The sequence below is a fragment of the Burkholderia sp. AU33545 genome, assembly GCF_020419685.1.
Taxonomy (GTDB): Bacteria; Pseudomonadota; Gammaproteobacteria; order Burkholderiales; family Burkholderiaceae; genus Burkholderia; species Burkholderia diffusa.
In genome coordinates this window covers 343404-518573 of the sequence record NZ_JAIZRQ010000007.1, presented here as the reverse complement: position 1 = coordinate 518573, position 175170 = coordinate 343404, and the positions used below count along the sequence as shown (strand labels likewise).

Genomic DNA, 175170 nt, shown 5'->3' with positions numbered 1-175170 from the left:
AGATTATGAACCGTCTTTTTCAGTCAGTCAACAACTTTTTGAACTGCTTCGTTGCGACGACTGGGTTCAACTTCATGTGCGCCGGGGCTCGACAACCGACCCTCCATCGCACCGCTTCCCTTCTTCCTCCGCGCCGCGTTTCCGTTAGCGCGAAAGAGGCGTGATTCTATGCACCCGCCCCGGTCTGCGCAACCCCCTTTGTGAAAATATTTTGAAAAAGCCCCCGTGCGCTGCCGCGCACGGGGGCTTTGGGGGTGGGGCGCTCCACATTACCTCAGCGCGGAGAGTCCGCGACAGATTCAGGGCGAGTCCTTCTTAACTCCTATACCGGTGGGGCGACAACATCCGCTGTTCGAGCACGACCGCATTTGCCTCACGCCGGTCACTCGGCTGCGGATCAAACAAAGGAGGCGCACGCCGTCGAGTATCATGCCGCGATCGACCAACCCTCTCATACCGACGATGGACAGCACCACTCAATCCGGCGACGCCAATCTCCGTGATGAATACGCCGCGCTGCGCGAGCGCGCCGTCATGCTCGAAGAACAGGTCCCACCGCTACTGCAACGCATCTCGGATGTCCTGCCGCGCATCAGCGGCGTGTCCGAATTGGCGGATGAGCATCGTGAACGACTCGTCGGCGCGCGCAACGCAGCGATGGTCTCGATCGAAAACTATCAACAGGCGATCCCGTTCCTGCAAACGGCCGACTCGATCATCGAGCAGCTCGACAAGACGCCCGAGCGCGATGAGGACATCGAGTGGCGCGAATCGCTGCTGCAGCGACTCGACGAGCTGATCGACGTCGCGGTCGTGATGATCGACGATGCGCAAGGCTATTTCGAGCACGCGGCTGCCTGCGATCTCTCCAGCGTGCCGAAGTCCATTCTCGAAGACTGAGCAGCACGGCCGGGAGGCGCACGGCGCATCGACTAAACAGGTTGCGCATGCCACCGGCTTCGCACATGCCGACCGGCTGTCACTGCTCGGCACCTTGACGTCGACGATCAGATACGTCCCCCGCAAAAGCTCTCCTTGCCGTCACGGATTCACGGGTAACAGCCAACCGCGGCCCGTGAGTGACTAGAGCGTTTCGAGCACGATCGTCTCGCCGACGATCGGCACACGGATGTACCCGCCCGCCGCATCGCCATACGCGTGCGCATTTCCGTCGATCACGTATTGCGCGGTCAATGCGCACAACGTCGCGTCCCGCGCGTCGACCGATCGCAGTGTCGACACGTCGATCCCGAGTTTGGTCAGCAATTGCCTGCGCTGGTTGCGTTTCTGCTTCGCCGACGCGATCGCCTTGCCAAGCATCGCGCAGGTAATCGCGTACGGATAAGTCTCGAAGCTCACGCGCCCGCCGGCATAGCGTGCGTCGGTCAGCAGCGAATAGGCGTCGGCCAGCGCACGGTAGACGCGCTCTCCCATGAACATCCAGTCGAAGAAGCCCGACGTGCTGGCCACGGCCTGCTCGCGCGATGGCGTCGGGAAACACGAGATCCGTTCAAGCGCGAGCGCCTGCTCGGCCGCGCGGCGTCCGCTTCCCGTCCACCACAGGCTCGGCGCATCGACGCCGACGGCCACCACGTCATGCTCGATACACAGCGCAGGCAGCGCTTCGGGCGCGATCCGCGCCTCGCGGCAGACGATCGTCGAGCCGCGCAGGATCACGAGATCGCATTGCTTCTTGTCGCCGCCGACGTCGACGCCCGCCACCGCAGGCGATGACCACGCGACGGATCGGGATCGGGCCGCCTGCATGGCTGCGCGTCAGTCCGCCGGCCGCGCGTCGTACGCGGCATCGAAGATTCCTTCCAGGCCGGGATGCACGCCGCGCATCCGGTCGACGACCGACTTCGCCCAGTCGAAGTACGCCTGCTTGCGCTCGAGCGGCCAGTCCGCGGGCGGATGCCGCGTGATGTCGCGCAGGTTGCAGATCTTGTCGGCCAGCTTCACGAGCTTCGCGCGCCGGCTGATGTTCGCCGCATGCTCGACCTGAAGGCGCTTGCGCTCGTCCTTCGGCAACGACTTGTCGTCGGTGACTTCCATCACGATGTCCGCGACGTCCTTGCCGAACAGCCGCAGCAGTTCCTGCTCGGTTGTCTCCGTATCCTCGATCGTGTCGTGCAACACGGCCGCGACGATCACGCGCTCGTCCTCGATGCCGGCTTCGTTGGCCAGCACATCGGCCAGCGCGATCGGATGGTTGATGTACGGCGATGCCTCATCATCCTTGCGCCGCTGATTGCGATGCTTGTCCGCCGCGAATGCGATGGCAGCTACCAGCTTGTTCATATTGATCCCTCGTATGGCCGGACTGCGGCCGGCAGAACCGGTCACGTCCGTTTCGGAACCGCACATACTACCTGCACGCGATGACCATTCCCAAGTATCGGGACCATCGGGCCGCCCCGTGTCATGCGCCGACTACCTCGCGCTGCAGCGCGACCACGTTGACCTGCGCGCCGAACACGTCCCGCACGAGCGGCAGCAGGTGATCGTGGTGCGTCAGGAACAGCACCTGGGTTCGCGTCGACAGATCGCGCAGCGCCTCGAGCCCCGCCTTCGCACGCGCATCGTCGAAGTTGATGAACAGATCGTCGGCAACGAACGGCAGAGCGGTCCGGCTGGCGAGCTGCAGTTCGAGCGCCGCGATCCGCAGCGCGAAGAACAACTGGTCGCGCGTGCCTTCGCTCAGGCCGGCCACCTCGACCGACGTGCCCTTCGTGCGCCGCGCGTACAGCGCGGGCGGCGTCCGTTCGGTGTCGACGGTCAACCGCGAAAATTCGCCGAGCGTGAGCCCCGCGAAAATCTCGCCCGCCCGGCGCAGCATCGGCCCCTGCTTCTGGTCGCGATAGCGATCGGTCGCCCACTTCAGCAGACGGCTCGCCGTCGCTGCTTCCAGATACTGTTCAGCCGCATCGCCCATTGCGGCGAGCGCTTCCTGCCGCTTCGCCTCTGCCACGGCTGCGTTCGCCTGGCCGTCGATCGCACCGAATGCCTGCTGGGCGACGACCTGTTGCTGCGCGAGCGTATTCAGGCGGCTGCCGACGTCGCCGAGCGACTGCTTCACTGCTTCGAGATGCGCGGGCACGTCTGCGATGTCCTGTTCCGCGACCTCGGCCTCGACGGCCGCCTGGGACAACCCGTCGCCATCGCGCACCAGCGCCTCCTTCGCGGCATCGACAGCCTGCCGAAGCTGGCGCTGCCGATCCGATCGCTCGGCCAGCGGCAGCGCCGCATCGATCGACGCAACGCCGGCCAGTTGCAGCAACGGCTGAATGCGTGCATCCGCACCCGCCACCGCGGCGGCCGCATCGGCGACCTTGCCGTCGGCCTGCCGCACCGCCTCGTCGGCACGATCGATCGCGCGCGCGGTTTCCCGTGCGGCCGCCACGCGCATCGTCAACCGGCGCGCAACGTCCAGCCAGTCGCCGCTCGCCTGCCATGCTGGCTCCAGCGCATCAGCGAGCCGCCGTGCGCCGGCCTCGAGCGCGGCCAGCTCAGCACGGATCGCGGCCATCCGGTTGCGCGGCGCATCGGCGCCGGCCAGTTCGGCCGTCACCGCATTCGCGAGCCCGAGCGCCCCTTCCGCTGCGGCCAGCGTCACCGCATTCGCTGACAGCTTCGCGTCGGCGAGCGCATCGCGCCATTGCGCTTGCCACGCATCGTAGGCCGCCTGGGCCTGGCCGGCGCGTGAACGGGCCGTCGCGCAGCCGCGTTCGGCTTCGCGCGCGCGGTCCTCCAGGCTGTCCTTCTGCGCGAGCGTCTTTTCAGCCGATTGCACGAACGTCTCGGCGATCGCGATGAGCGCCGCCAGCCCGTCGGCGTCGCTGCCGCGCGAAACCAGGCGCAGCGCCGTACGCAACGTAGCCTCCGCGCCGGCCCGTACTTCGCGGATCGCCTCGAATTCGCGGCGCTGGCGGTCAAGCTCGAGTTGCGCGGCAAACACCACGTCGCGCTTCGCGAGCCAGTCGCTCATCGCTGCCAGCGGCATGCCCGGCACGCCGGCCGTCGTCGCGAGGTCGGACCATGCGTCGCGGTGCGCGGCCAGCTCGCGCTCGCGCTCGTCGACTGCCGCCTGCCGGCGCGTCAATACCGCGCGGGCGGACTCGACCTGCTGACGCAGCGATTGCAACGTCGCCGCCGCTTGCGTGGCACCGAGCTGCGCATCGACCAGTTCGTCGGCGAGGCGTATCGCATCGTCGACGGCCGGCGCACCCGTTGCGAGATCGACCGCGCCGCTGCGGATATCGCCCCACGCATCGTCGCGGCGTGCGCGCGCCGCCAGCACCTCGGCGGTCGTGACGACCTTGTGAGTCTCGGCGAAATGCTTCTCCTGCAATTCGAGCCGCTCGAGTTCCTCCTGCGCGCCGTCCCGCGCATCGCGTGCGGCAGCCGCCGCGCTCGCGCGCTCGCTTGCTTCGTTGAGCAGCGCGCCGAGCCGCGCCGCCGACGGCACATCGAGCACCCGCAGCGCGTCGACCGGCTTGCGCCACTGGCCGAGCGCATCGAGCGCATCGGCGAGCGCGCGCTCTGCGGCGGCAATGTCGCGTTCGAGCGCCTGTTCGCGCTGGCCGCTGCTGCGAAAGCCCTGCGCGTCGGCAAGCGCCGCTCGAAGCACTTCCGGCACATCGACCGTCGACAGACGCGCCAGTTGTTCCTGCGCCTGCGCGAGTTCCTGCGTGCGTTCGTCGAGCGATTCGCGCGCGCCGGCCAGCGCCTGATGCAGCGCGCCGTGATCGCGCAACAGGTTCGCGACCGTCTTCAGCGACAGCGCGCTCGGCAGTGCCGCGCGCAGTGACGCCTCGTCGGTCGGCCAGCCGAGCTGAGCCGCGGCGGAACCGGCAGCGGACAGATGCCGCTCGACGTCCGCGCCGAGCAACAGCAGATCCTGTGCGTGATTCATGCAGGCGCCGCGCAACCGGTCGAGTGCTTCGATGTCGCCTTCGAGAGCCAGCGCGTCGGCATCCGGATCGATCGCGTCGCGCGCCTGCCGTTTCGCGAGCAGGTCCGCGCGGCGCTCCTCGAGCACCTTCTGTTCGGCCGCGAGATCGCCTTGCGCTTTCAGCAGGTCTGCGTACGCGGTCGGCGGCAATTCGACGACGGCGCCCAGTTCGGCAAGCGCCGCTTCCGTGATCGTCAATTCCTTCAGGTACGGCGCCAGCCGCCGCACGCGCTCGAGCTTCGAGCGCAGCGCTTCAAGCTGGCGCTGCTCCGCGCGCGCCTGTTCGATCTCCTGCTCGACCGCATCGCGCGCTTCCTTGCGATCGACCCAGTCGCGCGTGCGCACCTGGACTGCCTTCAGTTCGCCGACTGCTTCGTTGAACAATGCCTCGGCCTGCGCGAATGCGCTGCCGCTGCGTCGCGGCGCCCACAGCTCGCCCGCTCGCGCGTCGAGCTCCTCGCGCACAGGCCCGAGCGTGCCGACGCCCGCCGCCGATTCGAACAGCACCTGGCCGAGTTTGTCGGAGGCATCGAGTATGCTCCGGCCGCCGTCGACGAGCCGACCGTGGTCGAGCCCGAACATCTGCTCGAAGAATTCGCGCGTCGCGCCGTCGACGATGGCGTTCAGATAGTCGTCCGGCAGCTTGTCGTCGGCGGGTGTGCGCAGCGGGCTGCGCCCGCGGGCGCGATGAAATGCGAGCGCGCCCGTGCCGCTCTCCAGCACGCCGCCGAGCCGGAGTTCGGGCGTCGCATGCAGGAAGTCGAGCGGCGTCTGCAGCTTCATCCCGAACAGCAGTTCCGACACGGCCGTTCGGATCGTCGACTTGCCGGCCTCGTTCGGCCCCACGATCACGTGGAAATCCTGGCCGGCCGACGGAAAGCGCAGCGTCTCGTCGGTGAACTTGCCGTATTTGATCAGATCGAGCTGGCTGATGCGCATCGCTTATTCCCCCCTCGCCAGCCGCGCGAGCAACGCGGGCCCGACCTGCTCGACCAGCGCCGTGAGTTCGCCGGCGCGCGCTATCGTCAGCAGCGGCACCTCCTCCTTCACGTCGCTGCGCACCTTGCCGATGAACGGCTTCAGGTCGCGCTCAAGCAGCGCGAGGAAATCCGGATCGTGCGCGGCATCGGCCAGGATCTGCTTGAGATCCTCCAGCGCCTCGAGTTGCTCGCTCTCGCCCTGCGGTTGCTCGGGCGCGGATGTCGCGAGCCGAACCTTCTCCAGCCACAGCCGTTCGTTGCCGATGATGCCGATCTGGTTCAGCACCTCCGCGCGCAGTTGCGGGGCGCGCCCGAAAAAGAGGCCGTGCGCGGGCGTACGCCCCGTGACCGTCACGCGCACCGCGCGCGGCACATGGCCATCGACGTTCAGCAGCGCCTCCAGCGACTGGCCGATCTTTCTCGACAAGTCGGCGACCGTGAGGCAGTCGGACGCGTCGACCGACACGGCTTCCCAGCGCAATACGTCGAGATACAGACGTTCGATGTGCGTGCGCCCCTGCTCGATCGTCACGAGCACCGCGCCGCGGCGGCCCGTCTCGCGGATATGGCGACCCTGCAGGTTGCCGGGAAACACGACGGTCGACGGCCCCGACCATTGCTGGAACTCGTGCACGTGGCCGAGCGCCCAGTAGTCGTAGCCCTTCGCGTGCAGTTCCGCCAGCGAGCACGGCGCATAGTTCGCATGCGCCGCATAGCCTTCGAGCGCGGTGTGCAGCACGCCGATGTTGTAGTAACCCGGCACCGGGTCCGGATAGCCGATCGCGAGATTGTCGACGACAGCCTTGTCCTTGAAGCTCTGCCCGTGCAACGCAACGTCGAATTCCGGTAGCCGGTGGGTTTCCGGCTTGCGGTGGCCGAACACGGTGACGTTGTCGGGCAACGTGAGCTTCTTCGTCATCTCGCTTTCGGCATCGTGATTGCCGCCGAGCACGAATGCGCGAATCCCGGCCTTGCGCAGGCGGCCCATTTGCTGGCCGAAGAAAATGCCGGTGTTGTGGTCCTTCCAGTCGCCGTCGTACAAGTCGCCGGCGATCACGAGGAACGCAATTTCCTCTTCGATCGCACGATCCACGAGCTGCCGCAGCGCCTCGCGCGACGCGTTGCGCAACTGCGCGGCCGGCGCGTCGGGATACGCGCTCAGGCCGTGCAACGGACTGTCAAGGTGAATGTCTGCCGCGTGGATGAACTTCACGAAGATTCCTCTGTTTCATGACGAAGGGGCGATGTCGACCGGCATCGTGCGCGATCGAACGCCGGGCACGGCCGCCCGCCGCCAGCGGGTCGGGATGGTACCTGAAAGCGGGCACCGCGCAGACCACGGCCCAGCATCCCGACGACGGCGAAGTTCGTCGGCGTCACTCGCCGCGCGTCACGGGCGGCAGTGCAAAGCCGTTGTCGTTGTTCGGGGCGGAGTCGCGTTGCGACGCAGCGCTTCCTCGGCGCTTTCCTTCCGCGCAAACAATGCGACGCCGATCACACCGGCGTTCGCCGTCTCGCCGTGCTTCGAATTCGTGATGCCTCGGCATGTTACCGGACCATGCCGGGAGCCCCGGTGACCGGGAGCCCCACTATTTAAGCATGGCGTGCAGGCAATGGGCAGAGAGTATACGGACCGCGTGTTTCGGTCCGCGGCACACGCTTCCTGTCACGATGCACGGCGCATCAATAAAAAAAGCCCGGCCCGCATCGAAGCGGGCCGGGCCTGTGCGGGACGCAGGTTGCTTACAGCGCGCCGCCTTGCGCCGACGCCGAACCCTTCAAGCCGACCGATGCGCCGCCCTGCACCGAGTTCGCCGCGCCTTCGAGCGCTTCGCCAGCCTTCGCCTTCGCGCCGCCGGCGACATCGCCCGCCGTCGACACCGCGCCTTGCGCATGGTTCTTCGCCGAGCTCGCGACGTGCTTCACGTGCGACTTCGCCGCGTGCGTGGCCGATACCGCCGCGTCCTTCGCCGAACCGGCGGCCGAGCCGACTGCCTGCGTCGCGCCACCGACAGCGTTACCGGCCGCCGAGCCGACGCCGCCAACCGTCTTGCCCACGCCGTTCAGCGCACCGCCGACGACGTTGCCTGCGCCCGAACCCGAGCCCGCGGCATTCGCGCCGGCACCTGCCTGCACGCCCACGCCGCCGCCGAGCAGCGGCGTCTGGACTTGGGCGCCAACGCCGGCGGAACCCTCAGCGCCCGTCTGGGCCGTTTGTGCGAAAGCCGCCGATGCGATTGCCGTCAGCGCGGCGCCAAGCAGAATCGTGCGAATCTTGTTCATGGTCATTCTCCCCAAAGACGTTGTTGCTGCGGGCCGCGTTCCGCGGCTGGTCGCATGCCTCACCGCGACGTGCGGCAGGTGGAGCTAATGTAGCGGCGCCGCCGCCCAAAACCGTCGAATTGCGGGGACTGTTACTTCCGTTGCAAATGCTGACGATTGACTCACACTGTTTGACAATCATCGGAACCGGCTCGTGATTGGCGCCGTCCGATCGCATGCTTCGGTGCGCCGGGCACAACGCACCGGCTAGCAGGGAAAGCGACCATTCCTGCAGGCATCCCAAAGGCTTGCTTGACGACGCCGGCGGTTACCCCGCCGGTCTCCCGTGCCAATCCGCACGACACCTTTTTGACACCATCGTCCGGGCCGGCATGCGGGCTCCGCATGCGTGGCCGTGCGTACGGATTCGGTATCGGGACTTCAGACACGGTGGGCGAAACTGGCGATGCGAACCAGCCGATCGCCTGAGTGATGGCCGACGCGCGACAGGGTTACACCGTCGCCGCTCACTGTCGCGCCGACTTCGACGTACGTGCGTGAAAAGGATCTCGAGGCGGCACCCCGGATCACCCCTGTGGGCTCGACGAGGCTCGGACCCGCCAGGTCGCGGCAGTCCCGTGTGCATTGCCGCCGCCATGCGAGGAGGCGAATGCCGTGCGCGATCGCGCATCATCCGACGCCTGCGTCGGATCGAGCTCGCGCAGCACACTCGCACGGCCGCCGTCGTCGCTCGGCAATTCCGGCTGCCCGCGCGCAAAGGCCGGCATGGCCGTCGCCGCGAGCAGCGCGGCGACCACCATCCGGGAACGGAGCTTCGTCGCGTTCCCCTGCTTCATTGCGCGCTCGCGGTCGATACGGTCGTTGCCGCGGCGGCCATGCCGGTGCGCTGGTCACCGTGCGCGATCGCGTAGAGCTCGCGGTTGCGTGCGACCGTCGCCGCGCTCGGCGGATAGTCGGAGTTCGACGTGGGCACGGTGCCGTCGCGTTGTGCCTGAACGAGATCGGCGATTACCTCGGCACGGGTCACGCCGGACGACGAAGTTTGTGCGAAGGCGGCGACCGGCGTTCCGACGACGACGGCGAGCAGCGCGGCTGCGATCAGTTTGCGATTCATGATGAAACTCCCGAGAACGGTTCAATGAAGACGCATCGTCGATGCGCCGCCGGCGTGACCGCAATCGCGATTCGCCGCCTGACACGTCCATTCTGGCGATCGACCCGCACCCCACGCTGACCGGCAGATGACAACTTTGAAATCCGTCGCCCACGCACGGATAACGGTTTCGTAATGTTCAGGTCAGCAACGGGTCAACGCCGCGCCAGCAGACTGCATGCTCACCGCATCGAATGCGGCACCCATGCCCTGCTTCGAGGAAAAAAATCATGTGGATCGTCCGGCTGGCGTTGCGCAGGCCCTATACATTCGTCGTACTCGCACTGCTGATCTTCATCGCGGGGCCGCTCGCGATCCTGCGCATGCCGACCGACATCTTCCCGAACATCGACATTCCGGTCGTCAGCATCGTCTGGTCATACAACGGCTTTTCCGCCGAGGACATGGCCAAGCGAATCACGTCCAACTACGAGCGCGCACTGACGTCGGACGTCGACGACATCGAGCACATCGAATCGCAGTCGCTGAACGGGGTGTCGGTCGTGAAGATCTTCTTCCACCCTGGCGCGGACATCAATCGCGCGATCGCGGAAGCCGCGAGCAATTCCGCGTCGATCCTGCGGATCCTGCCGCCCGGCACGCTGCCGCCGAACATCATCACGTACAACGCGTCGACGGTGCCGATCCTGCAGCTCGGACTGTCGAGCAACACGCTTGCCGAACAGCAACTGTACGACCTCGGCAACAGCTTCATCCGCACGCAGCTCGCGACGGTGCAAGGCGCGGCGGTACCGCTGCCGTTCGGCGGCAAGATTCGCCAGATCGTCGTCGATCTCGACACGCGCGCGCTGCAGGCGAAGGGGCTCGCGCCGATCGACGTGGTGAACGCGATCAACGCGCAGAACCTGATCCTGCCGGGCGGCACCGCGAAGATCGGCACGCGCGAGTACAACGTGCAGATGAACGGCAGCACACAGACGGTCGCCGCGCTGAACAACCTGCCCGTCAAGACGATCGACGGCAACGTGGTCTATGTGCACGACGTCGCGCACGTTCGCGACGGCTACGCACCGCAGACCAACATCGTGCGCGTCGACGGCAAGCGCGCGGCGCTGCTGACCGTCGAGAAGACCGGCAGCGCGTCGACACTGACGATCATCGACCAGGTCAAGGCGATGCTGCCGAAGATCGCGGCCGGCATGCCGAAAGCGCTGCACATCTCCGCGCTCGGCGATCAGTCGGTGTTCGTGAAGTCGGCGGTGCAGGGCGTCGTGCGCGAAGCGCTGATCGCCGCCTGCCTGACCGCGCTGATGATCCTGTTGTTCCTCGGCAGCTGGCGCGCGACGTTGATCATCGCCGTATCGATTCCGCTCGCCGTGCTCACATCGCTGCTCGCGCTGGGCGCGCTCGGTCAGACCATCAACATCATGACGCTCGGTGGGCTCGCGCTCGCGGTCGGGATACTCGTCGACGACGCGACCGTCGCGATCGAGAACATCGCGCACCATCTCGAACGCGGCGCGCCGCTGGAAGACGCCATTCTGACCGGCTCGGGCGAAATTGCCGTGCCGACCTTCGTATCGACGCTGTCGATCTGCATCGTGTTCGTGCCGATGTTCATGCTCACGGGCGTCGCGCGCTACCTGTTCGTGCCGTTGGCCGAAGCGGTAATCTTCGCGATGGTCGCGTCGTATTTCTTCTCGCGTACGCTGGTGCCGACGCTCGCCATGGTCCTGATGCGCGCAAAGGGACAAGGCCGCCCGCCGCGTGGCATATTCGCGCGCATCGCACGATTCCAGGCCGCGTTCGAACGTCGCTTCGAGGCGGTCCGGCTGCGCTATCGCGCGCTGCTGTCGGCAGCAATCTCGAATCGCCGCCGTTTCGCGGCCGCGTTTCTTCTTGCGTGCGCCGCATCGACCGGCCTGTTCGCATTCGCCGGCCAGGACTTCTTCCCGTCGGTCGACACGGGCGAGATCCGTCTGCATCTGCGCGCACCGACCGGCACGCGGATCGAGGAAACCGCGCGCCTCACCGACGAAGTCGAAGCGCGCATCCGTACCGTGATTCCGGCGAACCAGCTGGCCGGCATGCTCGACAACATCGGCGTGCCGGTGAGCGGGATCAACCTCACGTACGACTCGTCCGACCCGATCGGCACCGAAGATGCGGACGTGAACATCACGCTGAAGCCGAACCATGCGCCGACGGCGGCGTATGTCGCGAAGCTGCGCAACCTGCTGGCCCAATCGTTCCCGGGCGTAACGTTCGCATTCCTGCCGGCCGACATCGTCAGCCAGATTCTCAATTTCGGACTGCCCGCGCCGGTCGACATCCAGATCGTCGGCAACAAGCTGGACCAGAACCGCGCGGTGGCGAACGCGCTGCTTGCGAAGCTGCGCGGCGTGCGCGGCCTCGTCGATACGCGCATCCAGCAGCCGGGCGACGAGCCGGCGATCAACGTCGACGTGGACCGCACGAAGGCGATTCAGGCCGGCCTCGAACAACGCGACGTCGCGCAGAACTTGCTGATCGCGCTGTCGGGCAGTTCGCAGACGACGCCGAACTTCTGGCTCGATCCGCGCAACGGCGTCAGCTACCCGTTGATCGTGCAGGCGCCGCAGTATTCGGTCGATTCGCTGCAGGCGCTGGCGAACATACCGCTGCCTGCGGGTACCGCGCGCCCGCCGCAGACGCCCGCCGGCGGTCCGGCCGCAGGCGCGCCCGCACAGAACCTGCTCGGCGCAATGGGTGCGTTCTCCCGCGCGACGCAGCAGGCCGTGGTGTCGCACTACAACGTGCAGCCCGTGCTCGACATCTTCGCGTCGGTGCAGGGACGCGATCTGGGCGGCGTCACGGCCGACGTGACGAAGCTCGTCGACGATGCGCGCGCCCAACTGCCGCCCGGTTCGTCGATCGTGCTGCGCGGCCAGGTGCAGGCGATGCACGAATCGTTTACCGGACTGCTCGGCGGCCTCGCGATCGCGATCGCGCTCGTCTACTTGCTGATGGTCGTCAACTTCCAGTCGTGGCTCGACCCGCTCGTGATCGTTGGCGGCCTGCCCGCGTCGCTGGCGGGCATCGCGTGGATGCTGTTCGTCACGCGCACCACGCTGTCGGTGCCCGCGCTGACCGGCACGATCCTGTGCATCGGCATCGCGACCGCGAACAGCATCCTCGTCGTCAACGCGGCGCGCGAGCTGATCGCAAGCGGCGCACCACCGTGGCAGGCCGCGCTCGAGGCCGGATTCAGCCGCTTCCGTCCGGTCGTGATGACCGCGCTCGCGATGCTGATCGGCATGCTGCCGATGGCGCTCGGCCTCGGCGACGGCGGCGAACAAAATGCCCCGCTTGGCCGCGCGGTGATCGGCGGGCTGGCGTTCGGCACGCTGTCGACACTGCTGTTCGTACCCGTGCTGTTCGGCTTCATCCACGCGTGGCTCGACCGACGCCGCGAAGCCGCCGCCGCCCGCCGCGTGCAGGACATGCCGGTGGTGCGCTGATCAAGAACGCATCCCGATTCCCTACGACTCGCCCGACATCGAACTCATCATGAACGACACGACCGAACCGCTGACCCCGCCGCCGGTTGCCGAACTGGCAACGATGCCGCCTGCCACGCGCGGCGCAACGCCAGAAACGCCGCCGTCCCGGCGCGGCCGCAAGCTGGCCGTCCCGCTTGCCGCGATTGCCGTCGCCGCCACGCTGCTCGCGATCGGCATCGTGCCGCGCATCGCCGCGCGCGCCGCGCAGCGCCACCAGGTGGCGGCGCAGCAGGCGCTGCCGGTGACCGTGATCCAGCCCGGCGCCGCGCCGGCCGACCAGACGCTCACGCTGCCGGGTGCCGTGACGCCGTATGCGGAAGCGTCGATCTACGCGCGTACCAGCGGCTACATCGCCCACTGGAGCGCGGACATCGGCACGCATGTGAAGGCCGGGCAAACGCTCGCGCAGATCACCGCGCCCGACCTCGACGCGCAGCTGCGCCAGGCACGCGCGGACGCGGCGACCGCGCAAGCGAACTACGACTATGCGAAATCGACCGCGCAGCGCTGGCAGGACATGCTGAAGACGCAATCGGTGTCGCAGCAGGACACCGACACGAAGGTGGCCGACATGAACGCGAAGCGCGCGATGCTCTCATCCGCGCAGGCCAATACCGCCCATCTGAACGAACTCGTATCGTTCGAATCGGTGAGCGCGCCATTCGACGGCGTGATTACCGCGCGCAACGTCGACGTCGGCACGCTCGTGACGGCGGGCGGCACGCCGGGCAGCCCCGGACTGTCGGGCGAACTGTTCCATCTGGAGCAGACCGACACGCTGCGCGTGTTCGTCGACGTGCCGCAGGACAGCGCGGCCGGCATCTCCACCGGCACGGCCGTCTACCTGACCACGCAGCAGTATCCGGGGCGGCGCTTCGCCGCGCACGTCGCCCGCAGCGCGGGCGCGATCGACCCGGTCACGCGCACGCTGCGCGTCGAGATCGACGTCGACAATCGCGATGGCGCGTTGCTGCCCGGCGCGTATGCGCAGGCGCACCTGCTCGTGCCGAGCGCGGCGCCGGCGTTCGAGCTGCCGGTCAGTGCACTGCTGTACCGGCCGAACGGCGTGACGGTTGCAACGGTCGACGCGAATGGACGCACGGCGCTGAAGACCGTGCAGATCGGACGCGATTTCGGCACGCATGTCGAGATCGTCGCCGGGCTCGGCGCGACCGATCGCGTGATCGACAACCCGGGCGATTCGATCGCAAGCGGCGAAACCGTGAAGATCGTGTCGGTCGAGCACAGCGCGGTGCCGGCCGCTTCGCCGGCAGCGCAACCGGCCACGGCAAGCGGTGTGCCGTCAGCGCCACGCGCGGCGACGTCCATGCCCGCCTCCGCGCCGGTTGCGCGTACCTCGAACGCCCGCACCTGACCCGCCATGCCTACCTGTGAGATTCCCGCCATGCGCCTTCCTCACCCACTCCCGTTCGCCCGCCGCGTCGTCGCGCTCGGCGTTGTCACCGCGTTGGCCGCTTGCTCGACGCTGCCGCCCTATTCGCCGCCGACCGTCGCGGTGCCCACGCACTATGCCGGCGCGCCGGCCGCGCAACCGGGCTGGCAAATCGCGGCGCCGGCCGATGCCGCGTCGCGCGGCGCGTGGTGGACGGTGTTCAACGACGCGGATCTGGACGCGCTCGAAGCGCGCGTCGACGTGTCGAACCAGACCGTCAAGAAAGCCGTTGCCGACCTCGAGCAAGCGCGCGCGACGGTCGACTACCAGCATGCGGGGTTTCTGCCGACAGTCACGGCGGGCGTGGCGCAAAGCCGTTCACGCATATCGCGGAACAAGCTGGGTTCGTCGCTCGCCGGCAAGACGACACCCGACCATCAGGTCGGCGTGGCGGCAAGCTGGGAACCCGACGTGTTCGGCCGCGTGCGCGATGCGGTGGCAGGTGCGCAGGCGAATGCGGACGCAAGTGCGGCCGATCTGCAAGCCGTCAAACTGTCGGTCACGGCCGAACTCGCGACCGACTATTTCGCGCTGCGTTCGCTCGACACGCAAAAGCAGCTGCTCGACGACACGGTGCGGGCCTATGCGGATGCGCTGAAGCTGCTGCAACAGCAGTTCGCAGCCGGCGCGATCGATGCGTCCGCCGTCGCACAAGCCGAAACGCAACTCGAAGCGACGCGCACGCAGGATACCGACATCGACGCGTCGCGTGCGCAGCTCCAGCATGCGATCGCAACGCTCGTCGGCGAAAACGCATCGACGTTCGCATTGCCGGCGCGCGTTCAAGCGTTCGACGTGCCTGCCGTTCCGGCCGGCGTGCCGTCGCAACTGCTCGAACGACGGCCGGACATCGCAGCTGCCGAGCGCCGCGTCGCGGCCGCGAACGCGCAGATCGGCGAAGCGCGCGCCGCGTTCTTCCCCGATCTCGTGCTGTCGGCGAGCGCGGGGCTCGAAAGCGGGTTCTTCGCGCCGTGGCTGACCGCGCCAAGCCTGTTCTGGTCGCTCGGCCCGCAACTCGTCGGCACGCTGTTCGACGGCGGCCGGCGCAGCGCGACGCTGCGCGGCGCGCACGCGCAGTACGATGGCGAGGTCGCCGACTATCGGCAGACCGTGCTGGGCGCATTCCAGCAGGTGGAGGATCAATTGTCCGCGCTCGATGCGCTCGCGGCCGAGGCCGCCAGTCAGCAGCGCGCGACCGACGCGGCCGACCTGTCGCTGCGGCTGACGACGAATCGCTTCAATGCCGGCGCCGTCAGCTATCTGGACGTGGTGACCGCGCAGACGATCGCGCTGACAAATCGGCGCCAGGCCGACGAGATCGCCGCGCGCCGGATGGAAGCGTCGGTCGGATTGCTGAAGGCGCTGGGCGGCGGCTGGCACGCGGGCGCGGATATCGCCGCTCGCGCCGCCGGATCGGGCACGACGATCAAGACGCAGGGTTCCTGACGAAGATGAGGATGAACCGCGTGCCCGCCGCGTCGCTTTCGACGCGCGCGGTGCCGCCGTGCAGCTCCATCACCGAGCGCACGATCGCGAGCCCGAGACCGGCCGTGCCGCCCGGCACGCCGCCGCTGCGCGCGGGGTCGCCGCGCACGAATCGGTCGAAGATGCGCGGCAGCAGCGCGGGATCGATCGGCTCGCCCGGATTCTCGACGACGACGCGTACCGTGTCCGCCGTTTCGTCGACGCTCAGCGCAATGACGCCGCCCGCAGGCGTATAGCGCAGCGCATTCGCGAGCAGGTTGCCGACCGCGCGGCGAAACAGTTCGACATCGGCTGTCAGCTGGCCGTGCCCTTCGACGCGCAGCGTCGAACCCGCTTCATCGGCGAGCCCTTCGAAGTATTCGGCGATGCGCGTCAACTCGTCATGCACGTCAAACGCGCGCTGCCGCGTCACGAAGGTAGGGTGTTCGGCGCGCGCGAGAAACAGCACGTTCTCGATCATGCGTGCGAGACGGTCGTATTCCTCGAGATTCGATTCGAGCAGCGCCTGGTATTCGCCGGGCGAACGCGGCCGCGCAAGTGCCACTTCGGTCGCGCCGCGCATGTTGTTCAGCGGCGTGCGCAGGTCGTGCGCGAGATCGGCGCTGAATTGTGACAAATGTCCGAAAGCTTGCTGCAGGCGGCCGAGCATCGCGTTCTGCGCATCGACGAGCGCACGCAGTTCGCGCGGCGCACGCGCGGCGTCGAGCCGCGCGTCGAGCTTGTCGACGGTGATCCGGCCGGTGTTCGCGACGATCTCGCGCAGCGGTGCGAGCGCCGTGCGGATCAGCCAGTAGCTGAGCAGCATTGCGCACAGCGCGCCCAGCCCGCCGGCGAGCTTCAGCTTGTCGCGATAGCCGTCGAGCAGTTCGGCGCGATCGCTCATGTCGCGCGCGATCGCGATGCGGATCTGCGTACCGTCGCGCAGCATTGCGCCGGTCAGGACACCGCGCACGGGCGTGCCGCCGCCGGCGCGCCATGTCGCGATGCGGTCGACGGTGATCCGTTCGGCCGCCGGCACCGGCGTCGCGTGGGGCGGAAACAGTTCGGCATCGGGCAACGCAGGCGGTACGGGCGACGCCATGCCCGACGCAGGCGGGGGCAGATCCTCGCGCTCGGTCCGCCTGACGTTGTGCCGCGCGAGCACATTGCCCCGATCGTCGACCACGGCCATCGAGAGTGCCGCGTTCCCGAGCACCTGGCTCGTCAGCCGGTCCGCGTGCGCGCGCACGGCGTCGAGCGAATCGAGTTCACCCGCGAGCCGGCGCGTGTGCCGTGCGGCAAGCACGATGTCCAGATCGTCCTGCGTCTTCACTTGCCGGTCGAGGCCGGTATACACGTACGTGCCGACGAGCGCGAAGACCGCGAGCATCGTCGCGCCGAACGCGAGCGCGAGCGTCGCGCCAAGCGATCGACCGAGCGTCATGCACCGTCCTTCGGTTCGAGCACGTAGCCTACGCCGCGCACCGTGTGGATCAGCTTGACCGGAAACGCATCGTCGATCTTCGCGCGCAGTCGCCGGATGGCGACTTCGACGACGTTGGTGTCGCTATCGAAGTTCATGTCCCAGACATACGACGCGATCTGCGTGCGGCTCAGCACTTCGCCTTGTCGACGCGCGAGCAACTGCAGCAGCGAGAACTCGCGTGGCGTCAGGTCGATCCGCACCGTGCCGCGCTTCACGCGGCGGCGTACGACGTCGATTTCCAGGTCGCCGACCACAATGCGCTCGGTCTCGCGTGGTGGGCCGCGGCGAGCAAGCGTGCGGATGCGCGCGAGCAGTTCGACGAATGCGAACGGCTTCACGAGGTAATCGTCGGCGCCCAGTTCGAGACCGTGCACGCGGTCCTGCACATCGTCGCGCGCGGTCAGGAACAGCACCGGCGTGGTATGGGTATCGCGCAGGCGCTTGAGCACGCCCCACCCGTCGAGCACGGGCAGCATCACGTCGAGCACGATCACGTCGTAGTTCTCTTCCTGCGCGAGCATCAGCCCTTCCGCGCCGTCCTTTGCGAGATCGATGCTGAAGCCGGATTCCTCGAGCCCTTTCTTCAAGTACGCGGCCGTCTTCGGTTCGTCTTCGACTATCAGGATGCGCATGCTCGGCTCCATCGCATTCGGTTGGAATATGCGGCGATGTTACCGGTAAACCGGCGGGCGAAAGGCTTCGCCGACCAGCGGGACAGCTCGATTACGAAAATGTAATCCGAGGGTCAGCGCGTTGACTGTCGCAGCATTGTGCACGTCATGACGACGCGTCGGCGATTTGCCATACCGCGGCCTGCGCCGCACGTTCGCTTCCTGCGTAAAGGGCTGCTGGTGGGATGGCGGTCGATCTCGGCGGGTGCGCCTGCGGCGGCGCTACCGTTTCCCGCGGCACGCTGCGGCGACGCAATGAACGACATGTTCCTGCGGCTCGTCGTGCGCGACGCGCCCTATTCGCTCTTGTTCGACTGGACCAGCCGCAGAATCCGGCTGTCGTACGGCGACTGCATGACTTCCGCGACGCGGACGTCGGATGCGGCCGGGTGCAGCGGATTCAACAGGAAGTTGTGCGCGTGCGGCACGACGACGCTCGGTACGCGCAGCAGTGCGCTCGGCTGCGTGTGCAGCCACTCGGTGCCGGCGCTGCGGGTCCAGTCGACGTTCTCCCGCCAGTCGGCCGGCGCATCGCCTTCCGCGATCTCGGCAACGTCCACCGATTCGGACACCTCGACACGCAGCAACTGGTATGCGCTCGGCAATTGCGCAACGGTGGCCATTTCGAAGTGGACGAGCGTCTCGAGCAGCGCGAGCGCCGGATGCTCGGCGAGATAGACGACGGGCTGCCCGGCAAAATGCCAGCGCCCGCCGGCCCGCAAGCCGCCGATGCCTTTCAGATCGGCGTAATTGCTGATGCGCCACAGCGTCGTCAAGCGAAATACCCCTCGTCGATCTGCGTGAGCGCCTCTTCGACGAGTCGGGCGCCGTGCTCGGTGCTCGACATGTCGAGCGAGGTGCGGCCGCCGAAGCGCTGGAGCCCGGTGCGCAGCCACGCCATTGCCTTGTCCTGGTCGCCGAACGTGGCCGTCGCTTGCGCGACGATGCGTGCAAGCCGGATCGCCTTGTCGGATTCCTCCGGCGACAGGCGCTCGTGCGCCTGGCGACGATGGCTCAACGTGCGCCGCGGGATGATGAAGGCGAGTTCATCCGACTTCAGGCCGCGCTCCGACAGGCGATCGATTACCGCGACGTCGACGCGCGCGCTCGCCAGCTCGGCGAGATCGGCGCCCGAGCGCACGCGAATCGCGAGCAGTTGCTCGAGTATCGTGAATTCGGCCTGGCGCGGGTGCGCGACGCCCGAAGGGTGAAACGCGATCGTGCTCATGATTCTTCTCCGGCAATTTGCCCAATCATTATAGGCGTTTTGCCGAAGGCGGGCGGATTCTTGTCGTCAGGGGTTCACCGGGCGTCGGATCGGGCTTTCGGCACCCGATTCCAGCCCCATTACCCGTTGCCCGAATGGCGCGAATCGACGATTCCCTGCGGAAGCCAAGGCGGTGAAATTCAGGATATGAAGGCCTGCATCGACGTCATGTGGTTGTCACGTAACAACTTTTCTAAGGAATAGTGATCGGCAGGCGCGACGTGCGCGGCCCATGGCGCCCTCCCCCCCACGCCCTGCCCGGCGCCGATGCCGATCAGCCGCCCCATGCCGACGATCGGATCACGCTGCAGAAATTTCCTGCATGGAAATGCGGATCCTTGTCGGCCAGCACATCGGCCTTCACGTTGCCGAACGTCGTGTCCGGCTTGTGCCGGATGCCGTCGTAGAACGCCTGGATGATGTCTTCCTTGAAATGCGGCGTGCGCGGATGTGCGCGGACGACGGCATCTCGTTCGACGTCGCTGTACTCCGGATATGCGAGGCCCAGCACGTCCATCTCGACCCCTGCGGTGACGAGCGCGACGACCGGATGCATATGCTTCGGAATGCCTGGCGTAGTGTGCAGCGCGATCGCAGCCCATACGACCTCGATGTCCTGCTGCGAAATGCCCTTGCTCTTCAGAAAATCGCGGGCGGCATTGGCGCCGTCCACTTCGAATCGTTCGCACGCGCTGCTGTGCCGATGCGTGAGCCCCATGTCATGAAACATGCAGCCGCAATAGAGCAGTTCGGGATCGTAGCGGAGCCCACGGTGCTGCCCCGCAAGCGCGGCGAAGTAGTAGACGCGGCTGGAATGGTGAAACAGCAACTCGGACTCGGTATCCCGTACGAGTTCGGTGATCTCGCGAGCGAGTTGGCTATCGGGAACGGTGATGCCGGCGACGTTCACAGTCATGATCGACCTCCATTGAAGACAGCACCCATTCTCCGGAGGCCCGGGTTTGGCATCAATCGGCGTGTTACGACGAATTCTGCCATTTCGCACGATCGACGGCCATCGCGGCCGCAACCCGCGAAGTGCGCCGATGCTCCCTCGTCGCCTCGCGTTGCGCGTCTATACTGCTACGCGTCACGTTCGACACATCGATACAACACTCAACCGAACATGCCGAAGGTCGTGGGAATTTTCGCGGTACCGGGCGTACAACTGCTCGACGTTTCCGCGCCGCTCGACGTATTCGCCCAGGCTAACGCCGAATGCGGCAAGCCGTTCTATACGCTGCGGATCATCGCGAGCGAGTCCGGGCCGATCCGCGCGTCATCGGGCGCGCAATTGCTGGCCGACTGGATCGCTCCCGACATTCCCGATCGCCTCGACACGCTGCTCGTCGCCGGTGCGCCGGGTGCCGCCGCGGTCGCGCTGAGAACCGACGTCCTCGCGTGGCTGCGCTCGGCCGCCGTGCAAAGCAAGCGGTATGGCTCGATCTGCACCGGCGCGTTCATCCTCGCGGCGACCGGCCTGCTGAAAGGACGACGCCTGACGACGCACTGGGCCGCCGCCGACGCGCTCGCCGATGCGTATCCGTCGCTCACGGTCGAAGCGGACGCGCTGTATGTACGCGACGGCAAGCTGCGCACCGGAGCGGGCGTCACGGCCGGGCTCGATCTCGCGCTCGCGCTGGTCGAGGAAGATCTCGGCCGGAAAATCGCACGGCGCGTCGCCGCGCAACTGGTCATGTTCTTCAAGCGCCCGGGCGGACAGCTCCAGTTCAGCCGCAGCGGCGAGGCACGGCCGGCCGGGCGCTCCGTGCTGCAGGAAGTCCAGCGCTGGATCGCCAGCCATCCTGAACTCGAACACTCGGTGGCGGCACTCGCGAAGCATGCGGGCATGAGCCCGCGCCACTTCGCGCGGCTCTTTCGCGCGGAGGTCGGCATGACGCCGGCTGCGTGGGTCGAAGCGACCCGAATCTCCGCTGCCCGGCAACTGCTCGAAAACGGACATGACACGCCGAAGCAGGTCGCCGCAAAATGCGGCTTCGCGAATGTCGATACGCTCAGACGGTCGTTCGCGAGGCACGTCGGGGTCACGCCCGCGGAATACCGGAAACGACAGTCGGTCGTCGAGGAGTGAGTGACGCGGTACGCACGACGATGCGGCCGCTAATACTCACGTCGATGTGCGAGAAGGCGGAGTCGGCCCGGATTGCACAGCGAGGGGCGAACACACCCCCTTGTTCGCGACCAATGCTTCGTTATCCGACTTAATTGATCTTTCCATCGGCCGAAGTCGGCGTGCGGTTGCAATACACCTTTATCCCGGATCGCGCCAGCTCCTGGTTCGGCGCCCCCAATCACACTCATCGAATGCGCGCCGGCACACCCATAATCATCAGACAAAATCCCGCTTTCCCCGCGAATCGTTTACCCAGTTGCAATAATTATTCGCTGGAACGCCTATTTCCGACCGGTATCGCGATCGCTACGATGCAATCAACCGCTGAACGCAACAAGCGAAGCGCGAAATCTACGAAAACCGGAGGTCACCATGAAGTCGTTCATCTACGCAGTTGCCGCTGCCGCCGCCCTTACCGCATCCGTTGGCGCATTCGCCCAGTCGAACTCGTCGGGCGAACTGACGCGCGCCCAGGTCCGCGCAGAACTCGTGCAGCTCGAGCAAGCCGGTTACAAGCCGGAAGTGTCCGACGCCCACTATCCGAATGCGCTGCAAACCGCGCAGGCCCGCGTGACGAACAGCGACGCAACGGGTTACGGCGCGCAAGCCGCTGCCGGCGTGCGTGCCGGCCGCGTGATCGCGGTCAAGCAAACCGCTCGAGACTCGGTCTATTTCGGTCAGTAAGACCGACGTACGCAGCGCGTACCTCGATACGCGCGCTGTCGACGCAACACCCCGCTCCCGTTCATCGGGGCGGGGTGTTGTGTATTCCGTGGCTCCGACTTGCGCGCTCCACGACGCACGATCGATGCGCAGCGTGGATCGGTTGCAGCCCCGAACCGTTCACGCAGACGGCTGGCGTTTGCGCATAGAATGGCCGCGTGGTCGGCGCCGGCCTAAGCGAACGCGAGCGAAGCCTCGAGTCACCCGGGCATACCTCACTCGCTGGCCGACCCGATGCCGCACTCATCGCATTTTTCGAAAAGGAGCGGTTTCATGTCTCAAACATCCGGTTCCATGATCACGTTTCGCCGCCCCGACGGCCAGGAACTGCAGGGCTACCTCGCGACGCCGGAAAAGACCGAAGGCGCACCCGCGGTCGTCGTCATCCAGGAGTGGTGGGGCCTGAACGACCAGATCTGCGGCGTTGCCGATCGCCTCGCGCGCTGCGGCTACTTCGCGCTCGTGCCCGACCTGTATCGCGGCAAGTCGACGGTCGAGGAGGAAGAAGCGCACCACCTGATGACCGGCCTCGATTTCGGCGACGCCGCGTCGCAGGACATTCCCGGCGCAGTGCAATACCTGAAGACGCGCGCGTCGCGCGTGGCGGTCACCGGCTTCTGCATGGGCGGCGCTCTCACTCTGCTGTCGCTGCAGTTCGCCGATGTCGATGCCGGCGTCACGTGGTACGGCTTCCCTCCGCTTGACTACCTCGATCCGTCGAAGATCAAGGTGCCGCTGATGGGTCACTGGGGTACCCAGGATGCGTTCTTCGCGATCGACCAGGTCGATGCGCTGGAGAAGAAGCTGACCGACGCGAAGGTCGGTATCGAATTCCACCGCTATCTCGCCCATCACGCGTTCGCGAACGAAACGGCCGTCGGCCCCGGCCGCATCGGCGGCACGCAGTTCGATCCGGTGTGGTCGCAGATCGCGTGGGACCGCACGCTGACGTTCTTCGGGCGCACGCTCTGGGGCCAGCAGCAGTAATACCGCAGCAGGCACCTGCCGCTGACGGGTAACGATCCTCATGAAGCGAAACGCCACGGACTTGCAGCCGTGGCGTTGTCGTTTATGGGATGAATTTCTTATGCGACCGTCTCGCGCATCACGGGTTCGACACCGAAGCACGCACGACGAAATGCGAGTGGCACGGCCGGCTCCGGACTGGGGTTCTCATAAACGCGCGAGTCGATCGACGCATCCAATCGAAGACGTCATGCCGCAGTGCCGTCATCATCAAGTTCGGTATGCAAAATATCCCGCACGGCTGAACGTCGATTCACGGACGACGTTGCAAGTGCCGAGTCATTCGACCCGAAACTCGTTGTTCGCCTCCGCTCACGACTCGCAGGAACCGCGCAGCGCGGCCTCGTCGGCGGCCAGCATTTCGGGCACGCATTCCCGCAGGAAATCGACGAACGTCCGGATCTTCGCGTCGAGGTACTGGCGCGACGCATACAGCGTGTAGACCGTCAGCTTCTGCAGCCGGTACTCGGGCAACACGCGAACCAGCGCGCCGTTCGCCAGGGCGGGCACCGCACTCGACATCGGCAATGAGCCGATCCCGAGGCCGGCGCGCAGCGCGGCGCCGAGCGCATCGGCGATGTTCACCTGGAAGTCCGGCAGCGGCAGCTCGAATGTCTCGCGACCGTCGGGGCCGTCGAGGTGCCAGCGGTCGCGTGGAAAGATCGGCGTGACGATCTGCAGGCACGAATGCGCTTCGAGATCGCGCACGGTGCGCGGCGTGCCGCGCTCCTTCAGGTACGCGGGCGACGCGCACAGCACGCTGTGAACATCGCCGAGACGCTGCGACACCAGGCCCGAGTCGGGCAGCTCCGTCGCGCTCAACTGCAGCGACACGTCGTAACCTTCGTCGATGATGTCGGGCACGTGCTGCGACAGCGTAAGTTCGACCGCCACCGACGGATAGCGCTGCCGGTATCGCACCACCGCGGGCACCACGTAGGCCTGGCCGAAACTTGTGGTCGCGTGCACATGCAGGCGCCCCGACGGCTTCGCCTGCGCGTCGGCCGCCTCGGCTTCCGCTTCGTCGATATAGCCGAGGATGCGCTGGCAGCGGTCGAGATAGCGCTGTCCGGCGTCGGTCAATGCGATGCGGCGCGTGCTCCGGTTGAGCAGACGCGTGCGCAGATGCGTTTCGAGTTGCGCGACCGAACGAGAAGCATAGGCGGTGGTGATGTCCAGGCGCTGGGCCGCGCTCGTGAAGCTGCCCTCCTCCGCCACCCGGACGAAAATGCGCATCATCTGTAACGTGTCCATCGACATGTCCCCGGGATTGAAATCGCTTCGCGGCGGCGCCCGCCCCGGCACAGCCCGGTCTGGCGCGAATTGTGCGGAACAGTACCGCAGCGGTGCAGGCGTGTCCAGTTTGCCGTGCGCCGCTCCGGCGGGCCCTCGCTCACGCGACAACCGCTGCCGGCATCGGATCGATGCAGGCCGCACGGCGGCGGCCTGCCGCGCACGCATTGCACGTGCGCGTCGCGCTCAGCCCTGCTCGAAGGGGTTGCTCAGCACGATCGTGTCGTCGCGCTCGGCGCCGGTCGTGATCATCGATACGGGCGCACCTGCGACCGCCTCGACGCGCGCGATGAAATTCTGCGCGGCACGCGGCAACGCCGCACACTCGCGCACGCCCTTCACGGTGCCGTCCCACCCGGCGAACGTTTCGTAGACGGGCGTTGCGCGCGCCTGCGCATCGAGGCTCGCGGGCAGATGGTCGACGCGTGCGCCATCGAGCTCGTAGCCGACGCACAGCTCGATCGACGCGAAGCCGTCGAGTACGTCGAGCTTGGTGAGCGCGAGCGAATCGATACCCGAAATCCGGACGGCCTGCCGCAACTGCGCGGCATCGAGCCATCCGCAGCGGCGCGGCCGGCCGGTGTTGACGCCGAACTCCTGCCCGCGCGCGCGCAGCGTTTCGCCGGTGGCGTCGGTCAGTTCGGTGAGGAACGGGCCGCCGCCGACGCGCGTCGCGTACGCCTTGGTTACGCCCAGCACGTGGCCGAGTTTCGACGCGCCGAGCCCTGTGCCGGCCGCCGCGGCCGATGCAACGGTGCCGGACGACGTCACGAACGGATAGGTGCCCCAGTCGATGTCGAGCATCACGGCCTGCGAGCCCTCGAACAAGATGCGTTCGCCGCGGTCGTTCGCGTCGTTGAGGTCGGCCCACACGGGACGCGCGAACGGGAGGATCTTCGGCGCGATGTCGACCAGCGTTGCCAGCATCGCGTCGCGCGAGCACGGCTCGAGCCCCAGGCCGCGGAACCATGCATTGTGGTGATCGACCAGCACGTCGAGCTTGTCGGCAAGCCGGCCCGGCTCGGCCAGATCCGCGACCCGCAGCCCGCGGCGCCCAACCTTGTCCTCGTAAGCTGGCCCGATCCCGCGCAGCGTGGTGCCGATGGGTTCGCGACGCAGACGCTCCTGCGCCTGGTCGATCGCACGGTGAATCGGCAGGACCAGCGTGGCGTTCTCCGCGATCGACAGATTGTCCGGCGTCACCGACAGCCCGAGTTGGGCCATCCGCCCGATCTCGTCCAGCAGCGCCTCCGGATCGAGCGCCACGCCGTTGCCGATCACGCCGCGCTTGCCACGCACAATCCCGCTCGGCAGCAGCGCGAGCTTGTAGGTCTTGTTGCCGACGACCAGCGTATGGCCCGCGTTGTGGCCGCCGTTGTAGCGTGCGACGAGATCGGCCTGCGCCGCCAGCCAGTCCACGACGCGCCCCTTGCCTTCGTCGCCCCATTGGGCGCCCACCACCACCACGTTCGGCATGCTCCATACTCCATGTGAGAAATCCAGACATCCGTTTCGGCCGCATCGGCCGTTCGTGTGCCATATTGGCGGACTAGGATCACCCGATCAAACGATTAAATCTGAGCAGTCGTGTGAGTAAATTTCACACGAAACGATGCATGGCCCGACGACTCCCTCCATTGAATTCGCTGCGCGCCTTCGAAGCCGCGGCCCGCCTCGGCAGTTTCACGCTCGCCGCCGACGAGCTGTGCGTGACGCATGGCGCGATCAGCCGGCATGTTCAGCAACTCGAGGCATGGCTTGGCCGACCGCTGTTCGAGCGGCACAACCGGCGCGTCGAACTGACCGACGCCGGTCGCGTATACCTTGCCGAGGTCGGTGCATCGTTCGACCGGATCGCGCTCGCCACCGCGCAGCATTTCGGCCAGGGGCAGCAGCGCGTGCTGCGCGTCAGCGCGCCCGCGACGTTTTCGCTGCGCTGGCTCGTGCCCAAGCTGTCGTCGTTCCAGGTAGCGCATCCGGCCATCGAGGTGCGGCTGTCAACGTCGAACGAGCCGATCGAGAAGTTGCGTGACAAGGTCGACCTGATCGTCCGCGGCGGCCCGCAAGCGATCGACGGATATGTTGCCGAGGAGTTTCTGTCCGAAATCCGGCTGCCCGTATGCGCGCCGAAGCTGCTCGAGGGCCGGCCGTTGCGTACGCCGGCTGATCTCGCCGGCTTCACGCTGCTGCACGCGGCGACGTACCCCGGTATGTGGCCCGAGTGGCTCGCGGCGGCCGGGCACGCGAATCTGGTGCCGCGGCATTCGCTCACGCTGGAGCATTTCTATCTGACGCTGCAGGGCGCGCTCGACGGCCTCGGTGTCGCAATGGGGCCGATCGCGCTCGTCGCGGACGACATCGCCGAAGGCCGGCTGGTGCGGCCGTTCAGCGAACCGGCACTGCCGCCGTGGCGCTATTTCACTTACGTGGCGACTGCGCGCGCGGAAGACGAAGCCGTGCGGGCCTTCAAGGACTGGTTAAAAGCGACTGGGAACGCGACGGCGGAAGCGCGGCGCTGACCAAGTCGATATGTCGGCGACCAGTCGTTGCGCCACGCGCACCGTCTCAATTGGTGCGGGTTTCGTGTGCCTTTGTGCGGAGCCGTATTGCTCGTGCATGATCGTTTTTCGTCTCGTGATTCATCCAGCGATCTGTTGTATTCCGTAGGATTCCTCTGAGACTGAACAAGCAGAATGGCGCGTGTCGTTCACGGAGAGCAGGAAGATTCAACGCATCGAGATGGCAGACATCTCACCGAGAAACGAAGGATACCGAATCAATTGACTCGGATGTCACACCTGCACGATGACCGGTCGCGCATCGCGTTTCAGCAGCATAAACGACAAACCCCGGTTCGCACCGGGGTTTGTCTCGTGAGGGGAACGCTTATTGGCTTGCGCCAGCGGCTTCGCCCGCCTTCTTCTCAGCGTTCTGCAGATTCTGCGGATAGTTCGGATCGTTGGCCGCCGGCTTGTAACCAGCGTCTTCGAGTTTCTTCAGCTCGGCGTTGTTCTTCGCGCGCGCTGCCTTGTGTTCGGCTTTGCGTTTTGCCCGAGCTGCCTTGCGTGCTTCACGCTTCGCGGCTTTCGCATCCGATGCGGCGGATGCGGCCGGTGCGCTGGCGTCGGTCTGCGCGAACACCGGAGCGGCCGAGCCGAAGAGGAACGCTGCTGCTGTAGCAGCCAGCGTCAGTTTTTTGATCTGGATTCGCATCGCTGAACTCTCTTTTCTGATTGATCACGGAGTGAAAGCACATCGAGATACCGCCCCTGCCCCTGGTCGGTCTTCATGTCGCGGTCAGGGCCTTTGCATCATAACCGCGTTGCAAAAAATGTGGCGCCATCATGCGTGCATTCTTGGGGATACACGTATGGGAGACGTCGTATCGTCACGTGTCCCGCGCCCGCCCGATCCGCGTTTTGCAGGGGCCACGACGACGCATCGCGCTCGGGAATCACTCAGCATGCACGACCGCGGCAACCGCGTGGCGAAGCGGATCGTTCCACCGATACGGTGCAGATTGCCGATGAGGATGAGATCGATTTCGGTGATGCATGCACTCGCACGACGCCGACTGTTTCACCTGTGGAATCTGCTGCTCGTGCAATGCGATCGTCGCCCCATGAGCGGGATAGACGACGAAATCGCGAACCTGTGCGCCATGTTGTGACTCGCTCCCGCGCGAACGACGGTTCCTCCCATAAACGACCACGATTCATTCTGCACCGAGCCTGTCGCATTCCCCCGCATGTCGCACGCATGGCTACCTGTTCGATTCTATTCGTCGCCAGATGTGGGAGATGACGTTTGCAGGTAGAGGCGACCTTCGCCGCGCAAGGTGAACTCTTCGATCGGCATTCGTTCACGATTGCGCACGAGCATCACGCGAGCGGTCGCCTGTGCGAATGCGTGGCGCTTGGCATCGTACCGACGTCACGAAGCGTCTCGAGCTTGTGCGGCAAGGACGGCGACACGTCCAGCGCGTGGCGCATTCATCACAGCTTTTCCATTGTGCGGCCGCATCTGGTGCGGAGGCGTCGCGCGCACGGTTTGTTAATCCGACGGACACCTTGTAGGTGAGCTTTTACAGGACGGGGCAACTTCCAGCGGTGAGAATTTTCGGGAGTCGAGTGCGGATCCGATGAGGATGAGCCATGTTGATGACGCCAGCCTCACGTTCGAGGCAGTTGCCAGGATCGTCGTGATCAAGCGGCCGCGGTCAGCGTCTCGATCGGCACAGCGATGCGATTCTGGTCGCGTCGATCGGAACGCTGTACCAAATCCGATACTGACCAAAAGGTAGAAAACCGCGATGAAGAATGAGCGGGTCGAGAGCCAGCCAATTTCGTCTGTGCACGCGCCATCGACTGGAAAGTGACAGGCAGATCAACACGTGACAGCCGAAGACTTTTCCGCGGAAGCCCCGGCGCTGACGCAAAAAAAACGGCCTGAGAATGAATTCCGGCGATTTTTCACCGCCGTGACGGAAACTCGCGGTGCTTCTGTGTCGAGCGGGGCTGCCGTCGTCTGCGGGTAATCCCTGACGGAAAACGGACCGCTGCCTGCATTTTTCAATCCCATAGGTGGGAACCTATGTCCCGAAAACACCAATTCCCTCCCATAAGTTTCTACGTTTGAGCATTTGTTAGTAGGTACTCACCTTCATTGGAAGCCTTGTCAGGCCTGGAACGCTTGCAAAATGAGGCAGATATCGAGGGATCCACAGGCCTTGCGTCAGGATTGCTGTGCTTGTCGAGCCTCACTGGTTCGCTTGGGTAGCGGTTTATGGGGGTTGTTTTTCTGCACAGGCGCACGTGTGTTTACATCTTTGATAAACAACGTTTACATCTTTAACTACTTTTAGACGGCTCACAGCCTTGTCTGGTAAGGGTTTGACAGGGGTTCGGTACCCATTTATGGGGGCACAGGCGGAAGAATATGGGGTTTCAGGTCTGTGGATTTGGGGAATCGGGTACCGCGCTGTGGGAAATGGGGGTTGTGGATATGGGGCACGCGTAGCCAGCTATGGGAATCGGGCCCAAAAACGCCTCAGGTAGCTATCTATGGGGGAATCTATAGGTACCCGTTTATGGTGCCCTCTTGCTTGTTCGTCTACGGTGCCGTGCACAGCATTTCATATTGGGTTGCCGGTTATGGGATGGATTCCAGGTAGTCGTTTATGGGTGGCGGCGCGGACAGAATGATCTCATTCTGCTTGTTCCTGAGGAACTGGGGTCCCATAAACAGGATCAGGCCTGCGGATAGGTCACCATCTGTGGGGAAATCTTAAGGTAGTCATTTATGGGAGGTATTTCCGCCTGCCTGCCACAGATGAAGATAAAACGCCAAGCTGGCGGATCTTGATAGGTACCTATCCATGGGACGTGCTAAAGGTAGCGCTTTATGGGAGATCGCAGACCGTGTTGCAGGGCACCACGAATCGGGTCCGCACATCCAGTTCCACCGGATTATTTCCCATGAATGGGTACCTTCAGTAGGGCAAGTCCCGTGCCGGATTCTGGCGACAGCCAACACAGGTAGCAGGTTTTGGGAGCTGTTTTTGGTGGAAAGGTATATGGATATGGGCTTTCGCACAAATCGTGAAAATGGAATTTTTCATTTTGAGACAATGCTTTATCGACGATAGTGAAAGTGATACTGGAGATTAAGGCGTTGCTCGATGGCTCGAAAAGGTATAAAGTCCGCCATCAACACGGTCACCTTCTCCGGACATCACGATGCCGCGCAAGCCCGCAATCAAAGGCTCCGACAAGCAGGTTTCGCTATTTCAGACGCCCGAGCCCCCCGATCTGCTGCGCAAGGCGGTCCAGGCAATTCATATCGCTCCGAAGTCCGGAAAGATCGGTCTGCAGCAGCGCAAGATGTTCAGCTCGCTGATCAAGAACGCCCTTCGTCAGGAAGCGTTCGAGCCCGGCCGGACGAGCTTTTCGATCTCGATCGCCGCGCTGTCGCACGAGAGCGGGTTGAACAGCAACAACACGAAGTATGTGAAGGACACGGTCAACTCGCTGATCAGTACCGTCGTCAACTGGGACTACCTTGCCGCCGACCGCTCGACGGTGTGGAAGGCGTCAGGCCTGCTCGCCGGCGCCGAGCTCGAGCAATCTGTGCTGAAGTACAGCTTCTCCGACCAGATTCGCAGCGAGCTGCTCAATCCGGAAATCTACGCGCTCATCGATATGCGGATCGCGCGCGAGTTTCGGCGCTCGCACTCGCTTGCCCTTTGGGAAAACACGGTGCGCTACGAGGGGATCGGCATCACGGCAAAAATTCCACTGCCGAAATTCCGTGATCTCATTCTCGGTCAGGACAAGGCGTCGCAGTCTTATAAGGAGTACAAGCTCTTCAAGAGCAAGGTCCTGGTGCCGTGCATTCAGGAGGTGAACGAAGTTTCCGACCACACGCTCGAGCTGATCGAACACAAGTCAGGTCGCAGCGTGGAGGCCGTCCAGTTCAAGGTGACGCGCAAGCAGAGCGCGGATACGGTCGAGGAAGGCGACGTCAAGAACGAAGCACTCGTCGACGAGGTCGCCAAGTTCGGCATCCCGCGTTCGGAAGCGCGTCGGTTGATTACGCAGTACGGTGTGCAGCGCATCAAGGCGGCGATCGCCTATACGCTCAATCGGACTACGAAAAAGAATGCAGCGCCGGTCGACAACGTGGCCGCGTATTTCCGCAAGGCGCTGACGCACGGCTATACGCTGGCCGACGGACAGGGGACCGAGACGGCCGCGCCGGCAAAGGAATCCGGGCAGAGCAAGCAGGAACAGATTCGCGACAAGTACCTGGCCGCGAAGGTCGACGAAGCCGGCGCGTATTTCCGCGAGCTGGAGATCGACGACCAGACCAAGCTGATCGAGCGCTACAACGAAACGGTGGCCGGGTCGAAGGATCTCACGCTGTCGCCGAAGAAGAAGGCGAGCAAGCTGGCGCAAACCAGCTTCTTCCGGTGGCTGGCGCTCGACACCTGGGGCGAACCCACCTCAGACGATTTGCTGGAATTCCTGCTGAAAAGCAGCCTCGCGACCAACTGATCAAGGCCTCGCAGCCTGGCATGCACCGTGCACCGGACTTCATCCGACGCGCGGTGCCATGCAGGTGCGAGGCCTTTGCTTTTGGGCGCCTTCTTTTACTTTTGCGCGGCTACCGCCAGTTCGGCGACGTATGCATCGATCACGGTCTTTAGCCGGTCGGCGAGCGCTTCCTGATGGGACGCATCGACTCCCTTCAGTTGCAGATCCAGACGCCCGTCCGGATAGGTTTTCAGCTGACCGATCGCGCGTGATTCGAGCGCGAAATCGTGTCGAACGCTGTAACGCGTGCGCCCCGTCTTCTTGTTGCCGTCGCTCTGTGCACGCAGGAAATTCTCGAGGTCGCGCACCGACTTTTTACGGTCGATCACCGCCGTGAGCAGGCGGTCGGCAGCGGGTTCGCCTAGGCGCTCGAAAATCAGTTTCAGGAAGTACGCGGCCTGCAACCCGACCACATCGTTCGCGCTGGCCATCCGTTCGAGCAGCGTGTTCGGCAGTGCGTTCAGCGATAGTGTCTTGCTGATCGATGCCTTGTCCTTGCCGATCTTCTCCGCGAGCGTGTTCTGGTCGGGGAAGACCTTTTCGTCGAGGAGACGCTTCCATGCGACTGCATCGTCGAAGATGGTCTGGCGTTCGTGGTCGTGGTTGGCGCGATACGCGATCGTGTACAGCTGCTCGGGTGTGTGGTCCGTGCGAAACGTCGCGTTGATCGTTTCGTCGCCGTTGATGCTCGTCGCGCGCAAGCGGCGTTGCCCGTCGATCACGACGAGCTTGCCGGGAAACTCCGGGAGACGCGTGACCTTGATCGGCTCGATCTGTCCTTCCCGCTTCAACGTCAAAGCGAGCTCGTGCAGGCTCGACTCGGAATAGAACACGCGCGGGTTGAACGGGTTCGGGATGCAGTCCTTGACCGCTACCTTCTGCGGCGCGCCCAGGTCGAGCGCGTCGGAGGCGGCGGTCGGGGCGACGGAGGGGGCGGCTTCGGCGGCGGGATTCGACGCGGGCGTCGGCTCCGGCAGGCGCGTTTCCAGCGCCGCGTTTTCCTGTGCGAGCCCACGCAGCAAGCCGGCTGCGAGATGCAGGTTGCCGGTCGGCTTCTTCTCTTTCGATGTGTCCTTAGCCATGAGCGGCTCCGGTAGCGCGCGTCGACGCGATGTATTGGGCCATTTCGGTGACCAGTCTCTCGATTTCCGCGCGGGCTTCCTTCAGCCCCTTCAGGTATCGATTGTGATGATGGATTGTGGTGCCGAGGGCGAACGTCTGCCGGTAGACCTCGCGCTGCGCGATCTGGCTGTCGAGCAGATGCTCCCCTATTTCTTCAGCCCTTAGAATTTTTAGAATTTCTTCTCGCATTTTAGTTTTTCCATTGACGCTATTCAGCATCAATGCGGAAGACAAATTCGGGTTACGAACGGCACGCATCGATTCGATCATGCGAATCATCGCGACGGTGCTATACAGGTCGGCCGGCGACGGAGACAGCGGCACGAGGCAGAAATCGGCGACCTCGAGCACGGACGCGATGCGTGGGTCTTCGAGGTTGCCCGGGCAGTCGACGACGATCACATCGAAATTCGCATCCTGCTTCTTGATCTCGCCGCCGATGCCCCGGCCGGCGGGGGCCAACGACAGAACCGTCATCGGGAGCGTATTTTCACCGCTCGTCACCCATCTCACTGATGTGCCTTGAGGGTCGGCATCGATCAAGGCGACCTTGTTGCCACCTGCCTCGAAGGCAGCAGCGATATTGACGGAGATGGTGGTCTTTCCAGTACCACCTTTTTGATTACTGACGGCGATCTTGAAAGCCATTAAATTCCCTCCTAGGAGTTTTTCGTAATATATGCATTTATTGTTGGAAAGTCCAGAAAGTGCTATATGAAAAGGGAAATTTTCTTATAGATGTTGTTGTCACGTGACAAGTACGTCAAATGGCAAGCAAGTATTTGTGATTTGAAAGTGGGTGAAAAATAAAAATAGATGGCATTGCATTCGAGACGGAAGGTGCTGATGAAGTACTGAGGACTTCAGTGCTGGTAGCGAAAAGAGGTCACAGTGCCGATTCCCGAATGTGTCTCGCGACCGGTGAGAATTCTGCCGTAGTTTGGCATTCAGCTTGTGGCCCTCGGCGGCGTCGGGATGCAAAGTTGTCACGTGACAAGTCGAATTTGGCTGGCCCGGATCTCAAATGGTGCTCGACGGCAGGCATGCCGATGCGACGCGCGCCGATAATTCCGGTGCTTTTTTCCTCGCTCCTCATTACGGCGGTCTGTGTTCAGATATGACGGCTGGTGCTGGTGCTGGTGCTGGTGCTGGTGCTGGTGCTGGTGCTGGTGCTGGTGCTGGCGACTGCTGCGTGTTGTTACGTGACAACCCGGCAAGGCGTTGCTTCTGGACACATATCGTCAGCCTCGGCGCACCCACTGTAGAAGTCGCGGGCGTGAAGAAGTTCATGGGATATATGGGTTGGTCGTGTTCGATTGGACCAGGTCACTGACGCGAAAGCGATCGGGTTGTTGTCACGTGACAACCGTTGCGGATGGGCGCCGAAAGGATCGCCCGACATCGACGCGGCATCGTCAGTGACAAAGTGCGAGGAGGTGATTGGCTAGCCGGGGATAAGTGAGTGATCTATGTTGGCCGAGCAAATTGATGTCATCTCTAGACACGCCCGAGCGGGCATGCTCTCAGCGTCCGATGGAACACTAATTCCAGCGAGTGATATGGCCCTAATAAATGGGCTGACCTGCATCTACAGGTGACGACGATGAGACAGGGGAGGGGTACGGCAGAGTCTTATTGTGTGGGCCGTCGATCGGACGATCGAGAGCATCGGCGGCGTCTCACATTCTTGATGCGCTTTTGGGGCGCGAATTCCTGCGCGTCGCCGAGGGGAAATGGCGGAAATCAGCAGGGCGTGAAACAATTCTTCTAAATGGGTGTCTGTGCGGAAACCCTTGCCTAGCAATGGGTTGCGCTACTTTCTTCATGTTGTTTCACGCAAAATGAGCATCGACGGCGGTTGAAATGGGGGCGCATGAATCCGGGGCGCGCTATTGGGTCTAGATAATGACGGCTGAAGCAATGACGTATCAATTGAAACGTGTTTTGTGATAAATGATACGTTTCGCGTATGGACGCGCAGTTCGATCGATCTGCGGGGAATTAAGACATCGCGCGGAACAGGCCAGCAGGGGATTCAATAGGTGTAATGAGTTCGTCATCGCTAGTTGTCACGTGACAACGCGCGGCGCCGTCGGCGCCGGATTGCAAACCTGTACGTGACGGGAGAAACCGAAGCGGGCGCCTCGTCCCAACGGCGGCGCTGAGCTAAGACGGATTCTACAGACGGCCTCGGAAGGCAGATTCCGATGGGCTTGGCCTGTATCTATCACTGTGGAGATGGAGCGGGAATTTGCAGACTTTGCGTCAAGAAGGTGAAGCGCATCGCCACAATTGGTTCCACCGTGTATATCTCGGCCTTCGCCGGGTATCTGCTGTCGGGGCGATTGATCATCGTCGCCGACGATCGACCAAAGAGTCCGTTGCCAAGCCGTATATCACCAGGAAAATTCACCGCCGCGGCGTTCTCGTCCAGAAACCGCCGCGGCCAGCGAACCTACTTCGTCGCCTGCCATACGCACAGCTGCTGCCACCAGCGCGTCTTCGTTGCTAGAGTCTTTGCTGGCTCATCGACCGTTCGCCACCAACGTTCGCCGCGATGCGGCGCATTCAGATCGAGTCGCTCGCCCATCCTGGGTGTCGACAACTCGACCCCGCGTACCATGGCCAACGCGGTGACGCGCTCAAACGGCTCTTGCCAACGGTGCATCGCGAGATCGAACGTGCCGTTGTGAATCGGCATCAGCGTGCGACCGCGCAGGTCGATGTGCGCTTGCACGGTTTCTTCCGGTTGCATGTGCACGTAGGGCCATTGTGGGTCGTATGCCCCGGTCTCGAGCAGCGTCACGTCGAAGGGCCCAAGCCGTTCGCCGATAGTCCGGAAACCGTCGAAGTAGCCGGTGTCGCCGCTGAAGAACACCCGCAAATCGTCGTCGACGATGACCCAAGACGCCCACAGCGTGCTGTTGCCGTCAAACAGGCTGCGTCCGGAGAAGTGCTGTGCCGGTGTCGCGGTCAGCGTCAGACCATCGACGTCGACACTTTGCCACCAGTCGATCTGGCGTACCTTTTTCGCGTCGATACCCCATTCGATCAGCCGGTCGCCGACGCCCAACGTCGTAACGAACACGCCAGTGGTGGCTGCAAGTGCGAGCACCGTTTCACGGTCGAGGTGATCGTAGTGATCATGCGACAGGAGCACGCCACGCAACGGCGGGAGGTCCACGAGCGCGATCGGCGGCGCATGAAAGCGCTTGGGGCCGATGCGCCGGAACGGCGATGCGCGTTCGGCAAATACAGGATCGGTCAACCAGAATTCGCCGCGCAGTTTCAACAGCAGTGTTGAATGCCCTAGCCGATACAGGCTGCGGTCGGGGGCCGCGCCGAGTTGTTCTCGAGTCAGTGAATCGATGGGCAATGCGCCTGTCGGAACCGTGTTGCGTGGCTTGTTGATCAGCATGTTCCATGCGATGCCAAGTGTTTTGCCGAAGCCTTCGGCCGGTGCCGGTGCAACGTTGCTGAAGCGTTCGCCGTTGTGCTGCGGCGACTCGCCGGACAGTGTGCGGCCACGCCTGGCGGCGGCGAAACCCAGTACGCGATGAAGAAATACGAGAGGCGAAGCCATGTCGATTCGTCCGGAAAATAAAGTACACCGAGCAGTGTAGTTTATCCCTGGGAAAAGTAAACTCAGGGGTGTAAAATTTTTTGAATGAATACGAGCATTTCTCCTCAACGGCTGACCGACCGAAAGCGTGCGGCAATACTCGCCGCGGCGATCGAGGAATTCCTTGCGGCTGGCTATGACGGGACCAGCATGGATCGCATCGCAGCGCGCGCGGACGTGTCGAAGCGCACCGTCTACAACCATTTCCCGGGCAAGGAAGCATTGTTCGCGGCGATCCTGCATCAGCTGTGGGACGCGACGCTGAGCGCCGGCGCGCCGGCCTACTGCGCCGACGTCCCACTGCGCGATCAACTGCTCGCGCTGCTGGGCCGCAAGTTGCGGTTGCTGAATGACGAAGCATTTCTTGCACTTGCCCGCGTCGCGATCGGTGCGGCTATCCATTCGCCGGAACGCGCGCGCGACATGGTCGAACGCATGGGCGAGCGCGAAGAAGACGTGACGGTCTGGATTCGTGCAGCCGCGGCGGCTGGCCGGTTGTCGGTGACCGATGCCGTTTTCGCCGCGCATCAACTGCACGGGATCGTGAAAGCGTTCGCGTTCTGGCCGCAAGTGACGATGGGCCAGCCGCCGCTCGGCGCGCAGGAACAACAGAAGGTCGCGGAAACGGCTGCCGACATGTTTCTTGCGTACTACTCGCGCGCAGACCACGCCGGTGTGTAAGGTACCGGGCGGGATTGACCGCGCGTCGTGCGAAGCGCGAAGCGGAACAATTGCGTCGATATACGCAAGGCGAGCCTCATCCTCTGCGTCGAGGAAAGCGCCATTCGACAACCAGCGGACGCAGGCACTGATACGGACGTCGACGTAGCCGGATTGAGCCGTACCGGCGCGTGCGGCAGGCGCAAATGAAACCGAATGTGAGCGAAAACCGATGAAGACGCTGTTGATCGTCTATCACACGATGACCGGAGGCACGCAGCAGATGGCCGAAGCGGCTGCGGATGCCGCGCGCGAGCAATCCGGCGTCGACGTCAGATTGCAGCGTGCGGATGCGACCAGCGCGGACGACGTACTCGCCGCCGACGCTTATCTGTTCGCTACGCCGGAAAATCTCGCCGCGATGTCCGGGCTGATGAAGGACTTCTTCGATCGCTGTTACTACCCTGCGCTCGATCGCGTGAACGGCCGCCCCTATGCGGCGATGATCTGTGCTGGCAGCGACGGTCAGAACGCGCTGCGTCAGATCGACCGGATCGCGACCGGATGGCGGCTCAGGAATGTGATGCCGGGCCTGATCGTTTGCACCCATGCGCAAACGCCGGAGCGGATCCTCGCGCCGAAGACGATTGGCAGCGAGGATCTCGCGCGCTGCGCGGAGGTCGGCGCGGGGCTCGCTGCGGGCCTTGCACTCGGCGTGTTCTGATTGCCGGCGATCAAGCCAGCCGAAGCGGAGCCGCGGCCGCGCGCAACGACTGGAGCGCGACGCCTGTCGTGCATTGCCCGATTGCAGCGAATGCCGGCGACGCGCAATTTTCGCGAGACACCGCTCGTGCGAATTGCATCCTCGTTTGCGGCAGCGGCACCATGGAATGTCGATGCCCTAGTTGGCCTTTGTCGACACTGGCGGCTGATGGTATTCGGGCCACAGGCTTTTCACGAGATCGCGTGAAGCGCCATACGCATGGCAACTGTCGAGCCAACCCATACTGCTCACTTTCCGATGCCGTCGTACGCTCGACGATCGATGCGGGCGCAACTAATAGCGTGGCGGCAGAGATCGATGCACACTCGCCACGCCGCACGGATCGTATGCGAAAGCCCGGTCTTCCGGACGATGCGAGTCGGCAGAATTTGGCGTCTTCGCTATCCGTACCATCGCTCGCAATTTCGGACTGTGGAGTAACCGATGCGTCGCGTGACCGGCGCACTGAAGCCGAGAGTACCGGAAACGACACTACGTAACGCGAGTGTCGATCTACCGAGAAAACGCCGCCATAATGCGCAACACGACCGCGCGGACGCATTCTCGTTCCCCCGGATCCGTCAAATGCGAACCGGTGAGTCAACCGGCGGCCGCGGGTACCGGTATACTTCCACTCCTGCCTTTGTCCGGCATCGTGGCCGGGTGCCTGAAACAGTGGTGGTGGCGATGCGGCCCCGCAATGATCCGCGTCGGTGGCAGACGCGCCGCAGGCGATGCGGCGAACGCCGATGTGCGGAATGGCTGCACGAACCACACCTTATATTCCTGGTGGATTGAATTTATGGGTTTTGAACAACTTGCCGAATTGCGGGCGCAGCTCGCAGCAAAGGCCAAGCAGGAGCGCAACGCGAAGCGACCGGCTACGCAACCGGACGCAGGCGCGAAGCCGAAATCCGGCGACCGGCCAGCTCGGGGGGCCAAATCGGGTGCCGGGGCGAAAGCGTCGTCCGGCGCGAAGCCCGCTTCGGCGAAGCCGGCGACGCCGGTCGATCCGGTCATCGTTGCGATCGGCAAACTGCAGCGCCGGTTCCCGCGCGCGTTCCCGAAGAATCCGGCTCCGAAGGTGCCGCTGAAGGTCGGTATCTGGGACGACCTCGCTCGCGAGGCGCAAGCCGTCGGCCTGAGCGAGGCCGAGCTGCGCGAGGCGATGTCCACGTGGTGCCGCGGCAATCGTTACTGGTCGTGTCTCGTCGAAGACGCGGTGCGGGTCGATCTGCAAGGTAACGAAGCGGGGCGCGTGACGCACGACGACGCGGCGCGTGCGCGCCGGCTGAAGTCGCGCCGTCCGGGCAACAAGGGTGGCGCGCAAGCGGCGAAGGGCGCACCGCAGCAGCCGAAGGTGGAAGCGCAGGCCGCCGCCGCGCCGCAGCAGGCGACCGCGGAAGCACCGGAAGACGCAGCACCGCAGCCCGAGCAGCAAACGGCCGCGAGCGAGTAACGCGCGATGTGTCGCCGCGCGACCGCGCGGTGACGGCCTGCCTGCGCCGCGCATGCAGCGCATCACATGACAGACCGACCTGTCCTCTGGGGCAGGTCGGGACTGCCGCCGCTGGCGGCACAGCCAGTCAGCCTCAACCAATCCTCATCGAACTGCCAAGTGACCCGACGACGAAAGCGTGTCAGCGGACGCCGTGTGCGCAAGCTATCTGTCACACATGGCAAGCATGGCGAGGCGACGGGATATCGATCAGGGGTGGTGTGCATGATGAATACGCGGTGGCGCCGCAACCCGGCGAACGTTGCGTAGACGGCCGACGCGTGTGTCATCGTGTTGGTGACCCACGCCCATCCACTCGTGTTTCATCACAATAATTCGTTTTCCTAATGTAAATGGATTCCAGGTGAAAACCGGATTCGCCCCTACGCGAATTTCCCACACGTGAGCCGCTGTCAAACGTGAAGTGCGGCCGTATTCGACAGACCACGGGGTGATGTCCGGACGCACCGCACGGTCGCCCGTCCGTCAGTTGGCGACCCGTGACACACGCGCGATAATCTCCCCAGCGCGAATCGTCGGGCCGACACGTTACCGGCAACGCATGACGCGACAGATACATCAAAGCCAGCGCAACTCGCCCGACATTCCCCGAAATTGAATGGCACCTGGCGAACCGTACGCGCCACTGCATCACACGAAGCTTGCCGATTCCATACGCACAACGCTCCACGCAAAGACCGCATCATGAACCCGAGACATTCCGCGATCCTCGTCGCACTCACCGCCGCCGCGCTGTTCGGCGCCGCGACGCCGCTAGCCAAGGCACTGATCGGCGCGATGTCGCCGTTCATGGTCGCCGGCCTGTTCTATCTCGGCAGCGGGATCGGTCTCGGCGTCGGGATCCTGCTGCGCGGGTTGCACCGCCGCCGCGCGCCGGCCGAGAACGCCGCGCCGCTGCAACGCTCGGATCTGCCGTGGCTCGCCGGCGCGATCGCGGCCGGCGGCGTCGCGGGCCCGGCGCTGCTGATGCTCGGGCTGTCGAGCACACCGGCTGCGACGAGTGCGTTGTTGCTCAATCTCGAAGGCGTGCTGACGGCGGTCATCGCGTGGGTCGTGTTTCGCGAGAACGTGGATCTTCAGGTGTTTCTCGGCATGGTAGCGATCGTCGCCGGCGGCACGCTGCTGTCGTGGGGCCCGGGGCGCGCGGGCGTGCCGATTGGCGCGTTGCTGATTGCCGGCGCATGCCTGTGCTGGGCGATCGACAACAACCTGACCCGCAAGGTCGCCGCGAACGATGCGATGGTCATCGCGTGCGCGAAAGGCCTGGTCGCCGGCCCCGTGAACATCGGTATCGCGCTCGCGACCGGCGCGGCGCTGCCCGCCATTCCGGCCGCGGCCGCCGCGATGCTGACCGGCCTCGGCGGCTACGGGATCAGTCTCGTGTTGTTCGTCGTGGCGCTGCGCCATCTCGGCAGCGCGCGCACGGGTGCGTATTTTTCGGTGGCGCCGCTGTTCGGCGTCGTGCTGTCGTTGGTGATCTGGCCGGCTCTGCCGTCCGTCACGTTCTGGATCGCGGCCGCGCTGATGGCGCTCGGCATCTGGCTGCACGTGCGTGAACGGCACGAACACGAGCACGCGCATGAACGACTCGAGCATACGCACAGGCATCGGCACGACGAACATCATCAGCACACGCACGATTTTCCGTACGATGGCGATGCACCGCACACGCATCCGCACGTGCACCTGCCGATCACGCACAGTCACGCGCATTTCCCGGACATTCACCACCGCCATCGGCACTGATTTGCGCGGCAAAGGAGAATGACGCGCGCTGCGTGCAATGCGCATCGCAAAGGTACCAGTTTATGGGGACGTTATTGGGTGCCCGCGGCGCCGCGTCGGCGTTGCTCGATGCGGCCGGCCGGTCGCGACTCAGTCTTCCGTCTGAATCAATCGGATCAACGAGCCGTCCGGGTCGATCAACGCGCCGACGGTACCGCCCCATGCTTCGCGCTTCGGTCGATGCGCGCGTGGCCAGCCGGTCGTCTGCTCCGGAATGCCGGCGGCGAGTACCTCGTCGAAAAACGCACCGACCTCAGCGAGCCGGAAACAGCAACTGAACCAGCTCATGGCCGGATCGAGACCGGGATGCGGGAAGAACTCCAGCAGCAGATCGCCGCGTCTGAGGATCATCCAGCCATCGTCGCGCCAGGTTTCGACGAACCCGAGCTTCGCGTAGAACAGCGACGTGGCTTCGAAATCGCGCGACGGCAGATTGGGACTCGCAAAGTCGGTCAAGGCTGTTTCTCCAATGAGCGTTGCGGTCGAACGAACCCGTGGGAAAACGCGCGGACGGATGGCGCGCATCATCGGTCAAACGATGCGCACCGGCAAGCCGCGCAGGCCGCGGTCGCGATTATCGTCCCGGGGGAAAGCAGAATTCGAAATCCTCGCAGCCCGGGCATCCGGGCGCGGCCCCGGGCTGGAGGCCAAGCAATGCGGCCACTTCCTGGGCGAGGAATTTCTTCCAGCGCAGCTGCGCGACATTGCGTGCGGCAAGCGCGGGGAAATAGCGATCGAGCATCGCGGTGACCGCGTCGCGTCCGTCGAGACCAAGATCGCGCCACAGGTGATCGGGGCGCAGGCACGCATGCGCGACGATTGCAGCGACGCAGTCGGCATCGTCGTGCGCGGCGGCGGGATGCGCATCCCGCATCAGCAGCGCGTGCAGCGTCGCGACGAACCGCGCGTGCACGGCCGGCAGCGGTGCGATGGTGAGCACCGGCACGAACGCGGCCGCATCGGTGGAATTCAGGTGCGGAAACTGGCGCTCAAGCAGGCCGCTCAACCGGGCGGGAGACAGGCCGAGCAGCGCGAGCTCATTGCGGCATGCACGTGCCGCAATGAGCTCACCGAACAGACTTGCATCCGGGGAATCGGCGTCGGCCGCGCCGGACAGCAGCGCTTGCAATATGCGCCGATGCGCATGCTCGAGCGCAGACGTCATCGTATGCGCCTGCACGCCGGCCGCGCGTTGCGCGCCCCCCGGGCGCGGCGAATGGCGGGACGTCGTTGCACGATCGACCGGGCGATCACTCGACCCCGACGATCACGCTCGACGCCTTGAAGAGCGCGGACGCGGCCTTGCCGCTTGCGAGGCCGAGACGATCGATGCTGTCGTTGGTGACGATCGCGACGATCTCCGCACCACCTGCGGCCTTGATCACGACTTCCGAATTGACCGCGCCCTTCGCGATCGACGACACGGTGCCCGCGACACAGTTTCGCGCCGACACCTTGCTGCTGTCGACGTCGACCATCACGATCACCGACGATGCCTTGACGAGCGCGAAGGCCTTCGCGCCGGCCGCGAGACCGAGCGATGCTACGCTTCCGTGCGTGATCACGGCGACGATGTCGAGGCCGTCCTCGGTACGCAGCGTGATTTCGTCGTTGACGGCACCGGGCTTGACGGCGCTGATCTGGCCGGCGAATTGATTGCGGGCGCTGGTGCGCATGATGACTCTCCGGGAAAGGGCCGCCCGGCGGGCGGCGAGCGAATGGCGGAAACCGCGGACGAGTTTACCGGCAATGCAGGTGAAGCGCGACGCCGGCATCGGCATACTGGACATGCGAAACCGCGCACGATGCTGCGCGACAACAGGCATTTCGTGTACGCCGTGCCGCCCCGCGCGCGCTCACTTTACAGCGGCCGACGCGGCAGCCGGCGCGCCCGCCGCCGAGGTCTGCTGCGCCGCAGCGGCCGTTCCATTGCCTTCCCATCCGCCGCCGAGCGCGAGGAACAACTTCACCTGGTCGGCGGCGACCTGGCCTTCGGCTGCGGCGACCTGCGCACGCACGCTCGTCAGCGTGCGCGTCGCATCGAGATCCGAAATGAACGACTCGCGGCCGGCGGTATACAGCCGGTGCGTTTCGTCAGCGGAACTGCGCGCCGATTCGTAGGCCGTGCGCAGCGCATCGGTGCGTTGCACGTCGGCCGCATAGGCCGCGAGGCTCGACTGCGTTTCGCGCAGCGCGTTCAGCACGACACCGTCGAAGTGCGCGAGCGCGCCGCCGGTCGCCGCTTCCGCTTCGCGCACGCGCGCGCGCTGGCCGTTGACCGGGAACGACCAGCTGATCAGCGGTCCGAACGACCAGCGATTCGTGGTGGAAGAGAACAGGTCGGCGGCGACGCCGACCGAACCGGCGGACGCGCCGATGCTGATCGACGGATACAGCGCGGCGGTCGCGACGCCGATCCGCGCGGTCGAGGCGGCGAGCTGACGCTCGGCTTCGCGAACGTCGGGACGGCGGCGCAGCAACGCGGCACCGTCACCGATCGGAATCGGCTGGCGCAGCTTCGGCAGGCGCTCGCATTCGGCGACCGCCTTCGGCAGGTCGGCGGGCGAACGCGCGAGCAGCGCGGCGAGCTGGTATTGCGCGATCTTGCGGCGCCCTTCGAAGCGCGGGATGTCGGCCGCGAGCGTGCGCAGCTGCGTGACGCCGCGCGTGACGTCGGTCTGGTTGCCGCGTCCCGCATCGCGCAGGCGCTGCGACAGCTTCACGCGCTGCTGCTGCAACGCGAGCGACTGCTTCGCGATCGCGAGTTCGTCGCCGGCGGAGCACGATTCGACGTACGCACGCACGACGTCCGCGACGACGGTGATGCGCGCGAGGTCGGCGGCCGCTTGCACGGCTTCGCTGTCCGCGCGCGCGGCCTCGACGCCGCGCCGCAGCTTGCCGAACAGATCGAGCTCGTATGACACGCTGATGCCGACCGCGCCTTCGTTCACGACCGGCAGCTTGTTTTCGAGCAGATATTGCTCGGCCGATTCCTGCGCACGCTGCACGGCTGCTTCCGCGCTGCCGGAGAAGCCGCCTTGCTCGTTCGCGACTTCCAGCGCTGCGCGCGAACGCGCGAGGTTGGCCGCGGCGACGCGCAGGTCGGTGTTCGATTTCAGCGCACTGCGCACGAGTTCATCGAGCACGGGATCGTCGTACAGCTGCCACCAGTTGCCGGGCACCGCATCGCGCGACACGAGCGTGCCGTTCGCGTCGTCGAGCGCGTGGTTCGCGAGCGGCGCATTCACGTATGCCTGCTGCGGCAGTTTATAGTCGGGGCCGACGGATTTGCACGCGCCGAGTGCGAGCGCGAGCGGCGCGAGTGCCGCCGCGAGGCGCAAGCCGTGCCGCTTCATTGCGATGCTCCCGTCGCGCTGACGGCCGCGTGTGCGGATGCCGCAGGCGGCACGGCTGCCGCGGAGGCGCCGGCAGCCGGCTTCGCATTGTCGTCGCGGCGCGTGTGGGTGCGCACCGCGACGGTCGCGGTGCGACCGGCGATCATCCGGAAGTCGTCTGGCACCTCGTCGAGCACGACGCGCACCGGCACGCGCTGCGCGAGCCGCACCCAGCTGAATGCGGGGTTCACGTTCGGCAGCAGGTTCGCGCCTTGCGTGCGGTCGCGATCCTCGATCGCGGCGACGATGCTCTGTACATGGCCACGCAGCGGATGCGGCTCGCCCATCACGACAATGTCGACCGGCTGGCCGATTCGGATGCCGCGCAGCTTGGTTTCCTCGAAGTAGCCGTCAACGCGGAACGAGTTGCGGTCGACAACAGACAGCACCGCGCGGCCGGCCGGCACGTATTCGCCGACGCGCGGCGCGCGGTCGTTCAGGTAGCCGTCGACGGGGCTCACGATCGTCGTGCGCTGCAGATTGAGCTTCGCGGTGTCGAGCGACACCTGTGCATCGGCGGCGGCGGCTTCGCCCTGCTCGACGCGCGTGCGGCTTTCCTCGACCTGCTCGCTGGCGACCAGGTTGCCGAGCTGCAGGTTGCGCGCATATTCGCGCTTTGCCTGAGCGAGCGTCGCACGGCGTTGCGCGAGCGTCGCTTCGGCCAGCCGCTCCGCGAGCGTGTAGCGGGCCTGGTCGATCACGAACAGCACCTGGCCGCGCTTCACCTCCTGGTTGTCGGCGACCTGCACCGCGGTGATGAGCCCCGACACGTCGGGCGCGACCTGGATCACGTCGGCACGCACGTGGCCATCGCGTGTCCACGGCGAGAACATGTAGTAGTTGATGATCCGCCACAGTACGAGGGCGGCCACGACGACGACGATCAGGGTGAGCAGGATCTGCCCTGCCGAGAGCCAGGTTTTTTTCATGGTTAGCTAGCCACGAGATGGTGAGACACGATGACGACCGCGGCAAGCACGAACACGTAGATGCCGAGGTCGAAGATCGAACGGTGCCAGACGAGGCGGTAAAAGCCGACGCGTTCGAGCAGCGCGCGCACGACGATGTTGATCAGATAGGCAATCAGCATCAGCACGAGCGGAGCCGGCACGAATACGCCGAAGATGTCGATTTCGCCGATCATGGTCGCGGTCGGAAAGACAGGTTGGAAAGCGGGATCATGCGCGCGCTCCGTCCGGTGCGGCATGCGGCGGCTGCGCGGACGCGGCCGGGTACAGCGACAGGCGCAGGCCGACGAGCGCGTGCAGCGTATCGCGCAGCCGGCGGTGTGTCGCGGGCGTGGGCGCCGTTGCGGGAGCGTCGTGCGTCGTGCCGTCGCCCGCCGATGCGGCCGACGAGCCGGGCAGGTTGCGGCCGGCCACGCGCTGCAGCGCGTCGTCGATCAAGGCGAGCAGCGCCGGCGGTGCAGGCTGTCGCGCATTCGCCGCCGCGCAGCGCGCGTAGTGATCGGTGACGCCGGCCAGCACGCGGTCGATCGCCTCGGGCACGTCGCCTGTCAGCTTTCGGCGCGAGCGGCGCAGGTCGAGCGCGTTCAGCGCGATGCGCAGGTCGCGGAAGCTCTCGATCGACGGATGGCGGTGGTCGTCCGACGCACCGAGGCGCGGCAGCAGCTGTGTGACGCGATCGAGCATGCGCGATGCGTGGTTGCGCTGGTCGTCGAGCGGCTGCGTCGACGCGGAGCGCGCGACGTCTTCCCAGCCCGAACGCAGCAGGCGCCGCACCGCGAGCTCCGCGCCGAACGGACGCGTCGCGCGCGTCCACACGTACGCGAACAGCAGCCCGGCGACGCCCGCGAGGTTGCTGTTCAGGAACACGAAGAAATCGGCATCGTACGCGCTCTGGATGCTGATGAAGGTGGCGGTGTTCACCGCGACGAGCATCGTCACCATGTTGAACTGCGGGCGCGGCAGCAGCGTGCCGATCAGGATGAACGGCCCCGCGAACATCAGCACGAGCATCGGGAAGTCGTGCACGTGCGGCAGCACGACGAACAGGTACAACCCGGCGAACACGACGCTCGCGGCCGTCGACAGAAAGAACTTGAACACCAGCGGCGCAGGTTCGTCTAGCGCGGCGAAGAAGCTGCACGACACGGCCACGAGCGTGACGGCCGCGGCACCGTCGTGCCAGCCTGACGAGATCCAAAGCGAGCATGCGAACACGATCGCGAGCACGACGGTGAGCGTCGAGAACAGCATCATCCCGCGATCGAAGAAGCGCTCGGTGCCGCCGAGCCGCCAGTGTCGGTAACGCGGCTGCCAGACACCCGACTCATTCGCGATCAGCGCGCGCAGCGAGCGGCAGTCCTGCCAGATGTCGATGACCTGATGCAGCCGCCACAGCGCGTTCGACAGCAGCGCACCGTCCCAGCTCGCGAGCGCGCTGTCGGACGGCTGCAGCGACGCGATGCGCTCGCGCAGATTGTCCGCGACCGGATCGTGGGCCACATCGCCGTCGGTGCCGACCTTCACGGCCGGCAACGGCGCGTCGAACCACTTTGCCGCGTCGGCGAGCAGCGCGTCGAGTGCCGGTGGTCGCACGTGCAGGTCGCGCATCAGCGCGATCAGCGGATCGGCGAGCGAGGACATCAGCGGCAGGAACAGCTGCATGCGGCCCGCGAGCGCTTGCGCACGAGCGAGCACGCGCGGGTGCGCATGGTCGTAGCTCAGCTGGCTCAAGAGGAATTCGAGGCCGGTGATGGTCGCGGCGAGGCGTTGCCTGCATGCCGACAGCGCCTTGCCCGCGATGTGCCCCGACAGCGTCTCGCGGCCGTAGAACGCGGCGTCCTTGAACCATGCGTCGGTGCGCTCGATCAGCGTGGGCGCGAGCCGGTTCGGGAACACGGCGCTGCCGACCACGCTCGCGCACACGATGCCGAGCACGATTTCCTCGGTCCGCGCGATCGCGACGTCGAAGATCGTCGACGGATCGGTCACTGTCGGCAGCGCGACCAGCGGCATCGTATAGCCGGCGAGCATGAACACGTAGCTGCGCGCAGTGCGGTCGGAGATCGCGAGGTAGAGCAGCGTGCCGCACCACGTCGCGACGATGATGCTGAACAGGAACGGCGTCTCGACGAACGGCGGCACGAACAGGATCGCGGCGGCCGCGCCGAGCGCGGTGCCGAGCGCGCGATACAGCGCCTTCGAGCGCGTGGCGCCGACGAACGGGTTCGACACGATGTAGACGCTCGCCATTGCCCAGTAAGGGCGCGGCAGCTGGAAATACAGGCCGAGGTACAACGCCAGCATCGACGCGGCGAACGTCTTGCCCGAGAACAGCCAGTCGCGAAGGCTCGGATAGGTCATGACGCGGAATCGGCGGGGTGAGACGGACGCGATGCCGGATGCTGCGCATCGGCCGCGTTGAACGCATTCAGCACGCGCAGCGTCGCTTCGAGATCGGCACGCGTGACACCCTTGAGCACCTGGGCGCGCAGCATGCGCAGGTCTTCCTCCATCTTCGCGGTGACCGCGCGGCCGGCAGCCGTCAGCGAGATCGTCTTCGCGCGGCGGTCGTGCGGATCCTCGTCGCGGCGAGCGAGGCCGGCCGCGCACAGCTGGTCGAGCAGGCGCACGAGCGACGGCCCCTCGATACCGACATGTTCGGCGAGCGTGCCCTGGCGCACGCCTTCGCCGAGGCGGCCGGCAATCAGCAACGGCGTCGCGCACGCTTCGGACACGTTGTACGCCGTCAACACGGTGTCGCTCGTGCGGCGCCATTTGCGCGCGGTGAGCACCAGCAGGCTGCTGACGGCGAGGCGGAGGTCGTGCAGGTTGGTCATGGGCGAGATGATAGGGGCAAAAACATTCGATAGCAAACTATCGTTTGTGTCATCCGCATGTCATGCCGCACGCCGGGGCGCCGATCTGCAACGAGCAATTTAGGCGGTCGATCCGGGCATGGTCAAGTTGTCAGATTGCAAGCGTGCGGCGGATTCTTATGCATCGCCTGCAATCCGGCTCGAACGTTGCGATCGTACGTGGCGGGTTGGCTGTCGGCTCAGGGTTGTAGGGACGTTGTAAGCCCGATGCGAACCTGGATGACCGCGCAACGGCCACGCCGACCGACCGGATCGCGCCACGCGCGCCGCACCTCCTGGTTCCGCACACGATTGCACTCTTTCTGAGCGACCATCTGGAAGCAACGACGGAGACATCGAGATGGGACGGACCGAGGTATCGGCGCGCTGGCACGACACGATCGGCACGGTGCACGGCATCGAGTCGAAATACAAGCGGCTCGTGTGTATATCTCGCATGAGGGCGTGCGCGCGTTGGCTCGCGCAGCCCTCGACCGCTGTTTAGCGCACGTGCGGCAACAACGCGCGCAGCCAGCATGCGACCGCCACCGCGCCGCCATCCGGCGTGCCGATCGCGCGTTCGCCGAGATAGCTCGCACGCCCCGCGCGCGGCGTCATGCCGGCCGTTCGTTGCGCGCCGTGTTCCGCCGCCTCGATGGCTTGCGCCAATGCGCCAGCTGGGTCGCGATCATGATCGAGCGCGCGATCGAACGCGTCGGCGGCCGGCACCAGCGCATCGAGCATCGTCCGATCGCCGGCACGTGCGCCGCCCAGTTCGGAGATCGCATCCACCGCGCTGCGCAATGCCGCAGCCCAGTCGCGTGCCGACGGTGCGGCGGTATCCGCGGCATCGGCGAGCCGCCGCGACGCGCGCAGCAGCGCGGTCGCATAGAACGGCCCCGAGCTGCCCGCAATCGCGCGGCGCAACGCGGTGCCCAGCGCCGCGAGCGTGCCGGCCGGCGTGCCGTATGCGGCTTCCGGCAACGCGAGGATCGCCTGCGCGGCGCGATGCATGCTCGCGCCGAGATCGCCGTCGCCGGCGGCCGTGTCGAGTTCCGTCAGCGTGGCTTCGTTGTCGATCAACGCTTGCGCGATCGCGTGCAGCGCCGGCTGCAGCCGCGCCGCCCACGCGTGGCCGGCCGCATCGAGCTGCGGCAGCGGCTGGTCGGGCGCGGCAGCCGCGGCCACCCGGATCTGCGCGTTGACGGCGCCGCCGCCGGGCCATGCGCGCGCGTGCGTCGGCGCGTCGAGCAGGGCCACGCGTTCGTCGTTCAGCCGCAGCAGCGAGATCGAGCAACCGGGCATGTTCAGCGCCGACAGGAACGTGCCGCCCCATGCCCGCGCGACGGTGATGCCGCGCCGGCTCAGGTTGTCGTACGCGGCGCGCAGCACGATCGCCAGTTCCATGTCCGGCGTCGCGCCGAGACCGTTGACGAGCAGCGCGACGCGTTCGCCGCGATCGAGCACGAGGTCGGCGACGATGCTCGACAGCAGCGTCTCGACCAACGCGTCGGCCGCCTGTGGCGCGGTGCGTTCGACGCCTTTCTCGCCGTGGATGCCGAGGCCGAGTTCGATCTCGTGATCGGCGAGGCTGAATCCCGACTTGTCGGCGCCGGGGATCGTGCAGCCGTCGAGCGCGACGCCCATCGTGCCGAGTTCGGCCGCCGCGTCGCGCGCGATTGCCGCGACGCGGGCAAGCGGCAACCCGCGCGCGGCGGCCGCGCCGGCCAGCTTGTGGATCAGCACGGTGCCCGCGATTCCGCGTCGCTGCCCGCGCTCGACGCGGCCGCGCAGCGACACGTCGTCGGCGACGATCACGGTCTCCACCGGAATGCCCTCGGCGCGCGCGAGTTCGGCGGCCAGCCCGAAATTGAGGCGATCGCCAGTGTAGTTCTTCACGACGAGCAGCGCGCCGCTCGGGCCGGCGCACGTGCGGATCGCGGCGAGCACGGCGTCGGTCGGGGGCGACGTAAACACTTCGCCGCAGACCGCCGCGCTCAGCATCCCTTCGCCGACATAGCCGCCGTGCGCGGGCTCGTGACCGCTACCGCCGCCGGACACGATCGCGACGCGGCGCTGCGACGGCTCGGGCAGCGGCTGGCGCACGAGCACTTGCTCGTCGCCGAGGATCGCGACATGCGGCGATTGCCGCGCGATGCCTTCGAGCATTTCGCGCACGACAGCGGACGGGTGGTTCACGAGCTTTTTCATGGCAACGGGTTCCTGACGGTGGGCCGAGGCCCGGCGGCACGCATGCGGTGCCGTCGGTTTTCGTACTGTGAATGGTAGGCGCCGCGCCGAATGCGGCGTGCCGCGGCCGGCGTTACGTAACATCGAAGCATTCGTAGCACGAATGTAACGAAAACAGAGCCGCTCATGGGCCAGAAATGTATCGATCGTGATCGCGGGCAGGCGCTTGCACGGGCGCGCGGATGCTGGCGTGGCGGCGGGACGACCCGTTCGATTGGCGCCAATGGCATGGAAAATGCTGTTTCTCCTCCGGTCCTCAATCGAACATTCCATCGCCCGGACCGCGAGGAGACCACCATGTATCGAACCCGCATTGTCACGTCCACGGCGTTGCTCGCCGCCGCCGGCATGCTGGCCGCCTGTGGCGGCACCGACGTCGCCGCGCCGTCGAGCGCGGCCGCGAGCACCGGCGGCGCAACCATCGGCGGCAATACGCCCGGCAGCAACACCCCCGACGGGGGTTGGGGCACCAGCGGCGCCCCCGGCACGCGCGGCGTCGTGAGTACCGCGGGCGCGCTCGCGGCCGGCGTCGGCTCGACCGTCAGCGCGATGTCGTTACCGGTACTCGGGAATACCGTGACGCGCAGCGCAGGCGACACGATCTCGAGCGTCAGCACGATTTCGCGCGCCGCGGCCGATGCGCTCAGCGACGGGCTCGGCAAGATCGGTTCGACGCCCAACCCGGTCGGTACGACGGTCGCCGGCCTCGGCGACGTCGTCGGCGCAACGGCGAATCCGGTTGCGGGCCTCGCGCAGACCGTCCGCGCGCTCGGCTCGGGGCCGCTGGCGCCGCTCGCGCCGGTGACGACACCCGTCGGCGCGGTGCTCGACACCGTGGCCGGAGGACTCGGCGCGGCGGGCAACACGGTCGGCGCGACGCTGGCATCGGGTGCCGTGCAGCAGGTCACGCAGCCGCTCAGTTCGGCCGTCACACCGCTGGTCATCACGGCCGGTCAGGCGACGCAACAGATCGGCGCGACCACGGGCCTCGGGCAGCCGGTGGCCGGCTTGCTCGGGCAGGTCGGCAGCGCGCTGGCGACGACGGGCTCGCGGATGGGATCCGTTTCGTCACAGCCAGCCGTCGGCTCGGTGGGGGCGCTCGTCGGCGCGATCGGCAATACCGTCACGAACGCGGGGGGACTCGTGAACTACAACGGTCCGAACGGCGTCGCGCCGATTCCCGGGCTGATCGTGAGTCTTGCGGGCGCTTCCGTCGCCACCGTGCAGAACGGCCCGTCGAACGGTTCGAGCCCGTCCGGCCCGCTCGGCGGCTTGCTGTCGGGGCTCGGCTCGACGCCGCTCGGGTCGCTGACCGGTGCGCTCGGCGGCACGAACGGTGCCGGCGCGGCGAGCCCGCTGGCGCCGGTGACGAATCTCGTGTCGACGGTCACCGGCACGCTCGGTGGCGCGGCGGGCGGAGCGGGTTCCTCGGCGAATCCGCTCGCCCCCGTTACATCGTTGCTCGGCGGCGTGACGGGCGGCGTCGGGAAATAGTGGCGTACCGCACGGCGAGCGGCTGGACCACGCGCTGCTCGCCGTTGCGGAGGCGAGTCGCGCATCGGCTTCGCCAGCTCATGCCGGCGATGAATTGCGACGTGCCGAAGCGTCCGCCGCCCGCATTGCTGACTCGCGGCACCGCATGCAGCCGCGCGATCGCGCTTACTTGACCGCCGCGATCACCTTCGCGCGAATCAGCCGCGCACGCAACACGTTCCGGCTGATGCCGAGCAGTCGCGCGGCCTGGATCTGGTTGCGGTGACTGAAATCGAACGCGACCCGCATCACGGTATCCTCGATGCGTTCGAACAGGTTCTCGTGCGCCTCGTCGAACAGCGCGCACAGTGCCAGTTCGAGCGCATCCTGAGCGGGCACGCGACCTACCGCTTCCCGCACGCCGGCAGCCACGGCCGGCACGCATGACGACGACAGGTTCAGGTCGGTGTCCTGCAGCGCATCGTGGCGGCTCACCAGCAGCGCGTGATGGATCACGTTCTCCAGTTCGCGGATATTGCCGGGCCACGAATGTGCTTCGAGCCGGCGCGCCGCGCGCGGGTCGATGCTGCGCGGCCCATGGCCGAGGCGGCTGCGGTATTCATCGAAGAAGTGGCGCGCGAGCGGCAGGATGTCGCCCGGCCGTTCGCGCAACCTCGGCACGTCGAGCCGCACGACGTTGAGCCGGTAGAACAGGTCGCCGCGAAACCGTCCGTCCATCACCGCCTGCTGCAGGTCGACGTTGGTCGCGGCCACCACGCGCACGTCGATCGAAATGCCCGTGCGCGAGCCGAGCCGCACGATCTCGCGCTCCTGCAGCACGCGCAGCAGCTTGACCTGCATCGACAGCGGCAGGTCGCCGATTTCGTCGAGAAACAGCGTGCCGCCGTTCGCGGCTTCGAACCAGCCGGGCTTCGCGCCGACCGCGCCCGTGAATGCGCCTTTCTCATGACCGAACAGTTCGCTGTCGACGAGCGTGTCGGACAGCGAGCCGCAGTTCACGGCGACGAACGGGCCGCCGCAACGATGACTGCCGTCGTGCACCTGGCGCGCGATCAACTCCTTGCCGGTGCCGGTCTCGCCGACGATCAGCACGTTTGCGTCGCTCGGCGCGACGAGCCGCACGCGTTCGAGCAGCGCGAGCGAACGCGGGTCGACGAACACGGGCGCGCGGGCGCGGGCCCGCACATGGTGCGTGGAGCGCTCGAGAACGGGCGCGCCGCGCGATTCGTCCGGCTGCGCTGTGACGACACGAAGATTGACAGGACGCGGCGTTGCAAACAGGGAGGTCATGGCGATGAAGGCGTGAGTCGATCGAACGGTTCGAACCAGCGTCGACTGGCGCCGCGGTCCGGTTGCTGCCTGATCATCAGAGTGTTCAGTGTTCTGGGCCGGACGGGAAACATCGATTTCTGATAACGAAAGCCGGATTGCTGTGCAGGATGAAACGGTGTCCGATCGCAGCGATCTGACGAACGGAGGGCGCGAAACTGCTGATTGAGCAGCAGCGCATCAGCAACGCTGTTTCCGTCGGTTCATCGCGCTGTGGAATATCGATGCGATGCGATTGGTGAAACGCTTTCCATGGCTGGCTATTTGTCCGCGTAAGCCTTACCCGATGGGCGATTGAATAAAACTTCGCGATGCAGATGATCTCCACGATCGCGCGTCCGTCGAGAATGGCACGCTCCTTGCGAACCCCACACCGTATCGGCGCGGCAACGCGCGGCTCGACAACGGGAACGCATGGCATGAGCAACACCCTCGACGTGGTCGCCCTGTCGGGCGGCCTGCAACGTCCGTCACGCACGCTGCCGATCGGCCTGTATGTAGCCGAAAGCGATTTCGACCACTACGAATTCGCGAACCCCGCATTGCGCGCACGCATCGCGCTCGCGATGGAGCGTGCGGTGCCGCAACTGTGTCCGAGAACGCTTGCCGCCGCGGCCGCGTAGCCCGTCTTTCGTTTCCCCCTTCGATCAGGACCTCTCATGAGCATTCACAAATCTCCGGCCGACGGCGTCAAATTCGCGTACTGGGTGCCGAACGTCAGCGGCGGACTCGTCGTCAGCACGATCGAGCAGCGTACCGACTGGAGCCTCGAATACAACCAGAAGCTCGCGCGCACGGCCGAGGCGGCCGGCTTCGACTACGCGTTGAGCCAGATCCGCTTCACGGCCGGCTATGGCGCCGAACACCAGCACGAGTCGGTCTCGTTCAGCCAGGCGCTGCTGCACGCGACCACCAAACTGAAGGTGCTCGCGGCGATCCTGCCGGGGCCCTGGCATCCGGCCGTGGTCGCAAAGCAGCTCGCGACGATCGACCACATTTCGAACGGACGCATCGCGATCAACGTCGTCAGCGGCTGGTTCAAGGGTGAATTCACCGCGATCGGCGAGCCGTGGCTCGAGCACGACGAACGCTATCGGCGCTCGAAGGAGTTCATTCAGGCGCTGAAGGGCATCTGGACGCAGGACAATTTCACGTTCAAGGGCGACTTCTACCGCTTCAACGATTACACGCTGAGCCCGAAGCCCGTGCAGAAACCGCACCCGGAGATTTTCCAGGGCGGCAGTTCGCGTGCGGCGCGCGACAACGCGGCCAGCGTGTCGGACTGGTATTTCACGAACGGCAATACGCCGGAGAACCTGAAGGCGCAGATCGACGACATCCGCGCGAAGGCGGCCGCGAACAACCACCGCGTGCGGATCGGCGTCAACGCGTTCGTGATCGCGCGCGACACCGAGGAAGAGGCGCGCGCCGTGCTCGACGACATCGTCCGCCATGCACACGTCGAGGCCGTGCATGCGTTTGGCGATGCGGCGAAGGAGGCCGGCAAGGCGTCACCGGAAGGCGAGGGCAACTGGGCGAAATCCACGTTCGAGGATCTCGTGCAGTACAACGACGGTTTCCGCACGAACCTGATCGGCACGCCGCAACAGATCGCCGAGCGGATCGTCGCGCTGAAGGCGATCGGCGTCGATCTCGTGCTCGCCGGGTTCCTGCATTTCATCGAGGAAGTCGAGTACTTCGGCCAGCGCGTGCTGCCGCTCGTGCGCGAACTCGAGGCGCAGCGGCAGGCAGTCGCCGCGTGATGAAGGCGGTCAAGCGGGCCGCACCGGACGATCGAAGGGTGCGCCGGCGGCGGCCATCGTGAGCGTACCCGGTTTGACGTTTCGGATATCGAAACAGGAGGTCGGCGGCTGCCTGCACGGCGTCGTCAACCGATTCAAGGGCTTTGCCGGAAATTTCATGTCGACGGAAATCATCGAAGAAAACACGCAATCGCAAGCGGGCGCTACGTCCGTTCCCGTCATCGGCTCCGACGCCGAAGCGATCGACGTCGCACACCAGGTCGCGGCGCGACTGGCGGAGCACGCCGCGCTGCGCGACCGCGAGCGGAAACTGCCGTTCGACGAGATCGACCTGTTCTCGTCGAGCGGCCTGTGGGGCATCACCGTCCCGCGTGAATACGGCGGCGCGGAGGTGTCGAGCGTGACGCTCGCCGAAGTGATCGCGATCGTGTCGCAGGCGGACCCGTCGGTCGGCCAGATCCCGCAGAACCACTACTGCCTGATCGAGGACATCCGCCTCGAAGGCAGCGACGCGCAGAAGCGCTTCTTCTTCGATCTCGTTCTGAAGGGTACGCGCTACGGCAATGCGTTTTCCGAGGCCGGCGGCAAGAATGTGCTCGATATCCAGACGCGCGTGCGCCGCGACGGCGACGCGTTCGTGCTGAACGGCCGCAAGTTCTATTCGACCGGCACGCTGTTCGCGCACTGGATTCCGGTGCTTGCGCTCGACGAGTCGGACCAGGCGGTGCTCGCGTTCGTGCGGCAGGGCGCGCCGGGGCTGACCGTGGTGGACGACTGGAGCGGCTTCGGGCAACGCACGACCGCGAGCGGCACGGTGATCGTCGAGAATGTGCGTGTGAGCGCGTTCGAGATCTTCCACACGCAGCGTTCGTACGACCGCCCGACCTTCGCGGGCCCGTTTGCGCAGATCACGACCGCCGCGATCGACCTCGGCATCGCGCGCGCCGCGCTACAGGACACGATCGCGTTCGTGCGGCAGCATGCGCGCCCGTGGATCGACAGCGGCGTCGAACGCGCGAGCGAGGACCCGCTGACGGTCGCGCAGATCGGCGATATCGCGTACCGCGTGCATGCGGCCGAAGCGCTGCTCGCGCGCTCGGGGCGCTTCGTCGACGCGGCGAAGCGCGAGCCGGGTGAGGAGGCGGTCGCGCAGGCCGCTATCGCGGTCGGCGAGGCGAAGATCGCGACGACCGAAGTGTCGCTGCTTGCCGCGAGCAAGCTGTTCGAACTCGGCGGCAGCAAATCGACGCTGGCGAAATACAACTTCGACCGCCACTGGCGCAACGCGCGCGTGCACACACTGCACGACCCGGTGCGCTGGAAGTACCACGCGATCGGCAACTACTACCTCAACGGCGTGAAGCCTGCGCGCCATTCCTGGAATTGACGGGCGGCCGCCGACGCCGACGCGGCGCACGCCGCACCGGTTCATCCCTGACGAGGCAAATCGATGAGTTATCCAGCGACATCCGCGCAGGCGCTGCCTGCGCAAGACGCCGCGCCGCAGGCGGGCGGCCTGCGGCGCAACTACCTGAGCCTGCCCGAACTGATCGCGCAGTCGATCGGTCTCGTCGGCGTGTCGGGCGGGATCGGCGTGCTGATCCCTGCCGTATTCGCGACGGCCGGTAACGGCACGTGGCTTGCATACGTGTTCGCCATCGTCGCGCTGCTGTTCTCGTCGTGGAGCATCGCGGTGTTCGCGCGGGATTCGGCGTCGCCGGGCGCGCTGTACGCATACGTGTCGGCCGGCATTGGACCGATCTGGGGCGCCATCTGCGGCTGGTCGCTGCTGATCGCCTATGCGGTGGCAGCAGCAGGCATCCTGCAGGGAACGATCAACACGTTTCTCGTGTTCGGCCGCGAAACGGGGCTGCTCGGCAGCGCGACGCCGGTCGGCACGGTGCTGGGCCTCACGATCGTGACCGCGTTCGCCGCGTGGTATATCGCGTTTCGCGACATCCGGCTTTCAACGCGCTTCACGCTGCTCGTCGAACTCGCGACGTTGCTACTGATCGCCGGCGTCGTGATCGCGACGATCGCGTTCGGCACGCATCCGGTCGATCGCGCACAGCTCACGCTCGAAGGCGTGAAGCCAACGCAGCTTCAGCTCGGGATGGTGCTCGCGTTCTTCAGCTTCACGGGTTTCGAGAGCGCGACCGTGCTCGGCGCCGAGGCGCGCGATCCGTTTCGCGCGATTCCGCGCGCGGTGCTGATCAGCGTGGTCGGACCCGCGATCCTGTTCGTGATCGGCGCATACGGAATGGTGAGCGCGTTCCACGGCCAGACGCCGCCGCTCGACCGCGTTGACGGCCCGCTCGCGTTGCTGGCGCATCGACTGGGCGCCGGGTGGATCGGCGTGCTGATCGACGCGGGGGTGGCGTTGAGCTTCTTCGCGGCGTTCTTCTCGTCGATCAATGCGGCGGCGCGGATCGTCTACACGTTCGGGCGGCAGGGTGTGCTGCATGCGTCGACCGGGCGTGCGCACGCGACGAATGCGACGCCGCACGTCGCAGTCGCGTTGATTGCGGCGCTGGCGCTGGCGACCGCGCTGGTGTTGACGGCGCGAGGCACGGCGCTGCTCGATTCGTACGGCTATCTCAGCTCGATCGCGACGTATGGCTGGCTGCTCGCCTACGTGCTGGTCGCGATCGGCGCGCCGCTTTATCTGCATCGGCAGCGCAAGCTTCGCGCGCGGCACGTGGCGATCAGCGTCGTTGCGGTCGTGCTGCTCGCGATTCCGCTCGCCGGCAGCGTGTATCCGGTGCCGGAAGGCGTCTACGCATGGCTGCCTTATGTGTTCGTCGCGCTGCTGGCGATCGGGCTCGGGTGGTTTCTGGTGCTGCGCGTCCGGTTTCCGGAACGGTTGCGCGAGCTGGAAGCCGAACTGCTGACGAAGTGAATGCGCTGCATCGACGGCGCGTTCAAAGCTTGATGTGCGTGACGGCCGGCAGTGTGGCGCCTGCTGGCCGATTTCATTTCAGACATACTCGCGGCCATTACGCCACACCCGCCATCTTCGATGCGTCGACAACCATCTGCACACCGAGGCCGCCGAGGATAAGACCCATCGCCCAGCGCTGCGCGAGCAGCAGCATCGGGCGCCCGTGCAGGAACTTCGCGATGCTGCTCGAGCAGATCGCCACCAGCCCGTTTGCCGACGCGAACGCGGCGATCAGCAGTGAACCGAGAAATAGCGACTGGCCGAACACACTACCTTGCCGGTAGTCGATGAATTGCGGCAGCAGCGACACGAACAGCATCGCGAGCTTCGGATTCAGCACGCTGGTCGTCGCGCCCATCGCCAGCAGCCGCAGCGGCTGCTCGTTCGGCAGTGTCCGCACCTCGAACGGCGAACGGCCGCCGGGCCTGACCGCCTGCCAAGCGAGGTACAGCAGGTAGGCCGCACCGATCGCGCCCAGCACGCTGCCCGCATAAGGCACGCTCATGAACAGCGTCGTGATGCCGAACGCCGCGCCGAACATGTAGATCAGGTAACCGATCATCACGCCGGCCAGCGAAATGAGCCCGGCCGCGCGCCCTTGCGCGATCGAGCGCGACATCACGTAGACCATGTTCGGCCCCGGCGTGACCGCGAGCATGCCGCCGATGGCGAGAAATCCGTAGAGCGATCCGGACGTATGCATGTTTTCCGCTTCCTGCAACGAGTGCTGACGGGATTCATTGTCCGACCGTGGAGGTGAACAGTAAAACGGGATAAACTGAATCGATTGATCAGATTTTCTGAATAAAATGAAGAAGCTCGACCTCGATGTGCTGGCGATGGTGGTGGCAGTTGCGGAATCCGGATCGTTCGCGCAGGGCGCGCAGGCCGTGCATCGGTCGCCGTCGGCGGTGAGCATGCAGATCAAGGCGCTGGAAGATGCGCTCGGCAAGCCGCTCTTCATCCGCGATACGCGCAACGTGACGGCCACCGACGACGGCAGGACGCTCGCCGAATACGGGCGCCGGATGCTGGCGATGCGCGACGAGGCGTGGGCGTCGGTGGTGCGCCCGGAGATCCGCGGCCGCGTGACGATCGGCGTGCCCGACGACTACATTTCGTCGCTGCTGCCGCAGGTGCTCGGCAAATTCGCCGCGATGCACCCGCGCGTGGAAGTGCGCGTGATCGGCCAGCCGAGCAGCGCACTCGTGCCGATGCTGAAGGACAACACGGTCGACCTCGCGTGTCTCACGCGGATCAAGGGCGTGACCGGCGAGCTGATCCGGATGGAGCCGATCGTCTGGACCGGGTCGCCGAAACGGAACGTCTGGGAAGAGCGGCCGCTGCCGGTGGCCTTTTTCACGCACGGCGGCAGCATGGCGCGCGATCACGCGATCAAGGCGCTGAACCGGCAGCACATCCCGTTCCGGATGTCGTATGAAAGCCCGAGCTACCTCGGGCTGCTCAGCATGGTCGAGGCCGGGCTCGCCGTCGCGCCGCTGGCGCGTTGCTGCATTCCCGATCATCTCGTTCAGCTTTCGGAGGCCCACGGGCTGCCGCCGCTGGGGGAGCTCGAGGTCGTGCTGGCGCGCAGTGCGCAGTCCGCGCGTGCGCCGTGCGACTACCTCGCCGAGCAGATTCTCGACGAATGGCGCGCGTGACCGGCGATCATCGGATCGCGGCCTGACCCGCGGTGTTTCAGCACGACTTCAGCAACCATTCGCGGAACGCGACGAGCGACGGCAGCGTTTCGTTCCCCGGCGGATAGACGAGGTAATAGCTGCGCTGGCTGGTAATCGCGTCGCCTATCGACACGAGCTCGTTGCGGCTCAGTTCGTCTTCCACCAGCACCTTCGGCACCAGCCCGATCCCCATCCCGGCCCGCACGGCCTGGATCAGGTGCGACGTCAGCTCGAAGCTCGGGCCGATACGCATCTGGCGATGGTCGAGCCGATAGTGCGAGAACCATTCGGCCCACGCCTGCTGGTTGCTCGTTACACCCAGCAGCGTCTGCTGCGCAGCCCAGGCAGGCGTGCGTGCTTCGGCCTTGCGGCGCCTGCCCGCGTCAGGGCTCGCGATCGCGATCAGGAACTCGTTGTACAGCCGATGCGCGTGCAGGCCGGGCCAGTCGTCCGCGCCGACGGTGATGGCTGCGTCGAGGTCGTCGTTGAGGAAATCGATCGCACCGATCCGCGAATGAAGGTGCACGGTCACGCCCGGATGCGCGGCGTAGAAGTCGTGCAGGTGCGGCAGCAGCCATTTCGATCCGAACGTCGGCAACGTCGCGAGCCGCAGCGTCCCGGCGCCGGCCTGGTGGGACATCGCCTGCAGCGTCGCGCCGCGGATGCGCCCCAGTGCGCCGCTCAGCTCGACGAAGTAGCGGCGCCCGACTTCGGTCAGCTTCACGGAACGGCCCTCGCGCCGGAACAGCGGCACGCCGAGTTGATCCTCGAGCGTCTGGACCTGCCGGCTGATCGCGCTCTGGCTCAGCGACAGTTCCTCGGCTGCACGCGTGTAGTTTTCGTGCCGCGCGGCTGCCTCGAACACGAGCAGCAGCGACATCGATGGGGTGAGGCGACGGTAATTCATGAGTTTTATGCAATATTCGCCGGATGAGAATTCGTTTGTTTCTCGCGGAATTTACAAAGATACTGGAATTCCCGGCCGCGTGGAAACTTGCTCAAAACTCATGTTTCAGAGCACGCGAGCACACCGGTTCGTCCACCTTGCGCTTTTATCCCATGTCGATCGCCCCGTTGCCCCGTCCCGCCAGCCCGCCCGCGAACGCGTACCGTGACTTTCTCGCCGCCCTCCAGGCGGCCGGATTCGCCGGGGAAATCCGCGCGGACCATGCGAACCGGACGGTTCAGGCCACCGACAACTCGATCTACCAGCGCCTGCCGCAAGCGGTGATCTGTCCCGCGCATGCGGACGACGTCCGGCTGGTGGCCCGGCTGCTCGCCGAGCCCGCGCACCGCGACGTCGCGGTGGCGGCGCGCGGCGGCGGCACGGGCACCAACGGGCAGTCGCTGACCGACGGTGTGGTCGTGGATCTGTCGCGCAACATGAACCGGATTCTGGAAATCAACGCGGACGAGCGCTGGGTGCGCGTGCAGGCGGGCGTCGTCAAGGACCAGCTCAACGCCGCGCTGAAGCCGCATGGCCTCTTTTTCGCGCCCGAGCTGTCGACGTCGAACCGTGCGACGGTCGGCGGGATGATCAACACCGACGCGAGCGGGCAGGGCAGCTGCACGTACGGCAAGACACGCGACCACGTGCTCGCGCTCGACTTCGTGCTGATGGGCGGCGAGCACTTGCACAGCGACGCGCTCGCGGACGACGAACTGGAGCGCCGCTGCGCGCGGCAGGACCGCATCGGCAAGGTCTATCGCACCGCGCGCCGCATCAGCGACGACAAGGCCGCGCTGATCGAAGCGAAGTTTCCGAAGCTCAATCGCTGCCTGACCGGCTATGACCTCGCGCACCTGCGCGAACCGGACGGCCGCTTCAACCTGAACAGCGTGCTGTGCGGCGCCGAAGGCTCGCTCGGCTTCGTCGTCGAGGCGAAGCTGAACGTGCTGCCGATCCCGAAGTATTCGGTGCTGGTCAACGTGCGCTACGCCGGCTTCATGGACGCGCTGCGCGATGCGCGTGCGCTGCTCGAACTCAAGCCGCTGTCGATCGAGACGGTCGACTCGAAGGTGCTGATGCTCGCGATGAAGGATTTCGTGTGGAGCAGCGTGGCCGAGTATTTTCCGCAGGACGACGCGCGTCCGACGCTCGGCATCAACCTGATCGAATTCAGCGGCGACGATGCCGACGACGTCGATGCGCGCGTGCGTGCATTCGTCGAGCATTTGCGCACCGACACGAGCGTCGAGCGGCTGGGGCACACGCTCGCGACTGGCGACGACGCGGTGAAGCGCGTGTACGCGATGCGCAAACGCGCGGTCGGCCTGCTCGGCAATGTGCAGGGCGAGGCGCGTCCGCAACCGTTCGTCGAGGACACGGCGGTGCCGCCCGAGAATCTCGCCGCGTATATCGCCGAATTCCGCGCGCTGCTCGACGGCCACGGGCTGCAGTACGGGATGTTCGGTCACGTCGACGCGGGCGTGCTGCACGTGCGCCCGGCGCTGGACATGAAGGACCCGCGGCAGGCCGCGCTGGTGCGGCCGGTGTCGGACGCGGTGGCCGAACTCACGCGGCGGCACGGTGGCCTGTTATGGGGCGAACACGGCAAGGGCGTGCGCTCCGAATATGCGCCGGCGTTCTTCGGCGAGCTGTATCCGTCGCTGCAGCAGCTGAAGGCCGCGTTCGATCCGCACAACCAGTTCAACCCGGGCAAGATCGCGACGCCGCCGGACAACACGCTGCGGCTGCTGAAGATCGACGAAGTGCCGACGCGCGGCGACCATGACCGGCAGATCGACGAGCGCGTGTGGCAGAGCTACGGCACGGCGATGCACTGCAACGGCAACGGCGCGTGCTACAACTTCGATCCGGACGACGCGATGTGCCCGTCGTGGAAGGTGACGCGCGAACGCGTGCAGTCGCCGAAGGGGCGCGCGTCGTTGATGCGCGAATGGTTGCGTCTGCAAGGACAGGCCGGCATCGACGTCGTCGCGGCGGCGCGTGCGCGGCAGCCGTTCATGCGTGGCCGCGTTGCCCGCTGGCGCAACAGCCGCGCCGCGCGCAGCGGGGAAGCCGACTTCTCGCACGAGGTGTACGACGCGATGGCCGGCTGTCTCGCGTGCAAGTCGTGTGCGGGGCAGTGCCCGGTCAAGGTCAACGTACCCGAGTTTCGCTCGCGTTTTCTCGAGCTGTATCACCAGCGCTACCTGCGGCCGCTGCGCGACTACCTGATCGGCTCGCTCGAATTCACGATGCCGTGGATGGCGCGCGTGCCCGCGCTGTACAACGGCCTGATGCGCGCCGGCTGGGTGCGCATGCTGCTCGAGCGGCACCTCGGTATGGTCGACAGCCCGCTCCTGAGCCGCTTCGACCTCGCGGCCGTGATCCGGCAGTGGAACGTGCGGCCGGCCGATCCGCGGGCGCTCGCCGCGCTGAGCGATGCGCAGCGCGCGCGCAGCGTCGTGATCGTGCAGGACACGTTCACGCGCTATTTCGATACCGAGCAACTGGCGACGCTGATCGAGCTGGCGGCGCGCGTCGGCTTCCAGGTGTGGCTCGCGCCGCTCGCGCCGAACGGCAAGGCGCTGCACGTGCAGGGCTTCCTTCGCGCGTTCGAGCAGGCGGCGATTCGCAACGCGACCCAACTGGCCGCGCTCGCGCGCTCAGGCGTCGCGCTGGTCGGCCTCGATCCGGCGATGACGCTCACGTATCGGCAGGAATACCTGAAGGTGACGGGGCTTGCCGACGTGCCGAAGGTTGCGCTGCCGCAGGAGTGGCTGCTGCACGCGCTGCCGGAGTCAGCGGCGGGCGCGGGTTCGGACAGCGTATCGGCACCGTATCGGCTGCTGCCGCATTGCACCGAGAAGACCAACGCGCCGGACAGCGGCAAGCAGTGGGCACAGGTGTTCGCGCGTCGCGGGCTGCGCCTGGCGGTTCAGGCGGCCGGCTGCTGCGGGATGTCGGGGACCTACGGGCACGAGGCGCGCAACCTGCAGACGTCGCAGGCGATCTATGCGCAATCGTGGGCCGCGCATGTCGATGCGCCGGAAGAGGAGGGCGAAGCGCTGGCGACCGGGTATTCGTGCCGCAGCCAGGTGAAGCGCATGTCCGCGCGGCAGGTGCGTCATCCGCTGCAGGCGCTGCTCGATCACGTGCGTGCGGCGGGGTAACGGGCGGGCCGCGCGTGTGGCGCGGCAGCAGGCGTGAAGGTATCGGGCGCGCGCCGGATCGAACGACACGTGCGATGCCGCGACTGACGCACGTCCCGGCTCACGAGCCGGCTTTCGCGGTCTTCCGCACGCGCGGCTTGCGCGCTGCCGGAAACGCACCGACGCCGCGCGGCCGTTTAGGCTCGATACCCGTTTTACCGATGACGTGCCGGAAATCGATCTCGTGCGCGGCGAGCGCACCGATCAGGGTCGCGATGACCGCGAGGTGGGAAGGGACGGTGCCCTTGCTCGAATAGTTCGTGATGGAACTTTCGTTCATCCGGATCAGGCGGGCGAATTCCCGAGCCGTCAACTGCGCTTTCTTCAACTCCTGTTGAAATTCCGCATACGCCATTGCACACATGTCGCTTCATCTCCGCAAAACTTGAATCGGCACCGCACGGCGCCGGCGCCGACGGATGGCGTTCCCGTCGTGCCGGCGTCGCGGGGCGTTACATCTTCACCTGGTCGAGGAAGGTCTTCTTGCCGCTCTTGTAGCCGTAGATCGAGATGATTCCGTGCGTCAGGTCGCCCTTCGCGTCGAACGTCGTCGTGCCGATCACGCCTTCATACTTCGTCGACGGCATCGCCGCGAGGATCTTCGCCGGGTCCGTCGAGTTCGCGCGCTTCATCGCGTCAACCGCGATGTAGACCGCGTCGTACGCGAACGGCGCATCGAACTTGATACCCTGGTTGAAGCGCTTCTGATACTTGGCGAGGAACGTCGCGCCGCCCGGCATCTTCTCGAGCGCGGCGCCGGCCTGCGAGCACAGCACGTTGTCTGCCGCAGGGCCGGCCAGTTCGGCGAGCGAGTCGGTGCACACGCCGTCGCCGGACAGGATCTTCGCTCGCAGGCCGAGCTGCTTCGCCTGCTTCGCGAGCGGGCCGCCGGTGGCGTCCATGCCGCCGTACATGATCGCGTCCGGGTTCTCGCCCTTGACCTTCGTCAGAATCGCGCGGAAGTCGACCGCCTTGTCGTTGGTCGCGTCGTGCGACAGCACCTTCAGGCCGAGCGCTTTCGCCTTCTTCTCGAACTCGTTTGCGAGACCCTGGCCATAGGCGGTCGAATCGTCGATCACCGCCACGCTCTTCACGCCCTTCGACTGCGCGTAGCTCGCGAGCGCCGGGCCCTGCTGCGCGTCGGTCGCGACGACGCGGTAGGTCGTCTTGAAGCCTTGCTGCGTGTAGGTGGGGTTCGTGGCCGACGGCGAGATCTGCACGATGCCCGCGTCGCTGTAGATCTTCGACGCCGGGATCGACGTGCCCGAGTTCAGGTGGCCGATGACGGCGACGACCTTGTCGTCGACGAGCTTCTGCGCGACCTGGGTGGCCTGGCGCGGGTCGGCCGCGTCATCCTGTGCGTCGAGCTGCAGCGTGACCTTCTTGCCACCGATCGTCAGCCCCTTCGCGTTGATTTCCTCGACCGCGAGGCGCGCGCCGTTCTCGTTGTCCTTGCCGAGGTGCGAGATGCCGCCCGTCGTCGGTTCCACGCTGCCGATCTTCACGACCTGGTCGGCCATCGCGCCCGACGCGGCCGCGAACGCGGCGGCGGCCAGTGCGACGGTGATCAGGGGTTTGCAGCGCATGCCGACAGTGCTTCGTTCCATCTGCCATCTCCGAATTGAATGTCTTTCTATTGACGTCTCGACCGGCCGGCTGCGGGCCGGGGCGATCGGACGAGTCTCCGTACCCATCATGGGCTTCGCTCGCATGCCGCCCGGGCGAGCGACTGCCCCGCGCCTGACGCCATGCAATTCGTATGAATATATCCGAAGCCGATTTTGCGCGCTGCGGCGAATCGCGTAGTGGGGCGGCGCGACACGGTTCGGCGCGCGGACTGCCAGGGTGCCGGATGCCGGAAATCGTGCGCCGCAGCGAGCCAAGGGCTGCGATTCGCTGTCGATGGCCTTACGACGGTATCCATTATTCGGCCGGTCGCAGGGGCGAAGCCATGGACACTGATGTGCGGTCAGTCGGGAACTGTTCGGTCGATTTGTCTGCACAGTTTGGACGCTCGCCATCGCGCAGCCGGGTTCATGGAAAAGCTTTCTCGAGTGCAACTAACGGTCAAGCCTACCGGCGTCGACGAATTGGCGCAGGCCGACGGCCCGGACGTAGCACTCGGTTTCGCAGATGCCGGAGTTCGCCTGGGCCTGCCCGCTTCCGGCTCGACGGACAGGTGAGGTTACGCGTTGCGATCGCGACCCTGCGACCGCCCGCGCAAGGCGACCACGATCACGCCTGCAATCGCCAGCAGGCCGCCGCATACCGTCTCGATGCCGGGCCGCTCGCCCGTCAGCATCATCGACAGAGCTGTCGCCACCGCTGGCGTAAGATAGAGAAAGTTGGCGGCGCGCGCCGCACCGAAGTAGCCGAGTGCGAAGGTCCAGGTCGCGTAACCGAGTGCCGCGGGAAATACGCCGAGGATCAATACCGCCAGCGTCGTGTCGTGCGACGCGCCACCGAGCGAGTCGAGCGCGCCGGGCAACCAGGGCGTGAGCAGCAGCGCACCGGCCAGCAGCGTGTACGCGGCGCAGGGCAGCGCACCGTATACGGGAATCAGCCGCCGCTGCAACACGAAATAGCTCGCCGAACACAGGGCCGCACCGAGAATCAGCGTGCTCCCCGAGCCGAGCACAAGCCCGCCCGGCTGCCCGTGCGCAATTACGCCGATGCCGGCGAGGCTGACCAGCGAACCGAGCCATCCCCACCGATTGAATCGTTCGCCGAGAAACATCGCGGCAAGCAGCGCGGTGAAGATCGGCAGCGTGTTCACGATGAAACTCGCCGCGCCGGCCGATACGGTCTGCTCGCCGGTATTGAGCAGTGCGTTATAGAGTGCGATGCCGAGGAAACCGCAGGCCAGGAAGCGCAACGCATCGCGTTTCGTGGGCCTTGGAGGCCGTCGCCACGCAAGCCACGCGATCACGAGCAACGCGGCGGTAGCAAAGCGCGCCGCCGCGAGTTGCAGGGGCGCCAGGCCGTGCAGGCCGATCCGGATGAACGGGAATGCGGAGGCCCACGACATGATCGTGAACGCGACCGCGCCTGCCGCGACGAGCGGTTGTCGCGCGCCGCGCGACGACGGTGAGGAAAGGGTATTCATGCGGCAATGGTGCGATGTCGCGAGATGTTAAGCTAGCGCACAGATCAACATTCAGATATGACCATGACTCACAGCTCGGTTCGGCGGCGAGCCGCGAGTCCGGCGCGCGCACGTCAGGTGACGGATGCGCTGCCGCTTGCAGCGCCGGCACCTGGCCCGCGGCCGCCGCTCGCCAGCCTGGAGACCGTGTGTACGGTTGCGCGTCAGGGTTCGTTCCTGGCGGCCGCAGACGTCTCCGGCGTGACGCACGGTGCGATCAGCCGGCGGGTGGCCGCCGTGGAAAACTGGCTGGGCATGGCACTGTTCGAACGTCATGCACGCGGCGTGCGCCTGACGCCGGACGGGCAGCGCTTCGTCGGGCGGATCGAACAGGCGTTTGCGATCATCGACAGCGCGGCCGATCAGTGGCGCTCGCCGCGCACACCGCGACTGGTCAGGATGAGTGTGGTGCCGGCATTCGCGCAGCTCTGGCTGCTCGAGCGGCAGCAGGCGCTCGAGAGCGAGGCACCCGCGTTGCGCATCGAACTCGGCATCGAGCTTCGCAACGTCGATATCGCCGGCGGCGAAGCGGATCTGTCGATCCGGTATGGGCGCGGCAACTGGCGTCAGCTCGAAACCCGCGCGTTCATGCCGGAACGGCTTTATCCGGTCGCGCATCCGCGGCTCGCCGCGCAACTGGCAAAGACGCGCCGCCGGCGCGGCGATGCCGCGCTGCTCGAGATGCCGCTGCTGCACGATTCCGACGTGACCGGATGGCGCACCTGGTTCGAGTCGCTGGGCATTCCGTTCAAGCCGCGGGTGCTGGATCGCCGTTTCGAGGATTACAACCTGGTGCTGGCGGCAGCCGAAGCCGGGCTCGGCGTGGCGCTGGCGCGAACGCCGCTCGCGGACGCATATCTGAAGCGCAGCGCGCTCGTTCGGGTGAGCCGTCGTGAGGTCGATTCGCCGCTCCGTTATCACTTCGTGCATGCGAAGGGGGAGAATCGGCCGGAGGTGCTCGCGTTGATGGAGCGGATGCGGGCGGCGCTGGGGGAACAGAGTTAGGTTGTGTGGGCGTGGGGGCCTGCTTCGGCGGCGCGCCCGAGGCCTGTGCGTGGATACATACAGATGGGCCGCGGGATCGTCGACAATGCGACCGCGGAAAATGATGAGGTTGGAGAGATGAACGTAAATCGAGTAATTTTGCAGTCGTTCGGATGCACCGGAGGTACACGATGAACAGACCAGACAAGTCGTCGAAAGCGCGTGCTGCGCTCGATCAGTTGTTCTCGGGCATTGCGCCGGCGGATGCGAAGAGCGCGTCACGCCCGGGCAATCCGTTCGATGCGGCGGGGGACGATGTGTCTACCGACGCCGACGGCCGGGTGGAAGTGACGCTATCGACCAGAATCCAGTTGCGCGGCTATCCGGGTGCGGACGCGTTCATGAAGCGCATGGCCGAAGCGTGGGGCCTCGAGTGGGGGACGTACGATAGCGTTCAGGCCATCGCGAAGCTGCCTGCCGGATGGCGATCGCGCCGGCTTCCGGAAGTTACGCAGATCGTCGACGGACACGACGTGCTGCGCGCGGAGAGCAGCCTGCAGGGCGGCGAGATGTCGTATCTGAAAGTGAACCCGCGGTACTACATCGACGCCCGCAAGGGGTTCGGCTGGGGCAAGTCATCGAAGGCGTCCGACGATCCCGATCTCGATGGCCCCGACTGGAACTGCTTCGTGATCGATCGGGAAAAGTCCATCGAAGTGCACGAATTGACGACCTCGTCGTTGAAGGCCGAGATGGACAATGCCCGCGCGACGTTGCTGAAATGGCTTGACGAGAACTATCCCAAGCATCGCGATCCGTTTGCGTACTGGACGGACTGCGAAGGGGCGTCGTAACGTTGCGTGGCGGCCCGGGTCGGTATCGCACGCACGCGTTGCCCGATCGTAGTCGCAGCGGATGGGCCGCACGCCGCGGCGATACATCAGCCGGTCGCCATGGGGGCGCCAATTGAAACGAATCAGTCCGGTCCCGATTCTCTGGGCGGCGTTTGGCGCGGCGGTCGGGTCGACCGTCATCGAGCTGCTGCTCTGGTCGATCGCCGGCGATGATGCCATCCGGAACCTGTTTCGCGACGCGCGCCTGACTGCAGCCATCGTGTTGGGGCGCAGCGTGCTCGGAACGTCCACCGGCTTCGACCCGATCGTCATGGGTGTCGCGACACTCGTGCATGCCGCGCTCTCGCTTGCCTATGCGGCCGTGCTGGCGATGGTGGTGCGGAACATGTCGCTCGGGGCGGCGCTTCTCGCAGGCGGCGTGTTCGGACTCATCCTGTACGGCGTCAACCTTCACGCCTTCACGGCGATCTTTCCGTGGTTCATCGCGGTTCGCGGCGCGATCACGCTGGTGGCCCATCTGGTATTCGGGGTCACGGCAGCGGCTGTCTACCACGTCGTCAAACGCCCGGTTTGATGCTCACCGCGGCAACGATTGCCGACGGTTCCCGCTTCCTTCATTCGCATCCCGACCCCTGGAATAACCGGGCGTGCTGCTTCGTTTTGCTGTCAGGAGACCCGATACGAAGCGGCGGCCCGTTACCGCCGCGCGATGAATCTTGCGCAAGCAAACCGGCGTGCCGGGCGCCGCCAGTGACACCGGTGGTGGTGTGGTCGGGGGCAACAATGCGGGAGCCGATCATGTGCACCATGTTTCGATTCGGAATAGGCATCGTCTGTCTTTTCCTTTCCGCGCCTGTCCTTGCGCAAATGGACGACGAATTGCCGGACTACGGCACAAACTGCCGCGCGGTCGTCGCGCACGCGAACATCGACGGCACGGAACAGCAAATCGTGGGACGGGCGTGCCTGCAACGCGATGGCACATGGCAGATCGTGCAAAGCGACGACGGCAGCGTGCTGTGGTACCCGGCGGCGGCCTATCCGTATCCCGACCCGTGGTACTGGGGGCCGCCGCTTTTCATCGGCGCGGGCGTGAGCTTCATCTTCGTCGATCGGTTCCGTCATTTCCACCACTTCGATCACTTCAACCGGATGGATCATCGCCACTTCGGCATGCCGATGGGGTCGGGCTTTCACCGCGGCCCGTTCATCGGCGGCGGGGGCCACGGGTTCGGCGGCATGCATTCATTCGGTGGCATGAGCGGGAGTGGCGGATTGCGGCGGCATTAGGCCGGCGTTTCGACTTACGGCAACCGCGTCGCCCGGTTTGAACGCCAGGTCGATCTGAACGTCTCGAGTGGGAACGCGACAGCGTAAACGGCGCAGGCGCGCACCATGGTGCGCGCCTGCGTGGTTCGCGCGATGCGACGTCGCGATCAGAACTTGTGGCGAATCCCGACGACCGCCAGTTCTTGCGTATCGGCGCCGGAGTTCACGCCGTACGAGCCGACCGACGCGGCGGCCTTCACGGTCGCACCGCTCGCGTTGAGCGTATTGCCGCTCGCCTTCTGATAGCCGAACAGCGCATACAGGTCGGTGCGCTTCGACAGCGCGTAGTCCGCGCCGAGGTTCACCTGGTTGTAGTGCGCGGAAGCCGGGCCCGTCAGCGACGTGTAGTTGTAGCCGACGCCCGCGCGCAGCGCCGGCGAGAACTGCCAGTTGAAGAACGCCGAGCCGTTGTTGAACTTCGCGTTCTGCGTGAAGGCCGACAGCGTGTCCGCGCCGTACTGCGTGTTCGAATACGCGAGGCCGAAGGTCGCCGGCCCGGCCACGTACTGGCCGGCCACGCGCACGATCTGGATCGACTTCGCGCTCGAGAAACCCTGGTTGATCACGGTGTTGAACAGCGTGTCCGAGCTGCTCGACCACGTGCGCACGCCATTCGCGACCGTCGAGCCGCCGTTCGCGTAGAAGAAGCCGGCGCCGAGCGACAGCGGGCCGTTCGCGTAGCTCGCGCCGAAGCTGTACGTGCGGCCGTTGCCGGTGGCGCCCGCGACGCCGCCGAAGCCGTACAGCGCCTCAAACTGGAAGCCCGAGATCAGCGGGCTCGTGTACTTCACCGAGTTGCTGACGCGCAAGCTGTTGTCGTAGTTGTCGAGGTCGCCCGGCGTCGAGAATACGCCGCCGAAGTAGTTGTCCTGCGTGAGGCCCTGCACGAGATCGACGACCGGATCGTACTGGCGGCCGAGCGTCACGGTGCCGTACGTGCTGCTCGCGAGGCCGACGACGGCCTTGCGGCCGAATTCGCGCTGGCCCTGGCCGAGCGCGCCGGTGCCGATGTTGAAGCCGTTCTCGAGCTGGAACAGTGCGGACAGGCCGCTGCCGAGATCCTCGATGCCGCGCAGCCCCCAGCGGCTACCCGACAGGTTGCCGCTGCTGAACTTGATGAGGCTCGACGCGTTGCCGCCGCTCGCGTTCTGCGCGTTGTGCACGTATGCGATGCCCGCGTCGGCGATGCCGTAAAGCGTGACGCTGCTTTGCGCGTGCGCGCCTCCGGCGCAGAGCGCAGCCGGCAGCGCGAACAGTGCGAATGAGCGGATTCGTTTCATGGTCGGATTCCCCCGTTGGTCGATTTGTCTGACGAGTCGGTGAACGATACGGACAGCGCACCGTCAAGGGAACCAACAAATTTTCGAATCGTTATGAGGCGGCGCGAAGATGGATGCGCGCGCAACGAGCCGGCGCCCGGCGCGCGGGGAACCTACGCGTCGTGCCGTCGCGACGCGTTTCTCAGCACGAGCGTCATCAGTTGCCTGCGCGAGTCGACGCCGAGCTTTGCGAATGCGCGTTTCGCATACGTATCGATGGTGGACGTCTTGAGACCCATCGTCTGCGCGATCGCGGCCGACGTCATGCCCTGGATGAACGACGCGCACACATGCATCTCGCGTGCGGTCAACCGTTCCTGCCATTCCGGTAGCCATTGCGCGACGAGGTCGAGATCGAGCGCGTCGCGTTGCCCTTCGTCGGCGGAGATTGCGCCGAGCAGGCGTTTGTGGGTGGACGCCATCGGCAGTACGACCTGCGACAGATGTTTCAGCAGGCTCAGCTCCTTCAGCGAAAACGGCGGCAGCCGCCGCGAACGCGCGATCGAGATCGAGTAGCGCGTGCCGCCCGTCACGCCCGCGATCACGCATTCGTCGTGAATATCGCCGGCATCGAAGAACAGATGCCGGAGTTCGCTCGCGACGCGCTGCGACGATACCTGCAGCAACTGCACGTCGCTTTCCGTTTCGATCGCCGCGTACGTGGCGTCGTCGCTCGCATAGCTGCGGTAGTAGTGGCGCATCACCTGCGCGACCAGCTCGGGCTCGCGGCCGAAGCTGCCGATCCAGCCGACGCTGCGCCGGCCCGACGATGCACTGCGTTCGTAGTCGAGATGCACGGCGTCGAAGTCGACGTAGCGCACGAGGGTGTCGTAGACGGCGCGCATGAATTGCGTCGTCCCGACGGCTTGCGCGATGTCGCCGAGCGTTTCCGTCACGAATGCGACGTGGCTCAGCGGGAGATCGGGGGCGGGAAGCGCAGCGCTCATGGCGTCGTGTTTCGAAGATTTCAGGTGGCGCTACAGGTATCACGAACAATTTCGACTGGCTACGCGGGAATCTACCCAAACGGCCCTGATCGACGTCGCCGTTTGTCCCGGTTTTCGGGACTGACGGTGCGGGCCGCGATCTCTACATTGACCCTTGTGCTGAACACCGCTTGACGGCGTTGACGCGAGTCCGGACCGGACCGGGCGCAACGGCCGATCGCCATCACAAGGAGAATCCCCATGCGTATCCGTATTCGCCGTCGTCCGGCCGTCCGCGCCGCGCTCGCCACCTCGGCGGGGCTCGCCCTCGCGGCCAGCCTGTCTGCTCACGCGGGCGAGTCCAACCTGAACGTGTACAACTGGTCGGAGTACGTCGCGAAGGATACGGTACCGAACTTCGAGAAGCAGACGGGCATCAAGGTCCGCTACGACAGCTACGACAGCGACGATACGCTGCAGACCAAGCTGCTCGCGGGCAGCTCGGGCTACGACATCGTCGTGCCGACATCGAACTATCTCGCGCAGCAGATTCAGGCCGGCGTGTATCAGAAACTCGACAAGTCGAAGCTGCCGAATCTCGCGAACCTCGACCCGGCGCTGATGAAGATGATGGCGAAGGCCGACCCGGGCAACCAGTACGGCGTGCCCTGGGCGTGGGGCACGACGGGCATCGGCTACAACGTCGAGGCGGTCCGCAAGCGGCTCGGCGACACCGCGCCGACCGACAGTTGGGCGTTGCTGTTCGACCCGGTGAACGCCGCGAAGCTGAAAGGCTGCGGCATCTCGCTGCTCGATGCGCCGGACGCCGCATTCGCGGCGGCGCTGCAGTACATCGGCAAGGATCCGGAGAGCAAGAACCCGGCCGACTACCAGGCGGCCTACGACGTGCTGAAGAAGATCCGCCCGTACGTGACGCAGTTCAGCTCGGCCGGCTACGCGGACGATCTCGCGAACAACGACGTATGCGTCGTGCTCGGCTGGTCGGGCGACGTCAGCATCGCGCGGCGGCGCACGCAGGACGCGAAGCGGTCGTACGAAATCCGCTACGTGAATCCGAAAGAAGGCGGCCTGCTGTGGTTCGACGTGATGGCGATTCCGAAGGATGCGCCGCACCCGGAAGCCGCGCTGAAGTGGATCAACTATATCGAGGATCCGAAGACCAACGCGGCAATCACGAACGAGATCTTCTATCCGAGCGCGAACAAGGCCGCGCGCGCGTTCGTGACGCCCGCGATCGCACAGGATTCGAACGTCTACCTGCCTGACGGCACGCTCGCGAAGACGTCGCTTGCGATGCCGCGAAGCGGCGACATCGCGCGGATGCAGAACCGTTTGTGGCTGCAGCTGAAGTCGGGCGGTTGAGGGCGACGACGATGATCCAGCTACTCGCGGATGCGCCGGCCGCGGCCGGCGCGCGCCACGATGCCTTCGTGCGCATCGAAAACGTCGTGAAGAAATTCGGCGACAGCACGGCCGTCGACAACGTGAACCTGACGATCGCAAAAAACGAATTGTTCGCACTGCTCGGCAGCTCGGGATGCGGCAAGTCGACGCTGCTGCGCATGCTCGCCGGGCTGGAAACGGCCACCTCCGGCAAGATCTTCGTCGACGGCGAGGACCTCGCGTCGCTGCCGCCGTACCGCCGGCCGGTGAACATGATGTTCCAGTCGTACGCGCTCTTTCCGCACATGTCGGTCGAGTCGAACGTCGCGTTCGGCCTGAAGCAGGAAGGTACGCCGAAGAACGAAATCAAGGAACGCGTGGCCGACGCGCTTGCGCTCGTGCAGATGAGCAAGTACGCGAAGCGCAAGCCGCATCAACTGTCGGGCGGCCAGCAGCAGCGCGTCGCGCTCGCCCGCTCGCTGGTGAAGCGCCCGAAGCTGCTGCTGCTCGACGAGCCGATGTCCGCGCTCGACAAGAAGATCCGCCAGAAGACCCAGCTCGAACTGGTGAACATCATCGAGAAGGTCGACGTGACCTGCGTGATGGTCACGCACGATCAGGAAGAAGCGATGACGATGGCGAGCCGCCTCGCGGTGATGAGCGAAGGCAAGATCGTGCAGATCGGCTCGCCCGGCGAAGTGTACGAATTCCCGAACAGCCGCTTCTCGGCCGAATTCATCGGCTCGACGAACCTGTTCGAGGGGCGCGTGGTCGAGGACGAACCCGATCACATCTTCGTCGAGAGCGACGACCTCGAGGCACGCATGTACGTGAGCCACGGCGTGACCGGCCCGCTCGGCATGCCGGTCGGCATCTCGGTGCGCCCGGAACGCGTGCACGTGTCCCGCGAAAAGCCCGGCTCGCATCACAACTGGGCGCGCGGCGTCGTGACCGACATCGCGTACATGGGCGCGTACTCGCTGTACCACGTGCGCCTGCCGAGCGGCAAGACGGTGGTGTCGAACCTGTCGAGCTCGCACCTGATGCACGACAGCGCGCCGGCGTGGAACGACGACGTGTTCGTGTCGTGGTCGCCGGCCAGCGGCGTCGTGCTGACGCAATGAGGGCGACATGATGAGAACTTCCGCTTCCACTCCTTCCGCGCCGGTGCCGACCGGTGCGACCGCTACGACTCAGGCCGCCAAACGCCGCAGCCGCTTCGCCGCCCTGTCGCGCTTCCTGCCGTCGGGCCGCAACGTGGCGATCGGCGTGCCGTTCGTGTGGCTCACGATCTTCTTCGCGCTGCCGTTCGTGCTGGTGTTCAAGATCAGCTTCGCCGACCAGATGCTCGGCATTCCGCCGTACACCGCGCTCGCGCGGCTGGAGGCCGGCACGGTGCAGGTCGCGCTGTCGCTGAAGCATTACGCGCTGCTGCTGCAGGACGACCTGTACCTGAAAACCTACGTCAGCTCGCTGAAGATGGCCGCCGCGTCGACGCTGATGTGCCTGCTGGCCGGCTATCCGATCGCGTATTGCATCGCACGCTCGGCGCCGGCCCGCCGCAACCTGCTGATGATGGCCGTGATGCTGCCGTTCTGGACGTCGTTCCTGATCCGCGTGTATGCGTGGGTCGGGATCATGAAGGACGACGGGCTGCTGAATCGCACGCTGGCGGGACTCGGCGTGATCGCGACGCCGCTGCGCCTATATCACACCGACGCGGGCGTCTACATCGGCATGGTCTATTCGTATCTCCCGTTCATGGTGATGCCGCTGTACGCGCACCTCGTGAAGATGGACCTCACGCTGCTGGAGGCCGCCAACGATCTCGGCGCGACGCCGTGGTCCGCGTTCTGGCGCATCACGTTGCCGCTGTCGAAGAACGGCATCGTCGCGGGCAGCCTGCTCGTGTTCATCCCGGCAGTGGGTGAGTACGTGATTCCCGAACTGCTCGGCGGCGCGAACACGCTGATGCTCGGCCGCGTGATGTGGGACGAGTTCTTCAACAACATGGACTGGCCGATGGCGTCCGCCGTGACGGTGACGATGGTGCTGCTGCTGCTCGTGCCGATGGCGCTGCTCCATTACAGCCAGACCGAAGCGGAGGCGCAGAAATGACGCGCGCGAATCGCATCCTGTCCGCGTGCGTGCTGGGCGTGGGCTTCCTGTTCCTGTACGTGCCGATCGTCAGTCTCGTCGTCTATTCGTTCAACGAGTCGAAGTTGGTGACGGTGTGGTCGGGCTTCTCGCTGAAGTGGTACGGCGCGCTGCTACACGACGGCGAACTGCTCGCGGCCGCGTGGCTGTCGCTGAAGATCGCGTTGCTGACGGCCACTGCGTCGGTCGCGATCGGCACGTGGGCCGGCTTCGTGCTGGCCCGCATGGGGCGCTTTCGCGGCTTCACGCTCTACGCGGCGATGATCAACGCGCCGCTGGTGATTCCCGAAGTGATCCAGGGCATCTCGTTGCTGCTGCTGTTCGTCGCGATGCAGCAGACCTTCGGCTGGCCGGCCGGGCGCGGCTGGCTGACGATCTGGATCGGCCACGTGATGCTGTGCCTGTCGTTCGTCGCGGTGATCGTGCAGTCGCGTGTGAAGGAGCTCGACCGCTCGATCGAGGAAGCCGCGCTCGACCTCGGCGCGAGGCCGTGGAAAGTGTTCTTCGTGATTACGCTGCCGCTGATCGCGCAGGCGCTGGTGTCAGGCTGGCTGCTCGCGTTCACGGTGTCGATCGACGACGTGATCCTGTCCGCGTTCCTGTCGGGCCCCGGTTCGACGACGCTGCCGCTCGTCGTGTTCTCGCGCGTGCGGCTCGGTCTGAATCCGGAAATGAATGCGCTCGCAACGGTGTTCATCTCGGTCGTGACGATCGGCGTCGTCGTCGTGAACCGCGCGATGCTGGCCCGCGAGCGGCGGCAGGCGCGCGATGCGCGTGCGTGGCATGCGGCGTCCACGCCGGATGCACCTGCGTCACCGGCTGCTTCGGCGCCTTCGCGCCCGTCGGCCGCGCACCCCCGGCACGCCCCCGCACCGCATCCCGTGAAGTGAAGAACGACCAGGAGACTTTCCATGAAGAAGAAGTATCTGTGCGCGCTGATCGCAGGTGCGCTGCCGGGGCTCGCCCTTGCGAACTCGAGCGCCGATCAGATCAGGGCACTGCAGCAGCAGCTCGCCGTGCTGCAGCGGCAGATGAGCGCGATGCAATCGCAACTCGCCGCGAAACCGGGGGCCGTGCCGGCTGCATCCAACGCAGCGCCAGTGGCGACCGGCGCGGCCGCCGCCGACGCGTCGGCGCCCGGGTACGGGCAGGCGCCGGCCGTGCTGACCAACGACGACGTGACGGAAATCCGCCAGCAGGTCGCGAACCAGCAACTGAAGGTCGACTCGCTGACCGACGCGGCGCGCACGGGCCCGATTGCAGGGCTCTCGGTGACCGGCTACATCGACCCGACCTACGTGTACAACCGCGGCGCCGGCACGTCGTCGTTCCAGTTCGCGAACCATGAGAACGCATATACGTACTACAACAGCACGTTCGGCGACGTATTCCTCGACATCAAGAAGACATTTGGCGTTGGCCCGACCGCGCCGTCCGCGGAAATCACATTGATGCCGAACCGCGGCGCGGGCCTGGCGATGATGACTGGCAGCGGCGCGGGCGGGCTCGACATCGTGAACACGGCGGTCGTCACGGTGCCGCTGTCGGGCACGACGGCGTTCGTCGGCGGCCTCGTGCTCGGCTTCGGCGGCTACGAGTACCAGCAGTCGAACCAGATGCTCACGCTCACGCACAATCTGCTGTACGATTTCTCCGACCCCGGTTCGTCGATCGGCGCGGGCATCAACTACCAGAGCGCGGACGGCCACTGGGCGTGGAAGTTCTTCGTCGGCAACGAGCAGTTCCGCAGCGCGGGCGCGGTTACGCAGACGGGCGTCAACGCGCTCGGCGACCCGATTACGACGAGCAACAAGGTGCCGACCTTCACCGCGCGCGTCGACTACATGCACGGCAGCGCGCTCGATATCGGCGGCTCGATCAACATCGGCCGCCAGACGCTGCCGAGCGCGATCGATCCGGCGACCGGCAACGTGCGTTACGGCGTCGGCGGCAACGCGCCGAGCGCGTACGGCGCGTTCTTCTTCGGCGAAGCCGACGCAACCTACACGCTCGCCGACGCGCAGTACAACGCTGAGATCGACTATGGCCAGCAGCAGCACGGTGCGTTCAACGGCGGGCTTGCGCAGTGGTTCGGGCTGTCGCTGCTCGCGCACCGCAAGTTCAACGCGCCGGTGATCGGCCGGATGGGCGCGACGCTGCGCTATGACCTGCTCGTGAACCGGAAGAACGGCGGCGGCGGTTCGTCGATCGGCCTGAACGGCAACGGGATGGATCCGAACAACGGCTTCGGCATCGACGCGGACTGCCTTGCGCTGTCGAAGACGAACGGCGGCGTCGGCTTCGAGTGCAAGGGCGCGACGCGGCAGGCCGCCGCGTTCGACCTGCTGTTCTACCCGACCCAGCAGGTGACGGTGAAGGTCGAATACCGGCACGACTGGGCGAGCAACAAGGTCTTCCTGCGTCACGACGGGTCGTATGCGAAGTCGAACGACCTGCTCGCGACCCAACTCATCTACGCATTCTGACGCGACGCCATTCGCGAGTCTCACTCATGCTCAAGTTCAAAAACCAGCAACATGTTCAGTCGTACTATGCAGCGACGGTCAACAGCCGTGTGCACCATCCGCAGCTCGACGGGGGCGTGACCGCCGACGTCTGCGTGATCGGTGGCGGGCTCACCGGCCTGTCCGCGGCGCTCGATCTCGCCGAACGCGGCCATTCGGTCGTGCTCGTCGAGGCGTCGAAGATCGGCTGGGGCGCGAGCGGGCGCAACGGCGGCCAGTTGATTGCCGGGTACGCGTGCGACATCGATACGTTCTCGGCGTACCTGCCGGACGACGACGTGCGGCGCGTGTGGGCGATGGGGCTGGAGTCGGTCGATATCGTCAGGCAGCGGGTCGAGCGGCACGGCATCGATTGCGACCTGACGTTCGGCTACCTGATTGCCGCGAACAAGCCGCGCCATCTCGATGCGCTGCGCAAATGGCGCGATACCGCGGCAAGCCGCTTCGACTATCGCGGCTACGAAATCGTCGAGCGTGCCGACATGCAGCACTTCGTCGCCTCGGACCGTTACGTCGGCGGCCTGCGTCACGACGGCAGCGGCCACCTGCACCCGCTGAACTACACCCTCGGCCTCGCGCGGGCGGCACGCGAGGCCGGCGTGACGATCCACGAGGACACGCCCGTGCTCGCGCTCGAGCGTGCCGCGCCGTACCACCGCGTCAGGTGCGCGCACGGGCACGTGGACGCCCGCTACGTCGTGCTGGCGGGCAATGCATACCTCGGGCAGCTAGCGCCGGCGCTCGCGCGCAAGATCATTCCGGTGGCGACTTACGTGATCGCGACGGAGCCGCTCGGCGACACGCGCGCGGCCGAGACGATGCCGGCCGACGCGGCGGTCTGCGACTGCAATTCGGCGCTCGACTATTTCCGGCTAACGCGCGACCGCCGGCTGCTGTGGGGCGGCAAGGCCAGCAGCTCGACGAACACGCCGCGCGACCTCGCGGCCGCGATGCGGCGCGACATGCTGAAGACGTTTCCGCAGCTTGCCGACGTGCGGGTCGACTATGCGTGGGGTGGCCTGATCGACGCGACGATGAGTCGCGCGCCGCATTTCGGCCGGCTCGAGCCGACCGTGTATTTCGCGCAGGGCTTCTCCGGGCATGGCGTCAACGTGACCGGCCTCGCTGGGCGGCTGATCGCGGAAGCGATCGACGCCCAGTCTGCGCGCTTCGACCTGTTCGGGCGGATTCGCCATCGCGACTTCCCGGGCGGACAACTGCTGCGTACACCGATGCTGGCGCTCGCGATGGCGTGGCACCGCGCGATGGACCTGCTCTGACCCGCGTGGGCCGCCTCGTCCGGCCGCGCGGCACCGCAACATTTCGAACTACTCATGCCCTGGAGGCAAACATGACCAACATCACGAATCTCGTCGACCTGATGCGGGCGCCGGCGAAGCTCACGCAGAGCCGCGTGCCGAGCGGGCTGCTGCTCGACGGCAACCCGATGCAGACGCTGTCGCATCACTACATCAGCCCGTGCGGACAGTTCAGTTGCGGAATCTGGGAATGCACGCCCGGCCGCTGGACGATCGACTACGACGAATCGGAGTATTGCGAAATGCTGAGCGGCGTCGCGATCGTGCGCGATGCGGACGGCCGCGAGCGCGTGCTGCGCGCCGGCGACCGGTTCGTGATCCCGCCGGGTTTTCGCGGCACGTGGGAAGTCGTCGAAACGTGCCGCAAGGTCTATGCGTCGCATTCACCGCAGGCCGACCAGCCGCGCGCGTAATGCGCGGCCGGCTTGCGACAACTATCGAGATCAACGAGGAGCAACCCATGACTCAGGAATTGTGGCGTCTCAGTGCGGCCGAGATGGCCGCGCATGTCGCACGGCGCGACGTGTCGGCGACGGAACTCACGCGCAGCTGCCTGCAGCGGCTTGAACAGGTGAACCCCGTCATCAACGCGATCGTCGACGTCATGGCCGACAGCGCGTTGCAGGCGGCATCCGATGCCGATGCAGCGATTGCGCGCGGCGCGCCGCTCGGCCCGCTGCACGGTGTGCCGGTGACCGTGAAGATCAACGTCGACACGGCCGGATGCGCGACGACCAACGGCGTGCGCGCGTTTTCGGACCTGGTCGCGCAGGAGGACAGCCCGGTGACCGCGAACCTGCGCAAGGCCGGCGCGATCGTGATCGGGCGTAGCAACGCACCGGCGTTTTCGTATCGCTGGTTTACCGACAACGAATTGCACGGCCGCACGTCGAACCCGTGGAATCCGGCGCTGACGCCGGGCGGTTCGAGCGGCGGCGCGGCCGCGGCGGTGGCCGCCGGCATCGGCGCGATCGCGCACGGCAACGACCTGGGCGGTTCGATCCGGTACCCGGCGTATGCGTGCGGTGTCGCCGGGCTGCGGCCGAGCACCGGGCGCGTTCCCGCGTACAACCCGACGCAGTCGAAGGACCGCACGCTCGCGGTGCAGCTCGCATCCGTGCAGGGGCCGCTCGCGCGCACGGTCGGCGACCTGCGTCTTGCGCTCGACGCGATGGCGGCCGGCGACGCACGCGACGCATGGTGGATGCCGGTCGCGCCGGTCGCGCGCGAGGCCGCGTTCCCTGCACGCGTGGCCGTGTGCACGGCGCTGCCGGGCGTGCCGTCCGATCCGGTGGTCGTCGACGCGATGCGGCAGGCCGCGCGTTGGCTCGAGGACGCCGGCTGCATCGTCGAGGAAGCGGAACCGCCGCGGATCGCCGAAGCGTGCGAACTGTGGCTCGACCTCGTGACCAACGAAGCGCGCAGCGGGCTTGGCGACGTGATCATGCAGCACGGCGACGCGGCGATCCGCACCGCGTTCGCGAGCCAGCGCAATCTCGCGGCGCCGCTGGATCTCGCCGGCTACATGAACGGCCTCGCGCGTCGCACCGCGCTGCTGCGCGACTGGCAGCAGTTCTTTACGCGCTATCCGCTGCTGCTGATGCCCGTGTCGTGCGCGCAGCCGTTCGAGATCGACGCCGACCAGCGTGGTGACGACGCGATGCGCGAGATCATCGGCCGGCAGGGGCCACTGCTTGCGACCGCGCTGCTCGGGCTGCCGGGGCTGTCGGTGCCGACCGGCATTCGCGACGGCGTGCCGACCGGCGTGCAGCTCGTCGCCGGACGCTTCCAGGAGGCGCTGTGTCTTGCCGCGGGCGAGGCGATCGAGGCGCGCGCGGGGATCTTCACGCCGATCGATCCGGTCACCGGTTCGTGATGCACGACTTTTCATGGGAGTACGAATGAATCAACGGACATACGAAGACTGGCAGGCCCGCGCGGCCGTGTTGCGGATCGAAGGGCGCGCGTTCATCGACGGCAAAGCGCGTGACGCGCACGCCGGCGCGACCTTCGCCTGCGTGAGCCCGATCGATGGCCGCGTGCTCGGGCACGTGGCCGATTGCGGCGGCGACGATGTCGACGCAGCGGTCGCGGCTGCGCGCCGCGCGTTCGACGCGCGGGTCTGGGCCGGCATGAACCCGCGCGTCCGGAAAGCCGTTTTGCAGCGCTGGACCGCGCTGATGCGCGAGCATCTCGACGAACTCGCGCTGCTCGAGACGCTCGACACCGGCAAGCCGATCGCCGACACCACAGCGATCGACGTGCCGGCCGCCGCGCATTGCGTCGAGTGGTATGCGGAAGCGATCGACAAGGTCGGCGGCGAGGTCGTGCCGGCGGACCATCATCTCGTCGGGCTCGTCACGCGCGAGCCGATCGGCGTCGTCGCGGCGGTCGTGCCGTGGAATTTCCCGCTGCTGATGGCCGCGTGGAAGTTCGCGCCGGCGCTCGCGGCGGGCAACAGCGTGGTGCTGAAGCCGTCGGAGAAATCGCCGTTGACCGCGATCCGCGTCGCGCAGCTCGCATGCGACGCGGGCGTGCCGCCCGGCGTGTTCAGCGTCGTGCCGGGCGGCGCGGAGCCGGGCAGGGCGCTCGCGCTGCATCGCGATGTCGATTGCATCGCATTTACCGGGTCGACGCGCACGGGCCAGCAGATCATGGCGTGCGCCGCGCAGTCGAACCTGAAGCGCGTATGGCTCGAACTGGGCGGCAAGTCGCCGAACATCGTGCTTCCCGATTGCCCCGATCTCGACCGCGCCGCGCAGGCCGCTGCCGACGCGATCTTCTTCAACATGGGCGAAGTGTGTACGGCCGGCTCGCGTTTGCTCGTGCATCGCGACATCAAGGATGTATTCGTCGCGAAACTGGTCGAAGCATCGCGGCGTTTCGCGCCCGGGCATCCGCTCGATCCCTCGGTGACGATGGGCGCGATCGTCGACGGCATCCAGCTCGAACGCGTGCTCGGCTATATCGAGGCGGGGCGCAGCGAAGGCAGGCTCGTCACGGGCGGTACACGTGTGAAGGAGGAGACGGGCGGCTTCTACGTCGAGCCGACGGTCTTCGAGGTGAAGCCCGATGCGAAGATTGCGCGCGAGGAAATCTTCGGGCCCGTGCTGTCGGTGATCGTGTTCGACGACGTCGACGAGGCCATTCGCATTGCCAACGACACCGAGTACGGGCTGGCCGCGGCCGTGTGGTCGGCCGACCTCGCGACTGCGCACCGGCTTGCGCGGCGCCTGCGGGCGGGCACCGTGTGGGTCAACTGCTACGGCGACGGCAGCGACGACATGAACTTCCCGTTCGGCGGCTACAAGCAGTCGGGCAACGGTCGCGACAAGTCGCTGCATGCGCTCGACAAGTACACCGAGCTGAAATCGACGATCGTGCGGTTGTAGTGTCGGGTGCGGCGCGTGGCCCCGGCAACGAGGCCGCGCGTTGCACGTATCGTGGAGCGGCTTACTGCTCCGCGCCTTCCGCCTCCGCCGTTTCGCCGAGAAACCCGCCGCTCTGGTGCGCCCACAGCGCCGCATAGATACCGCCAGCCTGAAGCAGTTGCTGGTGCGTGCCTTCCTCGACGATGCGCCCTTCGTCGAGCACGATCAGCCGGTCCATCGCCGCGATCGTCGACAGCCGGTGTGCAATCGCGATCACCGTCTTGCCGCTCATCAGGCCGTCGAGGCTGCGCTGGATCGCGATCTCGACTTCGGAGTCGAGCGCGCTGGTCGCTTCGTCGAGCACGAGGATCGGCGCGTCCTTGAGCATCACGCGCGCGATCGCGACGCGCTGCCGCTGGCCGCCCGACAGCTTCACGCCGCGCTCGCCGACCTCGACGTCATAGCCGCTGCGCCCGTGCCGGTCGCGCAGCCGTTCGATGAAGTCGGACGCTTCCGCGCGCACGGCCGCGTCGTGCATCTCGCGCTCGGTCGCGTCGGGGCGACCATACAGGATGTTTTCGCGCATCGTCCGGTGCAGCAGTGACGTATCCTGAGTGACCATCCCGATCGCCGCGCGCAGGCTGTCCTGCGTCACGTGCGCGATGTCCTGCCCGTCGATCCGGATCGCGCCGCCGTCCACGTCGTAGAAGCGCAGCAGCAGGTTCACGAGCGTCGACTTGCCGGCGCCCGAGCGGCCGATCAGGCCGATCCGCTCGCCCGGCCGGATCGTCAGGTTCAGCCCGTCGAACACCGCGCGCTCGTTGTCCTCGTGCGCGAAGCGCACGTTGTCGAACACGATGCCGCCGCGTTGGACGACGAGCGCCTTCGCGTCGGGTGCGTCGACCACGTTGCGCGCCTTCGTCAGCGTGTTGATGCCGTCCTGGATCATGCCGACGTTCTCGAACAGCTCGGTCATCTCCCACATGATCCAGTGCGAATAGCTCGACAGGCGCAGCGCCATCGCGATCACCGCTGCGACCACGCCCGCGCTCGCCTCGCCGTGCAGCCACAGATACAGCGCGAGACCGGTCGAGCCGACCAGCAGCAGCGTCGACAGCAGGTGATTGACGATCTCGAACGCGCTGACGAGCCGCATCTGCGCGTCGCCGGTCGCCTTGAACGCCTCCATCGCTCGGCGCGCGTGGTCAGCTTCCCGCCGCGTGTGCGAGAACAGCTTCACGGTCGTGATGTTCGAATACGCATCGGTGATGCGGCCCGTCATCAACGCGCGTGCGTCGGCCTGCCGGCTGCCGACGGCACCCAGGCGCGGCACGAAATACGCGCAGGCCGCGCCGTAGCCGAGCGCCCACAGCGCGAGCGGAATCATCAGCCGCCAGTCGAAGCTCGCCGCGAGCGCGAGGATGCCGATCAGGTACGCTGCGACGCCGATCACGACGTCGACCGACATGAACAGCGCATCGCGCACGGCAAGCGCGGTCTGCATGATCTTGGTCGTCACGCGGCCGGCGAACTCGTTCGCATAGAACGACAGGCTCTGGTCGAGCATCAGCCGGTGAAACAGCCAGCGCAGCCGCATCGGGAAGTTGATCGCGAGCACCTGGTGCTTGACCATCGTATGCAGCGCGATCAGCAATGCGCTGCTGGCAAGGATCGCCGCGAAGCCAGCGAGCGTGCCGAAGTGTCGGCCGCCGAATTCCGCCGGTGTCGCGGACGACAGCCAGTCGACCACGCGCCCCATCATCGCGAACAGCGCGGCTTCGTACGCGGCCAGCGCGGCCGAAGTCAGCGCGATCAGCAGGATCCAGCCCCGCGCGCCTTTCGTGCACGCCCAGACGAACGAGAAGAATCCCCTCGGCGGCGTGACGGGATCTTCGAGCGGGAAAGTCGGCAGGCGCCGTTCGAACCACGAATACATCAACTGTTCTCCTTATTCGGTCCGGCGAAGTGGACGGACCCGTGATGCAGGTGCCGGATGCGACGAGATATCGGGGGGGCGCTGGCGCGCACATTCGACCAACCGACGATTGCGTCGTGGTCGCGTCGCCTGGCTGCGAGTGTCGCATTGATTCGATTGGGCCGCAGGCCGGTTGTAAGCAGCCGCGGCTGGGCGGGGCGGGTGTGACCGCGCCCGGGGTTTCGAGGCCTTACCCTTCCACCTCATAAAAAGTCCTTGACTATCTATCTATGAGTAGATAAAGTTCGATCCATGGAAACGAAACCGACCGTCCGCGAACAGATTCTCGACCACGCGATCACGCTGATGATGCTGCGCGGTTACAACGGCTTCAGCTATCGAGACCTGTCCGACCTGGTGGGCGTGAAGACGTCGAGCATCCACTACTACTTCCCGTCGAAGGACGACCTCGTGCTGGAAGCGGTGGCGGCGTACAGCGACGAAGTCCTCGCGGCCATGCGGGCGATCGATCCGGCGTTGCCGGCCGACGTGAAGCTGAGCCTGTACACGAAACTGTTCGGCCGGACGCTCGGCGACGGCAACCAGATTTGCCTGTGCGGGATGCTCGCGGCCGACATCGAATCGTTGCCGGAGAACGTGCGGCAGGCCGTGCAGGCGTTTTTCAAGGCCAACGAGAACTGGCTTGCGGAATTGCTGGCGCAGGGCGCGAAGGAACGCACGCTGCAGTTCAGCGGCAAGCCCGAAACGGCGGCGCGCACGTTGTACGCGGCGTTCCAGGGCAGCGTGCTGGCCAGTCGGCTGTTTCACACCAGGGCGCGTCTCGAGGATGTCGAGGCCGTCTGGAAAGTCCGGTCCTGACGGGCGGGGCGAGCAGTGAGGCGGTTCGCCGCCTTTTGTCGGGTTTTGCTGTCTATCTTTTGGTAGATAGATTATCGGAGCAGGTGGATCGACCGCCTGCATTTTTTGGGGATGTTTATCTATCTATGAGTAGATAAACAAACGTGATGCCGGTGGCAAGGCTTTCGGTACGCGGTCCCCGGGTTGGAAGGCTGTTTCACTCACTGGTTGAAAAGGAGTCTGTCATGTCGATCGAAAAAGTGCTGTACCGCGCCCATGCAAAAGCCACCGGCGGCCGCGACGGCCGTGCCACGGTGCCCGAAAGCGGCCTGGACCTGAAGCTGACCACACCGCGCGAACTCGGCGGCGCGGGCGGCGCAGGCGCGAATCCCGAGCAACTGTTCGCGGCCGGCTATAGCGCGTGCTTCATCGGCGCGATGAAGTTCGTTGCGGCCCGCGACAAGATCGCGATCCCCGCGGACGCCGCCATCGAAGGCAGCGTTGGTATCGGCGCGATCCCGAACGGCTTCGGCATCGAAGTCGAACTGAAGATTTCGTTGCCGGGCCTCGATCGCGAGACCGCGCAAACGCTGATCGACCGCGCGCACATCGTCTGCCCGTACTCGAACGCGACGCGCGGCAACATCGATGTCACGCTCACGCTCGCCTGATCAATCGCACTACGAACCGTTTATCGTCATTCATCGGGTTGAACCCAGGAGTTTCATCATGAAGATCGTCAAGCCGCTGCTGGTCGCCGCCGCTGTTGCAGCCACGTTGTCCATCGCGTCCACCGCATTTGCCGCCGGCGCCGAAGCCGCTCGGCCCGATGTGGCGACGAGCGGGTTCCTCGCCGCGCTGAACGGCCAGAAGGGCCCCGGACTCGAAACATTGAGCCCCGCGAAGGCACGCCAGGTGCTCGTCGACGCGCAGAACGGCGCGAAGGTCGACCTGTCAGGCGTCGACGTGTCGAACCGCACGATCGAGCAGGACGGATTGTCGGTGCCGATCACGATCGTTCGCCCGCAGGGCGCGACGGGCACGCTGCCGGTGTTCATGTTCTTCCACGGCGGCGGCTGGATTCTCGGCGACTTCCCGACGCATGAACGCCTCGTGCGCGATCTCGTCGTGCAATCGGGCGCCGTCGCGGTGTTCGTGAACTACACGCCGTCGCCGGAAGCGCATTACCCGGTCGCAATCAACCAGGCGTATGCGGCGACGAAGTGGGTGGCCGCGCACGGCGCGGAGATCGGTGTCGACGGTAGCCGCCTCGCGGTGGTCGGCAACAGCGTCGGCGGGAACATGGCGGCCGTGGTGTCGCTGATGGCGAAGGACAAGGGCGGCCCCGCGATCCGCTTCCAGGGCCTGATGTGGCCCGTCACGGACCACAACTTCAATACGGGCTCGTACAACGCGTATCAGCAGGGTCACTTCCTGACGCGGCCGATGATGAAGTGGTTCTGGGACGCCTACACGAGGAACGAAGCGCAACGCAACGACATCTACGCGTCGCCGCTGCGCGCGAGCACCGCGCAGTTGAAGGGCCTGCCGCCCGCGCTGATCCAGGTCGCGCAGTTCGACGTGCTGCGCGACGAAGGCGAAGCGTACGGTCGCAAGCTCGATGCGGCCGGTGTCGATGCGACGACCACGCGTTACGACGGCACGATCCATGATTTCGGTCTGTTGAACGCGCTGGCCGCGGATGCCCCGACGAAGGCCGCGACGAAGGCGCTCGCGAATGAAATCGCGACGCGGCTGAAGTAACGCGGCGAGTGGCATTCGAATGCGTTCGAATGCGAACGACGAAACGGCGGGCTCATGCCCGCCGTTTCTGCATGCGGCCGACGGGCGCGGTGAAAGGCGGCACCACGGGCGTCCGGACCGGCGCTATCGCTCCTTCGTCTTGCCCGGTTCCTCCCGATCTCTTGCCTGATCCAACCAGATTGAAACGGTCGAAGCGGGATCGTGCGATCGCACCGTCGCGGCTGGTTGCGAGCATTGTTGATACGATCGCGCGTATCGTCCACGTCGGCGCGGCACGCCGCCGGCAAATCGGTCGCGCGGCCGCCCGGTATCGCGACCACCTTCGGGAGAGCGGTTCATGCTGCAGGCGTTCGCGGTCTTGCTGACCTTCCAGTGTCTCGGGGAAGGGGTGTCCTATCTGTTCGGCCTGCCGGTGCCGGGCCCGGTGATCGGCATGTTGCTGCTGTTCGGCTTCGTGATGCTGCGCCCGCAGGTCGCCGACGCGATCGAGCCGACCGCGCTCGAGCTGCTGCGCCATCTGTCGCTGCTGTTCGTGCCGGCCGGCGTCGGCATCATGGTGTCGGCCGATCGCGTGCGCGGCGACGCGGTTGCGGTCGTCGTCGCGCTGGCGGTGAGCACGACGCTCGCGATCGCGGTGACGGCGCTCGTCACGCGTGCGCTGCTGCGGCGCCAGCGCCGCACGGGCGGTACCGCGGAGGGCACGCAATGACGGCCTTCCCGAAACTCGGCGCGATCTGGGTGTATCTCGCCGCGAGCCCGCTGCTGGGCCTGACCATCACGCTGGTCGCGTATCTGTTCGCACAGGCCGTCTATGCACGCGCGCGCTTCAACCCGCTCGCGAACCCGGTGCTGATCGCGGTCGCGCTGATCGTCGTGCTGCTGACGATCACGCACACGCCGTATCCGACGTATTTCGAGGGCGCGCAGTTCGTCCACTTCCTGCTCGGCCCGGCGACCGTTGCGCTGGCGCTGCCGCTGTATCGCCAGTGGGCGAAGTTGCGGCGCAGCGCGGTGCCGCTGCTCGTCGGGCTGCTGGCGGGCTCGCTGACCGCGATCGTGTCGGCGGTCGGCATCGCCGCGCTGTTTGGCGCGTCGCACCAGACGATCGCGTCGCTTGCGCCGAAATCCGCGACCACGCCGATCGCGATGGCCGTCGCGCAGGAAATCGGCGGGATTCCGTCGCTGACCGCCGTGCTGGTGATCTCGACCGGAATTTTCGGCGCCGTGTGCGCCCGTGCGATCCTGAACGCGCTGCGCATCGAGGAGCCGGCGGTGCGTGGTTTCGCGCTCGGCGTCGCGTCGCACGGGATCGGCACCGCGCGCGCGTTCCAGGTCAGCGAGGAGGCCGGCGCGTTCGCGGGCCTCGGGATGGGGCTGAACGGCGTGCTGACCGCATTCGTCGTGCCGATCCTGCTGCCGGTGCTGTCGCGCTGGATCTGAGCGGCGGCGGGTGCTGGCCGCGCGCGATGCTATCGGTTTCCCTGATGGCACGTGCGCCGCGCCGTCTGGCCGGGCGCCTGCCGCGCATGTATCGTTGCCGTTATCAGGAGAATTCAGGAACCGGCACGGACATTTGCGCAGCGATCGGCTAACGTTGCATCGGCGCCGTGGTCGCACGCCGACGTCCGTCGTGTGCGTGCCGGCGTTCGACCCACAACCAACAATCGACAAGGAGATCCGGCCATGACGAAGTCTCGCGTGGTTTCGGTGGCAGTGGCAGTAACGGCGTCGTTCGGTCTGCTGTTGACCGCCGCGCCGGCGGCATACGCGCAGGATCCGGCGTCCGCACCGACGCAGAAGCAGCTCGACAAGGCGCAGAAGAAGGCAGCCCGCAAGGCGGCCCGCGCGCGCCACGCGAAGGACCTGAAGGCGATCGGCACGGGCACCGGCTACCGGCTGACCAACGATCAGAGCAACTATCCGCAGAACGCGGTCGAGAAGGCGCCCGCGACGAAGGCGGCGCCCGCTGCTCCCGCCGCGCCGGCATCGGGCCAGTAACGGCCGGCGTTCGCGCGACGGAAAACGGCGCCGGGTCGACCGGCGCCGTTCGTTTTCGTGCGCGCCGTGGTCCCGGGGTTTTCCGGGACGGACGGCACCCGCGTTACGACGCGAGCTTCGCGGCGAGTTCCGCGACGTGCTTGCCCTGGTAGCGCGCGATGTCGAGTTCGTTCGCGCTCGGCTGACGGCTGCCGTCCGCGCCCGCGAGCGTGGTCGCGCCGTACGGCGTGCCGCCCGTGATTTCGTTCATGTTGACGAGCCCGCTGCACGCATAGGGCACGCCCACGATCACCATCCCGTGGTGCAGGAGCGTCGTGTGGAACGACGTGATGGTCGTTTCCTGGCCGCCGTGCTGCGTGCCGGTCGATGCGAACACGCTGCCGATCTTGCCGACGAGCGCACCCTTCATCCACAGGCCGCCGGTCTGGTCGAGGAACGTGCGCATCTGGCCGGCCATGTTGCCGAAGCGGGTCGGCGTGCCGAAGATGATCGCGTCGTAGCCCGCGAGTTCGTCCACGGTGGCGACGGGCGCGGCCTGGTCGACCTTGACGCCGATCGCCTTCGCCTGGTCGACGGGAATGGTTTCAGGCACGCGCTTGAGCGTGACCTCGACGCCGGGCACCGATTTCGCGCCTTCCGCGACGTGCTGCGCCATCGTTTCGATGTGCCCGTAGGACGAGTAGTAGAGAACGAGTACCTTGGCCATGTTGCGAATCTCCGATTAAGAAGGCCCCGCGTTCAGCGGGGCCCGATGTTCCGAACGGGCGTCATGCCCACTCGGCCGTCACTTCGACCGGACGCAGGTCGAATACCAGCACTTCGGCATCCTTGCCGTCCGCGAACGTCAGCACCTGCTCGTCGCGGATACGCGCGCCGTCGCCTTCGCCGAGCGTCACGCCGTTGACCGTCACGCTGCCGCGTGCGACATGCACGTAGGCGAAGCGGTCCGGTGCGAGTTCGAGCGTCGCGCGTTCGTCACCATCGAACAGGCCCGCGTAGATCCGCGTGTCCTGGCGGATCTTCAGCGAACCGCCGTTACCGTCGGGCGACACGATCGGCGTGAGCTTGCCGCGCTTGTCCTCTGCCGCGACGTTCGTCTGCTGATAGCGCGGCTCGGCACCTTTCTCGGCCGGCCCGACCCAGATCTGCAGGAAGTGGACGGGCGTCTCGTGCGAGTGGTTGAACTCGCTGTGACGCACGCCGGTACCCGCGCTCATCAGCTGGACGTCGCCCGGCACGATCACCGACCCGGTGCCCATCGAATCCTTGTGCTCCAGCGCGCCTTCGAGCACGTACGACAGGATTTCCATGTCGCGGTGCGGGTGCGTGCCGAAGCCGCGGCCCGGCGCGACGCGGTCGTCGTTGATCACCAGCAGGTCGGAGAAGCCGACTTGCTTCGGGTCGTAGTAATTCGCGAAAGAAAACGTGTGACGGGAGCTGAGCCAGCCATGTTCGGCACGGCCACGTTGGTTTGCTGCACGAGTCTCGATCATGATTTTTTCCTGGATGTCGCCGGACCTCGGAAGTGGGGCCGGCCGTTCGTTGAGATGAATCTTAGGTCAATCGATTTGACAAATAAATGGCTGTAGAGATAATGACTGTCACTTTGGAGTGGACAATATGGAACTCAACGACCTGAGGATCTTCGTTGCGACTGTCGATGCGGGCAGCTTCACGGCGGCGGCCGATCAACTCATGCTGTCCAAGCAGTTCGTGAGCCGGCGCACGATGGCGCTCGAGGCAGCGCTCGGCGTGCGCTTGCTGCATCGCAATACGCGCAATCTCGCGGTCACGGAATCGGGGCAGGAGTTCTATGCGCGCGCGCAGCGGATCCTCGCCGAGGTCGCCGACGCCGAGCAGGCGATGTCGGTGCGCAGCACCGAGTTGCACGGCTCGCTGAAGATCAGCGCGCCGCTGTCGTTCGGGATCACGCACGTGTCGCCGCTGATCGCCGAATTCCTGTCCGCGCATCCGGCCGTGCGGCTCAACGTCGACCTGACCGACCGGCGGGTCGACCTGATCGGTGAGGGTTTCGATCTCGTGCTGCGGATCGGCACGCTCGAGGATTCGACGCTGATCGCGCGCCCGCTCGGCGCGTGGGAGATGATCGCGTGCGCGAGCCCCGCTTACCTGAAGCGGCAGGGCACGCCCGCGACGCCGGCCGACCTCGCCGGCCACACGTGCCTGATGTATGGGCGCGAGCGGCGCGTCGGCTGGGAATTCCGGGTCGACGGCGCGGCGCGCACGTTCGACGTGCAGGGGCCGCTCGTCGCGAACAACGGCGAAGTCGTGCGCGACGCGGCGATCGCGGGGCTCGGCATCGCGCTGCTGCCGCATTTCATCGTCGGCGCGGCGCTCGACAGCGGCGCGCTCGTGCCGGTGCTCGACGCGTATGCGCCGTCGCCGATCACGCTGAACGCGGTGTTTCCACAACACCGGGAAGGGTTCGTCACGCTGCGCACGTTCATCGGGTTTCTGGCGGAGCGGTTGGGCGCGCGGAGGTAGCGGGCGCGGTGTGCGTCGGATGGCGTTTTTTTTGACCCGACGAAGGAGACGTTGCGCGCGCGGTGGAAGTCGCGACGGCTTTCGTCGAGCGGCATGGCGTGAGCTCGTCGGCGGCAGGCATGCGGGCCCGTGCGTCGAGCGCGCCGATGGTCTCGTTTCGGCGCTCGCGTGCCGGTGTCGGACGGTTTTCCATTCGCTCGCGCGCGGCGCCGCGCGACGATTGATCGGCGGCGCGCATTCGCGTTAGGCTTCGCCGGGGGCGACGGCCGGCAGTGCATGCCGGGCCGGGTGTTTTTACCGCGAATCGCATCGAGCACGTAGCTTCTACTCACCGCCATTCACGACGAGTCCAGTCCAATGACAATGAAGAATCGATCGAATGCTCGCGCGGGCGAGCGAGGGCAAGCCACGCTTCACCCGCGGCATGCGCGGCGCGCGAATCTGCGATCCGTCATGATGTTTGCAGTGCTCACGATCTCGCCGATGGCCGCGCATGCGGCCGGCTTCGATTGCGCGAAAGCCGCTTCGCCGACCGAGAAGGCCATCTGTGCGGACGCCGGGCTGTCGTCGCTCGACGGCGAACTGGCGGCGGCGTGGAAGAAGGCGCTCGCGAAAGGCGGCGATACGGCCACGCTGAAGGCCGCGCAGCTCAAATGGCTCAAGCAGCGCGATCGCTGCGGCACCGATACACCGTGCCTCGGCGACCGCTATCGCGAGCGGCTCGCGAGCCTGAACGGCACACCGCTTGCCCCCGATCGGTGGCAGCAGACGTGGTATCGCGACAGCGCGAACCCGTCGTTCGGCGGCGTGCTGACGTTCACCGGCACGGCACCGCGTCTTCACTTCGAATTGAGCGGCAACAACGGCGCGAATACCGGCAGTCTCAGCGGCGATATCGAACTGCACGGCGACAGCGGCACGTTTCGCCAGGATCGATGCCGGCTCGATTTCAGCCGCAAGGGCGGGCGCGTGCAGGTCGCGCAGCAGGGCGGCGATGCCGATTGCGGCGCCGGTGCGGGCGTCGTGTATTCGGGCGACTACGTGACGGCGTCGAAGGCGCAGGCGAGTCAGGCGCCGGATCTCGTGACCCTGAAGGTGCTGGCCGATGCGCGGGAGAACGCGATCGCACACAAGCTGCTCGGCGCCGATTATCAGACGCTCGTCGACACGGTCAATTCCAGCGCGGACGAACAGGATCTCGACGGCCTGAATGCCGGCGTGAAGTCGTACTGGGTACGCGGCATCGCGACGACGAACGCCGCGATCGTGATGCGCCGGGGCACCGATCTGTGGATCGGTCTGCTCGTGTTCGATGCGCAAGACAAGGTGCGGATGCGCTATTACACCAGCGTGCCGGCGTGGAAAAAGACCGTGCCGAAGACCATTCGCGCATGGCACGACAATCTCGACAAGACGCTGCCGGTCGATTTGATGTGATCCGGCAGCCTGGCGCGCCGGCCGATGTGCCCGGCCGCAATAATGTGTTTGTTGCGTGACAATTGTCCACTACATAGCGACAGCCAATCTTGTTTCGGCGGATTGATGATTTCCGGTGAGACAGTAGACTGCACCCGTGCTTCGCCAGAACCGCACCGCAGCGCGCCATGACGGCGCGACCGGACGGATTCTTCGGCAGCGGGCCGGCCGGCCCGCAGTTCGATCGTGCGAGGCGGGTTCGTTGCCGATCCGTGGGTTCGCCGTTGCGGCGGCCATCGGCACCGAATGCGTCAAACCGTCAATTCAAGGTGATTGCTATGCGTTACGTTTCGCTGGAGTCGAAGAAGGACGAGCTGCTGCTGGCGGCTCGCGTGCTGATGATGATCCTGTTCGTGCTGTTCGGCTGGCAGAAGCTGAACGGCTTCTCGGGCACGGTCGCGTACATGGCATCGACGGGCGCACCGTCGCCCGAGCTGTCGGCGGTGATCGCGGTGGCGGTCGAGCTGGTCGGCGGCGCGCTGATCGCGGTCGGGTTCTATACGCGTCCGCTCGCGCTGGTGTTCGCGGTCTATACGCTCGCGACCGCGTTGATCGGGCATCGCTACTGGGCGCTGCAGGGCATGGACCAATACCTCGCGATGATCAACTTCTACAAGAACATCAGCATCATCGGCGGGCTGCTGTTGCTCGCGGTGAGCGGGCCGGGGCGCTATTCGTTCGACCGGAAGTAAGCGGGCGCGAGACTTCGTGCCGCACGACGGGCCCGGTGCGCGCAATCGCGCACCGGGCCTTGTTTTCATCGATCGCACGTCGTCGACGTGCGATCGAAATCGACATCGGCTGCATGTTCTCGTATAGATTGGGGGCCCTCATCCCCTTTCATCGTTGGCTACCGTGTCGCATCCGACCATCCTCCTCATCGGCGCGTCCGGCCTGCTCGGCCGCGCGGTTGCCGCATCGCTGTCCCGCGAATCGTCGCTGACGCTGATCGGAACGATCCGCAATCCGGACACCGCGGGCGCACGGCGGCTCGCTTTGCCGCCGGAAAACGTCGTCCGGCTCGACGCGCTCGATCAGCCGGCGCTCGAACACCTCTTTGCAACCCGTCGCCCGGCCGCGGTGATCATCTGTGCTGCCGAACGTCGCCCGGACGTCTGTGAACGCGACCCCGCGGCCGCGCGTGCGATCAACGTCGACGCACCGGCCCGCATCGGCGCGCTCGCCGCGCGCTACGGTGCGTGGACGCTCGGCATCTCCACCGACTACGTATTTGACGGCAAGGCTGCGCCGTACCGCGAAGACGCCGCGCCGAACCCGTTGAACATCTACGGCCGTACCAAGCTGGAAGGCGAGGCCGCATTGCTCGCCGCATCGCCGCTTGCCTGCGTGCTGCGGCTGCCGTTGCTCTACGGCCCGATTGTCGACTGGCGCGAGTCGGCCGTCACGAGCCTCGTGCCGGCGATCGTCGCGTCCGCGCGACCGGGCGCGGACGCAGTCGGGATGGACGCATGGGCGATCCGCTATCCGACCTACACGCCCGACGTCGCGGCGGTCATCCGCGACCTGACGCTGCGCCACCTCGCGGGCTCGCCCGTCACGGGCATCCGTCATTGGTCGGGCGAGGAGCCGATGACGAAGTACGACATCGCGCAGCGGATCGCGGCCGAGCTCGGCGTCGACGCGGCGCTCGCGCCGATCGACACGCCGGCCGATGCGACGCCGCGTCCGTACGATTGCCACCTGGATGCATCGCGCGTGCGCGCACTCGGGATCGATCATGCGACGCCGTTCGCGACAGGGCTGCAAGCCGTGCTGCGCGACGCGCCGCGGCTGCCGTAAGCGCGTCGGGTTGCATGGTGTGGCGTCGCACCGCGATGCCGCGACGCTTAGCAGCGGCCGCTCATCGCCGGTGCAAGGCAAGACACGCCACCGCTCGACATTCCCGTTTGGCGGGAAGCGTCGGGGCCGCGTGGCGGTGCGTCCGCTTCGCCGATGCCCTGACGCATTCGAAAAATCACGAGAGCAAGAGAGGGCCCATCGTGACGTGTCTTCGTCTCGGATGCGATCGCGCGCGCGACCTCGCGCGTGCCCGTTCCGGGCGAGGCCGACAGCTTTCTTGCCGCGTCACCCGGAGAAGTGGAACGTTACGTCATCCATATCGATGTCGACACGTTCCATGCGTTGCGACTCGACGAGCACGGATTTTCCGCAGCCGGATTCACAAGACTGCGAACCGCGTGCGACCGTCTTCGGTCCGCGCCGACAATGCAACCCGGGCGACGATGCTGAATGACATGGCCGACGTCGGTGTGTCGCCGATCGCGTTCAGCGAACCGATCGCGCGGCGGGTACCCGTGTCTCGCGCTCGACTGGCTGTCCGACCGCTAGCGAGTCGATGCGCGCGGCAGCGACTCGCCGCTGCATCCACTACACGCGCGCGTGCAGCTTCGGCACGCAAACCGTCGCACCGGCGTCGACGCTCGCCGGCTGGCGCCGGCAAGTGTGCGCCGGACCGCAAAAGTCCTCGAACATGACGGATGCGCACTGCTATCATTCGCGCCATGCCGCGCCTGTGCCCGGGTGCGGCGCCAGGTGGCGAGGAGGTCGCCACCGATGGCTCGCCGCGCGCTTGGACGCGGCGCGTCATGTGTTGCGTGCCGATCCCGTGCGGATTTCGACGACGGCGTGGCGTTCGGCACACTTCGAAAGTCTTACAGGTCCAGGCCAACGAGTCACATATCGCAACACCGATTGACGGAACTTCGTGATAGGTTCGGCCATCGGAGGTTTTTTGAATAAAAACATGCCCAAAGAGGATGAATACATGACCCAGGCTCTGCGGGATCTCGAAGCACAACTTCGGGACCTGAACATCAAGCTGTCGGAAGCCAAGCAGAAGGAGAAGCAAGCCGCGCTCGCGGCATTCAAGGAGCAGGTCGAGTTGTTGGGCATCTCGCAGCAGGAAGTGCTGAGCGCCCTCGGCTACATCGTCCAGCGAAAACGCAAGGCGCCAGCCAAGTATTACGATCCGACGACCGGCCGTTCGTGGTCGGGCCGTGGCCCGCGACCCAAATGGCTCGAAGGCAAGGATATCGATACGCTGCTCGTCGATCGCGAAGCCAAGACCTGGTGGCCCGGCGACGATCAGGGCTGAGGCTGTACCGCACCGGCACCGCTCCGGTGTCGTTCGACCCGCGCCGGAGGCGACGTCGGCCTCGCAACACCCGCTTCATCGCGTTCTTTTGGTGTCCCGCCTGACTGCGGGATCGCTGGCTTCAATATCTTTCAGATTCATTTCATGCGCTGCCTGCTTCCATTCCCGGAAGCGGGCGGCGCGGCGCTTTCCGCGTGCGCGTCCGGCGCCCGTCATGCGCGGGAACAGGCTTTAGAATGTCGCCCGGACATTTCCGGCAGGACACCATGGCAGCAAACATGAAATCTTCGGCGCTTGGCGATCCGGCGGCGCCGCGCGACGAGCAGGTCGGGGCGTACGCGTGGAAGGCGCTGGCCGGTTCGGCGATCGGCTATGCGATGGACGGCTTCGACCTGCTGATCCTCGGCTTCATGCTGCCGGCGATCACGGCGGCATTGCAGCTGACGCCCGGGCAGGGCGGCGCGCTCGTCACGTGGACGCTGATCGGCGCCGTCGCGGGCGGCATTCTGTTCGGTACCCTGAGCGATCGTTACGGCCGCGTGCGCGTACTGACCTGGACGATCATGCTGTTCGCGGTCTTCACCGGCCTGTGCGCGTTCGCTCAGGGTTTCCGGGATCTGCTCGTGTATCGGACCATCGCGGGCATCGGTCTCGGCGGCGAGTTCGGAATCGGCATGGCGCTCGCGGCCGAAGCGTGGCCGGCCAGCAAGCGGGCACGCGTCTCGTGCTACGTCGCGCTCGGCTGGCAGGCCGGCGTGCTGCTCGCCGCGCTGCTGACGCCGATGCTGCTGCTCCATGTCGGCTGGCGCGGGATGTTCGTGGTCGGCGTGCTGCCCGCGCTACTCGCGTGGATGCTGCGCAACCGGCTGCACGAGCCGGAAGTCTTCGTGCAGCGCGCGACGCGGCCGCGCGCCAACGCGTTCCGGATGCTCGTTGCCGACGCCCGCACCGCGCGCACGAGTCTCGGCATCGTGATCCTGTGCTCGGTCCAGAACTTCGGCTACTACGGGATCATGATCTGGCTGCCGACCTTTCTGTCGAAGCAGATGGGCTTCTCGCTGACGAAGTCGGGGTTATGGACGGCGGCGACCGTCGTCGGGATGATGATCGGCGTCTGGGTGTTCGGGCAGCTCGCCGATCGCATCGGCCGCAAGCCGACGTTCCTGCTGTACCAGCTCGGTTCGGTCGTGACGGTCATCGTATACGCGCGGCTGTCGGACCCGACGGCGATGCTGTGGGCCGGCGCGCTGATGGGGATGTTCGTCAACGGGATGGTCGGCGGCTACGGCACGCTGATGTCCGAAGGCTATCCGACCGCCGCGCGCGCGACCGCGCAGAACGTGCTGTGGAACCTCGGCCGCGCGGTCGGCGGCTTCGGGCCGGTGGCGGTTGGCGCGCTGGCCGCGCACTACTCGTACCAGACGGCGATCGCGCTGCTCGCCGGCCTCTACGTGCTCGACATGGTCGCGACGCTGTTCCTGATCCCGGAACTCAAGGGCGTCGAACTCGAATGATGCTGCGCGGCGCGCGCCGGGTTTCGCGACCCGGCGCCACGGCACGGTTCAATTCAATTTCATCACCGGAATTCACGATGCAACGCAACAACCGAACGATCGGCGTGATGGGCTCGGGCAAGGAACCATGGCTCGCGTTTTCCGAGCCGCTCGGCGCATGGCTCGCGCAGGCCGGCTTCAACCTGCTGACGGGCGGCGGCCAGGGCGTGATGCTGGCGGTCGCGCGCGCATTCGTCGGCGTGCCCGGGCGGGCCGGCCGGTCGATCGGCATCGTGCCGACGCAGCCCGATCCGCACGCGGGCTTCGTGCCGCTCGACGGCTATCCGCATCCGTTCGTCGAGATCCCGATCCTCACGCCGCTGCCGCGCCGCGAACCGGGCGCCGATCCGCACACCATCAACCGGAACTACGTGAACGTGCTGAGCAGCGACCTGATCGTCGCGCTGCCCGGCGGGCACGGGACGGCCGAGGAGATCGCGCTCGCGCAGCGCTGGCGCAAGCCACTCATCTGCCTCGGGCCGGAAGGCGAGTTTCGGGAACGCGCCGCGGTCGCGACGTGCACGTCGTCGCTCGACGACGTGATCCGGTTCATCGACGCAACGTTCGCGGCGGCGTTGCCGCATGCGGAGCGGGCGCAGGGATAGTGGCCGTGGCTGTCCCGCCGTTGTCTGACGCGAGCTGCCCCGTCAGCGCCCGGTCTTCAGTTGCGCCCACAACCGGTTCTGGAGCCGGCGAATCTCGGGCCGCATCGGCTTGAGCACCGTCATCTTGCTCAGTACCTCGTCGGCCGGATAGACCGGCGGATCGTGTGCGATCGCGGGCTTCACGGAGGATGTCTCCGGATTTTCCCTAGTCATTCGAGTGCCGATGGGTTCGGTCGGCGAATATGAGCGCACGGGGCATGCGTGACATGCGCCGGTCGGAATGCCGCTGAAGTGATGAGAATATTCGACAGATTGCCGGGCGGCATTTGCCGCATGCGCGGCTCTCGAGCGAAGTCGCGAATATCGGCCGCGACGTGAAGAAATGCGTGTGCAGTCATCAAGCGACCCGGATCCCCAGATTCTCGATCAGCATCGCGGCCTGGTCATACGAGATGGTCGCGCCGCGCAGCACGCCCGACGCGAGCAGCTTCGGCGTGCCGCCGAGCTCCACGTCGCGCAGGTCGGCTCCATCGAACCGTACGTCGTTCAGATGCGCGTTGCGCAGGCTGCCGCCTTCGAACACGGCGTCGCGAAAGTCCGTGCCGGCGAGATCGGCATCCGAGAAGTCGAGCGCCACGAGCCGCGTCTTCCGGAATGAGAAACGTCGCAGGCTCGCGCCGACCAGCAGCGTGTTCGAGAATTCGATGCCGAGCGGCTTGCATTCCTCGAAGTCGGCGCCGGTGAGCCTGCATTCGTCGAAGCGTGCGGAGCCGAGCTTGCTGCGGCGCCAGCTCGTGTTGTTGAGATCGCAGGACCGAAACTGCGCGTCCTCGAGATCGGCCGACGCGAAGCTCGCCTGGCGCGCACGGCAGCGAATCCACGCGGTCTGCGCGAGCGTCGCGCCGACGAACGACGCTTCCGCGAGCGCGCAGCGCTCGAACCGCACGCCGCGCAAATCGAGCCGCGACAGGTCCGCGCCTTCGAGGTCGCAGTCTTCGAGACGAATCGGCGCGGGCGAGCCTTCGACGAGAAGCAGCAGGTCGGCGCGATCGAGTGTTCGGCCGGAGACGGAAGCTCCGCAAGTCGTCATGGGGAAATCCAGTGTGAGTTGAAAGGTTCGTGGCCGGTATCGGATGGCATCGACCGGGTTGCGCGACATCGCGCGCGCTGCCGTTCAGCGCGCCGCCTTCATCCTGGCCGCGGCCGGCTTGCCGACCGGCTCGCGCCGGGACGTCCACAGGATGCGCATCTGCGCGCGCATTGCCTGCTCGTCCGCCGGAATCAGGGAGTACGCCAGCGCGATGCGGCTGATCAGCGCGATGACGTCGTCAAGTGCGGGCACCTGCGCGCCGTGCAGGGCAGCGTATTCGCGGTACGGCTGTTCCAGCACGCGTTGCCACATCGGCGCGACGTTCTCGACGATGTAGCCGAACACTTCCGTCGAGACGCTCGTGGCGAGATAGTTGTGGTGAAAGCCGCCGTGATGACGATCGCGGTAGCGCACCGCGAAGCACACGCTTTCCTCGCAATAGGCCTCGAAGTCGTGCTCGAAGCCGGTGAGCGCGCGCTGCATCTCGTCGAAGAAAGCGGCATTCTCGACGCCGATCACGCCCTGGATCAGTTCCTTCTTCGTGCTGAAATAGCGGTACAGCGTGCGTCGAGAAATGTTCGCACGACGTGCGACGTCGTCGATCGACAGACGGTCGATCCCGTACTCGATCATCGCGTCGAGCGTCGCGCGCAGGATTGCATTTCGCCCGTCGTTGACACTGTCCATCCTGCTGGCGTCGCCCCAGCGCAGTTGCCGATCCATCCTTTTCCTCGATGCCGTGCGTTGCGCGGCGTGTGCCGGTGTGCCGACCGAATGCGTCGGTTTGGAATTCTCGCACACTTTGTCACAAATTAATTATTCTGTGACATAGCGTTGGGCGCATCAACCCGCCCGGCGCGTTCTTGAGCGGCGGGCGCGAGACGCCGGATTCGCGCGCTTTCGTGCATCATGCGGTTGCATCGACCCGTCGAGCAGCAGGGCCGTGCGAATCATTGCGTCCGCAACCGATCCGGAGAACCGACCGCCATGCATTCGAATCTCTTTCGTCTTCGTCGCGCCCGCCTGCTCGCCGCGCTGACGCTCGTCACCACTGCCGTCGCCGCGCACGCGGCCGACTGGATCGTGTCCGGCAACGACGGCAAGTATCAGCGCGTCGAAGGGCGCGACACCTATCTCGTGTCGCCGCCCGCCGACACGCTGACGCTGCTCGACGCGAGCGTATTTCCGCCGAAGGTCGCGTTGCAGGTCGATGTCGAGAACGGCATCCAGGGGCCGCCGCAGGCCGTCGCGATCGCGCCGGGCGCAAAGCTCGCGCTGGTCGGCGCGCCGACGCGCTACGACATGAACGCGAAGCAGCTCGTGTACGACACGTTCCTGCAGGTCGTGGACCTCGATGCGTCGCCGCCGGCGATCACGCGTATCGAACTCGGCACGCACCCGCAGGGGATCGTGATCGACCGATCGGGCCGGCTCGCTCTGGTGGCGAACCTCGACGGCAGCGTGTCGATCCTGCGGATCGACGGGACGCTGGTGACGCTCGACGGCAACTTGAAGATCGGCAAGAAGCGGCTCGCGGGGATCAGCTTCACGCACGATGGCAAGCATGCGCTCGTGTCGCTGCGCGACGAGCAGGGCGTCGCGGTGCTGAACGTCGACGACGGCAAGGTGACCGACAGCGGCACACGACTGAGCACGGGCGTCGCGCCCTATACGATCGACGTGTCGAGCGACAATCGCTGGGCCGTCGTCAGCAACGTCGGCCTTGCGGGGCTGCCGGGCTACACGGGCACGCTCGCGGGCGATGCGGATTCGGTCGCGCTGATCGACGTGTCGCGCACGCCGTTCCGCACGGTCCAGTACCTGACGGTGCCGTCGCTGCCGGAGGGCGTCGCGATCTCGCCGAACGGGAAGTGGATCGCCGTGCAGGCGATGGACGGCTCGAACCTGACGGCCGACAACCCGGGCCGCCGCAAGCTCGGCAAGGTGGTGCTGTTCGAGATCCGCGACGGTCGTGCGGTGCTGACGAGTGAAGTGCCGGGCGGCGAAGCCGCGCAGGGCATCGTGTTTACCGCCGATAGCCGGCACGTGATCGTGCAGTTCAACGTCGAGCGCCAGCTCGCGCTGTATGCGGTCGAAGGCGGCAAGCTGCGCGATACGGGCAAGCGCATTGCGCTGTCGGGCGGGCCGTCGTCGTTGAGGACGTTGCCGCGGTGATGTGTTGAAGCGTTGACGGGCTGGTCGATGCGCGCATCGAGCCGGGCCGGGATGCGGGGCTGCGCACGCAGCCCGACGCTGCGGCGCTGGCGACGGTCAGCCGCCTTCCGCAAGCCGGACGGCTCGCGCCGCTACGCGTCGCGCAGCGCCAGCCGATCGCGCCCGCGGGTCATTGACCGAGCAACGCCGGCAGGTTGCCTTCATGAAGATGAACGCCCACGTGGACGGTCTTGAACCACGAACACGCATACAGCTTGCCTCCGCACATCCGCCATTTCCTGCAGAAAGACAGATCCTCCGACAGCGAGCGACCGTCGGGTTCCCTCAGGAATTCGAAATGCTCGTACATGGTGGTCGAATTCGGCGACAGGTTTTGATAGCTCGGCGGGAACTGGACCTTCGTCTCGGGAAAAGCTTGCGCCATCTTCTCGAACACGCCGCGCGCGATCATCATCAGACCGGCGCCGCCCGAGTGGATTTCGGAAACCGAATCGAGCTGGATCCGGGGCGCTGCACCGTCCACCGCATACACGGTCTGGCTGTAATCGGAGCTGAACAAGGCGAGCCGTTCGGGCGGTGCCGACGGATCCGAGCGCGCGGCCTCGGCGACCGCCGGCCAGTTGATGCTCTTGGACGGATACAGCCCGAGCATCACGTCGTGCTGCTGTTCGAACATCCGGATCACGTCGCTGCCGCGAAAGCCGATGTCCGCATCGATGAACATCATGTGCGACAGGCCGCTATGCAGGAAACGCTCGATCGCGACGTTTCGTTGCTGATGCAACAATGCGGTGCCGCTCACGTAGAAGTATTCGAACGCGAGGCCGGCACTCAGGCACGCACGCTGAAGCTCCAGCAACCCGTTCACGTAGGGCAGATAGCACATGCCACCGTAAGCGGGCGTGGCGACGAAAATGCCTTGTTTCATGGTCGGATGGCGGTCGTGGGTGATTGCCGTGTTCGCACTGCGCGAGGATGACGATTCCGACCAGCATCTTACGCTGCGTCACGGCCCGCCGGTCGGCATTTTTCAGCGCAGCGGCAAATCGCGTCACTGCACGCGCCGTCGCCGTTACGGACGCAACAGGTCGAATCCGCCGAATACGACAACGCCGCTAAGCGCAATCATCGCGACCGAATGCTGGCCGAAATAGAGAATCGCGGCAGCGAGCCACGTGGTCAGGCAGAAGGCGCCGATGCGGGCCATCGTGAGTTCCTCGAAATGCGTGATGAAGGGCGTGCGTGCCGGAGTCGGCGCGTCGTCATGTCGATGCGGGCGCGGGGCTCGCGCATCGACGGCGCCGGAGGGCATCGCGTATCGGGCGCGACCGGGCGGGCGCCGACGCGGGGTAGCCCGCGAGGCCTTGCCGGAAGCAGCCGGTGTGCTGCGGCAGCAGGCCAGCGGGCGATTTTACCAGCGTCGACGGTCGGCTAATCTGGCCCCTTCGCGACAATCGACCGTACGCGCTTCGCAACCGCCGCTTCAAGGCACTTCGGAGGTCGGGGCTAAAGTTTTATCTGACGAATACCGTAAACAAGTTGCAAGGTATTCCCTGTTCAACCAACCCGAGTTGCACACTCATTACGGACCGACACGATGCAGATCGATCTTTCTTCCGCCGCTCAGACTTCGCTTGCCACCGGTCAGGCGACTGCCAACCCGTCCGGCACCGGTGCCGCGCCGACGGCGACTTCCACCGCGTCGTCGTCGACGGGCAGTGCCGCGCCGGCCGGCGGCGCGGGGCAGACGCCGGGCGCGTCGGGATCCTCGGCCGCGGATCCCGCAGTCACGCAGCTCAAGCAACTCATCGAGCGCTTGCAGAAACAGCTTGCGCAAGTGCAGCAGCAAATGGCGGCCGCCGCGCAGCGCGCGAAGAACGATCCGGCCGCGGCGATCGAGCAGCAGACGCTGAGCGCGGAAGCCAGCACGATTTCCGCCGCGCTGTCGACGGCGATCGCGCAGCTCGCGCAGGCGATCCAGAAGTCGGGCGGCTCGACTTCCGGCGGGCTGGTGTCGACGCAGGCCTGACGGCACGGCGCCGCATCGTCCCGCCGCGCGCGCACGCGTCGCGGCACGCTACCCCGCGCATTACAATCCGAAGCTCGTCTCCCTCGAAAGGACGGCAGAACGATGAATGCGGAATTCACCGACGACGATCTCGTCCGCTTCGACGCGCAAGGCGGCACGCCGCTGCCGGCGGCCGACACCGAAGGATGGCTGGACCACGACGGCGCGCGCATCTGGCACGCGTCGTTCGGCCATGGCGCGCCGGTCGTGCTGCTGCACGGCGGCCTCGGTCACGGCGGCAACTGGGGTAACCAGGTGCCGGCATTGCTCGCGGCCGGCTACCGCGCGATCGTGATCGACAGCCGCGGCCACGGCCGCAGCACGCGCGACGATCGCCCTTATTCCTACGAACGCATGGCCTCCGACGTGCTCGCGGTGCTCGATGCGCTGCGCATCGGGCGCGCACGCTTCGTCGGCTGGAGCGACGGCGCGTGCGTGTCGCTCGTGCTGGCTGCCCGCGCGCCGGAGCGTGCGGCGGGCGTGTTCTTCTTTGCGTGCAACATGGATCCGGGCGGCACAAAGGAGATGGTGCCGGGCCCGCTGATCGACCGCTGCTTCGCGCGGCACCGCAAGGACTACGTGCGGCTGTCCGCGACGCCGGGCGAGTTCGATGCGTTCGTCGCGGCCGTCAGCGAAATGATGCGCACGCAACCGGATTACAGCGCGGCAGACCTCGCGGCGATCGCCGTACCGGTCGCGATCGTGCAGGGCGAGCACGACGAATTCATCCGCCCCGACCATGCGGCGTATCTCGCACACACGATTCCGGGCGCGACGCTGACGATCCTGCCGGACGTGAGCCACTTCGCGCCGCTGCAGCGGCCGGCGCGCTTCAACGCCGCGATGGTGGCATTTCTCGACCGGTTGCCGGACTGATGTCCGCATGGCCGGTTCACGCGCCGCATAAGATTTTCTTTAGGCTCGTGCAAAATTTCATCGATTGTTCGCAGGCAGCCGGCGGGGGATAGTCCTGCTCGACAGGCCGGCTGCCCACGGTCCTCGCGCGGCGCGGCCTGACCTGTTGTTCACGCAACCAACATAAAATCGAAGGAACCGCAATCATGCGATTCAACGCGATCCGCATCGCCGCGACCCTGTTCGTCGCCGCGTGCGCCGCTGCCATGGCTGGCCGCGCGGCCGCTGCCACGCAGGACGAAATTCACGACACCGTGACCCGCCACGTCGCGCCGCTGATGAAGCAGTTTGCCATTCCCGGCATGGCGATCGGCGTCGTCGTCGACGGCAAGCCTTATGTGTTCGACTACGGCGTGATGTCGACGCAAACCGGCAAGCCGGTGACCGGCGACACGCTGTTCGAGATCGGCTCCGTCAGCAAGACGCTGACCGCGACGCTTGCGGCGAACGCACAGGAAGGCGGCGAGCTGTCGCTCTCGGACCCGGCCGGCAAGTACCTCCCCGCGCTGCAGGGCAAGCCGTTCGGCGTCGTCACGCTGCTCAATCTCGGCACGCATACGCCCGGCGGAATGCCGCTGCAGGTGCCGGATAGCATCCGCGACGACGCGGACCTGATGCGTTATCTCGACGCGTGGCGGCCTGCATACGCGCCGGGCACGCGTCGCACGTACTCGAACGTCGCGATCGGGATGCTCGGTTTTCTCACCGCGAAGGCGATGCATGAAGACTTCACAGTGCTGATGGAACAGCGGCTGTTCCCCGCGCTCGGGATGACGCATACCTACATCGACGTGCCCGCCGCACGCCAGGCCGATTATGCGCAGGGTTATACGCAGGACGGCAAGCCGATCCGGATGACCGGCGGCATGCTGTGGCAGCCTGCGTACGGCGTCAGGACGACGGCGGCCGATCTGCTGCGCTTCGTGCAGGCGAACATGGGGCTCGTCGAAACGTCGCCGCGGCTGCAGCGCGCGCTCGAACGCACGCATACCGGCTATTTCCGTGCGGGCCCGTTCACGCAGGACCTGATCTGGGAACAGTATCCGTATCCGGTCGCGTTGCCGACGCTGCTCGCGGGGAATGCGCCGCCGATGCTCCACAACGCGACACCCGCGACCGAACTCGAGCCGCCGCTCGCGCCGCGCGCGGACACGTGGATCAACAAGACGGGGTCGACCAACGGCTTCAGCGCCTATGTCGCGTTCGTTCCCGCGAAGCGGATCGCGATCGTGATGCTTGCGAACCGCAGCTTCCCGATCGAGGATCGCGTGAAGACCGCGTACCGGATCGTCGAGTCGCTGCACGGCAAGCCGTAACCTGAGTCGCGTCCGCCCGCGTGGTCCGGCAACTGGACCGGACGAGTGCGCGAACCGCCGGCAGGCAAGGGCATGCGCGGCCGGCGCCGCTGAGTGGGTTCGGTCGCCGCACAGCGCGCCGAGACCCGCGCTTCCTCTCACGCCCGTCCTTGCGACGATCGCCTTGATCTTGCTGCGCATGGTGCCAATGCGCACGCCGTGCGTGCCGCTGCCGATGTCGGTCGTGATGGCCATTTCCGCACGCATGAGCGTGCCTTGGATATCCCCATTCCCAGATTGCCGCACGCGCCGCATCGCGCGGATGCGGTGCGATCGATTCAAGCAGTCATCCTCAATATTGTGGATGCCGTCGCGAGGCGGAGCATCTACGATCGTCAACGGAGGATCGCAGTGCGGATGCAACCGACGCGGCACAACGGCGACGTTTCGAAGGCCGCGCGGCAATGATCCGATGATATGAACTAAATCGTTGCGCGGATCGGCGGTGTTCTGACACAGAGCGCGCGTACCGTGACGGGAAGCGAGTACGACGTGTTCCCCGAAAAGACCATGCGGCGACGCGGCGATGACGACAGGCCAGGGCAGTGTTGCGGGGGGTATCGATCAGATGCTCACGAGAGACTATGTGGAGCGCGAGCTTTCTCATATCGAGAGAATGGTCGCGCTGCTGGAAAGCGATGCCGATAGCGGCGATGCGGCGATGCCGTGTGCGATGCGTGTGAGTCGTCCGAGTTACTGGCGCGGGCGGATCGAAGCGCTGCTGGCGATCCCCGGCATGCCGCGCCATGTGACGGAACTCGCCAATGGCCTGCTCGCGAAGATCGACGGGATGGAGTCGCGCCTGGCAACGGTGAAACCCTGACCGAGCGGGTGCACGCCACGGATGGCGTGAAGCGCATCCGGACTTTATCTATTATCGAGATAGTCCATATTCCGGATATCGCGTTGCGGGATAGCGCGTGCCGCCGCCAAACTTGCGCAAAATCAATTCCACCCGGAGACATTCATGCGTACGCAAGTCGGCATCATCGGCGCGGGGCCCGCGGGCCTGCTCCTTTCCCATCTTCTTCATCTGCGCGGCATCGAGTCGGTCGTCCTGGAGTCGCGCAGTCGCGAACAGATCGAGTCCACCATTCGCGCCGGCGTGCTCGAACAGGGCACGATGGACGTGCTGACCGAAGCCGGTGTCGGCGACCGGATGAAAGCGGAAGGCGCGCTGCATCACGGCTTCGAACTCGCGTTCGAAGGCAAGCGCCGCCGCATCGATCTCACCGAACTGACCGGCAAGGCGATTACCGTCTACGCGCAGCACGAGGTGCTCAAGGATCTCGTGGCCGCGCGTGTCGCGGCCGGCGGTGCGCTGTACTTCAACGTATCCGGGACGACGATTTCCGGCATCGAGACCGATGCACCGTCGATCCGCTTCGTGCACGACGGTGTCGAACAGACGCTCGACTGCGATTTCGTGATCGGCTGCGACGGCTCGCAGGGCGTGTCGCGCACGATGATCCCAGCCGAATTGCGGCAGGACTACGAACGGGTCTTTCCGTTTGGCTGGTTCGGCATTCTCGTCGAAGCGCCGCCGTCGTCGGACGAACTGATCTATGCGCGCCACGAGCGCGGCTTCGCGCTCGTGAGCACGCGTTCGCCGAACGTGCAGCGCATGTATTTCCAGTGTGACCCGAAGGATTCGGTCGACAACTGGTCCGACGATCGTATCTGGGCGGAGATGCATGCGCGTGTCGATTCCGCCGACGGCCAGCGGGTCGTGGAAGGCCGGATCTTCCAGAAGAACATCGTCGGCATGCGCAGCTTCGTGTCGACGACGATGCAGCATGGCCGGCTGTTCCTCGCCGGCGATGCCGCGCATATCGTGCCGCCGACCGGCGCGAAGGGCCTTAATCTCGCGGTGTCCGACGTGCGCATCCTGACGTCCGCGTTGCAGGCGTTCTATGACGAAGACCGCACCGACCTACTCGACGCATACAGCGAAACCGCGCTGCGCCGGATCTGGCGCGCCGAACACTTCTCGTACTGGATGACGCGCATGATGCATCGTCTCGACGACGCGTCGCCGTTCGAGCAGCGTTTGCAGGTCGCGGAGCTCGAGCACGTGACGACGTCGCGCCCGGCGGCGATGGCGATGGCGGAAAACTACGTCGGCGCCGTCGCGGTCTGACGTGCCGCTAGCGGGTCGGCTGTTCCGGTCGCGACACCCCGGCGTCGCGACCGGCTCCACCGGCTGAATCGGGCCGGTTCAAGACTGGCCGGGCATCAGCTCGCGATGGGCCGATTCCCTGAATTCGCCCGGTGTCTGGCTGGTCTGCTTGCGGAAATAGCGGCTGAAGTACGCGCTGTCCGCAAAGCCCATCTCGTGCGCAATCTGCTTTACGCTCAGATTCGAATAAACCAGCTCGCGTTGCGCTTCCCGGATCAGATGCGCGTTGACGACCGCCGTCGTCGAAATCCCCAGCTCCTCGCGGCAGACGCGCGCAAGCTGCGCGGCCGTCACGCCGAGCCGCTCCGCATAGAATTCCACCGGTCGATGCTCGCGAAAATGCGCGTCGATCAGCTCGCGAAAACGTCGCAGTAACGTCCCGCGCCGGTCGATGCCGGCATGCGACGGCGCTGCCGCGAGATCGCTCAAGCGCGCGACATGCACGACCAGCGCGACGAGCAGCGCCATCCCGGCCGCGCCGCGGCCGCGTGACGTGCTGCGGAATTCCTGTTCGAGCAACGCGAACAGCGGCATCAGCATCGACACGCTCGCGTCCGGCCCCTTGACCGGAATCATCGCCGCACGTTGCAGGGTCGACAGCGCACCCGGCGCGACCGTCTTGACCAGCTTTTCCAGCGCGTGCTGCACGACCGTGACCACGAGGCCGTCGATTTGCGGCGAGAACTCGAAAGCATGGACCGTCTGCGCGGGCAGCAGCACGAGGCACGGCGGCGCGAACGTGTGCTTCCCGCTCTCGATCACGACATGCCCGTGCCCGCCGCGGATGTACAAAATCTGCAATAGCGCATCGTGGCGGTGCGCGGCGATATGCCAGTCGTTCGGCCGGCTGCGCTCCGGTATCCATTCGAAGTTGAACGCGTCGTACCAAGGCGGACGAGCCGATTCGCCATACAGATCGTAGTTAGGGATTCTCCTCATGCCGCGCGGCCTCCTGTGTACAAATTGTCCTGTTGCTTGCGGCGTTTGTCCAGTTTTCGCGCGATGCGCGCTTCTATACTTTTCGCATCGACGTAGCGCTTGCAACTGACGCATCGCGCGACGTTCCGGCAGCGTATGCCGGATCGATCCGGACATTTCAAGCTTATTTACAGAGGAAACCTAATGATATCGCAAGCAGACACCCGACAGGCGGACTGGCTTCGTCTCGACGGGCAGGTGTGTGTCGTGACGGGGGCGGCGGGCGGCATCGGTACATCGATTGTCGAAGCGCTCGTGGCAGCCGGTGCGCGGGTCGCGTTGCTCGACCGTGACGCGGACAGGACGATCGCCGTCGCGGAGCGGTTGCGGACGGCAGGCGGCGATGTCGTCGCGATCGGATGTGACATTGGCGACGCGGCGAGCGTGAGCCAGGCCGCGGAACGCGTCGAGCGCGATTTCGGTCCCGTCGACGTACTTGTGAACAACGCCGGCCTGTTGCGTGCCGGCGGCATCGAGACGATCAGCCTGGACGCATGGAACGCGATGCTGCAGGTCAATCTCACCGGCTACATGCTCTGCTCGCAGGCGTTCGGCCGCGCGATGCTGGCACGCGGCTCGGGCTCGATGGTGCATGTCGCGTCCATCGCGGCGCGCTACCCGCAGACGCATAGCGGTGCGTACAGCGCGAGCAAGGCAGCGGTCGCGATGCTCGCGCGGCAGCTGGCGGCGGAGTGGGGGCCGCGCGGCATCCGCAGCAATACGGTGTGCCCGGGGATGATCCGCACGCCGCTGTCCGAAGCGTTCTATCAGAGCGGCGACATCGAGGCGCGACGCAGCGCGATGACCGCGAGCCGGCGCATCGGCCGCCCCGACGACATCGCGAACGTCGTCGCCTTTCTCGCGAGCCCGCGCGCCGCGTATGTGAACGGGGCGGAACTGGTGGTTGACGGTGGACTCGACGCGATGCTGATGGATCTCGTTCCGCGGCCTGGCTATGAGGCCGGTGCCGGCGCAAGGTAGTTCAACGACATTGCCGCGCGTGATGCAGACACGCCGCGTTCAGCGGCGTGGCGGCGCGGCTGTTCCATCCATGGAGGAAGACATGATGAACGATCGGCATCGTTCGAAGCACGTCACGTGCGATCTGCTCGTGATCGGATCGGGAGCGGGCGGCCTGTCCACCGCGATTACCGCGCGCAAGGCCGGCCTCGACGTGATCGTCGTCGAGAAGGACGCGTGCTTCGGCGGCACGACCGCGTTTTCCGGCGGCGTGCTGTGGATCCCCGGCAATCGCCACGCGAGTGCAAACGACGTGCGCGATACGCGCGAGGCGGCACGCACGTATTTGCGCGGCGAAACGGGCGCGTTCCGTGACGACGCGGCAATCGAGGCCTTTCTCGAGCACGGCCCGCGCATGCTCGAATTCTTCGAGCGCGAAACGGACGTGAAATTCGTCCCGACGCTGTATCCCGACTATCACCCGGACCAGCCAGGCGGAGTCGACATCGGCCGCTCGGTCGTCGCCGCGCCGTACGACGCGCGGCGGCTCAGGCAGGATCTCGAGCGCCTGCGTCCGCCGTTGAAGACGATCACGTTTATCGGGATGATGTTCAATTCGTCGAATGCGGATCTGAAGCATTTCTTCAACGCAACGCGCTCGCTCAAGTCCGCGTGGTACGTGACGAAGCGGCTCGCCGCGCATCTGAAGGATCTCGCGCTGTACCGGCGCGGCGTGCAGATCACGAGCGGCAACGCGCTCGCTGCACGACTCGCGAAGTCGGCGCTGGACCTCGGGATCCCGATCCTGACGAACACGCCCGCACGTGAACTGGTGACCGACGGAGGCCGCATCGCCGGCGCGACGGTCGGGGCGGATGGCGAGACGTATCGCATTACCGCGCGCCGTGCGGTTGTGCTGGCGAGCGGCGGCTTCTCGCACGACGTCGCGCGAATCGCGCGTGCGTATCCACACGTTGCGCGCGGCGGCGTGCATGTGTCGCCCGTGCCGGCCGGCAACACCGGCGACGGCGCGAAGCTGGCCGAGCAGGCCGGCGGCCGCGTGGAGATTCGCTATCCGCAACCGGCCGCATGGATGCCCGTTTCGCGCGTGCCGCTCGGCGATGGCCGTTTCGGGGTGTTTCCGCATCTGCTCGATCGCTACAAGCCGGGTGTCATCGGCGTGACCCGTCGCGGCACGCGTTTCGCGAACGAATCGAATTCCTACCACGACGTCGGTGCGGCGATGATCGCCGCATGTCGCGACGAGACAGAGACGGCGATGTGGCTCGTGTGCGATCGCGCGACGATCCGCAAATACGGGCTCGGCTTTGCGAAGCCCGCACCGGTGCCGCTCGGGCCGCTGCTGCGCAACGGCTATCTCGTGCAGGGCCGTACGTTGGCGGAACTCGCGCAGCGGGCCGGTATCGATGCAGCGAATCTGGAGGAAACCGTGCGGCGCTACAACCGCGACGCCGCGCGTGGCGAGGATCCCGGATTCGGCCGCGGCACGACGTCGTTCAACCGCTATCTCGGCGACGCGGACCATCGTCCGAATCCGTGCGTGGCGCCGCTCGGCGACGGGCCGTATTACGCGCTGAAGGTCGTGATGGGCGATCTCGGCACCTTCGACGGAATTCGCACCAACGCGGTCGGGCAGGTGCTGGCCGCCGACGACCAGCCGATCGCCGGCCTGTACGCGGTCGGCAACGATCGCGCCAGCATCATGGGCGGAAACTACCCGGGTGCAGGGATCACGCTCGGTCCGATCATGACGTTCGGCTATCTGAGCGCGCGCCATATTGCGGGGCTCGTCGACCTGACCGGCCTCACCGAACCGACACCGGGCGCTGCCGTGGCGCATCCCGCCGACGCGCGCGCGACCGCGTGAACCCGGAGCACACCATGACTACCGCGAAAGCATTCATCGACCATCGCATCTATACGATCCGCCCGCGCGGCATGGCGGAATTCATCGAGATCTTCGACCGACTCGCGATGCCGATCCAGGTGAAGTATCTCGGCCCACCCGTCGGCTTCTACATGAGCGACATCGGCGCTTTGAACCAGGTTGTCCACCTGTGGGGCTACGACAGCATCGCCGATTACGACGCGCGGCGCACCGCGCGCGATGCCGATCCGGACTGGCCCGCGTACCTGCAGGCGTCCGGCCATCTGATCGTCGCGCAGGAGAGCCGCATCATCCGCCGCGTCGAGTTCCCGAGCCTCGCGTACCTGACGCGCTGAGCCCATGACGACGACACCCCGATACGACATGGACGCCATTCGCATGGAGAGAGTGGCAATGATGACGAGCTGCGCGGACGGCATTGGCGCCGGGGATTCGCCGCCTGGCTGACCTGTGCACGTCACCCGGACGCCGGGCCTGCAACGAAACATGAACATGGAGATGTCCGCGTGTGTGCGGCGTATCAGCGCCGTCTTGCACCGGATCGAAGGAGACACACGATGAAAACCCAACCGCGTACGCTCGACGTGCAGTCGTTCATCGACGCCGAGCGCTTTTCCCCCTGCCAGTGGCTGATCCTGATCCTGTGCTTTCTGGTCGTGGCCGCCGACGGCTACGACACGGCCGCGATCGGCTTTATCGCGCCGGCGCTGACCCACGACTGGGGCATCGCGCGCAGCGCGCTCGGTCCGGTGATGAGCGCAGCGCTCGCCGGGCTCGGCATCGGCGCACTCGCCGCCGGCCCCTGCGCGGACCGGCTCGGCCGCAAGACCGTGCTCGTGCTGTCGGTTGCGTGCTTCGGCGCGTGGAGCATGGTGTCCGCGCACGCGCAGTCGATCGAGGCGCTGACCGCCTTTCGCTTCCTGACCGGGCTCGGCCTCGGCGCGGCGATGCCGAACGCCGTCACGCTGATGGCGGAATATGCGCCGGGCCGGATCCGCGGCGTGGCCGTCAACGCGATGTTCTGCGGCTTCTCGTGCGGGCTCGCGGTAGGCGGCATCACGTCGGCATGGCTGATTCCGCACTTCGGCTGGCAAAGCGTGCTGACCGCGGGCGGCATCGGGCCGATCGCGCTGGCGGTCGCGCTCGTGATGTTGTTGCCCGAGTCGGCGCAGTATCTCGCGGCACGACCCGGCACGCATGCGCGCATCGCGCGCATCCTCGCACGGATCGCACCGAACGAGCGCTTCGACGACCGTGCGTTCGTGGCCGCCGGCGCGCGCCCGCAGGCCGGCGGGGCGTCCGCGCTCGCGCAGGTGCTGTCCGCGCAGTTTCGTTCGCGGACGCTGATGCTGTGGGCGGCCTACTTCATGGGGCTGCTGATCTATTACCTGCTGACCAACTGGATGCCGACGCTGCTTCGCGATGCGGGCTTCAGCGCCGAAGGCGGCGCGCTGATGACGTCGCTGTTCCCGCTGGGCGGCGTGCTCGGCAACCTCGGTGTCGGGTGGCTGATGGATCGCTTCAATCCGAACCGGACGATCGTGATTGCGTATGTCGTCGCAGCGCTGCTGGTGCTCGTGGCGAGCCGCACGATCGGGCATGCCGCGTGGCTCGGCACGCTGATCTTCCTGTGCGGCACCGTGGTGACGAGCGCCGTGACGTCGATGTCGGCCTATGCGGCGAGCCTGTATCCGACGCGTTGCCGCGCGACGGGCGTGGCCTGGATGCTCGGCATCGGACGGATTGGCGGCGTGGCCGGCGCGTTCGCCGGCGCGATGCTGATGGGGTTCGGCTGGCGCTTCGGCGATGTGTTCAGCCTGCTTGCGGTACCGGCGCTCGTCGCGGCCGGTGCGTTGCACGCGATCGGCCGCTGCCGCACGGAACTCACGGAACAGGAGCGCGCGAGCGGCGCGGCCGTGCAGCAACACTGATGCGGCGGATGCCTGCCGAGCGTGTGCGGGCGTGCTGCTTCAGGGCGGGGCGTAGACAAGAAAAAAGCCACGGAGCGATCCGTGGCTTTCCCTTTCCATCACGCAGCCGTGTCATGGCCGCATATTGCACTGCATCGTGCGAGCGCGCTTACGCGATGCTCTTCGACCAGTTCGCGTACCAGTTGCGGAACAGCGTGTACTGCGCTTCCGCGTAGTTGCGTTGCGCGTCGCTCAGTGCATCGGTTTCGTTGAAGTGCAGCGTGTATTCCTTGTCGCCGTTCAACACCATCAGGTGCTTGTAGAACAGGACCAGGTCGCAGCCTTCGTCGAACGAGGACAGCACGGCCAGCGCCGCTTCCAGTTCCTTCGCACGTACGCGTGCCACCGCATCGCCTTGCGCAGCCTTCTTGCACAGGTCGACGAGTTGCAGCACTTCGCGCGGCAGCGCGTTGCCGATGCCGGTGATCGCGCCCGCGGCACCGCAGTTCACGAAGCCGTGGAACACTTGCGTGTCGACGCCGGCCATCAGCGTCACGCTGTCGTCCTGCGACGTGATGTTCTCGGCTGCGTAACGCATGTCGGCCGCACCGCCGAATTCCTTGAAGCCGATCAGGTTCGGGTGCTGGCGACGCAGTTCGAAGAACAGGTCGGCACGGGTCGCGAAGCCGTAGTACGGGCTGTTGTAGATCACGGCCGGCAGGTTCGGCGCGGCGTTCAGGATCGCGGCGAAGTGAGCCTTCTGTGCGGCCGGCGATGCGCCGCGCGACAGCACGCGCGGGATCACCATCAGGCCGTGCGCGCCAACCTTCGCGGCATGCGCGGCGTGCGACACGGCTTCCTTCGAGTTCACCGCGCCGGTGCCGACGATCGTCGGGACGCCGGCTTCGACCAGGCGCGCGACACCTTCCTGGCGCTGCGCTTCAGTCAGCAGCGGCCAGTCGCCCATCGAGCCGCAGTACACCACCGCGCGCATGCCGAGTGCCACCAGTTCCTTGCCCTTCTTTACCAGCGCGTCGAAATCCGGCTGACGGTCAGCGGTGCACGGCGTCATCAGGGCCGGAATGGTGCCGGTAAAAATGTTGTCGCTCATCTCGTTTCCTCACATTCAGATAGGGTCAACTGCCATTGCTGGCACAACCTGGGCGGTACGCTCGCTCGCCGTCTCGTCGGTGCTTCACGTGATCCGGACGGCGGCTGGCCACCTCTTGCGTGCCTCGGTGCCGAAACGTTGCCTCCGGTTTCGCCCGAAAGTCAGCCATCGACGAGTGCATTCTAGCCAGTCCGCATATTTTATACAATATAAAATAAAAAGGGCATGACACAGGCCTTGGTTTCGGGGCATCGGCGACGGCGGCGAACCGCGCTACGGCGGCCTCCGGCGAGGATGTCGGGCGATCCCGGCGAAGGCGGCGCGATGCGCGTCCCGGCTCCACCACCTGATGCCCGCGAATCCCGACCAGCGTTGCGCAAGCCCGTTCCCGTCGCGCTTTCATCTGACCGAAATCCGTTCCCCCGCAGGCTCCCGGAACGGCCGGCGGCGGCTCGCCGACGTGTCGCATTTCCGCCGAAAGCATTTTTGAGATTGCTTGGATTGTGTATTGGATATTGTATAAAATCTTTCGGCGCGCTTACCCGCGAACCGGCCCGTCAAGGGAAATGGAAGACAACGAGAGGAGATACGGAGATGACAAGTCAGGTCGGCGAGGCAGTCTCGCCTGGTGGTGCGACGGCCGTGCAGGACACGGCGTCGAAACGGGAATTGAAGCGGGTCGTCGCGGCGTCGATGGTCGGATCGGTGGCGGAGTGGTACGAGTTCTTCCTGTATGGAACGGCCTCGGCGCTGGTGTTCGGCACGCACTTCTTCAAGAAGACGGGCAACCCGATCGACGGCTTGCTCGCGGCGTTCGCGCTGTATGCGGTGGGGTTCGCCGCGCGCCCGATCGGCGGGCTGGTGTTCGGCTACTACGGCGACAAGTTCGGCCGCAAGTATCTGCTACAGGTCAGCCTGATCGTGGTCGGCATCACGACTTTCCTGATGGGCTGCCTGCCGACCTTCGATGCGATCGGCTACTGGGCGCCGGTGCTGCTGGTGTCGCTGCGCCTGATCCAGGGCTTCGCGTTCGGCGGCGAGTGGGGCGGCGCGATCCTGCTGGTCAGCGAGCACAGCCCGGACAACCGCCGCGGCTACTGGGCCAGCTGGCCGCAAGCCGGCGTGCCGGCCGGCAACCTGGTCGCGACCATTATCCTGCTGGTGCTGTCGAGCTCGCTGTCCGAGGCCGACTTCCTTGCGTGGGGCTGGCGCGCGGCGTTCTGGTTCTCGGCGGTGGTCGTGCTGATCGGTTTCTGGATTCGCCGCAAGGTCGACGATGCGCCGATCTTCAAGGAAGCGCAGGCGCGCCGCGCGCAGAAGCAGGAAAGGCAGCTCGGCGTGGGCCACGTGCTGAAGTACCACTGGCGGCAGGTGCTGATCGGCATCGGCGCGCGTTTTGCCGAGAACATCCTGTACTACATGGTCGTCACGTTCTCGCTGACCTATCTGAAGCTGGTCGTCGGCTTCGATACCACGCGGATCCTGAAGCTGATGTTCGCCGCCAACGCGATCCACTTCTTCTTCATCCCGCTGATGGGGCTCATGTCGGACATCGTCGGCCGCAAGCCCGTATACCTGACCGGCGCGGTGCTGACCGCGGGCTGGGGCTTCGTCGCGTTCCCGATGATGGACACCGGCAACGACTGGATCATCATGGCCGCGATCGTGCTCGGCCTGTTCATCGAATCGATGACCTACTCGCCGTACTCGGCGCTGATGACCGAGATGTTCCCGACCAACGTGCGCTATACCGCGCTGTCGCTGTGTTACCAGGTCGCGCCGCTGATGGCCGGCTCGCTCGCGCCGTTGATCGGGCTGTCGTTGCTCGAGCGCTATCACTCGTCGACGCCGATCGCACTGTATCTGGTCGCGGCGGCGGCGATCTCGATCGTTTGCGTGGGCCTCGCGAAGGAAACGCGCGGCAAGTCGCTGCGCGACGTCGATGCCGAGGCGAGCCGGCGCACCCACGCGTGACGTATGCGACCGAAGCCCGGTCGAACGCACCGAAGCCACCCGCTAGGGTGGCTTTTTTTCGGTTCAGCGCGGATTTCCCGGGGAGAGCGGGGAAGACGGTCGGTGGTCTTATACGAATTGCCTGGCGATCTTGACTATCGCGGCCGCGTTCAGGGATTGCACCGGTCTCCTACGGATCGCGAGCGCGCAGCCGCGACCCGCGCCAGAGCGGCGACGCTCCTGCTCGACATGTCGCGTCCGCGCGAAGCCTCGCCGCCGCAGGGCGATGATCCTTGACAGCCGGCGAGACTCAGGCTGCTGCCGCCTGATGAATCGCGTCGTGCCGCTCACCACCCAGGATATCGACCAGATCGGTCAACATCCGCCCCAATTCACCCGTCATCAGCGTGACGTCCGAGTCGAAGCGTTCGTCGTCGTTCTGCGCGGTGGGATCCGTCGCTTCCTTGATCACGTCGAGCGGCGTGACGCGCTTGATCGTCAGCGACGGTGTCAGCACGAAGGAGATTCGGTCATCCCAGGTCATGGCGAGGCGCATGCATTGTTTGCCGGCCTCGATGTGCCGGCGCATGTCGTTCGCTTCCAGCGCGTGGCCGACGTATCGCACCGTGGCACCGCCTTCGCCGCTCGAGCGCAACTCGGCGTCCTGGTCCACGGTGAACCCGCCCGGCGCGTCGCCGGACAGCAGCCAATCCGTCATCGCGGCGACCGGCGAAAGCGCCACTTGAACGCCGGCGAGCGGCAATTGATCGATCGACTTGACGAGCAGGCCGCGGACGTCGTCGGCAAGAGCCTGTGCAGCCGCATCGATGACGAGCCAGCCGTTCACCGTATCGATCCACACGCGGGTATCGCGGCGAATGGTGAACGCGCGCGGCAGCAGTTCGTCGGTCACCTGCTCCTTGAGTTCGCGCAGCTGTTTTCGCCCGACCTTGAAGCCCTGCTGCTCCTCGACTTCAAGCGCTCGGGCCTTGGTCACCTGATTGACGACCGAGGCAGGGAGCAGCTTCTTTTCGGCACGAAACATCAGCAGCATCTGCCGATTGATCGAATACACAAGCGCGCCGTCGTCACGCGGCGACGCCCATCCGAAGCGCTGCATCTCGACGCTGGTGCCCGGCTGAAACGCGTGGGGCGCCAGCCATTCTTCCATCTGATCGGGGGTAACGGCCCACGGTGCCGGAAGACGATGAAGCTGAAGATTCTTGAACCACATAGGCGTGCGGGCAAAGCGCATCATTCTATATGACGGTGAAGTTTACCGGCCATAAGCAGCCGTTAGATCACAACAACAGCAAGACATCTCGCAGGCGCCTCGCGTCCAAAAGCAGACGGCCACGCATTCCTCGACCGGTCGCTATTTTTTTCGTTTGACGCCGGGTTTCTGCGCGCCTGCGCCTTCGCGAAGCGCATTCGCGACGATGACGAACGCAGGGGTGGGCTGCCGACGGCTTGGGTAGTACAGATGGAAACCCGAAAATGACGGGCACCAGTCCGAGAGAACCTGCACAAGCTCTCCGCTTTCAAGCTGCGATGACACGCGCTGCTCCGGCACGAAGGCGAGTCCGACGCCCGCAAGCGTGGCTTTCACTGCCATCGTTGCCGTATTAAATACAAGCTGTCCCTCAACGCGTACGTTCAGCTGACGTTCGCCCTTCCTGAATTCCCATGCGTAAATGCCGCCGGCCGTTGGCAGGCGAATGTTGATGCAGTTGTGCCCTGTCAGGTCCTGTGGCGTCTTCGGTTTCGGGTGCTTCTCGAAATACCCCGGCGTGCCGACAACGACCATTCGCACATCGGGACCGATGCGGACGGCGACCATATCCTTGGCAACCTGCTCGCCAAGGCGCACACCTGCATCGAGCCGCTGTTCGACGATGTCGGTCAGTCCGTTGTCGATAACGATTTCGATCGTTATTTCCGGGTAATCGGGCAGAAGTCGCTCGATTACCGGCCATAACAGCGATTCCGCTGCGTGCTCTCCGGCTGCGATGCGTACGACGCCCGCTGGCCTGTCGCGCAAAGCGCTTAGTGCGCTCAGCTCAGCTTCTATCTCATCCAGGCGGGGACCGACCGACTGGATCAACCGTTCACCGGCTAGGGTCGGCGAGATCTTGCGCGTGGTCCTGGTGAGAAGCCGTAGCCCCAGCCGCGCCTCCAGATTGCGCACAGTCTGACTGAGGGCCGACTGCGAAACGTCTAGCTTCGCGGCGGCTTTTGTGAAGCTGCCCTCTCGCGCGACAGCCAGGAATGCGGTGATATCGGAAAGATCTGAGCGCGCCATTTATAAGCCTGCCTTCTAGCTTCATGCGGATTGTAGCGCTTATTCGCATCGACCCACGCTGCTACATTGGGCGGCAAGACAATATCTGGAAGGAATTCTCATGCAGATCAGAAAATGCGGATCGCAACCGTCCGTGAAGGGGCCGGCAGAATACTTCACGGGAACTGTCAGGATCGATGCACCATTCGCCGGTGACAGTCCGTCCAACATCGGAGGCGCTACCGTTACGTTCGAGCCCGGCGCGCGAACCGCATGGCATACACATCCACTCGGTCAAACGCTGCTCGTGACTGCTGGTGTCGGCTGGGTTCAGCGCGCCGATGGCCCGGTCGAAACAATTCGGCCGGGCGACATCGTGTGGATAGCTCCCGGTGAAAAGCACTGGCACGGCGCGACGGCATCAACGGCGATGACGCATATCGCGATCGCCGAATCTCAAAACGGTAGTCCCGTCACCTGGATGGAAAAGGTCGACGACGAGCAATACGAAGGCGATCCAGCCCCGTTGGAAAGTTGAGGAGTTGGACTGATGAAGACACGTACTCTCGGACAAAGCGGACTCGAAGTGTCCGCAATCGGTCTGGGTTGCATGGGTCTGAGCAACGGCTACGGCCCTGCGGCCGTTAAGGCCGACGCGATCAAACTGATCCAGAGGGCCTTCGAACGAGGCGTGACGTTCTTCGATACGGCCGAAGCGTATGGTCAAGGTGCGAATGAAGAATTGTTAGGCGAGGCGCTGCAACCGTTCAGAGACGAGGTCGTTATTGCGACAAAGTTTGGTTTCGAGAACGGTGACGCCAGCAAGGGGCAGGACAGTCGGCCGGAGCGCATTCGCGAAGTAGCGGACGCGGCGCTCAAACGGCTGCGCACAGATCGTATCGATCTCTTCTATCAACACCGCGTCGATCCGAACGTTCCGATGGAAGACGTCGCGGGCGCTGTCAAAGATCTGATCCAGCAAGGGAAGATCAAGCATTTCGGCATGTCAGAGGCGGGCGCGCAATCGATCCGCCGCGCGCATGCCGTGCAGCCTGTCGCCGCGCTGCAAAGCGAATATTCGCTGTGGTGGCGCGAGCCGGAAAAAGAGATCCTGCCGTTGCTCGAAGAACTCGGCATTGGCCTCGTGCCGTTCAGCCCGCTCGGCAAGGGGTTTCTGACGGGGGCGATCGACGCGACCACCAGCTTCGATAAATCGGACTTCCGTAATGTCGTGCCCCGTTTTTCGGAAGAAAACCGCAAGGCTAATCAGGGCCTGGTCGACGTGCTGAAGAAAATCTCATCGGGGCTGAAAGCGACGCCGGCACAGGTCGCGCTTGCCTGGCTGCTCGCAAAGAAGCCATGGATCGTACCGATTCCGGGCACGACGAAGCTGCATCGCTTGGAAGAGAATGTCGGCGCGGCTGACATCGCATTGACGGTAGATGACCTCAGTGACATTGAGTCGGCTCTCTCGGCCATCCCCGTGCAGGGCGACCGTTACCCGGCGCATATGCAGGCGCGGGTCGGCAAATAACCCGCTGCGCGATCGCGGGACTTGTGCGGAGAGAATCATCATGTCGGAAAACATTGCAGGAAAAGTCATCGTCATCACCGGTGCAAGCAGCGGCCTCGGCGAAGCAGCCGCTCGCCGCCTCGCGGCAGACGGCGCAAAGCTGGTGCTCGGTGCACGCCGCATCGATCGCCTGAGAGCATTGACCGCCGAACTCAAGCTTCCCGAGGCAGCGGCAATTGAAACGGATGTCACCGACGCCGAGCAGGTAAAGGCGCTGGTCGATGGCTCTGTAAGGGCGCACGGGCGCGTCGACGTCATCATCAACAATGCCGGTCTGATGCCGCACTCGCCTCTGGAGCGCGGAAAGATCGAGGATTGGGACCGCATGATCGACGTCAATATCAAGGGCGTGCTGTATGGCGTCGCCGCTGTGCTCCCCCATATGACGCGCCAGAAGAGCGGTCATATCATCAACGTGTCGTCAGTAGCGGGCCATAAGGTTGGGAAAAACAATGCCGTTTACTGCGCCACGAAGACGGCGGTGCGGGTGCTGTCTGAAGGACTGCGCCAGGAGGTGAAGCCCTACAACATCCGCACGACGGTCATTTCGCCGGGCGCGGTGCAGTCGGAACTGCCGCAGAGCATCACCGAGGCGGATGTCGCGGCGGGGATCGCCGACTTCTACGAGCAGTTCGATATCCCGGCCGACAGCTTTGCCCGCATGGTCGCATTTGCGATCCGGCAGCCCGAGGACGTAGACGTGAACGAAATCCTGTTCCGGCCCACGGCTCAGGAATTGTGAAGCGCCAGGAATTGCCTCAATGAAAAAAATACTCGTTCTCGGAGCCAATGGTGGTCTGGCGCGCAACACGAACCGCGTTCTGCTCGAACGCGAGGGCGTTTCGCTGACGCTCTACCTACGGAACGCGAAGCGGCTGGAAAATCCGGATCCGGACCGGGTGACCATCATCGAAGGTGATGTTCTCGACACGGCCGCGTTGCGAAGCGTCATGCAGGGCCAGCACGTGGTCTATGCGAACCTTTCTGGGGACATGGCCCGGCAGGCGCGGAGCATCATTGACGCCATGCACGCGGTCGGCCTGAAACGGCTGATCTTCATCAGTTCGATGGGAATTTACGGCGAAGTGCCGGGCGAAAAATATCGGAGCATTCTCGATCCTTACCGGGATTCAGCCGCGCTGATCGAGGCGTCCGATCTCGACTACACAATCCTGCGGCCAGGATGGTTCACGCGGGGGCCGGAATGTCCGTACGTCATTACGCAGAAGGGTGAGCCGTTCCAGGGCCACGATATTTCACTCGATAGCCTCTCAGGGCTGATAGTGAAAATCGCGACCACACCTGGCCTTTACGTTCGAAACTCCATCGGCGTCAGTGATCTCTGAGCTGGTAAGAAGGACATCATGCAAAAAGTCATCGTTGTGATTGGCCCTGGGTCGATCGGGCAGGCGATCGTGCGACGCGTTGGCGCTGGCAAGCATCTGCTGCTAGCTGATCTCCGGCAGGAAAATGCTGACGCAGCGGCGAAGACATTGAGCGAAGCCGGGTTCGACGTGACCACGACAACAGTCGATATTTCGTCGCGGGCGTCTATCGAAGCCCTCGTCGCGACCGCTACGTCGATCGGAGAGATTCACGGTCTGATCCATGCAGCGGGAGTCTCGCCATCGCAAGCGTCACCGGAGACGATCCTGAAGGTCGATCTCTACGGCACGGCAGTCATTCTTGAGGAATTCGGCAAGGTCATAGCGGAAGGCGGTTCGGGAGTTGTCATCGCATCGCAGTCGGGACACCGGCTGCCGCCGCTATCGACAGCCGACAACGAGGCGCTCGCTACGACGTCTGTGGAAGACTTGCTGAAGCTGCCCTTGCTTCAGCCCGACAAGGTGAACGACTCTCTCCACGCCTATCAGTTATCGAAGCGCGGCAATGCATTGCGGGTGATGTTCGAGGCCGTTCGTTGGGGCAAGCGCGGCGCGCGCGTCAATACGATAAGCCCCGGCATCATCATCACGCCGCTCGCGAAGGACGAACTGTCCGGTCCGCGTGGTGAAGGGTATCGTCGCATGATTGACGGCTGCCCGGCAAAGCGTGCTGGCACCCCCGATGAAGTCGCCAATGTCGCGGCACTTCTAATGGGACCGGACGGCTGCTTCATTACCGGCAGCGATGTCCTGATGGACGGAGGCGTTACAGCTTCGTACTGGTTCGGGCCACTGGCTGCAAATTAGCCCTGAATGGCGCTTCTTACCTCGGAACCGATCATTGCGCGGTCACTACGCACAATGGCAGTTTGGGGTCGGCAGCGATCAGTTGCTCTTGACCGCAACCGGCCACGAGCGACCGATCGATTCCATGTTTGCTCGGACGCCCAGACGTCGGCTTCGCCGACTAAACGGTCATTCCCGTCAACGACGATGCGTTGACACATGTGCGGGGCATAAGCCTGAGACGCCGATACGGCCGTTGAACAAGCGCGAGGGCGCACGGGCCAAACGTCGGCGTCGGGCGGCGCGTTGCACCGTCCTGATTCGCGGCACCTGTCGCGATGCGACCCGTGCGATCATGTGCCATGACCAACATGAGAGATGGAATGACGACTACGTTCGACGAGGCGACAACGGCGGCGATCGCCGCGTTTGCCCAATTGGATTTCTACACGGCTGTGCAAGCGATGCGCGCCGAAGCCGATTACGACCGCGAACGAGACCAGTGGATCTCGCGCTATATCGACGAGCATGGCGGCGGCGCGGACGATGCAGAATACGACGCCCTGCACGCGCAGGCCCAGGCTACCCCGGAATACGCGCAGTTCATCGATGCGGTTCGCCGGGAAATCCTGGAATACTTCGGCGTGACCGACGATCAGCTGGACAACATGGTCCTGCTGCGCGATGACGACAGCGATGAGCTTTGGGCGGAAGTCAACCGGCAGCGGGGCGCGCTGGGAACCGGTGAAGTGCGCGGAGATCTCTGACCATTGCTTGCCATTGGGGTCCCAAGTCGTGCTGGGTGCGGGACTAGAGTGGGCTCGGTCAGGTGGTGCGCCCGGCCTTCAGTTGCTGCAATCGATACCTGCCCTCGGAAGTGCAACGCTCGACTAGCAGCAATGGCGTGGCAAGCGACATACGCAGGCGGCAGAACGCAGGGCGCGACAGCGTGAAGCCCCGTGCGGCGGCGGCTCGACGGCGCGGGCGCTCTGCTAATATTGTAGAAAATATGCAATATCCGCCGCCGCGCCGACATCTGCCTGACCGCCTTCCCCCAGTCCGAACATGAACGAGAAACGCCCTCCTCTTGTCTACGCCACGCGCGCCGAAGCCGCGGCGAACGAATTGCGCCGCCGTATCCTGACAGGGGAGTATGTCGACGGCTATCAGCTTCGCCAGGATGCGCTGGCGACCGAGCTCGGCATCAGCCGGATTCCGCTGAGGGAAGCGCTCGTGCAGCTCGAGAGCGAGGGGCTCGTCAAGATCCTGCCTCACAAGGGGGCGATCGTCTCGGAACTGTCCCCGGAAGACATCACCGAACTGTTCGAACTGCGCGCGCTGCTGGAACCCGTGCTGCTGAAGAAGTCGATTGCGAAGCTGACCGCCGAGGATTTCGCGCGGCTCGATGCGATCCTCGAGGAATACAGCGAAGTGCTGCATGCGAGCCAGTCCGGGCGCTGGGGCGAACTGAACACCGAGCTGCATCAGGTGTTGCTGTCGCGGGCCGACCAGCCGAAGACGGCGGCGATCGTCGCGTCGCTGCTGCAGCAGACCGACCGCTACACGCGCGTGCAGTTGTCGCTGTCCGAGGCCGCGCGTGACGTGGCCGAATCCGAACACGCCGAACTGGTCGCGTTGTGCCGCAAGGGCGATGCGCGCACGGCGGCATCGCTGCTCAAGCGGCATATCGAGCATGCGGGCGGCGAGCTGAACGCGTTCCTGCGGGATCGACGCCTCGGTCGTTGAGAGCGCGTCCGGCCAGGACGCTGCGAACACCGCGTTGCGGCAGATTCCGGTGCCGAGGCGTCGCATGTGAGGCGCGGCCCGTCCGGGCATCGCGGCAACCGGCCTGCATGCGTGTCGTTCGCCTATCCGCCGCCAATACCCTGCAGCACCTTGCCCGTTCCGCCGCACACCGTGCATGGCTGTCCTTCGACCATGCCCGTGCCGCGGCACACGCCGCACAGGTCCTCGCCCACGCCCGGCGCATCGGGTGGCCCTTCGTCGCCCGGATTCAGCGGCGTGTCCTGATTCGGACCGGCCGACGTTCTGGTCGTCTGCATCGCACACCTCCATTCGCATTTCCGATGTCGCCGCAAGCACGCATCGCGCGTGCCCGCGGCGTGTACACGCGCGCAGGCGCCGGCCCGCATGCCGGAAGCGCGCAACGACGGGCGCGGGCCCGATGACGCTATTCCCGCGTGACGGCGGGGAATAGCGTCATCGCATCATCATTACAACGGCGGCGCCCACGTCGAGCCGAATGAGTTTGACTGGTCCGATGCCGGAGGAAGTCGACGAACTCGACCACGTTGGCCGGACGCATATTGCGCGTTGCCTCGCCGTTCACGACGACGGTTCGCGGTCGACGCTCAAACCGGCAGGTTCACGTTGTGCAGCGTGAGGTTCACGGCCGATTGATCGTCCTGGCTTGGCGTCGTGCGGCTGCGGGCGCGAAGTAGTCAGTCATCCTATAACGCATGAAATAGAAGCGAAAGCCGGCGTCCGGTCTCGCGAAAGCGATTCAACATCGTGCCGATTCAAATGCAGACCTGTTTCCGGAAAACGTTTTGCAGGTAGTCCACCGAGTTGAGACGATTTTTTCCCATCTCCCGCCGCAAGCCCGCTACAGAGCCCGTTATAGGGTATGCACCAAGTGAGTTAAACGATTAACCGACGTACATTCGCTCCGACACGTCATACAACGTATGACTGCGAATCCGCGAAGGCCGTGCATCGATGCATGCGGAGGCCGACCGGATCGCCGCCAAACAACGAGCAACCAGCAAGGAGACTGACGATGAAGCACCGATTCACCCGCTCCCGTACCGCACTGGCCGTCGCGCTGATGGCCGGCTTCGCGGTGTCCGCGCAGGCCCGCGTGTTCCGCTCGGCGGACGTGCACGGCGACAGCTTCCCGACCAACATGGCGGTCAAGTACATGGGCGACGAGCTGTCGAAGCTGACGGGCGGCAAGGACTCGATCAAGGTGTTCGGCAACAGTGCGCTTGGCTCCGAGAAGGACACGGTCGACCAGGTGCGGATCGGCGCGATCGACATGGCGCGCGTGAACGGCGCGTCGTTCAACGAGATCGTGCCGGAGTCGCTGATCCCGTCGTTCCCGTTCCTGTTCCGCGACGTCGACCATTTCCGCAAGGCGATGTACGGCCCGGCCGGCCAGAAGATCCTCGACGCGTTCGCGGCGAAGGGGATGATCGCGCTGACGTTCTACGAGAGCGGCGCGCGCTCGATCTACGCGAAGCGCCCGGTGCGCACGCCCGCCGACATGAAGGGGCTGAAGGTGCGCGTGCAACCGTCCGACCTGATGGTCGACGAGATCAGGGCGATGGGCGGCACGCCGACGCCGATGCCGTTCGCCGAGGTCTACACGGGCCTGAAGACGGGCCTCGTCGACGCGGCGGAAAACAACCTGCCGTCGTACGAGGAAACCAAGCACTTCGAGGTGGCGCCCGACTACTCTGAGACGCAGCACGCGATGACGCCGGAAGTGCTGGTGTTCTCGAAGAAGATCTGGGACACGCTGTCGCCGCAGGAGCAGGCCGCGATCAGGAAGGCCGCGGCCGATTCGGTGCCGTACTACCAGAAGCTGTGGACCGCGCGCGAGGCATCGGCGCAGCAGACGGTGACGAAGGGCGGCGCGAAGATCCTGCCCGCCGCGCAGATCGATCGCGCGGCATTCGTGAAGGCGATGCAGCCGCTGTGGACCAAGTACGAGAAGACGCCGCAGATGAAGCAGATCGTCGACGAGATCGAGGCAACCAAGTGACCCGTCGCACTTCGCTGAATGGCGCGGCGGCCGCGGGCTCGCCGGATGCGGCCGTCGCGGACGGTGCGGCACCGTGCCGGCCGCGCGCGGCGGCGCCGCTCCTGCGTTGCGTGAACGACCTGCTGTTCCGCGCGCTGGCCGTGGTCGCGTCGCTGTGTCTCGCGGCGCTCACGGTGCTGGTGTTCTACGCGGTCGTGATGCGTTACGTGTTCGAGAACGCGCCCGATTTCGTCGAGCCGATCGCGTTGCTTCTGGTGATCGTGATCGCGATGTTCGGTGCGGCGATGAAGGTGCGCGACGGCGGCCACATCGGCCTCGACTCGCTCGTGAGGCGCCTGTCGCCGGGCGCGCGCACCGTGGTGATCGCGATCCAGCACCTGAGCCTGATCGCGTTCGCGATCGCGATCATGGTCGGCTGCGGCAGCATGGCTGCCGAGACGATGGGCGACCGCATTCCGATCATCGGGCTCCCCGAGGGCGTGCGCTACCTGATCACGATTCCCGCGGCGATCGCCATCATCCTCTTCTCGCTCGAGCACCTGCTCGCGCTTCGTCGTTCTTCGTCGGGCCAATAACGCCATGGAACTCGCGATCCTGTCCGTCAGTTTTCTGATTTTCCTCGTGCTCGGCGTGCCCGTTTCGTTCGCGCTCGGGATTGCCTGCGTGCTGACCTATATGGTCGAAGGGCTCCCGATCGCGACCGCGATGCAGTCGATGATCTCGGGAATGAACGCGTTCTCGTTCCTCGCGGTGCCGTTTTTCATCTTCTCCGGCGAGCTGATGCTGCACGGCGGCATCGCGGACCGGATCCTGCGTTTCGCGCAGGCAACCGTCGGCCACTTCCGGGGCGGTCTCGGGATGGCCAACGTCGTCGCGTGCACGCTGTTCGGCGGCGTGTCGGGCTCGCCGACCGCCGATACGTCCGCGATGGGCGGCGTGGTGATTCCGCTGATGAAGCGCGAAGGCTACAGCGCGGCCTACGCGGTCAACGTGACGACCCACGCCTCGCTCGCCGGCGCGCTGATGCCGACGTCGACCAACATGATCATCTACGCGTTCGCCGCACAGGGGATCACGGGAATGCTGCACGGCCAGCAGGTGAGCGGCGTGTCGATCGGCGACCTGCTGTTTTCCGGCCTCCTGCCGGTGCTGTGGGTGATGGGCTTCGTGCTCGCCGCCGCGTACTGGCAAGCCGTGCGTCACGGCTATCCGCGCCGTGAAGACGGTTCGTCCGCGCTGCCGGCGTTCCCGGGCTGGTATGCGGTGCTGCGCAGCTTCGTAGGCGCGGTGCCGGGCCTGATGGTGATCGCGATCATCCTCGTGTGCGTCGCGAAGGGAATCGCCACCGCAACCGAAGCGGCCGCGATCGCCGTCGTGTATTCGCTCGTGCTGACCGCGATCGTGTACCGCACGCTGACTGTCGAGAAACTGCGCCGCGCGCTGTCGCATGCGGCGCGCACGACGGGCGTCGTGCTGCTGCTGATCGCCGTGTCCAACATGCTGCGCTTCCAGATGTCGTACCTGGAGATTCCGGATGCGATCGAAGGGCTGCTGAAGCAGTCGACCGCAGCGCCCTGGCTGATGCTGCTGTACATCAACATCATTCAGGTGTTCCTCGGCACGTTCGTCGACATGGCCGCGCACATCCTGATCACGACGCCACTGTTCCTGCCGATCGCGATGGCGTGCGGCGTCGGGCCGGTGCAGTTCGGGATCATGCTGCTGCTGAACTGCTCGCTCGGTCTCGTTCACCCGCCGATCGGCTCGGTGCAGTTCGTCGGCTGCGCGATCGGCAACGTGTCGATCGGCGAGACGACGAAGATGGCGTGGCCGTATTACCTCGCGATCTTCAGTGCGATCAACATCGTCACGTACATGCCGTTCTTCTCCACCTGGCTGCCGAGCCTCATCAGCGGGCACGCAGTGTTCTGATCGTGCGTTTCGCCCGTCGCGGCACCGGACGACCGAGGTTGTCCGGTGCCGCGAACACGTTAACGGTCGCTTCACGCATGGCACATTCACATCAACATGAAGACAGCATGGCGGGCCATCGCGGCCGCCGCGTTCGCGCTGGCCGCACCGCTCACGCACGCAGCGACTTAAGGGTATGTCTCGAACGGCGACAGCCTCGACATTCCGGTGTCCGGCGTCGTCCCGGTCGCACGGCGGAAGTGCACGACGCCATGCGTCGCGGGACGCGCGACGGCAGTCACACGCAGCGCGGGCAAGCTGTGCGATGATTCGCCGCTTCGCGTTCGTCGCAGAACGCCGCGGATCGCGGCGCCCGTTTCCGGGCCGCCGCCGATCGCATTGACATCCGGAGACCACATGCCCGCACACATCGTTCATGGCAGCACCCTGCATTACCAGGATCACGGCACCGGATTTCCGGTGCTGCTCGGACACAGCTACCTGTGGGATTCGGCGATGTGGGCGCCGCAGATCGACGCGCTGGCGAGCCGCTATCGCGTGATCGTGCCGGACCTGTGGGGGCATGGTGCGTCGGGCCCGCTGCCCGACGGCACCGAGACGCTCGACGACCTCGCCGCGCACGCGAGCGCATTGCTCGATGCGCTGGAGATCGAGCAGTGCGCGGTCGTGGGGCTGAGCGTCGGCGGGATGTGGGGCGCGCGGCTCGCGTTGCGCGAACCGCAGCGCGTGCGCTCGCTCGTGCTGATGGATGCGTCGCTGGAGTCCGAACCCGACGCGACGCGGCTGCGCTACTTCGGGATGCTCGACGCGATCGCCGCCGCCGGTTGTATTGCGCCGCCGTTGCTGGATGCGATCGTGCCGCTGTTCTTCCGGCCGGACGTGAACCTTGCCGACCCGGTGCCGACCGCGTTTCGCGCCGCGCTCGCGAACCTTCCGGCCGACCGGCTGCGGCAGTCGATCGTCCCGCTCGGTCGACTGATCTTCGGGCGGCCGGATACGCTCGTCGCGCTCGCTGAACTGGATGCCGAGCGCACGCTGCTGATGTGCGGCGCGGGCGACATGGCGCGGCCGCCGTCGGAGACGGTGAAGATGGCGGGCGTGATCGGTTGCCGCCATGCGCTGGTGCCGGACGCCGGCCACATCTCGAACCTGGAGAATCCCGCGTTCGTCACGCGGACGCTGCTCGACTGGTTCGACGAACATCAGCTCGCGGCGGGCTGACAGTCAGATGCGCGGCGCCCGCGAGGGGGGCCGCGCGGCGTCGAATGACGACGCAACGGCTTGCATCACTGCATGACTGGATTACGCGCGTTCGCCGACCGGCGCGAACTTGCGGTCGTGCACGCGCCCCTCGTCAACGCCGCGGCGAATCAGGTCCTGCGCTTCCGCGCGGCTCGCGACACACGGCGCGGAGCCGGGCAGCGGCCGCCGTGCGGTTTCGCGCAGCGCGAGCACCGACACGATGCCGATGAACGACGCGCCCATCAGGTAGTAGGCCGGCATCATCAGGTCGCCGGTGCGATCGACGAGCCATGCGGTGACGAGCGGCGTCGTGCCGCCGAACAGCGACACCGACACGTTGAAGCCGATCGCGAGCGCGCCGTAGCGGATCCGCGTCGGGAACAGCGCGGGCAGCGCGGACGGCATCACCCCGGTGAAGGTCGACAGCAGCGTACCGTAGATCATCATTCCGCCGAACACCGACAGCATCCCGCCGGAGCGGATCAGCAGCAGCGCGGGCACCGACAGCGCGAGCAGGCCGACGCAGCCGAACATCATCACCGGCTTGCGGCCGAGCCGGTCCGACAGATGCCCGGCGTAAAGCGTCATCGGCATCATCAGCACCATCACGAGCAGCACCATGAACAGGCCGTGCGTTTCGTTGAAGTGCAGCGTCGCCGACAGGTAGTTGGGCAGATACGACAGCGCCATGTAGTCGGTCACGTTGAAGATCAGCACGAGGCCGACGCACTGGAGCAGCGGCTTCCACTGTTCGACGAGCAGCGTGCCGAACGACTGTTTCGGGCGCGATCGTTCGTCCGCTTCGCGTGCTTCGGCTTCCTTCTTGAACGCGGGCGTCTCCTCGAGCTTGATCCGGATGTACAGGCCGACGAGGCCCAACGGACCGGCGATGAAAAACGGCACACGCCAGCCCCACGACAGCAGGGCTTCCTGCGAGAGCGTCGCCGTCAGTATCGCGACGGTGGCCGCGCCGAGCGTGTAGCCGATCAGCGTGCCGAACTCGAGGAAGCTGCCCATGAAGCCGCGGCGCTTGTCGGTCGAGAACTCGGCGATGAAGGTGGCGGCGCCGCCGTATTCGCCGCCGGTCGAGAAGCCCTGCACGAGGCGGGCGACGAGCAGCAGTATCGGCGCCATGATGCCGATCGACGCGTAGCTGGGGATCAGGCCGATCGCGAAGGTGCCGACGGCCATCATGATCATGGTGGCGGCGAGCACGCGCTGACGGCCGATGCGGTCGCCGAGCGGGCCGAACACCATGCCGCCGAGCGGACGCACGAGGAACGCGGCCGCGAACGTGCCGAAGGTCGCGAGCAACTGCGCGGACGGGCTGCTGGACGGGAAGAACACCTTGCCGAGCGTGACGGCGATATAGCTGTAGACGCCGAAGTCGAACCATTCCATCGCATTGCCGAACGCCATGGCGCCGACCGCTCGCTTCAGGACGGCGGGGTCGACGATCGTGATGTCGTCCAGCTTGAGGGACTTGCGCGAAGACCGGGCTTTCGCGGGGTGCGCTTGCGATGAACTCAAAGAACGCTCCTGGAGGAGCCTTCGGCTGGCCGAGCGGATGCGGAACCGTCGGGGACGAAGGCGGTTGTCTCGGGATCGCCGTGATGTCGGTGATGCGGCGCGCATCATGCGACATCCGGCAGGTGTGTGCTGGTGTGAAGCAGTGTAGAGAAACGGGAAACGCGGACTATCGGTCATGCGCCCGGAAACCGGTCGAAAACGACACGGATGGCGCAGCCGGGCAACTCCGCGTATCAGCAGGTTCGGCGCGCGGCGGTCCGGGCCGCGCCGATGGCGGTCTATACCGGACGCTGATCTTGCGGTGTGCGTGGATGCCGCACGTGGCGGATCGCGCGGGCGTGAGATGGGCGATACGTCGGGCACGGATTCGTGCGCGATGGAGATCGCGCCGAATCCGAACGCGTCGTGGCGTACCGAAATCGGCGCGAGATGATTCGGACTGCGAATGCATGGCGGTGGCGATTCGGCACGGAAACCGCCACCTGCGCATCAGAACATGTGGCGGATTCCGACGTTCGCGCCGACGGTCGTGCCGGTGACCGCATAAAGCGCGTTGTTGATCCCAAGCCCGGTGTTCATCGCACCGTGGTTGTTGACCATCGCGACCTGCGCGTACAGCGCGGTTGCCTTCGACAGGCTGTAGGTCGTGCCGACGGCCGCGAGCAGCGAGTGATTGGCCGTGTCGTTGCGATCGCTGGTGAACCAGACACCGCCGTTCAGGTCGACGGCCGGCGTCGCCTGGTAATCGAGGCCGCCGCCATACACGTTGTTGCTGAACGATCCGCCGACCTTGTAGCTTGTGAACGACGCCTTCGCGGTGACGGGGCCGAAGCGGTATGCGGCGCCGATCGTGCGCCCGACGAACGCGACGGTGCTCGGCGTCGGCGTCGGGTTGGTGCCGTCGTTGCCGTCGTAGAACGCGGCGTCGATCATGAAGCCCTCATGTTCGTACTTGAGGCTCGCCGAATACTGGCGGCCGGCCTGGAAGTCGCCGGCCTTGCCGCCGAATGCGAACATCGCGCTGCCGGTGAGGCCGGCGATCGTCGGGCTGGTGTACGACACGGCGTTCGGGTTGAACAGGCCCGTCACCAGCACGTTGTCGACGTAGTTGATCAGCCCGCTGCCGAAGTGCGAGAAGCTGCGCGGATCCGAATCGAAGATCGCGAGCAGGAACGGCGAGTACTGCACGCCGGCCTTGACCGTGCCGAAGCCGCCGTCGAGCCCGACCCACGCCTGGCGGCCGAAGAAGTTGCCGTTCGAATGGGCGAACGCGCCGTTGGTGACGGCAAAGCCGCTTTCGAGCTGGAATTTCGCCTTGAGTCCGCCGCCGAGATCCTCGGTGCCGATCATCCCGAACGTCGTCGGCGTCATGCCGGTGTCGGTCATCGCGAACTGATGGCCGGCGTTCGCGCCGGTGGCGGCGTCGAGCGTCTTGCTCGTGTACAGCACCGCGGCGTCGAGGTTGCCATACAGCGTTACGCTGCTCTGTGCGAAGGCGCTGCTGCTGACCATCGCGCCTGCCAGCGCGGCGCAACCGATCACGATTCTGTTTTTCATTGGGTGTCTCCAGTGTTGTTGTACGTCGATGCATCGAACGGGGAATGCGACGGACCGCCGCGAAGCGGTGTCCGGCGCGCGGGCCGCATACGCACGATGGGGCGCGGCGGAACGCACGTGCGTGGCCGGGTGTCGGCCGCATGCGACGCGTTCATGGCGGGGATGGCCGCCCGAACGCGCGTGCGTCGAAGAGATTGGGTAAGGCCGGCGGATGCCGGCCCCGTCATTCAGAGCGACTGGCCGAGCTGCTCGAGGATCGCGGGGTTCTCGAGCGTGGACGTGTCCTGCGTGATCGCCTCGCCCTTCGCGAGCGAGCGCAGCAGGCGCCGCATGATCTTGCCCGAGCGCGTCTTCGGCAGGTTGTCGCCGAAGCGGATGTCCTTCGGCTTCGCGATCGGCCCGATCTGCTTGCCGACCCAGTCGCGCAGCGTCTTCGCGAGCGCCGCCGCTTCCTCGCCTTCCGGACGCGAACGCTTCAGCACCACGAACGCGACCACCGCCTCGCCCGTCGTGTCGTCCGGGCGGCCGACCACCGCCGCTTCCGCAACCAGCTCGTGCGAAACCAGCGCCGACTCGATCTCCATCGTGCCGAGCCGGTGGCCCGACACGTTCAGCACGTCGTCGATGCGGCCCATGATCGTGAAGTAGCCGGTGTCCTTGTCGCGCACCGTGCCGTCGCCGGCCAGATAGAGCGTGCCGCCGAGTTCCTCGGGGTAATAGCTCTTCTTGAAGCGCTCCGGGTCGCCCCAGATCGTGCGGATCATCGAGGGCCACGGACGCTTGACGACGAGAATGCCGCCTTGCCCGTTCGGCACGTCCTGGCCGGTTTCATCGACCACCGCGGCCATGATGCCCGGCAGCGGCAGCGTGCATGACCCCGGCACCGTCGGCGTCGCGCCCGGCAGCGGCGTGATCATGTGGCCGCCGGTTTCGGTCTGCCACCACGTGTCGACGATCGGGCAGCGCTCCTGGCCGACGTGCTTGTGGTACCACATCCACGCTTCCGGATTGATCGGTTCGCCGACCGTGCCGATGATGCGCAGGCTCGACAGGTCGTAACTCTTCGGATGAACCTTGTCGTCGGCCTCGGCGGCCTTGATCAGCGAGCGGATCGCGGTCGGCGCGGTGTAGAACACCGTGACCTTGTGATCGTTGATCATCTTCCAGAAGCGGCCGGCGTCCGGCCAGGTCGGCACGCCTTCGAACACGACCTGCGTGCCGCCGCACGCGAGCGGGCCGTAGGTGATGTACGTGTGGCCCGTGACCCAGCCGATGTCGGCCGTGCACCAGAACACGTCGGTCGGTTTCCAGTCGAAGGTCCACTTCATCGTCTGCGCGGCCCACAGCAGGTAGCCGCCGGTGCTGTGCTGCACGCCCTTCGGCTTGCCGGTCGAGCCCGACGTATAGAGGATGAACAGCGGATGCTCGGCGCCGACCCATTCCGGTGCGCACGTGTCGGGCTCGCTGTCGGCGATCTCGTGCATCCACAGGTCGCGCCCGGCGTGCCAGTCGATCTTGCCGCCGGTGCGGCGATAGACGATCACGCTCTTGACTGCTTCGCAGCCGCCCATCGCGAGCGCCTCGTCGGCGATGCTCTTGAGCGGCAGCGTCTTGCCGCCGCGCGCCTGCTCGTCGGCGGTGATGAGCGCGACCGCGCCGACGTCGACGAGCCGCTCGTTCAGCGATTTCGCGGAGAAGCCGCCGAACACGACCGAGTGCGTGGCCCCGATGCGCGCGCAGGCCTGCATCGCGACAATGCCCTCGATCGACATCGGAATATAGATGACGACGCGATCGCCCTTGCCGATTCCGCGTTTCTTCAGCGCATTTGCGAAGCGCGATACACGTGCCAGCAGATCGGCGTAGGTGACGCGCGTGACGGTGCCGTCGTCGGCCTCGAAGATCACCGCGACGCGCTCGCCGTTGCCGGCCTCGACGTGACGGTCGAGGCAGTTGTACGACGCGTTCAGCTCACCGTCGTCGAACCACTTGTAGAACGGCGCATTGCTCTCGTCGAGCACCCTGGTGAACGGCTTGTGCCAGCTGAGGCCCTCGCGCGCGAGACGCGCCCAGAAGCCCTCGTAATCCTGCTCGGCCTCGGCGGCAAGCGCCTGGTAGGCCGGCATGCCGGAAATGGTCGCGCGCTCGCGCGTGTCGGCGGGCGGTTCGAAGATTCGGCGCTCCTGAAGAATCGATACGAGGGCGGTCAAGATGGTCTCCATGCAAATCGTTGGGTATGGTCTGACTCTCGAAACGCAACTTGCATGCCAATCGTGCGGGTGTTCGGCCTGAACGACGTACATGCGCGTCGGCGAGCGGCTTTCGTCGATCGATCTGCACTGCAAATCAATGAACGACAGAACGATCGGCGATCTCGTCGGCCTGCATGTTGCGTCGAAATGCAGCAGCGGGTGTTGCAGACGTCAACACGACGCACGGCGTGTGCACCGTGGGATTGACGTCACGCTATGCGATGAACGACCGCAGCACGCCGAGCGCGTCGGACGCGCGAAGGCGCGTGAGTGCCGACGCCTCGATCTGCCGCACGCGTTCGGCGGACAGGTTCATCTGGCGGCCGATGTCGCGTAGCGAGCAGCCTTCGTCCGCGTGCAGCCCGTAGCGCAGCCGGAGCACCATCGCCTCGCGCGGCGGCAACCGGTCGATCGCGGCAGCGATCGTGTTGCGCAACTGGGTGGCGCCGGCGGCGTCCTCGGGCGACGGCGACGACAGGTCCGGCGCGACGTCGGCGAACGTCATGTCGCCTTCCGGCGAAACCGGCAGGTCCGCGGACACGGGTTCCTTCACGATCGCAAGCAGATCGCGCACCTTGTCGACCGGCTCGCCCATGTGGACGGCAAGTTCGGCCGGCGTCGCGGCCGTGCCCGCGCGTTGCCGATGCTCGCGCGCGAGCCGCGTGAGCTTGTTCAGCGCGTCGACCGTATGCGTCGGCACGCGGATCGTGCGGCCGAGGTCGGCGAGCGCATGCGTGATCGCCTGCCGGATCCACCAGGTCGCGTACGTCGAGAACCGGAAGCCGCGCCGGTAGTCGTAGCGCTCGATGGCCTTCAACAGGCCGATGTTGCCTTCCTGGATCAGGTCCGCGAACGGCAGGCCGCGATCGGGATAGCGCTTCGCGATCGACACGACGAGCCGCAGGTTCGCGTCGAACAAGCCCGTTTTCGCCGGTTGCATCGCGCGTTCGATCGCACCGAGCCGGGCATCGAGCGACGCGGTCGCGCCGGGCGGCAGTTCCGACGCCGGGGCATCGCGCACGATCGCGACGCGTGCGTCGATGAACTCGGCCGCACGTCGCGTCAGCGTCGGCCCGCAGGCCGGATGCGCGGCAATGCACGACGCGAGCCAGCCGGCGTGATCGTCGTGGTCCGTCTGCGCGAACGACGGCGGAACGCCCACGTCGGCCAACAACCGCGCCAGCCGGCCCCGCAGCGAGCGGTGCCGGCGTGCGCGGCTGCGCAACGGTTCGCTCATCCGTTCGAGTGCGCGGGCGGACAGGCACAACGTGCCGAGCAGCGCCGCGGCGTCGCGTACGTGCATGCGATACGCGGCAGACGGGGGGCCGCCCGAGGCCAGCGCGGCCCGAATGCCGTCCGCGAATGCGTCGATGCGGGCGAGCCGTGTCAGTACCGCGTCGCGCCAGGCTGAATCCTCCGATGGCGCCTCGTCGTCGCGCCCGGGCTCACCGACGCAGGCGGGCGAAGTGCCTGCATCGGCGTTATTGGACGGTCGAGCGTCGCGCGGGTCGTCGGCGAGAAAGATCACATAGGTCGATGCGGCGGCTCGGCCTTCGGCGATCTCGGTACGAATCGACACGAGCGCGTCGAGTGCATCGGGGTCGCCGCACAGCACCGCGACCGACGCCGCGCGGCCGCGCTCGATGCGCTGCGCGTATGCGAATTCCTCATCGCGCGTGAGGAGTGGCGTCGTGCCCATCTCGCGCAGGTACAGCCGGACCGGATCGGTCGTGCGCGGCGCGAGCAGGTCGGCCGCGGCGAGCGTGCCGTCGCCGTCGGCCCATGCGCGCGCGGGCGGGGCCGGCCGGAAGTAACGGTCGAGCGTCCAGCCGCTCGCGGTATCGGCGCGCTCGGACACCGCGATGCCGAGTTCGGCGAGCACGGCGGCGGCCGCATCGATACCGCTTTCGCTCGCATCGTCGTCGGGCAGCGCGTCGATGATGTCGCCGCGCGTGACGAAGCCGCGCGACAGGCCGGCCGCGATCAGTGCGTGCAGATGCGCGACGGCATGCGCCGGCGCGCCGTCGTCGATGCCAGCCGCGGGCGCCGGTGCATGCCGCGCCGGCAGCCCGTCGCGCGAAGCGTCACGCCCGCTTCGCATACACGTTGCACCAGCCGTCCGCCGCGACCAGCTTGCCGGCGAACATCGGGCACGTGCCGGCGGTATCTGCCGCTTCGCCCTTGTAGAAGCGGCAATTTGCACAACGCTGGCCGGCCTGGTATTTCGGGAACTGCGCGGCGTCGACGCTGGACGCATGCGCGCGATAGCCGAGCGTCTTCGCGGCGGGGTCGTTCTCGTCGACGAGCGGCGGCGCCGCGCATGCCGTGCGTGCGGCGGCGAGCGTCGCGCACAGGCCGATGGCGTTGATGATGAAGGTTCTGCGGGAGGTCGGGTACGTCACGGTCGTTTCCTGTTGAAGATGAAATCGTGGGGAAGGGAGCGGCTTGCATTGCGTGGCGAAGCCGCTTGCCCGGTATTACTGGCTCGCGTCCTTGTGCGCGGCGGGACCGGCGACGAGCGGCGCGGTCGACGCATGTGCGGTATCGGCCGTCAGCTTGTCCTTGCTGGCGGCATAGCCGTTCGACGCGAGCAGGAAGGCCATCAGGTCCGCGTATTCGTCGTCCTTCAGCTTGCCCGGCTGGTCCGCCGGCATGTTGGTCGCCATGTAGCCGAACACGCCGCCGATCGTCAGGTGCGAATGCGACAACGGCGCGAACGACGGGCCGCTCAACGCGGGCGCGGTGTTGCCTTCGAGATCGGCGCCGTGGCACTTGGCGCACGCATTGCCGTAGATTTCCTTGCCGTGGGCGACCTGGGCCGCGTCAAAGGACGGCGCGGCGTCACCGGTGGTCGCGCCGACGCGGATGAAGCCGCCGCCGGCGCTCACGTTGCGCGCGCGCAGCAGGTTGCCGGGCGCGCGGCCTGCGCTCGCCGTCGCGCCGTCGAGGAAACGCGACGGCATGCGCGACTCGTGCGCTTCGAGCGCGCTGCCGGGCAGCGCCCACTTGCGGGTCAGCGCGGCGAGCCGGCCGTTGTTCTTCATTTGCGTGAGTGCTGCGTCGATACGTTGCTGCAACTCTGCCGAGCGCGGCGCGAACGCAAACGTGAGCTGCCATTCCGCATACGGAGAAGACGTCGCGCCGATGCGGAACGCCTGTTTCGGATGCGCGGCCTGATACGCGACGACTGCCGGATACCAGACGATCGCGCGATGCGCGCGGCCGCGCGCGACCGCGTCGACCGTTTGCTCGGACGTGTTCTCGAGATCGAAGCGCGCATTCTTCTGCTGAACCGCGATCAATTGCGCAGGGCTCGCGTAGGTCGCCGCGACGATTTCGCGGCCGGTGGCCGGCGCGCCGGCATCGCGGCGCGTGACGCTCACGTAGCCCGAGCGCAGGTAGCCTTGCGAGAACAGCAGTTTCGTATCGGATGCGTCGGCGATGGCCGAGCGCGGAAAGCCTGCGAGCACGTCGCAGTCGTGTTCGAGGATGCCGGCGAGCTCATGTGCGGATACGCCGTCGTCGTCGTTGCCGCCCGCGTCGTGCCCGGAGAAGTTCGCGGCGATGCCGGCCGTGCGGAACGCCTCGCGGGCGACGGCCTTGTCGAGCGCGGCCGTCGGCGTGCCCGGCAGCGAGCAGACGCGCACCGCCGTCGCGGCCGTGGAGAGCGCCGGTGTCAGCGCCGTGCCTGCCGCGAGCGCACAGGCCACGGCGAGGCGGGAAAGTCGGATGTTCATGATCGTACGCTCGGTTGAAAACGGGAAAGGGAGGGGCGCCCGCGCCAGCGGCGCGGGCGCAATACGGTTGGCCGGATGCCGATCAGCCGCGGTCGAGGGCGAACACGTACAGCGTGCCGCCGCGCGGCACGTCGTCCGCCGCCTTGGCCATCGGGCCGCCCCAGATCGGATTCGCGCCGCCGTAGCCGGCGAGTACCGCTACGTACTCCTTGCCGTCGACTTCGAAGACGGACGGCTGCGCGATGATCCCGCTCGCGAGCTTCGGGCTCTCCCACAGCACCTTGCCGGTGGCGACGTCGAACGCGTACAGGTGACCGTCGAGCGAGCCGCTGAACGCGAGGCCGCTTGCGGTCGTCGCGACGCCGCCGTTCCACGGCAGCTTGCTCCAGTGGCTCCACACCTTCTTGCCGGTGTTCACGTCGATCGCCTGGAGTTCGCCGTACCCTTCGCTGCCCGGCTCGGGCTTGATCTCGAAGCCTTCGCCGAGATACGGCAGCCCTTCCATGTAGTTGACCGACTTGCCCGACAGGCTCATGCACGCATGCAGCGCCGGCACGATCGCGAGATGGCGCACGGGGTCGTACGACACCGACCACCAGTTCTTGCCGCCAAGGAAGCTCGGGCACGTGTCGATCGTCGTGCCGACCTTCGGATACTTCGCGGGATCCTGGATCGGCGCGCCGTCTTCCGTGTAGCCGGTGACCGACGTCGCCTTCACGAACGGCTCCGCATAGATCAGCTTGCCGGTGTCGCGATCGATCGCATGGAAGTAGCCGTTGCGGTCCGCGTGGATGATCGCGTCGCGCTCCTTGCCCTTGTACTTGATCGTCGCGAGCACGGGTGTGTTGACGCCGTCATAGTCCCAGGTGTCGTGCTTCGTGTACTGGTAGTGCCATTTGAGGTCGCCGTTCTTCGGATCCAGCGCGAGCAGCGAATCGGAGTACAGGTTGTCGCCCGGGCGCAAGTCCGCGAGCCACGGCCCCGGGTTGCCGACGCCCCAGTACAGCGTGCGCGTCGTCGCATCGTAAGTGCCGGTCAACCAGGCCGGTGCGCCGCCGTGCGCCTGCATGCCGTCGGGCCAGGTGTCACCGTGCTTCTCGCCCTGGCCGGGAATCGTGAAGCGTTTCCACAGCAGCGTGCCGTCGTTCGGGCTGAGCGCCGCGATGAAGCCGCGTGCACCGTATTCGCCGCCCGAGCTGCCGACGACGATCGCGCCGTCGAGCGCGAGCGGTGCGAGCGAGAACGCGTAGCCGAGCCCCGGCTCGAACATCTGCTTCTTCCACACGAGCGCGCCGGTCTGCGCGTCGAGCGCGGCCACCTCGCCGCTCAGCATCGCGACGTAGACGTTCTTGCCGTAGAGCGCGACACCGCGGTTCACGACGTCGCAGCAGGCCGTCTTGAACGATTCCGCGCCGAGTTTCGGTTCGTATTTCCACAGTTGCGCGCCGGTGGCCGCGTCGAACGCGTACACGTTGTCCTTCGGCGTGGTCACGAACAGGTAGCGGCCGTTGACGATCGGCGTGGCTTCGAAACCCTGCTTCAGCTCGGCCGGAAACTTGTAGCTCCACGCCTGCGTGAGCTGCTTCACGTTCGACGCGTCGATCTGCTTGAGCGGCGAATGCGCCTGGCCGTTGTACGTGCGGTAGTAGGTGAGCCAGCCCGGATCGCGTTGCGCATCCGTGAGCCGCTGATACGTGACGGCCGGATAATCCGCGGCAGCGTCCACCAGGCCGGGATTCAAGGCGATCGCGGCCGCCGCCGCGATTCCGATGGTTGCCAGTCGGCTCGTCGAAGCCGAGAGTTTTTTCATGGTTGTCTCCAGAGTCATTGTGGTCGCACCGCGGCCAACACATGGCCGGGCCGGCAGGGTGGGGATCCGGGTCCAGTGCGCAGCCAGTCACGCAAATCGCATGCCATTGAGGCGCGCGCCCTGTCGCGCAAGGCGGAGCGGCCGGTTGTGCGCACCGCGGCGACGTGCACGGCGTGGCGCGGATGATCCGCGTGTGTTGCGTTCGGGGACAGCCGCGGGTGGAGTGTTGCGAAACATGACAGTGCGGTGCGCGGCCAAAGGCGTCACCTCGTTGATCCAAATTGACACAGGCGCAACAGGGGTGGCTCGAACTGCAACAGGTGCGCGGTTGCATATCGATGCGTGTCGGCTTCGATCGGCTGCCGGCAGGGCGTTGCACGCATCGGCATGCTTCTTGCCGTTCGACACGGCAATGATTCCGCGCAGCGAGAGACCGCCATGCATGTCCCGATTTCGTCCGATGCCGCTCGCAGGTGCGAACGCCGCCGCGTGGTCGCACGCGCACATGGCATCGCGCCTGCCACCCCGTATGTGGCGACGACGATCGGCATGCTGCAGCCCGCACGCGCCCGCGAACCGCTGCGAGCCGTCGCGCTGACGGTATTTGCCGCCCATGCGGCCATCATGGCCGCGCTGTGGCACGCATGGGTGCCCGATGGACGGACGACGCTGCCTCGCGCACTCGCCGTCGAGGTGGACGCGAGCGAATCCGCGCGGGTTGCAGAATCTGGCGTGCATCGTCGGGTGGATGTCGCGACACAGGTTCCCCCCGCGCGTATGCCGTCGCATTCGAGCCGAGAAACAGCGGTACATCGAGCGGCTCGGCCGAGTGTGGCCGCAACGCGTCAGGCCGATCTTGCCGGTCCTTCGCGCAAGCTCGCGGCCGCAACCGCCGCAGTGCCGCCGGACGGTGAACGTCGGCGAACCATGCCGGAGCAGGAACCGGCTCAGCCTGCCGCCGCACATGCCGCTGCGGATGCCGCGACGGTGCCCGCGCCGCGTGCGACGCCGGTCGCGCAGTCCTCGGCCGCACCCGAACCGGTCACCGCACCGCGCTTCGCGGCGGCCTACCTGCGCAACCCTGGGACGAGCGTCAGCTTGTACGCGGACCAAAACGAGTCGTTCGGCACAGTGGCCGGCGTCATCGCGTCGATCGGACGTGCGCGTGTCTCGCATGTCGCGATCGCGACGGCGGATGGCGATGCGGGTACGGCGCGATGAAGCGATCGACGTCAGCTGGGACGATCGGCGATATAACGGTATGGACAACGATATAACAAAGCTAAGACAAGAAAAGAGGAGACGTGGAGATGAAGGAAACGGATGGGGCGAAGCGCCGCTTCGTCGCCCGGCGCGCGGGCGTCACGCTGTGCTTCGGCGGCATGCTCGGCGGCTGGCTGACGCCGGCGTGGGCGCAGGTCGAACGGGCCGGTAACGTCGATGCGCCGACGCTCGCGCCGATCGTCGTCGTCGGCACGACACCGCTGCTCGGGATCGGCACGCCGCTGTCGCGCGTGCCGGCCAACGTGCAGACCATTCGTGGCGAGGACATCATGCGTCAGCACGGCAGCGTACTGACCGACTACTTCGAGAAGAACGTGTCGAGCGTCGACATCAACGAGGCGCAGGGCAACCCGTACCAGACGGACGTGAACTACCGCGGCTTCACGGCGTCCCCGATCGTCGGCACGCCGCAGGGTCTGTCGGTATTCGTCGACGGGGTGCGCGTGAACGAGCCGTTCGGCGACGTCGTGAACTGGGATCTCCTCCCGCAGGCGGCGATCGACACGATGCAGTTGATTCCCGGTTCGAATCCGACCTACGGGCTCAACACGCTCGGCGGCGCGCTCGCGATCACGACGAAGAACGGCCGGACGAACCCGGGCGGCGCCGCACAGGTGTCGGTGGGCTCGTGGGGACGCAAGACCGCGCAGATCGAGCAGGGCGGGCGCATCGGCGGCAACCTCGACTACTACGTGACGGGCAACGTCGCGAACGACAACGGCTGGGCCGATCACAATGCGAGCCGAGTGCGGCAGGGATTCGGCAAGCTGCGCTACACCGACGCCGATACGACGCTGTCGATCTCGGCCGGCGGCGCGGACAATGCGCTGCAAGGCTCGCAGACGATTCCGCGCTCGTTTCTCGACAATCGCGCACAGGCCTATACGTATCCCGACCTGAATCGCAACAGCGCCGCGTACGTCACCGTGTCGGGCGACCATTCGTTCAACGACCACGTGCAGCTCAGCGGCAACATCTATTACCGGCATTACCGCAACACCAACACCAGCAGCAACGTGAACGACGACTTCGGCAGCGTCGACGGCGGCGGCGCTGCCGACACTGTGCAGGCGGCCAACGATCGCTCGGTGATCACGACCGACAGCTACGGCGCGAACCTGCAACTGACGCTGCTCGGCAAGCTCGCGGGCATGGACAACCAGTTCATCGTGGGCGCATCCGCCGATCTCGCGAACTCGGGCTTCGAGCAGTCGTCTCAGGATGCAATGTTCACGGATACGCGTGCGACGGTCGGCATCGGCGACTTCACGCGGAAGACGCGCGCGAAGACGCGCAACGCCAACTACGGCGTCTACTTCGACGACACGCTGGCGCTGACGCGTCAATGGTCGCTGACGCTGGCCGGGCGCTACAACTGGTCGCGGGCGGCGATCGAGGACGCGAGCGGCCTGCAGCCGTTGCTCACCGCGCGTCATACGTTTTCGCGGTTCAACCCGGCCGTCGGCGTCACGTGGAATCCGGTGCCCGGCTTCACCGCATATGTGACGTACAACGAAGGAATGCGCTCGCCGACCGCGATCGAGCTCGCATGCGCCGATCCGGCCGCGCCGTGCTCGTTGCCGAACGACTTTCTCGCAGACCCGGCGCTGAAGCCCGTGATCGCGAAGACGATCGAGTTCGGCGCGCGCGGCCGGTTCGACCCGGCGACGATGTGGAGCGCGGCCGTCTACAGCACGACGCTCGACGACGACATCCAGTTCATCAGCAGCAACGGTGGCGCGAGCACGCTCGGCTATTTCCAGAACGTCGGCAAGACGCGCCGGCAAGGCTTCGAGCTTGCGGGCCATACGCGGCTAGGGCCGGTCGGGATCGGCGTCAGCTACAGCTATGTCGACGCCACCTACCGCTCGACGTGGACTGAAAGCAGCGCGAGCAATTCGAGCGCCAATGCGCAAGGCAACATCGTCGTTCGCTCCGGCGACCGCATTCCCGGGATTCCGTCGAGCACCGTGAAGCTGCGGCTCGACTATGCGGCGACGCCGAAGTGGAACGTCGGCACCAACATCACGTATCGCAGCGGCGTGTTCGCGCGTGGCGACGAGAATAACCAGGACGTGAACGGCAAGGTGCCCGGCTATGTCCTGATCGACCTCGATACGACCTGGCAGGTGACGAAGCACCTGCAGCTGTTCGCGTTGATCACCAACCTGCTCGACAAGCGCTACGCGAGCTTCGGGATAATCGGCCGGAACGTCTTCGCTGGTCCGAATCACTCGTTCGACGGGATCAACCCCGTCAACGAGCAGTTCGTCGGGCCGGGCGCGCCGCGCGGCGCGTGGGTCGGCGCCCGCTATGCGTGTGACTGAACGGGCGGCTCGGCGTGTTGCGGTGCGTCTGCTGCCGTGACGTCGAGCACCTTGCGTACCGCGCGAGCGACGCCACGCGCGAGCGCGTCGTCGCTCGCGAGATGCCCGGCCGGCACGCGTTCGACGACGGCCGCCGGCACCGCGCGGGAGAGCCGATCGACGTTGTCGACCGGGCACACGCGGTCGCGCGTGCCGTGCACGGCATGCAACCGCACGCCGGCTTGAGCGGCCTGCCGCGCCAGCGCCAGCAACTGGCGCTCACCGAGCCAGCAGTTGCGTTGCAGGTAGTGCGCCTGGATCCGGTATTTGTCGATCAGCCCGGCGACGGCGGGTCGCGTCGGCCGCGTGGCGCGCGCCGGTCGCCCGGTCAGGATCGCATCCTCATACGCGTTCCATGCGAGCGCGACCGCGCGTTGCCGCGCCGCGCCGGCGCCCGGCTGGAGACGCCGCGCGCAGCATGCGATCAGGCGATCGGCGCGCGCGGTGCCGGCGGCGGCCATCAGGCGCTGCCAGGCCCGCGGCGCCCGTGCGCGCGAGCCGACGAACAGGCCGCGCACTTCGCGCGACGACGTCAGAAACAACCCGCGCAGCACGACGCTCGTCACGCGGGATGGATGTCGCCCCGCGTAGGCGAGCGCAAGCGCCGCGCCCCACGACCCGCCGACGACGCACCAGCGTGCGATGCCGAGGCGTGCACGCAGCGCGTCGAGATCGCCGATCAGACGCATCGTGTTGTTGTGACGCAGGCCGCCGCGCGGCGTCGACGCGCCTGCGCCGCGCTGGTCGACGAGCACGACGCGCATGCGCGTCAGGTCGAACAGGCCGAGTACCGCCGGTCGGCTCCCGCTGCCGGGCCCGCCGTGCAGCACGACGACCGGATCGCCGTGCGGGTTGCCGGCTTCGGTCCATGCGATCCGGCATGCGTCGCGGGACAGGGCAGGTCGGGGCGTGGAAGCGGAGCGGAGCGGTCGCTGCGTCATGTCGTGTCGGAAAGAGGGTAACGGGTCAACGCCGTAACGGGCGGATACGATGAAACCCGAGAACAGGTTGGGGCTTGACCCACGTCAAAGCCAGAATCGCGCCAGCGACCACGATCGGGATCGACCGGGTAGCGGCGGCGGGTGGAATCGCGATATTACGTCCCCGGCGCGTCGCACCGGCTGCACCGCATGCGATTGAGGTTGCTTTCATTTTCATTTCGTTTTGCGCCGGGCGACGATGCGCGGCGCCCGACGCAAGCGCTGCCGACAGCGTGGCCCGAAGTTTGCTTGATCCAGCACAAAGTCCGGCACCGACCGGAAGGATCCCCGGAGGAGACAATGCGCGATGACGTTCATCCGACGGCCAACGCACGGGCAACGCATGCGCCCGGCTGGCCGACGCCGACGATCCAGAAGTCCCATGAGCGGTCCGAGACGTTCGGCCTGCAGGCGTCGGCACGTCCCGACTACGACCTGCTGTCCGGCACCGCGCTGGCGCTCAAGCGCGAGCAGAACCGCGTGCTGTGCGTGCATGCGATGCCCGTGATGGAGACGCTGCACGAGCAGATCGTCAATACGCAGAGCATGATCGTGCTGACCGATGCGGAAGGGCTGATCCTGCATTCGATCGGCGACGACGACTTCTTGCGGCGCGCGGAACGGGTCGCGCTGCGCCCCGGCGCGAACTGGGCGGAGAGCCGGCAGGGCACCAACGCGATCGGCACCGCGCTCGCGGAGCTATGCCCGATGGTCGTGCACGGCGACCAGCACTTCCTGGCCGCGAATCATTTCCTGACCTGCTCGAGCGTGCCGATCCTCGACCCGTACGGCGACGCGATCGGCGTGCTCGACGTGACGGGCGATCATCGCAGCTATCACCAGCACACGATGGCGCTCGCGAAGATGTCGGTTCAGATGATCGAGAACCACCTGTTCACGACGACGTTCCAGGAGACGCTGCAGGTGTCGTTTCACGGCCGCCCCGAATTCCTTGGAACGCTGATGGAGGGGATCGTCGCGTTCACCGCGGACGGCCGCTTCCTGTCGGCCAATCGCAGCGCGCAGTTCCAGCTCGGGATGCCGCTCGCCGCATTGCGCGCGCATACGCTCGCGTCGCTGTTCGACGTGACGAGCGCGCAGCTGATCGACCGGATGCGCGCGAGCACCGAGCCGCATGTGTCGCTGAACCTCGGCAACGGCGCGGTGGTCTGCGCGCGCGTGCAGTTCCGGCGCGCGTTGCGGGCCGAGGGCAGCCGGCCCGCCGAAGTGCACGACGTCGCCGCGCCGGCCGCGCGGCCGCCTGCCGCGCAGTGCGCGGCGAGCCTGTCGCGGCTCAGCTATCTCGACACCGGCGATCCGCAGGTGGCGGCGGTGATCGCGAAGGTCCGCAAGGTGATCGGCAAGGACATTCCGGTGCTGATCACCGGAGAGACGGGGACCGGCAAGGAGCTGCTCGCGCAGGCGATCCACAACGACTCGCCGCGCCGCGACGGGCCGTTCGTCGCCGTCAACTGCGCGTCGATTCCGGAGACGCTGATCGAATCCGAGCTGTTCGGCTACGAGGAGGGGGCGTTTACCGGCGCGCGCCGCAAGGGCGCGACCGGCAAGCTGCTGCAGGCCAACGGCGGCACGCTGTTTCTCGACGAAATCGGCGACATGCCCTATCCGCTGCAGGTGCGGCTGCTGCGCGTGCTGCAGGAGCGCATCGTCAATCCGCTCGGGTCGACGAAGGCGATCGGCGTAGACATCGCGATCATCTGCGCGACGCACCGCGACCTGCGCGACATGATCGCGCAGAACCGCTTTCGCGAGGACCTGTACTACCGGCTCAACGGGCTCGTCGTGCGCCTGCCGCCGCTGCGCGACCGCACGGACCTCGCGGTGGTCGTGCAGAAGATGCTGCAGCGGGAAACGCTGTCGGGGCCGGGGCGCCGCCCCTTGAGCGTTGCGCCCGACGTGATGGCGCTGTTCGAGCGCTGCGCCTGGCCGGGTAACTTCCGGCAGCTCGCGAACCTGCTGCGCACGGCGGCCGCGATGGTCGACGACGACTGCGAGATTCGCTGCGAACACTTGCCGGACGATTTCTTCGACGACGTGCGGCACGACAACGGCCCGGCGGCACAGGAGGCCTGTACGCCTTCGCCGCTCGCATCGGAAGCACCCGCGTTCGCGACCGCGGCCGGCGATGCACGGCTGCAGGACGTGGCCGCCTCCGCTATCGCGGCCGCGCTCGCGCGTCACGGCGGCAACGTATCCGCCGCCGCACGTGCGCTCGGCGTGTCGCGTAACACGATCTACCGCAAGATGCCGGCCGCCGGACCGGATGCGCTGGAGCCGGACGAACCCTGACGCAAGCCGCGACTGTCACACCGGTGTGTCAGGTTGCAACACCCGGTGTTCAAGGATTCAACACTTGCTCAACCGGCCGCGCGTGGCATGAACCGTCGCTCGACGGTTTCTGAAATATTATCGTCGGCAAATCGTAAGAATGACGGTGCCGTGACCACCCGGCGGCTGCCGCATGCCTTCGCACGCCGTTGCGCAACGCAAGTGCCGCCCCGGCACGCTCCTTGCTGAATGGGTATCGGCCGCTCGATCGATGCGGTTTTTTCGACTCACCAACTCAACAAGGAGACACATCATGCAATGGACCACCCCGGCTTATACCGACCTGCGTTTCGGTTTCGAAATCACGATGTACATCGCCAACCGCTGATCGACGCGCGCAGTGCCGCCCGCATCGACGGACACGATGCGGGCGGCGCCGGGAGCACACGCAGATGAAGATCAAGATACTCGGCTCGGGCGCCGGCGGCGGACTGCCGCAATGGAACTGCAACTGCGGCAACTGCCGTCGTGCGCGGGCCGGCACTGACGGCATCGTGCCGCGCACGCAATCGTCGATCGCGGTCAGCGGCGACGGTGTCGACTGGGTGCTGGTGAACGCGTCGCCGGACATCCTCGCACAGCTGCGCGCCACCCCCGACCTGCAGCCGGCTCGCGCGATTCGCGACAGCGCGATCGTTGCCGTCGTGCTGTGCGACGCGCAGATCGACCATGTGACGGGCCTGCTGATGCTGCGCGAACGCACGTCGCCGCTGCCGCTGTATGCGAGCGCGCCGGTGCTCGACGACCTGTCGACCGGGCTGCCGCTCGTGCCGCTGCTCGGCCACTACTGCGGCGTCGACGTCCACACGATCGAGCCAGGCGAACCGTTCGCGATACCGGGCGCCGGTGGCATCCGCTTCACCGCCGTGCCGGTCGACAGCAAGCCGCCGCCTTATTCGCCGCGCCGGGAGGCGAGCGTGCCGGGCGACAACATCGCACTCCTGATCGAAGACACGACGAGCGGCCGGCAGGCTTTCTACGCGCCGGGGCTCGCCGACGTCGACGACGGCGTGCGCGCCGCGATGCGCGACGCCGACCTCGTGCTGGTGGATGGCACATTCTGGACCGGCACGGAGATGATCGACCTCGGCCTGTCGTCGAAGCACGCGGCCGACATGGGGCATCTCGCGCAGTGCGGCGATGCGGCGAGACCGGGCATGATCGACCGCCTTCGGCTGTTGCCGGCGCACACGCGCAAGGTCCTCACCCACATCAACAACACGAATCCGATTCTCGACCCCGGCTCCGGCGCGCGCGCGCAATTGCGCGAGCACGGCATCGAGGTCGCCCACGACGGCATGCAATTCGAGGTCTGACCATGAACGCACCGATTCCGGCCGCGGCGCTGCACGCGACACCCTGGAGTGCGCAGGAGTTCGAGGCGCGCCTGCGCGCGCTCGAATCGCGCTATCACATCCACCACCCATTCAACCGCCGCCTGAATACCGGTGCGTGCTCAGCGTCGCAGATTCGCGGCTGGGTCGCGAACCGCTTCTACTACCAGGTCAGCATTCCGCTGAAGGACGCGGCGATCCTGTCCAATTGCCCGGACCGCGACACGCGCCGGCTGTGGGTCGAGCGGATTCTCGATCACGACGGTCACGGCGGTCAGGAAGGCGGGATCGAGGCATGGGCGCGGCTCGGCGAGGCGGTCGGCATCGAGCGCGAGGCGTTGTGGTCGCTCGCGCACGTATTGCCCGGCGTGCGGTTCGCGGTGGATGCCTACGTCAATTTCGCGCGGCACGCGCCGTGGCAGGAGGCCGTGTGCTCGTCGCTGACCGAGATGTTCGCGCCGCAGATCCACCTCGACCGGCTCGCGGGCTGGCCGTCCCACTATCCGTGGATCGAGGCGGACGGGCTGCAGTATTTCCGCAGCCGCGTGCCGCTCGCGCAACGCGACGTCGAACACGGGCTCGCGGTGACGCTGAGCCATTTCACGACACCGGACGCGCAACGGCGCGCGCTCGACATCCTGTCGTTCAAGCTGGATGTGCTGTGGTCGATTCTCGATGCGATTGAAAAGGCGTATCCCGCATGAACTCCAACGACGCCGTCAGCGGCGTGCCGCTGCGCCCCTCGCTGAGGGGCATGTACCGCCTGCAGTGGGAGGCGGCCCAGGATGCGTACGTGCTCCTGTATCCGGAAGGCATGGTCCGGCTCAACCCGAGCGCGGGCGAGATCCTCGCGCGCTGCGACGGCACGCGCGAGCTCGACGACATCATCGACGAACTCGAGCGGCTGTTCAGCACGTCGGACCTTGCGTCGGACGTCTATCGCTTCCTCGATCATGCGCGACTGCGCGGCTGGCTCGACTGACATGGACATGACCCCTCCTCCGAACCGGCCGTCCGCGCCGTTGTGGCTGCTCGCCGAGCTCACGTACCGCTGCCCGCTGCACTGTGCGTTCTGCTACAACCCGGTCGATTTCGCGACACACGGCGCGGAGCTCGATACCGACGCATGGCGCACGGTGATCAGCGACGCGCGCGCGCTCGGCGCCGCGCAGATCGGCTTTTCCGGCGGCGAACCGCTGCAGCGCGACGACCTGGAGGTGCTGGTCGAGCATGCGCGGTCGCTGGGTTTTTATACCAACCTGATCACGTCGGGCGTGGGCCTGAATGCCGCGCGCATCGACCGGCTCAAGGCGGCCGGGCTCGATCATATCCAGCTGTCGCTGCAGGATTCGACGCGCGAGCTGAACGACTTCCTGACCAGCACGCGCACCTTCGACCTCAAGCGCGGCGTCGGGCGGCTGATCAAGTCGCACGGCTATCCGATGGTGTTGAACTGCGTGCTGCATCGCTACAACCTGCCGCACGTCGGCCAGATCATCGAGATGGCGCTCGACCTTGGCGCGGATTTTCTCGAACTCGCGAATACGCAGTACTACGGCTGGGCGATGCTGAATCGCGACCAGCTGATGCCGACCGCCGAACAGCTGCGCGAAGCGGAGGAAACGGTCAACCGCTACCGCAAGCTCGTCGGCGAACGGTGCAAGATACTGTTCGTCGTGCCCGACTACTTCGAGCAGCGGCCGAAGGCTTGCATGAACGGCTGGGGCTCGGTATTCCTCGGCGTCGCACCGGACGGGACCGCGCTGCCGTGCCATGCGGCGCGCGGGTTGCCCGGCCTCGAGCTGCCGAACGTGCGCGACCGGTCGCTGAAGGACATCTGGTATGAAAGCGACGCGTTCAACGCGTTTCGCGGTGACGGCTGGATGCGCGACCCGTGCCGCACCTGTGACGAGCGCCATGCGGATCATGGCGGGTGCCGCTGCCAGGCATACATGCTGGCAGGCGACCCCGCGCAGGCCGATCCGGTCTGCGCGAAGTCCGAGCATCACGGCCGGGTCGAACAGGCCGTGCAGTTCGCGCGGAGGGGAGGGCGGCAGGACGAGCGTCCGCTGATCTTTCGCAGTGCTGCGAATTCTGTCGGGCGTTGAGCAGCGCGTGCCGCTGTATCGGGCACGTCACTTTCTCGACTTCCTGGACGATTGACGCGCCGCCTGCCCGAGCAACGCAGCGAACGCCGCTTCGTCCACGCGCAGCCCGCGCGGCGAGTGGCGCACCTCCAGCGCCGCGAGCATCCCGGCTTCGAACGCATCGAGCACCGCCGGGTGGATGTAGCATCGTCGGCACACGGCCGGCGTGTTGCGCAATATGTCGGCGACGGCCCGCACCGTTTCGACGATCTGCTTGCGCGCCTGCGTGACGTCCTCATGCGGGATGCGCCGCAGCAATGCCAGCGCCTGAACACTGCCCGCCCATGTCCGGTAATCCTTCGCGGTGAACTCCGCGCCTGCTGCTTCGCGCAGATACTCGTTCACGTCGGACGAGCCGATCGAATGACGTGTGCCGTCGTCGTCCACATACTGGAACAGCTCGTGCCCGGGCAACTCCGCGCAGCGTCGCACGATCCGGCCGACGCTCGGGTCGTCCACGGTCACGTCGTGCTCGATGCCGCTCTTGCCCGTGAAGCGCAGGCGAACCTGTCCCGGGCGGATCGACACGTGGCGCTTGCGCAGCGTCGTCAGCCCGTACGACGCGTTCTGGCGTGCATATTCGGCGTTGCCGATCCGCGCGAGCGTCGTGTCGAGCAGCCGCACGATCGTCGCGACGATCTTGTCGCGCGGCATCCCGGGCAGTGCCAGATCACGCGCGACGCGCGTGCGGATGCGCGGCAGCGCGCGGGCGAAGGCCGCCATCCGCGCGTACTTGTTCGCGTCGCGCGTCTCGCGCCACTGCGGGTGATAGCGATACTGCTTGCGCCCGCGCGAATCACGCCCCGTCGCCTGCAAATGGCCGCGCGGGTCCATGCAGATCCAGACATCGGTATACGCCGGCGGAATTGCTAGCGCATCGATGCGGGCGATTTCGTCGGCGTCGCGGATCCGGACGCCGTCCTGCGTGTAGTACGCGAAGCCGTGGCGCAACCGCCGGCGCGTATAGCCGGGATGCCGGTCGTCGACATGGCGCAGCGGCGCGGCAAGACGAGCGACGGTTTCGGTGCCGGGGCCGCTTCGGGACGTACGTTTCTTCATGTCGCAAGCCGCCAGCGAAGCGGCGTATCCATGTGCGGCGATCGGGGTTCACGCGCGGCGGACATCGTTGCTCTCCTTGTTGTCGGAGCGGCTGTCGCGGGGCGCGAACAGCGCTTGCCAGTGCGACAGCAAGATCCGTGCGCCGCCGCGATACGCTGCCCCGCCCACGTCGAAACGGTGGGGGCAGGCGACGATCCGGTGCTAGGTGTTTATACGTATGCCGATACCGATATCGCTTCAATCCAATATTTCATTGGAAGGTTATCGGACTTGTTTCTAGACTGATCCGGGGCGTACATACCGGGCCGGCCGCATGCGCCGGCCGGCACCGCCCCGAACCGCACCCGCGCCACGCAGAACCACAACAGCACGGCATCGCGCCAGGCAGGCGCCGCGGCATACAACGACATCATCGGAGACGGACCATGACATTCATCAGGAAGCTGACGGCCGGTGCGCTCGTCGCCGCGGCGACGGTATTCGCTTCGGGTGCGCACGCGCAGCAAAAGCCGATCACGCTCGGGTTCTCGCAGGTCGGCGCGGAAAGCGCGTGGCGCACCGCCAACACCGTGTCGGTGAAGAGCGCGGCGAAGGACGCCGGCATCAACCTGAAATTCTCGGACGCGCAGCAGAAGCAGGAGAACCAGATCCGTGCGATCCGCTCGTTCATCGCGCAGAAGGTCGACGTGATCGCGTTCTCGCCGGTCGTCGAGTCGGGCTGGGAGCCGGTGCTGACCGAAGCGAAGGCGGCCCATATTCCGGTGATCCTGACCGATCGTGGCGTCGACGTGAAGGATCCGTCGTTGTACGTGACGATGATCGGCTCCGACTTCCTCGAGGAAGGGCGGCGCGCCGGCCACTGGATGGAAGAGCGCTTCAAGAACGATGCGGGCCCGATCAATATCGTCGAGCTGCAGGGCACGGTCGGCTCCGCACCGGCCAACGATCGCCGCGCGGGCCTGCTCGAAGTGATCAAGAACAATCCGAAGTTCAAGGTGATCGCATCGCAAAGCGGCGACTTCACGCTCGCCGGCGGCAAGCAGGTGATGGAAGCGTTCGCGAAGACCTACGGCAAGCAGATCAACGTCGTCTACGCGCACAACGACGACATGGCGCTCGGCGCGATTCAGGCGATGGAAGAGGCCGGCATCAAGCCCGGCAAGGACGTGAGCGTCGTATCGTTCGATGCGACCAAGGGCGGCTTCCAGGCGATGGTGGCCGGCAAGATCAACGTCGACGTCGAATGCAGCCCGCTGCTCGGGCCGCAGCTGATGACCGCGGTGAAGGACGTGGTCGCCGGCAAGCAGCTGCCGAAGCGCATCGTCACGAACGAGACGGTGTTCCCGATGAGCGTCGCGGCGCAGGTGCTGCCGACCCGCAAGTACTGAGTCCCGGCGGACGCGGGCGGCGGCGCGGCTGCCGCCGTCAGCCTTCCGCCTCGAATCGAGGGCGATCCATGACGAATCCGCCGGTGGTCGAGATGATCGGCATCGACAAGGCGTTCCCGGGCGTGAACGCGCTGCAGCGCGTGAACTTCCGGTTGTTTCCGGGCGAAATTCATGCGCTGATGGGCCAGAACGGCGCGGGCAAGTCGACGCTGATCAACGTGCTGACCGGCGTGCACGCGCACGACGCGGGCGAGATTCGCGTCGGTGACGCACCGGTGCGGTTCGCCGCGCCGCGCGAGGCCGAGGCGGCCGGAATCCAGACGCTGTACCAGGAAGTGAACCTGTGCGCGAACCTGTCGGTCGCCGAGAACATCTTCGCGGGCCGGCAGCCGATGCGGCGCGGGGCGATCGACTGGAAGACGATCCATGCACGCTCGCGCGATGCGCTCGCCGAGCTCGACCTGTCACTCGACGTCACGCGCTCGCTCGACGCGTATCCGATCGCGGTGCAGCAGATGGTCGCGATCGCGCGGGCCGTGTCGGTCGATGCGCGCGTGCTGATTCTCGACGAACCGACGTCGAGTCTCGACGACGGAGAGGTCGCTCGGCTCTTCGACGTGCTGCGCCGACTGAAGGCGTCGGGGATGGCGATCCTGTTCGTCACGCACTTTCTCGAACAGACCTATGCGGTGTCCGACCGGATCACCGTGATGCGCAACGGCGAGCGCGAAGGCGAGTACCTCGCGCGCGACCTGCCGGTCGATATGCTCGTCGCGAAAATGACCGGCCGCGAACCGATGTCCGGCAAGCTGCAGGCAGGCGCGGCGGCCGTGCAGCGGGATGCCGATGCGGCCGCGCCATTCCTCTCGATGCAGCAGGCAGGCCGGCGCGGGATGATGAGCCCGCTCGATCTCGACGTGCGGCCCGGCGAGATCGTCGGGCTGGCCGGGCTGCTCGGCTCGGGGCGCACGGAAACCGCGCGGCTCGCGTTCGCGGCCGAGCGCACCGACACCGGCGCGATCGAGATCGACGGCGCACGCAAGCGGCTCGCGTCGCCGCACGATGCCGTGCGCAACGGGATCGCGTATTGCCCTGAGGATCGCAAGAAGGAGGGGATCGTCGCGGCGTTGTCGATCCGCGAGAACATCGTCCTCGCGCTGCAAGCTCGGCGCGGCTGGTGGCGGCTGATCGGCCGCGCGCGCCAGCGCGAACTCGCCGAGGCGTACATCGCGAAGCTCGGCATCAAGGCGCGCGACGCGGAGCAGCCGATCGGGCTGCTGTCCGGCGGCAACCAGCAGAAGGTGCTGCTCGCGCGTTGGCTCGCGACGGAGCCGAAGCTGCTGATCCTCGACGAGCCGACGCGCGGCATCGACGTCGCCGCGAAATTCGACATCATGGAGCGCGTGCTCGCGCTGTGTGCGCAGGGGCTCGCGATCCTGTTCATCTCATCGGAGATCAGCGAAGTGGTGCGCGTGAGCCACCGCATCGCGGTGCTGCGCGATCGCCGCAAGGTCGCCGAACTGACCGGTGCCGAGGCGTCGGAAGAACACGTGTATCAACTGATCGCGGGAGGCCGGTCATGATCCGGTTACGCACGTTGCTTCGCCATCCGCTCGTATGGCCGATGCTGACGCTCGCACTGCTGTTCGCGCTCGACGTCGCGCATCGGCCCGGCTTCCTGTCGATCGCGGTGCTCGACGGCCACTTGTTCGGCGCACCGATCGACATCCTGAATCGCGCGGCACCGCTCGTGATCGTGTCCCTCGGCATGACGCTCGTGATCGCGACGCGCGGGATCGACATCTCGGTCGGCGCGATCGTCGCGATCGCCGGCGCGGCCGCGGCGATCGTGCTCGACGGCGATCCGGCGCGGGTCGGCCCGGCGCTGGCGGCTGCGCTATGCGTGGGGTTGCTCGCAGGGGCATGGAACGGTGTGCTCGTCGCGTTCGTCGGGATGCAGCCGATCATCGCGACGCTGATCCTGATGGTCGCCGGACGCGGTATCGCGCAGTTGCTGACGGGCGGACAGATCATCCCGATCGGCGCGCCGGGCTACCTCGAACTCGGCGGCGGCTATCTCGCGGCCGTGCCGTGTTCGGTCTGGATCGCGATCGCGACGATCGCGGCGACCGCGCTGCTGGTGAACCGCACGGCGCTCGGCCTGTTCATCCGCGCGATCGGCGTGAACCCGGTCGCGACGCGGCTCGTGGGCTTGCGCGCGGGGGCGGTCGTGTTTGGCGTATATCTGTTCGCCGGCGTCATGTCGGCGCTCGCCGGCATCCTCGCCAGCTCGAACGTGCGCAGCGCCGACGGCAACAACGCGGGGCTGCTGCTCGAACTCGACGCGATCCTCGCGGTGACGCTCGGCGGCACGTCGCTGCTCGGCGGCCGCTTCAGCCTCGCGGGTTCCGTGCTTGGCGCGCTGATCATCCAGACGCTCACCTACACGACTTATTCGATCGGCGTGCCACCGGAGGCGACGCTCGTCGTGAAGGCGCTCGTCGTGATCGTCGTGACGCTGATTCAGTCGGACGCGGCGCGCGGGCTGGTGATCCAGCGTGCGTCGCGGCTGCTGTCTTCCACCCGCTCGCGCGCCACCACCGGAGCCACGCCGCGATGAAACGATTCTTCGCATCGCTTACCGACCCGCGCACGTTGCCGATCGTCGTGACGATCGTGCTGTTTGCCGCACTGTTCGGCTTCGGATCCGTGATGTACACGGGCTTCTTCTCGATGCAGGTGCTGACCGGGCTGCTCGTCGACAACGCGTTCCTGCTGATCGTCGCGATCGGGATGACGTTCGTGATCGTGTCGGGCGGTATCGACCTGTCGGTCGGCTCTGTCGTTGCGTTGACAACGATCTTCTGCGCGGTCGGCGCCGAGCGATTGCACTGGCCCGTCTGGGCGATCGTGCCGCTGGTGCTCGTGTTCGGCGCGCTGTACGGCGCGGCGATGGGTGCGCTGATTCATTACTTCAGGTTGCAGCCGTTCATCGTCACGCTTGCCGGAATGTTTCTCGCGCGCGGCGCATGTTTTCTCATCACGACGCAGTCGATCACGATCAACGAGCCGACCTTCCATGCGCTCGCGGGCATCAGCGTGCCGGTCGGTGGCGGGACGCTGAGCGCCGGTGCGCTGATTGCGCTCGCGACGCTGGCCGCCGCGATCTACGTTGCACATTTCACGCGCTTCGGCCGTAACGTGTATGCGGTCGGTGGCAACGAGCGATCGGCGCTGCTGATGGGGCTGCCGGTCGCGCGCACGAAGGTCGGCGTGTATGCGCTGAGTGGCTTCTGTTCGGCGCTCGGTGGCGTGGTGTTCACGCTGTACGTGCTGTCCGGCTACGGGCTGCAGGCGCAGGGGATGGAGCTCGACGCGATCGCTGCGACCGTGATCGGCGGCACGCTGCTCACCGGCGGGGTGGGGTACGTGATCGGGTCGGTGTTCGGCGTCGGCATCCTCGGCACGATCCAGGTGCTCATCACGTTCGACGGCACGCTGAGTTCGTGGTGGACGCGGATCGTGATCGGCGCGCTGCTGTGCGTGTTCTGTCTGCTGCAGCGGGTCATCGAGCGGCACGCTGCGCGGCGGCGTAGCGGCGGGACGGGGCTCGATCCGAAACGGCGGAAGCGGGAAGTCGCGCAGGCCGGGTCAGCGGCGCCGGGTGACGATGCGGCGCTGGTGTCGACGATGCGGCGGTTGTGGCGGTTCACACCGTCGGCGGCGCGCCGGTGACGGGTACGCAGGTCCGGCCATATCCCTATCCGGTTCGGCGTTGAACGACGCATCGGCGATGCCGACAGGTCTTGGCGACTCGGCCGGCCGCTCGATCGCGTGCAGGTCCAGCGCATCGAGCGGATCCCGTGCCGCCGCGGGGCCGAGGTGGCTGATCACGCGGGCGTAGTTCCGCGAATCTGCCTCATCGCATGCCGCCACTGGCGATGATGTGTTCGCCAGTCAACCACTTTGCGTCGTCGGAGGCGAGGAAAACCGCGATCGACGCCACGTCGTCCGGTCTGCCCACACGCCCGAGCGGCGTCTGGCTGACCGCCGAACTCTCGAACTCCGATCCGATCACCCCGGCGGTCTGTGCACCTTCGGTCACGATCACGCCCGGATTGATCGTGTTCACGCGAATCTTCCGCGGCCCGAGTTCGCGGGCGAGTGCGCCGGTGATGGAATCGACCGCGCCTTTCGTGCCGCTATATACGGCGGTCGTGGCGGGCGTGAGCGTCGAAACGACCGAACTGACATTGATGATGCTGGCACCCTCGCCAAGGTGCTGGACCGCGGCCTGTGTGGTGAGCAGAACACCGAGCACGTTGACGTCGAACTGCCTGCGGTATTGCGCTTCCGTAAATGCGTCGATCGGCGCGAACTCGTAGACGCCGGAGTTGTTCACGAGGATGTCGAGGTGGCCGTATGTTTCGATCGCCGCGTCGACGATGCTCTTCGCGTCGGCGGCATTCGACACGTCGCCGCCCACGGAAATCGCCGTGCCTCCGGCCGTTGTGATGGCTGACACAACGGCGTCCGCGCCGGTCTTGCTGCTCGCATAGTTCACGACAACCGATGCGCCCTCTGCCGCAAGCGCCTTCGCGATGGCCGCGCCGATCCCTTTCGACGCGCCGGTGACGACCGCCACTTTCCCTGCAAGCTTGCTCATGATTTTTACCTCGGTGTGAATGAAGCCGCTGATAGAAACCGACGTCGCGTCGCGCACGATGCAATCGGCAATGTTTTCTGCCACCTCGGACTGATGCGCCGTCGCGAAATCGGGGCGCCGATCGCACGATGCTGGGCGAATCGACGCGTAGTCGTGCAGGACTTCTGCTTTAGCCCGGCCACGGCGAGTTACGGATAACTGAACAAAAATTTCCGCGATGGAAATGCGGCTCCTTGTCGGCGATCACGTCCGCTTTCACGTTGCCGAATGTGGTCTCCGGCTTGTGTTTGATGCCATCGTAGAAGGCTTGAATGATCTCCTCCTTGAAGTGTGGCGGGCGCGGATGCGCATGCGTCACTGCTTCGCGTTCCTCGTGGGAAAAATCGTGGTAAGAGAGGCCGAGCACGTCCATCTCGACACCGGCCGTCACCAGCGCGACGATCGGGTGCATATGGCGCGGAATGCCGGGCGTGGTATGCAGCGCAATGGCCGTCCAGACGAGATCGATGTCGGCCGCATCGATGCCCCGGCCGGAGAGAAATTCGCGCGCCGCATTGGCCCCATCGACTTCAAATCGTTCGGTGGCGCTGCTGTACGCACCGGCAAGGCCTACGTCATGGAACATGGCGCCCGCGTACAAGAGTTCCCGATCGAATTTCAGGCCGCGGCGCGCGCCTTCCAGCGCCCCGAACAAATACACGCGGCTCGAGTGATGAAAGAGCAGCGGGCTAGACGTGTCGCGCACGAACTCGGTAATTTCCCGTGCAAGTTGACTATCGGGTACGGCGACATCCTGAATGACCTGCGACATGACGGTTCTCCATCGAGATGTGATCGGACGCTGGCGTCGTGGCGGACGCCGCACGCGAATGGCCGGCTACTTCGTCGCAGTCGTCGCCCCGATTCTTGCCAAGGCCTCGCGAACGCCCGCGCCGTACTCAGGGTCGGCCTTCGCGCAATTGAGGATGTGGCGTTCCTGGATATGCGCCTGAACGGAGCCCATCTGGCGAGCGGTGTTATCGAACAGCAATTGCTGCTGCGTCCGACTCATCAGACGAAACAGATTTCCGGGCTGCGCGAAGTGATCGACGTCCACGCGGTGGTCCCAATGTGCGGCCTCGCCTTCGATCCGCAGCGGCGGCTCGTGAAGATCGGGCCGGACTTCCCACTCGCCGGAACTGTTCGGGTAGTAAGACGGTGTGCCGCCGAGGTTGTCGTCGGTGCGCATGGCGCCGTCGCGGTGGTAGCTATGGAAGGGGCACTTCGGCGCATTGACGGGAATGTGATTGAAGTTCACGCCCAGCCGATAACGTTGCGTGTCGCCATAAGAGAAGAGACGCGCCTGCAGCATCTTGTCCGGCGAAAAGCCGATGCCGGGCACGACGTTCGCGGGCGAGAAGGCCGCCTGCTCGACCTCGGCGAAATAATTGCCCGGATTGCGGTTCAATTCGAGTACGCCTACCTCGATCAACGGGAAATCGCTTTTCGGCCAGACCTTGGTCAGGTCGAACGGGTTGAACGGCAGAGACCTGGCCTCGTCGTCGTTCATCACCTGAATGAAGAGTGTCCAGCGCGGGAAGTCGCCGCGTTCGATGCTTTCGTAAAGATCGCGGCCATGCGTTTCGCGGTCCTTGCCCACGAGCTGCTCGGCTTCGCCGTCAGTCAGATTCGAGATGCCTTGCTGCGTACGGAAGTGGAACTTCACCCACGTTCGCCGATTGTCGGCATCGACAAGGCTGAACGTATGACTGCCGAATCCATGCATGTGCCGATAGCTGCGCGGTATGCCCCTGTCGCTCATGACGATCGTGACCTGGTGAAGCGCCTCCGGCAGGAGCGTCCAGAAGTCCCAATTGCTGTTTGCGCTGCGCAGTCCCGTGCGCGGGTCGCGCTTGATCGCGTGGTTGAGGTCGGGAAAACGCAGCGGATCACGGAAAAAGAACACGGGCGTGTTGTTGCCCACGATGTCCCAGTTCCCTTCTTCCGTATAGAACTTCACCGCGAAGCCCCGGATATCGCGCTCGGCATCCGCGGCGCCGCGCTCGCCGGCGACTGTTGAAAAGCGCATGAATACCGGCGTTGCCTTGCCGATTTCCGAAAAGAGTTTCGCCTTCGTGTAGCGCGTGACGTCGTGCGTTACCGTAAATACCCCGTGCGCCCCCGATCCTTTGGCGTGCATGCGTCGTTCTGGAATGACCTCGCGGTCGAAGTGCGCGAGTTTCTCGATCAGCCAGATATCCTGCAGCAGCGCGGGACCGCGCGGGCCGGCCGTTTCGATGTTCAGATTGTCGGCGACGGGTGCACCCGTCGCGTGATCAAGACGCACAGACGTATCGCGATTTTTCATGCCTCGACTCCAGGAGGGTTGGGCGGACCGGCGCAGCGCCACTCCGTTCCGGGCTGGCGGCCGCGCGAGGCTTTATGGGCAAATCAACGTGCAATTTCGGCAGGAGCGGCGAAAAGAAATGGCCGGACTGCGATGGCCACCCGTTCAATGGGTGACGAGCTGCCGAGGCATCGACGAGTCGATGTGAGAGAAGCGTACCTGTTGGGTGCCCGCGTGATCTTGTATAAAACAACGATTCGATGGACGAATCGCGGGCGACCGTCGAACACCGGGGACAGTGGTTGAATTCGAATCAGGGAGCGGGGGGCGTAGCGTGTCGACGCATATCGAGCGAGTACCCGCGTGCCGACAACGACGTTTGCATATATCTGGTGCTATCGGTTCCGCTGCGCCCACTCTTTTGGCCCGCACCCTTCGAAACGCGAGAACACGCGCGAAAAATGACTTTGGTCGAAAAATCCGCAGTCCGATGCGATGCTGGCCAGGTTCGCATCGGTTTCCCGCAGCAGCGATTTTGCGCGCTCGATACGGCGCTTGAGTAGCCACTGATGGGGTGTGCTGCCGGTGGAGTGCTTGAAGGCTTCGCCGAAGTAGCTGGTGGAGAGATTACATTCGCGCGCGAGATCGGCAATCGACGGATTTTCGTGCAGGTGGGACGCGAAATAATCCTCGATGCGCCGCATCTGCCACGGAGCCAGTCCGGAGCGGCGTGGACGGAGCGCCGGAGCGGCTCGGCCATATCGTGTGACGACGTGTTCGCAAAATGCCAGGGCGAGGTAATCGATGAACAGCGCACTCGTCAGGTTGGGCTGCTGCAGGACTGCCTGCAGCGTATGCGAAAGACTGAACAGCACCGGGTCGCTGGCGCCGAGATGCGGCTGCACGAGTCCACCTATGCGCCGGCGCCGCTTTTGATCGGTGAATTCCTCGATCGCGCCTTGGGCCAGATAGAGCCGCATGGTATCGAACGGCATGTCGAGACGGCGCGTCGGGCTCGAGCGCAGGTCGAGCAGATAGCAACTGCCGGGACTGCACGATGCGGAAGCGTCGAGGTTGCCGCTTGAATAACGGAGGCCGGGATCGGGGCCCAGTATCAGCGGCATCTGAAAGACAAAGGCCTCCTCCGGTTGCGGCGTGAGCGAGCGCCCCGGTTGAGGCCGGGGGTTGGTTAACCGTGTGAACGAGATCGGTTGCCCCTGGGAGAAAACGCCGGCCCGCACCGTGGGTGCATCGCGCAGTAGAAACCGTTTGGCGAGGGTGTCGTCTGCAACGGGTTGCCCGAACTCGACAGAATCCTTATCGTTCATTCATCGCGCCCTGGAGTGCGCCCGTACGAGCGTTGTGTGCCTTTGCCCGACGGCGGGTTCAAACGAAATCAGACCCAAATTTAGCCCAATTCGATGTCGGTCGCGCGGTGGGGGACGTGCCGCGCGAGACGGTGTCCGATTGCGGGCGCGACGCGCACGGCAATGGTGCGGTTCGCGCTTGCGCGAACCCGGAATGCGCACGGGCTTCGTTGCGCGCGCCAATGCAGGGCGGCTACGTCAGCGCGACGTCAACGACGTCTGCCCAACGTGCGATGCCGGATCCCAGCCGCCGCCGAGCGCCTTGAACGTCGAGATCGCTGCACGTGCGGATTCCGTCTGTGCTTGTGCACGCGCGTCGGCGGCCTGGAGCAGGGTCTCGTTGGCGTGCAATACGTCGATGAAACTCGCTGCACCGCTGCGGTACGCGGTCATCGAGGCATCCTTGGCGCGGGAAAACGACGACTCGGCGTTCGACAGCGTGGCAGCCTGCGCCTCTCGATTCACCAATGCCGAGAGCGAGTTCTCGACGTCCTCGGAGGCGCGGAGGACGGCCTGCCGATACGCCGCTAGCGCCTGCGCGTCGGCGCCTTTCGCCGCGTCGACATCGGCGCCGATGCGCGCGAAATCGAACAGGCGCCAGCGCAGCCCAACGAGGCCGGCCGCCTGGTTGGCGCCGCCCGAGAACAACGTACCGGCAGCGGCGGAGGTCGCGCTGCCGAGGAAGGCATTCAGCGAGACCGTTGGGTAGTACTCGCCGATCGCAGCGCCAATGCGCGCATTGGCGGCGGCGAGGTGACGTTCGGCCGCGATCAGATCGGGACGTCTTTGCAGCAGATCGGCTGGCGTGCCCATTTCCGCGAGCGACGGCGCAACGGGGATCACGGATGGCGGGCTCAGCTCTGCCCGGTGCGTGCCGGGAAAGGTGCCGAGCATCACATCGAGGGCGTTCGACGCTGCATCGAGCGCCGCGAGGAGGACGGGCACGCCGGCCTGAACCTGGTCGAGCGCACCTTGCGCCTGCTGAACCTGATAGTCGGCCGCCGCACCCTTCGAATACAGGAGTTTCACGTCTGCGAGAAGCGCCTGCTGCGTCTGCACCTGCCGGGTCGCGATATCCAGACGGGCCTGGAGCCCCCGGATCGTGACGTAGATATCCGCGGTCTGGGCCGCGACGGCAAGTCGGGTGGCGACCGCGGCCGCCTGCGTCGCCGAGTAATCGGCGAGCGCGGCTTCACGCCGACGGCGCAGACCACCAAAAATGTCGATCTCCCAACCGGCCTCCAGATTGGTTTCGTACTCGGTGCCCCAGCGCTCGTAACCCGGCGTGGCATTGAGCAATTGCCCCAACGGCGTGTCGACGGACTGATAGGCGCGTGCGGCCGACGCGGAAATCGAGGCCGACGGGAGGAGCGCCGCGTTGGCCGTGCCGAGGCGCGCGCGCGCCTGAGTGATCTGCGCGACGGCCTGGGCCAGATCCAGGTTCTGGTCCAGCGCCAGCGAAACGTAATGCGTGAGCAGCGGGTCGTTGAAGCTTTCCCACCATGCGGACAGATCGGCAACCGGAGCCTTTGCCGCGCGGGCGGGCGGCTGGGTCATATAGTGCTGCGCCAGCGGCGCATCCGGACGGTGGTAGTCGGGACCCACGGCGCACGCCGAAAGGGCGGCGACGCTAGCCAGGAGAACAAGGGGACGGTGCAAGGGCATGATCATCTCGGGAGCGGCAACGGGAGAGCGGATGGTGTGACCAATATACAATATGGTCACAAGTTGTCAACTGACGAGTGAGGGACTAAGCTTGAGGCATGAACAAACCGACTCCCTCCGCCTCCCCATCCCGTGGCCCCTCGGACCACGAAGTTCGCGCCCAGATCGTCGACGCCGCAACGGAATACTTCAGCCGCTACGGCTACGAAAAGACCACCGTTTCCGACCTCGCGAAGGAAATCGGGTTTTCAAAAGCCTATATTTACAAATTCTTCGACTCCAAACAGGCGATCGGTCAAGTCATCTGCGCTAATCGCCTCGCCGCGATGATCGCCGCAGTCAGAGAAAACATCGGCGGCGCGCACAGTGCGACTGAAAAATTTCGCTGCATGTTCAAGACCTTACTTGCATCTGGAAGCCAGCTCTTCTTCCAGGATCGCAAGCTCTACGATATTGCCGCCGTGTCAGCCGCATCGCCCTGGCCATCCGTCCAGGGTTATGAGGACGAGATCCGCCAACTCATCACCGATATCCTGCGGCTCGGACGCGAAACCGGCGAATTCGAACGCAAGACGCCGCAAGACGAGGCGGTGAACGCGATCTTTCTGGTGATGAAGCCTTATTTCAATCCCCTGCTGCTCCAGTACAACCTCGAGGGTGCGGAAGAGGCGACGGCCCACCTTGCGAGCCTGGTACTCAGAAGTCTTGCTCCGTGAACCCTCTCGTGACTATTGACTGAATTGGTCACGGGTATCAGAATGAGTGCTCCTGTTCTTTGCGAGAGGGGACCTCATGTTCCGGCGCCATCATTTTGTCTATACATTGGGCGTGGCTTCGCTCGCGCTCGCGGCATGCGGCGAGCATCCGGCTGCTGATCCGCGTACCGAGGCGCCGCTTGTGCGTACAAGCGCCGTTCACGGCGCGGCGGGGGCGAGCCGTTCGTTTTCGGGCGTCGTGGGCGCTCGCGTTCAGAGCGATCTCGGTTTCCGGGTCCAGGGCAAGGTCATCGAGCGCCTGGTCGACGCGGGCCAAACGGTCAAGCGCGGCCAGCCCCTGATGCGCATCGATCCGATCGATCTGGGACTGCAGGCCCGTGCGCAGCAGAAACTCGTGGATGCTGCGCAGGCGCGCGCGACGCAGACCGCCGCCGACGAGGCGCGGTATCGGGATCTCGTCGCAGCAGGCGCGGTCTCAGCGTCGACCTATGACCAGCTCAAGGCGGCCGCGGACTCCGCCAAGGCCCAGCTCGTCGCCGCGCAGGCGCAGGCAGTGCTCGCCAACAACGCTTCCGGATACGCCGTCGTCATGGCGGACGCCGACGGCGTCGTGGTCGAGACGCTGGCGGAGCCGGGCCAGGTAGTCGCGCCCGGACAAATCGTCGTGCGGCTCGCGCATGCCGGCCCCCGCGAGGCCGTCGTCCAGCTTCCCGAGACGCTGCGCCCCGCATCCGGCTCGATTGCCGAAGCAACGCTTTACGGCGCGGACCAGAAGCCTGTTCCCGCCGTCCTGCGCCAGCTTTCCGACTCCGCCGATCGACTGACACGGACCTACGAGGCGAGGTACGTCCTCGAGGGCGCGTTGTCGAATGCACCGCTCGGTGCGACCGTGACCCTCGATCTCGCCGGCGATGCCCGCCAGGCACCTGCCGCCATGGTGGTACCGGTCGGCGCCGTGTTCGATTCGGGCTCGGGCACCGGAGTCTGGACCGTCGATCGATCCCAGTCTCGGGTGACCTGGCGCAAGGTGCGTGTCACCGCATTGAGCGACGACAGTGCGACGGTGACAGGCGATCTTCGCGAAGGCGACCAGGTCGTCGCGCTCGGTGCCCAGTTGTTGCACGACGGAGAGCGCGTGCGTCTCGCCAACGACAAGATGGTCGCCGCATCCGTCTCCGCGCAAGGAGCGACCCAATGAGCGGCTTCAATTTATCGGCTCTTGCGGTGCGGGAGCGCTCGGTCACGCTGTTTCTGATCGTCCTGATCTCGATCGCCGGCGTGATTGCCTTCCTGAAGCTGGGGCGGGCCGAAGATCCGCCATTTACCGTCAAGTCGATGACGGTCATTACGGCATGGCCCGGCGCGACCGCGCAGGAAATGCAGGACCAGGTGGCCGAGCCGCTCGAAAAGCGCATGCAGGAACTGCGCTGGTACGACCGGACCGAGACCTATACGCGGCCGGGGCTGGCCTTCACCACTGTGACCTTGCTCGACAGTACGCCGCCCGCGGACGTGCCCGAGGAGTTCTATCAGGCGCGCAAGAAGCTGCATGATGAAGCGGGCAACCTGCCACCCGGCGTGATCGGCCCGCTCGTCAATGATGAGTACTCCGACGTAACGTTCGCGCTGTTCGCGCTCAAGGCGAAAGGCGAGCCGCAACGATCGCTGGTGCGCGACGCCGAGGGATTGCGCCAGCGGCTCCTTCATGTGCCGGGCGTCAAGAAGGTGAACATCATCGGCGAGCAGGCGGAACGGATCTATGTCTCGTTTTCGCACGACCGGCTCGCGACGCTCGGCGTGACGCCTCAGGAGATCTTTGCCGCGTTGAACAGCCAGAACGTTCTGACGCCGGCCGGTTCGATCGATACGGCGGGAGCGCAGGTCTTCATTCGTATCGAAGGCGCCTTCGACAAGCTGCAGACCATTCGCGACACGCCGATCGTCGTTCAGGGCCGCACGCTGAAGCTCTCCGACGTGGCGACCGTCGAACGCGGTTACGAAGACCCGGCCACTTTCCAGATTCGCAACAACGGCGAGCCGGCGTTGCTCCTCGGCGTCGTGATGCGGGACGGCTGGAACGGGCTCAACCTCGGCAAGGCGCTCGACGCGGAAGTCGCAACGATCAATGCCGGGATGCCGCTGGGCATGAGCCTCACGAAGGTGACCGACCAGGCCGTCAATATCCATTCGGCCGTCGACGAATTCATGGTCAAGTTCTTTGTCGCGCTGCTCGTGGTGATGGTCGTGAGCTTCGCGAGCATGGGATGGCGTGTCGGCATCGTCGTGTCGGCGGCGGTGCCGCTGACTCTCGCGGGCGTCTTCGTCGTGATGGCCACCACGGGCAAAAGCTTCGACCGCATCACGCTCGGTTCGCTGATTCTCGCGCTGGGCCTGCTCGTCGACGACGCGATCATCGCCATCGAAATGATGGTCGTGAAAATGGAGGAGGGCTATAACCGCGTCCAGGCGTCGGCTTACGCCTGGAGCCACACCGCCGCGCCGATGCTGTCGGGCACGCTGGTCACGGCTGTCGGCTTCATGCCGAATGGCTTCGCGCGCTCGACGGCTGGCGAATACACGAGCAACATGTTCTGGATCGTCGGCATCGCATTGATCACCTCGTGGGTCGTGGCCGTCGTCTTCACACCGTACCTCGGCGTCAAGCTGTTGCCCGATATTGCCGTGGTTGAAGGCGGTCACGGTGCCATCTACAACACGCCGAACTACCAGCGTTTTCGCGCGTTCCTGGGACGTGTGATCCGGCGAAAGTGGTTAGTCGCGGGGCTCGTGGTGGGCTTGTTCGTGATCGCCGTGATGGGCATGGGGCTGGTGAAAAAGCAGTTTTTCCCGACCTCAGATCGCCCTGAAGTGCTCGTGGAAGTGCAAATGCCGTATGGCACATCGATCGAACAAACCTCTGCGGCGACGGAGAGGGTCGAGGCGTGGCTCGCGAAGCAGTCGGAAGCGAAGATCGTGACGTCGTACATCGGACAGGGGGCGCCGCGCTTCTATCTGGCGATGTCGCCGGAATTGCCCGATTCGTCTTTCGCGAAGATGGTGATCCGCACGAATGACGAGAAGCAGCGTGAGGCGCTCAAATTCCGTCTGCGCAAAGCCATCGCCGAAGGGCTGGTGCCCGGGGCGCAGGTTCGCGTCACCCAACTGGTGTTCGGCCCTTACTCGCCTTACCCCGTTGCGTTCAGAGTCATGGGCCCGGACGCCCGGACGCTGCGCACCATCGCCGCGCAGGTCGAACGGACCATGAATGGCAACCCGATGATGCGAACGGTGAACGCCGACTGGGGCCCGCGAGTGCCCACGGTGCATTTCACGCTCGATCAAAATCGGCTTGGTGCGTTTGGGTTGACGTCGAGTTCCGTCGCGCAGCAACTGCAATTCCTGCTGACAGGCATTCCCGTCACGCACGTGCGCGAGGACATTCGCTCGGTGGAACTCGTCGCGAGATCGGCGGGCGAGATACGGCTCGATCCGCAGCGTATCGACGGATTTACGCTGATCGGCTCGGCGGGGCAGCGCGTACCGCTCTCGCAGATCGGCAAGGTCGACATTCGCATGGAAGATCCGATTCTTCGCCGTCGCGATCGCACGCCGACGATCACAGTGCGCGGCGATATTGCGGAAGGACTGCAGCCGCCCGATGTGTCGACGGCAATGCTCGCGCAACTCCAGCCGATTATTGCGAAGTTGCCCGACGGTTATCGGATCGAGGAAGCCGGTTCCATCGAGGAAGCCGACAAGGCCACGAAGGCGCTCGCGCCGCTGTTTCCCATCATGATTGCGCTGACGCTGCTCATCATCATTTTCCAGACGCGCTCGATTGCCGCGACCATGATGGTGTTCGCGACGAGTCCGCTGGGTCTGATTGGCGTCGTGCCGACACTTCTGCTGTTCAACCAGCCCTTCGGGATCAATGCGCTGGTGGGGTTCATCGCTCTCTCGGGCATTCTAATGCGCAACACGCTCATTCTGATCGGCCAGATCGAGCAGAACGCGCACGCAGGCATGACGCCCTTCGACGCGGTGGTGGAAGCCACGATCCAGCGGTCCAGGCCCGTGATTCTGACCGCGCTCGCAGCGATGCTGGCCTTCATTCCGTTGACGCATTCCGTGTTCTGGGGCACGTTGGCTTATACGCTGATTGGCGGGACTTTTGCCGGAACGATTCTGACGCTGGTGTTTCTGCCCGCGATGTATTCGATCTGGTTCAAGATCCGACCAGGGGCAGTGGAAAGCCATTCCGCGCTCGAACCCAACGCCAGCGCGATTATGTAGACATGTTCGCACCCGGGCGATGCGGGTTTCGCCCGGGACCTCTGTCGATGTGGACTGGCAATGAGCCGTTTGGTCCCGAAATGGAAGTCGTGCGGTGAATACAGGTCAGTTTTCTGAAGTCATTTAGACGACTGCAGGTCTGACCGGAAATTCAAATCGACGTTCGGCTGAAGTTACTCAAAGATTACTGTCAGGCGCGGGCGATGTCGCTCCCCGATGAGCGGCCGTTCGTCCCACTTCTCCCCAATGACAGCTTCCGAGGTGGAGCGGACGTGTAAATGTCCGTCGGAGCGCGATGGCGAATGGCCGGTCATGGCCGAGGCCGTGTAGAAACGCGTTCGGTCACCTAGGCTGAAGCAATCCGTTCTGATGAGAGGCTTCAGACTTTGTCCGACCTCGATGGCCAGCCGCCTGTGCCGCAGTGACAGGCCCTCCGCACGATACAACCCGTAGACGCGCTTGCAATTGTCTCGCCAGCCTTCCCGTTGCAGGATCATGTGAACGCGCCGATACCCGTAGTGCACGCGCATAGCGGTGATCTCCTTGATACGCACGAGCAGCGCCGATGAATCACGCGCAACCGACTGATACCGATACAGCGAGCGAGACATGCTAAACAACGCGCAGCTCTTGGTCAGATTCGTTCGATTGCGATCACGCAATTTATCGACAACGCTCGCCTTGCAAAGCCGGCGCGGACCACACATTTTTTGCGAGTAGGTCCATGGCCTTGTCCCGGCTCTGATCCTTCACGAGCCGCTTCAGCTTCGCGTTCTCCTCTTCGAGCTCGCGCAAGCGGCGCAACTCAGAAGGCCCCAACCCTCCGAATTTCTTCTTCCAGTTGTAGAAAGTCGCCTCGCTGATTCCGAGCTTGCGACAGATCTCTTCGTCAAGCTGCCGTTCTGAACGACGTGCGCACGCGCTTCGCCGACGCATCCGCTACGTAGGAAGACAGGCCTCGTGCCGCGTCGAGCGGTCGAGCGTGACACCACCCGTTGACAACACAACGAACCGTTCGGGGTTTGCGTCCCGTTCGGCTTTTCATGGCGCCGGAGCAATTTGGAGGAAAGGGATGTCGGGCTATCGCGAATTGAAGGCGCAAGCCGATGAACTGATGAAACGTGCCGAGGAAGCGCGACAGGCTGAACTCGAGACCGTGCTGCAGGAGGTCCGTACCCGTGTCGCCGAATATGGGTTGACCCCGAGACAGATATTCGGCCGTCAGGGCAGTGCCACAAGGGCGGCGCGAAAAACGGCTGCCGTCGCGCCGAAGTACCGCGATCCGAACACCGGAGCGACGTGGTCCGGCCGGGGACGCGAGCCGGCATGGATCAAGGGGAAGCGCCGCGAGCGCTTCCTGATCGAACGCCAGGAGGGTTGAACGCGACATTGCGCGATGCCCATAAAATGGAGGCGTCCGCCGACCCGTGCTTCGCCAGGACCCTGGCGACGAGCGGGCCGGCTTACCCGCGACCTCCAAGGCCACTATGGAAATCAAATGGATCGAGGATTTCCTCGCGCTCGCGCAATACCAGAGCTTTTCCCGCGCGGCTGAATTTCGCAACGTCACGCAGTCGGGCTTCAGCCGCCGCATCCAGTCGCTCGAACAGTGGATCGGCTCCGAGCTGATCGACCGCAGCAGCTTTCCGCCGGTGCTGACGCCGGCAGGGCGCCTGTTCCGCGAAACGGCCGAGGACGTCATCAGCCGCCTGTACGATACCCGCGCGATCATCCGCACCGAGCAGCGGATCGCCGGCAAGAGCCTGCAGATCGCCGCGGGCCACACGATCGCGCTGAGTTTCCTGCCGGCCTGGCTCAAGGCGCTCGCCCCGCATTTCGGCGAAGTGCGGGCGCGTGTCATTCCGACGAACGTCCACGACTCGATCCTGATGCTCGTCAACGGCAACTGCGAGCTGATGTTTGCGTATCACCATCCCGAGCTGCCGCTCCATCTCGACCCGGCGAAGTACGAGCACCTGACAGTGGGCCTCGACACGCTGATGCCGGCGTGCCGGCCGAACCGTCGATCGGCGCCCGCGTTTCGCCTGCCCGGAACGAAGCAGAATCCGCTGCCGCTGATTACCTACACGGAAACCAGCTACTTCGGCCGCTGTCTCGCGCTGCTGCTCGGCCGCGCACCGGATGCGCCGGCCTTGCAGCTGCATTACGAATCGGACATGGCCGAAGTGCTCAAGAAGCTCGTGATGGAAGGCGAGGGCGTTGCGTGGCTGCCCCGGAGCGCGATCGCCGCCGAACTGGCGGCCGGCGACCTCGTGCCGGCCGGCCCGGCGGCGTGGAACCTGGAAGTCGAGCTGCGCGTGTATCGCGACGTGTCCAATCGCAGCGAATTCCTGGACTCCCTCTGGCAGCATCTGCGCGCGGCGCCTGCCCGGCTCGGCTGAACCAGGGTTTTCCCGCGTTATGCGACGCTCGCATACCGCCATGTTGCACTGGCATCACGATTTTTTCGGCCGTTCCTACCATTCGTTCCAACGGCACATGCGACGCGTGACCTGCGTCGCGCGGCCTTCTTCGCAGCGCGCTCGCCGCCTTCCGGCGGCCGAGTGCCACCCAAGGACGAATGGACATGAAAAATCGCCTCACCTTAAGCATCGCAGTCGGCATGATCCTCGGTGTCATCGCCGGTTATGCGTGCCACGCCAACATCACCGACCCGGCCACGCTCAAGATGATCGCCGGCTACTTCTCGATCGTCACCGACATCTTCCTGCGCCTGATCAAGATGATCATCGCGCCGCTGGTGTTCGTGACGCTCGTGTCCGGCCTGGCCGGCATGGACAGCGGCGAGGACGTCGGCCGCATCGGCCTGCGCTCGATCGGCTGGTTCATCTGCGCGTCGCTGATTTCGTTGATTCTCGGCCTCGTGATGGCCAATGCGCTGCAGCCGGGCGCCGGTCTCAACCTCACGGAGACCGCCGGCGAGGTCAACACCGGACTGAACACCGCCGCGCTGAACGCCCGGGACGTGATCACGCATGCGTTCCCGACCAGCCTGCTCGATGCGATGGCGCGCAACGACATCCTGCAGATCCTGGTGTTCTCGGTCTTTCTCGGCGTTGCGCTGAGCGCGTTGAAGCGTGACCAGCGCGTCGGCGCCGTGATCCAGGCGATCGACGGGATGGTGCCGGTGATGCTGCGCCTGACGAACTACGTGATGCGCGCGGCACCGCTCGGCGTGTTCGGTGCGATCGCGTCGTCGGTCACGCTGCGCGGGCTCGACGTGATCTACACGTACGGGAAGCTGATCGGCGCGTTCTATCTCGGCTTGCTGGTGCTCTGGGCGATCCTGATCGGCGTCGGCTACGTGTTTCTCGGGCGGGGCGTCTGGCGCCTGCTGAAGGTCGTGCGCGAGCCCGCGCTGATCGCCTTCTCGACCGCCAGCAGCGAGGCCGCCTATCCGCGCCTGACCGAGCAGCTCGAGCAGTTCGGCGTCGACAAGAAGGTGGTGGGCTTCACGCTGCCGCTGGGTTACGCGTTCAACCTCGACGGATCGATGATGTATCAGGCGTTCGCGGCCATCTTCATCGCGCAGGCGTTCGGCGTGCACATGCCGCTGTCGGAGCAGGTGTTCATGCTGCTGGTGCTGATGTTGAGCAGCAAGGGCATGGCGAGCGTGCCGCGCGGCTCGGTGGTCGTGGTCGCGGCGGTCGCGCCGATGTTCCATCTGCCGGTGGCCGGCGTCGCGATGGTGCTCGCGATCGACCAGATCCTCGACATGGGCCGCACGATGACGAACGTGATCGGCAACAGCGTGGCGACGGCGGTGATCGCGAAGTGGGAGAGCCGGCGCGCGGCGCAGTCGCAGGGTGCCGTATTCGACCAGCCGGAGCTGAACGCATGATGTGCACGGATAGCGTGAATGCCCGGCGGAAATTCGGCGTGGTCGGCGGCCTGGGGCCGCTGGGCAGTGCCGACGTGTTCTTCAAGATGGTGAAGGCGACGCCGGCGTCGTCCGACGAGGAACACGCCGAGATGATCTTCGAGCAATACCCGTTCAAGGGCTCGGGGTCGGGCAGCGCGGCGACCATCGAGCGCAAGCTGTACGTGTTCGACATGATCCGGCAGTTCGAGAAGCGCGGCGTGACGACGGTCGTGCTGCCATGTTTCCTGAGCCACACGTTCATCGACGAATTGAAGGCGAATACGCGCCTGCCGATCGTGGACATCGTCGAAGCCGTTCGCTACCACGTGCGGCGCAAGTACCCGGACGCGACGCGCATTGGCGTGCTGGCTTCCGACTACGTGCGGGACAAGCGACTCATCGAGACGTATTTCCCGTCACCGCAGTTCGACGTCGTTCACCCGCGGACGCATGACGGGATCGATCTCGTGACGGAAGCCATCTACGGTGCCGATGGCATCAAGCGCGGCAATCTGTGCGGCCGGCCGGTCGAACTGCTGCGCCGCGCATGCGAGGACCTGATCGATCAGGGCGTGCAGGTGATCGTCCCCGGCCTGACCGAGATCGCGCTGGTCGCGGGCGAAATCGGCCCGCTGCGCGTACCGGTCGTGGATTCGAACCTCGCATATGCGCAGTACGCGGTGACCGGGCACGCCGGCTCACGCGCGGCGCCGTTCAAGGTTGGCGTGGTCGGCGGCGTCGGGCCGGCCGCGACGGTCGATTTCCTGGACAAGATCGTGCGCAACACGCCGGCGTCCCGTGATCAGGAACACATCAAGCTGCTGGTCGAACAGAACCCGCAGATTCCCGACCGGACCGAGAACCTGATCGGCACCGGCGCGGACCCGACGATCTCGTTGTACGCGACCTGCAAGAAGCTCGAGGACGGCGATGCCGACGTCATCGCGATTCCGTGCAACACCGCGCATGCGTTCGTCGAGCGGATCCAGCCGTACCTCGGCATTCCGATCGTCAACATGCTGACCGTCACGGTCGCCTACCTGCGCGACACCTATCCGGTGCTGCGGGAGGTCGGGGTGCTCGCGACGTCCGGCACGATCGAAAGCGGGGTCTACCGGAAGGCGCTGGAGTCGCAAGGGCTTCGGCAAGTCGCGCCGGGGCCGGCATTGCAGGCGCGCGTGATGGCAGCGATCTACGGGAAGCGGGGCGTCAAGGCCGGCTTCACGTCCGGACAGTGCGAGGAAGATATCGGGGCGGCCATCGAGGCGATGATTGCCGAGGGCGTGAGCGTAATCGTGCTCGGCTGTACGGAACTGCCGCTCCTGCTTCCTGGCGGTGAATATGTTGCGCGGAACGGGAGGCGCGCGACGCTCGTCGATCCAACCGATGTACTGGCCCGCACGTGTATTGCGTATGCGATGGCGGGCGGCGGGTGAGCCGCGGTTTGCCCCGGGAGCAGACGTCGACGGCGCACGCCGCTCGGCCTGCCCGTGGAAAACTGTATGAATATACAGTATAGTATCCGTCGAACTCGAGCGGCGCGGGCATGACCCGTGCGGCACGTGCGCCGCGCGTGCGGGCATCCGCCGCAGCGTTCCGGCACCGTGAATTCCGGCTAACTCATCCAGACGGGCAGGCAAATTGTCATCCAGCAATCTGATCCGCATTCGCGGAGCACGTCAGCACAACCTCAAGAACCTCGATCTCGACCTGCGCACCGGCGAAATGACAGTCGTCACCGGCCCGTCGGGCTCCGGCAAGTCGAGCCTCGTGTTCGACACGCTGTACGCGGAAGGCCAGCGGCGCTACGTCGAAACCTTCAGCGCGTATGCGCGGCAGTTCCTCGACCGGATGGACCGCCCGCAGGTCGAGCGCGTCGACGGCGTGCCGCCCGCGATCGCGATCGACCAGACCAACCCGGTCCGCAGCTCGCGCTCGACCGTCGGCACGATGACCGAGC

At 65.8% G+C, this 175170-nt stretch carries 151 protein-coding genes and 4 pseudogenes (1 of these 155 cut by a window edge); 90 read left to right on the top strand and 65 right to left on the bottom strand.

Annotated features, from left to right (window positions below; translation table 11 throughout):
- The first annotated feature begins 462 nt into the window (after positions 1-462).
- The gene (locus LGM71_RS25150) at positions 463-900 is read left to right on the top strand and encodes an ATPase (protein ID WP_260436564.1); all 438 of its coding nucleotides are present in this window, start codon (positions 463-465) and stop codon (positions 898-900) included.
- Between the two features lie 183 nt (positions 901-1083).
- On the opposite strand, the gene LGM71_RS25145 is transcribed toward LGM71_RS25150, so the two are convergent.
- The 7 genes from LGM71_RS25145 to LGM71_RS25115 all read right to left on the bottom strand — a co-directional run bounded on the left by LGM71_RS25145 (position 1084) and on the right by LGM71_RS25115 (position 9331).
- Positions 1084-1767, bottom strand: coding sequence for a DUF429 domain-containing protein (locus LGM71_RS25145; protein WP_226117016.1), 684 nt, complete (start codon positions 1765-1767; stop codon positions 1084-1086).
- A gap of 9 nt (positions 1768-1776) precedes the next feature.
- Positions 1777-2301 carry an HD domain-containing protein gene (locus LGM71_RS25140; RefSeq protein WP_059600831.1) on the bottom strand — a complete coding sequence of 175 codons (525 nt, stop codon included), beginning with the start codon at positions 2299-2301 and terminating at the stop codon, positions 1777-1779.
- A 121-nt stretch (positions 2302-2422) separates the two neighbouring features.
- Positions 2423-5893 carry an ATP-binding protein gene (locus LGM71_RS25135; protein ID WP_226117015.1) on the bottom strand — a complete coding sequence of 1157 codons (3471 nt, stop codon included), beginning with the start codon at positions 5891-5893 and terminating at the stop codon, positions 2423-2425.
- A gap of 3 nt (positions 5894-5896) precedes the next feature.
- Positions 5897-7147: a metallophosphoesterase family protein gene (locus tag LGM71_RS25130; RefSeq protein WP_226117014.1), complete on the bottom strand. Its 1251-nt coding sequence runs from the start codon at positions 7145-7147 to the stop codon at positions 5897-5899.
- Between the two features lie 530 nt (positions 7148-7677).
- Positions 7678-8217, bottom strand: a complete 540-nt coding sequence (locus LGM71_RS25125; protein ID WP_124629238.1) for a hypothetical protein — start codon at positions 8215-8217, stop codon at positions 7678-7680.
- 566 nt (positions 8218-8783) lie between these two features.
- Positions 8784-9053, bottom strand: coding sequence for a hypothetical protein (locus LGM71_RS25120; protein WP_226117013.1), 270 nt, complete (start codon positions 9051-9053; stop codon positions 8784-8786).
- Positions 9050-9331: a DUF4148 domain-containing protein gene (locus LGM71_RS25115; RefSeq protein WP_059600819.1), complete on the bottom strand. Its 282-nt coding sequence runs from the start codon at positions 9329-9331 to the stop codon at positions 9050-9052. Before LGM71_RS25115 ends, LGM71_RS25120 begins: the two co-directional genes overlap by 4 nt.
- A gap of 269 nt (positions 9332-9600) precedes the next feature.
- On the opposite strand from LGM71_RS25115, the gene LGM71_RS25110 reads away from it, so the two are divergent.
- Genes LGM71_RS25110 through LGM71_RS25100 form a run of 3 tightly spaced genes read left to right on the top strand, consistent with a single transcriptional unit; the run spans position 9601 to position 15772 of the window.
- The gene (locus LGM71_RS25110; RefSeq protein ID WP_226117012.1) at positions 9601-12831 is read left to right on the top strand and encodes an efflux RND transporter permease subunit; all 3231 of its coding nucleotides are present in this window, start codon (positions 9601-9603) and stop codon (positions 12829-12831) included.
- A 49-nt stretch (positions 12832-12880) separates the two neighbouring features.
- On the top strand, positions 12881-14248 hold the full coding sequence (locus LGM71_RS25105; protein WP_226117010.1) for an efflux RND transporter periplasmic adaptor subunit: 1368 nt from the start codon (positions 12881-12883) through the stop codon (positions 14246-14248).
- 30 nt (positions 14249-14278) lie between these two features.
- Positions 14279-15772 (top strand): efflux transporter outer membrane subunit, encoded by a 1494-nt coding sequence (locus LGM71_RS25100; protein WP_226117008.1) that lies wholly within the window; start codon positions 14279-14281, stop codon positions 15770-15772.
- Here LGM71_RS25100 and LGM71_RS25095 read toward each other — a convergent pair.
- From LGM71_RS25095 to LGM71_RS25075, 5 genes are all read right to left on the bottom strand, one after another.
- Positions 15753-17234: a heavy metal sensor histidine kinase gene (locus tag LGM71_RS25095; protein WP_226117006.1), complete on the bottom strand. Its 1482-nt coding sequence runs from the start codon at positions 17232-17234 to the stop codon at positions 15753-15755. The genes LGM71_RS25100 and LGM71_RS25095 overlap by 20 nt on opposite strands.
- On the bottom strand, positions 17231-17908 hold the full coding sequence (locus LGM71_RS25090; RefSeq protein WP_006759651.1) for a heavy metal response regulator transcription factor: 678 nt from the start codon (positions 17906-17908) through the stop codon (positions 17231-17233). Before LGM71_RS25090 ends, LGM71_RS25095 begins: the two co-directional genes overlap by 4 nt.
- Before the next feature lie 335 nt (positions 17909-18243).
- Complete coding sequence (locus tag LGM71_RS25085; RefSeq protein WP_124629253.1) at positions 18244-18723, bottom strand: RES family NAD+ phosphorylase; 480 nt, start codon at positions 18721-18723, stop codon at positions 18244-18246.
- On the bottom strand, positions 18720-19175 hold the full coding sequence (locus tag LGM71_RS25080) for an antitoxin Xre/MbcA/ParS toxin-binding domain-containing protein (protein WP_226117004.1): 456 nt from the start codon (positions 19173-19175) through the stop codon (positions 18720-18722). Before LGM71_RS25080 ends, LGM71_RS25085 begins: the two co-directional genes overlap by 4 nt.
- Before the next feature lie 313 nt (positions 19176-19488).
- Entirely contained in the window at positions 19489-20130 is a 642-nt protein-coding gene (locus LGM71_RS25075) for an HD domain-containing protein (RefSeq protein ID WP_226117003.1), read from the bottom strand.
- A gap of 210 nt (positions 20131-20340) precedes the next feature.
- Between LGM71_RS25075 and LGM71_RS25070 the strand changes: the two genes are divergently transcribed.
- The 3 genes from LGM71_RS25070 (at position 20341) to LGM71_RS25060 (ending at position 23058) form a co-directional block, all read left to right on the top strand.
- Positions 20341-21306: a GlxA family transcriptional regulator gene (locus LGM71_RS25070; protein WP_226117002.1), complete on the top strand. Its 966-nt coding sequence runs from the start codon at positions 20341-20343 to the stop codon at positions 21304-21306.
- A gap of 414 nt (positions 21307-21720) precedes the next feature.
- A complete protein-coding gene (locus tag LGM71_RS25065) occupies positions 21721-22032 on the top strand; it encodes a DUF4148 domain-containing protein (RefSeq protein WP_059682326.1) in 312 nt (103 codons plus the stop codon).
- 312 nt (positions 22033-22344) lie between these two features.
- On the top strand, positions 22345-23058 hold the full coding sequence (locus LGM71_RS25060) for a dienelactone hydrolase family protein (protein WP_226117001.1): 714 nt from the start codon (positions 22345-22347) through the stop codon (positions 23056-23058).
- 351 nt (positions 23059-23409) lie between these two features.
- Here the strand turns inward: LGM71_RS25060 and LGM71_RS25055 are convergent, their stop codons facing one another.
- Positions 23410-24351, bottom strand: a complete 942-nt coding sequence (locus tag LGM71_RS25055) for a LysR family transcriptional regulator (protein WP_226117000.1) — start codon at positions 24349-24351, stop codon at positions 23410-23412.
- A gap of 225 nt (positions 24352-24576) precedes the next feature.
- Entirely contained in the window at positions 24577-25866 is a 1290-nt protein-coding gene (locus tag LGM71_RS25050; protein ID WP_226116999.1) for an adenylosuccinate synthase, read from the bottom strand.
- 140 nt (positions 25867-26006) lie between these two features.
- On the opposite strand from LGM71_RS25050, the gene gcvA reads away from it, so the two are divergent.
- Entirely contained in the window at positions 26007-26909 is a 903-nt protein-coding gene (gcvA, locus tag LGM71_RS25045) for a transcriptional regulator GcvA (protein WP_059600791.1), read from the top strand.
- Positions 26910-27276: 367 nt separating this feature from the next.
- On the opposite strand, the gene LGM71_RS25040 is transcribed toward gcvA, so the two are convergent.
- Positions 27277-27603, bottom strand: coding sequence for a hypothetical protein (locus tag LGM71_RS25040; protein ID WP_044848822.1), 327 nt, complete (start codon positions 27601-27603; stop codon positions 27277-27279).
- A 2525-nt stretch (positions 27604-30128) separates the two neighbouring features.
- Between LGM71_RS25040 and LGM71_RS25035 the strand changes: the two genes are divergently transcribed.
- Positions 30129-31445: a replication initiation protein gene (locus LGM71_RS25035; protein WP_059682318.1), complete on the top strand. Its 1317-nt coding sequence runs from the start codon at positions 30129-30131 to the stop codon at positions 31443-31445.
- A gap of 95 nt (positions 31446-31540) precedes the next feature.
- Here LGM71_RS25035 and LGM71_RS25030 read toward each other — a convergent pair whose 3' ends face one another.
- The gene (locus LGM71_RS25030; RefSeq protein ID WP_226116998.1) at positions 31541-32566 is read right to left on the bottom strand and encodes a ParB/RepB/Spo0J family partition protein; all 1026 of its coding nucleotides are present in this window, start codon (positions 32564-32566) and stop codon (positions 31541-31543) included.
- Positions 32559-33254 carry a ParA family protein gene (locus LGM71_RS25025; RefSeq protein WP_006759638.1) on the bottom strand — a complete coding sequence of 232 codons (696 nt, stop codon included), beginning with the start codon at positions 33252-33254 and terminating at the stop codon, positions 32559-32561. Before LGM71_RS25025 ends, LGM71_RS25030 begins: the two co-directional genes overlap by 8 nt.
- A 376-nt stretch (positions 33255-33630) precedes the next feature.
- On the opposite strand from LGM71_RS25025, the gene LGM71_RS25020 reads away from it, so the two are divergent.
- Positions 33631-33939, top strand: a complete 309-nt coding sequence (locus LGM71_RS25020; RefSeq protein ID WP_226116997.1) for a hypothetical protein — start codon at positions 33631-33633, stop codon at positions 33937-33939.
- A gap of 1122 nt (positions 33940-35061) precedes the next feature.
- Here LGM71_RS25020 and LGM71_RS25015 read toward each other — a convergent pair.
- A complete protein-coding gene (locus tag LGM71_RS25015; protein ID WP_226116995.1) occupies positions 35062-36189 on the bottom strand; it encodes an MBL fold metallo-hydrolase in 1128 nt (375 codons plus the stop codon).
- Positions 36190-36273: 84 nt separating this feature from the next.
- Here LGM71_RS25015 and LGM71_RS25010 point away from each other — a divergent pair, with 84 nt between their 5' ends.
- The 4 genes from LGM71_RS25010 (at position 36274) to LGM71_RS24995 (ending at position 40916) form a co-directional block, all read left to right on the top strand.
- Positions 36274-36909 carry a TetR/AcrR family transcriptional regulator gene (locus tag LGM71_RS25010; protein ID WP_226116993.1) on the top strand — a complete coding sequence of 212 codons (636 nt, stop codon included), beginning with the start codon at positions 36274-36276 and terminating at the stop codon, positions 36907-36909.
- Positions 36910-37120: 211 nt separating this feature from the next.
- Entirely contained in the window at positions 37121-37612 is a 492-nt protein-coding gene (locus LGM71_RS25005; RefSeq protein WP_226116991.1) for a flavodoxin family protein, read from the top strand.
- Positions 37613-38453: 841 nt separating this feature from the next.
- A complete protein-coding gene (locus tag LGM71_RS25000; protein WP_226117077.1) occupies positions 38454-39110 on the top strand; it encodes a ProQ/FinO family protein in 657 nt (218 codons plus the stop codon).
- 744 nt (positions 39111-39854) lie between these two features.
- Positions 39855-40916 (top strand): DMT family transporter, encoded by a 1062-nt coding sequence (locus LGM71_RS24995; protein ID WP_226116989.1) that lies wholly within the window; start codon positions 39855-39857, stop codon positions 40914-40916.
- Between the two features lie 129 nt (positions 40917-41045).
- Here LGM71_RS24995 and LGM71_RS24990 read toward each other — a convergent pair whose 3' ends face one another.
- From LGM71_RS24990 to LGM71_RS24950, 9 genes are all read right to left on the bottom strand, one after another.
- Entirely contained in the window at positions 41046-41411 is a 366-nt protein-coding gene (locus LGM71_RS24990; protein WP_226117075.1) for a bleomycin resistance protein, read from the bottom strand.
- A 118-nt stretch (positions 41412-41529) separates the two neighbouring features.
- Positions 41530-42120: a nitrogen fixation protein NifQ gene (locus LGM71_RS24985; protein ID WP_226116988.1), complete on the bottom strand. Its 591-nt coding sequence runs from the start codon at positions 42118-42120 to the stop codon at positions 41530-41532.
- 85 nt (positions 42121-42205) lie between these two features.
- Entirely contained in the window at positions 42206-42631 is a 426-nt protein-coding gene (locus LGM71_RS24980; RefSeq protein ID WP_226116987.1) for a TOBE domain-containing protein, read from the bottom strand.
- 180 nt (positions 42632-42811) lie between these two features.
- Positions 42812-44311 carry an efflux transporter outer membrane subunit gene (locus tag LGM71_RS24975; protein WP_226116985.1) on the bottom strand — a complete coding sequence of 500 codons (1500 nt, stop codon included), beginning with the start codon at positions 44309-44311 and terminating at the stop codon, positions 42812-42814.
- Positions 44308-45279, bottom strand: a complete 972-nt coding sequence (locus tag LGM71_RS24970) for an HlyD family secretion protein (RefSeq protein ID WP_226116983.1) — start codon at positions 45277-45279, stop codon at positions 44308-44310. Before LGM71_RS24970 ends, LGM71_RS24975 begins: the two co-directional genes overlap by 4 nt.
- A 2-nt stretch (positions 45280-45281) precedes the next feature.
- On the bottom strand, positions 45282-45494 hold the full coding sequence (locus tag LGM71_RS24965) for a DUF1656 domain-containing protein (RefSeq protein ID WP_044849171.1): 213 nt from the start codon (positions 45492-45494) through the stop codon (positions 45282-45284).
- Between the two features lie 34 nt (positions 45495-45528).
- Positions 45529-47679 carry an FUSC family protein gene (locus LGM71_RS24960; protein ID WP_226116981.1) on the bottom strand — a complete coding sequence of 717 codons (2151 nt, stop codon included), beginning with the start codon at positions 47677-47679 and terminating at the stop codon, positions 45529-45531.
- Entirely contained in the window at positions 47676-48155 is a 480-nt protein-coding gene (locus LGM71_RS24955) for a MarR family winged helix-turn-helix transcriptional regulator (RefSeq protein ID WP_059600755.1), read from the bottom strand. Before LGM71_RS24955 ends, LGM71_RS24960 begins: the two co-directional genes overlap by 4 nt.
- Before the next feature lie 519 nt (positions 48156-48674).
- Positions 48675-50384, bottom strand: a complete 1710-nt coding sequence (locus tag LGM71_RS24950) for a dihydroxyacetone kinase family protein (protein ID WP_226116979.1) — start codon at positions 50382-50384, stop codon at positions 48675-48677.
- A gap of 336 nt (positions 50385-50720) precedes the next feature.
- On the opposite strand from LGM71_RS24950, the gene LGM71_RS24945 reads away from it, so the two are divergent.
- Positions 50721-51917: a collagen-like triple helix repeat-containing protein gene (locus tag LGM71_RS24945; RefSeq protein ID WP_226116977.1), complete on the top strand. Its 1197-nt coding sequence runs from the start codon at positions 50721-50723 to the stop codon at positions 51915-51917.
- Positions 51918-52082: 165 nt separating this feature from the next.
- Here LGM71_RS24945 and LGM71_RS24940 read toward each other — a convergent pair whose 3' ends face one another.
- A complete protein-coding gene (locus LGM71_RS24940; protein ID WP_226116975.1) occupies positions 52083-53207 on the bottom strand; it encodes a sigma-54 interaction domain-containing protein in 1125 nt (374 codons plus the stop codon).
- 85 nt (positions 53208-53292) lie between these two features.
- Complete coding sequence (locus LGM71_RS24935) at positions 53293-53574, bottom strand: hypothetical protein (RefSeq protein ID WP_226116973.1); 282 nt, start codon at positions 53572-53574, stop codon at positions 53293-53295.
- 142 nt (positions 53575-53716) lie between these two features.
- On the opposite strand from LGM71_RS24935, the pseudogene LGM71_RS24930 reads away from it, so the two are divergent.
- From LGM71_RS24930 to LGM71_RS24915, 4 genes and pseudogenes are all read left to right on the top strand, one after another.
- A pseudogene (locus LGM71_RS24930) lies at positions 53717-53869 on the top strand (FMN reductase); the annotation flags it as partial.
- A 36-nt stretch (positions 53870-53905) separates the two neighbouring features.
- Positions 53906-55009 (top strand): dimethylsulfone monooxygenase SfnG, encoded by a 1104-nt coding sequence (gene sfnG / locus LGM71_RS24925; protein WP_124629296.1) that lies wholly within the window; start codon positions 53906-53908, stop codon positions 55007-55009.
- A 157-nt stretch (positions 55010-55166) separates the two neighbouring features.
- Positions 55167-56396, top strand: coding sequence for an SfnB family sulfur acquisition oxidoreductase (locus LGM71_RS24920; RefSeq protein ID WP_226116971.1), 1230 nt, complete (start codon positions 55167-55169; stop codon positions 56394-56396).
- A gap of 63 nt (positions 56397-56459) precedes the next feature.
- On the top strand, positions 56460-57908 hold the full coding sequence (locus LGM71_RS24915) for an APC family permease (RefSeq protein ID WP_226116969.1): 1449 nt from the start codon (positions 56460-56462) through the stop codon (positions 57906-57908).
- A 97-nt stretch (positions 57909-58005) separates the two neighbouring features.
- Here the strand turns inward: LGM71_RS24915 and LGM71_RS24910 are convergent, their stop codons facing one another.
- Positions 58006-58653 carry a LysE family translocator gene (locus LGM71_RS24910; protein ID WP_124904261.1) on the bottom strand — a complete coding sequence of 216 codons (648 nt, stop codon included), beginning with the start codon at positions 58651-58653 and terminating at the stop codon, positions 58006-58008.
- A 106-nt stretch (positions 58654-58759) separates the two neighbouring features.
- On the opposite strand from LGM71_RS24910, the gene LGM71_RS24905 reads away from it, so the two are divergent.
- Positions 58760-59611, top strand: a complete 852-nt coding sequence (locus tag LGM71_RS24905; RefSeq protein WP_124629304.1) for a LysR substrate-binding domain-containing protein — start codon at positions 58760-58762, stop codon at positions 59609-59611.
- A 37-nt stretch (positions 59612-59648) separates the two neighbouring features.
- Here the strand turns inward: LGM71_RS24905 and LGM71_RS24900 are convergent, their stop codons facing one another.
- Positions 59649-60539, bottom strand: a complete 891-nt coding sequence (locus tag LGM71_RS24900) for a LysR substrate-binding domain-containing protein (protein ID WP_226116967.1) — start codon at positions 60537-60539, stop codon at positions 59649-59651.
- Between the two features lie 152 nt (positions 60540-60691).
- Between LGM71_RS24900 and LGM71_RS24895 the strand changes: the two genes are divergently transcribed.
- Positions 60692-63751 (top strand): FAD-binding and (Fe-S)-binding domain-containing protein, encoded by a 3060-nt coding sequence (locus LGM71_RS24895; RefSeq protein ID WP_226116965.1) that lies wholly within the window; start codon positions 60692-60694, stop codon positions 63749-63751.
- A gap of 100 nt (positions 63752-63851) precedes the next feature.
- Here LGM71_RS24895 and LGM71_RS24890 read toward each other — a convergent pair whose 3' ends face one another.
- From LGM71_RS24890 to LGM71_RS24880, 3 genes are all read right to left on the bottom strand, one after another.
- Complete coding sequence (locus LGM71_RS24890; protein ID WP_059509270.1) at positions 63852-64154, bottom strand: hypothetical protein; 303 nt, start codon at positions 64152-64154, stop codon at positions 63852-63854.
- Between the two features lie 88 nt (positions 64155-64242).
- Positions 64243-65397: a branched-chain amino acid ABC transporter substrate-binding protein gene (locus LGM71_RS24885; protein ID WP_226116963.1), complete on the bottom strand. Its 1155-nt coding sequence runs from the start codon at positions 65395-65397 to the stop codon at positions 64243-64245.
- A gap of 578 nt (positions 65398-65975) precedes the next feature.
- Positions 65976-66896, bottom strand: a complete 921-nt coding sequence (locus tag LGM71_RS24880) for a DMT family transporter (RefSeq protein WP_226116961.1) — start codon at positions 66894-66896, stop codon at positions 65976-65978.
- A 57-nt stretch (positions 66897-66953) separates the two neighbouring features.
- Here LGM71_RS24880 and LGM71_RS24875 point away from each other — a divergent pair, with 57 nt between their 5' ends.
- From LGM71_RS24875 to LGM71_RS24860, 4 genes are all read left to right on the top strand, one after another.
- Entirely contained in the window at positions 66954-67940 is a 987-nt protein-coding gene (locus tag LGM71_RS24875) for a LysR substrate-binding domain-containing protein (RefSeq protein WP_226116959.1), read from the top strand.
- A 170-nt stretch (positions 67941-68110) separates the two neighbouring features.
- Positions 68111-68773 (top strand): nitroreductase, encoded by a 663-nt coding sequence (locus tag LGM71_RS24870; protein WP_226116957.1) that lies wholly within the window; start codon positions 68111-68113, stop codon positions 68771-68773.
- Positions 68774-68885: 112 nt separating this feature from the next.
- A complete protein-coding gene (locus LGM71_RS24865; RefSeq protein ID WP_226116955.1) occupies positions 68886-69347 on the top strand; it encodes a sodium:proline symporter in 462 nt (153 codons plus the stop codon).
- A 224-nt stretch (positions 69348-69571) separates the two neighbouring features.
- Positions 69572-70063, top strand: coding sequence for a hypothetical protein (locus LGM71_RS24860; protein WP_226117073.1), 492 nt, complete (start codon positions 69572-69574; stop codon positions 70061-70063).
- Between the two features lie 146 nt (positions 70064-70209).
- Here the strand turns inward: LGM71_RS24860 and LGM71_RS24855 are convergent, their stop codons facing one another.
- The gene (locus tag LGM71_RS24855; protein WP_226116953.1) at positions 70210-71382 is read right to left on the bottom strand and encodes a porin; all 1173 of its coding nucleotides are present in this window, start codon (positions 71380-71382) and stop codon (positions 70210-70212) included.
- A 152-nt stretch (positions 71383-71534) separates the two neighbouring features.
- The gene (locus LGM71_RS24850) at positions 71535-72368 is read right to left on the bottom strand and encodes a helix-turn-helix transcriptional regulator (RefSeq protein WP_226116951.1); all 834 of its coding nucleotides are present in this window, start codon (positions 72366-72368) and stop codon (positions 71535-71537) included.
- A gap of 240 nt (positions 72369-72608) precedes the next feature.
- Between LGM71_RS24850 and LGM71_RS24845 the strand changes: the two genes are divergently transcribed.
- The 9 genes from LGM71_RS24845 to LGM71_RS24805 all read left to right on the top strand — a co-directional run bounded on the left by LGM71_RS24845 (position 72609) and on the right by LGM71_RS24805 (position 83144).
- Entirely contained in the window at positions 72609-73730 is a 1122-nt protein-coding gene (locus LGM71_RS24845) for a polyamine ABC transporter substrate-binding protein (protein ID WP_226116949.1), read from the top strand.
- Between the two features lie 11 nt (positions 73731-73741).
- Positions 73742-74875 (top strand): ABC transporter ATP-binding protein, encoded by a 1134-nt coding sequence (locus LGM71_RS24840; RefSeq protein WP_175816509.1) that lies wholly within the window; start codon positions 73742-73744, stop codon positions 74873-74875.
- Between the two features lie 10 nt (positions 74876-74885).
- Positions 74886-75869, top strand: a complete 984-nt coding sequence (locus LGM71_RS24835) for an ABC transporter permease subunit (protein ID WP_226117071.1) — start codon at positions 74886-74888, stop codon at positions 75867-75869.
- Positions 75866-76798: an ABC transporter permease subunit gene (locus tag LGM71_RS24830; RefSeq protein ID WP_226116948.1), complete on the top strand. Its 933-nt coding sequence runs from the start codon at positions 75866-75868 to the stop codon at positions 76796-76798. The genes LGM71_RS24835 and LGM71_RS24830 overlap by 4 nt, the downstream gene beginning before the upstream one ends.
- Positions 76799-76819: 21 nt before the next feature.
- Positions 76820-78394, top strand: a complete 1575-nt coding sequence (locus tag LGM71_RS24825; RefSeq protein WP_226116947.1) for a DUF3138 family protein — start codon at positions 76820-76822, stop codon at positions 78392-78394.
- A 26-nt stretch (positions 78395-78420) separates the two neighbouring features.
- Positions 78421-79713: an NAD(P)/FAD-dependent oxidoreductase gene (locus tag LGM71_RS24820; protein WP_226116940.1), complete on the top strand. Its 1293-nt coding sequence runs from the start codon at positions 78421-78423 to the stop codon at positions 79711-79713.
- 71 nt (positions 79714-79784) lie between these two features.
- Positions 79785-80165, top strand: a complete 381-nt coding sequence (locus tag LGM71_RS24815; RefSeq protein WP_124629469.1) for a cupin domain-containing protein — start codon at positions 79785-79787, stop codon at positions 80163-80165.
- Positions 80166-80212: 47 nt separating this feature from the next.
- Complete coding sequence (locus tag LGM71_RS24810; protein WP_226116939.1) at positions 80213-81628, top strand: amidase family protein; 1416 nt, start codon at positions 80213-80215, stop codon at positions 81626-81628.
- 25 nt (positions 81629-81653) lie between these two features.
- Positions 81654-83144 (top strand): aldehyde dehydrogenase, encoded by a 1491-nt coding sequence (locus LGM71_RS24805; RefSeq protein ID WP_226116937.1) that lies wholly within the window; start codon positions 81654-81656, stop codon positions 83142-83144.
- Positions 83145-83205: 61 nt separating this feature from the next.
- Here LGM71_RS24805 and LGM71_RS24800 read toward each other — a convergent pair whose 3' ends face one another.
- A complete protein-coding gene (locus LGM71_RS24800; RefSeq protein ID WP_226116935.1) occupies positions 83206-85059 on the bottom strand; it encodes an ABC transporter ATP-binding protein in 1854 nt (617 codons plus the stop codon).
- Positions 85060-85350: 291 nt separating this feature from the next.
- Here LGM71_RS24800 and LGM71_RS24795 point away from each other — a divergent pair, with 291 nt between their 5' ends.
- From LGM71_RS24795 to LGM71_RS24770, 6 genes are all read left to right on the top strand, one after another.
- Positions 85351-85917: a TetR/AcrR family transcriptional regulator gene (locus LGM71_RS24795; RefSeq protein WP_059684599.1), complete on the top strand. Its 567-nt coding sequence runs from the start codon at positions 85351-85353 to the stop codon at positions 85915-85917.
- 224 nt (positions 85918-86141) lie between these two features.
- Positions 86142-86567 (top strand): organic hydroperoxide resistance protein, encoded by a 426-nt coding sequence (locus LGM71_RS24790; protein ID WP_059449252.1) that lies wholly within the window; start codon positions 86142-86144, stop codon positions 86565-86567.
- Positions 86568-86625: 58 nt separating this feature from the next.
- A complete protein-coding gene (locus tag LGM71_RS24785; RefSeq protein ID WP_226116933.1) occupies positions 86626-87660 on the top strand; it encodes an alpha/beta hydrolase in 1035 nt (344 codons plus the stop codon).
- Positions 87661-87997: 337 nt separating this feature from the next.
- Complete coding sequence (locus tag LGM71_RS24780; protein ID WP_059600713.1) at positions 87998-88369, top strand: CidA/LrgA family protein; 372 nt, start codon at positions 87998-88000, stop codon at positions 88367-88369.
- Complete coding sequence (locus LGM71_RS24775) at positions 88366-89100, top strand: LrgB family protein (protein WP_124629464.1); 735 nt, start codon at positions 88366-88368, stop codon at positions 89098-89100. The genes LGM71_RS24780 and LGM71_RS24775 overlap by 4 nt, the downstream gene beginning before the upstream one ends.
- Before the next feature lie 243 nt (positions 89101-89343).
- Entirely contained in the window at positions 89344-89658 is a 315-nt protein-coding gene (locus LGM71_RS24770; RefSeq protein WP_124904239.1) for a hypothetical protein, read from the top strand.
- A 103-nt stretch (positions 89659-89761) separates the two neighbouring features.
- Here LGM71_RS24770 and wrbA read toward each other — a convergent pair whose 3' ends face one another.
- Together wrbA and LGM71_RS24760 are read right to left on the bottom strand one after the other, a co-directional pair.
- Positions 89762-90364, bottom strand: a complete 603-nt coding sequence (gene wrbA / locus LGM71_RS24765) for an NAD(P)H:quinone oxidoreductase (protein WP_059600705.1) — start codon at positions 90362-90364, stop codon at positions 89762-89764.
- A 61-nt stretch (positions 90365-90425) separates the two neighbouring features.
- Complete coding sequence (locus LGM71_RS24760) at positions 90426-91151, bottom strand: pirin family protein (RefSeq protein ID WP_059684612.1); 726 nt, start codon at positions 91149-91151, stop codon at positions 90426-90428.
- Between the two features lie 127 nt (positions 91152-91278).
- Here LGM71_RS24760 and LGM71_RS24755 point away from each other — a divergent pair, with 127 nt between their 5' ends.
- The 7 genes from LGM71_RS24755 to LGM71_RS24725 all read left to right on the top strand — a co-directional run bounded on the left by LGM71_RS24755 (position 91279) and on the right by LGM71_RS24725 (position 98912).
- Complete coding sequence (locus LGM71_RS24755) at positions 91279-92163, top strand: LysR family transcriptional regulator (RefSeq protein WP_174912826.1); 885 nt, start codon at positions 91279-91281, stop codon at positions 92161-92163.
- Positions 92164-92616: 453 nt separating this feature from the next.
- Positions 92617-93600 carry a lysozyme inhibitor LprI family protein gene (locus LGM71_RS24750; RefSeq protein WP_226116930.1) on the top strand — a complete coding sequence of 328 codons (984 nt, stop codon included), beginning with the start codon at positions 92617-92619 and terminating at the stop codon, positions 93598-93600.
- A gap of 317 nt (positions 93601-93917) precedes the next feature.
- Positions 93918-94331: a DoxX family protein gene (locus tag LGM71_RS24745; protein WP_059449243.1), complete on the top strand. Its 414-nt coding sequence runs from the start codon at positions 93918-93920 to the stop codon at positions 94329-94331.
- A gap of 163 nt (positions 94332-94494) precedes the next feature.
- Complete coding sequence (locus LGM71_RS24740) at positions 94495-95439, top strand: dTDP-4-dehydrorhamnose reductase family protein (RefSeq protein ID WP_226116927.1); 945 nt, start codon at positions 94495-94497, stop codon at positions 95437-95439.
- 985 nt (positions 95440-96424) lie between these two features.
- Positions 96425-96754: an H-NS family nucleoid-associated regulatory protein gene (locus tag LGM71_RS24735; protein WP_124629457.1), complete on the top strand. Its 330-nt coding sequence runs from the start codon at positions 96425-96427 to the stop codon at positions 96752-96754.
- A gap of 266 nt (positions 96755-97020) precedes the next feature.
- Complete coding sequence (locus LGM71_RS24730; RefSeq protein WP_226116925.1) at positions 97021-98268, top strand: MFS transporter; 1248 nt, start codon at positions 97021-97023, stop codon at positions 98266-98268.
- 77 nt (positions 98269-98345) lie between these two features.
- A complete protein-coding gene (locus LGM71_RS24725) occupies positions 98346-98912 on the top strand; it encodes a DNA-binding protein (RefSeq protein ID WP_226116923.1) in 567 nt (188 codons plus the stop codon).
- Positions 98913-98954: 42 nt separating this feature from the next.
- On the opposite strand, the pseudogene LGM71_RS24720 reads toward LGM71_RS24725, so the two are convergent.
- The 3 genes and pseudogenes from LGM71_RS24720 to LGM71_RS24710 all read right to left on the bottom strand — a co-directional run.
- A pseudogene (locus LGM71_RS24720) lies at positions 98955-99095 on the bottom strand (polyamine ABC transporter substrate-binding protein); the annotation flags it as partial.
- 214 nt (positions 99096-99309) lie between these two features.
- Positions 99310-100002: a pentapeptide repeat-containing protein gene (locus tag LGM71_RS24715; protein WP_226116921.1), complete on the bottom strand. Its 693-nt coding sequence runs from the start codon at positions 100000-100002 to the stop codon at positions 99310-99312.
- A gap of 84 nt (positions 100003-100086) precedes the next feature.
- Positions 100087-100725 carry a TetR/AcrR family transcriptional regulator gene (locus LGM71_RS24710; protein ID WP_226116919.1) on the bottom strand — a complete coding sequence of 213 codons (639 nt, stop codon included), beginning with the start codon at positions 100723-100725 and terminating at the stop codon, positions 100087-100089.
- Positions 100726-100989: 264 nt separating this feature from the next.
- On the opposite strand from LGM71_RS24710, the gene LGM71_RS24705 reads away from it, so the two are divergent.
- On the top strand, positions 100990-102177 hold the full coding sequence (locus LGM71_RS24705; protein ID WP_226116917.1) for a beta-propeller fold lactonase family protein: 1188 nt from the start codon (positions 100990-100992) through the stop codon (positions 102175-102177).
- A 169-nt stretch (positions 102178-102346) separates the two neighbouring features.
- Here the strand turns inward: LGM71_RS24705 and LGM71_RS24700 are convergent, their stop codons facing one another.
- Positions 102347-103105 carry a hypothetical protein gene (locus LGM71_RS24700; RefSeq protein WP_226116915.1) on the bottom strand — a complete coding sequence of 253 codons (759 nt, stop codon included), beginning with the start codon at positions 103103-103105 and terminating at the stop codon, positions 102347-102349.
- Positions 103106-103249: 144 nt separating this feature from the next.
- Positions 103250-103384: a hypothetical protein gene (locus LGM71_RS33205; protein ID WP_006750603.1), complete on the bottom strand. Its 135-nt coding sequence runs from the start codon at positions 103382-103384 to the stop codon at positions 103250-103252.
- A 390-nt stretch (positions 103385-103774) separates the two neighbouring features.
- On the opposite strand from LGM71_RS33205, the gene LGM71_RS24695 reads away from it, so the two are divergent.
- From LGM71_RS24695 to LGM71_RS24670, 6 genes are all read left to right on the top strand, one after another.
- Entirely contained in the window at positions 103775-104206 is a 432-nt protein-coding gene (locus LGM71_RS24695; RefSeq protein WP_124629452.1) for a hypothetical protein, read from the top strand.
- A 102-nt stretch (positions 104207-104308) separates the two neighbouring features.
- Positions 104309-105121 (top strand): alpha/beta fold hydrolase, encoded by an 813-nt coding sequence (locus LGM71_RS24690; RefSeq protein ID WP_226116913.1) that lies wholly within the window; start codon positions 104309-104311, stop codon positions 105119-105121.
- A 185-nt stretch (positions 105122-105306) separates the two neighbouring features.
- The gene (gene ampC / locus LGM71_RS24685) at positions 105307-106476 is read left to right on the top strand and encodes a class C beta-lactamase (RefSeq protein WP_226116912.1); all 1170 of its coding nucleotides are present in this window, start codon (positions 105307-105309) and stop codon (positions 106474-106476) included.
- A gap of 93 nt (positions 106477-106569) precedes the next feature.
- Complete coding sequence (locus LGM71_RS24680) at positions 106570-106923, top strand: hypothetical protein (RefSeq protein ID WP_226116909.1); 354 nt, start codon at positions 106570-106572, stop codon at positions 106921-106923.
- Positions 106924-107083: 160 nt separating this feature from the next.
- Positions 107084-107338: a hypothetical protein gene (locus LGM71_RS24675; protein ID WP_151048055.1), complete on the top strand. Its 255-nt coding sequence runs from the start codon at positions 107084-107086 to the stop codon at positions 107336-107338.
- Between the two features lie 144 nt (positions 107339-107482).
- Positions 107483-108655, top strand: a complete 1173-nt coding sequence (locus LGM71_RS24670; protein WP_124629448.1) for a 4-hydroxybenzoate 3-monooxygenase — start codon at positions 107483-107485, stop codon at positions 108653-108655.
- A gap of 78 nt (positions 108656-108733) precedes the next feature.
- Here the strand turns inward: LGM71_RS24670 and LGM71_RS24665 are convergent, their stop codons facing one another.
- Entirely contained in the window at positions 108734-109633 is a 900-nt protein-coding gene (locus LGM71_RS24665) for a helix-turn-helix domain-containing protein (RefSeq protein WP_059600665.1), read from the bottom strand.
- A 183-nt stretch (positions 109634-109816) separates the two neighbouring features.
- On the opposite strand from LGM71_RS24665, the gene LGM71_RS24660 reads away from it, so the two are divergent.
- The 4 genes from LGM71_RS24660 to LGM71_RS24645 all read left to right on the top strand — a co-directional run bounded on the left by LGM71_RS24660 (position 109817) and on the right by LGM71_RS24645 (position 114472).
- Positions 109817-110653, top strand: coding sequence for an SDR family NAD(P)-dependent oxidoreductase (locus LGM71_RS24660; RefSeq protein WP_174912866.1), 837 nt, complete (start codon positions 109817-109819; stop codon positions 110651-110653).
- Positions 110654-110738: 85 nt separating this feature from the next.
- Positions 110739-112520 carry an FAD-dependent oxidoreductase gene (locus LGM71_RS24655; RefSeq protein ID WP_226117069.1) on the top strand — a complete coding sequence of 594 codons (1782 nt, stop codon included), beginning with the start codon at positions 110739-110741 and terminating at the stop codon, positions 112518-112520.
- Positions 112521-112534: 14 nt separating this feature from the next.
- Entirely contained in the window at positions 112535-112876 is a 342-nt protein-coding gene (locus tag LGM71_RS24650; RefSeq protein WP_059600837.1) for an NIPSNAP family protein, read from the top strand.
- A 222-nt stretch (positions 112877-113098) separates the two neighbouring features.
- The gene (locus LGM71_RS24645; protein ID WP_226116905.1) at positions 113099-114472 is read left to right on the top strand and encodes an MFS transporter; all 1374 of its coding nucleotides are present in this window, start codon (positions 113099-113101) and stop codon (positions 114470-114472) included.
- Positions 114473-114620: 148 nt separating this feature from the next.
- On the opposite strand, the gene LGM71_RS24640 is transcribed toward LGM71_RS24645, so the two are convergent.
- Complete coding sequence (locus LGM71_RS24640; RefSeq protein ID WP_059525958.1) at positions 114621-115562, bottom strand: dihydrodipicolinate synthase family protein; 942 nt, start codon at positions 115560-115562, stop codon at positions 114621-114623.
- A 594-nt stretch (positions 115563-116156) separates the two neighbouring features.
- Between LGM71_RS24640 and abaF the strand changes: the two genes are divergently transcribed.
- Positions 116157-117536: a fosfomycin efflux MFS transporter AbaF gene (abaF, locus tag LGM71_RS24635; protein WP_124629442.1), complete on the top strand. Its 1380-nt coding sequence runs from the start codon at positions 116157-116159 to the stop codon at positions 117534-117536.
- Positions 117537-117825: 289 nt separating this feature from the next.
- Here the strand turns inward: abaF and LGM71_RS24630 are convergent, their stop codons facing one another.
- A complete protein-coding gene (locus LGM71_RS24630; RefSeq protein WP_226117068.1) occupies positions 117826-118749 on the bottom strand; it encodes a recombination-associated protein RdgC in 924 nt (307 codons plus the stop codon).
- A gap of 141 nt (positions 118750-118890) precedes the next feature.
- Positions 118891-119817: a LysR family transcriptional regulator gene (locus tag LGM71_RS24625; RefSeq protein WP_226116901.1), complete on the bottom strand. Its 927-nt coding sequence runs from the start codon at positions 119815-119817 to the stop codon at positions 118891-118893.
- A gap of 100 nt (positions 119818-119917) precedes the next feature.
- On the opposite strand from LGM71_RS24625, the gene LGM71_RS24620 reads away from it, so the two are divergent.
- The 7 genes from LGM71_RS24620 to LGM71_RS24590 all read left to right on the top strand — a co-directional run bounded on the left by LGM71_RS24620 (position 119918) and on the right by LGM71_RS24590 (position 125286).
- Positions 119918-120334: a cupin domain-containing protein gene (locus LGM71_RS24620; RefSeq protein ID WP_174912876.1), complete on the top strand. Its 417-nt coding sequence runs from the start codon at positions 119918-119920 to the stop codon at positions 120332-120334.
- 12 nt (positions 120335-120346) lie between these two features.
- Complete coding sequence (locus LGM71_RS24615; RefSeq protein ID WP_226116899.1) at positions 120347-121330, top strand: aldo/keto reductase; 984 nt, start codon at positions 120347-120349, stop codon at positions 121328-121330.
- Between the two features lie 40 nt (positions 121331-121370).
- Complete coding sequence (locus LGM71_RS24610; protein WP_226116897.1) at positions 121371-122111, top strand: SDR family oxidoreductase; 741 nt, start codon at positions 121371-121373, stop codon at positions 122109-122111.
- Between the two features lie 19 nt (positions 122112-122130).
- Positions 122131-122715: an NAD(P)H-binding protein gene (locus LGM71_RS24605; RefSeq protein ID WP_226116895.1), complete on the top strand. Its 585-nt coding sequence runs from the start codon at positions 122131-122133 to the stop codon at positions 122713-122715.
- Positions 122716-122733: 18 nt separating this feature from the next.
- On the top strand, positions 122734-123561 hold the full coding sequence (locus LGM71_RS24600) for an SDR family oxidoreductase (protein WP_226116893.1): 828 nt from the start codon (positions 122734-122736) through the stop codon (positions 123559-123561).
- Positions 123562-123923: 362 nt separating this feature from the next.
- Positions 123924-124307 carry an ATP-dependent protease gene (locus LGM71_RS24595; RefSeq protein ID WP_226116890.1) on the top strand — a complete coding sequence of 128 codons (384 nt, stop codon included), beginning with the start codon at positions 123924-123926 and terminating at the stop codon, positions 124305-124307.
- Positions 124308-124605: 298 nt separating this feature from the next.
- Positions 124606-125286, top strand: coding sequence for a GntR family transcriptional regulator (locus tag LGM71_RS24590; protein ID WP_226116888.1), 681 nt, complete (start codon positions 124606-124608; stop codon positions 125284-125286).
- Positions 125287-125408: 122 nt separating this feature from the next.
- Here the strand turns inward: LGM71_RS24590 and LGM71_RS24585 are convergent, their stop codons facing one another.
- On the bottom strand, positions 125409-125603 hold the full coding sequence (locus tag LGM71_RS24585; RefSeq protein WP_059600650.1) for a hypothetical protein: 195 nt from the start codon (positions 125601-125603) through the stop codon (positions 125409-125411).
- 737 nt (positions 125604-126340) lie between these two features.
- Between LGM71_RS24585 and LGM71_RS24580 the strand changes: the two genes are divergently transcribed.
- The 4 genes from LGM71_RS24580 (at position 126341) to LGM71_RS24565 (ending at position 130480) form a co-directional block, all read left to right on the top strand.
- Complete coding sequence (locus LGM71_RS24580) at positions 126341-127327, top strand: TRAP transporter substrate-binding protein (protein ID WP_226116886.1); 987 nt, start codon at positions 126341-126343, stop codon at positions 127325-127327.
- Positions 127324-127902 carry a TRAP transporter small permease gene (locus LGM71_RS24575; protein ID WP_124629435.1) on the top strand — a complete coding sequence of 193 codons (579 nt, stop codon included), beginning with the start codon at positions 127324-127326 and terminating at the stop codon, positions 127900-127902. The genes LGM71_RS24580 and LGM71_RS24575 overlap by 4 nt, the downstream gene beginning before the upstream one ends.
- 4 nt (positions 127903-127906) lie before the next feature.
- A complete protein-coding gene (locus LGM71_RS24570; RefSeq protein WP_059449222.1) occupies positions 127907-129259 on the top strand; it encodes a TRAP transporter large permease in 1353 nt (450 codons plus the stop codon).
- A 396-nt stretch (positions 129260-129655) separates the two neighbouring features.
- Complete coding sequence (locus LGM71_RS24565; protein ID WP_226116884.1) at positions 129656-130480, top strand: alpha/beta fold hydrolase; 825 nt, start codon at positions 129656-129658, stop codon at positions 130478-130480.
- A gap of 81 nt (positions 130481-130561) precedes the next feature.
- Here the strand turns inward: LGM71_RS24565 and proP are convergent, their stop codons facing one another.
- From proP to LGM71_RS24530, 7 genes are all read right to left on the bottom strand, one after another.
- Positions 130562-132031, bottom strand: a complete 1470-nt coding sequence (proP, locus tag LGM71_RS24560; RefSeq protein ID WP_226116882.1) for a glycine betaine/L-proline transporter ProP — start codon at positions 132029-132031, stop codon at positions 130562-130564.
- A gap of 489 nt (positions 132032-132520) precedes the next feature.
- On the bottom strand, positions 132521-133588 hold the full coding sequence (locus tag LGM71_RS24555; protein ID WP_124629434.1) for a porin: 1068 nt from the start codon (positions 133586-133588) through the stop codon (positions 132521-132523).
- Positions 133589-133815: 227 nt separating this feature from the next.
- Positions 133816-135810: an acetate--CoA ligase gene (acs, locus tag LGM71_RS24550; RefSeq protein WP_413226909.1), complete on the bottom strand. Its 1995-nt coding sequence runs from the start codon at positions 135808-135810 to the stop codon at positions 133816-133818.
- Positions 135811-136054: 244 nt separating this feature from the next.
- Positions 136055-137941 carry a sigma-70 family RNA polymerase sigma factor gene (locus tag LGM71_RS24545; RefSeq protein ID WP_226116876.1) on the bottom strand — a complete coding sequence of 629 codons (1887 nt, stop codon included), beginning with the start codon at positions 137939-137941 and terminating at the stop codon, positions 136055-136057.
- Positions 137925-138242: a high-potential iron-sulfur protein gene (locus LGM71_RS24540; protein ID WP_059510566.1), complete on the bottom strand. Its 318-nt coding sequence runs from the start codon at positions 138240-138242 to the stop codon at positions 137925-137927. Before LGM71_RS24540 ends, LGM71_RS24545 begins: the two co-directional genes overlap by 17 nt.
- Positions 138243-138317: 75 nt before the next feature.
- Positions 138318-139577, bottom strand: a complete 1260-nt coding sequence (locus LGM71_RS24535) for a c-type cytochrome (RefSeq protein WP_226116875.1) — start codon at positions 139575-139577, stop codon at positions 138318-138320.
- 82 nt (positions 139578-139659) lie between these two features.
- Complete coding sequence (locus LGM71_RS24530) at positions 139660-141387, bottom strand: methanol/ethanol family PQQ-dependent dehydrogenase (protein ID WP_226116874.1); 1728 nt, start codon at positions 141385-141387, stop codon at positions 139660-139662.
- Positions 141388-141729: 342 nt separating this feature from the next.
- Here LGM71_RS24530 and LGM71_RS24525 point away from each other — a divergent pair, with 342 nt between their 5' ends.
- Positions 141730-142608 (top strand): hypothetical protein, encoded by an 879-nt coding sequence (locus tag LGM71_RS24525; RefSeq protein WP_226116873.1) that lies wholly within the window; start codon positions 141730-141732, stop codon positions 142606-142608.
- Positions 142609-142697: 89 nt separating this feature from the next.
- Positions 142698-144998, top strand: coding sequence for a TonB-dependent receptor (locus tag LGM71_RS24520; protein WP_226116872.1), 2301 nt, complete (start codon positions 142698-142700; stop codon positions 144996-144998).
- On the opposite strand, the gene LGM71_RS24515 is transcribed toward LGM71_RS24520, so the two are convergent.
- The gene (locus tag LGM71_RS24515) at positions 144983-145978 is read right to left on the bottom strand and encodes an alpha/beta fold hydrolase (RefSeq protein ID WP_226116871.1); all 996 of its coding nucleotides are present in this window, start codon (positions 145976-145978) and stop codon (positions 144983-144985) included. The two genes, LGM71_RS24520 and LGM71_RS24515, sit on opposite strands and share 16 nt — an antisense overlap.
- A 339-nt stretch (positions 145979-146317) precedes the next feature.
- On the opposite strand from LGM71_RS24515, the gene LGM71_RS24510 reads away from it, so the two are divergent.
- The 6 genes from LGM71_RS24510 to pqqE all read left to right on the top strand — a co-directional run bounded on the left by LGM71_RS24510 (position 146318) and on the right by pqqE (position 151808).
- Entirely contained in the window at positions 146318-148327 is a 2010-nt protein-coding gene (locus LGM71_RS24510) for a sigma-54-dependent Fis family transcriptional regulator (RefSeq protein WP_226116870.1), read from the top strand.
- 292 nt (positions 148328-148619) lie between these two features.
- A complete protein-coding gene (pqqA, locus tag LGM71_RS24505) occupies positions 148620-148694 on the top strand; it encodes a pyrroloquinoline quinone precursor peptide PqqA (protein WP_006410019.1) in 75 nt (24 codons plus the stop codon).
- Positions 148695-148758: 64 nt separating this feature from the next.
- Positions 148759-149682 (top strand): pyrroloquinoline quinone biosynthesis protein PqqB, encoded by a 924-nt coding sequence (pqqB, locus tag LGM71_RS24500; RefSeq protein WP_059605524.1) that lies wholly within the window; start codon positions 148759-148761, stop codon positions 149680-149682.
- A gap of 2 nt (positions 149683-149684) precedes the next feature.
- Entirely contained in the window at positions 149685-150404 is a 720-nt protein-coding gene (gene pqqC, locus LGM71_RS24495) for a pyrroloquinoline-quinone synthase PqqC (protein WP_059605494.1), read from the top strand.
- The gene (gene pqqD / locus LGM71_RS24490; protein WP_006751646.1) at positions 150401-150682 is read left to right on the top strand and encodes a pyrroloquinoline quinone biosynthesis peptide chaperone PqqD; all 282 of its coding nucleotides are present in this window, start codon (positions 150401-150403) and stop codon (positions 150680-150682) included. The genes pqqC and pqqD overlap by 4 nt, the downstream gene beginning before the upstream one ends.
- Position 150683: 1 nt before the next feature.
- On the top strand, positions 150684-151808 hold the full coding sequence (gene pqqE / locus LGM71_RS24485; RefSeq protein ID WP_413226908.1) for a pyrroloquinoline quinone biosynthesis protein PqqE: 1125 nt from the start codon (positions 150684-150686) through the stop codon (positions 151806-151808).
- Between the two features lie 27 nt (positions 151809-151835).
- Here pqqE and LGM71_RS24480 read toward each other — a convergent pair whose 3' ends face one another.
- Positions 151836-152906 carry a DNA topoisomerase IB gene (locus LGM71_RS24480; protein ID WP_226116868.1) on the bottom strand — a complete coding sequence of 357 codons (1071 nt, stop codon included), beginning with the start codon at positions 152904-152906 and terminating at the stop codon, positions 151836-151838.
- A gap of 425 nt (positions 152907-153331) precedes the next feature.
- Here LGM71_RS24480 and LGM71_RS24475 point away from each other — a divergent pair, with 425 nt between their 5' ends.
- The 4 genes from LGM71_RS24475 to yjfF all read left to right on the top strand — a co-directional run bounded on the left by LGM71_RS24475 (position 153332) and on the right by yjfF (position 158029).
- A complete protein-coding gene (locus tag LGM71_RS24475; RefSeq protein ID WP_059529188.1) occupies positions 153332-154294 on the top strand; it encodes an ABC transporter substrate-binding protein in 963 nt (320 codons plus the stop codon).
- A 68-nt stretch (positions 154295-154362) separates the two neighbouring features.
- Complete coding sequence (locus LGM71_RS24470; protein ID WP_226116867.1) at positions 154363-155877, top strand: sugar ABC transporter ATP-binding protein; 1515 nt, start codon at positions 154363-154365, stop codon at positions 155875-155877.
- Positions 155874-156914: an ABC transporter permease gene (locus LGM71_RS24465; protein WP_226116866.1), complete on the top strand. Its 1041-nt coding sequence runs from the start codon at positions 155874-155876 to the stop codon at positions 156912-156914. Before LGM71_RS24470 ends, LGM71_RS24465 begins: the two co-directional genes overlap by 4 nt.
- A complete protein-coding gene (gene yjfF, locus LGM71_RS24460) occupies positions 156911-158029 on the top strand; it encodes a galactofuranose ABC transporter, permease protein YjfF (RefSeq protein WP_124901840.1) in 1119 nt (372 codons plus the stop codon). The genes LGM71_RS24465 and yjfF overlap by 4 nt, the downstream gene beginning before the upstream one ends.
- 184 nt (positions 158030-158213) lie before the next feature.
- On the opposite strand, the gene LGM71_RS24455 is transcribed toward yjfF, so the two are convergent.
- From LGM71_RS24455 to LGM71_RS24435, 5 genes are all read right to left on the bottom strand, one after another.
- Positions 158214-158960: a glucose 1-dehydrogenase gene (locus tag LGM71_RS24455; RefSeq protein WP_226117067.1), complete on the bottom strand. Its 747-nt coding sequence runs from the start codon at positions 158958-158960 to the stop codon at positions 158214-158216.
- A 169-nt stretch (positions 158961-159129) separates the two neighbouring features.
- Positions 159130-159771 carry an HD domain-containing protein gene (locus LGM71_RS24450; RefSeq protein ID WP_226116865.1) on the bottom strand — a complete coding sequence of 214 codons (642 nt, stop codon included), beginning with the start codon at positions 159769-159771 and terminating at the stop codon, positions 159130-159132.
- A 66-nt stretch (positions 159772-159837) separates the two neighbouring features.
- Positions 159838-161307 (bottom strand): catalase, encoded by a 1470-nt coding sequence (locus LGM71_RS24445; protein WP_226116863.1) that lies wholly within the window; start codon positions 161305-161307, stop codon positions 159838-159840.
- 374 nt (positions 161308-161681) lie between these two features.
- Positions 161682-162614, bottom strand: a complete 933-nt coding sequence (locus tag LGM71_RS24440) for a helix-turn-helix domain-containing protein (protein ID WP_226116861.1) — start codon at positions 162612-162614, stop codon at positions 161682-161684.
- A gap of 237 nt (positions 162615-162851) precedes the next feature.
- Positions 162852-164318 (bottom strand): efflux transporter outer membrane subunit, encoded by a 1467-nt coding sequence (locus LGM71_RS24435; RefSeq protein ID WP_226116860.1) that lies wholly within the window; start codon positions 164316-164318, stop codon positions 162852-162854.
- A 98-nt stretch (positions 164319-164416) separates the two neighbouring features.
- On the opposite strand from LGM71_RS24435, the gene LGM71_RS24430 reads away from it, so the two are divergent.
- From LGM71_RS24430 to LGM71_RS24420, 3 genes are all read left to right on the top strand, one after another.
- Complete coding sequence (locus LGM71_RS24430; protein ID WP_151049994.1) at positions 164417-165034, top strand: TetR/AcrR family transcriptional regulator; 618 nt, start codon at positions 164417-164419, stop codon at positions 165032-165034.
- 76 nt (positions 165035-165110) lie between these two features.
- Positions 165111-166232, top strand: coding sequence for an efflux RND transporter periplasmic adaptor subunit (locus LGM71_RS24425; RefSeq protein WP_226116859.1), 1122 nt, complete (start codon positions 165111-165113; stop codon positions 166230-166232).
- On the top strand, positions 166229-169327 hold the full coding sequence (locus LGM71_RS24420) for an efflux RND transporter permease subunit (RefSeq protein ID WP_226116858.1): 3099 nt from the start codon (positions 166229-166231) through the stop codon (positions 169325-169327). The genes LGM71_RS24425 and LGM71_RS24420 overlap by 4 nt, the downstream gene beginning before the upstream one ends.
- Before the next feature lie 407 nt (positions 169328-169734).
- Here LGM71_RS24420 and LGM71_RS33460 read toward each other — a convergent pair.
- A pseudogene (locus tag LGM71_RS33460) lies at positions 169735-169956 on the bottom strand (IS3 family transposase); the annotation flags it as partial.
- Positions 169957-170034: 78 nt separating this feature from the next.
- Positions 170035-170212: pseudogene (locus LGM71_RS33455) on the bottom strand (transposase); the annotation flags it as partial.
- Positions 170213-170399: 187 nt separating this feature from the next.
- Between LGM71_RS33455 and LGM71_RS24410 the strand changes: the two are divergent.
- The 5 genes from LGM71_RS24410 to uvrA all read left to right on the top strand — a co-directional run.
- Positions 170400-170708: an H-NS histone family protein gene (locus LGM71_RS24410; RefSeq protein WP_175815404.1), complete on the top strand. Its 309-nt coding sequence runs from the start codon at positions 170400-170402 to the stop codon at positions 170706-170708.
- Between the two features lie 106 nt (positions 170709-170814).
- Positions 170815-171729, top strand: coding sequence for a LysR substrate-binding domain-containing protein (locus tag LGM71_RS24405; RefSeq protein ID WP_059605477.1), 915 nt, complete (start codon positions 170815-170817; stop codon positions 171727-171729).
- Between the two features lie 185 nt (positions 171730-171914).
- Entirely contained in the window at positions 171915-173189 is a 1275-nt protein-coding gene (locus LGM71_RS24400; protein WP_226116857.1) for a dicarboxylate/amino acid:cation symporter, read from the top strand.
- Positions 173186-174646, top strand: a complete 1461-nt coding sequence (locus tag LGM71_RS24395; RefSeq protein WP_413226907.1) for an amino acid racemase — start codon at positions 173186-173188, stop codon at positions 174644-174646. Before LGM71_RS24400 ends, LGM71_RS24395 begins: the two co-directional genes overlap by 4 nt.
- 205 nt (positions 174647-174851) lie before the next feature.
- A protein-coding gene (uvrA, locus tag LGM71_RS24390) for an excinuclease ABC subunit UvrA (RefSeq protein ID WP_226116856.1) crosses the window boundary here: on the top strand, positions 174852-175170 show its 5' end (the start). 5576 nt of this gene lie beyond the right edge of the window; 319 of the gene's 5895 nt are visible here — the first part of the coding sequence; its start codon is at positions 174852-174854; its stop codon lies beyond the right edge, outside the window.

Coding starts and splice junctions, on each gene's coding strand:
- LGM71_RS25150 (WP_260436564.1), top strand. CDS start 463: ATGGACAGCACCACTCAATCCGGCGACGCCAATCTCCGTGATGAATAC.
- LGM71_RS25145 (WP_226117016.1), bottom strand. CDS start 1,767: ATGCAGGCGGCCCGATCCCGATCCGTCGCGTGGTCATCGCCTGCGGTG.
- LGM71_RS25140 (WP_059600831.1), bottom strand. CDS start 2,301: ATGAACAAGCTGGTAGCTGCCATCGCATTCGCGGCGGACAAGCATCGC.
- LGM71_RS25135 (WP_226117015.1), bottom strand. CDS start 5,893: ATGCGCATCAGCCAGCTCGATCTGATCAAATACGGCAAGTTCACCGAC.
- LGM71_RS25125 (WP_124629238.1), bottom strand. CDS start 8,217: ATGAACAAGATTCGCACGATTCTGCTTGGCGCCGCGCTGACGGCAATC.
- LGM71_RS25120 (WP_226117013.1), bottom strand. CDS start 9,053: ATGAAGCAGGGGAACGCGACGAAGCTCCGTTCCCGGATGGTGGTCGCC.
- LGM71_RS25115 (WP_059600819.1), bottom strand. CDS start 9,331: ATGAATCGCAAACTGATCGCAGCCGCGCTGCTCGCCGTCGTCGTCGGA.
- LGM71_RS25110 (WP_226117012.1), top strand. CDS start 9,601: ATGTGGATCGTCCGGCTGGCGTTGCGCAGGCCCTATACATTCGTCGTA.
- LGM71_RS25105 (WP_226117010.1), top strand. CDS start 12,881: ATGAACGACACGACCGAACCGCTGACCCCGCCGCCGGTTGCCGAACTG.
- LGM71_RS25100 (WP_226117008.1), top strand. CDS start 14,279: ATGCGCCTTCCTCACCCACTCCCGTTCGCCCGCCGCGTCGTCGCGCTC.
- LGM71_RS25095 (WP_226117006.1), bottom strand. CDS start 17,234: ATGACGCTCGGTCGATCGCTTGGCGCGACGCTCGCGCTCGCGTTCGGC.
- LGM71_RS25090 (WP_006759651.1), bottom strand. CDS start 17,908: ATGCGCATCCTGATAGTCGAAGACGAACCGAAGACGGCCGCGTACTTG.
- LGM71_RS25080 (WP_226117004.1), bottom strand. CDS start 19,175: ATGAGCACGATCGCGTTTCACCCTTCGGGCGTCGCGCACCCGCGCCAG.
- LGM71_RS25075 (WP_226117003.1), bottom strand. CDS start 20,130: ATGACTGTGAACGTCGCCGGCATCACCGTTCCCGATAGCCAACTCGCT.
- LGM71_RS25070 (WP_226117002.1), top strand. CDS start 20,341: ATGCCGAAGGTCGTGGGAATTTTCGCGGTACCGGGCGTACAACTGCTC.
- LGM71_RS25065 (WP_059682326.1), top strand. CDS start 21,721: ATGAAGTCGTTCATCTACGCAGTTGCCGCTGCCGCCGCCCTTACCGCA.
- LGM71_RS25060 (WP_226117001.1), top strand. CDS start 22,345: ATGTCTCAAACATCCGGTTCCATGATCACGTTTCGCCGCCCCGACGGC.
- LGM71_RS25055 (WP_226117000.1), bottom strand. CDS start 24,351: ATGGACACGTTACAGATGATGCGCATTTTCGTCCGGGTGGCGGAGGAG.
- LGM71_RS25050 (WP_226116999.1), bottom strand. CDS start 25,866: ATGCCGAACGTGGTGGTGGTGGGCGCCCAATGGGGCGACGAAGGCAAG.
- gcvA (WP_059600791.1), top strand. CDS start 26,007: ATGGCCCGACGACTCCCTCCATTGAATTCGCTGCGCGCCTTCGAAGCC.
- LGM71_RS25040 (WP_044848822.1), bottom strand. CDS start 27,603: ATGCGAATCCAGATCAAAAAACTGACGCTGGCTGCTACAGCAGCAGCG.
- LGM71_RS25035 (WP_059682318.1), top strand. CDS start 30,129: ATGCCGCGCAAGCCCGCAATCAAAGGCTCCGACAAGCAGGTTTCGCTA.
- LGM71_RS25030 (WP_226116998.1), bottom strand. CDS start 32,566: ATGGCTAAGGACACATCGAAAGAGAAGAAGCCGACCGGCAACCTGCAT.
- LGM71_RS25025 (WP_006759638.1), bottom strand. CDS start 33,254: ATGGCTTTCAAGATCGCCGTCAGTAATCAAAAAGGTGGTACTGGAAAG.
- LGM71_RS25020 (WP_226116997.1), top strand. CDS start 33,631: ATGGTGCTCGACGGCAGGCATGCCGATGCGACGCGCGCCGATAATTCC.
- LGM71_RS25015 (WP_226116995.1), bottom strand. CDS start 36,189: ATGGCTTCGCCTCTCGTATTTCTTCATCGCGTACTGGGTTTCGCCGCC.
- LGM71_RS25010 (WP_226116993.1), top strand. CDS start 36,274: ATGAATACGAGCATTTCTCCTCAACGGCTGACCGACCGAAAGCGTGCG.
- LGM71_RS25005 (WP_226116991.1), top strand. CDS start 37,121: ATGAAGACGCTGTTGATCGTCTATCACACGATGACCGGAGGCACGCAG.
- LGM71_RS25000 (WP_226117077.1), top strand. CDS start 38,454: ATGGGTTTTGAACAACTTGCCGAATTGCGGGCGCAGCTCGCAGCAAAG.
- LGM71_RS24995 (WP_226116989.1), top strand. CDS start 39,855: ATGAACCCGAGACATTCCGCGATCCTCGTCGCACTCACCGCCGCCGCG.
- LGM71_RS24985 (WP_226116988.1), bottom strand. CDS start 42,120: ATGACGTCTGCGCTCGAGCATGCGCATCGGCGCATATTGCAAGCGCTG.
- LGM71_RS24980 (WP_226116987.1), bottom strand. CDS start 42,631: ATGCGCACCAGCGCCCGCAATCAATTCGCCGGCCAGATCAGCGCCGTC.
- LGM71_RS24975 (WP_226116985.1), bottom strand. CDS start 44,311: ATGAAGCGGCACGGCTTGCGCCTCGCGGCGGCACTCGCGCCGCTCGCG.
- LGM71_RS24970 (WP_226116983.1), bottom strand. CDS start 45,279: ATGAAAAAAACCTGGCTCTCGGCAGGGCAGATCCTGCTCACCCTGATC.
- LGM71_RS24965 (WP_044849171.1), bottom strand. CDS start 45,494: ATGATCGGCGAAATCGACATCTTCGGCGTATTCGTGCCGGCTCCGCTC.
- LGM71_RS24960 (WP_226116981.1), bottom strand. CDS start 47,679: ATGACCTATCCGAGCCTTCGCGACTGGCTGTTCTCGGGCAAGACGTTC.
- LGM71_RS24955 (WP_059600755.1), bottom strand. CDS start 48,155: ATGACCAACCTGCACGACCTCCGCCTCGCCGTCAGCAGCCTGCTGGTG.
- LGM71_RS24950 (WP_226116979.1), bottom strand. CDS start 50,384: ATGAAAAAGCTCGTGAACCACCCGTCCGCTGTCGTGCGCGAAATGCTC.
- LGM71_RS24945 (WP_226116977.1), top strand. CDS start 50,721: ATGTATCGAACCCGCATTGTCACGTCCACGGCGTTGCTCGCCGCCGCC.
- LGM71_RS24940 (WP_226116975.1), bottom strand. CDS start 53,207: ATGACCTCCCTGTTTGCAACGCCGCGTCCTGTCAATCTTCGTGTCGTC.
- sfnG (WP_124629296.1), top strand. CDS start 53,906: ATGAGCATTCACAAATCTCCGGCCGACGGCGTCAAATTCGCGTACTGG.
- LGM71_RS24920 (WP_226116971.1), top strand. CDS start 55,167: ATGTCGACGGAAATCATCGAAGAAAACACGCAATCGCAAGCGGGCGCT.
- LGM71_RS24915 (WP_226116969.1), top strand. CDS start 56,460: ATGAGTTATCCAGCGACATCCGCGCAGGCGCTGCCTGCGCAAGACGCC.
- LGM71_RS24910 (WP_124904261.1), bottom strand. CDS start 58,653: ATGCATACGTCCGGATCGCTCTACGGATTTCTCGCCATCGGCGGCATG.
- LGM71_RS24905 (WP_124629304.1), top strand. CDS start 58,760: ATGAAGAAGCTCGACCTCGATGTGCTGGCGATGGTGGTGGCAGTTGCG.
- LGM71_RS24900 (WP_226116967.1), bottom strand. CDS start 60,539: ATGAATTACCGTCGCCTCACCCCATCGATGTCGCTGCTGCTCGTGTTC.
- LGM71_RS24895 (WP_226116965.1), top strand. CDS start 60,692: ATGTCGATCGCCCCGTTGCCCCGTCCCGCCAGCCCGCCCGCGAACGCG.
- LGM71_RS24890 (WP_059509270.1), bottom strand. CDS start 64,154: ATGTGTGCAATGGCGTATGCGGAATTTCAACAGGAGTTGAAGAAAGCG.
- LGM71_RS24885 (WP_226116963.1), bottom strand. CDS start 65,397: ATGGAACGAAGCACTGTCGGCATGCGCTGCAAACCCCTGATCACCGTC.
- LGM71_RS24880 (WP_226116961.1), bottom strand. CDS start 66,896: ATGAATACCCTTTCCTCACCGTCGTCGCGCGGCGCGCGACAACCGCTC.
- LGM71_RS24875 (WP_226116959.1), top strand. CDS start 66,954: ATGACCATGACTCACAGCTCGGTTCGGCGGCGAGCCGCGAGTCCGGCG.
- LGM71_RS24870 (WP_226116957.1), top strand. CDS start 68,111: ATGAACAGACCAGACAAGTCGTCGAAAGCGCGTGCTGCGCTCGATCAG.
- LGM71_RS24860 (WP_226117073.1), top strand. CDS start 69,572: ATGTGCACCATGTTTCGATTCGGAATAGGCATCGTCTGTCTTTTCCTT.
- LGM71_RS24855 (WP_226116953.1), bottom strand. CDS start 71,382: ATGAAACGAATCCGCTCATTCGCACTGTTCGCGCTGCCGGCTGCGCTC.
- LGM71_RS24850 (WP_226116951.1), bottom strand. CDS start 72,368: ATGAGCGCTGCGCTTCCCGCCCCCGATCTCCCGCTGAGCCACGTCGCA.
- LGM71_RS24845 (WP_226116949.1), top strand. CDS start 72,609: ATGCGTATCCGTATTCGCCGTCGTCCGGCCGTCCGCGCCGCGCTCGCC.
- LGM71_RS24840 (WP_175816509.1), top strand. CDS start 73,742: ATGATCCAGCTACTCGCGGATGCGCCGGCCGCGGCCGGCGCGCGCCAC.
- LGM71_RS24835 (WP_226117071.1), top strand. CDS start 74,886: ATGAGAACTTCCGCTTCCACTCCTTCCGCGCCGGTGCCGACCGGTGCG.
- LGM71_RS24830 (WP_226116948.1), top strand. CDS start 75,866: ATGACGCGCGCGAATCGCATCCTGTCCGCGTGCGTGCTGGGCGTGGGC.
- LGM71_RS24825 (WP_226116947.1), top strand. CDS start 76,820: ATGAAGAAGAAGTATCTGTGCGCGCTGATCGCAGGTGCGCTGCCGGGG.
- LGM71_RS24820 (WP_226116940.1), top strand. CDS start 78,421: ATGCTCAAGTTCAAAAACCAGCAACATGTTCAGTCGTACTATGCAGCG.
- LGM71_RS24815 (WP_124629469.1), top strand. CDS start 79,785: ATGACCAACATCACGAATCTCGTCGACCTGATGCGGGCGCCGGCGAAG.
- LGM71_RS24810 (WP_226116939.1), top strand. CDS start 80,213: ATGACTCAGGAATTGTGGCGTCTCAGTGCGGCCGAGATGGCCGCGCAT.
- LGM71_RS24805 (WP_226116937.1), top strand. CDS start 81,654: ATGAATCAACGGACATACGAAGACTGGCAGGCCCGCGCGGCCGTGTTG.
- LGM71_RS24800 (WP_226116935.1), bottom strand. CDS start 85,059: ATGTATTCGTGGTTCGAACGGCGCCTGCCGACTTTCCCGCTCGAAGAT.
- LGM71_RS24795 (WP_059684599.1), top strand. CDS start 85,351: ATGGAAACGAAACCGACCGTCCGCGAACAGATTCTCGACCACGCGATC.
- LGM71_RS24790 (WP_059449252.1), top strand. CDS start 86,142: ATGTCGATCGAAAAAGTGCTGTACCGCGCCCATGCAAAAGCCACCGGC.
- LGM71_RS24785 (WP_226116933.1), top strand. CDS start 86,626: ATGAAGATCGTCAAGCCGCTGCTGGTCGCCGCCGCTGTTGCAGCCACG.
- LGM71_RS24780 (WP_059600713.1), top strand. CDS start 87,998: ATGCTGCAGGCGTTCGCGGTCTTGCTGACCTTCCAGTGTCTCGGGGAA.
- LGM71_RS24775 (WP_124629464.1), top strand. CDS start 88,366: ATGACGGCCTTCCCGAAACTCGGCGCGATCTGGGTGTATCTCGCCGCG.
- LGM71_RS24770 (WP_124904239.1), top strand. CDS start 89,344: ATGACGAAGTCTCGCGTGGTTTCGGTGGCAGTGGCAGTAACGGCGTCG.
- wrbA (WP_059600705.1), bottom strand. CDS start 90,364: ATGGCCAAGGTACTCGTTCTCTACTACTCGTCCTACGGGCACATCGAA.
- LGM71_RS24760 (WP_059684612.1), bottom strand. CDS start 91,151: ATGATCGAGACTCGTGCAGCAAACCAACGTGGCCGTGCCGAACATGGC.
- LGM71_RS24755 (WP_174912826.1), top strand. CDS start 91,279: ATGGAACTCAACGACCTGAGGATCTTCGTTGCGACTGTCGATGCGGGC.
- LGM71_RS24750 (WP_226116930.1), top strand. CDS start 92,617: ATGATGTTTGCAGTGCTCACGATCTCGCCGATGGCCGCGCATGCGGCC.
- LGM71_RS24745 (WP_059449243.1), top strand. CDS start 93,918: ATGCGTTACGTTTCGCTGGAGTCGAAGAAGGACGAGCTGCTGCTGGCG.
- LGM71_RS24735 (WP_124629457.1), top strand. CDS start 96,425: ATGACCCAGGCTCTGCGGGATCTCGAAGCACAACTTCGGGACCTGAAC.
- LGM71_RS24730 (WP_226116925.1), top strand. CDS start 97,021: ATGGCAGCAAACATGAAATCTTCGGCGCTTGGCGATCCGGCGGCGCCG.
- LGM71_RS24725 (WP_226116923.1), top strand. CDS start 98,346: ATGCAACGCAACAACCGAACGATCGGCGTGATGGGCTCGGGCAAGGAA.
- LGM71_RS24715 (WP_226116921.1), bottom strand. CDS start 100,002: ATGACGACTTGCGGAGCTTCCGTCTCCGGCCGAACACTCGATCGCGCC.
- LGM71_RS24710 (WP_226116919.1), bottom strand. CDS start 100,725: ATGGATCGGCAACTGCGCTGGGGCGACGCCAGCAGGATGGACAGTGTC.
- LGM71_RS24705 (WP_226116917.1), top strand. CDS start 100,990: ATGCATTCGAATCTCTTTCGTCTTCGTCGCGCCCGCCTGCTCGCCGCG.
- LGM71_RS24700 (WP_226116915.1), bottom strand. CDS start 103,105: ATGAAACAAGGCATTTTCGTCGCCACGCCCGCTTACGGTGGCATGTGC.
- LGM71_RS33205 (WP_006750603.1), bottom strand. CDS start 103,384: ATGGCCCGCATCGGCGCCTTCTGCCTGACCACGTGGCTCGCTGCCGCG.
- LGM71_RS24695 (WP_124629452.1), top strand. CDS start 103,775: ATGCAGATCGATCTTTCTTCCGCCGCTCAGACTTCGCTTGCCACCGGT.
- LGM71_RS24690 (WP_226116913.1), top strand. CDS start 104,309: ATGAATGCGGAATTCACCGACGACGATCTCGTCCGCTTCGACGCGCAA.
- ampC (WP_226116912.1), top strand. CDS start 105,307: ATGCGATTCAACGCGATCCGCATCGCCGCGACCCTGTTCGTCGCCGCG.
- LGM71_RS24675 (WP_151048055.1), top strand. CDS start 107,084: ATGCTCACGAGAGACTATGTGGAGCGCGAGCTTTCTCATATCGAGAGA.
- LGM71_RS24670 (WP_124629448.1), top strand. CDS start 107,483: ATGCGTACGCAAGTCGGCATCATCGGCGCGGGGCCCGCGGGCCTGCTC.
- LGM71_RS24665 (WP_059600665.1), bottom strand. CDS start 109,633: ATGAGGAGAATCCCTAACTACGATCTGTATGGCGAATCGGCTCGTCCG.
- LGM71_RS24660 (WP_174912866.1), top strand. CDS start 109,817: ATGATATCGCAAGCAGACACCCGACAGGCGGACTGGCTTCGTCTCGAC.
- LGM71_RS24655 (WP_226117069.1), top strand. CDS start 110,739: ATGAACGATCGGCATCGTTCGAAGCACGTCACGTGCGATCTGCTCGTG.
- LGM71_RS24650 (WP_059600837.1), top strand. CDS start 112,535: ATGACTACCGCGAAAGCATTCATCGACCATCGCATCTATACGATCCGC.
- LGM71_RS24645 (WP_226116905.1), top strand. CDS start 113,099: ATGAAAACCCAACCGCGTACGCTCGACGTGCAGTCGTTCATCGACGCC.
- LGM71_RS24640 (WP_059525958.1), bottom strand. CDS start 115,562: ATGAGCGACAACATTTTTACCGGCACCATTCCGGCCCTGATGACGCCG.
- abaF (WP_124629442.1), top strand. CDS start 116,157: ATGACAAGTCAGGTCGGCGAGGCAGTCTCGCCTGGTGGTGCGACGGCC.
- LGM71_RS24630 (WP_226117068.1), bottom strand. CDS start 118,749: ATGTGGTTCAAGAATCTTCAGCTTCATCGTCTTCCGGCACCGTGGGCC.
- LGM71_RS24625 (WP_226116901.1), bottom strand. CDS start 119,817: ATGGCGCGCTCAGATCTTTCCGATATCACCGCATTCCTGGCTGTCGCG.
- LGM71_RS24620 (WP_174912876.1), top strand. CDS start 119,918: ATGCAGATCAGAAAATGCGGATCGCAACCGTCCGTGAAGGGGCCGGCA.
- LGM71_RS24615 (WP_226116899.1), top strand. CDS start 120,347: ATGAAGACACGTACTCTCGGACAAAGCGGACTCGAAGTGTCCGCAATC.
- LGM71_RS24610 (WP_226116897.1), top strand. CDS start 121,371: ATGTCGGAAAACATTGCAGGAAAAGTCATCGTCATCACCGGTGCAAGC.
- LGM71_RS24605 (WP_226116895.1), top strand. CDS start 122,131: ATGAAAAAAATACTCGTTCTCGGAGCCAATGGTGGTCTGGCGCGCAAC.
- LGM71_RS24600 (WP_226116893.1), top strand. CDS start 122,734: ATGCAAAAAGTCATCGTTGTGATTGGCCCTGGGTCGATCGGGCAGGCG.
- LGM71_RS24595 (WP_226116890.1), top strand. CDS start 123,924: ATGACGACTACGTTCGACGAGGCGACAACGGCGGCGATCGCCGCGTTT.
- LGM71_RS24590 (WP_226116888.1), top strand. CDS start 124,606: ATGAACGAGAAACGCCCTCCTCTTGTCTACGCCACGCGCGCCGAAGCC.
- LGM71_RS24585 (WP_059600650.1), bottom strand. CDS start 125,603: ATGCAGACGACCAGAACGTCGGCCGGTCCGAATCAGGACACGCCGCTG.
- LGM71_RS24580 (WP_226116886.1), top strand. CDS start 126,341: ATGAAGCACCGATTCACCCGCTCCCGTACCGCACTGGCCGTCGCGCTG.
- LGM71_RS24570 (WP_059449222.1), top strand. CDS start 127,907: ATGGAACTCGCGATCCTGTCCGTCAGTTTTCTGATTTTCCTCGTGCTC.
- LGM71_RS24565 (WP_226116884.1), top strand. CDS start 129,656: ATGCCCGCACACATCGTTCATGGCAGCACCCTGCATTACCAGGATCAC.
- LGM71_RS24555 (WP_124629434.1), bottom strand. CDS start 133,588: ATGAAAAACAGAATCGTGATCGGTTGCGCCGCGCTGGCAGGCGCGATG.
- acs (WP_413226909.1), bottom strand. CDS start 135,810: ATGGAGACCATCTTGACCGCCCTCGTATCGATTCTTCAGGAGCGCCGA.
- LGM71_RS24545 (WP_226116876.1), bottom strand. CDS start 137,941: ATGCGAAGCGGGCGTGACGCTTCGCGCGACGGGCTGCCGGCGCGGCAT.
- LGM71_RS24535 (WP_226116875.1), bottom strand. CDS start 139,577: ATGAACATCCGACTTTCCCGCCTCGCCGTGGCCTGTGCGCTCGCGGCA.
- LGM71_RS24530 (WP_226116874.1), bottom strand. CDS start 141,387: ATGAAAAAACTCTCGGCTTCGACGAGCCGACTGGCAACCATCGGAATC.
- LGM71_RS24520 (WP_226116872.1), top strand. CDS start 142,698: ATGAAGGAAACGGATGGGGCGAAGCGCCGCTTCGTCGCCCGGCGCGCG.
- LGM71_RS24515 (WP_226116871.1), bottom strand. CDS start 145,978: ATGACGCAGCGACCGCTCCGCTCCGCTTCCACGCCCCGACCTGCCCTG.
- LGM71_RS24510 (WP_226116870.1), top strand. CDS start 146,318: ATGCGCGATGACGTTCATCCGACGGCCAACGCACGGGCAACGCATGCG.
- pqqB (WP_059605524.1), top strand. CDS start 148,759: ATGAAGATCAAGATACTCGGCTCGGGCGCCGGCGGCGGACTGCCGCAA.
- pqqC (WP_059605494.1), top strand. CDS start 149,685: ATGAACGCACCGATTCCGGCCGCGGCGCTGCACGCGACACCCTGGAGT.
- pqqD (WP_006751646.1), top strand. CDS start 150,401: ATGAACTCCAACGACGCCGTCAGCGGCGTGCCGCTGCGCCCCTCGCTG.
- pqqE (WP_413226908.1), top strand. CDS start 150,684: ATGGACATGACCCCTCCTCCGAACCGGCCGTCCGCGCCGTTGTGGCTG.
- LGM71_RS24480 (WP_226116868.1), bottom strand. CDS start 152,906: ATGAAGAAACGTACGTCCCGAAGCGGCCCCGGCACCGAAACCGTCGCT.
- LGM71_RS24475 (WP_059529188.1), top strand. CDS start 153,332: ATGACATTCATCAGGAAGCTGACGGCCGGTGCGCTCGTCGCCGCGGCG.
- LGM71_RS24470 (WP_226116867.1), top strand. CDS start 154,363: ATGACGAATCCGCCGGTGGTCGAGATGATCGGCATCGACAAGGCGTTC.
- LGM71_RS24465 (WP_226116866.1), top strand. CDS start 155,874: ATGATCCGGTTACGCACGTTGCTTCGCCATCCGCTCGTATGGCCGATG.
- yjfF (WP_124901840.1), top strand. CDS start 156,911: ATGAAACGATTCTTCGCATCGCTTACCGACCCGCGCACGTTGCCGATC.
- LGM71_RS24455 (WP_226117067.1), bottom strand. CDS start 158,960: ATGAGCAAGCTTGCAGGGAAAGTGGCGGTCGTCACCGGCGCGTCGAAA.
- LGM71_RS24450 (WP_226116865.1), bottom strand. CDS start 159,771: ATGTCGCAGGTCATTCAGGATGTCGCCGTACCCGATAGTCAACTTGCA.
- LGM71_RS24445 (WP_226116863.1), bottom strand. CDS start 161,307: ATGAAAAATCGCGATACGTCTGTGCGTCTTGATCACGCGACGGGTGCA.
- LGM71_RS24440 (WP_226116861.1), bottom strand. CDS start 162,614: ATGAACGATAAGGATTCTGTCGAGTTCGGGCAACCCGTTGCAGACGAC.
- LGM71_RS24435 (WP_226116860.1), bottom strand. CDS start 164,318: ATGCCCTTGCACCGTCCCCTTGTTCTCCTGGCTAGCGTCGCCGCCCTT.
- LGM71_RS24430 (WP_151049994.1), top strand. CDS start 164,417: ATGAACAAACCGACTCCCTCCGCCTCCCCATCCCGTGGCCCCTCGGAC.
- LGM71_RS24425 (WP_226116859.1), top strand. CDS start 165,111: ATGTTCCGGCGCCATCATTTTGTCTATACATTGGGCGTGGCTTCGCTC.
- LGM71_RS24420 (WP_226116858.1), top strand. CDS start 166,229: ATGAGCGGCTTCAATTTATCGGCTCTTGCGGTGCGGGAGCGCTCGGTC.
- LGM71_RS24410 (WP_175815404.1), top strand. CDS start 170,400: ATGTCGGGCTATCGCGAATTGAAGGCGCAAGCCGATGAACTGATGAAA.
- LGM71_RS24405 (WP_059605477.1), top strand. CDS start 170,815: ATGGAAATCAAATGGATCGAGGATTTCCTCGCGCTCGCGCAATACCAG.
- LGM71_RS24400 (WP_226116857.1), top strand. CDS start 171,915: ATGAAAAATCGCCTCACCTTAAGCATCGCAGTCGGCATGATCCTCGGT.
- LGM71_RS24395 (WP_413226907.1), top strand. CDS start 173,186: ATGATGTGCACGGATAGCGTGAATGCCCGGCGGAAATTCGGCGTGGTC.